Here is a 230,686-nt window from a genome sequence, read left to right on the forward strand (position 1 = left end):
CGGAGCGAATGACGTATTATGATGTGAATCAAATCTTAGTAGACAAAAATCCAGAGCTTCGTGCTAAATATGAGTCTCTTGTACCGATGTTTGAAGACATGGAAAAGCTAGCATCAATATTACGTTCGAAACGTATGGGACGCGGTGCAATTGATTTCGACTTTAAAGAAGCAAAGGTACTTGTTGATGAAAGTGGAAAACCGACTGATGTAGCTATTCGTGAACGCTCTGTAGCAGAACGTTTAATTGAAGAATTTATGCTGGCTGCAAATGAAACTGTTGCGGAACATTTCCATTGGTTGGATGTTCCATTTATTCACCGAATCCATGAGGATCCAGATGAAGGGAAATTGGAGAAGTTTTTTGAATTTCTCGCAGGGCTTGGCATTTCTGTTAAGGGAACTGCAAATGAAGTGCACCCACAAGCGTTACAGAAGGTGCTGGAGTCCATCGAAGGTGAGCCAGAGGAAATGATTGTTTCCAAATTAATGCTTCGTTCCATGAAACAAGCAAAATATGATCCACAAGGAATCGGCCACTTTGGACTAGCGACTGAATTTTACACCCATTTCACATCTCCAATTCGGAGGTATCCAGATTTGATTGTCCATCGTTTAATCCGCACGTATTTGATTAATCAGCAGATGGACAGGGATACTCAGAAGCACTGGAAGGAAAACCTACCTGAAATTGCGCGACATACATCTGAACGAGAACGAAGAGCGGTTGATGCAGAGCGTGATACAGATGACTTGAAAAAAGCAGAGTTCATGAAGGACAAAATTGGTGAGGAATTCACTGGTGTCATTAGTTCGGTTATGAATTTTGGAATGTTTGTCGAGCTTGAAAACACCATTGAAGGTCTTGTTCATGTTAGCTATCTAACGGACGATTATTACCATTTTGATGAGCGCAGTCATGCATTAATTGGAGAACGAACTGCAAACATATATCGGATTGGCGATGAGGTTGAAGTAAAAGTGGTCAGCGTCAATACAGATGAGCATACAGTTGATTTTGAATTGGCAGGAGCAGGCTCTCATAAGAAGCAAAATAGAAAATCAAGACCACCCAAAAAGGTGCTCCAATCAAGTAAAACAAAACCAAAGAAGAAGAAAAAGAAGAAATGAGCCTTTACAAGTTAGGCTCATTTCTTCTTCTGAATTGGACAAAGCAGAAGTAGGCTTACAAAAATATGTTATTGACACCTTACAGGTCGTTTTGTACACTACTTATAAAACTGTCGCAATTTTATATGAATGCAATATTATTTTTCTGCATAAAATTACAACGCATGCATTTGCCTCAATGTGATAGCAAGTGCTAAGTTTTTCTAATTGAAGTTTGGAGGATTTTGGATGAATGATGTACTTCTTGCTTTCCTGTTAACATTATTCGCGGGACTTGCAACTGGAGTAGGAAGTGTACTTGCTTTCTTTGCTAAAACGACAAATACAAAATTTCTATCATTTGCTTTAGGATTATCAGCCGGGGTTATGATTTATGTATCGATGGTTGAGATATTTTTTAAAGCAAAGGACGCCTTAACAGCATCCTTGGGCGAAACAGAAGGATATTGGTTTACGATTATTGGATTTTTCGCTGGGATGCTTTTCATCGGTCTAATTGATAAATTTATACCTAACCATAGCAACCCCCATGAAGTAAAAAAGGTAGAAGATATGGAAAAACCAGGGGCAGCTCTGAATGATCCAGCCTTAATGAAGATGGGAATGTTTACAGCGTTGGCTTTAGCTATTCATAACTTTCCAGAGGGAATTGCAACATTTGTTTCTACACTACAGGACCCAACGATTGGGATTGCTATTGCAGTAGCTGTTGCCATTCACAATATACCAGAGGGAATTGCTGTATCTGTACCAATTTATTACGCAACTGGTGATCGGAAAAAAGCTTTTAAGCTTTCCTTTTTATCAGGACTTGCAGAGCCAATCGGAGCACTTGTAGCAATTCTGATATTAATGCCTTTCTTAAGTGATATTCTATTTGGAATTATTTTTTCCATGGTAGCAGGAATTATGGTGTTTATTTCCTTAGATGAATTGTTGCCTGCAGCGAAACGATATGATGAGGCGCATCTATCCATTTATGGTGTGATGACTGGGATGGCAGTTATGGCGGTGAGTTTAGTTCTGATGGCTTAATGTTTGGGCTTGTTTCGTTATAGTTAGGTGTTCTTATTGGAATCGCAGCAGATTTCTGATAAAATAAAGTTCTATGTAAGTAGTAGGAGGAACACTCGTATGCCAAAAGGACAAGGAAAAACAATCGCGCAAAATCGAAAAGCATCCCATGATTATTTTATTGAAGATACGTATGAAGCAGGAATTGTATTACAAGGCACAGAAATCAAATCACTACGTAATGGCCGAGTAAATATAAAAGATTCCCACGCAAGAATTGATCGCGGTGAGGTCAAATTGATTAACCTTCATATTGCAGAATATGAGCAAGGAAATCGATTCAATCACGATCCGACACGGACACGTAAATTACTTTTGCATCGGAAAGAAATCGATAAATTAATTGGTCTGACACAGCAACAAGGCTATGCGCTTGTTCCCTTAAAAATCTATATTAAAAATGGCTATGCTAAGATTTTAATCGGATTAGGAAAAGGGAAAAAGAAATACGACAAGCGTGAAGATTTGAAGCAGAAGCAAATGAAACGTGATGTAGACCGTGCAATAAAAGATCATATGAGATAAAGCAAGCATAGTAGAGCCTGTAAATTCTGCCAGCCCTTGAAATTAGCTGAGATTCTGCTATAATAGAGTATGTAACACAATTTAATAATGCTCAATTATCCTAGAGCGTTTCTCTTAAATGGGGACGTTACGGATTCGACAGGGGTAGTTTGAGCTCAGGTCGCACGTCGAGGTTACGACTCGTAAACCGTTATTCGCCTAAATATAACTGGCAAAGAAAACAATTACTCTTTAGCAGCTGCGTAAGTAGCACTAAAGGATCCTTCCTGTCACTCGCCCGTGGTGCAGATTGAAGGGTCTCAACTTAAGCGGGCTATGCTGGTATCCTCCGTCTGAGGATCTCCAGGTGAACTAAATCAGACTAGCTATCTGAAAGCCTGTTGATAGGCTGCAGGATTAGCGAATGATAATATATCAACTACGCGTGTAGAAGCCTGAGTGCCGATATCTCTGGACGTGGGTTCGATTAGTAATTTAGTCGCCTTTTGTGGTAACACAAAAGTGATAACTCGGCTTTATCGGTGAAACCTAAGTTGTATTTGATGCAATAAGGCAATACCGAGTGGTATGTGGAGCAATTCAACAGCCATCTATCGACTTATAGGCTGCCAATATGGTAGTACTAGGATACGAAATTCTACCAAGCGTGGTAAATTTACATTTCGTATAATACGCCGAGAAACCTTAAAAATTAGGTTTAAGATATAGTCAGTGCCATGACGAAAGCATGGAAGAGCATGTCCCACCGTCTCCACCAATACATAATGTTGGTGGTTTTTTGCCTTTTCAAGAAGTTTGGTTATTCTATAGATTAAAAAAATGTTCTTCAAATAATAGTTTACTTCTTAACATAGCTTCATTATATTTACCGTTTCTCGGAGTTACGGAATCATATTTATTTAGCATTGGCATGGATCTTCACCAGACCCTGAAATGACTCATCTTGAATTAGAGCTCACGGGTATCTTCAAATAGAGGAAGAACTTGCAAATCTTGAGATTCACGGAAATCGTACAGATGAAGATATTGCCAAATTGAAAGATCTTTAAGGTATTAGAAACAAGGAAGCAGTGATTCTGCTTGCTTTAAAATTAAAACACATATCATGCAGAGCAAATTCTGACTATATTTGAGAATTTAATACGAAAAGGTGTTATGTATCTAAACAATTTTTAATCAATTAACAATACTTGAGAACACATATAAAGTACCATTCCCCAAGTAAATAATACTAAGACCATCCGTTAAGTTTCATTCTTATAAAATAAACAAACTGTATTCTTATGTTTATTATTCAAATAATCATTTGACTATTTGAATAAAGTTGCATATATTAATAGTGAATCTATATTCAAATATATGTTTGAACAAGGGGGTAAGATATCATGGTGAAAGATATTTGTGAAGTTACGTGTATTAACGAAGATAAAGTGTCAAGAGCTAAACAGCATCTTACGGAACAAAATCCGATGGAAGTAGCTAAAATTTTCAAGGCTTTGGCTGATGATACTAGAATCAAGATTGCTTATGCTTTATCGTTAGAAGGTGAGTTATGTGTTTGTGATGTGGCAAATATTATAGGTTCTTCAATGGCCACGGCATCCCATCATTTAAGATTACTAAAAAATTTAGGCCTCGCAACATATCGAAAAAAAGGAAAGCTAGTCTTTTATTCATTAGACGACGAACATGTTAAACAACTTATAGAAATAGCCTTTCAGCATCAGAAGGAGGCTATTAAAGTTGAATGATCCAGTAAAATCCGTAACGGAACATAAACATGTTTATCGCGTTGAGGGGTTCTCCTGTGCGAATTGTGCAGGAAAGTTCGAAAAGAATGTAAAACAGCTTCCAGGCGTAGAGGATGCGAAAGTCAATTTTGGAGCTTCCAAAATTAATGTTTTTGGAAATACAACTGTCGAAGAGCTGGAAAAAGCAGGTGCTTTTGAAAATCTTAAAGTAGTTCCTGAAAAGCTTGGAACACATACTTCACATGCGGTTGAAAGGGAGAACAAAGAAGAGAAAATCCCCTTTTATAAAAAGCATAGTACATTACTTACGTCGGTATTGTTTCTTGTTTTTGGATACCTATCTATATATATGAATGGTGAAGGAAACATTGTGACGACATTATTATTTTTAGCATCGATGCTGATTGGAGGTTTATCCCTTTTTAGAGTCGGTTTACAAAACTTAATTCGCTTTGAATTTGACATGAAGACCCTTATGACAGTAGCTGTTATTGGCGGAGCTATTATTGGCGAATGGGCAGAGGTTGCTGTTGTTGTTATTCTCTTTGCAATCAGTGAAGCACTGGAGCGATTTTCAATGGATAGAGCAAGACAGTCGATTCATTCCTTAATGGATATCGCTCCCAAAGAGGCTTTCGTTAGACGTAATGGGCAAGAATTAAGAGTTCATGTAGATGATATTGTTGTAGGGGATATTATGCTTGTAAAGCCTGGACAGAAAATTGCAATGGACGGTATAGTCGTAAATGGCTATTCTGCTGTCAATCAAGCAGCTATTACAGGTGAATCAGTTCCTGTTGAAAAATCAGTTGATGATAACGTATTTGCAGGTACATTAAATGAAGAAGGAATACTTGAAGTAAAAATTACAAAGCTTGTTGAAGATACAACCATTGCTAAAATTATTCATCTGGTAGAGGAAGCGCAAGGAGAACGGGCACCAGCACAAGCTTTTATCGATAAATTTGCGAAATATTACACCCCGATCATCATGATCGTCGCAGCATTAGTTGCGATAGTACCGCCTCTACTCTCTATTGGTAGCTGGGAAACATGGGTATATCAAGGGTTAGCCGTTCTTGTTGTTGGTTGTCCATGTGCACTTGTTATATCGACTCCGATTTCTATTGTCTCAGCGATTGGAAATGCTGCCAAGAAAGGTGTTCTTGTAAAAGGTGGAGTATATTTAGAAGAAATGGGTACCTTAAAGGCGATTGCATTTGATAAAACAGGCACATTGACAAAGGGAGTTCCAATTGTAACAGATTTTGAATTACTGGATCAACAAATTGAAGAAAGGGAACTACTTAATATTATTACAGCACTGGAAAACCGTTCGCAACATCCGCTTGCTTCAGCAATTATGAAAAAAGCAGAGCAAGAAAATATCTCTTACTCAGATATAAAGGTAGAAGACTTTTCTTCGATTACAGGTCGAGGTATTGAAGGCTCTGTAAATGGAACGACTTATTATATAGGAAGTCCACAACTTTTCAGCGAGTTATTTGTTTCTGATTTTACTCAAGCATTCGAAGACAAGGTTAATTATCTTCAGAATCAAGGGAAAACGGTCATGATTATTGGGACGGAACAAAATATTCTTGGCATTATTGCAGTTGCTGATGAAGTACGTGAAATAAGTAAAGAAGTGATTCAAAAGTTAAATCAGTTAGGCATCAAAAAGACAATTATGTTGACTGGCGATAATAAAGGTACTGCGGATGCAATTGGTGCACACGTAGGCGTATCTGATATTCAGTCAGAATTGTTGCCGCAGGATAAATTGGATTATATGAAACAATTGAGGTCAGAGTTTGGTAAGGTGGCTATGGTAGGAGATGGTGTTAATGACGCACCTGCATTGGCAGCATCAACCGTTGGTATTGCAATGGGAGGAGCTGGTACTGACACAGCTCTAGAAACGGCAGATGTTGCTCTTATGGGAGACGACTTAAGAAAGCTTCCATTCACTGTAAAACTCAGCCGAAAAGCGCTAAATATAATTAAAGCTAACATTACTTTTGCAATTGCGATTAAGTTTATTGCCTTATTATTGGTTGTGCCTGGCTGGTTAACGCTTTGGATTGCCATCCTTTCAGATATGGGCGCGACCATCCTAGTAACGTTAAATGGTTTACGACTTATGAAAGTGAAGGATTAAAGACAGGGAAGCTCTCCATTGGAAGCGACCGTCCCCGAAAGTTAGAGCAGAAAATCTAACTTTTGGGTTATTTTTGATAGGAGAATTATTGAGAGTGCAGTGTTCCCCGCAGCTTTTTCTTGTTCTGTTCGTTTTCCCTTGAAAGAATGCATTGATTACTGCTAGTCAAGTAAAAGTTAAATATATCTCCTTTTATTGAAAAATAATAGATTTCTAATCTCTACTGGTATCCTTATTGATCCTCTATCGTTTAATATCATTAATAAAAACCAAACAAAAAAATACTCCAACAAAAAATGGTTGCAATCATTGATTTATGATGATTGCAACCATTTTTGTGTCCTGTTTTTCTAATGTACTTATAAGAACTCATTCTACAGGTGATAATTCACTTTCTGTTACCCATTTATGGTTCGTTACTTCTTCTCCACCTGTGGTCGGAACGAAATCAACCATATATACCGTAGTTTCTTCAGCAGAGTCAATTTTAGCTACTGCCCCATCCATACCTTTCATATGGTCGGCATTCATTGTTACTTCAGTACCTTCTTCTAATGGAGCATCGTCTGGATTTTCTAACTCTTCATGAATGACCCATTTATGATCAGTAACTTCCTCTCCGCCAGTTGTTGGGGTATACGAAACAGTATAGACTGTTGTATCATATGCACCCACAATAGTCGCTTCAGCACCTTTCATACCTTCCATATGATCTGTCTCTATCATTGCTTGACTTCCAACTTCATATGTTGGATTTTCAGCTTCTTCTAAACCCTCAGGGACTTCTCCTGTACTGGACATATTCATTTCAGAATGATCCATACCTTCATGTGAATCAGACTCCGATTCCATATCATTTTTCTCCTCCGTATTTGATTCTGTTTCTGTACCTGTGTTTTCTTCTGTTTCATTTGCACATGCTGACAATAACAGTACGGCAATCATAGAAACAATACCGATTATAAGTTTATTTCTTTTCATTTTAAATATCCCTCCAATATTCTAGTTACTATTTAATCTACCCTGTAAATTTGCATTTTATTTGCAGATTCACAGCTAGAGAGAAGAATAAGCTAAAAGGCACAGATATAATAAAATGAGAATTTCATTCTGCAAACTTTCTTGACTAATTTTCTATATACTTATTTTAATAATAAAAAATGAACTTGATGCATCGTTATCGTTCCATTTGGCCAATGGTATGTATCATAATAGCTTAGTTAGGTTTAAGATATATTTAATCAGAAACTATTTTTGTGGAGAAATTAAATCTAAAATAATCTTAAAAGGAAGATTTGCAAGAGGCGAAAGAGATAAATAAGAAACTGAGCGTTTGAAATAGGTCTAAAGTATTGATTTTGTCGGGATAATTACGATCTGCACAAAAAATGGACACTTTTTAAATAAAATACATAGACCATCATTATCATTTAAAGATAGACAGTGCTTATACAGAAATCAGTTAAATAAAATGTGGTTGATGTATTTGCCATATCCCAAAAAATCGAAGGAGCTTTTCTTTTCCTAATTGGTATACTAGATGCATTAACCCATATGTAATAAAGGAGTCTTGAATGTTAAATAAACTATCCTTAAAAATTGGATTATTGTTTTTTGTTTTTATCTTGATTGTTGAAATTTTCCTGTATTTCATTTTGTATACGAACCTGGTAAATGAACGGATTGAAGAAGTGATGGATAATCTTTTGTCTCGTGGAAATACACATCGCGATGTTTTAGAAGAAAATTATAATCAATCGACATTAGAACACGTTGCTATCATGGAATCCGAATCCAACTTTGCTGTGGTAATAACAGATGCATCTGGTAATGTAATCACTGAATCGGATCCAATTGACGGGGAAATGCTAGATGTTATTCAACATACGGATCTAAATCAAATACCCTTAGAGGGAAGCATATTAGTAGAAGGGTGGACAGAGAAAAAATATATTGCAACGGACAGTCCTATTACGATAAATAGGGAACACCAAGGACATGTATTTATGTTTTCTGATACAGATCATATCAGAAAAATTGTTGATCATTTAAGCCATCAATTCTTAATTATTGGACTGCTAACACTCCTTCTGACAGTCGTAACGGTTTTTATACTCTCGAGGCTGATTACAAACCCATTAATTAAAATGAAAGAAGCAACCGAACAGTTGAGCAGAGGTAGGCACAGGGTGGAGTTACATACGGATCGCAGCGACGAACTAGGAGACCTGGCTAATTCAATTACAAGACTTTCAAACGATCTAGAACACTTAAAAAAATATAGAAATGAATTCTTGGCTAGTATCTCCCATGAACTACGAACTCCCTTAACTTACATAAAAGGTTATGCTGATATAATTAGTCGTGATGATGCGTCGGTTGAAGAAAAGAAAGAGTATATTGAAATTATTCGGGAAGAAACTGAACAGTTAACGGTACTAGTTAAAAGCTTATTTGATCTGGCAAAAATAGATCAGAATAAATTCATAATCAAAAGAAGGAATATAAATTTTGAACCACTAATTCATACGGTTACAGAACGCATACGACCTGCATTCGAGGAAAAATGCCTTATATTATCAGTCAATTGTCCAAGCCAGATTATCGCATATGTTGACCCAGATAGAATCCAACAGGTGCTCTTGAATATATTGGACAATGCAAAAAAACATAGTTCACAAGGAAACCGAATTTCAGTAAATATATCTCAAAATCAATATGAGATTATAACGATTATTTCAGATGAAGGAGAAGGGATTCCAGAAGAAGACTTACCTTATATATTTGAGCGTTTATACCGTGTGGAGAAATCTAGATCTAGACGTAGTGGTGGAACAGGATTGGGATTAGCCATTGCAAAAGAAATTGTGGAATCCCATGGTGGTAACATTGAGGTGAAAAGTAAACAAGGTGTTGGCACTAGCTTTATGATATCGCTGCAAAGAGGTGACATAGTTGAATAAGGTCTTACTAATTGATGATGAAAAAAGAATGGTAGATTTATTAGCATTGTACTTAAAGCCACATCATTATTTATGTTATAAAGCGTATGGGGCAAAAGAAGCTCTATCAGCTATAAGAGTAGAAACATTTGACATCATTCTGCTTGATATTATGATGCCGGAAATGAATGGGTGGAAGCTTTGTAAAGAGTTAAGACGTTTTTCAGGGGTGCCAATTATTATGGTGACTGCACGAGATCAAAAGGAGGATATTGTGAAAGGATTGAAACTCGGTGCAGATGATTATATTACGAAACCTATTAATGAAGAGGAATTATTAGCAAGAATGGACGCATTGTTACGAAGAATAAAGCCATCTAGTCATATTAACGTACAGGGTCTTATATGGAATGAAGACCGGTTTGAACTGACCTATAAAAATAACCCTATAAAATTAACACCAAAAGAATTTTTTATGGTTGGCCACTTAATGAAAAATCCGAATCGTGTTTTCACTAGGGACCAGCTAATTGACTTGATTTGGGGATTTACTTCTGAAACAGAAGGAAGAACTGTGGACTCACATGTTAGAAATGTAAGAGAAAAAATTCGTCAGGCTGGTTTTCCAATAGATGTGTATTTTAAAACTGTTTGGGGTGTTGGGTACAAATGGGTTCATAAATGATACTACAAAAGTTGCTCAATGAGTAGATTACGTGCATTGAGCAATTTTTTTCAGATTTTCCGAACGAGAAAGCCCACTGTCTTTAGATGTGGGATGAAAGTGAGGTCAAATACGGAGTGGTATTAAAAACTGAAGGCTTGTACAACTTCAAGTATTTAAAATTCCTTGAAATTCTTTTCTTGAAACCCATATATAAGTAATATTTAAAAACGAACTATATATTTCCCAAAGTTACGCAAATAAACAGATTCTCGAAAAGTGCACAGAATTTGCATAGAAACCTTAATAAATCAACAGGTTTATACAGGTTTATATCATACCTAAGGGGGGTAAAGTATAGTATTGCAAGGAGATAGAATAAGATATCTAAAGTCTCCTTAAACTAGGGTGAATAAGGAGTGAAAACAATGGAAAAGCAAAGTAACGGAAAGAACAAACGCGATAATGACCAAGAAGGACACAACGAACAAAGTCATTCACACCATCATTATGGCAGATATGATAAAGGTCATGAGACACAAAATCATGTCAAACATGATCACTATAATGGTGGAAATATGGATCATAATCAACATGTACATGCTGATCATGAACACCATTTACATGAAGGGCATGAGAACCATAATGATAACGAACACAACCATCACGGAGAACATGGGGGTGGTCATTCAGGACATCATGAACATATGATTGAAGATTTTAAGAAACGCTTCTGGGTATCTTTAGTGCTGACAATACCAATTTCTTACTTATCAGAAATGATTCAAATGCTTTTTGGATATGAAGTTAACTTTACTGGCCATACATTGTTATTATTCCTGCTATCCACGATTGTTTTTTTCTATGGTGGTAAACCTTTTTTATTAGGTGCTTGGGATGAATTAAAAACGAAGGCGCCTGGTATGATGATGCTCATTTCTTTAGCTATTGTAACGGCATATGTTTATAGTACATTGACAGCCTTTTTTATAAAAGGAAGCGATTTTTTCTTTGAATTAGCGACGTTAGTTGTCATCATGCTCGTAGGACATTGGATCGAAATGAGATCCATTATGGGCGCTTCAAAAGCATTAGAAGAGTTAATCAAACTTATGCCAAAGGAAGCACATAAAATTAATGAGTCTGGAAATATTGTAGAAGTTTCTGTTGAAGAACTCGTACCAGGCGATCAAATTTTAGTTAAATCTGGAGAGAAAATCCCCCTTGACGGAGAGATTTTCGAAGGAGAATCCACTGTTGATGAATCGATGCTAACAGGTGAATCAGTTCCTGTTGAAAAGCATCCTAGGATGGAAGCAATTGGTGGAGCAGTGAATGGTGAAGGCATATTAAAAATTCAAGTAAATAAAACAGGTAGTGAAACATATCTATCTCAAGTAATTCAATTAGTCAGTGATGCTGAAAAGACCAAATCAAAAGCGCAAGGATTTGCCGATGTTGCTGCGAAATGGTTATTCTATGTTGCTGTAGTTGTAGGGATTATTACGTTAGCTTATTGGATAACTACAGGTGATTTTGAATTCGCATTAGAGAGAATGGTTACCGTCTTGATAATCGCTTGCCCGCATGCACTAGGTTTAGCAGGACCATTAGTTACTTCAAGATCAACTTCCATTGCTGCTAGGAAAGGGTTGTTAATACGTAACCGTACACCATTTGAAAGTGCTTGGAAAGTAGACCGAATTGTATTTGATAAAACTGGTACGCTAACAGAAGGTAATTTTGGAGTAACTGACGTACATCCAAGTGAAGGAATAACTAAAGAAGATTTATTGAGGTTAGCATACTCCGTTGAAGTACAGTCGGATCATCCAATAGCTAAAGGAATCGTAAAAGAAGGAAAAGAACGTAATTTAGAAGTATATGAGGTAAAAGATTATCAAAATCTAACTGGTAAAGGTCTTGTTGCGAAAATAAAGGATGAAGAAATAGCTGTTATCAGTCCAGGTGCAATGAGATCAAATAACATCTCATTTGATGAGAAGACCTATGAAAAACTTGCAGCACAAGGGAAAACTGTTGTTTTCGTTCTAAAAGATAATGTGCTGCAAGGGATGATTGCTTTAGCTGACATTATTCGAGAATCTTCATTTAAAGTAATCAAGGAATTAAATAATCGTGGTATCGAAACGATCATGATGACTGGTGATAATAGTAAGGTAGCAAATTATGTCGGTGAACAGCTTAGAATGGCAAAAGTCATTGCAGAAGTATTACCACATGATAAATCAAGCAATGTTAAAGATTTAAAACAAGGCGGCAAAATAGTAGCGATGATTGGTGATGGTATTAATGATGCCCCTGCCTTGGCAGAAGCAAATTTAGGGATAGCTATCGGTGCGGGGACAGATGTTGCAATTGAAACTGCTGATGTAATATTAGTGAATAGTAATCCAGTAGATATTTTAAATATCTTTAAATTGTCAAAAGCGAGTAGTCAAAAAATGATGCAAAACTTAGGTTGGGCTGCTGGATATAATATTGTTGCAATTCCACTGGCAGCAGGTGTTTTGTATAGTATAGGGATTGTGATAACTCCAGCAATTGGAGCAGTGGTGATGTCATTAAGTACCATTATTTGTGCAATTAATGCCCAGTTGTTAAAGATAGACTAGTTCATAATAAAAGACTAGGGTAAGCATAAAAGAATCAAAGTATGCTTGTTGTATCTATAAACTAATGCAGCTTATCATTTGTGGTAGCGTTGCGCACAATCAAGCGCGAAACGCTACCTTTTTTCAGCCTAAACTTAAGGCCAATAGGATTCTACTTCCGATTTCAGCATCTTGTAGGTTACAGGGCTACAGGGCGATGAAACTTAGACTGTCCAGGTTACTTTTTATAAATATTTTTCGCGTCTTTAGTATGCGTAAATTTTTCTCCCCTTTCTGCCCGTTCCTTTATTTCATTTTTTAATGTTGTGCAAAAATCTTGATCCAACTTTAGTTTGATTGCCTTTCTCAAGGATTCCTCTAATAGTTCATCTGACAAATGTTTTAGACTGTTCAATGATCTTTACCTCCCATGTTTGCATTTTTTAATACCTTTGAATCTGAATAATCGGAAGTAGAATCTACCAAAAATAATACAAAGTGGGACAAGCAAAGACAAAAATTTGACAATAACTGCGTAGATTAATTATATTTCGGGTTTCGTTTTTGCTTTAGGTGAACATGGATTTTATCAAGTACATCTATGTATACCAACAAATGGTGACGATATATGAAGAAAAACGTCGAGGCATGCTCATATATTATGGCGGAGGTATCATCGGCACTGTATTCAGATAAAGGTGTCACTATTGACATTATACCTGGAAGGGTATAATATAGTGCTTGCCTGCTATGTATCGAATAACAAAAAAGGAGCATACCGATGGAATACAATGATCAAATCAAAAATAGAGTAAAGCGTATGGAAGGGCAACTTCGAGGAATTTTAAAAATGATGGAAGACAACAAAGATTGTAAAGAAGTTATTACACAGTTGTCAGCCGTCCGTTCGGCAGTAGATAGAACAGTAGGTGTAATTGTAAGTTCGAATTTAGTTGAATGTGTTCTTGAAGCTGAAGAAAATGGAGAGAATACGGATGAGTTAATAAAAGAAGCTGTCAACTTGCTTGTAAAGAGCAGATAATATTTAGGAGTTGACATTCTTTTTTTTATCTTATAATATACCCATAGGGGTAGAGGTAAAATAATTGATTGGAGGATTTAAAATGAATGTAGATAAAGTATTAGATGCAAAGGGACTGTCTTGTCCAATGCCAATTGTAAAAACAAAAGTCGCTATAAGCGAACTAGAAGAAGGTCAAGTATTAGAGGTTCATACGACTGATAAGGGAGCTAGAAACGATATTCCAGCATGGGCTAAATCAGGCGGACATGAACTTCTGAAACATGAAGAGGAAAATGATGTGTTAAAGTTTTGGATAAGAAAAAGGTAATTTTTTACATTAATAAATACCCATGTAGGTATATATTGGGTGGAAGGGAGAGATAGAAGGTATGGACTTTGTAATGTATATTATTATTGCAGCTTTCTTGTTTTTTATCTTGCAGCGAGTTCTACCTGCAAAAGGTATGAATCATATAGCAGCAACTGATTTAAAAAGGGAACTAAATAAGAAAGAAAAGCAGTATATCGATGTCCGAACACCAGGAGAATTTAAAAGAAATCACATCAGCGGATTTAAAAATATACCACTTCACCAACTTTCTCGAAAAGCGGATAAAGAGCTTTCGAAGGAAAGAGAAGTTATTGTCATTTGTCAAAGTGGAATGAGAAGTTTAAAGGCCGGAAAGGAACTAAAAAAATTAGGTTTTACAAAAGTAACAAATGTAAAAGGTGGTATGAACAATTGGATTTCATGAAAAGGAGAAATTATGATGAAAGAAATTACAGCAAAGGAAGTTGAATCGTTAATAAAAGAAAGAAATGCATTAAATATTATTGATGTGCGTGAAGTAGATGAAGTAGCTGAAGGGAAAATACCAAATGCCGTGAACATCCCAATTGGAGCAGTGGAGTCTCGAATCCATGAACTAGACAAGTCAAAGGAATACATTATGGTTTGTCGTTCTGGAGCCAGAAGTGGCAGTGCTACCGAATTTCTTGAAAGCCAAGGTTATCATGCCATAAACATGCAAGGTGGAATGCTCGCATGGGAAGCAGATGTGGAATGATGTTGGATGTTGGTAATTCCAATACCCATAATGGTATAAATAGATTATTATAAATGGATTTAAGAGAACTAAATACTATTTTTAATGGATTAAGGAGAGGTTTAAATATGAATAGAGTAATAGTATATACAACAACCCAATGTCCGTACTGTGTCATGTTAAAAAATTTTTTAGCGGAGCAAAATATCTCTTTTCAGGAAGTGAATGTTGAAACAAACCCCGATATGATGCAAATGTTGGTTAATACAACAGGGCAAATGGGAGTACCGCAAACGGAGGTTAATGGTCAATGGATTGTAGGATTTGATCCAAATAATATTAAGAAAGCATTAAAAAACTAGGAGGAAAAAACATTGAATAAAAAAGTAGCAATTATTGCAAGTAACGGTGGATTATTTGATGCATACAAAGTGTTTAATATTGCAACTGCAGCGGCTGCAACAGATCAAGAAGTAGCCATCTTCTTTACATTTGAAGGATTAAACTTAATTCACAAAGAAGCACATCAGCAACTCCCTATGCCAGAAGGGAAAGAACACTTTGCAGAGGGATTTGCAAAAGCAAATGCTCCATCCATTCCAGAGTTGATTAAAATGGCGAATGAAATGGGCGTTACATTTATTGGCTGTCAAATGACAATGGATGTTATGGGATTAGAAAAAGAGACATTTATTGATGGAGTTGAAGTGGGCGGTGCTGTAACATTTTTAGAGTTTGCAAAAGACGCTGATGTAACATTGACATTTTAACTTGCTTTAACAGAAGTTTTTCGATTTCCGTAGTTCTAGGTGAGAAAATTTTATAGTTTGCCTTTTATTAATTTTAATGGAGGAATGTAACGATGGCTGAATTAAAAACACTTGTGAATGCGGTTTGGAATGGTGGAACAACAGGAAATGGAATTCTTAAAGCAGCGTATTTGGATACAAAAATTGCTATCCCAACGGATTTAAAAGGAAGTGGAAACGGGACTGATCCGAAAGAGCTACTAGTCTCTTCAGCGACAACTTGTTATATCGCAACACTTACTTCCATACTTGAAAATAGAAAATTACCTATCGTAGAACATACAATAAATTCTGAAGCAACGATAACTGATAATGTGTTTACAATTACGCACAATCCACAAATCGTTTTATCTAATGAGGCAACAAAAGCACAAATTCAATCTGCAGAACGAGCAATAGTGGGAGCAGATCGAGCTTGCGAAGTTGGGAATTTACTAAAAAAAGCAGGTGTGATTATTGAAACGAAAGGGAATGTGTCATTGAAATAACGCAGACAAGTTGTTAAACCAGTTTTCTGAATCTATAACATGTAAAGAACTTTACAAAAGATACTGATGTAAGCATATTTTTTTAATCTTAAATATACCGTAGGAGGTATTGGTGTGAAAGTAAATACAATGACTGTGAAAGAAGTAACGAAAAAAGTATTTAATAAAGAAGATCTGTTTATTTTAGATGTTCGTAATGCAAGTGACTTCGCAGATTGGAAAATAGAAGGAGAGCATTTTGATTACCTAAATGTTGCTTACTTTGATTTACTAGACGGTGTTGAGGGAATTTTGGATAAAATCCCTTCTGATAAAGATATACTTGTTGTTTGTGCCAAAGGACATTCATCTATAGTAGTTGCAGAGATGCTTTCAGATGCAGGACTTTCTGTTTCTTCCCTAGAAGGTGGGATGACAGCATGGAGTGAACATTTAGAACCTGTTAAAATTGGAGATTTAAAGGATAGGGGAGAAATTTATCAATTTGTACGAATTGGTAAGGGATGCTTGTCTTACATGATAGTTTCGAACGGTGAGGCTGCTATAATCGATTCAGCAAGAATGACGGAAGCCTATCTTGAATTTGCAGCTCGTATTGGAGCAAAAATTACCCATGTATTGGATACACACCTGCATGCCGATCATATTTCTGGAGGAAGAAAACTTGCTGAAGAAGCAAACGCAACGTACTGGCTTCCACCAAAAGATGCGACAGAGGTAACATTTGATTACCAACCATTAAACGATGGAAATGAAGTAGTGATTGGTAGTACTGCCATAGCAATTCATGCGTTATATTCTCCTGGTCACACAATTGGATCAACATCCTTTGTTGTAGACGAGAAATATTTATTGTCGGGAGATATTTTATTTATTGATTCTATTGGAAGACCGGACCTTGCGGGGTTAGCAGAAGACTGGGTTGCAGATTTAAGAGAAAGTCTATACACAAGATACAGAGAATTACCTGGGGAACTAGTCGTTTTACCAGCGCACTTTATGATCATTGATGAATTAAACGCGGATGGTAGTGTATCTGAAACATTAAGCACGCTATACGAAACAAATCATGGATTAAATATTGAGGACGAAAATGAATTTAGAAAACTAGTGACCGAGAATCTACCACCTCAGCCAAATGCATATCAAGAGATTCGGGAAATAAATATGGGTAAAATCGAGAGAGATTTAGTGAAACAACAAGAAATGGAGATTGGGCCAAATCGTTGTTCGGTTCGATAAAATAACGGAATGCAACGAAAGCTCTTCGAAGAAATTTAAGATAATAAAAAGGGGATCCATCTGCTGCGATTCTCTTTTAAGAAGGAGGAAAAAATGGATATAGACTTTGTCGTTGCCATTTTCCTAATCGGCTTTATAGGATCCTTTTTTTCAGGAATGATAGGAATAGGTGGCGCCATTATTAACTTCCCGATGTTGTTATATATCCCAGCCGCACTCGGCATTGCTGAATTTACAGCATATGAAGTGTCAGGCATAACTGCAATTCAAGTATTTTTTGCAACACTTGGTGGGGTCATCGCCTATCGAAAAGGTGGATTCTTAAATAAAAAATTAATTGGTTACATGGGGATTAGCATATTAATCGGCAGTTTTGTTGGTGGATTGGGCTCTACACGCATGCCCGAAAGTGTGATTAATGTAGTCTATGGAATTTTAGCGATAACTGCGGCTGTCATGATGTTAATCCCGAAAAAAGGACTTGATGATATTCCTCTTGAGCAAATAAAGTTTAATAAATGGCTCGCCGCATCACTTGCATTAGTTGTTGGGATTGGAGCAGGTATTGTTGGTGCGGGAGGGGCATTCCTGTTAGTACCGATTATGCTTACGGTTTTAAAAATACCTACTAGAGTGACGATTGCTTCCTCCTTAGCCATAACACTTATTTCATCAATAGGTGCTATCATTGGAAAAGTATCCTCTGGGCAAGTGGAAATCTTACCATCATTTATCATGGTGGTTGCTAGCTTAATTGCATCACCACTTGGGGTTTTGGCTGGAAAAAAAGTAAATACGAAACTATTACAGCTGATTTTAGCTATACTAATTGTAACGACTGCTGCGAAAATTTGGATAGATATATTCGTTTCTAGCAATTAATATTCAATATGGTTTAAAAGTCTTGTTTAAGTTGTTCGTGATTTCGATAATATGAGTAAATATCCGTCCAATTTTTTGGTGGATATTTACTCATAGTTACTAATAAAATTGCTACAAAATAAAGGTAGGTTGTTTACACAAACATACTTACAAAAATCGCTGTAATAAAGCTTGCCATCGTCCCAGCGATAATTGCTTTAAAGCTCATCGATGCAATTTGTTTTTTCTTTGAAGGTGCCAAGGAACCAAGACCTACAATTAATTGTCCAATAGAAGACAGGTTTGCGAAATTACATAATGCAACGGTTAAGATTGCAACAGTTTCTGGCTTTAGAACCTCTTGGAGCTTGAGTACTTCCTGGAATGCAATTAATTCGTTGGCTGCAAGCTTTGTTCCAATAATGGATGCAGCACGAAAAGCATCTTCAAAGGGAATCCCAACTAGTAAAGCAAATGGAAAGAAAATATAACCAAATATGGTAGCAAGATTCATTCCGATAACCCCTAGCAAACCGTTTACGAGAGCTAATAAACTGATAAACGCAATAAGTAAGCCACCAATATTAGCAGCAAGCTTTACGCCGCTCACGGCGCCTTCGGAAATGGCTTCAAAGATGTTCGTATGTCCTGCATCTTCCATTTCGATAGTTTCATTTGTCGCAGATTCTTCTGTTTCAGGTTCCATGATTTTAGACATTACAATTGCAACAAAAGGTACGGAGAAAACGGATATAAGTAAATACTTAATATCAATCCCCATTTGTGCATAAGACAATAGAATTGCCCCACTTGCTGAAGCTGTTCCCCCAACCATCACGGTGAAAAGCTCCGAACGTGTTAGTTTTGCCAGATAAGGCTTAATGAGTAATGGGGATTCTACAACACCTAACATCGTATTGGCAACTGTATTAAACGATTCAACACGAGTGGTACCAAATACTTTACCAACAATCCAACCGAGTACACGTACAACGAATGGGATGATTCGTAAATAATACAGTGCTGAGACTAATGCAGAGATAAAAATAATGACGGATAATACCTGGATTGCAAAAACAAATCCTACATTTGTTCCTTCTGCAAAAAAACCACCGAATAGAAATTCGATGCCCTCCTGGCTATAGTTCAAAACGTGTTGCACGCCCCCAGCAGCACTTGTAAGGAGCCAACGGCCAAGGGGAACATTAAGCATAAAGTAAACGAATATTCCTTCTAATATTACACCTATTAGAATTGTACGCCATTTGATTGCCTTTTTATTTTTACTTAGCAACCAAGCTATAAATAGTAATCCCACAAGGGAGAATAAACCAAATATAATATCCATGATAACCTCCTGATAAACGTTTCAATTTCATCTATCCTTATTGTCGTCAGAAGTCTGACCTTATAAACGAAAATAAAAAAGTGCATCCTCTCAATCTATAAAGAAAGAAGAGAATGCACATATACATGTGGTATTCTAACTTTCCTTATAGTCCGGCATTTTACGGCTGCCAGGTAGAAACGTATGGACCATATTTCCATAGATATATAAGGATCAAATGAAGTTGATTTTAGAAGTTTATCAGAGGATTTCTAAATATACAATAGGAGCATAAAAAATAATAAAATACTAAATTTTTAAATCTTATATTTACTTTACAGTAAATACCTACTAGATTAACTACTGGAGACCAACAATATTGTGAAAGTCTCAAAAAGGAGTAGAAGTTGAAACCTATGTGGAAGTTATCGTAGATGCTCTGTAATTCTGTTGAAAATTGGATTGCGAGGGACATAGCTAGAGTTGTAACTGAAGTTTGGCAAGTTACTTGTATTAAAGGTATGAATTATCGTACTTAAAAGCAAACGATCTCCCTTAAGAGAAGGAGAGCCCCTTAATGATTACCTGTTTAGAAAAGTTTTCTTAAAAAGTGTAAGACTCTCCGTCGTTTGGCAATAAAATATTAGAAGATATAACTGCATGGATAATTGATTCAATGACCTTTATAAACTAAAAAAAGTCGTTGACCATTTATGGTAAAAACGACTTTTTAATAAATCTCTTTTTTATGCAACAGTTTTACATGCTTCTGCGCATTTAAAGCAAGCATCTGCACATTCTTGACAGTGCTCATGATCATGCTTCTTGCATTCATTTCCACACGCCTCACAAATTTTAGCGCAAACTGAAGCTAGTTCAGAAACAAATGGTGTGTTTCTTGATAAAGCGTGTTCTAAATAAGAGCAGATATCTGCACACTCTCTGTCCAACCGTATACAATCAGCCATCATCTTCATATCTTCCTCTTTTAAGCAAGCGTCATAACAATGGTTACATGCTACGGCACACTCATGCAGCTTCTTGATTAGTTCTTGATGTTGTTCATGTGACATCTTTTGAAAACCTCCTGATTTAGAATCTTTTCACTATATGTATTCCCATAGTTATTTCAATTAAACTGATTTTCAAAACTGCATAGAAAATTGTCCAGAAACAATTACTAAATTTCTTTACCGCAGGGAAGTATAATTTGGAAATTCAATTAACAAGATGGAATTGTATCGTTTTTGATTAAAGGAAGGTTCGGTGTTAATCTAATTAAGATGAAATGATAAAGAATTTGCCTTTGTTATGCACTTAAACAAGAATGCATTTTTATTGAGTTAAGTAATGATGATTGCAACGTAAATTGTTATATGCTAATATGTTCATATAATGATTGTGAGCTTCTAATCCAGGTATCATAATACGGAATGACACAAGGAGGTTAGGGAAGAAATTGGAGGACTTTGAATATGAAAATGGCTTTACTCAAGATTTAGATAGCGAAACACTATTTATCGTATCACAAACATTTAAAGCATTAGGTGATCCGACAAGAATTCGAATTCTTAATTTACTTTTTAATAAAGAGTGTTCTGTTAACGAAATTGTAGAGACGTTGGATATCCGACAATCGACTGTATCTCATCAATTACGTTTTCTGAAGAATTTAAGGCTTGTGAAATTCCGTCGTGAGGGGACGACACTTTATTATTCACATGATGATGAGCATGTTATGTTAATCTTGAAGCAAATGATAGACCACGCTTGTCATAACTAACATTTACTATTTTAAATAGGTAGTAGATGATGTTTTTATATCATTATATGCATATATAGTAATATAAGCATATGGTGGGTTGCTTTGGAATATAATAACACGTATGTAAAAATATAATAAATCTCTTTTTGAAATGCTTTTCGTATATATCAGTACAATATAAAGTGTAGGAGGTTTTAACATGGGACATGGACATGACCATACACATGGTGCAAATAAAAAAGTTTTATTGATATCACTTTTCATCATTACAACTTATATGATAGTAGAAGTGATAGGGGGATACTTAACAAATAGTCTTGCTCTTCTAGCAGATGCTGGCCATATGCTGAGCGACGCTATTTCATTAGCGATTGCATTAATTGCATTTAAATTAGGAGAAAAGGTAGCGAGTAAAAGTAAGACATTTGGCTACAAACGATTTGAGATCCTAGCTGCTGTATTAAATGGTGTGACGTTAATTATAATTGCTTTGTTTATTTTCTATGAAGCAATAGAACGTTTTGCGAACCCACCAGAAGTCGCAACAACAGGGATGTTGATTATCAGCATCATTGGCTTAGCTATTAATATTCTTGTTGCTTGGATTATGATGCGTGGTGCGGATGTAGAGGGAAATTTAAATATGCGTGGAGCTTATTTACATGTACTAAGCGATATGCTTGGTTCTGTAGGTGCGATTGTTGCTGCACTGCTTATCATGTTCTTTGGCTGGGGCTGGGCAGATCCACTTGCGAGTGTTATTGTCGCGTTTCTTGTATTAAGAAGTGGCTACTATGTAACGAAAGCAGCTATTCATGTTCTAATGGAAGGAACGCCACAAAATGTTAATGTTAATGATGTTATACAAACAATCGAAAAAGTAAAAGGCATTCAAAGCATTCATGATCTACACATCTGGACAATTACGAGTGGGCTAAATGCACTTTCTTGCCATGTTGTTGTCGATGCTGAGCTAACGATTGCAGAAAGTGAGCGTATGTTACGCAAAATTGAACACGATTTAGAACATAAAGGGATTATGCATATAACAATACAACTGGAAACAGCGGCACATAAACATGACAATTCAATTCTTTGTAAAATAAAAAACGAACCGACACATCATCACCATCATGGGCATAGTCATTAATAAATCCGTTAAAAACCATGTTATTATGACATGGTTTTTATTCATATAAAATATCATATTACACGTACCTAATGAACTTTATTTTTTTGAAACTTTATCATACCCAACAAGGGTATGGAGTTTAAGAGAATTAAAAATTAGGTGGTAATTGAAATGACAAATAAAACACATACTTAACGTACAGGGCATGTCTTGCGGACATTGTGTGAAAAACTCTATAGAGGATAGCGTCGGAAAACTGAACGGTGTGGAAAAGTTGATGTGAATTTAATGAAGAAAAGGTAGATTTGGCAATTGAAGAACAGGGATACAATATCCAATATAAAAGAAGCTTGTACAACATTAGCAAGAAAGGTTTTATTTTCATTATCGCAAACAAAAATATCCATGATATCATACATATTATATTTTTTATTGACAATAATACTGTGAGGGGGTATAGTATTATTATAAAAGAAAAGGAAGTGATTTATTTGGATAAATTCTTACATAATCACCCAAGTAAACCAAGAACACAAGCTGAAATTCAAAAAGTCATTAATCGTTTAAAACGTATAGAAGGTCAAGTGCGAGGAATACAGAAAATGGTGGAAGAGGATCGATATTGTGTCGATATTCTAGTACAAATCAGTGCCATTCAATCGGCACTAAAGCAAGTAGGTTTCTCTGTCACAGAACGCCATATCAATCATTGTGTCAGTGATGCGATTAAACAAGGCGAAGGGAAAGAATCCATCGAGGAATTAATGAGTGTATTGAAGCAGTTCTCGAAATAGGAGGGACTAAGATGAGTGAAACAAATCATGCAACGCTTGGAATAACTGGAATGACTTGTGCTGCATGTTCTACTCGAGTTGAAAAAGTATTAAATAAGATGGACGGTGTCGAAGCCCAAGTCAATTTAACAACGGAAAAGGCAACCGTAGACTACGATTCAGAAAAAACAAGTTTGGAAGATATTACGAAGAAAATTGAGAATGTCGGCTACGGTGTTTTAATGGAAAAAACAGAACTAGATGTTTTTGGAATGACCTGTGCTGCGTGTTCTACTCGGATTGAAAAGGTATTGAATAAACAAGAGGGTGTAAAGCAGGCAACTGTAAACTTAACAACCGAAACGGCATCGATAGAATTTAACCCTGGATTAGTTGATACGAAGGCGTTAATTGAAAAAATCAAAAATGTAGGTTATGATGCAAAACCGAAAGCTGAATCAGCAGATAAGCAAACACATAAAGAAAAAGAAATTAAAATGATGAAGACAAAATTAATTATTTCGGCCGTATTATCTGCACCGCTATTAGTAACCATGCTGGTTCATTTATTTAATATGACAATACCACATATATTCATGAATCCGTGGTTCCAATTTGTTTTAGCAACACCTGTTCAATTTATTATTGGTTGGCAATTTTATGTTGGTGCCTATAAGAACTTGAAAAATGGCGGAGCCAATATGGATGTGCTTGTAGCATTGGGTACAAGTGCTGCTTATTTCTATAGTTTATACGAAGCATTGAAGACGATTGGTAATCCAGCATATATGCCACATCTATACTTTGAAACAAGTGCTGTATTAATCACATTGATTTTATTTGGTAAGTATTTGGAAGTACGAGCGAAAAGTCAGACAACGAATGCATTATCCTCATTGCTCAATTTACAGGCAAAAGAAGCTCGTGTTATGAGAGATAATGAGGAAATGATGATCCCAGTGGAGGAAGTTATTGTTGGAGATCGTTTGGTTGTGAAACCAGGAGAGAAAATACCTGTAGACGGTATCGTTGTGAAAGGAAGAACCTCTGTCGATGAATCAATGATTACTGGTGAATCCATACCAATTGAAAAAGACGTGGACGCAACTGTCATTGGCTCGACGATCAACAAAAATGGCTCGATTGAAATGGAAGCGACAAAAGTAGGAAAAGATACTGCCCTTGCATCGATTGTAAAAATAGTGGAAGATGCACAAGGTTCCAAAGCACCAATCCAACGATTAGCCGATGTCATTTCAGGTTATTTTGTACCAATCGTTGTCGTAATTGCCATTTTAACATTTACCGCTTGGATTGTACTTGTTGAACCTGGCCAGTTTGAACCAGCTTTAGTCGCAGCAATTGCTGTACTAGTTATTGCGTGTCCATGTGCGTTAGGGCTTGCAACTCCAACTTCTATTATGGTTGGTACAGGGAAGGCTGCAGAGAGTGGGATTCTTTTTAAAGGTGGAGAACACCTAGAAAGAACGCATCAGTTAGAAGCAATTGTTCTTGATAAAACAGGTACCATTACGAAAGGAAAACCAGAAGTAACAAACTTTACAGGTGACGAGGAAACATTACAATTACTCGCAAGTGCGGAAAAAGGTTCAGAGCATCCACTTGCAGAAGCGATTGTCGCATATGCAACAGAAAAAGAAATTGATTTAGTAGAAGTAGATAATTTCAGTGCTATACCTGGACATGGTATCGAAGCTGCTCTATTAGGCAATAACATTCTTGTTGGAAATCGAAAATTAATGCAAGACCACCAAATCGAAGTTGGTGGTGCGGAACAAGAATTGGTAAATTACGAAGTAGAAGGTAAAACCGCTATGCTGATTGCTATTAATGGTGAGTATCGTGGAATTGTTGCTGTTGCAGATACAATTAAAGAAACAGCACCTCAAGCTATTCAGGAATTAAAAGCGCAAGGCTTAGAAGTTATCATGCTAACTGGGGATAACGAACGAACTGCTGGGGCCATTGCAAAACAGGTTGGTATTGACCAAGTAATCGCTCAAGTTTTGCCTGAGGAAAAAGCTGATAAGGTGAAAGAAATTCAGTTGCAGGGTAAGAAGGTTGCAATGGTTGGAGATGGCGTCAATGATGCTCCTGCACTCGCAATTGCCGATATTGGAATTGCAATTGGTACGGGAACAGAAGTAGCGATTGAAGCTGCTGACGTAACGATTCTTGGTGGTGAATTACTGCTTATTCCAAAAGCGATCAAAATCAGCCATGCGACGATTAAAAATATCCGTCAAAACCTTTTCTGGGCTTTCGGCTATAATACAGCAGGAATCCCAGTTGCAGCAGTTGGATTACTTGCACCATGGGTTGCTGGTGCGGCAATGGCATTAAGTTCAGTGAGTGTTGTTTCAAATGCACTTCGCTTAAAACGAGTGAAATTATAAAAGGAATCCTTTAAAGGAGGTGAAATTAGATGCAAACAAAATCATTAGATGTTAAAGGAATGACTTGTGGTCATTGCAAAATGTCAGTGGAAGGAGCACTAAATAAATTAGACGGCGTAACTGCCGCAGAAGTTGATTTGGGCTCTGGTAAAGTTGAGGTTACGTATGATGAAACTAAAATTTCATTGGATAATATGAAAGAAGCTGTTGAGGATCAAGGTTATGATGTAGCATAAAAATACACAAAAAAAGCTGGTTTCCTGAAAAATTAGGGACCAGCTTTTTTAATTGGACTAAGGATAGTGTGACTAAACCCATCAAATCCAATTCTCAGCATGATTTCGTATTATAGAAATCATACTATTCATAGACGGTGAAAGCCATTTATCTTTATGATAAGCAAGAAATGTAGCGATCGCCGGATGTTCGGGTGCTACTATTTCTCCTCTTAGTTTATTACTTTCTATTTCTTCTTTCACGGAAAAGTATGGCACCATAGAAATTCCTAATCCACTTCGAACACATTGTTTAATCGCCTCAATACTTTGAAAATCTAAACTTTCCTTAACATCCATCTTTTTATACCTTAAATAAGCATCAAACACAGACTTGTAACTGCATGATCGCTCCGTATAAAGAACTGTCCTATTGTCTTCTTCTATCACTGGGGGACTAATCAAAACCATTTTTTCTCTTATTAGTTTTTCATAATGAATCTCAGAAAGAGACCAATCTTCCTCTTCTAATACCAATACTAAATCGATATCTCCATTTTGAAGTTGTGAGGAAACAATATTATTCTCGACCGATTTTAGTGTAAGGTTTACTTTCGGGTAAGTCTTTTTATATTCTAAAAGAATGGGTGGAACACGATCAATTGTCAGTGACTCCGATATACCAATTATAAGGTCACCAGTTGGTTCCTCGTCCGTACTTAAAGCTTGAGCGTGTAAGTCAATGATTTTAATTGCATAAGAAAGAAGTCGTTCACCATAATGAGTCATAATAACTTTCTTGCCTAACCGATCAAATAAAGGCTTGCCTACCTCCTCTTCTAATTCCTGAATATGCGTTGTAACAGAAGATTGAGCATATCCAAGGTGTTCAGCAGCCTTTTTGAACCCCCCCTCTTTCAACAATTGTTTTAAATGTAATAAGGTGACGAAGCTCCATATACAACTCTCTCCTTTATAGTTCGGTTTTAGTGAACTAATCGTTCGATAATATCTATTTTACTAAACTCAGATGGTGAATTACAATAAAATAGTACCCACAATATGTGATAATGGTTCCGATCTTAAAGAAGACGACCTTAAATAAGCATATTGCTTTTGTTAAAAATATATCTTGAAGTCAAAAAAGGAGTGTTCATAATGCAAGATACAGAATCGTTATTTGACATCGTTACATTAGGTAATACAACATTATATAATCGGGTAGGTGTTGCACCAATGACGCGCATTAGTGCAACACCTAATGGTTTGGCTACAGATCAGATGGCATCTTATTATACATCATTTGCTATAGGAGGATTTGGGCTAATCATCACCGAAGGCATTTATACCGATGATAAGCATAGTCCAGGTTATATGGATCAGCCAGGTATGGTGAATAATGAACAAGAACAAGCATGGAGGCAAGTCGTTGATGCAGTTCACCAAGCAGGTTCGAAAATTATTGCACAGCTTATGCATTCAGGTGCTCTCGTTCATGGAAATCCTTTTGATCAAGATTCAATTGCTCCTTCTGCCGTTCAGCCCAAAGGAGAAAAAAGTGAAATATATGAAGGAATTGGAAAATACGCAATGCCAAGAGAAGCAACAAAGGAAGAGATTGAAGAAGTGATATGCGGGTTTGTTGAAACTGCTAAGCGTGCGAAATCAGCTGGATTTGATGGGATTGAAATTCATGGAGCCAATGGCTACTTGCTTGATGAATTTCTGACTGATTATACAAATCAGCGCACAGATGAATACGGAGGCTCGACGGAAAATCGGGTACGTTTATTGGTAGAAGTATCTAAGGCGATTCGGAAAGCGGTTGGAGAGGAGTTCACTGTTGGCATTCGGATTTCTCAAGCGAAAGTTAATGATTATGCACATAAGTGGTCCGGGAAAGAGCGAGATGCTGAAATCATATTTGGAAGCTTGGGAGAAGCAGGACTTGATTTTATCCATGTTACCGAATACGAAGCATGGAAGCCTGCGTTCGATACAAACGGACCATCGCTTGTTTCTCTTGCCGAAAAATACGGGAAAATTCCTGTAATCGCCAACGGTCATTTAGAGGATCCAAAAAAAGCTAGCGAAATCATCGAGAATGGAGAAGCTGGTTTAGTCACTTTAGGTAAAGGTGCCTTGGCTAATCATGATTGGGTTAACAAGGTCAAAAACGGAGAAGCCTTAGCAACGTTTAAACCTGAAGAAGTGTTGATGCCCAACGCAAAAATTAAGGTGTTTGAAGTTTAAATTTCCTTTTATGGTGTATATGCCAAAATGCACATGTTTAGATTAAATGTTGTTTTTTTAAGTATATTGGAACAGGGAGGAAGGATAGAATGGCAAAACTTTTTTCACCAATTGATATTAAGGGAATTACATTGAAAAATCGTATCGTTATGTCTCCAATGTGTATGTATTCTTCAGTGGATAAGGACGGACTAGTTACTCCTTTTCATTTATCACACTATATTTCTCGTGCTGTTGGCCAAGTTGGATTAATTATGGTGGAAGCAACAGCTGTTCAACCTGAAGGGCGAATTTCAGATCAGGATTTAGGAATATGGAATGACAAGCATATTCTGGGATTGAAAAATTTAAACAAAGAAATTCATAGCTATGGTGCGAAATCAGCGATTCAATTGGCACATGCCGGAAGAAAAGCTGAATTGAAGCACCCTATATATGCACCTACTGCCTTGCCATTTGATGAGAAGTCAATAAAACCTGTTGAAATGACAGTGGAAGTTATCAAAGCGACAATTGAAGCTTTTAAACATGGAGCTAGACGTGCAAAAGAAGCAGGCTTTGATATGATCGAAATTCACGCGGCACATGGTTATCTAATCAATCAATTTTTATCACCACTTACAAATAAGCGTAAGGATGACTATGGTGGAAGCAGGGAAAATCGCTATCGTTTTCTAGGTGAGGTTATAGAGGCAGTGAAAACAGAATGGGATGGTCCGCTTTTCGTACGTATTTCTGCTGATGAATACAACGAACAAGGAAATGCGGAGAGAGATTTCATCTATTTTACAACAGAGATGAAAGCACAGGGTGTTGACTTAATTGATTGCAGTACTGGCGGAGTGGTGCCAGCACGTATCAAACCATACCCTGGATACCAAGTGAAGCATAGTGAAGTAATTCGACGTAATTCAGAAATAGCTACTGGGGCAGTTGGTTTAATTACTAATGGCATTCAGGCAGAAGAGATTGTACAAAATGAGCGTGCAGATCTTGTGTTCATTGGCAGGGCCTTACTCAGAAATCCATATTGGGCCAGAGAAGCAGCCAATGAACTTGGATATGATTTGGAAGCTCCAAAGCAATATGAACGAGGCTGGAAGTAAATTGGTGAGTGGCAGCCAATGAATGACAAAACGTTCAATAGATTGAGAGAATTAAGGAAGAATACTGCATCGTGTAAAATATGAAAGAATTAAAAAATCCCTTGTATTATAAGCAAGGGATTTTTAATCTTATTGTGGCAGACCTGAATTTTTTAAGAAATGTAATTGAACTTTGAGATACGGGTAAGTATTATCATAAATAAAGTATAAATAAATATAGTATATAACGTTCTTGTGTGATCTATTAATTAGGAACTAAGATATCTATTACCATGGAAAGATAAGAAAAAGGGGGAATTCTATTGTTAACGATACCTAGAAAAGTCGGAATAATCAGCTGGTTAGCTACTTGCTTTTATTTTGTTATAGAGCCATTTTTTATGATGACTTCAACAGCTCCATATAGTCTAATGCAGCACGCAATGAGTGATCTTGGCGTTACATCTTGTGGACATTTTACGTACGCGATTGCACCACATGAAATTTGTTCACCATATCATTTATGGATGAATGTGTTATTTATCATAAATGGAATCACAATGACGGTTGGTGTTTTGTACTTGGCGCAATACTTAGAGAAAAAAGTAAGAACCAAATTGGCAACCATTTTCATTATTATCCTAGCTTTGGGGAATATTGTGTCTGGATTTATACCTGCTGATGTCGATTTTTTCTTGCATTCAATCGCAGCGCAAATTGGTATGATTACTGTTTTGCCTGGACTATGGATTTATGCAAAGATGTTAAATAATGGTAAACGTTGGACTTATATTTGCTTATTTGCCCTCATTGTAATTTTTGTCCTAATTATTCTTCTATTCTTTGTACCACTCCCAGCAGGATTACTGCAAAGACTATTTTACGGTATCGTTTTCGTATGGGGAACAGTGTTGACTTTTATTTTAACGGATTCAAGCTTTGAATCAAGTTAACTTTTAACGAACAGAGGCTAGGACAAAAGTATTTTTAGGGAATAAAAACCGAGTATAATTGTTGCAAAATAATTCGCTAAGGAAATATACTCCGCGCATCCAATGGCAGCTGGTGAGCCCCCTTTTTGCTATCGCACTACGGTGTTTCACCTATGCCTTTCCTGCCGCAGGAGTCTACGTATTTTTCCTTCACTAAGTTTGAGCATCGTGCGTCTTTAACATGAAACACTGTCGTTATATCCCAACTCTTATTATTTCTCCCAAATTTCCATGTGAACCTTCCTGGCGATTCAAGTTTTTTAAAGCGTAAATAGGGAAATGTTATAAAAAGGAGAATATCACAGAATGGAGATGGCACTATGTCTGATACAAATCAAATGCCTCGTGAGGAAGGGATAGATCATAGCTTGAGCCTTATGAGAGAAGGATATATGTATATTTTGAACAGGCGACACAGTTTTAGTTCTGAAATTTTTGAAACCCGATTGCTTGGAAAGAAAGCGATCTGCATGGGAGGAAGAGCCGCTGCGGAAGTCTTCTATGATACGGAGAAATTCAAAAGAGAAGATGCAGCACCAAATCGTGTAGTTCAAACATTGTTTGGGAAGAATGGTGTTCAGGCTTTGGATGGTCGTGAACATAAACAACGGAAGGGAATGTTTATGTCCATTATGTCTCCTGAGGGGCTCCAAAGATTAAGAGAAATTGCGCAAAAACAATGGAATCAAGCGCTTGTTAAATGGGAACAGATGGATGAGCTTGTTCTTTATGAGGAAGTAAAAGAGATCCTTTGCAGTACAGCTTGCCATTGGGCAGGTGTTCCTTTGGAAGAAGAGGATGTGAAGGAAGTGACAAAAGACTTAGCAGCGATGTTTGAGTCACCAGCTGCTGTGGGTCCAAACCATTGGTCAGGAAGACATGCACGAAATAAAGTAGAAAAATGGTTGAGTGAATTGGTTGATAAGGTGCGCAGAGGGGAATTAAATCCACAAGAGGATACTGCTTTATATATATTTAGCTGGCACCGGGACTTAAAAGGAAATCTTTTGAATACCGATACGGTTTCTGTGGAAGTCATTAATATCTTGAGACCAATTGTGGCAATTGCTATATTCATCAATTTCACTGTACTGGCATTGCACCATTATCCGAAAGAAAGGGAGAAGCTTAAAACGTCTGATGAAAGATATGCTCAGATGTTCGTACAGGAAGTCCGTCGTTTTTATCCATTTTTTCCATTTGTAGCAGCGTTGGTAAAAAAAGATTTCACTTGGAACAACTATAAATTTGAAGAAGGTACATTAACATTGCTTGATCTTTATGGTACAAATCATGATCCTGAAATTTGGGAGAATCCTGATATTTTCGATCCAAATCGGTTTGCTAAATGGGATGGAAGTCCTTTTAACTTTATTCCGCAAGGTGGCGGTGACCATTTTATGGGGCATCGCTGTGCTGGAGAGTGGGTCACCATTGAGGTAATGAAAGTAAGTCTTGATTATTTGGTTAATCAGATGAATTATGAAGTACCAAACCAGGATTTAAGTTACAGCATGGTTAGTATACCAAGTATTCCCCATAGCAATATAATTTTAAAGCAGGTTAAACAAAACAGGGAGATTCCATAAAACAAAGCCCAGTTTTTCTCAAATCATGAGAGAGACGGGGCTTTTATTGTAAATGTGCTTTATAGTACATATTAACTTCAATGATTCCAATTCCATCTATATGTTTGTTTTAGTACCTAAAAATCAATCTAATCGAAAAAGTCATTGTATATATAAGCAAATAATTATATAATGATATGTGAAAATAGTAGGAGGGATAATCCATGTTCAAAACGGCTGTTGAAATGGAAAAAGCAGCAATGATTTTAAAATTATTAGGTGATAAAACCCGTCTAACGATGGTTAAAATACTAGATTCTCATGATTGCTGTGTATGCGAATTTGTGGAGATTTTTAAAATGAGTCAGCCAGCGATTAGTCAGCATTTACGTAAATTGAAGGATGTTGGATTGGTAAAGGAAGAACGAAGGGGGCAATGGATCTTTTACTCGGTAAATAAGAACAATGCGTATTATTCATTCGTTGCAGAGATTCTTAAACAATTGCCAGATCAAGACGAAAAATTAAAAGTTTTAGAAGAAAATGGTACACGAATGACGTGTTGTTAATTGGAGGGTAAGGTTTTGTCAGTAATGGTTATTTTATCAATTTTAATCTTTTTAGGTACGCTAATTTTAGTTATTTGGCAGCCTAAAGGGTTATCAATTGGCTGGTCAGCAATGGGTGGTGCAATATTCGCGCTTATTGTTGGTGTCGTTAATTTTGAAGATGTAATTGAAGTGACGAGTATTGTATGGAATGCAACCTTAACATTTGTAGCAATCATACTTATTTCTTTAATATTTGATGAAATTGGGTTCTTCGAATGGGCTTCCTTACATATGGCGAGAATTGCAAAAGGAAACGGTATAAAAATGTTTGTTTATATTAGTTTGCTTGGTGCAGTTGTGGCAGCATTCTTTGCAAATGATGGAGCGGCATTAATTCTAACTCCGATTGTGCTTGCAATGGTACGAAATTTGAATTTTACGGAAAAAATGGTCTTTCCCTTTATAATGGCTAGTGGGTTTATTGCCGATACAACCTCACTGCCTTTTATCATTAGTAATCTAGTTAATATCGTTTCAGCAGACTTTTTTAATATTGGTTTTGTGGAATATGCATCACGGATGATTATTCCAAATCTGTTCTCATTGGCTGCGACGATTATTGTGTTATTAATCTACTTTAGAAAAAGTATCCCTAAAACGTATGATTTGTCAAAATTAAAAGAGCCGAATGATGCAATTCGGGATGCGAAAATGTTCAATTTATCCTGGTATGTACTAGGAATCCTACTTATTGGTTACTTTACGAGCGAGTTTATTCAGGTCCCTGTTTCGTTAGTTGCAGGAGTCATTGCCATCTTCTTTATTCAAATGGCAAGAAAAAGTAAAGTGGTCAACACAAGGGCTGTTATAAAAGATGCACCATGGAATATCGTCTTTTTCTCAATTGGAATGTACGTGGTCGTTTTTGGTCTGCGTAATGCCGGACTAACAAATCTATTGGCTGATCTTATTCAAGCAGCTGCAGAACAGGGATTGTTTGTGACAACAATAGCAATGGGATTCATCGCAGCTGTTCTATCATCCGTTATGAATAATATGCCGACTGTTATGATTGATGCTATTGCAATTTCTGAAACAAATACAACAGGTGTCATCCGGGAAGCATTAATATATGCGAACGTAATTGGATCGGATCTAGGTCCGAAAATTACACCGATTGGTTCACTTGCCACCTTACTTTGGCTGCATGTGTTGTCAAAAAAAGGCGTGAAAATATCATGGGGAACTTATTTTAAAACCGGTATTGTCCTCACAATGCCTATACTGTTCATAACTTTACTCGGTTTATATTTTACACTTTTACTTTTTTAACATGAATTAGTGAAATAATAAAAGAAATGGAGCTTGATGATGTCTAATAAAACAATCTACTTTTTATGTACAGGAAATTCCTGCCGAAGCCAAATGGCAGAAGGATGGGCGAAGAAATATCTCGGTGATGGTTGGGAAGTCAAAAGTGCCGGAATTGAAGCACATGGATTAAATCCGAATGCAGTAAAAGCAATGAAAGAAGTGGATATTGATATATCCAAACAAAACTCTGAAATAATTGATACCGAATTCTTGAACAATGCAACATTGGCTGTTACGCTTTGCGGAGATGCGGCAGATAAATGCCCAGTAACCCCGTCACATGTTAGACGAGAGCATTGGGGCTTTGATGACCCAGCAAAAGCAAAAGGTACCGAAGAGGAGAAATGGAAAGTATTCCAGCGAGTTCGTGATGAAATAGAAGAGCGAATTAAACGATTTGCAGATACAGGTGAATAAATTTGAAAAGGTATAATAATCCTCCCCTGAAAGTTAACAGAAGAAACTTTCAGGGGAGTTTTTGGAACGCATAACTTGTAAAATACAAAGTATTTTAAATAGGGCTAAACCAACAAGTGCACAGACTTTTGTTGGCAAGTTGGTTCTTAAAATATTAGAACATGCATAAAAATAAAAAACTGTATGGGCTAGTTTATCTGCTTGTAATCTAGATTGAGCAGGGAAGTCTAATGAGGTCTTTTCATGAGAAGTAATGAGACAGTAAGTTTGTAAAATGAAGATGGAACTGATTGTAATGGTCCTTAAGTAATAATTGTATTAGAAACAAGTGAAAGGAGGAGATATAATTTAGCTAAAGTACAATATAGTCAATTGAGATAAAGCATTCGTTAGCCATACAGTTGATTTAAAAAGAACCATTTGATTCTTAACTTATAATTAAGAAGGGTGGAGCTATATGAGCTTAACGAAAAAGATTTTAATAGCTCTGGTATTCGGTGTCGTTGTAGGGATAGGGTTCACATTTGTACCGGAAAGTATATTTTCGAATATAGATACCTATGTGTTAACGCCTGTAGGTCAAATCTTTATTAACTTAATTATGATGATTGTTGTACCAATTGTATTCGTATCAATTGTTCTTGGAACCGCTGGTCTTGGAGAGCCAGCTAAACTAGGGAAAATAGGCATTCAAACCATTTCTTTTTTCCTCGTTACTACTGCAATTGCTATTTGTATCGGCCTTGCATTAGCATTTTTAATAAAACCAGGTGCAGAAGGTGTATTTGATATAGGCAATGCTAGCTATGAAGCAAATGACGCACCCCCTGTGATGGACACGATTATTAATATCATTCCTGATAATCCCATTAGTTCAATGGCTGCAGGAGATATGCTGCAAATTATCGCATTTGCAATTTTCATTGGGACTGCTCTTGCCTTCTTAGGTGAGAAAACTCAAGGCATCAATCGTTTATTTGAACAAGCAAATGAAATATTAATGTTTCTAGTAACTCTTATTATGAAAGCGGCCCCATATGGTGCCTTTGCTTTAATTGCCTCTGCAATTGGAGGTGCTGGTTTAGATGCTGTTGGTTCAATGGGAGCGTATATGGGAACGGTTATATTAGGATTGTTTATTCATGCAATAGTCATTTATAGCTTAGCCATCTGGCTGGTTGGAAAAGGAAATCCAATCAATTTCTATAAAGGATTTTTTCCAGCAATGTCTGTTGCGTTTAGTACGTCCAGTTCAAATGCAACTCTGCCAGTTTCCATGAGAGCTGCACAGGAAAATCTTGGTGTAAGTAAAGAAATCAGCAGTTTCGTACAGCCATTAGGGGCAACGATTAATATGGATGGAACTGCAATTATGCAAGCAGTAGCTGCAGTTTTTATTGCCCAAGTATATGCAATAGATTTGGATTTTACTGCTATCATCATGATTATTTTAACTGCAACCTTGGCTAGTGTTGGAACTGCCGGGGTGCCAGGAGTTGGATTAATCATGCTTGCCATGGTATTGCAACAGGTTGGCCTGCCTGTTGAAGGCATTGCTCTCATTATCGGTATCGACCGCTTATTGGATATGCTGCGCACGTCCCTTAATATTACTGGGGATGCGGCTTGTGCCTATATTATTTCTGAAAATGAAAAGCGAATCCAAGCAAAAGCAAAATAATCATTTTTCAAAGATGTTGTGTTTAATAGATAAATAAAGCAACCTCCAAGTACGTGTCCTTGGAGGTTGCTTTATTTTGGCTTAGAGTATAATCGACAATAATTTCTAATGGAGATATAAAACAACTGTGATTATTATTATTCAATTCTATTAAAATTGACTTCCGTAAGATTGTTGTAATTTAATTAGTTAACATTATTAAGGAAAATAAACTTACACCCCTCTGTGAAATACAATTGTAATATTATCATAATATCTATGACATTTGATAATGGTATACTACAACAAGCCTAGAACAGGTAAAAATTAGTATAAAATACATAATTCACATAACTGCAGACAATCAGATTCTATTATCTTGTCTATAAATAGAGACGTAGTCGTGAATTGGAAAACGGGGGAGTCAATTTGAATAGAACCTTAGCAAAACTAATCGCAGTAGTGATGATTGTTGGTTTAAGTAGTTCGTTTTTTAGTATCCCGACCTTTGCAGACAGTACAAACGAATTAGAAACAATTCGTGAGCAACGCTCAAACATTAAGGAAAATCTGACAGAAGCTGAAAGTGAAATCGCAGATGTTATCATAGAATTAGAGACATTATCAAAAGAAATAGAACGTGTTGATACAGCTTTACAAGAAAATCAGAAATTGTTGAGTGAAACAGAAAATAAGGTTGACGGTACATTAGAAGAAATTTCGATCTTAGAAGAAGAAATGAAAGAATTAGAAAAGAAGATTGAAGAAAGATATGAAATTTTAAAAGGTCGAATCGTCTCTACACAACAGTCAGGCGGTAAGATCAGCTATTTAGAAGTTATCTTCGGTTCTCAAAGCTTTAGTGATTTTATCTCACGCGTGTCAGCAGTTAATACAATTACGAACTCGGATGCAGCATTAATCGAGCAGCAAGAGGCTGATATCCAATTAGTAGCGGAAAAACAAGCAACTGTATTCGATAAACTCGATCAATTAAATGAACTAAAAGCAGAACAAGAAGAAACACAATCATTGATTGCTCAGCAATTAGAGCAAAATAAAGAGCAAAAATCATCATTGGAACTAAAGCAAAACCAATTAGCCACGTTGGCAGATGAATTACAAATCGAAGATAGTACACTTGCTTCATTGGAAGGTGAAGTAAAACAGCAAATCGCAAAGGAAAAAGAACAGCGCGAAATTGAATTAGCACAAGCAGAAAAAGCAAAGGAAGCGGCAAAAGCGAAGGAACAGGAAGTCGCAAAACCTGCTAAAACGCAAGTTGCATCAGCTCAAGATAAGTCGGTCGATGAAGGTAAAGTAGTACAACTGGCTAAAGAAGAGAAGAAAGAGTCGAAAAAAGAACCAAAAAAGGAATCGGATAAGAAGGAATCCGCTTCTAATGGCAAAACTTTTACGGTGACAGCTACTGCATATACGGTTAAAAGTGCGGGAGGCTCTGGTGTTACATCAACCGGAATTAATCTCAGTAAAAATCCAAATGCAAAAGTAATTGCAGTTGATCCAAGTGTAATTCCATTAGGCAGTATTGTTGATGTTGAAGGCTATGGTCATGCTATTGCTGGGGATATCGGCAGTGCGATAAAAGGGAAGAAAATTGATGTTTTCGTACCAACTCAAAAAGAAGCTTATAATTGGGGAGTTCGTACAGTAAAAGTTACCATTGTTGAATAAACGATATATAAATAACCGCCCGATTAACGGACGGTTATTTTTTTGCGAAAAAATCATCCCCTTGCATGAACAGCAACCATACTGAAGATCTATTACAAACAGTAATTGCTTAAAAAGAAATAAATGACTCTTATGAAAAATTGGATGTGAGAATATACCTTTAACACATGGATAAAGGAGGAGATTAATGACTATTTTATCAAATCAGGATGGTATTGATGCATCCATGATTGAATGCTGGTTTTTTAGATTTTACATTGTTAACATTTAAAAAGTACTCATTCTTAAAAAATGATACAGAAAGTTGAAGCTGACATAGAATGGAATTAAAATAAAAAAGTATAATAATAGAATATAGCCAAAGAAAGACTTGGTAAATACTTCGATTCGAAATCTGATAAAATGAAACCTATTGCGCTTCTTTTACGTAAATAGAAGTGATGCATATCAATTCTAGGGGGCCTCTTTATGTATGAAGAAATAAATGATCAGCTCATTCGAGTTAGAAGTGCAATGAGCAAGAAACAGAAATGGGAAAAACAGCTTGCTGATTATGAGACAGAATTAATAGATGTTGAAAAAGAGATTAGCAGGTTAGAAGTGCAGCTGTTTGCTGAGAAAAAAGACGTTCAGAAACTGGAACGAATTGGAATAACAAATTTAATACAAACACTTTTTGGATCAAAGCATGAAAAGCTGAGACAGGAAAAGCAAGAAGTTATTGCAGTACAGCTGCAGCTTGAAGAGGCTGAAAAAACGAAGCAAGAAATTAGTAATTCGATGAATGAATTGCATCATAAATTGCAAAGCGTTGTGGATGCAGATCAAGATTACGAATTTCTTTTGTCGACGAAGGAACAAATTATTAAGGAAAGAGATGCTGCATTCGGAAATCGCTTATTTGAATTAAATGAGCGTGAAGGTGATATAAGAGCATACATCACAGAGTTAAATGAAGCGATTGAAGCAGGATATAATGTAAAAGATGCATTAAATAATGCAATGAGTTCCCTTGAAAGTGCAGAAGGTTGGGGGACATTTGATATGTTTGGTGGAGGGATGATTTCTAGTATGGTTAAGCATGATCATATTGATAAAGCGACAAACCATATCCACCAAGCACAAACTAGGATGCGAAACTTTCAGAAAGAATTATTAGATATCGATGAAGTGACAAACCTGCAAATTGATATTTCAGGAATGTTGAAATTTGCGGACTTTTTCTTTGATGGTTTAATTGTAGATTGGATGGTTCAAGGGAGAATTCAAGACTCTTTACAACAAGCAAGGGATCAACATGCAAGCGTTGTATCGGTTATTCGAAAATTAGAAATGACCTTGAATGAAAAAGAAATAGAGCTTTCTGCCACACAAACTGAGAAAACAACTCTAATAGAACAGCTATAAATGATACCTTCCTCAACTAATAGACATAGGAGAGGGAGGTAACATTTATTTAATTGGAGAGTTTTTCCTTTATTTCTTGTAATGGAAATTCAATTGCGATATCAACGCCATCTAAAATAAGTAATGTCGAATCATATGCAAGTTTTTTTACCTTTTCAGGATTAACATCGTCCTTCATTTTATATTCTAAGTGAACAGACATTTCAGTATTAGGTTCGAAATATCCGGAATGGCCACTCCCTAAAGACAACATTTTATTATAGTTTGTACGTTTCTCCATTACCATAACTTCAGATAATTTCTCATTTGGCCGTATGACGAATTCAATTCCAAATGGATGCTGTCCAGGATAATCAAAATCACTTTCAATTGGTATTTCACCATTATTTTTGATTTTAAAATCATAACGCAATAAACCTTCTGATTGAATAACAGTTATCTCTGTATCTGTAATTTCAAGCTTATCTTGATGTTCAAAGCCTGTTAGGATACTAAATGCGAGAAATAAAACAAGCAAAAATCCATTCTTCATGTGTACCCTCCTTTAGTTGTGTCATATTGTAGTGTGGAAATAATTAGAAGATCCTATGCATCGATTGAAAAAATTATCGTTCGAGGAAATATAAAAGGACAGATGATCAACTATAAATATGTAATTAGTGAGTTTATGGCTCAATCAATTCAAATTTTCATATTTTTAGTAATGCATTTGGAGAACAATCCCAAATCAAAAAAATGTATTGTTTATATGAACGAACAGTGCTATAATTATTAAAATAACTGAATAGTTTTAAAGATATAGGTGCAATAATATTTACTTTTATTGCTTAAAAGGGAAGTTCGGTGAAAATCCGACGCTGTCCCGCAACTGTAATTGGGAGCAATTCGATGGATACCACTGTTTATTGCTGTAAATGGGAAGGTTCGAATTGTGATGATCATATAGCCAGGAGACCTGCCTATATCAGACGGCATTTAATCCTACGAGGATAGGAGGTGTTACGTGTATAATGAAGCCTTGTTATTTTTAAAAACAAGTTTTGCTTGTATTTTATCATGCATGCTGACAACTTCCATTTGGATTGTTAGTGTGCATTTTTTTGGTTTTTGTAAGTGCTTTCAACAAAACTGAAACATACTCATTAATAAAGGAGGAAAGCATATGGAAAAGGTTGAATCAACTAATAAGCATACGTTATTCCCGAACGAGCAATCAGTCATATCGTTAGATTTTCAAGAAGAGGAAAAGCTAATTGCGAGGACAATTGATAAATTCATTCAAGAACACGTAAATCCATCTATAAAAAATCTTGAAGCGTATGATTACGAGCTTGCGAAAAAGCTGTTTCGCGATGCGGGTGACCTTGGATTACTGGGTGCAGATGTTCCCGAATTATACGATGGAATGGAACTCGGTAAAAAGACAGCAGGTTTAGTTGCAGAACGAATGGGATATGGAGCGTCTTTTAGTGTATCCTTTAACATTCATACAGGAGTAGGAACATTGCCATATGTCTATTTTGGTACTCCAGAGCAAAAAGAACGATATTTGCCAAAGCTCGTATCGGGAGAATGGGTAGGAGCTTATGCATTAACAGAACCAAATGCCGGATCAGATGCATTGGCATCCGAGACAAGTGCTGTATTAGATGAAAAAAGTGGGGAATGGGTGTTAAATGGGGAAAAGCAATGGATAACGAATGCCCATATTGCTAGTGTCTTCGTTGTTTTCGCAAAAACGGAAAGTGGTATTACGGCATTTATTGTAGAGCGATCAATGTCTGGTGTTTCAATCGGTTTAGAAGAGAAAAAAATGGGCATTAAAGGGTCATCGACAGCAACTCTTATTCTGGAAAATGTCAGGCTGTCAACTGATCAAGTGCTCGGTCAGATTGGGAAAGGACATTACATTGCACTCAATATTTTAAACCTAGCTCGTTTAAAACTTGCCTTTGCTAATGTTGGTACGGCAAAACAAGCACTGTCTCTGGCAGTGAATTATGGGAAAGCACGCAAACAATTTAAACAAGAGCTTACCCGGTTTACGATGATTCAAGAGAAACTGGCTAACATGGCTTTAGCTATTTTTGCATCTGAAAGTGCTGCCTACGTGGCCGCGAATCGATTGGATGAACTACATGTAAATTCTTCCAACGAAGATGATATACTAGGTAAGCTTTCTAATTATGCAGTTGATTGTTCGATTAATAAAGTATATGCATCAGAGGCTTTAGACTTTATTGTTGATGAAGCGTTACAAATTCATGGTGGTTATGGATACATGCAGGAATATGAGGTTGAGCGTTTATACCGAGATGCAAGAATCAATCGATTATTTGAAGGAACAAGTGAAATTAATCGCCTTACAATTGTGAGGTCTTTTCTAAAATTATATAATAAAGATAAATCGATAATCGAACAGGATGAAACACAAACCCATTCTCAGAATCTATATATCCACTATTCTAAAGAACTATTAAACATAATTATGAAAGCGTTTTCCAATAGTGATAATGTAGTCCTTAAACAGGACCAAGAGATTCAAAGAATGCTTGCAGATGTTATTAAGGAAATTTATGTGATGGAATCTGTACAGTTAACTGCTCAAGCAACAAGGTCAAATCAGGATTTAAAAGAAACGATGGCAGAAGTACTTTGTGAAGAGGGATATTTCGGAATTGAAAGGAATGCCGTTGTGATTATATCCTCGATCATTTCAAATGATGATAAAAAGCAAGCCTTTCTTGATGAAATAAACAATTTTACCTTGCCAATGTATTCTAATTTAGTTGCTAAGAAGCGTAAGATAGCAATGGAAGTTATCTCAAATAATGGGTATAAGAAATGAGGGTGAACATGAAGAAAGTCGGTTTTATTGGTTTAGGGAATATGGGGCTTCCAATGTCAACTGGATTAATCAATGCAGGTTATCATGTTGTTGGGTACGACTTAAATGAAGAAGCAGCACGTTCATTCAAGAAAGCAGGTGGGGAAATTGCTGCATCCATTGCACAAGTCGCAGAGAAAAGCGAGCTCATCCTGACAAGTCTTCCATCGGTAAAAGCAGTGGAAGAAGTCTTCTTAGGGGAAGAAGGGTTAGTTAATAATGTCAAACCAGAACAGCCGTTAATAGACACGAGTACAGTTTCACCTGATTTGAATGTGGAAATTGCAAAGGTCTGTAGAGAAAACAGCCTTGATTTCTTGGCAGCACCTGTAAGTGGGGGAGTCATTGGCGCAGTGAATCAAACATTAACTGTCATGGTTGGAGGGCCGAAGCAGATTTATGAACAAGTGCTTCCAGTGTTTCAAGTTCTTGGAGAAAATATATTCCATGTTGATGAACAAATCGATAGTGGAACGACGGTGAAATTGATTAATAATCTACTAATTGGATTCTACACAGCTGGAGTTAGTGAAGCGTTACAACTAGCAAACAAAAAGAATCTTGATTTGGATGAGTTATTCTCCATGCTGAATGTGAGCTATGGGCAGAGCCGTATATATGAACGAAATTATAACAGCTTTATTGCTAAAGAAAACTATAACCCAGGATTTTCTTTAAAACTGCTACGAAAGGATCTCGAATTTGCAATGGAGCTAGCGGACGAGAATCAGCTTGATTTGCCAATTAGCAAATCGTTGCTCGCTTTATATCGAACAGTTGAACGTGAAGGTTACGGTGATCAAGACATGGCGGTACTCTATGAACAAGTAAAAAAACAATCCAATAAGAAGGAAGCAACACAATGATTTCTTCAAATGTAAGGTTTTTGAAAAGCTCTTTAGGATGTTGCAGTTGCGGTAATTTACGGTCGTGAAGTCCAACTTTAGGGCTTTGTAGATGTGACTGTTCAGCTAAATATGTTATGTACAACAGCATTAGAATTAGAACGCAGAAAACCCGATTCCTTTCACCTTAAGAATCGGGTTTTTATTGTATGTTATAAATCAGAATGAGTGCTGAAAAAAGGAATCAACCATCATTGAGGATACCTCAGATAATTGTTTGTAGTTGTATTGCGGATTCTGATCTTTGTCAATAACTACTGACCGCACCCCTTCGTAAAAGTCTTCCGAACGAAGGAAATTCGCTGCTAAAGTTAAATCTGTATCTAGACAATCCCGCAGAGACTTCATTTCTCCTTCTATTAGCTGCCTTAAAGTAACCTTCAGCGATACGGGTGATTTGGATTGTAGTGTTTTCATTGTTTGTAAGGAAAAATCACTTTTATCTGTCTCTAAAGATTCAATAATTTCTTCTACTGTAGAATGAGCAAAATGTTTATCAATCTCCAACTGTATGGAAGCAAGTTTTCCTGTATGTTCTGGCTCTCTTTTGAAGTTATGAATAATTTTATCAAGTGCAGCAGCCGGGTTCTCATCTTGATGCCAATCCGTTTTATTAATTAGTTCAAACAATGAGTTTAAGCTCTCACTTGGAATAAAAGCATCAGCACTATTTGCATAGATAACATCAGAAGCTTTTAACACTTTTGCAGTAAGGGCTAAGTACCGTCCAATCTGTCCAGGAGCCTTGTTTAGAAAATAGGCTGCACCGACATCCGGAAAAAAACCAATATTCATTTCTGGCATGGCCCACTTTGTCCGCTCTGTTACAATTCGGTGGCTAGCTCCTTGAGAAAGCCCGATACCGCCACCCATTACGATTCCATCAAGGCATGCAAGGATTGGTTTTGGGAAGTTGGCAACAAGCTGATCTGTTTTATACTCCTCTTGAAAGAACTGAATCGACTGCTTGAATGCTGCTTCGCTTTCCTTCGATTGATATAAGGTTTTAATATCTCCTCCTGCACAAAATCCTTTCTCTCCTGCTCCTTGAAGGATAACAATCCGAATTGCAGGATCATCTTCCCACTGGATAAGTTTGCTCTTTATCGAGACGATCATCTGATAGTTTAATGAATTGATTGCTTTCGGCCGATTTAAGGTGATGGTCGCAACCCCATTTTCAGTAATTGAAAATAAAACTTCACTCATACATATCTCCCCTTATCATGACTAATTTTTAAAAGCGTTTTCAATACTTTATACTTTATCATGCTCGTAATCTGTTTCGATTCTCCAATAAATTCGAAAACTTCAAAGGTAACTAATTCTAATTATATCATACCAATTTCTACCGTCCTTTTGCCATCAATATATTTGTGGATCATTAAAATAAAAAAGGTTTACTAAATAATTCACTGCTACGTAATAGATTAGGACCTATTCATAAAAAAAGTATGAAATAGTGCTATTTAGAAATAATAAAAAGACAATCTGATTAAAAGTACTTAATGATAATATCATTCCACATTCAATAAAACCGTTCATAGTCAATAGATCCATGGTTTAAATACCTATGTAGCTTCTTTGTCATCTAAGAGGGCCTATAGATTGTAATCAATACTTTTTCTAGGTATACTGTAACTTTATCAATGTCAACATCAACTATTGAATTATACATATCTTGAAAATTGTATCGATACTTAGATGATGTAAAGCGTACTAAAAGGAGTTTTTATGAATGAAGTCAACAAACAAAGTACAACCTGTTTTTTACTGGGCAATCGGGATACTGGCTGTGATTATTTTTTCTGGTGTCATATTTCCAAACACACTTGAAAGCATAACGGAAAGTATCAAGGGGTTTATTTCGGCTACTTTTGGTTGGTATTATTTAATAGTCGTGACATTTTTTGTGATTGTATCCTTGTATTTGATTTTAAGTACTTATGGGAATATTAAGCTTGGAAAACCAGATGAGAAGCCCGAGTATGGCTATTTGACATGGTTCGCAATGCTATTTAGTGCTGGTATGGGAATTGGTTTAGTCTTTTTTGGTGCAGCAGAACCACTTTCACATTTTGCAATTCAGTCACCTACGGTTGATGAAGGAACAACTGAAGCAGCAAGAGAAGCCATGCGGTTTGTTTTTTTTCATTATGGTGTACATGCTTGGGGTATTTATGCTGTGATTGCACTTTGTATTGCATACTTTAACTTTAGAAAGGGAAAATCCGGTTTAATCAGTGCTACTCTTTCACCAATTATGAAAACAGATGGAATTGCAGGTAAGGTAATCGATACGTTTGCTTTGGTTGCAACGGTTACAGGTATTGTAACTAGCCTTGGTCTTGGAGCAGTACAGATGAATGGCGGACTCTCATACTTAACTAACTTACCAATTTCATTTTTTATTCAAGTAATTATTATCATTATCGTAAGTATGCTATTCTTAACTTCTGCTATGACAGGCCTAGATAAAGGGATTCGTCTACTTAGTAATTTTAATATGATGTTAGCTTTAGTTTTGTTTTTATTTATCGCGATATTTGGCGGTGCTACGCTATATTCGTTAGACCTTTTCACAAACACAATTGGAACATATATACAGACCCTTCCTGAACTGAGCTTTCGTAGTGCCCCAGGTAGTCCTGTAGATAGGGAATGGATTACGAATTGGACATTGTTCTATTGGGCATGGTGGATAGCTTGGTCTCCGTTTGTGGGTACTTTTATTGCAAGAGTGTCAAGAGGACGTACAATTAGAGAATTTACGATTGCAGTTTTAATCGTTCCTTCTTTAGTTGGATTTATATGGTTCTCATTGCTAGGTGGAACTGGAATTTTGCTTGAAGCACAAGAAATTATTAATGTTGCGTCGCTTGCAGAAGAAGAAATGTTATTTAGTATCTTAAGTACAATGCCGTTTAGCACGATTGCATCTGTTTTAACAATCCTTCTAATAGGGGTATTCTTTATAACTTCTGCTGATTCAGCGACATTTGTTTTGAGTATGCATTCTACCAATGGATCGTTAAATCCGAAAAATCGAATTAAATTCGTTTGGGGAATTGTACTTTCATTAACTGCAATTACACTATTATACAGTGGTGGACTGCAAGGAGTACAAAATATGATGATTATTGCTGCTTTTCCATTTTCGATTATTCTGCTGTTGATGGTGTTTGCGCTTATGAAGTCACTCCGATTGGAAAAGTTAAAACAAAAAGCTAAGTTAAGAAGTAAGGAATAAGGAATCATTTTTTGTTCTAAATTCAAAAATACCAATGGATTTTTATCTGTTGGTATTTTTTTATGGATAAATCACTCGGCATATTGCATTATAAAAAGAAAAACTGTATTATTATAAAAATTAAATTATTTGGTTGGTGAGAAAGATGAATCCAGTATTGAAAGAATTTCCTGAAGAATTTACAACAGAACGATTGATTATTCGCATGCCAAGACCGGGAGATGGAAAAGTTGTTTATGAAGCAATAAAAGCCTCAATGAAGGAATTGAAGCCGTGGATGCCCTTTGCCCAGCAGGACCAAACAGAGCAGGATGTTGAGCTGAATATTCGATCGGCTCATACTTCTTTTTTGACGAGAGAAGATCTTAGATTACTTGTTTTCCATAAAGGGACTGGAGAATTTATTGCATCTTCTGGTCTGCATCGGATTAACTGGTCTATTCCTAAATTTGAAATTGGTTATTGGATTGATACTCGCTTTAGTGGAAAAGGATATATGATAGAAGCGGTACAAGGTATTGCGGACTTCGCTTTCGCGGAATTACATGCCAAGCGGCTAGAAATACGTTGCGATACACATAACCAAAAAAGCCGAGCAATTCCGGAGAAATTAGGTTTTGTGTTAGAAGGTATTTTAAAAAATGATGATCTTTCTCCAGATACGAATGAACTGCGAGATACATGTGTTTATGCGAAGCTTGCTTAAGCTAAGTTTGGTTATACTAATAAGGAAAGTAGGTTAAATTTATGAAAAAATCGGTTTGATAGGGAGGATAATATCGATGACGACTTTATTTTTAGTCCAACATCAAAAAAAATACGCGGAAGAAATATCCCGTCTATCCTCAGCAGTTCAAGTAAAAGAGGCATTGGGATTGGATGACGAACAGACTTCTATAGAGGGGACAATAAATTTTATTACCCATGTTTTCGAACAGGAACGGCTTGGGAAACAGTTTTCCAGAGTAATATTGAACGATGGTGGGGAACTAATAGGTGTGATTACATTGAAGGATATTGATCGGATTCATAATAGGTGTCACATTGGTACTTGGATCGGTTACCCCTACTGGGGAAAAGGCTATAATGCAATGGCTAAAACTGAAATTCTGCATATAGCTTTTTCAAAGTTCCGATTAAAAAATGTATTTGCAGGTGCAAAACGAGAAAATATCCGTTCCCAAAAAGCACAAGAAAAGCTACCATACATAAGAATTGGAGTGGAGAAGGAATTTCCTGAGGAGCATCGAAAGCTTGAAGCACAGGCTGAGGCACCATGCATATTAAATGTAATTGAAAGGCAGCGGTTCATGGCGTGGTATAGAAGTACAATATGAATTTTCGAAGAGGAGCATATAATAGGAATGAACATTAGAGAAATCCAACTTCATGAAAGTCCACCAATGGACTTATTGCTCATGGCCGATCCTTCTCAAAAGCTTGTTGCTGCGTATTTAGAAGGAGGGGATTGCTATGTTTTAGAAGAGAAAGATCAAATAATCGGTGTTTATGTTCTTATACCAACAAGAACAGGAACAGTTGAATTGATAAATATTGCGGTGGCAGAGACTGCACAAGGAAAAGGGATAGGCAAACTACTAGTAATGGATGCACTTAAGCGAGCTAGACGGGATGGATTTAAAATAATAGAGATAGGGACAGGGAATTCCAGTATTGGACAATTGGCTCTCTATCAAAAATGTGGATTTCGAATAACAGCTATCGATAGGGACTTTTTCATTCGGCACTATGATACACCTATTTATGAAAACGGCATATGGTGCCGAGATATGATTCGACTGTCACAAGAGTTATAAATTCGATGTGCAGTATATAGCAAAAGGCATCATAAGTAGATTAGTAGGGGGAGATAAAACGTGCAATGAAATTAATTTCTCCTGGTATAAAATACTATAAAGCAACTAATTTGATTTCCGGCAACGCTTTCATTAAACTGTAGTTAGAACTACATCGTACTAAAGGAGGAATTTAAATGGAAGATAAGGTTGTGTTGATCACAGGTGGTGCTGGTGGAATCGGGCAAGAAACGGCACAGTTATTTTTGGATAATGGTGCGAAAGTTGTATTAGTAGATATTAATAAAGATGCACTAGAACGTGCAAAAGCTTCACTAAATGCAGAACCTGATAGGGTAGTAGTTATTGGTGCCGATGTAACAAATGAGGAAGATGTTAAAAATTATGTCAAGCAAACGGTTGATGCATTTGGCAAGATTGATGTATTCTTCAACAATGCTGGAATTAATGGACCTTTCGCACAAATTAAAGATTTGGAGAAAGAAAAATTTGAACAAATACTTAATATTAACGTTACAGGTGTATTTCTTGGATTAAAGCATGTTATTAAGCAAATGGAAGTTCAAGGTTATGGAAGTATAATCAATACTGCATCGAATGCAGCATATATCGGTTCTGCTGGTATGGCAGGTTATATTGCTTCAAAACACGCAGTAGCAGGTATTACAAAAACTGCTGCACTTGAAACAGCTTCTAGCGGAATCCGTATCAACGCAGTTGCGCCAGCTGCAATAGATACGCAAATGCTGGCTGATATTCAAAATAATATTACGCCAGGAGAGCCAGAAGCATCCGGTGAGGCAATCAAACAGGGGATTCCAATTGGGCGTTTTGGTGCACCGAAGGAAGTTGCTCAAGTAGTCCTATTCCTAGCTTCAGAGCATGCATCGTTTGTAACGGGGTCACTATACAATGTGGATGGTGGTATGCAGGCGGATTAAGGCTGATAGGTATATTTTATTACACAATCCCCCCACCAAAAGCAAACAAACATGTTTTTTGGTGGGGGGATGGTTTATACATAATAAAGTTTTAATCTACATCAATGGAACATACCAGATTCCCTTGATTTTTTAATTAATTTACGTGTCTGTTTATTAATCGGTTGTTTCAAAAAGACTCCGAGTAAGAAAGCCGCGAGTCCAAATAAGGATAAGGATATGACATCTCGTAACACACGGCTCCAGACAATTCCACCAACAGCTTCACGCATCAAGTCAATTGCATACGTGAACGGAAGGAAGGGGTTAATCATTTGGAAGAAGTCTGGCAGCAATACAACTGGATAGGTTCCCCCAGATCCTGCAATTTGCAGAACTAAAAGAACAATTACGGTTGCTTTCCCTATATCACCAAACACAGAAACAAGTGTATAAATGATAACCATGAATATGATGCTGATGAACAGACCAAACACAATTAACCAGCCAGGATGAGCCGCCCCGACATTTAACAACAAGAGGTCACCTGAAGTTATTATTAATGTCTGCAAGATTCCAATTGTCATAAAGGTGAATAGTTTACCGAAATACTGTTCACGTATTGTAAAGCCTTCGGGATTGTGAACGTCGGTTGATAATAGAGAAATAAGTAGTAAACCACCAACCCAAATTGCTAACACCGTATAAAATGGTGTCATCCCTGTGCCATAGTTGGCAATAGGGAAAATCTTATTCTCATCCAATACTATTGGTTCTGAGAAAAATCCTTTTTCAGCATCTGGGTCATTTTGCAGCAGCTGAATAATTTCTTCCAAGTCTGTTTCACCTTGAATCTGTCGGATTCGATCTGCTATTTCCTTAATTTTACTGTTCACATATGGATACTCACCAAGGATGCTTTCCAATAATTCTTTTCCCTCACCGAGATTGGTATCGGTTCGAGCCAAAATATTTTCAATCTCTGGGATAGTTTCCTGAATTTCAACCAATATTCCTCTTGCATCGTTTAAGGTTGTTTTGGCGCTATTTACATTCTCTAATACAGTAGGCTCAATGTTTTCTTTATATTCCTTTACAAATGCATCGACGGATTCATTTGTAGTTGCTGCACGTTCTTTCAATTCATCAAGAACCTGTGTCATCTCGACTTTTGATTCATCTATAAATGATAGGAGGTCGGAGCCAGCATTTTGAATATTTTCAAGCTCCGTTTTCAATGTAGCAAGCTGTTCCAATGCCAATGTTATTTCTTCTTGCTTTGGCTTAATTTCATTTTCATTTCCGTTTTCGTTCCCAATTTCATTCTCAGACTCATTTTCATTCTCAGAACCCGATTGAGGTTGCTCCTGTAACTGCCGTAAAATTGTTTCAATCGATTCGATTTGCTCGATAGCTTGCGAAGTTTTTGTATCGATTTGTTCAGACAAGTTTTCACCATTTGTAAAATCAACATCAGTTGATTGTATATCTTGCATAAATGAATTGATGTTCGCAGTTACTTCTTGTGCTTGTTCTAATCTTTTTTCTATTTCAGGAGCTATTTCATTAAGACGGTTTTCAGCTTCGTTTAGAAATGCTACGGTATCATCAATTGTATGAAGTCCATTTTCAGTTATTCGTTTCGCATCTGGTATTAGTGCTTGAGCGTTATGAATAATATCCGTAGCATGATTCGCATCCGTTAACGAACTAGTTAAGACGTCATGAATTTCCGGCAGTTTTTCTTCCATTTCAAAAATGTAGTTTTTAAAACGTTCCATATCCGGCAAGTCATTTTCTAATTCAATGCCAATCGTATTAAATAAGTCAAAAATAACACCATTAACAGTTGAAATGAATTGGCTGCTTACATTTTCTACAATGACACTTGCACCTTTGTCTGTCATCTTCGGACTAATAGCATTTATTTTTTCATTCACATAATATTCAACATTTGCTTTCTCAGGCTTGTCACTAATTACAGTAGCCAGCTTTTCTGAAAAATCTTCTGGTATGATAATAACGGCAAAATAATCGCCATATTCAACGCGCTCCATTGCAGTCTGACGGTCTGTGAAGTTCCAGTCCATCGAGTCATCTTCTTTTAACGTCTCAATTAATTCATCACCAACATCAATATCTTCATCATGAACAGTTGCTCCCAAATCCTCATTTACAATACCAATTGGCATTCGATCGAGCTGACCATATGGATCCCAAGAAGCCTTTATATTAAACCAAGCATAGAGGGAGGGCAGCAGTACAAGTCCTCCAATAATCACTAATGCAATCCAGTTTGTTCCTGTTTTTTTCATATCGGTTGAAAATATCTTCCAACTATTCTTCATTGTTTCGCTTCCTTACTTTAATTTTTGTTTAGATAATAGTACAAATTATAACAATGCCTTTACAATAATGCCATATTGGCAGCGTTGATCGAGTATTTAGAAATTTATTAGCTATTATAAAATCGGACTATAATTTGTGAAGCGTTCTTGTTTTAATCACCAAATGATATTTTTATTCTTCTGTTTGAAAAGCAATAATGATAAAACATAGAATGGATAATAAAAGAATCAGGATAACGGGAAATTCCTATAATGAAGTTTTACTTCAACGGAGAGTTTATGGCTTTATTGGACACCATGATATTACATTTATGTATCGGTTTAAACATATAAAAAAAGACCAGTGAGATCACTGGTCTAATTCTCCTATCGATTCGTGTTCGGTTTATAAACAAAGTAATCGAAATCAGCTGGTAAACTTTCTCCAGATGTATCCTGGCATTGCATACCTACAAATGCTCCTGTAAAGAACCCGCCGCCCCGGATGTAATCATCGGATAGCTTATAGGAATGGAAGGGGATATCAATTTTATTCCAATTACTTCCGTCAAATGAATAAGAATAATAATAAATAGTTGTGTTAACATCCACACGCAAGTAAACATCTTTAATATGATCGGGTATTTCAATTTGCTTATCTTTTAATGGTTGATCAAAAGAAAAGTTATCACATGTTGATAAATCTAGTACTCTGCCTTTTTCTTCATCCCACGTAATTTGCAGTGCAGTCCAGTTTTCGGTATTGTAGTAGTTTACTAACCCTGCAGCTTGTTGAAATGAATTTGGATAAAATGCTACTTTGGTTTCGGCAGTGAAATCAAAGTGCTGCCAGCGTCTTGCCACAAATCCTTGTGTAAATTTAGATGTTAAGGATTCTTTTCCATAAATACGTAAATGTCCTGGATTATCATCCAACGAGACAATATCATCCCCTAATGGGACACGTAATGTTTGAAAATTTAAGTCTAATGTCTTGGATTCGAAATCATCTTTTTCATTTGCTTGTTCCCATGTTACTTCCTCGATTGCTGGTCCTTCTATCTCAAGCGAAGGTTCATTTCCGCCTACTACATACGGCCATTCGTTTTTCCATTCGAGACGCTGTATGGCTGTCTCACGGCCAAGTGGACAGAATCCGCGTGGGTCCAATAAAGGCTGTCCTTCTTTAGGTAATGGGCGACCAGTTAAATGCACTAAGAACCATTCGTCTGTATGAGTTTGTACAATCGATGCATGACCTGCTTTCTGCAGTGGGTTTCTAGGATTTGGCATGGAAGTTATTAATGGATTATCTGGATGGACTTCATATGGTCCCCAAAGGTTTCTGGAACGAGCAATAGTAGCTTGATGCTCATACTTTGTACCACCCTCAGCAGTCAATAGATAGTAATAACCGTTTAATTTGTATAGGTGCGGTGCTTCCGTTAACATAACATCGGTACCTTTAAAGACAATTTCTTTTTTACCTACGAGTTTCTGTTGCTCTGCATCATATTCTTGCAGAACAATACCATAAAAGTTATGGTTGCCAACACGGTGATCCCAAAACATATTTAGGAAATATTTTTTGCCGTCATCATCGTGGAACAGGGAAGGATCAAATCCAGAGCTATTCATGTGAATTGGTTCAGACCATTCTCCATCGATTGTATCACAAGTAACAAGATAGTTATGACTATCCTTCCATTGTCCCTCTGTTACTTTAACATCTGTATAAATCAGCCAGAACTTGTCATCACTATAGGAGAGAGCAGGGGCCCAAATGCCACCAGAGTCTGGATTTCCCATCATATTTAATTGGCTAAGGCGATTTAGAGGTCTAGCAACCAATCGCCAATTTTTTAAATCCTTTGAATGGTAAATACCTACACCTGGAAACCATTCAAATGTTGATACAGCAATATAGTAATCTTCTCCCGAACGACAAATGCTAGGGTCAGGATGAAATCCTGTTAGAATTGGATTTTGTATAGTTGACATATTAATCACCTCAAAAAGTTAATTTAATTATTTAAAAACCGTATGCGCTTTCTTTTCTTTGTTAGGATACCTCAACAATAAACGGTATCCGCAAATTTCGGTTCAGTAGTTGCTATACTATTTTTTACCTTTTCATGTGAATTAAAGCGCTGAAACAACCTTATCTTCATAAATGGTACGATATAAAAATTCTTCAGCAGAAAATGCAGCGACACCTAAAGCTGCTGAGTGCTTTAATAAATTGGAAAAATTAATATTTAAATCTTTTTGGCTAAACCATAAGGATTGATTATGAATCCAGTCTGTCATTGGTTTCTTTAAATATTTCTCCGCTTCAGCCATGCGATTTCCAATGATCACCTGTTCTGGATTAAATATATTAATGATATTATTAATGCCTACACCTAGATACTTTCCTATCACTTCAAATAATTGTATTGCCTCAATTTGACCGTTATGAGCAAGATCAATTACAGTATCTAACGTAAGATTATTGCGATCCTCATGTTTTAAGCCTAAACGTTCTGCATTTAGCAATAATGATTTTTCCGATGCGTATAGTTCCCAGCAGCCTTCACTGCCACAGCTGCATTTTGATCCATCCACTTCAATCGTCATATGTCCGAATTCTCCCGAGAAACCATTATTGCCTCTGTATAATTGACCATTTAAAATTAGTCCCACTCCAATACCGATGCCGACACTTACGTAAATGATGTTATTAAACTCTTTTCCAATACCAAAGTTCTTTTCGCCATACGCTCCAGCGTTTGCTTCATTTTCGATCGTAACAGGAACACGATATCTTTGTTCGAGTGTTGATTTAAGGTCAATGTTTCTCCAGTTCAGGTTGGGGGCGAGTAAAATCCTTTTATCTTTATTGACCACGCCTGGTACGCCAACACCAATACCGATAATACCGAATGGAGTACTAGGTGCAGCAGCAATAAGGGAGTCGATGATTGTATAGACGTTCTCTAGGATTTCTTCATAGGTTAGATTAGAAAAGTTCACTTGCTGCTCGGCACAAATATTTCCTTTTAAATCTGTTAATACCCCTAAAATATAATTAACACCTAAGTCAACTCCAATGGAATAACCAGCTACCTGATTGAAAAGCAGCATTACTGGCCTTCTGCCGCCGCTAGACTTCCCTGGACCGGATTCATTGATTAGCTTTTCATCCAATAGCTCATTAACTAATGAAGAAACAGTACCTTTATTTAGTCCAGTTGATGTTGCAATATCTGCCCTTGAAATAGGGGAGTTGTGGATAATTGTTTCTAAAACTAAGAATTTGTTTTCTCTTTTAACTACGTGTTGGTTCCATGTCTTGTTTGTTTTCATCTGATTTTCAGCTCTTTCTCCCATTTTTTACAATAGTATAGCATAAATTAATACTACCACAAACTTTGTTCATCGACTAGACGAACGATGTTGTTTTTGGTATTATAAAAATAGCTTATCAAGCATAAGCGAAAAATATTGTTGGAGGGGGTAATCATGAAAATGAAGAAAGCGATTACAATGTTAGCGTTCCTGGTTGTATCTATTCTTCTATTAGCTGCTTGTGGCGGAGAGGATGCAGGAGGTACAGGCTCTGGGAATACAAAATCGATAAAGTTTATGCATTTATGGCCAGAGGGGAGCTCCGCACAGCATTATAAAGTGGTAAATGAAATTATTGCAGATTTTGAAGCTGAAAATGACGGAATCACCATCGATCTTGAGGTATTAAGCAATGAACAATATAAAGATAAGATTAAAGTATTATCTACATCAAATGAACTGCCTGATGTTGGTATGACATGGGCGGCAGGTTACATGGAACCTTATGTGAATGGAAATATGTTTGCATCAGTTGATGATATTATTGAAAGCGATTTATCAGATAGTTTTGTACCTGGTACTGCAGAAGCGTTTTCTATAGATGAAACAGCTTATGGACTGCCATTGGAGTTAAATATTTCTACAATTTTTTATAACAAAGCTATTTTTGATGAGTATAGTTTAGAAGAGCCACAAACAATGGATGAATTATATGAAATTATTGACACGTTAAATAAGAATGGCGTTAATCCAATCGCACTTGGTAATAGAGATGCATGGACAGGATCCATGTGGTATATGTATTTAGCTGATCGATTTGCTGGAGAGGAAGATATTTTAACCCAAGCAATTAATCGTGAAGGATCTTTTGAAGATCCTGCTTTAGTACAAGCTGCAGAAGAAATCCAAAGTCTCGTTGATTCAGATGCATTTGTTCAAGGATTTAATGGTCTTGCAGATGAAGAAGCGAAAAGTATGTTTATGGGAGAGCAAGCGGCAATGTATTTAATCGCAACTTGGGACCTTCCGAATTTTACCACTAATGAAGATGTACCACAAGAATTTAGAGATTCAGTAGGTTATTTTAAATTTCCAACTGTAGCTGGAAGTGGGGATCCAAACAGCTATGTAGGTGGTCCAGGAGTTGGATTATTTGTGTCAGAAAACTCTGATGTTAAAGAAGATGCTAAAGAATTTGCTTCTTATTTCGTTCAGCAATGGGGGGAAAGAGCCGTAACAGAGGTTGGAATAATTCCTGCAACCAAAGTTGATGCAGATTCATTAGAGCTTCCGGAAATGTATGTCGATGTGTTAAATGATTTAAATGAAGCAACAAATATTACATTATATGCAGATGTTCAAATGAGTGCAAGTGCTGCCCAAGTACACTTGGACATGATTCAAGCGTTATTTGGCGGGGAAATAACAGCGGAGGAATTTGCTAAAACACATGAAGACACACTTTCAGCAGAAGATTAGTATCTGCCAAAATTGAATAGAAAAGGGCAAATTCTTCCACAGGATTGTCCTTTTCCACTCTAAATAGACTATGGGGTTGAATGGTATGAATAAAGTTATGTCCAATAAATGGATTATTTTCTTATATACGTTTCCTGCACTCCTGTTAATTGCCGTTCTAATTGTTATTCCGTTAATTCTTTCAGGATATTTTGGGTTAATGGATTGGGATGGTATTGGAACAATGGAATTTATTGGGTTAGATAATTATATAACTGCAGTACAAGATTCAAAGTTTTGGGATAGTACATTACATTCGTTCTTACTAGCTTTATTTTCTGCATGTAGTTTAATTGGATATTTAGCTGTTGCTCTGATATTAGCTTCCAAAATTAAAGGTGCTAGTCTCTTAAGAAAGATCTATCTAATACCAATGCTTCTATCTTCAGTTGCAATTGCACAGTTATGGATTAAAGTTTATAATCCTTCAAACGGGATGCTAAATAGTATTTTAGTAGGTTTAGGCATTGAAAATCCACCAGCATGGTTAGCTGATCCCTCTATTGTTCTTTACGCGATTTTTGTTCCAATCATTTGGCAATATGCTGGATTTTACATTTTGATTTATTATGCTGCTTTAAAAAACATTCCTGAATCGTTAATCGAAGCAGCAAAAATTGATGGAGCAACGCCACTGCAAATTGCGTTAAAGATTAAAGTTCCCTTAATTATGAATGTATTTAAGGTGACTATTGTTTTATCAATTGTTGGGTCGTTGAAATACTTTGATTTAATCTATGTGATGACAGGCGGCGGACCAAACGGAGCAAGCGAAGTAATGGCATCCTATATGTATAAACTAGCATTCTCAAGCTATAACTTTGGTTATGGTAGTGCAATAGGATTCTTGCTATTGATTATAACCTTAATTGTTACAGTAATTATACGTAAAATAACAGCTAATAAAGATGAAATTCAATATTAACAGGAGGCTTCTATCATGCGACGAATCGGTTATATACTACTTTATATTTGTTTAGCGCTTGTCGCTGTATTTCAAATCTTTCCGATCATATGGCTGTTTATGTTCTCATTAAAGACAAATCAAGAGATTTTCGCTGGCAATCCTTTTGCGGTACCTTTAGACCCTAAATGGGGAAATTATTTAAAAGTGTTTGAGGGCGGAATTGGTGTTTATTTTTGGAATAGTATTTGGATTACTGCACTAGCAACAGTTCTTACTATATTAATAGCAAGTATGGCAACATTTGCGATAACAAGGATGAAATGGAAGTATAGCGGACTTGTATTAGGAGTGATAATGGTGGGCCTAATGATTCCGATTCATTCCGCATTAATACCTTTATATAACATGTTTTTAAATGTTAATTTAATCGATAATCCATTATCCATTGTCATTACATATATAACATACAATTTACCTATTACTGTAATGATTTTACTAGGCTTCTATACAACGATCCCTCGTGAAATAGAAGAAGCTGCAATCATTGATGGAAGTTCCATTCATCGCTTGTTTTTCCGAATCATTCTGCCAATATCGGCGCCGATCATGTCCACAACTGTCATTATCAATATGATTTATAACTGGAATGAATTTGTATTTGTTAATACATTCATCAGTTCTGAAAAATATAAGACACTTACAGTTGGTATTCAGAATTTTATTGGACAGTACATGACAGATTGGGGAGCAATTGGAGCTACGTTGGTTATCAGTGTGCTGCCTATTATTGTTGCTTTTCTTTTCTTCAGTAATAAGATTATGGAGGGAATTACAGCAAGTGCAGTTAAAGGTTAGTAGTCCATATATGGAAAGATATGGAATGGGCTGCCACTGTGGAGCTAGTAAAGGAGACCACCTCATTATTATAATAGGAAGGAAGAGGTGGTCTTACAGTTTTTAACCTTTTTTATCTTGTATCCTATGAAAAGCATGTAAACTGAGCCACGTAGTAATGAAGGCGTACGTAACACTACCGAAAATAAAAAATAAAGCTGGAACAGCACGCATGATGAAAAAAGTTGAAACGATGCATACTAACATGAAAAAGCTATGTATTGGACTGATGATCATAATTAGTAATGCATTTTTCATTAGTTGTCCTACCTTTAAATCATAGTGTACAAAACTAGGAAAAATATAAAATAAAAACAAGGCAACCAAAAGCATAAATGCGAATAATGGAATATGTGTCCAGGATAGGGTTTCATTCATACTGACCTGGATATAGTAAATATCAGTAATAATAAAGACAAACAGAATATTGATGAACAATCCCAAGATGTTGCTCTTAAGAAAGTCACGTTTGTAATATACCCAAAACGTTTTTAAAACAGGGAGGTCAGATTTGCCGCGCAACCAGTCGCGAACCATCGCGAACATAGCAATGGTGGCTGGATAAAAACCAAGTACAACACAGCCGGCAAAAGTGAAAACAATCCATAACAGGTTGACATAAGCAAATTTTGTAATCCATTCCAATATTTGATAGATAGTGTTTGTTTTACTGTTCAAATGAATGACCTCCTTAAAGGACTAGATATAGGTTAAAGCGAATTTTTTTATCCCACAGAAAAAAACGAGTAATTTGTCTGCTACAACTTTAAATAGTTTCATAGAAAATCTCAGTAATTAGGATTAAATAATTTTTGAAAATAAACTTTGTTCATCCGATAGACGAACAAATTAAACGATGCTATAATTATAACATGAAAGCATTTACAATTGTATCTTTTTAAAACTACTACCATAATATAGGAGGATGTAAACAATGTCTTATTTTAGTAATGTAAATAAAATTCAATATGAAGGTTCAAAATCAACAAATCCATTCGCATTCAAATTCTATAATCCGGAAGAAAAAATCGGAGAAAAAACAATGGAAGAAATCTTGCGGTTTGGTGTTGCATACTGGCATACCTTCACGGAAGATTTATCTGATCCGTTTGGTACGGGAACAGCGATTCGTCCATGGGATAAGTATACGGGAATGGATCTTGCCAAGGCACGTGTGGAAGCCGCATTTGAATTCTTTGAAAAACTGAATGTGCCATTTTTCTGTTTCCATGATGTGGACATCGCGCCAGAAGGGGATACATTAAAGGAATCAAATGAGAATCTAGATACGATTGTCGCCATGATAAAAGACTATATGAAAGATAGTAAAACGAAGTTACTGTGGAATACAGTCAATAACTTCAGCCATCCGCGTTTTGTTCATGGAGCCGGATCAGCGAGCAATGCTGATGTTTTTGCCTATGCAGCAGCTAAAGTGAAAAAAGGATTGGAAGTAGGGAAAGAGCTTGGTGCAGAAAACTACGTGTTTTGGGGTGGGCGTGAAGGCTATGAAACACTTCTCAACACGGATATGAAATTGGAAATGGATAACTTGGGACGACTTTTCCATATGGCAAACGATTATGCGAAGGAGATTGGCTTTGATGCACAATTTCTGATCGAGCCAAAGCCAAAAGAACCAACGTCACATCAATATGATTTTGATGTAGCGAGCGGCTTCGCCTTTTTACAGCACTATGGATTGCAAGATGTATTCAAGTTTAATATTGAAGCAAACCATGCCACATTAGCAGGTCATACGTTTGAGCATGAACTGCATTATGCGCGGATTCATCAAATGTTAGGGTCGGTGGACGCAAACCAAGGCCATCCGTTGCTTGGCTGGGATACGGATGAATTTCCGACCGATCTGAACATGACCGTACTAGCCATGTACGAGATTTTGAAAAATGGTGGATTAGGCAGGGGCGGCTTGAACTTTGATGCGAAAGTGCGCCGCGGTTCATTTACCCCGGATGATTTATTCCACGCGCATATAGCAGGAATGGACAGCTTTGCGGTTGGGTTAAAAGTGGCCCATCGTTTACTCGAAGATAATGTATTAGAAAATATCATTGCAGAACGCTATCACTCCTATCAGGAAGGTATCGGACGAGATATTGCAGAAGGAAACACCACTCTTCAGAAACTAGAAGAATATGCGTTAGGATTAACAGAGATAAAGAATGAATCTGGCAAACTAGAAAGAATCAAAGCTACGATTAACCAATACCTATTAACAACAGTTGCTGGGGAATAATATATTACTAATTCGTTATAAATAAATTAGGAGGGACGAAGATGATGGAAGAACGCCTTCGTCTCTAATAACATATTTAGATGCAGGAGATGTTTAGCATGAAATATATAATCGGGGTAGACTTAGGGACAAGTGCTGTTAAAATCCTATTGGTCAATCAGCATGGAAAAGTAGCTAAGGAAGTTTCCAGGTCTTATCCACTCATCCAGGAAAAGGTCGGTTATAGTGAACAAGATCCAAATCAATGGGTAGAACAAACGGTTAGTGGATTATCCGAATTATTGACAGGTTTTAAAGGAAGTCCAGAAGATATTGAAGGTATCAGTTTTTCTGGTCAAATGCATGGTTTAGTATTGCTCGATGAAAATAACGAAGTATTACGAAATGCGATTCTGTGGAATGATACCCGTACAACCAAGGAATGTGAAGAAATATATGAAAAAGTGGGTAAAGATCGCCTGTTGGAAATCACAAAAAATCCTGCGCTCGAAGGCTTCACATTGCCAAAGATTCTATGGGTGAAAAACCATGAGCCAGACATTTTTGAAAAAGTAAAGACATTTGTGCTGCCAAAGGATTATGTTCGTTATAAGTTAACTGGGCAGCTGCATATGGACTATTCCGATGCTGCCGGGACATTGCTTTTAGATATGGCAGAAAAAAGTTGGAGCAAAGAAATCTGTAATTATTTAGGAATTGACCTGGAGATCTGTCCACCGCTTATTGACTCCCATGATAATGTAGGAGGTTTCACAGAAGCAATCATAGAAGCGACAGGATTAAGCGCGAGAACAAGAGTATTTGCAGGGGGAGCAGACAATGCATGTGGTGCAATTGGTTCTGGGATTTTAGAGGATGGTAAAACATTAGCAAGTACGGGAACATCTGGTGTTGTATTATCGTATGAAGCAAATAGTGACAAAGACTTTGATGGAAAAGTTCACTATTTTAATCATGCCGCACCGGATGTGTATTACACAATGGGTGTGACGCTTGCAGCAGGCTATAGCTTGTCCTGGTTTAAAGATAACTTTGCCAAAGATATTAGTTTTGAATTGTTATTGAAGGATGTTGATACAGTGCCGGTTGGCTCAAATGGTCTAATCTTCACGCCATATATTGTAGGAGAAAGAACCCCCCATGTGGATGCTAATATACGTGGTAGTTTCATTGGTATAGATGCATCTCATGAAAGAAAGCATTTTACCCGGGCAGTATTAGAAGGTATCACATTCTCTTTAAATGAATCGATCGAAATTTTCCGTAGGAATGGAAAAAACATAGATACAGTCATTTCAATTGGAGGAGGAGCCAAAAATGAATCCTGGTTACAGATGCAAGCAGACATTTTTAATGCGCGCATCGTGAAGCTGCAAAGCGAACAAGGACCAGGGATGGGGGCTGCGATGCTTGCTGCATACGGCTGTGGGTGGTTTGATACTTTAAAAGATTGTGCCGCTGAGTTCTTGAAAGAAGATATGGTTTATCAACCGATTCAAGAAAATGTTGGAAAATATAAAGGCTTGTTTGAGATTTATAAAGAGATTTATGGTAAAACGAGAGAATTAAACAAGAAGTTAATGAACTATCGTAACTAATTAAAATACAAAGTGGACATAAATCAAGTTTAACTTTCAATAGGCAGAATACTTAGCATTGCGATTCTTCTCGAGAGGCAACAGCAACCAGCGCAACGAGCCTAACCAGTAGCCTCTTGAGGTGCGAAGTATATTTCGGGTTGTTATTTTGTGTATCAAACATTGCTGTGTTTTATTAAATGTAAATACTTTTTCCTGGTTTCGTTTCTAAAAAATGAGGAAATCGGATGAATTGTGCTTTATTACAATGGTACATTCAGTTCATCGCATAATAAGGAGTGTTACGTGTGAATAAAAAACGCATTTTATTCATCGGAGACAGTATTACAGAATCAGGACTTCATGAGGATAAAGCGAAGCTCGGAACTGGTTATGTTCGAATCATACATGATTATTTGCAAGCAATTTATCCTAATTCTTTTGAGGTTTTTAATAAGGGTATAAGTGGAAACAGGGTGATAGATTTAGAAGAACGATGGGATAAAGATGTTCTTAAATGTAATCCAGAAATTCTTTCGATATCAATTGGTGTGAATGACGTATGGCGTCAATTAGACAATCCGGGTTTAAAGCAAATCTATCCAGAAGAATTTGCAAGCATCTATAATGAATTATTGATGCAGGCTCGGGAAGAAACCAATGCCACCCTTGTATTAATGGAGCCAACACTAATAGAAGAAGAATTAAATTCGGCAGGAAATGAAAAGTTAAAAATCTATGTTGAGATTGTTCGACGTTTAGCAGATAAACATCGAGCTATTCTCATTCCGACCCATCAGGATTTCATTGATTATGTAATGACAAATAGTGGATATCCATTAACGATAGATGGTGTACACATGAATTCTGTCGGTAATATGCTAATGGCTAATAGCTGGATAAAATCAGTTATCCCCACCCTAAAATAAACCAACTCAAAATAGGCAGTATAAGTAAGACAAGAAGAAAAATTAACGGCAGTGAGCTAGCGAAAGGAGTAAGTTATGAAAGGTAATTTGACGCAATGAATATGCGCAATATTCGTAGTAGGTAGAAGCTTTGGTTAACTATGATGTTCGATTAAACAAAAGGGGGAGAAAAGTAAATGTTGGAACAAACAATCAAAAACGAACGAACTCTAAAAAGTTATCGTGCATGGCTGCAATATGACAAGATTGAAGACATTGACCGTAAATTATATCTGAAATGGTTTACTGCAATTGGTGTTGCGACCGATACTAAAATTACAAAATCAGCGGTTAATGAAATTATCTGGGCAGCAGAATCAATGCTTGAGAAGACTCCAGACATTAATGAAGAAACGTTGGATCGAACTTCTATTATTCTCGGAACGTACAGGCATATTCATTTAGAAGAATACGGACTTTCTTCCGATTTGCTTGAAGATGTGAACGAGGAAGGATATGTAATAAAAACAGTAAATAACAATGAGAAACAGCAAATTTTATTGATTGGAAAAACCGATAAAGGAATTTTATATGCTACTTATCATTTATTACGTTTAATACAAACCAAAGCATCGCTGGAAGATCTTCATATAAAGGACGCGCCTAAAAATCAATTTCGGATGATAAATCAGTGGGATAATATTGATGGTTCCATTGAACGCGGGTATGCAGGAAACTCAATATTTTATGTTAACGATAATATTACCGATAATTTAGAACGTGTGAAAGATTACGCAAGGTTATTATCTTCCATTGGGATGAATGCCATTTCTATTAATAACGTAAATGTATGGGACGAGGAAACAAATATCATTACTGAAAAGTACCTTCCCAAGGTGAAAAATATCGCAGAAGTCTTTAGAGCTTACGGAATTACCATATATCTAAGCATCAATTATGCAAGCCCGATTGTATTGGGGAGTTTAGAGACAGCCGATCCATTAGATGAAAATGTGCAGAATTGGTGGAAACAGAAGGTAGCGGAAATCTATAAATATATCCCTGACTTTGGTGGGTTTGTGGTAAAAGCAGATTCTGAAAATCGCCCTGGCCCATTTTCATACGGCAGGAATCATGCAGATGGTGCAAATGTCCTCGCAGAAGCATTAAAGCCATTTAATGGTATCGTCATCTGGCGCTGCTTTGTTTATAATAATTTGCAGGATTGGCGGGATAAGGAAACGGATCGTGCACGAGCAGCTTATGATCATTTCACACCAATTGATGGAGAGTTTCTTGACAATGTTATATTGCAGATTAAAAATGGACCAATGGATTTTCAGGTGAGAGAAGGTATCTCGCCATTATTGGGTGCTTTAGAAAAAACAAATCAATTCATAGAGCTGCAGGTTACTCAGGAATATACTGGTCAGCAAAAAGACGTATGTTATCTGGTTCCACAATGGAAGGAAATACTCGAATTTGACACGTATGCCAAAGGGCAGGGAACTAAAATTAAAGATATTGTTAATGGCAGCGTATTCAAGAATAATTATAGCGGAATTGCAGCAGTATCAAATATTGGAAATGATATCAATTGGACAGGTCATACATTGGCACAGGCGAATTTATATGGTTATGGTCGTTTAACTTGGAACCCTGATTTGACGACAGAGGAAATTACGAAAGAGTGGATATATTTGACCTTTGGACAGAATGATCAAGTTGTCGAAAATATCACCTATATCCTGCTCAACTCCTGGAAAACCTATGAAAATTATACGGCACCTCTTGGTGTGGGCTGGATGGTAAATCCTGGTCATCACTATGGTCCAAATGTTGATGGTTATGAATATTCGAAGTGGGGAACTTATCATTTTGCAGATTGTCACGGGATTGGCGTGGATCGCACTGTTGAAACCGGTACTGGCTATACGTCTCAATATTTTCCCCAAAATGCTGAAACTTTTAATTCATTAGAAACATGTCCAGATGAGTTATTACTGTTTTTCCATCATGTACCATACACATATGTGCTCCATTCTGGTGAAACTGTAATACAGCATATTTATAATACGCATTTTGAAGGAGTAGAAGAGCTAAAAGAGTTTATTCAAAAGTGGAATGATTTAGACGGACTTATTGATAAGGTTATTTTCGAGAATGTTAAAGAACGGTTCCACATGCAGCTGGAAAATGCCAAAGAATGGAGAGATCAAATCAATACGTATTTTTATCGCAAATCTGGGATTTCCGATGATAAAAACAGAAAAATTTATTAGGAGTATCGTGTATGAACTTAGAAAAAATAGAAGGCTGAATTAGAATGGAGCCACCCAATCGCTGGTCATTGGTGTATGGACACATGCAGATTTAGAAAGACGTATGTCCTGAGATAGGGTGGCCATTTAGATTAATTGACCCTTTTTTCTGCTTTAATAAAGGAACGGTTTGCGTACCACGTAAGTACTAAACTAGAACTTGCTACTAAGAAAAAAGGAATAAGCCCAGGGATTTTCTCCATGACCAGACCAATAATAAAAAGAGATATTAGCATAGAAAAAGTAATGAATGGAGAAGAAAAACCAAGTATAAATGCATTTTTGTAGTATTGGAATATATTCTTGAACTTAAAATGAACATAGGTTGGAAAAATATAAAGTATAGTAATTAAATATAAAATGAGAATATTAACAAACACTACTAATAAAACAAAAAACAGCTGACCATCTACTAACATTATATACTGATAGTCAATATACAATATGTAACCAGCTATAAGTAATGGCCAAATAAGTAGATTCGATTTTACAAATTCTCTTTTATACGTGTTCCAAAAAATAGGTAGTATTTTATCATCCGTATTTCCCTTCAACCACTTTCGTGTAAGTGTAAACATAGAAGTTGTTGCAGGTGCAAATCCAGTAACAATCAAACCAAGAACAGTAAATAATACCCATAGAATATTCAAGTAGGCAATCCTGGTTATCCACTCCATTGTAAGATATATGATACCTAATATGCCTTTTCTTTCTATCATCATCATCACCTCTATATTATTTTAACACTTTGTTCGTCCATTCGATAGACTAAGTTGAAATTTTATGTTAAAATCCCTTTGAAAGGTGAAAGAATATTGTAACAAATCTAAATGATAGACTTCAGCAGTACTTAAATATTGAAACTATTTTCATATACTTGGTGCTTTGTGATCAGGCTTCCATTTAATTTGATAGCTAACGAAATGGAGAATCTTCGCCTAAAGTAATCACAATTATGTAAACGCTTTTATTTGTGAGGCTGTCGAGCAAAATTGGAAATTAGCGACAGCATTTTTGACCCAGAAGAAATATGAAAGGAAAAAAGTATTGGAAAGGGGGGATGGAAGAAGCTGCAGGTTAGTCGGTTGGTTTTAGTTATAGAGAACATCGAACTATTTATTAAAGGGAGGAAACCAGATGTTTAAAAAGTCATTTGCTTTAATTGGAATTACGATAATTTCAATGTTACTTATCGCAGGATGTATGCAAAAACAAGAAACAGAAACCGAAGATGGAAATCCTATTATTACGACAGTTCGTACGCTTGATGATGGGACCGTTTTTAAAGACGGGGAGGATGTCAACAATAATGTTGTTACTCAATGGGCTGAAGATGAGCTTGGCATAAAGTTTAACACTTTATGGACACGGCCAAATGATGAGCAATATAATCAGCAGTTGCGTTTAGCAATGTCTGCGAACGAACCATTACCGGATGTTTTCCAGGTAACAGATGCACAAATGATTTCGGATTTAATTGAATCTGGAAGAGTGATGTCAATTGATGATGCGATTGAAGAACATGCTTCCCCTAGACTGAAAGAGTTATTTGAGCAATTTCCAGAAGCATTCTATCAGGCAACGGTAGATGGTGTACGATATGGAATACCTCGTCTTTCGGGAGGGAACGGATCCGATACAGTGATGTATGTACGTCAGGATTGGCTAGATGAATTTAACTTAGAAGCTCCAAAAACAATTGAAGAACTGGAAGAAGTCATGGAAATTTTCGTTCATGAGGATCCGGATGGAAATGGAGCAGACGATACTATTGGAATTACCCTATCAGCTGGTGACGTTGGTTTTGGACGTACTAATGTAGGGGATACATCTTTTATTTTCGGATCATATGGTAATTTTATGCCAGGTTTGTGGAGTGAAGCAGAAGATGGTTCCATTCAATATGGTTCTATCCAGCCAAATATGAAAGATGCTTTAGCAAAACTAAATGAATGGTTTGAAAAAGGATACCTATCAAAAGAAATTGCTATTGAACCTGAAGACCAGGCACAGCAAAGCTTTATCGCTGGAAAATCCGGGATTATTATTGCACCCCCATGGGCTTTCGACTATCCAATTGGTGATTTATTCTCGAATAATCCAGATGCGGTTGTAAAACCATATGCTCTTCCAGAAGGAATAGATGGTGAGGCAGGGCGAAAAGGTGAACGATTGATGACAGGATCTTTCTTATTCAGCACTGAGTTTGAGCATATGGATAAATACTTCGAATATCTGGACGCAATATATGGATATACATTTGGTGAATCAGATTATTTCGAAAATGGTTTATTTGAAGGCTATGATTATGTGATGCAAGATGGTGATCCTGTTTATGATGCTGCAGGTATAGAAGAAATCACGGGTGAGCAAAAGGTTGACCCCGGGCGCTATTTCTTACCAACCAATGTTCCTGCTATACCATATCAAATGTACGGTATTTTAGAAGAATTTCATGAGACAGAAAGAGCTCCAGAAAGTGCATATGAAGCTAGTCTGGCTGGAAGAGAACCTGAATATGTAGAAGCAGCTGCACTTGTAAACCAGCAAAATGATATACGTGTTGAAAATTTGTTTACTGGTCCTCCAACAGAAACAATGATTAAGAGCTGGGAGAATCTGGAACGAATGGAACTAGAAATATTCGCAAATATTGTTTACGGCAACGAATCGATAGATGCTTTCGATGACTTTGTTGAAAGATGGAAAAGTACTGGCGGAGAACAAGTTACGACAGAAGTAAATGAATGGTACAATTCCGTTCAATAAAATTGCAGATAAATTTTAGGTGCGAACTATATAAAAACGTCACTGATTGATAATCTCGAGAAAATAAAAGGTGCGGACGGACGTATGATGAGGTTGGAACATTAACCGATTGCTTAAAGATTGAAAGTGAACGTTGCAAAAGCTTTGCTTAGGAAGTGTGCGTTTTCTTTTTCCCTTCCTCAGTTTTAAAAAATGCGTATACGCACCAAACCTTTCTAATGGATGTAGATTATAGTTCGAACCTTCCTTTATACAACTAGTAACAGTCTAGTAGAGGAGGAGTTAGTATGGAGGTTAAGGACACAGCAATTAAAGAAAGTCATATGAAAGCAAAATTAAAGCTGGCTCCAGAAAAACAGAAAAATAAAAAGAGGAAACAAAAATGGGCCTTCCGGAACAACTGGCCATTGCATGTATTATTAATACCTGGAGTAATTTTAGCGCTTGTTTTTCAATATGGACCCATGGCAGGTATTGTCATGGCATTCCAGGATTTTAAGCCATGGCTTGGATTTTTTGGTTCCGAGTGGGTCGGGTTCGAACATTTTAGAGCAATGTTTGAGTTTGATTATGCGAGACAAGTTATTTGGAATACATTAATTATTTCTGTAATGAAATTAATTACAGGAATCATTGTTCCGATTACGATCGCATTACTGCTGAATGAAATCTATCGAATGAAATTTAAACGCACAATTCAAACGGTTATCTATCTGCCATATTTCCTTTCTTGGGTTATTTTGGGCGGTATTTTGATTGATATTTTGTCACCAGATGGTGGACTTATTAATAATGTGCTGGGGTTATTTGGTATAAACCCAATCTTTTTTCTTGGAAGTAATGAATGGTTTCGCTCAACTATTATTATGACAGATATTTGGAAGGAGACTGGATTCAATACCATCGTATTTTTGGCAGCGATAACAGCTGTTAATCCGAATCTCTATGAAGCAGCTGCAATTGATGGGGCGAATCGATGGAAACAAACACTTTATGTCACTTTACCTGCAATGCTGCCAATTATAATTGTCGTTGGGACAATATCACTGGGAAATATCCTTAATGCAGGATTTGACCAAATTTTTAACCTTTATAATCCGCTTGTATATGAAACTGGTGACATTATTGATACTTATGTTTATCGAGTTGGTTTAATTGATGGGAATTTCAGTTATGGTGCGGCAGTAGGGTTATTTAAATCCTTCATTAGCTTGATCTTAATTGTTATTGGTTATCGGTTAGCTTATAAGTATGCAAATTACAGGATTTTCTAGGAGGGTGAACGATGCAATACAAAACAAAAGGGTACAAGATTTTTACGGTATTCAATTATACGTTTCTATCAATCTTTGCATTGCTATGTATGTTGCCGCTTATTCATATTTTTGCAGTTTCTTTAAGTGGCAGTGCAGCTGCTTCTGGAAACCTTGTTACATTATGGCCTGTTGACTTTACTTTGGATGCCTATGAAAAAACAATCGGGAATAGTAACTTTTTGAGGTCATTTGGGTTATCGGTGGTTCGTGTTGTTTTAGGCACAGCAATCTCCATGGGTGTCTTGCTTTGTGCTGCATATGCATTAGCCAAAGATGATCATGAATTCAAAGGCAGAAAAATATATATGTGGTTTTTTGTGTTCACGATGCTATTTAATGGCGGGTTAGTTCCAACCTATATTCTTGTGACGAACTTGGGGCTGACCGATACGATATGGGCGCTCGTTTTACCAACAGCAATTAATGCATTTAACTTAATATTACTAGTAAATTTCTTCCGCACTTCTGTTCCAAAAGCATTGGAAGAATCGGCATTTTTAGATGGCGCAGGACATTTCACGATTTTTTTAAAAATTTATCTGCCGATTGCTGTACCAGCTATTGCAACAGTTACCTTGTTCACAATGGTGTTCCATTGGAACCAGTGGTTTGATGGAATGATTTATATGACAAATGAAGCAAATTATCCCCTGCAAACATTTTTGCAATCGATTGTTGTAAAGAAAGATCTGAGTAATATTGCAGATCCGGAAACATTGCGAAATATGTCCCAGCGTACGGTCGAGGCTGCGCAAATTTTTATAACAGCATTGCCGATGTTAATTGTGTATCCATTTCTGCAAAAGTATTTTGTTAAAGGGATTGTATTAGGGGCAGAAAAAGAATAATTTCCTTAAATAAAATCGTGCCGATACATGCTGATTATCTTGTTTAGTGATGATAAAACAAAGATGTCTAACAACGTATAAAGGAGGATGTAAAAATGAAGATGGTATTTCGCTGGTTTGGTGAAGGAAATGACACCGTCCCATTAGACTATATCAAACAAATACCTGGTGTCGAAGGAATTGTTTGGGCACTTCATGATCTTCCAGCAGGAGAAGTCTGGCCGCTTGAAAAGATACTGGAAGTAAAACAGCAGGCAGATGATGCTGGACTTCATATGGATGTGGTCGAGAGTGTGAATATTCATGAAGATATTAAGCTTGGGCTGCCTTCAAGAGATATGTATATAGATACTTTTATTCAAACAATTGAAAACCTATCACAAGCTGGTGTTAAGGTTATCTGCTATAATTTCATGCCGGTATTTGACTGGGTGCGAACAGAATTGTCTAAAAAGCTTGAAGATGGATCAACTGCACTTTTTTATGAACATCATAAAGTTGCTGACTTGGATCCGATGGAATTGGTGAAGACTATTTCTCACAATTATGAGTTTACGATGCCGGGCTGGGAGCCAGAGAGACTGGAACTGCTATCGGATTTGTTTGAACAGTATAAAGAAGTAACCGAGGAAAATTTATGGAGAAATCTGCAATACTTTCTCGAACGGGTTATCCCAGCTGCAGAAAAAAGTGAAATCAAGCTCGCCATTCATCCTGATGATCCACCATTTACTGTGTTTGGATTGCCGAGAATTATTACGAACAAAACAAATTTGGCGAGAGTTTTACGTATAATGGACAGTCCTGCAAATGGTCTAACTCTATGTAGTGGTTCGTTAGGGGTACGCTCAGATAATGATATTGCTGAGATGGTCAGAACATTTGCAGATCGCATACCATTTGCTCATGTACGTAATATTAAAACATATGAAAACGGAGATTTTATCGAAACATCGCACCGTACAACGGATGGTTCAATTGACATTTATGGAATCATGCATGCATTCTATGAAACAGGTTTTACAGGTTATTTACGACCGGATCACGGAAGGCAAGTATGGAATGAAAACTGCCGACCGGGCTATGGGCTATATGACCGTGCCATGGGAATCATGTACCTTTTGGGGATTTGGGATAGCTTTGTACGATCTGGAAAGGAGGCTGAATCATATGTTGCAACAAAATGAGAATTTAAAGGACAAGGTAGCAGTTATCACCGGCGGAAGTGGCGTCTTATGCAGCGCTATGGCTAGGGAATTAGGCAGACAAGGTGTGAAGGTTGCGATATTAGGAAGAAGTCAGGAAAAAGCTGATGCTGTTGTGCAAGCCATTAAAAATATTGGTGGAGAAGCGCTTGGGGTTTCTTGTGATGTACTGGATATAAAAAGTTTAAGGAAAGCTGAGCAAATGATTACAGAAACTTTTGGTACATATGACATTTTAATTAATGGGGCTGGTGGAAATCATCCAAAAGGAACCACAACACATGAAACCCTGAATGCTGAGGACATCGATAATAATGATTTGTTCACCTTTTTTGATCTGGCTCCTGAAGGTTTTCAGTATGTATTTGATTTAAATTTACTAGGAACAATACTCCCTACACAAGTTTTTGCAAAAAATATGATACATCGCAAAGGTGCTGTAGTCATTAATATGTCATCAATGAGCGCACCATCTCCAATGACGAAAGTTCCAGCATACAGCGCGGCCAAAGCAGGAGTTGAAAATATAACCCAATGGTTAGCTGTTCATCTTGCAGATGTCGGAATTAGAGTCAATACGCTCGCCCCAGGCTTTTTCCTAACTGAACAAAATAAAAGGCTGTTAACAAATGAGAATGGATCGCTTACTGAAAGATCAAAGAAAATTATGACACATACACCGATGAGGCGGTTTGGAGCTCCCGAAGATCTCTTAGGAACAATAATCTGGTTAATAGATGAGAATATGTCTGGTTTTGTAACAGGTATTACAGTACCTGTTGATGGTGGATTTTTAGCTTACTCTGGGGTCTAGGGTGTAGGTTGGAATCCCAGTATACGGTAATGCTTATGACATGGAGATAAGTCATTCCATTATCTCTAATGTAGTGGTTGATTCGTGACTTTTATAATAAAAAAATTATGAAGAGGTGAAACTATGAAAAAAGCTTTACTATTTCAAGGCGGTTGGGAAGGACATGAACCTAGAGAGGTAGCAAATATATTAGCTGAGATTCTTACAGAAGAAAAATTTGATGTGAAAGTTACAGATACATTAACAACATTAGAAGAAGATGACTTAAACGGTTATGACTTAATTGTTCCTAACTGGACACAAGGCACAATTACGAAAGAACAGCTGCAGCCTCTTCTTAAAGCCGTTGCCAATGGCACTGGTTTAGCTGGATTGCATGGTGGCTTAGGTGATTCATTTCGTTGGGAAACAGATTATCAATTTATGGTTGGTGGTCAATGGGTAGCACATCCAGGGAATGACGGGGTCACGTACGACGTGCATATTTCAGACCCTGATCACCCTTTAACAGAAGGCATGAAAGATTTTACAGTTGTATCTGAACAATATTATATGCATGTGGATCCCGCTGTTCAAGTTCTTGCAACAACTAGATTTCCAGTAGCGGATGGTCCGCATCAGCCAAATGGTGAAGTAGAGATGCCAGTAGTATGGACAAAAAAATGGGGGGAAGGGAAAGTCTATTATTGTTCTTTAGGACATGTTGCTGAGGTTGTGAGAATGAAAGAGGTTATGAATTTAATGCGAAAAGGGTTTATTTGGGCAAGCAGATAAAAAGTTTTTTATCGAAAAGATTGGATGTGGATTATGGAAAGCTTAAAAGCAGGAGTTGTTGGATGTGGAACAATCAGTGAAATATACTTTGCAAACGCAAAAAGATTTAAGGAGTTTGATATTGTTGCTTGTGCCGACCTGGATCTAAATCTAGCAAGGCAAAGAGCAAAGGAATTCAATATTTCAAAAGCCTATACAACAGAGGAACTGCTGGCAGATTCTGAGATTGATATAGTTATTAATCTTACTACACCACTTGTGCATGCAAAGATCGCCTTAGATGCTCTTGAATCAGGAAAACATGTTTATGGTGAAAAACCGCTTTCGGTTAAACGCGAGGACGGACTGAGAATATTAGAAACAGCAAATGCCAAAGGTTTGCTTGTGTGCAACGCTCCAGACACTTTTCTAGGTGGTGGTATACAGACTTGCAGGAAGCTTATTGATGACGGTTATATTGGTGAACCTGTTTCTGCGACCGCCTTCATGATGAACCATGGACATGAAAGGTGGCATCCAAATCCTGATTTTTATTATCAAGAAGGTGGGGGGCCAATGTTAGACATGGGTCCATACTACCTTACAGCATTAATTGCATTAATGGGTCCTATTAAACGTGTAGCTGGTTCCACAAAGATTACGTTCAGTGAAAGAACTATTACAAGTGAACCAAGATTTGGTGAAAAAATTAAAGTAAATACGCCGACACAAATTAATGGAGTGCTTGATTTTGAAAGTGGGGCAGTTGCTTCAATAATTACCAGTTTTGATACATGGCATCATCATTTACCCAATATTGAAATCTACGGGTCAAAAGGAAGTTTAGTAGTACCTGACCCGAATACATTCGGTGGTCCTGTTTATGTAAGAAGGTATGATGAGAATAGCTGGACGGAGGTCCCTTTAACACACAATTTTACCGATAATTGCAGAGGACTAGGCATTGCCGATATGGCTTCTTCCATTATGGAAGGAAGGACTCCGCGTGCGAACGGCGATCTTGCATTTCATGTTTTAGATGTTATTCAAGGTTTCCAGAATGCTTCAGAAACAAACAGATATTATGAACCAGTTAGTACATGTAACCAACCTAGACCATTTCCAAACATCTAAGACACATGAGCGCTATAAAACTAAAAAGGAGCGGTTAAAATGAAATTAGGTGTTTTTGCTGTTTTATTTGGAGATAAAAAGTTTGAGGAAGCTTTGGATATGATTGCTGAAATGGGATTGGAGTCTGTGGAAATAGGAACTGGTGGCTATCCAGGGGATGCTCATTGCAACCCAAAAGAGCTATTAAGCGATGAAAGTAAACGCCATAAATTTATGAAAGCTATCGATGATCGAGGTTTGAAAATAAGTGCACTAAGCTGTCACGGCAATCCACTTCATCCGAACAAAGAGATTTCTGATATGCATCATGAACAGTTTCAGAATACCGTACGTTTAGCTCTAATGCTTGAGGTGGAAACGGTTATTACCTTTTCAGGATGTCCTGGTGAATCGAATAGCTCTCTTTTTCCAGTTTGGGTAACATGTCCCTGGCCAGAGGACCACACGGAAGTACTGGAATGGCAGTGGAAGGAAAAACTTATTCCTTACTGGTCAGAACAAAGTAAATTCTTAGCAAAGCATAATGTTCGTGTAGCAATAGAGCCACATCCGGGATTTGCAGTATACAATAACGAAACGGCATTACGTCTGCGAAACGAATGTGGTGTCAATATCGGAGTTAATTTTGATCCAAGTCATTTGTTCTGGCAGCAGATGGACCCAGTTTCCTGCATAAAAGAAATTGCCGAACATAATGCTTTGTATCACTTTCATGCAAAGGATACAGCAATAGATGCACAAAACACTGCGGTTAATGGCATGCTCGATACAAAATCTTATCGTGAAGAGCTAAGCAGGTCATGGATATTCCGTACGGTTGGTTATGGTCATGGAGAGGAAATGTGGAGGAAGATTATAAGTACTCTGCAGCTAGTAGGCTATGAAGGCACTATTAGCATTGAACATGAAGATAGTCTTCTGTCAGTTGAAGAGGGGTTCCAAAAAAGCGCTGCATTTTTAAATAATATTCTAATAAAAGAAAGGGTCGGTGAAATATGGTGGGCATAAAACAAAAAGAAATTCGAATTGGAATGATTGGATACCAGTTCATGGGGAAGGCTCACAGTCATGCATACCGTGATCTGCCATTTTTCTTTGATACAAAAATTAAACCGGTACAAAAAGCGATTGCAGGCAGAAACGAGTCCACTGTAAAAGAAGCTGCCGAGAAAATGGGATGGGAATCATATGAAACGGATTGGCGTCGTTTGGTTGAACGAGATGATATTGATGTAATCGACATTGTAACACCAAATCATACCCATGCAGAAATTGCAATCGCAGCGGCTGAGGCGGGAAAACATATTATTACAGAGAAGCCGCTTGCTCTCACATTAGAAGAAGCGCACCAAATGTATGAAGCGGTGCAAAAAAACGGCGTAACCCATATGATTTGCCATAATTATCGTTTTGCTCCAGCGGTTCAGTTTACTAAAAAGCTAATCGAAGCGGGTCGATTAGGAAGAATTTATCATTTCCGAGCAAATTATTTACAAGATTTTATAATGGATCCCCAATTTCCACTTGTTTGGCGTCTGAAAAAGGAAGTTTCAGGAACGGGGGCACTTGGTGATATAGGAGCACACAGTATTGATTTAGCACGATTTTTAGTTGGCGAGTTTAAAGAAGTGGTTTCGATGATGGAGACCTTTATTAAAGAGCGTCCTATGGGAGAAATGTCCAGCGGTCTTCAGGCAAAATCAAATAATAGCACTTTAGGTGAAGTAACAGTCGATGATGCAGCTTTATTTTTAGCGAAATTTGAAAATGGTGCTCTCGGAACATTTGAAGCAACTAGATTTGCAGGTGGAAATCGGAACAAAAATAAGTTTGAAATTAATGGAGAGAAGGGTTCTGTTCGTTGGGATATGGAAAATATGAATAACCTTGAAGTCTATTTCGCAAATGATGAGCCAGGATTACAAGGGTTTCGATTAATAAATTGCACGGAAGAGATTCATCCATATGCAGGAGCTTACTGGCCAAGTGGACATATTATTGGGTATGAGCATACATTTATCCATTTAGTACACGAATTTTTAAATGGAATTGCTAATAACTACCAGCCAGAACCAAATTTTAAGGACGGATTAAAGAACCAACAGGTATTGAAGGCAGTAGAGGAATCGGCTGAATTAAAACAGTGGGTAAACGTTGCAGAACAATAAAGTTGATAGCTTGTAATCTGACTTATTATATAAAAAAGAAATCCAATTTAATGGTATAGGAACTCATTCCATTATTCCAACTGGCCAGCTATCCGATGCATAAGGATAGAATCAATTCAGAAATACGGTGGAATTAAATATAAAGTATACAGCTTGGATGAATTTTTACTCTATCGATATAGGCATCCCTTACTCTTTTTGAATGTATCACGTAGAGATTAAGTATGTCTATTTTAACTTAATAAATCCTTAAAATAAATTAGTAACTTACTTTGTTCATACAATAGAAAAAGTAAGTTAAGGTTGATATAATAACTATAAAAACAGTTTCGAAAATATGTTTTTGAAGGCGATATGAATGGTACATATTAATAAAATTCAATTTGAAAGTACTAAATATAGAAATCTCTTTTCCGATTAACAAAATGAGTGAATAAAATAGAATCAGGTTATTCGCTATTATTTTGTAACCGCTATTATAATATGAAATGGTTTATAGACGGGGGTTAAGATGGAGAATTTCAAATTAGATGTACAAGCCACAAAAGAAACAAGTTTCGAAAGAACACCAAAGCTTAAAATGATTGAAAAGCTAACTTTTGGTATAGGTGATTTTGGTGCTAACTTTAGTTGGACGTTTATAGCATCTTTTATTACGATTTACATGACTGATACTGTAGGAATCAGTGCAGGGATTATTGGTATCATTATTTTAGTTTGTCGTATTTTTGATGGGTTCAGCGACATATTTATGGGTACGATTATTGACAACACAAATTCGAGATGGGGAAAAGCAAAGCCGTGGGTTTTCATGACTGCTCCGGTACTTGGGCTATTAACGTTCTTGTTGTTTAATGTCCCAGGAGGATTCGGAGATACATGGAAAATTATTTATGTATTTGTTGTTTACTTTCTGATCTCTGTTATATTCTACACTGCGAATAATGTTGCTTATTCATCACTTACATCGTTTATGACAACAGATGAAAAAGAGCGTGTTTCATTAGGAAGCATCCGATTTATTTTTGCTAATATTGCCGTATTATCCATTAGTGCATTTACGACCGTGTTAGTAACTTCATTTGGTGGTGGGCAACAGGGATGGACGTGGACTGCAGCCATTTTTGCTGTGTTATGTGCGGTTCCGCTAATGATTACGGGTTGGTTTGTCAATGAGCGAAATGTTGCTAAGAGGAAAAATAAAGAGCAAAAGACTTCTTTTATACCTACACTAAAAGTTTTATTCACCAATAAATACTTCATTTTAGCGATTGTTTTATATTTACTTTGGTATTTAAGACAAACGGAAACAGGCGCAAGAATCTATTATGCAACTTATATTTTTGATAATCCGAATGTAATGGGAATTTTGAGTACAGCATCTTTACTTCCTTTAATTATTGGGTTATTCTTTGCTCCACAAATTGTTGGAGCTTATGGACTTAGGAAAAGTGTTAATGCCGGATTGTTGGTTTCTCTACTAGGTACTGGTCTTATGATATTTTTCTCGGAAAATCTAACTGGTTTAGTTGTGGCAACCGTAATTAACGCATTAGGTCTAGTTCTTTTACAGGCTGGATTAAGCGCTATCGTTGCAGATGTTGGGGATATTGTATATTGGAAATCTGGAGTACCGGTACAAGGATCGGTATTTAGCTTAACTAGTGCAGGTATGAAAATAGGACAAGGATTGACAGCTGCACTGGTGGGGTTTGCTCTTGAATTTGGTGGCTATGTTGCAAACGCTGCTGTTCAACCTGTAGGTGCAATCTATGCGATTAAAACAATGTTTATTTATTTTCCATTAGTAATGATTATTTTAATGTTTATAACAGTGACCTTGTTAAACTATGAGAAGTTCATGTCAAGAATTAGATCGGATATTTCAAACGGTCATGTAGGTAGTGAACGAGATAAAACCATACTAAATAATTAATTTCTCATTAACGGAGAGTGGATGTTTATGAAAGGGATTAGTAGGATTTTCGAAAACAATATGAAGTATTTTATCTGGACAAACACTCTTTAAAATGAAGATCGGAGAAAAAGATGAAGGTGGACGTTAACAATATCAATGTGAATAAAGATCAAGTGTGGAAACTTTTTACCTTGACCAATGACAATGGGATGACAGTTGAATTTATGAATTATGGTTGTATCATCACGAAGATTCAGGTACCTAATAAATATGGAAACTTCGAAAATGTAGTCCTTGGTTTTGAAGATTATCAGGATTATAGAGCAGATTCATTCTATCTAGGCGCTTTAATCGGCAGAGTTGCGGGAAGAATTAAAGGAGCATCGTTTCAATTAAATGGAAAAACGTATACTCTTGATGCGAATGATGGAGATTCCTGCCTTCATGGTGGTTCGATTGGATTAAATCAAATTGTATGGGAAGCAAATCCTTTTCAAGATAATAATCGCGTAGGTGTACATTTATGTTATCAATGCGTTGATGGTGAGGCTGGGTTTCCAGGAAGTGTACGTATTCAGGTAACATATAGTTTAGATAATGCTAATCAGTTTACAATTCAGTATAAGGCAGAAACGGATCAGACGACACCTCTTGCATTAACCAATCATTCTTATTTTAACTTGAGTGGAGATTTAAAAAAGACGATTCATAACCATCACCTTGTTTTAGATAGTAATCGTTTTGCTGAATTAGACGACACTATGCTGCCAACTGGAATGCTGCAACATGTTGAAGGAACTTCCTTCGATTTCCGAAAGGGTATTGAATTAGGGCAGGGGTTGAATGATAGAAGCTGGCAAAATCAAGTTGCAAACAATGGATATGATCATTACTTTATTTTTAATCATAAGTTAGTTCACCAAGTTGTTATGAAAGATTTTGATTCTGGTCGTGTATTAACAATTAAGACGAATGAACCTGGGGTTGTAATGTATACTTCGAATACATTAACGGATGGGCTTCGGTTTGCAGAAGGCATATCAAGGCAATACCTCGGTGTCTGCTTTGAAACACAAGCATCTCCGGCATCTTTGCATCATGAAGGGTTTCCAAGTGCAATACTTCAAGCAGGAGAAACATATGATAAACAAACCATTTTTACATTCTCTGTTGAGGAGTAGAGTGATTCTCATGGTTACAGGGCAACCTTAATAATATTTTCTTTTCACCGTTTTAGATTTCTAACAATTTCTGCAAATAGTCTGTAACGTTTTCGGCTCTTTTTTAGACTAATGAATAAAGGGCGGTGAGCGGATGAAAAAAATAATTGGATATTCTGTGTTTTTGTTGGGTTTTATAGTAGTGGTTAGTGCTTGTGGCACAACAAATGAATTGGATATTTCGAGCGATGTGGACTTTGGTGAGAATGATTATGAGCAAATTGTTTCTCCTAACAATGAACTTGGATTCAACCTTTTAAGAGAAGTTGAGCCAGATGAAGATGGCAACCTATTCATGTCACCAATGAGTTTATTCATGGCATTATCCATGGTATACAATGGGGCAGAAGGTGAGACGAAAGGAGAAATTGCGAAAGTTTTGCAGGCAGAAGGGGTAGATAAGCAGGCTTTAAATCAGGCGAATGCTTCACTAATGTCTTTGCTCCACAAGCATTCAGAACAAGTTGAACTGAATATTGCAAACTCAATTTGGTTAAACGATGAATTCCAATTCCAAGATACATTTGCAGCAAATAATAGAGATTATTTTAATGCTGAAATAGAAGAGATGGATGTAAACGATACGAAGAGCTCTGAGAAAATTAATAAATGGGTAAAAGATGCAACAAATGATAAAATTGAAGACATTGTCGAAGCCCCATTAGATCCCAATCTAGTCACAATTCTCGTTAATGCAATTTACTTTAATGGGAATTGGACATATGAATTTGATAAACAACAAACTGAAAATCGAGCGTTTCATCTAGCTGACGGCACAACAAAAGATGTTCCGCTTATGTCGCTAAAGGAGAATTTAGCTTACTTGGAAAATGAAGATTTTCAGGCAATCGCCCTTCCATATGGTGAAGATGAGTCGATAAGTATGAACATATTTTTACCAAAGGAAAATACAAGTCTTAAAGATTTCCAAAGTCAATTAACAAATGAAAACTGGGAATCATGGAAATCGGAATTTCAGAAAACGGAAGGAACAATTCTACTTCCAAAATTTCAATTAGAATACGAAGCTATACTAAATGACACGTTGAGCAAGCTTGGAATGGCTGATGCATTTAACGAAGAGAATGCAGATTTCTCAACAATGATCAAATCGGAAGATCCACTCTGGATTAGCCAGGTAAAGCAAAAAACATTTATTGATGTAAATGAAAAAGGAACAGAAGCGGCTGCTGCAACTTCGGTTGAAATGGAAACAACATCCGCACCGATTGAAGAGCCATTTTATATGGAAGTTAACCGACCATTCTTTATTGCCATAACAGACGACGAAACAGACGCGATTTTATTTATGGGGCTTATTGCTAATCCGCTAGAGGGAGAATAACTTGTCTGTTAATAAAATAGGAGACTCTTTTCTTTAAAGTCCATCGAGCTGCAATTATAACTTGACGGCTCTCAATTAGAGAAAGGTTATGTAATGTGGAGTAATAAATGTAATCCTACTAGAAGCTGTGATCCAAATCGGGTTGCGGCTTTTTAGCAATTTAACAAAGATACTTTTTGGATTGACTTTGTTTGAATATTTATTATATACTATATTCAACAAAGTTGAATCAAAATAAACATAGTTGAATATAATGGTTGTAAGGTTTTCTCTGTGATTAGTATATGTGTTGATGTTAATCAATGTGTAATAAGGGAATATATTTGTAAGCGTATTCAGAACTGATATCTCTGTTTAAAATGCCTCTTTCAGGCAATATGAATTTGTTTCTAACATTGAACGGAGGGCTTGAATGAAACATTTACCGAAGTTTGTCCAATTGAAAGAAGTAGGACCACGTGACGGCTTGCAGAATGAAAAGAAATGGATTTCTACTGCTGATAAGATTGCATGGATTAATATGCTATCAGAGTCTGGTGTGAAAGAAATTGAATATACTTCTTTTGTTAATCCCAAAATGATACCCGCTTTATCCGATGCACGTGAAGTAGGAAAGCAAATCAAGCGAAAGGCGGGAGTGTTGTACTCGGCGCTTGTTCCAAATAGGAAAGGTTTAGAATTTGCGCTAGAGGCAGGAATCGATGCAGCTTCTGTTTTTATGTCAGCCAGCGAAACACATAACCAGAAGAATATTAATAAAACAATTGATGCTACGTATCCTATCCTGCATGAAGTCATTCAGGAAGCAAAACAAGCTGGCAAGCGTGTAACTGGCTATGTTTCAACCGTTTTTGATTGTCCATATGAGGGGAAAATCACTCCGGATAATGTGTTAACTGTATGCGAGCATTTATTTGCTTCTGGTGTTGATGATCTCTCACTTGGTGATACGATTGGCACTGCAGTTCCTACCCAGGTTGAGCAGCTGCTCGAGGTATTGATGAAACATTATCCAAAAGAAAAGCTGATCTTACATTTTCATGATACGAGGGGAATGGCGATCGCAAACATTATGACGTCGATGCATTATGGGATCAACCGGTTTGATAGCACCATTGGTGGGTTAGGCGGTTGTCCATATGCCCCGGGAGCAGCGGGGAATGTTGCTACAAATGATGTGCTTTATCTTTTGAATGGCTTAGGAATTGAAACAGGTATTGATGAAAAGAAAATTCAAGACGCTGGTATATTTATTCAAAATAAACTTGGGAAAATCCTGCCGAGCCGTTCGTTAGCATACTTCGCAAATGCACAGTAAACCTTATAATACCGTCACTACAGCAATCTGATTTTGCTTTGGTGACGGTTTTTCTTCTCTTGACTAGTACTTGCCGCTATCTTATGATTAAAAAAATGCATACATATGATTAGGTGGAAGGAATGAGTTCGATCGATCTTCAGAGCATAGGAAAAAAAGTGAAGCAAATACGATTACGAAATAAAAAAACCCAACAGCAAATAGCTGATGAATGTGGTATTTCAAAAAGTCTTTTATCAAAAATTGAAAATGGCCAAACAGCATCAGCGATAGCAACATTATCCAAAATAAGTGATGCATTGGGTGTACAGCTTTCCTGGGTGTTGGATGATGAAACAGAACAGAATCTTGTACTGCAGCAGAATTCTAATCGGCAATCTAAAGTAGGCGATGAAAGCATGGGGTATTCTTATGAGCTTTTAGCAAACAGATCCAAATATAGTGGGATTGAACCTACTATTGTACATGTGACCCCGAAAAATATAAACCTGCGTCAGGAAAAAACTTATACACATTCCCAGGATGAATTCATTTATATTCTTGAAGGAGCTATTCATTTGCTTTATGATGGTGAAAAGCATTATATGGAAAAAGGGGATAGTGCCTATTTTCAAGGATCTAAGCCACATCTATTTGTACCAGTGAATGATGAAGAGGCCAAAGTATTAACATGCTTTATTGATCGTGTCTAATAATTGTAATCCGAATATTAACCAGTATACGTAGGGAGGTGTATACTGGTTTTCTTTTTATTCAAAAGTTTGAGAAACATAACAAGTTAATTAGCTTAATATTACGTATTAATTACAATTTTAGAAAGGTATTTACACACTTGTTCCATACGTTTAGTTTAGAATAAGGCATGATTTGTTTTTCTAAGCGCATCTTTCCGCAATGTGATAAACCATCGAATGGAAAAACAAATAATGGGGAAGTGTTCGTATGAAAGAAGTTGCTTGGACAATTATGATAATTGTCATCATGAATGTAGTACTTGTTCCCATAGCACACGCTGATTCAAGAGAAGAATCAATGCAGATAGAGAGTGACTCTGCAATCGTAATGGATGCATCGACAGGGAAAGTCTTATATGAAAAACATGCGAAAGAGCCGATGTATCCTGCTAGTTTAACGAAAATAGCAACTGCCATTTATGCAATTGAAAACGGGAAACTTGACGAAGTTGTAACAGTGAGCAGCAATGCTAGAAAGGTAGATGGTACGACTGTCTTTCTGGAAAAAGGGGAACAAGTAACGTTAAAAAAACTCATTCAAGGATTGTTGATTAATTCTGGAAATGATGCCGGAGTTGCAATTGCGGAGCATCTGAGTGGGAATGTGAAGACGTTCGCAAAGGATTTGAATACGTATCTAACAGAAGTAATCGGAACAAAACAAACAAACTTTGAAAACCCGCATGGTTTATTTAACGAAGATCATGTAACAACAGCAGAGGACTTAGCAAAAATTACACAGTATGCGATGAACAATGATGTATTTATGGATATCTTTAGCACGAAGGAATTGGAATGGAATGGAAAAACGTGGGATACAACAATACAAACACATCATAAATTAGTCAAAGAGGAGATTCCATATAAGGGAGTTACTGGTGGAAAAAATGGCTTTGTAGCTCAATCGGGTTTTACTTTAGCGACAACTGCGGAAAGAGATGATTTAAAATTAATCACCGTCACCTTAAAAAGTGATGTTGTAGAAGATTCATATAATGATACAATCAAACTATTAGATTATGGATTTGAAAACTTTACGACATCAAGTATCCCTAAGGGGACAACTTTTACGTTTGGTGAGCAGGAATACGCCGCAACTGAGGAATTAGTTTATACACATGCACATAAAGATAAGCTTGAAGAAGAAATGGATGCAGATGGAATATTAAAATTGGTGAATGAAAATGGTGAAATAGTCAATAAATTTCAGTTAGATGAAGTTAACAGGGACAAGCCTGTAGTAGCATCGAAATCATCGAGTAATCAACCAAACATAGCTTCCATTATGGAAAGATTTTTTTCTAGTACCTATCTTTATTTAGCCTTTTTTATTGGTGTGCTTATGATCTTTTATTTTCAAGTGCGCAAGTTAAGGCTAAAAAGGCGAGATAAGTACTTTTATTAATGCATGTTAGCTTAGAAAAATAATGAATCATACGAGACGCCTGTCACAGGTCAACCTTCTTGATACATATGCTATCAGGAAGGTTTTTTTAGTTTGCGAAATTTTTAAACTGTATCATACACAACAAATTTTGTCGATCAGAATATTTTGCAATACAAGGTTTTATATTATGACGGGAGGAAAGAAAGATGAATCCGAATTATCCTTATTGGCCGAATAGGAATTATTATGAAAATACCTCTTTTCAATCCATACCAGATGGGCAGCAATCTACTTATGATTATCAGCATGCTTATCCTACAAACTCTAATCATTATGGTCGTCAGCAATCGGTAAGAGGTCAAGCTACATGGACAGACGGGGGACAAGTAACTAAGTGCGGAATGGCATGGTCAGATAATGAGTATATGACAGCAGCTGTTGGAGAAAATTCCCCATATACATGTGGGCAAACGCTTAAAATCAGAAATATTTCTGCTCCATATGGAAGAGAAATCATTGTAAAGGTTGTCGATCAAGTTGCGGGGTATCCTGCGAATCGGATAAATTTACATCGGAGAGCTTTTCAAGCGTTGGGTGTTAATCCGAGTGTTGGAGTTATCAATATTGAAATAACCCCATCTCCTCAATTGGAGCAAGAAAAATGGGGGAAATATTTGTTGGAAGTTACCGAAGTGGCGTATCCTGGTTATAATGTTACAGACTATCAATCAGTTGGGAAAACGATGATGTCTTCCACTTTAGTGAGAGAAACATATGAATTTGTATTACAATCTCCACAAGAAACATTAAGAGTACAGGGGAATGTTGTTTATAATCCGAACACCGACCGCATTGTGTCTTTTAACTTGCAGGAAGTGCAGTAAATATTGTTCACGAGTCGTAGTTTACAGGGGAAAGTCTAGTGACACCGTGTGCTTCAATTGTAAGGCATGTCAATAGATAGGGTTCTTCAATGCATAAGAATAATAATTTGGAATTCATGATTTATGAAACTGCATAAAAAGCTAGCATTATCAATAGTAGTTGAATGCTAGCTTTTTAAGTTAAATTGTATGGGAGGAATTTATGCAACAATACCCAAATTATCGTTAAATTGGATATATAATCTTAGCTGATTTACCAGCATTTTTACAATTTTGATGATTTCTACTGGTGATCGTACGTACTTAATCATGCTATCTAAACATTATTTGATAATGAACCATATTTTGAAATGAAAATTGACACACCAATAGATTTGAAAATAAAATAGAGGGTAATAATAAACTACATAACAAAAACATGAAATGAGGTAGAAGAAATGGGGTTCCATATTAATCCGTATATTATGTTGGATGGTAGAGCAAAAGAAGCGGTAGAATTTTATAAACATTCATTAGGAGCTAATATTGTTGGTATACATACTTATGGAGAAATGCCACAAAGCCCCGAATTCCAACTACCTGCTGAAGCAAAGGACCGTGTCCTCCATGCTAGATTAACGATAGGGAATACGGAACTTATGATATCGGATATTTTTCCGGGACAACCCTATCAGCTTGGATCGCAACTAACAATTGCTTTGATACCAGATCATGAAGACGAAGCGAAAGAAGTATATGAGAAGTTACAAGAAGATGGACAAGTAGTTATGCCTATGCAAGAAACGGATTGGAGTCCAGCTTATGGTCAGGTAATAGATAAATTTGGGGTTACTTGGCAAATATCAATGGAAATAGATGCAAATTAGGGATGAATTTTTGAATCACGTCATGTTTCAGCTTGAAGCTTGACGTGATTTTTATGTGCATTTTCTTGATATTCAAGCAACATTGTAGAAATATTTTTTTGTACATGTATACTAGGTATGAAATAATTTAAAGAAGGAGTTACAGCATGAGTCAACAGAATACATCGAAATCAATTCGATTATTAAATTTTATTGAAGAAAAAGGGAACAAGCTACCGCATCCGGTTACAATCTTTATCCTTTTTACGCTTATTGTTATCGCACTATCTCATGTACTCTATGTATTAGGAGTAAGTGTAAGCTTTGAAGGTGTGAATAATGAAACAGGGCAAATTGAAACACTCAACGTGGAGGCTGTTAGCCTGCTAGTACCAGAGGGCATTGCTTATATGTTCTCAAGTGTTGTCACGAATTTCACATCTTTTGTGGCTTTAGGTCCTGTTCTCGTTGCTATGCTTGGTGTAGGTGTTGCAGAGAAGAGTGGTTATATTAGTGCTCTTATGACGAATACAGTGACCAAAGCTCCAAGGAAGCTTGTCACTCCAATCGTTGTATTTATGGGCGTTATGTCCAATGTAGCAGCTTCTGTCGGATATGTCGTGCTTGTACCATTAGGTGCGATTATATTTTTAGGATTCAAAAGACATCCGTTAGCAGGGCTTTCCGCTGCATTTGCTGGAGTTTCTGGTGGTTATTCTGCCAATTTACTGTTGGGGACGAATGATCCGCTACTAAGTGGGATTTCAACCGAAGGTGCACGGATATTAGATGCTAATTACATTGTGAATGCTACAGATAATTGGTTTTTTATGGCCGTATCTACTTTTTTAGTCGTTATTATCGGTACAATTATTACAGATAAGATTATTGAGCCGAAATTAGGGAAATATACGCCTAGTGAAATCGAAGAAAATAAAAATGAAGTAACAAGTATTGAGAAAAAAGGATTATTTTGGGCAAATATTTCTATCCTAATTACAGTTGCTGTTATCGCATCACTTGTCATTCCGGAAAATGCCCCATTACGTGGTGATGAAGGAAGTATTATTGTTTCGCCATTTATGAGCAGTATTATCTTTCTAATGATGCTCATTTTTCTAGTCCCGGGTGTCGTTTACGGAATTGTTACGAGAAAGGTAAAAAATGATAAAGATGTAGCACATTTAATGACAGGTTCTTTAGAGACGATGGCAGGATTTATTGTACTCATTTTCTTTGCAGCTCAATTTGTGGCACTCTTTAATTATACGAACTTGGGAACAATCATAGCGGTAAATGGCGCTGCATTTTTACAGTCGATTAATTTTGCTGGTGCTCCATTGCTTGTTGCATTAATTTTTATTACCGCATTTATTAACCTGTTTATCGCTGCAGATTCGGCGAAATGGGCAATTATGGCACCTGTGTTTGTCCCGATGTTTATGCAGATGGGAATCTCTCCTGAAGTTACACAAGTAGCATACAGGGTGGGGGACTCATCAACGAATATCATTTCTCCACTTATGCCATTTTTCCCATTAGTTGTGGCATTTGCACAGCGCTATGGCAAGCAAAATGGAGTAGGGACAGTAATATCTCTCATGCTGCCATATTCAATAACAATTCTTATTTGCTGGAGCCTATTCTTTGTAATATGGTATGTATTGGGAATACCAGTTGGTCCAGGTACGAGTTTAACTTATTAAGAAAGGAAGTTTAAAAAGTCCGGTGAAAAATGACACATCGAATTTCTTCGTTGGCTTGCTTTTCCGCTACTCACGTATTAATTGCATACGTTCCGTTTCTCAAAGCTACGCCGCCTCGAACTTCTCGGTCCTTTTCATCCTCCTTTTTAACACATACTATTAAGAAAGGAAGTTTTAAATCATGAAAGTAACTACAACATGGACAGGTGGACGAGCGTTTGAATCAGTTGGTGATTCTGGTTATGCCACCTATATGGATGCAACAGAAGCCTATGGTGGTTTAGGTAAAGGAGCGACGCCAACTGAAATGCTGCTTGGTTCTTTAGCTGGATGTATTGGAATTGATGTAACGATGATTTTAAGACCACACCTGGAAAAAATAACTAAAATAGAAATTATTACAGATGGAACGCGTAAAGAAAAGGCGCCAAAGGGTTTCACAGCAATTGAAGTAACATTTATTGTTGATGGAGATATTGATAGCAAGAAAGTTTGGCGTGCAATTAATCTTGGTGAAGAAAAATATTGCTCTGTATCGGATTCATTAAAAGCGAAGATTGATTTTAAGCTGATTTTAAATGGAAAAGAGAGCTAATAAAGAAGGAACGGTCTGTAAAATAGACCGTTCCTCTCAATTTAATTTGAATGATCAGCTTCACTTGCAGCTAATTCATTCTCTTTTTTCGTTTCATAGCGAACACGATCAAAATCGATATCGTCAGGTAAATTGTTCTTTCCTGTGATATTCTCCAGCAAATCTTTCACATCAATACCAGAAGATGCTTTTAGGGATTCCTGTAAAGTTGACATCAGATTTGTTGCATAGCCGGTAACCTTGTTTGCCCCACCATCTGTACCGCTGCTTCCAGTATCAACAACTGTAATTTTATCGATGTTTGCAAGTGGGCTAGCAATTTCTTTCGCATATTCAGGAAGCATTTTCATAACCATATCGAGTACAGCTGCTTGACCGAACTGTTCGAATGCTTCGGCGATTTTTTCTTTTGCTTCTGCTTCTGCAATACCTTTCAGGCGAATGATTTCTGCCTCAGCTTCCCCTTGTGCGCGTTGAGAATCGGCTTTTGCAAGTCCATCTACGCGGACTTGTTCTGCTTCAGCTTTTGCTTGTGATTCAATGCGATATTGATTCGCATCTGCTTCTGCAATTTGTCTAGCCTTTTCGGCAACAGCTGATTGCTCAACTGCATAACGATCAGCATCTGCTTTCTTCTTAACCTCAGAGTCGTATTGTCGTTCACGACGCAGAATTTCTTTTTCTTCCAACTCAATTTGTTTTTGTCGTTCTATAATTTTAATTTGCATTTCTTGCTCTGTAACCTGCTGCTTCGCACGTGCAGTTTCATAGTCATAGGCTTGGTCAGCTCGAGCTTTTGCAATATCCTGTTCACGACGGTATTCAGCTGTCTTTAATTGATTTTCTTTCTCAGCTTCTGCAATTTCTGTTGAGCGTTCTAATTCAGCTTTTTGTGCGTCCTTGGCAGCTTCAGCGCGTTTGATTCGTGTTTCTTTATCCGCTTCAGCAGTTGCGATATCTGCATCACGTTTAACTTGCGCAATCCGTGGTTTACCTAATGAATCAAGATAACCATTTTTATCTTTTACATCTTTAATTGTAAAGGAAACAATGATCAATCCCATTTTTGCTAAATCCTGGGAAGCGACACGCTGCACTTCCTGGGAAAATTTATCCCGGTTTTTATAAATTTCTTCAACAGTCATAGAACCTAGAATGGAACGCAGGTGTCCTTCAAGAACCTCTTTTGCTTCATTCTCGCGGTCTGATCTGGACTTACCTAAAAATTGTTCAGCAGCTGTAGCAATTTCATTGATCGAGCCACCGATTTTAATGATTGCAGTTCCATCTGCCATTACGGGCACACCTTGCTCCGTATAGACTTCTGGGGTGGATACTTCCAGTTTACTAGATAGTAAGCTTAGTGGTTCCGCTTGTTGGAAAACTGGTAATACAAATGTACCACCACCGCGAATGATTTTAATTTTATTCCCAGCTTCATCTGTATGTACATTCTTACCACCTAAATAACTACCCGTTACAATGAGAGCTTCGTCGGGTCCTGCTGTGCGGTACTTTGTCATAAATACAGCAATAAGTGCAATTAATAGAAATACAACAATAGCAATTACGACCCAAATACCAACTGAAATACTTTCTAACATAATTTATCCTCCTTTTTTTGTAGTTGTCAGATAAGAAATTATAAAACTTTCTTATCTGCATAAGTGCAACTAAGGTATTCACCTAAAAGCCTAAAGAATCCCAAGTTTGCTAAAGTTTTTATTAAAATACTTATCCAAATGGATTAGTAGATTAAACAGAGTATTCGGCATCTAAATCTGTTTCATAAGGAACAACATAAAGAACACCGTTTTCTATTTCAATAACAAGCACTTGCATACCAGCTTCAATCGGCTGATGCTCATAAGCTGCAGCAGGCTTTGAAATCATCCCGCTTTTACTATCGATAATAATCTCGCCAAATCCATTCTCTGGAATTGGAATGATAATTTTGCCTACTCTTCCTTTTAAGGAATCCTCTGTATAGCTAAGCGATTCTTCTGCTGAGGAAATGGGAATTAAAACAAATACATTTAGCAATGTAGTTAATAAGAAAGAAAAGACAATCGAGATACCAATAATAAGCAAACTATTAAATGATGTGAGAACTTCAAAAATATAACCTGAGGCAGAGAAAAAGGTTATAAAAGATAAAATGAGAACTGGATGAACAAAGCTGATTGCCTCTGTGATGACTTCTAAAATATCACCAAATAAGAGGTAAAGAATGGTTAATATACCCGCTATAATTAGCGTTATTAAGTAAATCGTTTCGATCGGTGTATCAAATAGCATCATATGCATCCATCCCTTATTTATAGGTGCTTTACTTTATATACGAATAAACGATAATAAAGGTTTCGTAAAATTGGAAAAAAGTACTTCAAATTATGAAAAATTCGTTATGTATGAAATGAATATTGAATGAACAGGAAAAATCATACATATTAAATATATTCGAAACAATGTTTATTATCAATGATTTTATGAAATTGGGTTACAATTTGTATTTGGGAAGTTGCAAGGGAGAATGCAGGTGATTTCAATGAAGGTGATACAAGAAAGTATTAAAAGGGGAGGAGAGAGGAAGATGACCTAATGAGGATTCGATCATCATCCTGTGTATAAACTCCAATTTAGACTTAAATGTTGAAAAAATTAGTTTCCTGCAACATCTCGCTTTGTAAAGAAAATCCATGCAAGCAGCATAAATACAATATAATAGATTAAAAGCATTGTAATTGAAAAACCTAATGTCATGCCCTCGATGAATGGTGTATTTCCATCCGCATACTGACTCAAGTCTGTGTTCGCAAACAGGATATATTTTGCCCATGAGCGTTCTGCAAAAAAGAAGACAATTTGGTTTCCAACAAACATAAGGAAAATCGCTAGTCCGATTGCGAGTGCACTATTACGGAATACACTTGAAATCATAAATGCGAAGGTTGCCATCATAAGTAATATAATAAGTTGATAACCATAACCTGAAATAATCTCACCAATAACAGATACGTACTCCAAGCTGCCATTCTTTTCTAGCAATGTATATGGATTGATCCCCTCGATACCAAAGAGAATAGCACCTGTAATACCAGAGAAAATTAAGACAAATAATAGGGTGAATAAGGCGAATAATAGTACAGATACGTATTTGGAAATTAATATTTTGGTGCGTGAAATAGGACGAATCAGAAGAAGTTTAATTGTTCCCCATCTAAATTCATTCGCTATAATTCCTGCTGCAACAATAATCGTTAATAAACTTACTAAGGATAAGAGCATTTTGTTTTCCATAATAAAATGCCATGCACCATATCCTGAAGGCTGAATATCGTTTTCTAAGTAGTAATTATTTTGCTCGATCACCATCGAGTTATAGGTTTCTAAATAAGTCTCATCTTCCATTTCTTGTGTTAAATTTGCGTTTTCTTCTTCTAGCTGTGTACGCCATGAATCCGATTCATAGCTGTTTTGAATATCCCCAACTGTATTATTTAATATTCCAGTGCCAACTATAATCACAGCTAATACTATATACATAATCCATGTTGATTTCACAACGTAGATTTTTTTAAGTTCATTCGAAATAAGTTTTAAAAAATTACTCAATCGTATTCTCTCCAATCAAATCAAAGAATTTATCCTCAAGCGATGCTTTTGTAATGCTTACTTGATAAACAGATATATCATGTTTTACAAACACGTTAATAACTTTTGGTATTTTTTCCTTTTCTAGCTGGAAGAGAAGATTTGCACCCTCCAGAGCGGCTTGAATTTTAAACTCAGTTTTTAATATTTCTATTGCCTTTTCGCTAGGTGATACTTCGATTTTAACCTGCATTAAATTATCGGTTGCTACATTTTCATGTACCTGTTGGGTGGCTACGAGCTCACCGTTTTTAATAATACCAATTCGGTCACACATCAACTCGATTTCTGATAAAAGGTGACTTGAAATAATAACCGCAACGTTATTCTCCTCTGCCAATTTTCGAATGTATCTCCGGATCTCACGAATTCCAGCGGGATCAAGGCCATTTGTTGGCTCGTCTAATATTAAAATCGAAGGTTTATGTAAAAGTGCTTGTGCAATACCTAAACGTTGGCGCATCCCTAAGGAATATCTGCCAACTTTTTCCTTCATAGCCTTTTCGAGTCCGACAATTTCTACGACCTCTTTGATTCGGTCCTTTGTTATCCCAGGTATCATTCGGGCATAATGGGCTAGATTTTGTTCACCTGTCATAAATGGATACATTTCTGGGTTTTCAACAATTGCTCCAACCTCGCGTACAGCTTCCTTATAGTTGGATTTAATACTATTCCCTTGGATGAGGACATCACCATCTGTTAGCTTCATCAACCCAACCATCATTCGAATCGTTGTTGTTTTTCCCGCACCATTTGGACCAATAAAGCCAAACACCTCTCCTTTTTGGATTGTAAAAGAGAGTCCTTTAATAATTTCTTTCTTGCCAATTGTCTTCCGTACATCAACTAACTCCATTGCTGCTTCTGACATTGATTAATACCCCTTTTCTTATTTCTTGATAGGTTGTACGTTGAACGAAGATTAGAAGTTTCATATTTTGTATATTTTTATAAAAAATTCAAGAAAAATGTGGTAATGTTATCTATGGGAGTGATTGTAGGAATATTTATAAAATTAATGTTATTTAATCTCTCGCTGTTTGTTAAGCTTATCTCCTAAGTACAAAGAAAGGATTGTCTATATGAAAAATAAGCTTGTGGAATTGCAAAAAAGAAATAATTTTTCAGGAACAATTATTGTTAAAGATAGCAATGGAATGAATGTGGAGCTTAGTTCAGGTTATGCTAATCGATCAGACAAGCTGAAAAACAAACAAAATACGAGGTACGGTATTGCATCCGGCTGTAAGCTTTTCACAGCAATTGCAATTTCTCAACTTGTCCAAGCTGGTAAATTAAGTTTTGAAGAAAAATTAGAAAATACAATTGATGTTGTCTTTCCGCATTGGGATGATTCCATAACAATTCATCATCTGCTAACACATACATCCGGAATTCCAGATTACTTTGATGAAGAAGTTCTGGATGACTTTGAAGCTTTATGGAAAGAGACACCGATGTATATATTGCGTCGTCCAGCTGACTTTTTGCCACTATTTCAAGATAAGCCGATGAAAGGCAAACCAGGGGAAAGGTTTCATTATAATAATGCTGGTTATATATTATTGGGACTTGTAGTTGAAAAGGTGAGTGGGCAGCAGTTTACCGACTATGTACATGAACATATTTTTCAACGAGCTGGCATGTTGAATTCGGGGTATTTTTCTTTTGATGCACTTCCGGCAAGAACTGCCTTCGGTTATATTGATGAGGTGGATGGGTCGTGGCGCACGAATCTGTATTCTTTGCCGATTCGCGGAGGCTCAGATGGAGGTGCATTTGTCACAGCACCAGATATGATTAGGTTTTGGCATGCATTGATTCATCATGAGCTACTTGATGAATCTTTTACGAAAAAGCTATTGACACCTTTTGTTCATGAAGAAGATAGCACATATTATGGTTATGGGATATGGATAGCAAAAGAACCAGAAGGAATTGTGAAATATCACATGATGGGCTATGATCCAGGTGTTAACTTTCACTCAGCGTACTATCCAACTCATGAAATTACATTTGTTGCATGTTCCAATGTATCATCTGGGGCATATAAGGTGATGGAGGTACTAGAAGAGGTTATTAATAATTAACTTACTGTAAAAGCTAATAGTACAAAATTAATAGCAGTTGTACCAAGTAACACATCAATTATAAGACCGAGTCACACAATGATTTGGTCTTTTATTTTGGCTATATAACTTTTATAAAGGTATACCATCTTAAAACAGCGTAGTAAATCGTAATCGTGCTAATTCTGTCATCTGATTTTTAAATATATTCTTTGTTAATCATCCATTAGTCGATACTGCATACAAGAATATGAATTCTATATCAAAACTTTTGGCAAGCAATTTGAACAGTAATAAGTGTTACACAATGGAAAGTCTAAAAACTAGTCTTGAACCCTTCAATTGTAAAGTCAATCATTTTTGAGGCAATAAAATATGTTATTAATGAATACATTGCTCTATCCCAACCGAAAACAAAACCTGCACTGAAAAAAATAAAAACATTAATAAACAAAACAACCTTACCAACAGAGAAGGGTGTCTTTCGATTAAGTAGAATTCCCAAAATTTCTGTACCATCAAGAGAACCACCGGACCTGATTACCATTCCAACACCAACTCCTAAAAAGGCTCCACCAAAAATTGATGCCAGTAATGGATTTTCAGTTGGAACAGGTACGTTCAATAGAAAAAGTGTTCCTAGTGATAAAACGCTTAATCCAAATAAGGTAGTTACCACAAATTTTTTACCGATTTGCCTATAACCTAAATACAGGAAGGGAACGTTTAATATCAACAAAAATAACTCTAATTTAATGCCCGTTAAATAGGACATTATTATTGAAATTCCAACGATCCCACCATCAATGATATTATTCGGAACTAAAAAAATCTCCAATCCAAATGAAACTAAAAGGGCTCCTAAAGTAACCAAAAGGGAACGTACTATTAGTTTCAATATCGGAAATTGGTTTCGTTCCATCCTGATATTTTTTAAAGGGAGGAACTTGATTATGAAGAATGCCGGTAGTAAAAAACCAACTGTTTCTCCAATGAGCGCAACAATCCTAGACCAACCATAAGGGACAATGTAACCATAGCCATCGAAAAATAAAGTTCTTGCACTTAGGTATAGTGAATTCAATAATTTTTGTGAGAATAAGCTCTGTGATTCATTAAATGAAAAGGAATTAACTAAGGTCCCAACATTTAAAATATCTAATAGAAGGTATATACTACTAAATGTGATATAAACGTTTATGTAAAGAATTAAAAAAATCAATAATACGTATACTTTTTCTTCTCTGATTAAAGAAAACATATAATTGCTTTCCTTTCTTATTAACAGGACGGGTCGTTAAAATACTATGATATAAATTCTATTCTTAATACTTGATTTTGAGAAGTAAACTTCAAAGAAACCTCTCTCACGTGTTTTTTGCCTTTGTCGCATCTTTAGACTGTTCATTGATCTTCCTCCCGCATTATTCTAATGCACATGAAATGCTTCATAAAATCAAAAAAACTACAGATTCAAAGGACTAGGATTTGTTACGTTTATCATCATAAGACAAGTTGAGCTATTACTAAGCTCAACTTGTCTTCACCAATAATTAAAAGGATTACATATTAAATCTTTTGTACTAAATAATTCCTAGCAATCGTTTTCGTGTCTGTTTGCAGCGACTCCACCATTAAGTGGAATTTGTTGAACCTGTAACACTTTTAAAGTAAGGTCGGTAACGATTTTTTCACGTAATTTGTTAAAACTGTCGTTATTAGAGCATTTGCCTTTGTGTGAGTCAAATGAATGTGGAGAAAAGTCAAGTTCAAAGAATTCCGCGCTAATAAGTTCACAGAATGGCTGTTCATTGTAAATGACACTATTTTGGAAGTAGTATTTATCCAAACGAGGAGATTCTCCGTGTTTAGGATCAAGAAATTGTGCTCTTCTTTGCTCTCCAAAGCCGAAAATCGGTAAATTCATTAGATCACCAGTTAAATCTGCAAAACCAGAAAATGGAACCTTGGCTGTTAAAGTACGTAGTGCGCTATTACAGCCATATGGTGCGTACTCGATGTTTTTACGAATATACCCTTCTACGAATAACTTGGCTCCTTCAGAAGTGAAGAATCCTGAGTCGTTTATTTCTGTAAATGGACCTACAGGAACGAGTTTGCATTGTGTTAAGAAAACATCCTTTAATACTCTTTTAATTTCCGTTGCTGGCGGATCAAGCGGAATGTCAGCTTCTACTACCACTTGAAGCGTTGTCTCAGCTAGAACAAGCGGGACTTTAATAAGTGCACCAGTTAGATCTGGATTAACGACAGGAGTAGCTGGAGTATCCTGAAGTTGAACCTCTGTACGTGCTTTAACATCACAGTTTACTTTACCGGGATCTGGAGCCTTCTTCGTGTTATTTCTATTCACGATAGTATTATTTAAATAGCTTTTACCAAAGCCTACCATAATAAAAATTCCTCCTATTTATTATTGTTAATAGTCTATTACCTTTACATTAATAAGATATTCGATTAGTAAGATTATGACTAGACTAATAATAGGAGTCAATCGTTGATTTTTATTAGTAAATTGAAATTTCATCATCTCAGATTCTATGGAATTTATTAAGTTGAACTAAAGGCCTACTCCAAAAAATAATTTTTAATCATTCTTATGGTGACAATTAATAGCAATAAGAAATAGCATTGGCTCTTGAATAAAGCCTTCGATAAATACATCATTTGACCTTGTCCGTTCCATCAATACATGTAATCATAAAACAAGTTGAGCCATTACTAAGCTCAACTTGTTTTCACCAATAATTAAATGGCATATTTATTAATCTTTTTGTGTTAAATAAATCTTAGCAATCGTCTTCGTGTCTGTTTCCAGCGACTCCGCCACCATTAAGTGGAATTTGTTGAACCTGTAACACTTTTAAAGTAAGATCGGTAACGATTTTTTCACGTAATTTGTTAAAACTGTCGTTATTAGAGCATTTGCCTTTGTGTGAGTCAAATGAATTCGGAGAAAAGTCAAGCTCAAAGAATTCCGCGCTAATAAGTTCACAGAATGGCTGTTCATTGTAAACGACACTATTCTGGAAGTAATATTTATCCAAACGAGGAGATTCTCCATGTTTAGGATCAAGAAATTGTGCTCTTCTTTGCTCTCCAAAGCCGAAAATCGGTAAATTCATCAGATCACCAGTTAAATCTGCAAAACCGGAAAATGGAACCTTGGCTGTTAAAGTACGTAATGCGCTATTACAGCCTTTTGGTGCGTACTCGATGTTTTTACGGATATATCCTTCTATGAATAACTTAGCTCCTTCAGAAGTGAAGAATCCTGAGTCGTTTATTTCTGTAAATGGACCTACAGGAACGAGTTTACATTGTGTTAAGAAGACATCCTTTAATACTCTTTTAATTTCACATGCTGGCGGATCAAGCGGAATGTCAGCTTCTACTACGACTTGAAGTGTTGTCTCAGCTAGAACAAGCGGGACTTTAATAAACGCACCAGTTAGATCTGGATTAACGACAGGAGTAGCGGGAGTATCTGGAAGTTGAACCTCTGTACGCGCTTTAACTCCACAATTTACTTTGCCGGGATCTGAAGCTTTCTTCGTGTAATTTCTATTCACGATAGTATTATTTAAATAGCTTTGACCAAAACCTACCATAATAAAATTCCTCCTATTTATTATTGTTAACAATCTATTAGTTTTACATTAATAAGATATTCGGTAAGTAGAATTATGAATGGACAAATAGTAAGAGTTTAACGTGGAATTTTATTATGGCAATCTTAGAATTGAACTAATTGCAGCAATTGAATCTTTAGATCTACCGCTATTTTCTGATCTACTCGATAATAAACTTTTTTTAACCATTCCCTTGGTGACATCTTTTCCCAATTAATTGCCGGGAGATATTCCATTGATTCTTGAATAAAGCCTTCAATAAATAAGACACCATTTGAAGCTGTCCGTTTCGTTTGATCTGACGAATAATTGAATTTGGAAGGTAAGAATTTACAATTTGTCAATACAACCTCTGTTGAAACTTCCAAAATCTCCATGATTCCTTTATCCATTAATGTGTTTTCCTCTAATGCGATTTCAATATCATATTCCCCAAGTACTATTGGAATAAGAAACTTTGCATATGGAAATGCATTCCTAAAAACGTCATGCTCTTCTAGTGAGTTTGATTTCTGTTTAAAAGGTTTCGTTATTTCTTGCTGGATGTTGTTACTATTCTTAGATACTTTAGAAGACTCTTTATTTAAATTCATCATTGCATGTACGTTAGAAAAAGCCAATCTGCCATATGGCTGCTCATGATAATAAGTGGATGTATTAAGGTGATATGTCTCAAAGTCAGGATTCATCCCAGTTTGATCTTTGAAGTTAAATGAACGCTCTGCTGTATGAACGAAAATTGGCTGTTGAAGGAAATCGTCAATTTTTATATAAGTGGAAAATGGAACTTTAATGTGTTTCACTTGGTTACCAATAGATGTATTATACCCTGCTAAAACAGTGTTTTTGTTAACATTATTATGGTTAGATATCTCTACTGCTTTTGTATTGTTTGTTGCAGAGAGAGACGTAATCTGATAATTATTATTAAATTTCATTTCAATTTCACTCCTTGAACAATCCTGTTTGCCTACTATTTATTTATGCAGTTAATCATCTTTCGTCCCTGTTTACACGAATTTTAGCTCGTCCAAAACGGGCTGTAAGAGTGAAGGACGGTTAGAAGCAGAATTTGAGTATGAGATGTAAGAAAAAATTTAACCGTTTGTAAAAAAGGCTCCGTGATTTTACTTCTTGTGGATATTATAAAATTTGAGGTTAGTGGTGTATGAAACTATATAATGAATTATCAATCTGGTGGTCATTGCTGTCACACAACACAGAGTGGTTTAAATGGGATAACAAACATCTCTCAGAGAGCTAGAACAGATGATAATCTCACCCATACAACAAAATGAGAAGCTGAACTAGAGCATTATCTCAGTTTCGTGTGTTTTGCAAAAAGTGGCCATTATTGAACGACACCTACCAGGTAATCTGACTACTATAACGATAATATTTTTCTAGTTTGCAGCATATGTTTAAAGAGAGAAATCACATTTCTACTTTTTCCATCAATACAAAAGGGAGGATTGTTTGTTATGGTTACGAATACGGATTTAAAAATTAGGTTTTCCCAGCTGGAAGCTGAATTAGGACAAACCCAGAATTATATAAAAGAAAAGTTAAAAAATCTTAATAAATCAAGCTTCGAAGGTGCAGCATTCTGTTATTTTAATCAAACTGTCGTATTGGATTATGAGCAGTATTCAACACATCAAATTACTGGAGATTTTCACATAAAAAACTTGTCAGCAACTCCAGTGGAATTACCAAGAATACTTCTCAAAATTACTACAGAAGATGAATTTAAGTTTACTGGAAAATATAAGTCGTCTAACCAAAATCAACAAACCCATAATTTTGAATGGGAGCGTATTGAATTAGGAAATGTTGACCCAATTACCCATTACTTATTAAAGCCTGTCCAAGCAAAAGAAATTTACCCTACTGAGCAATTGTCATTTCAGGACTTTCAAATCATCATTCCATTCGGTACTACTATACGTGTTGACGGTTTTGTTTATTTTGAAGGGAAGCAAGATGGTATCTCTGCAATTAATTCCATTAATATTGCAGGTTAAAAGAAGGAGAGTGAAGTTGAAGTGAATCATAAAATAAAAGAATTATTGGAACGTTCAGTTATTAAAATGCTTGAAGAAGAATTAGAAAATAGTCCATCGGTAATGTCCAGTAGCGATGGCAAAACAATAGTAACGATGAAACAGAATAGTATGGTTTCTCTCTTGCTTTATCTTCATTTAATCAATAGGGAGAGTGTACAAAGCAATCATAAAGAGAGTCATAACAATGTGGATGAAACAAAAGCCATGAATGAAACTGCTTCTGAATCTGGAGTTAAGGATATGAATGATGAAGAGGCAGAGGATTTATTTCAGATAATTAATGATTTACAACAAAAAAATAACAACTTTCATCAGGAAATAGCTGATTATTTTAAAGATAAAACATAATAATTGATTGTTTGCTTGTCGCTTCTGCTCAAAAGATCGTCATGATCACCTTGGGGCAGATTTTTTTGTGTTGATAAAACTTCTCTTATGTTTTAAAAGTTGAATAACGTAGTCTTTAATCTTATAAATTCAAATTATCTGGTTTAATCCTCTCAAGAATTTGTCACGGCAAATAATCCTACTTCATTGTGGATTTTCGTAAAAATTATTACAAAACTAGACGTATACACGGGCAAATTAATTATAGTCGCGTAACTATGTAAAGAGGAACAAAAGGGGTGGGTGAAGCAGTTGAAATATAATCGTGTTATGCATTTAGAAAGAACTTCTTCCGGCAGATTTCGTGAGGTAAGAAATCCAGTGGTACGTAGTACACAAACGAAAGGACAGCAGGAGGATAATAGTATGTCGGAACTATACGATAAAGTGAAAGGAATTATGAAAACCTTAAATACGTCAGAGGTTAAATTAGCTGGAAATATGGCTAAAGATTATATCAAACAATTTTTCCAAAATGATTCAATGAGTCAGGAGGAACAATACTCGGAAGAAGAGGATGAACATAAATCACAGCAAGAGACAGAGTCAATCGATGAAGATAAAAGCCAGCAAAAAATAGCATCCAAGGATGTTATTTTGATAATGTTACGCCATGCTTTAGATGACCCTGCGGTGCAAGAACAGATTAGACACTATATTAGGAAGCTAGGAAACGATGAGGAAAGGTTTAATCAGTTGATATTGATTATGTCAGATATACTTCAAAAGAAATAAGTTATGAAAAGGAGTCTTAAGGTCACTTCTTACTTTATGAGCTATACTGGATAGCTATAAAATAATAAAGTTTATTTTATTATAGATTGATAAACTTTTCCTGTAAGAGTGTCTCCACTAAACTAGTTGAATACAGTTTTCCAATGAAGCTATGTTAAGCAGCTTCTTTTTTTATGGTTACATGCTTTGTAGAAACTGCATAAACCAAGTGTGTGAGAAATTGCTTTTAGGGGCAAATGATTCCTTATGGCAGAAAGCTCTGTTGTGCTTGAAGTTGTTAATTTCACATATCATCAACCACTGCTATTATAACTTAAATTTTCTCTGCTTCTAAATATTCATAGAACCGATTCCCTTCTATTAGGAGGATCGATTTTGAGCCAAAATGATATGAACAGTTGTCCGTGTTAATAAAACACTTGATGAGGTGTATATTTTAAATTCCCACAAGCGTTTTACTGAACGTTTAATATAATTTTTAAATATATCAAGGTGCCTATTTGAATTTTATATAGTATTAATGAAAAGAAACAACGACCAAATTACATATGCAATGCTGGGAAATCCGCACATATATAAGAAAAAAATTGATTAATAGGTTAGAGTCTTTAACTCATATTCTCTTTATGAATATATATAGTATCACACTGTACAAGACTAAAATTGTTTAAAGTGCATCATAAATTTAGTGAAAATAATAGAAAAATTCAACATAGCACAGCGTATGCGCTAGATTGTAAGCTCGAAGGGAGCCAAAGACTTTCGCAGACCATGGATGATTTTGATTTTAGCAGATATATTTTGAGATTAACTTAGAACTTTGCTGTGTTATTTTTACCGTATTTATGGAATCACCTATGGCAGTATACGAATATTTAAATAAAGAGAGTAGGAACTAATGTGTATTTTAGTGAAAAAAAAGTATTGGTTATCGGAGGTACCGGAACGATAGGTAAAAGTATAGTGCAATCGATCATGAAAGAAAATCCAACATTAATAAAAATATTTAGCAGAGATGAATTTAAGCAGCACAAACTTCGATATGAGCTAGATAATAATGAAAAATTACGGTTGGTAATTGGAGATATTCGTGATTATGATAGCTTGTTTGCTGCTATGCATGATATTGATTATGTATTGCATTTAGCAGCAATGAAGCATGTTGATCTGTGTGAATACAATCCATATGAAGCTATTAAAACGAATGTACAGGGAACTAATAATGTAATTAAAGCTGCAATTTCACAAAACGTAAAAAAAGTAGTGTTTACGAGTTCAGATAAAGCTATTTCTCCTACTAATACGTATGGTGCGACTAAACTTATTGCAGAACGGTTAATTTCTTCTACTGAATATAGCACAAACGGGAAACAGACGATATTCGCAAGTGTTCGATTTGGTAATGTAATGGGATCAAGAGGTTCAGTAATCCCACTTTTTAAGGAGCAAATTCTTAAAAATAGGAAAATTACAGTTACTGATAAGGATATGACTCGTTTTATGATGTCGTTGAATCAGGCCACACAGTTGACAATAAAGGCTTTGAAAGAAGCAAAAGGTGGGGAGGTTTTTGTATTAAAAATGCCTGTTATTAGACTAGGAGATTTAGCTGATATTTTAATAGGAGAAACATGTAAAGAACACGATATGAAAATGGATGAAATTAATGTTGAGGTGATGGGGTTACGACCAGGGGAAAAAATGTATGAAGAATTGATGACCTACGATGAGTCTAGGGAGGCTTGGGAATTAAAAGATATGTATATTATTCCAGGAACTGAAAAGGTAAGATACAACAATGCGAAAAAGTGTAATCATGGAACATACAGTTCGATGAATCAAGCACCATTAAACGTTAATGAATTACGTAAATTGCTAAAGGAAGAAGAACTAATTTAAAGGAGGTTATGAAGTCATATGGATACTTTTGTGAAAAATTATTGGTCTTTATACCTTGACTTTCTAAAGGATTTTGAGAAGTTAAATTATAAAGGTTTTTCATTACCGTATTTATGTCATTTGCCTAGCTTTATTATAAACAGAGAACCAATTTGGGAGGAACTGCAGGATGCTAAGTTTGCTAGAAAGTTAAAAAATCAAGTTAATGATCAAAGTGAATTTCAAGAGGTATTTAATAAGTTTGTATACTCACACAAGAAAAAAGCATCTGTGAAAAATAAGGATGGTAAAGTAGTATTACATGTTGACAAATTGCTCCGTTTTCCACAGGATACAGTTACCGATTATTTTGATCCGTCGAATACAATCCAATTATTTTCAACTGGCAAAAGTAAGGGCCAAAAGGCTAAGCCACCAGCCGCAGCCGTTAGCAAGACTAAAGGAAATAAACCTGAATCAACAACTAAAATTAAGAAGAAGAAAAAAGCTGTACCTCTATCAAACACCATAATTATAAAAAAAGAAAATGTAAAGAGAAAGAATGTTGTAAGACCAAACAAAATAATGAATAAGTTACCCGTATATTACTTTAATAATTACGCAACGAATACAGAAAAAGTGGTCTCACAAGTTCAAAACCAGGCAAAAGTTATGATTAAAGCTTATAAAAATCATCATCTCTATAAGCATAATCAATTTCAAGAATGGTTGCTAAATAATATAGCAACGGTTATTAATCAAATTGAAATGTCGATAAACTTTCTGAATGATGTTTCTGTCTCTTGTATTGTTGTATCAACAACGCATAGTTATAAAAGTCGGGTATTAGCTTTAGTAGCAGCAAAAAAAGGAATACCTACTATTTGTATGCAGCACGGAATTATTTCGAGTGAACTTGGTTATATACCCAAAATTGCCACAATTGATGCTGTATACGGGAACTTTGAAAGAGACTGGTTTAAAAAAATAGGCTCACCTGGTAAATCACTTGAAATTATTGGTCACCCTAGATTTGACCAGGTATATAAACGTTCTGTTATTACTCGGGATAAGTTCAATCGTACATTAGGATTGAATCCAAATAGACAGACATTAATGATTGTTGTCAGAGGAGACAAAGATAATAACAGTTGGAGATCATTAATTAAAACAATCTCCAAAAAAGTTAATCTTAATATAGTAATTAAGAATTATCCAAGTAAAAAACCTCATGCTTTAACAAAAGAATTCCCATTTGTTTATTCAACGCAGGGTTATAATATTTATGACATATTCCCTAATGTTGATGCTGTGGTTGCTTATTCTTCTACAGTAGGTTTGGAAGCAATGTTAGCAAAGAAGCCCGTATTTATCTTAGAGGAGACCTTCGTCGGCTATACAGGATATTATACAAGTCTTGGTAATTTGGTTCAGTCAGATGCAAGAAAATTAGGTGATGAAGTAAGGAAATACTTTACAGATGTTCAGTCAAGAAGCTACGCAGAGAATAAGAGGAACAAGTTTCTTCGATACGCGTACCCGAGTTCCACCAAGTCTGGGGAGCGATTGAAAAACTTGATTAATAGGCTGATAAGTTAAAAGTAGATGTACGCTTTCCGAGATCTAACTTGGTGGATTCCAACAGTCTAGGAATACAAAGGAGTAATCGAATGAATACAACTTCACGTAATTATTGGTCATTGTATGTAGAGTTTTTAGAAGCCTTTAAGGATTTAAAGTATAAAGGGTTCTCTATCCCCTACTTATGTCATTTTCGTAGTCTGAATCATAGAAATAATTATATCTGGGAACATTTATCATCAGAGGAATTTATAAAATCTTTATCGCATGAAGTGAAAGATAAAAAAACAATGCAACAAATTTTCAGTTCATATAAACAAACCCACATAAACCGAAAAGGCAGCAAATTATTCAAGAAGGCAAGCCATGCAAATGGAAAAGTAGTTTTATATGATGTCTATAATTTGATGCGTTTTCCGAAAGAAATAATGACAAAACATTTTCCTCCTGCAGACACTATTTTTCTTCAAGACTATAACCCTAAGGAACAGCCGAAAGTAATTGAAGGTATTCCAGAAGCAGGGATTCCCTCTCATTATTTAGATGAATACAGGGTTAATGTAAGTTCGAATATCCAAATTTTAAAAGGTAAAGTGGATGAAATTATATCGACTTACACCGATCATCCAATGTTTAATAACGAAACATTCAAACAATATTTTTATATGCAAATAGAGGGTATAGTCAATCGTATTGAGGAGACCAATAGGTATTTTAGAATGAATCCAGTCTCCTGTATTGTTTTTTCTTCTACACATTATTACCAGAGTAGAACAATTGCCATGGTCGCAGCTGAGATGGGAATTCCTACGATATGTATGCAGCATGGCATTATTGGAGATGAAATTGGTTACATGCCCAAGATAGCGGATGTAGATGCTGTTTATTCAAACTTTGAAGTCAACTGGTTTAAGCAATTAGGTTTATCGGATCAAGCTGTAGAAATAATTGGACATCCAAGGTTTGATGCTATTCATCAAGGTCCTTCTATCTCTAAAAATGAACTCGAAAAACAATTAGAATTAAAGCCAAATAAGAAAATGATATTAATGATTGTCAGGGGTAAAATACAAATGGAGAAATGGGAAACATTCATTGATAATTTTGATGGTATAGACAATTATAATATTGTCATTAAAGATTTTCGGTACTTGAAGCCACATGAACTGACTGCTAAATCTCCCGACGTCTATCCATCTAAACACTTTCAATTATATGATTTAATTCATCATAGTGACTTAGTCGTTTCTTATATTTCTACTGTAGGATTGGAGGCTATGATTGCTAAAAAGCCAGTTTTTGTTTTGTCCAGCCCTTTTCCGACGTATACCGGTTATTTTGACTTTTTAGGTGAATTAGCACAACCAGACCCTTTAATAATCACTGAAATGATCAATAATTATTTTATAGATGAAAAGTTTAAAGAGCTAGTTGAAGAAAAACGAGAAGCATTTTTATCCCAAGCATATCCTGCAGCGAAACCCTCTGGTGATAGGCTGGTCGACTTAATTAATCGGTTGGCAAATTAGGGTATAGGTACTTTTAGTTCAACTTCACTATCTAATTTGTGAAAAGTAAGGGGTTAACCAATTGGAACAGAATTATTAATCCTCATATAGAGACTTTGTGAAATTCTTAAATGATTAAATTAGTTATAGCAGATACAGAGATAATCCTAGCAAATTAGTGAAAGCTCTGACAACCGATTTAGAAGTTAAATTCAACGTTAAAAAAGTGGAAAAAATGAAAGATGATTTTATTGCTTATAAATACTATGATCCATCAAGGACACCCGTTGATAAATTGAAAGCATTATTTCACAAGCTACTTTATAAAAATGATTTAGCTCTCAATATCTTTAGGGATAGAGGGCTTTTTTGAAAAAGTAATGGCTTTTTCAAACAATATTTTTAGGAAACTAAAAAATATGACCAACAAGCCTATTAAACCATTTTATCAAACCAATAAAATGAGGATAAGTCGATCATTTTTAGGTTGTTACCCTCTATCATATGCCAATACGCTTTCTTTTTTTTTACATATTATATTGTATCCTGTATGAAAAAGTGGAGGTATTAACGTGACAGAATCAAAACTTAACGAAATTCATGATCATTGGGTTAAAAACAGTACTCCAATGAGATATGCGAATAAACTGGAAAGAAGCGAGTTTTTATTGAAGTATGTAGAAAAATATGTAGAGAAAAAGGGAAAGGTTCTTGAGATTGGCTGTAACGTTGGTCGTAATCTGAATCACCTCTATGAGCATGGTTATAAAGGAATGACTGGCATTGAAATTAGTCAAGAAGCGGCTATATGTCTACAGGAAATGTACCCAAAACTTGCGGACGATGCGGTAATTATTAATTCTCCAGTAGAGGATGTAATTAAAAAGTTTCTTCCTGATACTTTTAACTTAGTATTTTCGATGGCAGTTTTTGAACATATCCATCCAGACAGTGAGTGGATTTTTGAGGAAATAGCTAGAATTACAGGGGATTACCTAATAACCGTTGAAGCAGAAAAAACTTCACATTGGCACATTTTTGCAAGAAACTATAAGAAAATTTTCGAAAATTTTGGTTTTAAACAGGTGGAGGAAAGTAACTGTAAAGAAGCTGGTTTAGAACTCTATACGCTTCGTGTATTTAAAAAAGTAAGAAAATAACTTTTCTTACTCGCACAAGGGAATACGTATTGAACAGCGTAATTGCTGTTGATTTTGAGTTGAAAATGTCATCGGGGGATATATTGATATAGGAGGATACTATGAATACCTATGTAAAAAATTACTGGTCACTATACCTTGATTTTCTTCGCGACTTTCAAAAGTTGAATTATAGAGGATTTTCCTTATCATTTATATGTCATTTTCCTAGTTTAATCCGAAAAAATACAGAGCTTTGGAAGGATTTGTATGATGATAAATTCACAGCACGATTAAAAAATGAGGTGAAAGATCAAAAGGAAATTCAGGAGGTATTTAATAACTACATGCAGTCTCATAAGAAAAAACAATTAGTCAAAGGTAAAAACGGAAAAATAGTAGTAAATTATGATACAATACTCCGGTTTCCGGCAAAGACATTCGATGATTATTTTGATCGCTCAAAAACAATGATTGTAATGGCGGGCAGTAAAAACAATAAAAAAAAATCTAGTAGTGGTGTTACAAAGAGAACGCTATTTAATCTTCAAGTCAACTATTTAAGTAACTATAAAATAGATACAAAAAAGGCTATAATTAGGCTGCAAAATCAAGCGAAATCCATGTTCAAAACCTATAAAAATCACCATCTATATAAGGATGCAAATTTCCAAACGTTATTCTTGAAAAAAATAGCTGAAATAGTAAATTGTATTGAACGGTCCATTCATTTTTATGATGAAGTTCTTGTCTCTTGTTTACTTGTAGCTAGTACGCATAGTTATATAAGTCGTATCTTATTGTTAGTTGCTGCGGAAAGGGGCATACCAACTATTTGTATACAGCATGGAATCCTTGCAAATGAGTTTGGTTTTATACCTAAAATCGCTACGATTGATGCTGTATATGGCAATTATGAGGTGGAATGGTATAAGCGATTGGGTGTCTCAAAAAAAACTGTTGCCATTACTGGGCATCCAAGATTTGATCAAGCATTTCAGCCATCCACAGTAAAAAAGTCTACGTTTTATAAACAACTAGGGCTTGATAAAAATAAAAAAACAATAATGATTGTCGTTAGGGGGAATCGCGATATTGCTAAATGGAGGATCTTAATTGATACAATTTCTAAAAGACTACATTTAAATATAGTGATTAAAGACTATCCTATTAAAACTCCACACGATCTCACTAAAGAGTTTCCATTTGTTTATTCATCACAAGACTACGATTTATATGACATCCTTCCAAATGTTGACGTTATCGTTTCTTATCCTTCTACAGTGTGCTTAGAAACTATGCTTGCAAAAAAACCTTTATTTGTATTGGAAAAGAAATTACCAAGTTATACAGGTTATTATAATAGTTTGGATGATTTGGTTCAAAAAGATCCTAAAAAGTTAGGAGAATTAGTAATAAAATATTTCACTGATTTAAACTATAAAAATAAAGTAGAAGAGAAAAAAGAAAATTTCCTTCGTGTTGCTTATCCTGATTTCAGCATGTCTGGTGAACGACTAAAAAGGTTAATTAGTAGGCTAATAAGCTAGGGTTTAATTAGGAAGTCACCATTTTTATTCATGTTTACTCATATACTGATGTAAGTGCAAGCGAGAAATGGAGCTAAATGATGTATCAAGATATTTGGGCAATAGGGTAAGGTAATACAAAAGAAAAGCAGAGAATTCGAGAAAAGGCATAATTTTATAAAACAGTCATTAGAATGATAAGAAAGAAGCTGATTGTGTCCATTTACTGGATTCAGTTAGCTTTTACTTTAGATGGTTTGATTTTTGGCATTTCTCTTTCGTTGTTTGTAAACCATTAAAGATTTTTATGTGCATTCTTTGTGATATGTTCTCAGGTTAACAGTTTTCCAGGGCTAAGGTGTTAGTTTTTTGAAACTGAGGATGTCAATCCATCGTCTTAATAAAAACAAACAAGCTTGTATAATTTTAAATTGAATGACCGGTAATAGTTATTCAGTGAAGATTAATTAATGTCGGATTCACGATGTATTTTTTATTTATAATTGCATGATAAATATATCACTAAGCATAATATTCTATTCTATATAAATTGATCTGGATATCACCAGTCTCCCAAGACCTTTTCAAATAGTTGAACTTTAAGTTGAACCCGAACATATTTTGTCAGCTGTAAATATGATGTTTTAGAGGGGTTTTATGAAAGGGTGAAGGTATTGAAAATTCTTGTAACAGGCGGTGCGGGATTCATCGGAAGATGGGTAGTCGACCGACTATTAAAAGATGGTCATCAAGTATGGGTCTTGGATGATCTTTCAAATGGACGCATAGAAAATGTAAAGGATATGAGAAACGAAAAGAATTTTATGGAGTTTATCAATGGAGATATAAAAGATATTCGCATTCTCAATCATTTGTTCATCAATAAGTTTGATATTTGTTATCACTTAGCTGCGAGTATAAATGTGCAAGATAGTATTGATGATCCGCGAACTACTTTCAATAACGATGTAATTGGCACCTTCAATATTCTGGAGCAATGTAAAAAAAATGATGTAAAGGTTGTATTTATGAGCACATGTATGGTGTATGAACGTGCTTGGAGTGAAGAGGGAATAAATGAAGCGAATGCGGTTAAACCAGCTTCACCATACGCCGGATCGAAACTGGCTGCAGAAAATATGGTGTTGTCTTATTATTATGCCTACGATCTTCCCGTAACAATTATACGTCCATTCAATACGTATGGACCATATCAAAAAACAGGGGGAGAAGGCGGGGTGGTCGCTATCTTTTTAAAAAACAAGTTAGCTGGTAAGCCATTGCAAATATATGGTGATGGAAAACAAACCCGCGACTTGCTGTATGTAGAAGACTGTGCACGCTTTGTTGTTGAATCTGGTTATTCTAACAAAGTAGATGGCGAAATTGTTAATGCCGGTCTTGGCAAAGATATCAGTATAAATGCTTTAGCAAAGTTAATGGTTGAGGATGAAGACCATATTAAACATATCACGCATATCCATCCTCAGAGTGAAATACCGAAATTGTTATGTGATTACAGTAAAGCTAAGAAACTATTGAACTGGGAACCAAAATATAGTTTAGAAGAAGGGATTAAAAAGACAGAAGAATGGATTAAAACAACGAATCTAATCTAAAGGAAGGAGTAAATGATGAATAAAAAAGAAGAATTAGCACTTAATGGCGGCACTCCAATAAGAGATTCCTATTTGCCGTATGGCAAACAGTGTATTGATGATGAAGATATTAAAGCCGTAAACAATGTATTAAAAAGTGATTTTATTACAACTGGACCAGCCATTTCTCAATTTGAGAAGGAGATTGCGGATTTTGTAGGAGCAAAATATGCAGTAGCATTCTCCAGTGGTACTGCAGCATTACATGCTGCGTGCTTTGCGGCAGGAGTCAAAGACAATGATGAAGTGATAACCACACCTATGACTTTCGCAGCAAGCTCTAATTGTATTCTGTACGTTGGAGGTCAGCCGGTATTTGCAGACATCGATCCCAAAACCTATAATATATCCCCTAAGTCCATTAAATCCCTTATCACAGAAAAAACCAAAGCGATAATAACAGTTGACTTTACTGGTCAACCAGCGGAGTATGATGAAATTATTTCGCTGGCAAAAAAATATGGACTTATTATCATTGATGATGCTGCGCATGCATTAGGTGCTACCTACAAAGATAGGCGTATCGGATCCATTGGTGATATGACGATGTTCAGTTTTCACCCTGTAAAACACATTACTACAGGTGAAGGTGGAATTATCACGACGTGCAATGAAGATTATTATGAAAGGTTGCAACTGTTTAGAAGTCATGGAATAACTCGTGATTCCTCGAAGCTAAAAAACAACCAGGGACCTTGGTATTATGAAATGCAAGAACTGGGATATAATTACCGGATGACAGACATTCAAGCAGCGTTAGGTTCAAATCAGCTTAAAAAGTTAAGCAGATTTCTTGAAAAAAGAAAAGAGTATGCGAAAAAATATACTGAAGCTTTTTCAGGTATAGACGCAATTACAACTCCATATCAGCAAGATGAATGTATTTCTAGCTGGCATTTATATATTGTTCGATTGGATACAGAGAAATTAAAAACAAATCGGCTCGAAATATTTAAAGCTTTACAAATGGAGAATATTGGGGTGAACGTTCACTACATTCCGGTACATTTGCATCCATATTATCAACAGTTGGGTTACAAAAATGGTTTGTGCCCTAATGCTGAAAAAATATATGAAGAAATCATAACACTACCATTGTTTCCGACAATGTCTGAACAAGACCATTATGATGTAATAGCTGGAGTGAAAAAGGTAATTTCCTATTATTCTGGTGACCTGAGGTAAGAAAATGAAGGTGGTACAGTAGTAGCAATTATCAAAGCTTCGAAGAGTTCATCTCAATTATCCAGAAAAGTTTTTAAACAAATACTTGGGGTCTCTGTGAGTATCATTGAGATATAAATAACACTTAGTGTTAAATCTCGACTTTCTTCAATACAATCCCAAAGTTTTGTCTGCTATTAAACAGTTTGGGGAGGTCAAAAAGTTGAAATATTTAATGCTGTCTACGTACCCCTCAAAAGGGTCGAGAAATTCTGGAGATGATTTAATTGGAAAAAGTCTAATAAAACTTTTGAAAAAGCTTAAAGGAAATGATATCCAAATAGATACCGCATATATTGCAGATGCAAATCTTACCGATAATTTAAAGTTTAATTATAGCGCTATATTAGCTCCAGCTTTAAGACCAACGGCACTAGGCGAAGTTGTTGCACCAAAATTCCGAAATGATTATGTGAAAATAGCTCTTGACCATAAAATACCGTTTTACACTATCGGCGCTGGATGGAGTCAGTATCCTGGTACTGTTTCTCAGTCAAAAATCCTTAAGCTAAATCCAACTGAAATTGGAACCTTTAAAAAACTTTTTAACCAAAAGATGGGGACAAATAAAATATCGTGCAGAGATATTTATACGGAAAATGTTTTAAAAGGTAATGGTATTTCATGTTATGGTACTACTGGAGACCTGGGGTTGTTTGATACTGATTTTTTAGGATTACCGTTTAAACATCCTAATAAAATTAAAAATATTGCCGTTTCGATGCCACATAATAAGCATCACCTCTCAAAGGCATACGAAATAGCTATGAACCTAAAAAAAAGGTACTCCTGCAATGTTAAATTGGTATTTCACGGCTATTTTGGAAAGTTAGGTTCTTTATTACCAAAAGACTGGTTAGATAACCAAATTCAAATTATTGATTTAGCTGGAGGAGCAGAAAAGTTAAATTACTACGATAAAATTGATTTGCATGTTGGATTTAGACTTCATGCACATATTTGGTTCTTAAGAACTCGTAAACCTAGCTTACTTATTGCTGAAGACGGTAGGGGGACTGGGCATCTTACCACAATTAATGGGCTGGGCTATTCAGCTGCTCCTAATTCTGTTTTTAGTTTGGCAGAATTTCTACCTGATAAAATTAATGAGTGGAGGAAATATTTAAGTGAAATTCCTCCTTCTGACGATGTTTATAATATGTTAGATAGCGAGATTAATTCTGGATTTGATCAAACAAAGAATTCATTAAAAATTATTGATCATCTATGGAAAGAAAAAATGAAACCATTTTTAAATAGCATCCCTGAGTAACTTTGCGTCTTTTTTCATAAATTATTTACCAAAAGACAATTTAAATTTATTACATTAATAAGTTATTATAAGTTCAAATTAACAATAATGTGTAAATATATTGAAAAATGCAATAAGGAAATGCTTTAACTTTTACAGAATTTGATAACCTAATAGTTGGAGTAAAAAAAGTGATTTCCTATTATTCTGGGGACCTGAGGTGAGAAAAATGAAGGTAGTAGCAATTATACAGGCACGGATGGGTTCGACTCGATTACCAGGAAAAGTTCTTAAAAAAGTACTTGGCAGGCCTTTGTTAGCGTATCAGTTGGAGAGGGTAAGTAGATCTAACTATATAGATGGAATCCTTGTCGCAACAACTGACCAACTTCAGGATGATGCGATTGTTTCTTTCTGCCAGATGGCAAAAATACCGTATTACAGAGGGTCAGAGAGTGATGTACTAAAAAGATATTATAAAGCAGCTAGTCATGTAAAGGCAGATGCAGTAGTCCGTTTAACCTCTGATTGTCCAATTATTGATCCAACACAGATAGATAAAGTTATACAAGATTATTTCCTCCATAAGCATCCTCTGCAATACTCTTCAAATGTATTAAAACGGACATTGCCAAGAGGTATGGATACTGAAGTATTTTCTTTACAGGCCTTAAAAGAGGCATATGACAAGGCAACATCTAAAACAGATCGTGAGCATGTAACAAGGTATATGATAAACAATCCTTTAGATTTCAATTTAACGAATGTTTCCAATAACGAAGACTATAGCCACCACCGTTGGACGGTAGATACGATTGAGGACTTTATACTCATAAATAAAATTTTTGAAACTCTTTATCCATATAATCCGGAGTTTACAATGGAAGATACCATCGAATTACTCGATACATTTCCAGAATGGCAGTTGATTAATACGAATATCCAACAAAAAGAAGATTGAAAGTGTGAATCCATGAATATTTTTATAAGAGCTGATGCATCGACCAATATTGGAACTGGCCATGTCATGAGATGCCTGGTTTTGGCAGAGGATCTTCGTAAGAGAAGCGTAAATGTCACGTTTATTTGTCGGATGTTACCCGGTGACTTAATCGCACATATAGAAAACAAAGGGTTTTCCGTCATTTCCTTACCACCAACCGAAAATAATATATCGGCTAACGAAGATGAGATTAGCAATGAAAATTGGTTAAATCTAAATTGGAAAACAGACGCACTACAAACGATTGAGGCGATATGCAAGAAGCCTGAAATTGACTGGTTAATAATTGATCACTATGGCATCGAAAAAAAATGGGAACGTAGCGTAAGACCGGAAGTAAAAAGAATAATGGTGATTGATGATTTGGCCAATCGTTCGCATGACTGTGACATATTGTTAGATCAAAATCTTTATAGAAATCTAGAAAAGCGATATGAAGAATTGATACCTGAATCTACCTCAACGTTATTGGGGCCAAAATATCTCTTATTAAGACAGGAATTTAGGGATTTACAATTTGTAAAAAATAAGAATGTCACCATAAAACGCATCCTGATATCGTTTGGTGGGAGTGATCCTACAAATGAAACAATGAAAGCAATCAAGGCTATAAAAATAATCAATCGTCCAGAGATTGCTGTCGATGTTGTTGTCGGGATTTCTAATGAGAAATATTCAATTATCAAGAAATACTGTGAAAAACTCCCTAATATAAAAATCCACTATCAGATTGACTATTTAGCCAAACTTATGTCAGAAGCTGATTTGGCAATTGGAGCAGGGGGAAGTACAACGTGGGAAAGATGTTATGTAGGCTTACCTGCTATCACAATTGAAACTGCTGAGAATCAATCTGAAATTTTGGCGTATTTATCAGAAATAGGTGCAATATGGCATTTAGGTGTTAGTGAGAAGGTGGATGAAGAGGATATCGCAAACAATATATTAAAATTAATTAATTATCCAACTGTGCTGGTTGAGATGGTGAATGCTACAGCGTCAATTATGGGTGACTTTAGTGATAATCTTGTTGTTGAACGGTTACTTGAAGGAGAATAGCGATGATTAATCAGGAAGATTTTCAATTGAAACCAATCCATTCTGAGAATCTGAAAATTGTACTTCAATGGCGTAATTCTCAGCGGGTTAAATCATTTATGTATACGGATCACCAAATCACATGGGATGAACATTGCAAGTGGTTTGAAAGTCTGAAAACAGATCCGCTTAGGGAAACTTTTTTGTATTATCATAAAAACCTTCCTTTAGGATTAGTTAATTTTACGAATATTAATAAAGAAAACGCTCGATGTTATTGGGGTTTTTATATAGGCGAAGAAACTGCACCTAAAGGATCTGGAACCATTATGGGAATATTGGCTCTGGATAAAATTTTTAATGAAGTAGGGATGAACAAGGTATGTGCGGAAGTTATTCATACGAATAGTGGAAGCTTTCGTTATCATAAGAAATTGGGATTTATAGTTGAAGGCAGATTTGTCGACCATGTGTGGAAAGATAATCAATACTTGGATGTTATCCCTATGGCACTATTCAAAGAAAATTGGGCAAAAGTGAGAATTGAACTTTTAACCGATCTGAAAGGAGGTACATGATGAAAAAGATAAGCTTGGGGGGGAGGGAAGTAGGTCCGGACACCCCTCCATTTATAATAGCAGAAATGTCCGGAAATCATAACCAGTCGTTAGAACGCGCCCTGGAAATAGTGGAAACGGCAGCGAAGGCTGGAGCAAATGCGTTAAAAATACAAACATATACAGCAGATACAATGACATTAAATGAGGCCAAGGATGACTTCATGATTCATGACTCGAAAAGTATTTGGAAAAACAAATCGCTATATGAGCTATATCAGGAAGCATATACACCTTGGGAATGGCATCAGCCTATATTTGAACGCTGTAAACAATTGGGTATGATTGGTTTTAGCTCCCCATTTGATGAAACAGCAGTTGATTTTTTGGAATCGCTGAACGTTCCCTGTTATAAGATTGCTTCATTTGAATGTACTGATTTGCCTTTAATACGAAAAGTAGCTAGAACCAAAAAGCCAATGATCATTTCAACAGGGATGTGCTCTGCTGCAGAAATAGAGGAAGCTGTAAATGCTGCAAGAGAAGCAGGCAGTGAGGATCTAATCTTACTCAAATGCACAAGCACGTACCCAGCGTCACCAGAAAACACCAATATAAGTACAATTCCGCATATGAAGGATTTATTTCAATGTCAGATTGGCTTATCTGATCACACCATGGGGAGTGGAGTAGCTGTTGCAAGTGTTGCATTAGGAGCAACTATTATTGAAAAGCATTTTACTATTTCCAGAAAAGATGGTGGAGTAGATGCAAGTTTTTCCCTCGAACCTCATGAATTGGAAGCATTGGTTACGGAAACAAAAAGAGCTTGGCAATCACTTGGGAAAGTACAATATGGTCCATCTGATGCTGAAAAATCATCAGGAAAGTATCGGCGTTCTCTATATGTAACTCAGGATATGAAAGCTGGTGAGATATTAACAAAGGAAAATCTTAGAGTAATTCGTCCTGGCTATGGTCTCCCACCGAAGTATTATGATATAGTATTAGGAAAGACAGTAGTTCGAGATGTGGAAAAGGGCACTCCGGTCAGTTGGGATATACTCTAGATTCTAATCTTTTCATTAGAAAACTTTTGAATTATCGTTTGAACTTATGGGAAGGAGTTTAGAGTGTCTTATCCTTCAACTAAAAATACCTACTTTCATTTAATCAGCAAAAAGCAGTTTTTTGATAAATTTTATCAAAAAACTGCTTTTTTAACTAGCTGGTAATGGATTTTTGAAGTGATTTTAGCCTCTATAAATAGAGCGGGATTTCCATTTATAAAAGGTCAAGATTTGTATCTATAATTATTCAGCACTCAACTCTGTAATTTTTTAGGGAGTTTTAATCTATTATACTCTATTAATATATAGTTATTGTTACCTGCTCTCTTTTTTATGTAAGTTGCTCTATAATGTATTCTGTTAATGGTAGATTAAGATTATTTTCATTTGTTTTATTCTCATATTATATGTGTTTACTTTCTCTGATAATATTGCTAGACCTCTTCGTTTCATTACTCTCTCAACTTTTTAGGTTCCATTGGTATAACTATTAACTATTAATTACTGTATAAATATTGCTCAGAGTATAGAAGAGGCTTTCTTGGAAGGGACTGAAATCCTATACTAGACACTGTGGATAAGTAGGTAATCGACTTTCTCTATATCCAGATATTGATAATCAGCCCTTCGTTTAATAGCCTCAAATCTATATGTTAAACACTAGTTCATATACAAGACCGCACAATTAATCCTATTCGGAGGAATGAATAATGGTCTTCTTAATTACCTTATTTTCATGCAGCACCCACTTCTTCCACTTACTTCTATCGGTCTTCTTTTAATGGATGACGAATCGATCACAATTGGTGTATTAGAAGGTTTTATCATTTTATGATTATTTTTTTGATTAATCAGTTTTTTGGATTTCAAATTTATCAACTCCTTGGATGTTATACTGCATTATAGTATATATGTTGTAAAAAAGGTCGGGCTATAGCGAGGGATTTATACAAAAAAGGCATTCTTCATAGCTGTTTTTTTCAATTTGATAACATTTAGTAAATGGAGGATTTGTTTTAAAAGAAATAATCACCATTTTTACTTTATTATCAGGGTGATTGGTAATATCATAAACTGAAGGAACAGGTGCTGTAGTAGGGTGGGAGTGATAGACAGCTAATACCTGCTCGCTCAGTTTTTTAATTTCTTGAATGGTTTTTTCAATCGTTCTTTTTTCTACAAAAAATCGTCTATCAGACCTTAGCCTATTTTCTAACTGCCAAATTGAATTTATTTTATGATTATTACCCGATAACAAACCACATGCCTCGAAAGGTAAACTCGACCTCCCATGTTTCAGCATATTATTATATATACCCTGAGGAATAATTATCTTTTTCTCTTCCATGCTAAACCTTACTTTTGAAGAGAGAAAAAAAGGAAGTGAATTCTTTTTTATTGTCGGATTTTTTTTCTTGATTATTCGATTTCTTCTCTTCATCATTGGAGGTTTCATTAGCAGGAATTTCTTTGGCAGTAGTTTCTCTTGGCTGTGTCGAAACACTGGAATAATCATCTTGTTGTTTATTCGTTTCAAAATGATTCTCAACATCTATGTGATCTGTTTGATGTTCCATAACTATATTTTCGTCAGTAAGAGCCAGATTATCGCTATGAGTAGTTAAAGAATCATTTTCTTGAATAATATTATCGTCTTTTTTTTTCTCTTGATTATTTGATGCTGTGGTTTTGGTAATGATATTTTTATTTAATTCATATGGATTATGCCGATAAGTCTTCCTCCCTTTACTCTTTAGAGTAGGTTTTTGAACATCATTATGAGAGTCAATTGGATGAACGATTTGATCTCTGGTTGTTGATTGCATGAAATTTCGGAACTTTGTTACGTCATTTTTTTTTTGGTTTGGTGCTTGCTCAATATATCTGGAAGATTCAAGCATATTCTGTAATTGTCTGTACTCTGATTGTCTAGGGGAATGTTGAATGTTGTTTGTATGGTGCTTTTGAGTATTTGATTGCATGTGTTCTTTTAATTGTAAAATTTCTCCTCTTAACCGATTGATATCATTTTTACCTTCTACCAACATGTTATCTTGCTTTAAAATAACATGATTTATATTTTCAAGCAGTTCCGTAAAACGGACTTGATTGACCTTTTCCATTATCTTATTAATATCTTGCTTTAATTGAATTACCGAATCATTCATGGAATTAATCTTTGCGGAAAGTTCTTTTTCCTGATGTTCGTATTCATTTATTTTATGCTGGAAATTATCTTCCATTATTCTCACTTCTCCTTCAAATTCAGTAAATTTTAATTTTAAAAGATGAAAATCATTTTTCGTCTTAACGTAATCATCTATCATATCTCCGATTTCTAATGATTCGAGCGTATATTTGTAGAAATTGAGTCTTTGATTCAATTCTTCAATCTCCTGAGCATTGTATAATTTGAATTGCTCCATCATTAATCACCCTTTTACAGCACATTAATATACTATTGATGAAACACCAATACGTGACAAATGTGCAGAATTTAAATACTTCTTTTTCTGATCTCTCATTATTCTAATCGTATGCATCGTTTATTTTTTTTAAGCTAAAGAAAATCACGTATGATTTGTGTTTGCAGCAGACCGCTTTGATATTTATGATATTTTCCTTACTTAATATCATGAAATTCCGCTAAATCATTATACGGCTTGGTGCATTTGTTCATATGCTACGAATGAAAGAAAATAAACTTATTCGGAGGTGTTTGCAGCTATGCAAGCAGAAAACTTAACAGGGGGTCAAGAACTCCTATGTATCAACACAGAAAAGGTATATGACTGGATTCTAAACGAAGCAACGTTTGATTTAAGCCTGGCTGATTTGGAATTACCAGTTAACCCTGCTACTGGCGCTCAATTAGAGTGTGACGACATTGACATCGATACGGTAACCTGTGCAGTTGCTCCTACTGCTGTGGATCCAATTGTCATTTTAGATCGAGTAGATCAGCAATTCGTTATCGATGGTGCACAGGTAACACTTCAGCTGGTGAACATTCGTAAGAACTTTGAAGTAACAATTTTCGTAGACTTAATACCAGAACTTGGAGGTGCGACTGTAGAAGTCGGTACTGCCGAATTTACACGTTGTGAACAAGTAATTCTGTGTGCACCAGAAGGTACAGATGTTAATGTAACTTACACAGATTTAGATTGCTTTGTTTGTACAGCAATTTGTGATCCTACAACAACAGCAACTCCTGATGAGCTAGATGTGACAGTTACTGTTCGTCTTTGCCAAAGTATTCAATCAGTTTTTGATGTAACACTGGAGATTGTTGCAGACTTCTGTCAACCAAGGGATATACTTCCAATCCCTCCATGCCCTGCACCTACAATCCCACCTCAATGCCCGGTAATTTTCCCAAGTAATAATACTGTCAGTGGTGATAAGTGTTAATCTTCAAGCATAGAAATAAAGAGAGGATTATTTCTCTCTTTATTTTTTATGGAGGTGAATTATTACATGAAAAGAACTGATGAAATACGACAAAAAATCGTAAAATGGCAGGAAATGAATACTTCATATCTAAATGAAATTAAATCTTTGGTAACAGAAAGGAAAGCATTGAACGAGTTCCACGTAATCAGCTACTTCTCATATTCACTAAATATATTTCATAAACCGGGAATCGAAAATTACTGCCTAGGTTCTTTTCATATACAGAATGTAGGAGGAAGACCGCTCACTAATCCATATATATGTATAAAAGTGTCCCAAGATTCTCCCTTTGACTTTTCTGGGAAATATTTATATAAGGATTCCAAGCAAAAAATGAGACTGACAAATGCGTGGGAACGGATAAATGATCCAATGGATAAACAGGAGTATTGGCTAAAGCCTGTTGGGAAAAGTGTGCTTAATCCTTCTGAAACACTTACTTTCTCAAATTTTCAAATGAAATGGTTACCGAAATCTACCTATGCAGGCAGTATAATGGGATTTACTTATGGGGATGAAGCAAAAGATGGAATTAGTTCCTTCAACCAGATTAATGTCAATGGAACAATAGTGGAGGAGGAGGGGAATGAATAATAACCAAAACAATTCAAACATAGAAAAATTAATTAAACAATTAATAGATGGGTATAAGAAGGAACATTTGGAGGAATTAGGAAGTGACAATAGGAAAGAAAACAACAGTTTTGTTTTTTTGGAAAAAAATACATTACATATGTTTATTAGTTTTATGTTAATACTTTTGGAAAAACAACATGATATAGGTGTAAGAAGTGATGAATCGGAATCATCTGTTAAAGAATTATCGTCTTACCTGGATTCCATAATCGAAGATAATCAAAAGGATTTTGAGGAACTTATTGATATATTAAAAAAAACCTAATGTTAGCTTATGCTAAAAATAAAAATTACTTTCTGCCGACTATGTTGTTTCTATAGAAAGGTTACGAGGTGATTAAATTGGGTAATCATAAAAGCTGGTTATATCTCCCGGTAGAAATAAAAGTCAGAGAATTAGATGCTAAGTTGCTTTTAGCATATTATGCTGTAAAAGAAGGTTACCGTGTCATTATTGGTGAACATAGAATGGTTGAGTTAGCATCAGCAACATATCCTAATGGAATCTTTTTTTCAAAAGGTTATCCAAAAGGATTTAGAAAAAGAATTATAACAAATGCAAAAAATAACGGACATATGATAGTTGAACTGGACGAAGAGGGGTTAATTTTGAGCAATACAACACAGTACCTAGATGACAGGATGAGGTCAGAAATGCTTGAATTGGTAACACAAGAATATTGTTGGGGAGAATTTCAAAAAGAAACCATTACCAAAGTTACACAGGAATTTGCAAGTAAATGCCATATTGTAGGCCATCCAAGGTTCGATCTTTTAAAATCAAAGTTCCAACCTTTCTATGAAAAAGAGGTTGAAGATATAAGAAAAAAATATCATGACTTTGTTTTGATCAATACTAGGTTTACACTGTATAATTCTATAACAGAAAAGAAAAACCAAAATACAGATGAGCTTACTTTGTATATAAAGCGCTTATACGATTATTTCTTGAATCTGATCAAAGATGTGTGTGTGAGATTTCCTGATACTAACTTTGTTGTTAGACCACATCCAGGAGAGAATATAAACGCTTATCGGGAAACATTCTCCCAACACCATAATGTACATGTAATTCATGAAGGAAGTATTGTTAAGTGGCTTATGGCTGCTAAAGTAATTATCCAAAATGGTTGTACTTCAAGCATCGAGGCTTTTTTAGTTGGAAGCCCGATCATTTCATATATACCAGTTACTTCAAAAGAATTTGACGTGGAATTTCCAAATGAATTAGGGTTCAAAGCTAAAAACACACACGAGGTTAATAACATATTAAAGAATATACTAAATAAGCATTCCGCTGATCATCTATACAAACAACACGTAATAGAGAGTGAAAAATATTTAAATCAGTACTATGAATGGTCGAACGAAGAATTTTCCTACGTTGAAATATTACGTTTATTAAGTACCATTAAACTAACACCATCTTCCAGAAGATTATCTTCCTCACAAAAAACATTCTATTTAAAAGAAAACAAGAAAGTGAAGCATTTTTTTCCATCGCTTACAAATACGGAGATTGTGCACTTTTTTAGTAAATTAAATGAAGTAGAGAAATCTAATAGTGGTTTTATTATTAAGAAATTAGGAAAGAATCTTTATGATATATACCAAAAATAAATTTTGAGATTTAGACATGCCAATTTTTTTAGGAAAAAAATATAAACACCTTGTTTCCCTTCCGTAATGTAATAAATGTACAAAGCTTGGCTTGTGGTTGCATAATACCCTCCTCTAAATTGTATTTTTTTAAACCATATTCCTTTCACAACTTTATGTTTATATCAAAACACTATAAAATTGCTTATCGACCTTGATGAATGCAAAAAAAAAAGATACTTTTAATGAGTATCTTTTGTTGTCAACATATGAGATGACTACTGGAAATAAGCTAGCCTAAAAAAGAGGTTTGACATATGAAATGAGAAACGTAATGGCTCAGTCAGGAGATGAAGGAGCAGCCATATGCAGCTTTGCAGAAAAAACATCGTCAGATAATTTATTTTCCATAACGTCGTAATTAACAGAAGGCTATCGGTAAGTTTGTGCTTAACGATTCTTTATCTCTATGCCGTGTTTTACAACGTAGTGAGTTCGATACGCTTATCATATATCGATACTCATTATATTCTATGTAAATATGTATAGCTTGTTCAGGCGAACGACCTAATTTAAATGAATATTGACTAATTGGACGTATACTATCGCCTTTACCTTTATTTATTGGAAACATATACTAATTTAGTGAATAGGAAAAGAGGTGTCAAGATGAGTGGAATTTCTGTAAAAGCACAGAAGATCCGAAAAAAAGGTTGTGGATGTGGATCAAGTCAAGTATTAAAGTCACGTCGCCTTGATGGTGCAACGAATAGTAGATGGGCAATAAATCGACCAATTAAAGCAAGAAATTTACGATAAGTTTACAAGAAACAAATTGAATAAATAACAAACCAATGGTGGTTACCATTGGTTTGTTATTTAAAAAGAAATCCAATTAAAAAATCGGTAGCAATACTGAAAGGCTGTTCAAAAGGCGGATTTGCTACTTTATCAAATACATTCCATCAAAAGGGACTACTTGTCTTGTTAAACCCATCAATATCCAATCGAATTTTTTCACACTAGTGTGGATTTCTCAATTTTTTTCTGGTTTCCTTTTCAGAGCTTTTAAAAGCAACGGTTGTTCCTTCTTATTCTGTAATTTCCTTAACATATTTTCAAGTATGAAGTACTTTACCCATTTCCATCGCTTACATATTGAATGGGTTACCAATTACATCCATAAATCATCAAATGTAAATTCCTTTCCGCTGTTTACAATATTCAACTCCATTCCTCGTGTGTAATTTCAACTAAACGTTTTTGTTACAACTACAATTGAAATGAAATCTGACTTGGAATATAAAATTTAAAAGGGATATATTATTTAAAAAATACTCCTGTTATAATCAGGAGTAAGTATGTTTTATTTCAGCTTAAATGAATTTTAGGAAGACTGCTAGATAAAGTTTATTTTATTCTTCGTTTCAAAAAATGAAAACGTTCTCTTTTGGTGTGAACAATTTAGCTGAGATGGGAGGATTTAATTATGAGCAATTTAAAATGGAATCAACCGGAAAAGTTACGTGCACTATTAGCAGAAGTAGTAAGCTGGAAGAGTATGACGCTTTCGGAGGGGGAGCGGCAATTTCCTGCAAAGCTACAAGCAAAGCTGCAGGACTTGCTGTATTTTCAGCAACTTCCAGATCAATTGGCGTTACATGAAGCAAATTTTAGGAGGAAGTTTCTAACAGCATTATATAAACATCCTAATGCAAAAGAAACCATCTGCTTGATGAGCCATTTTGATACAGTAAATACAGAGGAGTACGGCTCTTTAGAACCATTAGCAACGCAGCCTGAAGAACTTACAAAGGTATTAAGAGAAAATCAAGAAGCGTTGCCCAATGAGGTGCAGAGGGATTTAGAATCTGGTGAATATTTATTTGGTCGAGGGACGATGGACATGAAAATGGGACTTGTCATGCATATGAGCTTATTAGAAAAAGCGACCGTCGAAAAATGGCCAATTAATTTGTTATTATTAACCGTTCCTGATGAGGAAGTGAATTCATCTGGTATGCGGCATGCTGTTCCGATACTTTTGGAGCTGCAAAAAAAGTATCATTTTAGCTATAAATTATTTTTAAATAGTGAACCAGTTTTCACCCAAGAGCCAATGGATCGAGCACACTATTTATATACAGGTTCTATGGGTAAATTACTTGCAGCTGCTTTGTTTTATGGTAGGGAAACACATGCTGGTGAGCCATTGAGTGGAATGACTTCACCATTTATTGCATCTTTTTTAACACGAGAAATGGAATGGAACGATTCGTTTCAAGAGACTGTATTAGGTGAAACCACACCACTTCCGGTTACATTACAGCAAACAGATTTAAGATTACTCTATTCTACGCAAACACCATACAGATCTTCGGCATTATATAATATTTTTATGATGAAGCGCAGCGCAAAGGAGATATTTGATATTTTTGAATCCGTAGCTCAAACCGCTGTGGCTAAATGTAATGAAGCGTACAAGAAAATTTGTGAGAAAAACAATGTAGAGCCGATCGGGAAGGTACAAGTTATTCGTTACAAAGATTTATTAAACTACGCTATAAAAAAGTTAGGTGAAGGGTTCGTTAACGATGTTATAGCTGATATTCAGTATGAAGAAGGCTGGGATGAGCGAGAAAAATCGTTACGTATAACCGACAAGTTAATGCTCCAATGTCAAGAGCTTGCTCCGGCAATTGTAATTCTTTTAGCACCACCATATTACCCCGCAGTAAATTCAACTGGTAATGAACTCGTTGAAGCTTGTACAACATTTATAAAAAAGTTAGCAAAAGATAAATTTAATTTAGAGATGAAACGCATTCACTATTTTAACGGGCTATGTGACCTTAGCTATGTAAACTATATGGGGATGTCAGATGGTTGGAGTGCATTTGAGGATAATACACCAGTATGGGGGGATAGCTATTCGATTCCATTTGAGGGAATGCAGCGGCTGAATGCACCGGTACTTAATGTCGGCCCCTTAGGATATGATGCCCATAAACGTACAGAACGACTAAGTTTAAAAAATGCTTTTGAAGAATTTCCTGTTATAATGGAAACTTTAATCCATAAGATTAGTAGATTATAGGTGCTTGCTGTATTTCCATTGCTGATGAAGATGGTTTTGTTGGACGTTATGTAGGTGATGAATTAGATAATGGTATGGTAAAAGTTGGGGATAAAGATGTATAATACGGGTACGTAACAAGGGATTATATCTTTTGATACGAGTCAAATTAAAGAAACCATTCATTCGGCAACTCTAAGGCTTCATCCAAATGCCATTCAAGGTAATGTAACTTCCATTCAAATTATATGCATGCTGGTGTATTTGGAAATCATGCATCACTTGAACAGTTGGATTATTCATATAAAGCAAGCGAATCAAATCTTGCTACCTTCTTGCTATTCGTCCGATAAAGCAGCATTTTATTGGACGATTGTTATGTATTCAGCAGCTTTCCTAACGAATTGTATTTGTTAGTTATGGGCAAACAATTAATACAAATAAAGATAGGATAAGCATTTCCAAAGAATGCCGGACGCTATGTAAAAGTTGGATTTACTAAAGTTTTATTTTTTTTAATCATAACATGAGATCTTAATGTTATGACCTATTAGCGAAAGTGTACATTAATACAACAAATATAAAGACACAGAACCTCCTGGCACGATGTACGTAACTACGGAGGTTCTTTTTTATGTCAAAACATAACTTAACTATTGTCCCGGTTATATCACAAACTGAAAGTAAAAAGTGTTGCTAACTAGAGTATAGATCCAGCCCGAAATTCGAAAAAACCCTATAAATAGACGATAGCACGGGCTAAACAGATTTTAAAACAATACTATAACTTATAAATGAAAGGAGGTAATTTATTTGGCTAAATATGAATCAAATAGATACAGGAAAAGAAGAAAGTATATTAATAAGCTAAATAAATATAATTTATTGCTGGATGAAAATTTAAATGCTGAAGCAGATGCAGACGCGGATGCTGATGCATATTTGAATGCAGAAGTGGATTCAAAATCTGACTCACAAGCAGATTCTGATTCCCAAGCAGATTCGAACTCAGACTCAGACTCTGGCTCAACTTCAAATGCAGATGCGACAGCGAAAGCTGATTCAAATTCCGACTCCGATTCAACTTCGGATGCAGATGCGACAGCGGACTCGAATTCCGATTCCGATTCAACTTCGGATGCAGATGCAACAGCTGATTCGAATTCCGACTCCGATTCAACAGCAGACGCAGATGCTACATCTGATTCAGATTCAAACTCTGACTCCGATTCAACATCGGATGCAGATGCTACATCTGATTCAGATTCAAACTCCGACTCCGATTCAACAGCAGATGCAGATGCGACAGCGGATTCAAACTCTGACTCCGATTCAACGTCAGATGCAGATGCAACAGCGGATTCAAACTCTGACTCCGATTCAACGTCAGATGCAGATGCAACAGCGGATTCAAACTCTGACTCCGATTCAACGTCAGATGCAGATGCAACAGCGGATTCAAACTCCGACTCCGATTCAACAGCAGACGCAGATGCTACATCTGATTCAGATTCAAACTCCGACTCCGATTCAACAGCAGATGCAGATGCGACAGCGGATTCAAACTCTGACTCCGATTCAACGTCAGATGCAGATGCAACAGCGGATTCAAACTCTGACTCCGATTCAACGTCAGATGCAGATGCAACAGCGGATTCAAACTCCGACTCCGATTCAACAGCAGATGCAGATGCGACAGCGGATTCAAACTCTGACTCCGATTCAACGTCAGATGCAGATGCAACAGCGGATTCAAACTCTGACTCCGATTCAACGTCAGATGCAGATGCAACAGCGGATTCAAACTCCGACTCCGATTCAACAGCAGACGCAGATGCTACATCTGATTCAGATTCAAACTCCGACTCCGATTCAACAGCAGATGCAGATGCGACAGCGGATTCAAACTCTGACTCCGATTCAACGTCAGATGCAGATGCAACAGCGGATTCAAACTCTGACTCCGATTCAACATCAGATGCAGATGCAACAGCGGATTCAAACTCTGACTCCGATTCAACGTCAGATGCAGATGCAACAGCGGATTCAAACTCTGACTCTGATTCAACAGCAGATGCAGATGCGACAGCGGATTCAAATTCCGACTCCGACTCAACATCAGACGCAGATGCGACAGCGGATTCAAATTCCGACTCAGACGCAACATCCGATTCAGATTCGAATTCAAACTCCGACTCCGATTCAACATCAGACGCAGATGCGACATCAGATGCCGATTCAACGTCAGACGCAGATGCGACATCAGACGCAGATTCAACGTCAGACGCAGATGCGACATCAGATGCAGATTCAACATCAGACGCAGATGCGACATCAGATGCCGATTCAACGTCAGACGCAGATGCGACATCAGATGCAGATTCAACATCAGACGCAGATGCGACATCAGATGCCGATTCAACGTCAGATGCGGACTCGACGTCAGATGCGGACTCGACGTCAGATGCCGATTCAACGTCAGATGCGGACTCGACGTCAGATGCCGATTCAACGTCAGACGCAGATGCGACATCAGACTCCGATTCAACCTCAGATGCGGACTCAACGTCAGATGCCGATTCAACGTCAGATGCAGATGCAACAGCGGACTCGGATTCTAATGCAACATTCGAAAATAACAATATTGAAGCCAATGCTGGTAATAATACCCTGACAACAGGTAACAATACGAACATTAATATTGGTATCAATGATAATACAAGCATATTAGTAGTATCATTACTTTCTATTATAGGTATATTAGAAGCTTTTAGAGGAGAAAACAACCCGGAAAATATGGATAATTTAATGACTAATCTTACAAATACACTAAATGTATTGTTAGAAAGAGAAGATAGTAATCGAGCAGCAATTCTTAATGCAATAGAATCTTTAAGAAATGAGTAAATAATCTGGATAAGGAGGAGATTAGATGGGTAAAAGATCCGTATCTACTTGTAGGATTAAGACGGATCAAAGTCAAGAAACGCTTACTGTAGCTATTAAAAATAGTAATCAAAAATATAGTCGTCCTTTTAAACTAAATGTATACGATGAAGATTCAAAAACAAAAGAAAAGCTACCAGTTTATTTGAATGAAGAACGAATAACTGAAGATACAATTGGCCCCTCAGAAGAGAAAGAATACAAAATAAATGTATCCAATGTAGATAGAAAAGTTGTATTCCAAATTATTCAGGAAAATAGTGGCGGTGGAATGAAAATGGGGGTAAGCAAAAGCAGTAAGCACCCAACACATGTAGAATTTCAGATGAAGTAAATTAATTATTTGGGCTGTGTGAAAGGTTAACAAACCTTAGGTCACAGCTCAAACTTTTAAATTAATTACGATAGATGTGAGAATGAAAGAATCTTTAACTTGAGAGGAGAATTCAAAATGACTATAGAAGAGAAACTAGCTGTAAAGCATGCGAATAAGGAAGAGAAACTAGCAGCAAAGCAATCGGTTAAGGAAGTGAAAGAGGCAGCTAAGCAAGCGAAAAAAGTAGCAAGAAAAGCGAAAAAGGAAGCAAGAAAAGCAGCTAGGGAGGAAAGAATAAAGTAGCTGAGCCAAACGAAATTCATTTAATAATAACTAAAGATGTGGATAACAAGTTTCTCTATACCACATAGGGGGGTGTCAAATAGAGTGTTAACGTTCTAATTGATTCAAGGTACTTTGACACCCTTACTTTATTGCTCAACGAAGTAAATTTGTATCATTTGAAAAGGAAGGGATCAAACGAATATATCACAGGGAATTATAAAAGATTATCCTATTCCTATCCCAGCTGTTTCCGACCAGAACCGTATCGTGGTTTAATTAAAATATGAGTCGTCTCCTTTCATTATACATACATGTTATAACCGGATTGTATGCTACTATATTTCTCTAGAGTTGAATGAAAGGTGCACAATATGTTTTAATTTTTTAGATAAAGGAGTATAATTGGTGGAGTATGGGGGTGACACAGATGGGTATCGCGAATATAGGAATTCCAGGACTAATCCTGATTGTAATTCTTGCGTTAATTATTTTTGGGCCGAAAAAATTACCGGAAATCGGTAAGGCGGCAGGGCAAACATTGCGTGAATTTAAGAGTTCTGCAAATAATTTGATAGATGATGATTCTTCGGATGAGAATAAAAATAAAGAAAAAGAAAAAGAAAAAGAGGATCAAAACAAAGCATAAAAAAGGCCAGAATCAATTGATTCTGGCCTTTGTGTTCTGGCTCCTGTGATAGTCGGTTAGCCTAATTGACTGAATAGTTCCGTAATCTCTCCATCACCTATGGGCTTACTGAAATAATAGCCTTGCCCCTCGTGACATTTTTGTTTTTTAAGATAATTTAGTTGGTCTTCACTTTCAATTCCTTCAGCAATTACCCTGAAATTTAAATTTTTTCCCATACTTATGATAGTATTTGCTATGATTTCACCGTCTCTATCCAAATCATCAATAAAAGACTTGTCGATTTTTAGTGTATCAATTGGTAGCCGTTTCAAATAGCTTAATGAAGAGTAGCCTGTCCCAAAGTCATCGATCGAGACATTGACACCAAGCTCCTTTAATTTATTGATTGTTCTAGAAGAAGTTTCGATATCAAGAATGGTCCCTTCTGTTATTTCGATTTCTAAGTAAGACGCATCTAATAGTGATTCATTTAAAATTTCCTGTAAATCATGTATGAATTTCTTATCCTTAAATTGCATTGGTGAAACGTTAACACAAATACGTTGTAGCAAGATTCCTTGTTCTTGCCACACCTTCATTTGGCTGCAAACAGTTGCCAATATCCATTTCCCAACTGGAACAATCATACCATTTTCCTCCAGGATAGGTATGAACTCATTTGGTGCGACAAATCCTAATTTTTTATTATGCCAACGTAGTAATGCTTCCAAACCAACGATTTTATTATTTTTAAGATTGACAATTGGTTGGTAGACAACTGTAAATTCATTTCGCCCAAGTGCCTCTTTTAATTCTAAGTCAATTTGATAATTTCGTTCGAGCAAAATATTTTGGTCCTCTGTATTAAAGCAGTATTGGTTACCGCCATTTCTTTTGGCATGATACATTGCTGTATCAGCCTGTTTCATTATGGATTCGATGAAAGTAATGCTAGGCCACTCCTTTGAAACGTATGCTTGCCTGCTAATTCCAATGCTTGCAGATGTCGACATCTGTTTATCGTCGATTTGATAAGGTAAACGGATCTGTTTCAATATAGTAGTTGCCAACGCTTGTATAGCATGTTCAGAGAGATTATTTTTCAAAATAATGATGAATTCATCTCCGCCTTGTCGTGAAATGAAGTCTGATTCAGTTAAACACTCTTTTAGACGATTAGCAACAGTTTTAAGCATGGCGTCACCAGTGTCATGACCAAAATTATCGTTAATGGCTTTAAACCGGTCTAAGTCTAGATATAAAACAGCTACAACTTCTTGTGGTTGTATTGGTTGATTTTCAACCCACTTGCGAAAGTGATTTCGGTTTGGTAGTTTTGTCACTGGATCTGTATACGCCATACGCTCGATATACGCCTCATGTTCTTTACGAGTTGTAATGTCATGACGTACTGAAATATATTGATAGACTTCTCCATCAGGTGTTAAAAATGGAACAATGGTCGTATCTACCCAGTAATAAGTACCGTCCTTTGCTTTATTTTTTATTTCGCCTCTCCATACATTCCCGTCTTGAATCGTTTCCCATAAATCTTTAAAAAAAGAGCTCGGATGAAAGCCGGAATTAATGATATTATGATTGCTGCCAATTAATTCGGCTTCACTGTACTGTGAAATTTCGCAAAACTTTTCGTTAGCATACGTGACAATTCCATTATTATCTGTTATGGCAACGATTGATGAAGCATCAAGGGCAAATTTAATATCCTTCAGCTTTTGGTATATTTTATCTAGCTCCGTTTTATGGTTCATTTTTACTACCTCCCTTGAAACTGATTCTATAGTTAGTACTATTATTATACTAGATTTATATCTTTAAAGCCAAGCAGACTCTTGAAATCAGGAGAGCTTTATATAACTTACTAGGATATTGGAACTATGGTGTGTGGTTTTATAATTTGAGTAGGGATTTTAGGTCATTTTTCGAGTTTGGAAGTTGACTCAGGGATTAGGGAGGATATAACCGAAAACCGTCTTTAAGCGATTTTCGGTTATCGTTTATTCTTCTGTTTTTTCGGGTGCTGGATAGCTATGCCCTTTTGTATCCACAGTGACTGTTTTAATGCTTTGATCTTCTAATGGCTTATCTGTTTCATCTCTTTGAGCGGCAACAATTTCATCTACTACTTCTATACCTTTAATTACCTTACCAAATGCCGCATAGTCTCCATCGAGATGTGACGACTGCTTTACCATAATGAAAAACTGGGAACCAGCTGAATCAGGATGACTAGACCTAGCCATGGAAAGTACGCCGCGTTCATGCTTTAATTCATTATCAAAACCATTAGATTGAAACTCTCCTGGAATCGAGTAACCTGGCCCCCCAGTGCCAATCCCTTCAGGATCTCCACCTTGAATCATAAAACCTGGAATAACCCGATGGAAAATTAAGTCATTATAAAAACCATCCTCAATTAATGAGATAAAATTTGCCACTGTATTTGGGGCAATTTTAGGATATAGCTCAGCAATGATTTCTTTATCATTCTCCATAGTAATGGTAACAATAGGATTTTCTTCAATTGTGGAGCTCTCTGCTTGTCCACCAGTATTATTTTCTTGCTCATTTTCTGTTTCGTTTCCGCAAGCTGTCACTATGAGAGCAAAAACCATAGCGATGGAAATAAGGAAAAATAGTTTCCATTTTGCTTTTATCTTTCGCACATAAATCCCCCTTACATACTAAAATGATTGAGTATAGTATAGCATGGGATCGATTTACATTCACAATACAAAAAGTCCTATATTTTCCTTGATTTTAGAATATTATTCGTAATCTTTTCTGCTGTTAATTTACAAGGTTGCTATTGTAGGAGGTGTTTTTCATCAAAAAAAGGATGCTAAAGCATCCCTCAAGGTTCCGTTATCTAATGAGAGGAGGAAAGAAAATAAGTTGATAAAAAAGGGAGAACACAACTTAGTACTACATAACAATCTCTAGTATGACTTTCCGAAAGATGTTCCAACGATAATTAATAGGATGAAAAGAACGACAATTAAAGCAAAGCTGCTATTGCCGCGGCCGCCACAATCACTCATATTTTACACCTCCCTGCTTTCGTTTACACATAGTATATGAACGGAATGGATTTTTGGCAGGGCGCTGGGGTTAAAATAAAAAATGATTTGTTGTATATGATGACGAAAGGGTTTTGTGGTATTGATGTAGAACTATTTGTCATAGAAGGGAGGCGAGCGTATATGAAGGAAGCATTAAATAGCTACATCGAAACAGATGCAAAGCTAGAGGGGGCAATAATTGGTATTAGCATTCGCTCCGCAGTATCTGGGGATGTTTTATATGAATATAATCATGATATTCGTCTTCGTCCCGCATCGAATATGAAACTTTTAACTGCTGCAGCTGCATTGAATGTATTAGGAGAAGACTATACGTTTTCTACACAATTACAAACAGATGGGGTGTTAAGAAAAGATACGCTTGAAGGCAACCTTTTTCTAGTTGGTAAAGGTGATCCTACTTTACTGAAGGAGGACTTTAAAGCGTTCGCAGAAGAAATAAAGAAAAAAGGTATCCATAAGATAACTGGAGATATTATTGGGGATGATATGTGGTATGATCATGTACGACTTTCTCGTGATTTAGTTTGGTCGGATGAGCAATATTATTATGGTGCAGAAGTTTCTGCGTTGACAGCTTCTCCAAATAAAGATTATGATACGGGTTCTGTGTTAATCGAAGTGATACCTACAGTTATTGGAGAGCCGCCAATATTTACAATATCACCGAACACAGATTATGTAACGGTTCAAAATAAGGCAATAACGGTGAAAGAGGCTCTGGACGATGATTTGATAGTGGAACGGGAGCATGGCAGTAATCGAATAACAATTTCAGGTGAAATTGCATATACTTCTGAGGCCGTTAAACGATGGATGTCTGTATGGGGCGCTAGTGAATACGCCATGAGGCTTTTCAGCAACGCTCTTACGAAGCAAGGAATAAGCTGGGATGGTGAAGTGAAAATAGGGGAATCCCCTAGGAATGCAACCGTACTAAGCTCAAAAGATTCCGTTCCGCTCTCGGAAATACTGATTCCTTTTATGAAGTTAAGCAATAATGGAATAGCGGAAATGCTAATAAAGGAAATGGGTAGAAGGATTCATAAAGAGGGAAGTTGGGAAAAAGGTATTCCAGTACTGGAGAAGGAAATGAAGCAGCTAGGCATTGCAGTAAAACATCTGTTAATCAAAGATGGCTCTGGTATATCACATAGTAATTTGATTCCGGCAAATGAAATTTCTCAATTATTGTATGAAGTTCAGAAAAAGGAGTGGTTTCCTGTATTTTTGCATGCACTACCAGTAGCTGGACATGCGGATCGAATGATTGGCGGAACACTTCAAGAACGAATGAAATTGTTTTCTGTGCAAGCAAAAACGGGAACTATTGAGGGGGTAAGCACGTTGTCAGGATATCTAGATATATCCAATGGAGAGCGGTTGATTTTTTCTATCCTGGTAAATAACCTACTTGGTGAAGAAGTAGGAAAGGTGATTGAGGATGAAATTGTAGAACGGATAGTGGTGGCGGAAGGTAAATAATCGTAATAGGCTTTATTCCCAGCCTTTTAAGCTGCAGTAGCTCTGTCCTTTACGCATTGTCTGAGGACAGAGCTCGCCAATAAAGCAATAATCTAAATTAGATTAAGAAGCAGAGGTTTTTACTGCAGCATAAACTTCAGCTGCATGGAGTGCTTGATCAAAATCTGCAATTAAATCATCTGTGAATTCCAATCCTGCTGAAAAGCGTAATAATCCATCTGTAATGCCTCTTTTTTCACGTTCTTCCTTCGACATCGCAGCATGTGACATTGTTGTAGGATAAGACAGAATGGATTCCACTGCTCCAAGACTAACAGCAAAAACAGGTATCTGAACATGATCTACAAATGCTTTTGCAGCAGTTCTATTTGGTAATTGGAACGAAAAGACAGCTCCAGACCCTTTGGACTGCCTTTGATGAATTGTAAATCCTGGGTGAGAGGCTAAACCAGGATAATACACTTTTTCAACAAACCGATGTGCTTTTAAGTAGTCAACCAATACTTGTGCGGATTGACTAGACTGTTTCAAACGAGCCCCTAACGTTTTCATTCCCTGCAGTAATAGGTAGGAATCTTGAGCACCAAGAATTGCGCCAAAGGAGTTTTGGATAGAAGCAAGTTTTTCCCCGAGCGATTCATCACGAGTAACAGCTAATCCTGCAATCACATCACTATGACCGGATAGAAATTTAGTTGCACTATGAAGTACAATATCTGCCCCGAGGTCTAATGGATTCTGATAAAGTGGTGTCATAAATGTATTATCGACAAACGTAAGGCAATTATTAGCCTTGGCAATTTTTACGATTCCGGTAAGGTCCGTAATATTCATACATGGATTGGAAGGTGTCTCAATATAAATCGCTTTTGTATTCGGCTGAATGGCATGAGCCGTTTCATTTAAATCGGTCATATTTACAAAGGTATGTTCAATTTGATATCGTTTCAAAACCTCTGATACGAAACGATATGTTCCGCCGTATACATCCGTTGTTACTAATACGTGATCACCAGCAGAGAGCAATAATAGTACAGAGGAAATGGCTGCCATACCAGACGCAAATCCGAATCCGTGTGAACCATTTTCCAGCTCTGCAATTTTGTCCTCCAATGCCTGACGTGTTGGATTTCCTGACCTGCTGTAATCAAACGGACCAAACGCATCAAAGCTGTTTTGGTGAAAAGTAGATGAAAGGTAAATAGGCGTATTTACCGCTCCAGTGCTTGTTTCCCCTCTCTGTGATCCATGAATGAATTTCGTTTCCACATGCCGCTTCACTTGATTCATTTCTCATCCTCCTCATTCAATTTGGATAGTGCTTGTTGTAAATCTGCTTTTAAATCCTCAACATGCTCAATACCTACAGAAAATCGGAGTAAATGATTGCTTATGCCTCGACGAATTCTTTCCTGTTCTGGTATGTCAGCATGTGTCTGCGTTGTTGGATAGGTAATAAAGCTTTCTACACCTCCAAGGCTCTCAGCAAAAACGATTAAATTTAATGAAGATAGAAATGGATCGACCCATTGTTCCTCTTTGAGAGAGAAAGACAGCATTCCACCCTTATTTGGATAAAATACATTTGAAACTGCTGGTTGCTTATTTAAAAATTTTGCTATGCTTTTTGCATTCTCTTCATGTCTTTCAACACGGAGCGCTAATGTTTTTAATCCTCTAATAAGTAGCCAAGAGTCAACAGGCGAGAGTACCGCACCAGTAGCATTATGATTCTGGGATAGCTTTTCACAGATTTCTGTTCCTTTTGCAACAACTAATCCAGCTAGTACATCGTTATGACCGCCAATATATTTGGTCGCACTGTGGATAACAATGTCTGCCCCTAACTGTAGTGGCTGTTGTAAGTAAGGTGTTAAAAAGGTATTGTCAACAATGAGTAAAAGCTTATGCTTCTGGGCTAATGTTGCGTAGCTAAGAATATCAATTTCCTGCATTAATGGATTTGTAGGTGTTTCGATAAAAAGAGCCTTCGTACGTTCATTAATTAACTGCTCCGTTTTTTCAACTGTTTCAAACGTATCGTAAGTAGTCTCAATTTGGTAGGTTTCTGCATATTGTTCGAAAATCCGATAGGTACCACCATATAAGTCTTCAGGTGCAAGGATATGATCACCTGAACGGAAAAGGGATAGTACTAATTGAATAGCTGCCATCCCCGAGCTACAGGCAAACCCCGAATCACCTGTCTCTAAGTCAGCAATACCTTCCTCTAAAATAGTTCGGGTAGGATTTTTCGTTCTTGTATAATCATATCCAGTTGACTGTCCAAGGCCTTTGTGCTGATAGGCAGTAGATAAGTAAATGGGTGGATTAATTGCGCCTGTTTTTTCATCACTCTTATTTCCTAGTTGTACGAATTTCGTTTGTAACCTGTTGTTTGTCATTTTTTTAGCCTCCAATAGAAAAAATAAAAAGAGCAACCCTCAGATAAGAAGATTGCTCTTAATAGCACAGCATTCTTCTTATCTTCTAAGCAACTTGGATAGTTGCTTACTGGAATTAGCACCGGACCGCTATCGGCTGGTTGCTGAGACATCAAAGGGCCAGTCCCTCCGTCTCTCTGGATAAGAATTAAATAGATTTATGTAATTTTTCGAAATTATATTAGTAATACCTTACATTAGAAATCTGAAAAAAGCAAGAGGCATTTCGTTTTATTGTTTTCGTTCGTAAAGCATAAAGCTGAGTTAACATTTAACCATTGACTCAGCTTTATGTGCCAGAGGATTAGTCGCACTTATCCCCCTGTGGTGAAAGCGGGCACTGACACCATGTAACAGAATGGGCGATTAAAACTAGACTACGCCCAAAGGGAGATGCTTTCTTTATCTCTTTCGTAGGAATGTTCGACCCGCCGGACCACCCGAAGTTCGGGGTGTCGTAGGTACATCGCTAAATCGGATGCTTCCGCTTTTGTTCTAAAGATGCTACCTTTTACGTTTGTTTTTCTTATTGTCTAAGTTTAGAAACTCACTATTTTCACTCGCGAATTCCGTATTATTGCCTTGCCTATTATGTTTATTGTGATTGTTTTGTTTTCCTTTATCTTTGTTTCGGTTTTTATTTTCCTCAGACATTATCGCCCCTCCTGTGAAAATTTGTGGTGATTATTTACACCAATGAGGCTAGTTTAACCATTCACTTGGAAAATATAAGCGTAATAAAAACCTAATATATTTTTGTGTATGAAAAAAGTATGATGTATTACTTATATCTGCCTTTTGATTGAAAAGATAGATGACAATATTGTTATGGCTTTAAATCTAACTGCGAAGGAAATGTATTCAATCTAATATCCAGAGGACAAAGAAATGTTAAGTAAACGAAAGCAAGATCTAGTTTTTACGTATATGGTAGAAGATTGGGCTCGTCAGAATAACTTCACGGATCGCAAAAATGTCTTTGTAGTGGTGCAGAAAAAAATATAACAGTATTTGAATGCAGCCTATCTATTCTTAGCCAAGTTCGGTATAGGAATCAATTAGAAAAAAAGTGTAATCTATGGCATAATAGTATATCGAACGAATGTTTCTAAACGAGAATAACGGAAAATTAATAGATATGGAGTTAAAGGATAGGGGATGAATTCGAATTGGGAGTCCAATTAATACTAGCAGAAAAACCATCCGTCGCAAAAAACATTGCAGACGCATTGAAAATAAAAACGAAGAAAGATGGCTATTTTGAAGGAAACAACTATATCATTACTTGGGCGTTTGGGCATCTTGTAGAGTTATACGATGCGAAAGACTATGATGGAAAAATGCGAAGCTGGAAAATGGATAATTTTCCTTTTATCCCTTCTGAATTTAAATATAAAGTAAAAAGCAATCCTCGGAATCGATCACAAACAGATGGTGGAGCTGCAAAACAGTTAAAAATAATCCATTCACTAATGAAACGAAATGATCTGGAAGCAATTATTTCAGCATGTGATTACGACCGGGAAGGGCAGCTAATCGGGGACAGTATTATCTACCGAGGTGGAGTAAAGCCGAAAGCTAGTGTATTTCGCTTGCTCTTAAACGAATGGACACAGAATGAAGTGCTGCAAGGGTTAGAAAACCTCAAACCGAACAATGCAATGCAACCATTGCGAGATGCAGGGATTAGCAGACAATGGGCCGATTGGGTTATAGGTATCAACCTAACCTCTGTTGCAACGTTAAAATATCAACAAGGAAAAAGCAAGGCGTTGAATATAGGCAGGGTACTCTTACCAACCTTAAAAATCATCTATGATCGCGATCAAGAAATAGCTAATTTCAAGCCAGAGGATTATTTTAAACTAACTGCAACGTTCCAGACTGAAGATAACCATGAATATGAAGGAATCTATATAGAAAATAAAGATGAAAAGTTTAAGAAAAAAGAAGTGTTGGAAGAAGTCCACAATTTGATTCAAAACAAACAAGCAACTATTATAGATAAGCAAGTAGAGAAGAAAAAAGAATTTCCTCCGTTTTTATTTAATTTATCCAATCTGCAGGGGTTTATAACGAATAAATATAAGGGATGGACGTCTGATAAAGTTCTAAAGGTGGCCCAATCACTTTATGAGAAAAAACTGATTACATATCCGCGAACCTCTAGTATTGCTTTAGAAGAAAGTCTGGTTGCGAAAACAGCCCACGTGTTAAAGGTGCATTCCGAGGACCTCCCATATGAAGATGAAATCAAATTTATGAAAACAAAGCGTGTCTTTAATAACGCGAAAGTGGAGAGCCATAGTGCAATCATTCCAACATATGTAAAACCGAAACGACTTTCAGCAGATGAAGGAATTGTATATTCGGCAATAAAAAACCGTTTTATAATGCAGTTTATGCCAATAGCTATATATGAGGAGACAAAGCTGGTCACGAAAGTTTTAGAAACGGATCTACGTGGTTTTTTTCATTCAAAAGGTAAAGTGCAACTTGTTGAAGGCTGGAAAAAAGTTGAGAAAATACAATCAAAAGATACGATTCTTCCGTTTGTGGGCTTAAATGAACATGTTCAATTAATTGGCTCTGAGGTCACTACGCATGTAACGAAGCCGCCAAAGCATCATACGGAAAGAACATTGCTTCGTGTTATGGAGACCTGTGGTAAAAGTTATAAAGAGGATGAAAGTGAAGAGCTAATGGGTAGTATTCTAACCGGATTTAGTATCGGGACAGCTGCAACAAGAGCAGAGACGATTAAAAAGCTGAAGGATGTAGGATATATTACTACAGAAAGTAAAAATTTACTTTGTACAGAGCTTGGCAAGCGCCTTGTTGAGACTTTTCCGGTTAAAAACCTTTTTGATTTGGAATTCACTGGACGTCTTGAGAAAGCATTGTCTGATATACAAAAAGGAAAAGCGAGCAAGCAAGAGTTCCTTCGACTAGTATTTCATTTTACAACGGAGTCGGTTGAATCAATTAAATGTGCAGAGGACGTTATTATTAACAAAGTAACCTCATCGCGCGCAACCAATGAAGTTTTAGGGACTTGTCCACAATGTGGCGGCAAGGTGACAGACGGTTTTAAAGCTTTTGGCTGCAGCAATTGGAAGAAAGGCTGTACGTTTGTGATTTGGAAAAATGATAAATATTTAGCTTCGATGCGTAAAAAGCCGACGAAGACAATGGTAAAAATGTTATTAAAAGAAAAGAAAGCCTTTGTTAAAGGCCTTACAAGTAAAGGTGGAAAAAAGTTTAACGCCTATTTAAGCTATGAAAAAAATAACAACAATGATTATTATAGCTGGAAAATGGAATTTTAACTAAGTAAATCTAAAATGGACGTAAAGAAAATGTGTAATTATCAGTTTTTAAGCTTTTAAGTGGAAAATGGTGTATACTTAATAGTAGAGGTAGCATAATTCTATAAACGGAGATCTTGAGAATTATATTTGCGATGCTAATTTTCCTCGGGACAGGATGACGAACATGAAAAAAGTTATCGTAAGTACAAAGGAGAACCTGGGTTATGGTACATTAATATGGGTAAATGCGAGCAACCGTAAAGTATATCGCAGCAGTAAAAGTATTTCTGCTGATACTTCTTTCCATAGTTATGATTCACATTTTATGGGAATGGTTGATAAGCTGTACAAAGATCAGGAAAAACATCCCCTTTTATTTAAACAGATGCTTGAAAAATCGAACCGGATTTTTGGTGTATGTTTAAACAAACGACGTAATACAGATGGTTCAAAAGACATGAAGGTTCTATTTTTCCGGGACTGGGACAGTGTTCAGGACTTTGCTGAAAATGGCTTCCCAAAACTTGTAAAAGCAGAAGTAAAGAGAAGGAAAGCAGCCAAACAAAAATGGTTGGAGAGAGGGAAGTTATTCTCAGAAACGAAAAAAATATCACAATAGAGTGAATCTTATTAGATAAGATAAGCTGTCCATCAGGTGTGTTGCCTGATAGGAACAGCTTTTTTGTTTGTATAAAAAGCAACGTACCCCTTAGAGAAGTATAACAAAACTGATAAAAAATTTGGAAATTAATCCAAATAAAGCTTACAATGGAAGAAAAGAGTTAGAATTTGATAAATATAGACAAATAATATAGGAGTGGAGTGAACGTGCGAAATAAAAAACTTATCGTTATTAATGTTTTGACATTAATCGCGTTTATTTTTGTAGTTATGATTGGAATAAACCGAATAGACGCTACAAAGGATGAATATGGGGCAATACAGGAAGAAGAAGCTGAAAAAGATGAGCTTGCAGACAAGGAATTGTTTGAACTTGAACCAAAAGAGGAGTTAAGCTTTCATACACCGGCAGCATTTATTATAAAAAGCAATGCTGGTTTACAATCTTTTCAAGAAATCGCCTTAACGCTAAAAAATAACAAACTAATAGTTGAGGCTGATGCTGCAGAAGAATCGGAAGAAGACCTGTTACAGGTTGAGGAGGAAGAAGTGGTTGATGCAGATCATTCAACTTCTAATATAATTAATGGTACGACAAATCAAGCGCCTACAAGCAATCATACTGTAGAAACGAAAATAACTACGGACCAGATTCAAAAGCCGAATAATGGGAAAAAAGACAAAACTAGAGAAAATCATCAAAGTAAAAAGAAAGAACATGATGATAAAGAAATAAAGGATGAACCAGACCAACCAAAGAATCCACATGAAGAAGAAGGACAGCCACAAAGCCCATCAGAGGAATCCGACGAAGATAATAAAGAAGTAGAAATCCCAGTTGAGACAGATGAACCGAATCCAGAAGATCCTGTGAATCCACCAGTTGATGGACCAAAACAACCAGATTCAGATTCCCCTAAAGAAATTAAAGAGAAATCGAGTGAACAAAATAGTAATTTTCAAGGAGGAATATAAATGTTGAAGCTAAAAGGAAAAACAGCAGTTGTAACAGGTGCAAGTAGTGGAATAGGAGTCGCCATTGCAAAGCAGTTGGCAAATGAAGGAGCGGATGTTGTCCTTGCAGCTCGAAGGAAGGACAAGTTAGAACAAGTTGTAAAAGAGATAAACAGCTTAGGAAAAGGCAAAGCATTAGCTGTTTCAACGGATGTTTCACAGCAGAATAATGTTGACTCAATGGTAGATTACGCGATTGAAGCTTTTGGGAAGATTGATATTTATGTGAATAATGCTGGTTTGGTTGGAGACGGTATAGTAAGAAATGAAAATGTTAAAGCATGGGAACAGATGATTGATGTGAATATTAAAGGTGTACTTTATGGTACTCATGCAGTCTTGCCAGGTATGATTGAGAGGTCTTCTGGTCATATCATTAATATTTCTTCTGTATCGGGTCAAGAAGTAACAAAGTCCACTACGGTTTATAGTGCTACTAAATTTGCTGTTCGTGCAATTTCAATGGGTTTAGAAAAAGAATTAGCAAGGACAGGGGTACGTGTAACGAATATTTCGCCAGGGATGGTTGAAACAGAAAGAAATAGTGAACGATTACCAAATGACCGAAAGCCTCTCCAGACAGACGACATAGCAAAGGCAGTCATCTATGCGTTGACGCAACCTGATTATGTAAATGTAAATGAGATCACAGTTAGACCCGTGTGATTAAAAATAAAATAGATTTTTTAAGAAAAAGTTAAGGAATATTAGCCTATTCTAAAGAAATTTGGTATTATAGCAATGTATGAGACAAGTTATGCATGGCCTTAAGCGTCGGGAAATTTAGTAATGATAAATGATTGGAAGCGCTTGTGCCGCTTGTGTTTTATGAATAATTTTAAGGAAAGTAGAAGGGTGGAAAAGATGAATGAGTAAACCAAAAATCGTTGTACTTGGAGCTGGATATGCCGGTCTCGTTGCAACAAGACGTCTATCCCAAAAACTATCCGCAGAAGAAGCGGAGATAGTATTAATTAACAAACATAATTATCATTATGAAAGTACATGGCTTCATGAAGTTGCTGCAGGTACAATTAATCCAAACCAAGCACGCTTTATGCTGACTGATGTAGTAAATCCGAAAAAAGTTCGTTTAATTTACGATACTGTACAAGAAGTAAAGAAAGACGAAAAGCGTGTTGTATTGGAAAACAGTGAAGTTTCTTACGACTACTTAATTGTTGCACTTGGATTTGTTTCAAATACGTTTGGTATTCCAGGAATGGAAGAACATGCATATGCAATTGAAGATATTGATTCAAGTCGTCTAATTGCAGAGCATATTGAATATCAATTTGCTAAATATGCAACGAATGATAATGCTAGTGAGGATAGCCTGACAATTTTAGTTGGTGGTGGCGGATTCACTGGAATTGAATTCGTTGGTGAATTAGCTGAAAAAGTACCACAGCTATGCAAGAAATATGATATTGATCGTAGTAAAGCTCGCATCATCAATGTAGAAGCAGCTCCATCTATTCTTCCTGTCTTTGACGAAGATCTTGTTACATATGCGAAAAAGTCGCTTGAAGATCGCGGTGTAGAATTTAGAATTGGTGCTCCAATTAAAGAATGTACAGAAGAAGGATTCATCGTTGGTGATGATAAAGAATTAATTAAAGCTGGAACTGTTGTGTGGACAGGCGGTGTCACTGGAAATCCTGTACTTGCAAAATCAGGTTTCGAAGTATTTAAAGGTAAAGTAAACGTTGATGCTGACTTAAGAGTTCCGGGTGTTGAGGACATCTTTATTCTGGGTGACTGCTCATGGACAATGGATAAAGAATCAGGTAGACCATACCCACCAACAGGTCAGTTAGCTACACAAGAAGGGGCAACGGCAGCTGATAATATTATTGCTTTATTACGTAACGAGCCATTGAAGGATTTTGTATTTTCTAATAAAGGTACAGTAGCATCTCTAGGTATTAGCGATGGTATCGGAAATATTCTTGATGGCACAAAATTAAGAGGTAAAGCAGCAGCAGCAATGAAAAAAGTTGTTGATGACCGTTCACTTTACATGGTAGGTGGACCAAAAACAGTTCTGAAAAAAGGTAAATTCCGTCTATTCTAGTGTGTGTTCAAAAAAGAGGCTGAAAAGGACCGAGAAGTTCGAGGCGGCGGAGTTTTGAGTACCGAGTTGCCACAGGATGTGGTGACTTCGATGTTCGACACAGGACGTGTCGGTTTTTATTTAGTCGAAGTTCCTTTATTCTCGATGTGTCATTTACACCGGACTTCTTTAACATCCTCTTCTAAGCAATTTTATCAAAATAAGCACTAAATCTGGGAGGTAGTTTCAATGAAAAAGCCATTATGCGGGTTATTGCTTGTGTTGCTATCCATTGTCGGATATCGAATTGCGAGTGATTATTTAGAAGATAATCGAGACTTTAGATAAGCGATAAAGACCATCAAAACTTTAGTTTTGATGGTCTTTCTTTATGAAATCTATAGAAGATAGAAACTTCGTACTAACTCCTCAGTTTCTATCTTCTAGTAACTTCAATAATCGCTGTCTGGGATCGCTACGGGCGAATTTTCCCTGACAAGTAGGTCACCTTGAACTCATCTCTGGCAAATAGAAAAAGAATAAGAAGAATCAACCGAGGGAAGGCTTATCAAGCAGATTAGAAAAAATAGTGAAAAATCTACTGAGATGGAAGTCAAGTCGACAACTCCATGCTTTGGAAATTAAGTTGACAGTGCTTTCCCCCTTAATGGCACATTACGACGCACTTTCTTTCAAATGTAATGATTAGCAAGTTTCTTCTCAAAAATTCAATGTCTCCCACAGGAATGAATTCATTCGTTTGATTCATACTAACGGTGGGAGGTGTTGTTTTGCGCTTGTTTTTATGTGCTTTGTTATTACTAGTAGGTACTCCGCTTTATGCCCAAGCCAGCCCTATTCAACTGAAAAACAAGGTGATTACCTTAAAAAAAGTAGAAATTGAACAGTATGGATTAGATGTAATTGATGCTTCTTTTATAGACAATAATAAATTACACAAACTTATGGATAGTCTGGAAAGTGAAGTTTACCAAGAGCCTCAGGACGCCTTTTTTAAAAAAGATGGAAGAATTATTGCTGAAAAGCTGGGAGCGGCTTTAGACAGAGATAAATTCGAGTATTTATTTAGGGAATTATATTATAGTGATAAAAATGGAAAGCTTCATGTACCTGTATTTCCAGTTTATCCTAAGGTTGACTCTGGTTTACTTAAGGAAATAAGCACAAAAGCACTTGGAAGTTATTCAACCTACTATAATCAACGTAATTCTGAGCGAACCGATAATATTGCTCTCGCTGCCGAAGCAATTAATAATACGGTTATTTTTCCTAGAGAGACATTTTCGTTTAACGAAGTAGTCGGAGAAAGAACTGTTGAAAGAGGCTATAAGAAAGCTCCCGTGATTGTAAAAGGCGAGTTGGCGGAAGATATTGGTGGCGGTATTTGTCAAGTATCATCAACGCTTTTTAATGCAGTGGATCTAAAAGGGATTCAAATTGTAGAAAGATATGCACATAGCAGACGTGTTCCATATGTACCGCTGGGAAGAGATGCAACTGTTAGTTGGTGGGGGCCAGATTTTGTGTTTAAAAATTTATATAATGAACCAGTCTTAATTCGAGCCAGTTCACAAAATGGAAGAATGCTTGTTACAATTTACTCCTCAGATACCGTAGAATATTTTAACGGAAATGCAGAATAATCTGTAAGCACTTGCTTTTTAGAGGCTAGGTTGAATATAGGTTAAAGTGAAAAGCACAAGTAACTTATGCAAGTCACTTGTGCTTTATGTGATTATCCTTGTTTGTGAAGTTCAAGTTCGAAGTGGATTTTAACATCTTCGCCAACGAGTACACCACCAGTTTCAACTGCTGCGTTCCACGTTAAACCAAATTCTTTACGGTTAATTGTTGTTGTACCACTGAAACCAGCTACAGTTGCTCCGCCCATTGGATCTTTACTTTGTCCTTCAAACGTTACGTCAAGTGTAGCAGGCTTTGTAGTTCCGCGAATTGTTAATTCACCAACAACATCATATTGATTAGAAGCTGTTTTCTTAATGTCTGTTGCAACAAATGTCATGTTCGGATGGTTCTCAGCATCAAAGAAATCTGCTGAACGTAAATGATTGTCACGATCCTCATTTCGTGTGTTAATACTATTTGTATCAATTGTTACTTCAATTTTTGCGTCTGTCATATCTTCAACATCTGCTTCAATTACTGCATCAAATTTATCAAACGTTCCTTTTGCTTTCGAAATCATCATATGCTTTACTGAGAAACCAACCTCACTATGAACTTGGTCAACGGTCCAAACTGTTTTTGCCATATTAAACTACCTCCATTTATTATAATTACTTTCTGTTACTAAGTATATATTCATAATCAACTGATGTCAACTGGTTTTAATTAAAAATAAATTAATTAAAACTAAATTAACATTTCATTATGGTATATTCCCGGAAGAATTGAAGGTAAAACATGCTTCATTCATTTTTTAGTTTTAAAGCACTTGATTTTAAGCGGGGTAAAAAAATAAGTATATAAATTTTTTCCAATTCCGTGATTATCATCTGAAATTTCGTTATAATATGAAGATAGGGTAAAAGATAAATTATCAAATTAAGGGGAGATTTCATGCAGTTGACTTTAAATCCAAGATGGGACTTGGATACACTATTTCCGGGTGGAAGCGAATCAGAACAATTTCAAGCGTACGTTGATAATATAAAAGATGAAATGAAGGGGCTTTCAGTGATGGTGGAGCAATTTAATCCACAGGAGGAAGACTATGAATCTGAATTTGTGCAGATTATACATAAATTAGAAACGACAGTCAAAAAACTTCGTGAGGCCTCTGCTTTTGTAAGCTGTCTCAGCGCACAAAACGTAAAGGATGAGAAAGCCGATATATTAGTTGGGCAGCGAAGTGTTTTATCAGCAGAGATGGGGTCTATTACAACAAAATTAGATCAAAAGTTAATTATAATTCCAGATTCGAGTTGGGAAGCCTTATTGCAACTCCCTGAATTAGTGGATATTGCATTTGTTTTAGATGAAAACAGAACAGAAGCAAAAGAAAAACTTCCTGAAGAACAAGAAGTACTAATCAATGATTTAGCGGTAGATGGCTATCATGCTTGGAATCAAATGTATGGAGCAATCGTAGGAAACATGACCGTGGAAATTGAAGAGAAAGGAGAACACAAGAGCTATTCTGTAGGTCAAGCGTCCAATAAACTAACAAGTCCTGATCGTAAGGTACGTAAACATGTTTTCGATCAGCTGAGTAATGCTTGGGAAGAACAATCTGCATTATTTAGTCAGACTTTAAATCATTTAGCCGGCTTTCGTTTGGAAACATACAAACACCGTGGATGGGAACATGTTTTAAAGGAACCGTTAGCAATAAACCGGATGAAAAAAGAAACGTTGGATGCAATGTGGACAGCTATTATAAATAATAAAAAGCATTTTGTAACGTATTTAAATAAAAAAGCAGATTTACTCGGTTTAGAGAAATTAAGTATTTACGATATCAGTGCTCCAGTCAGTACGACTGTAAAAACATCAAGCTATACAGAAGGTGCGAAATTTATTGTTGATCAATTTCAAACGTTCAGCCCGAAGATGGCAGGATTTGCAAAAATGGCATTTGAAGAAAGGTGGATTGAAGCGGAAGATCGTGCAGGTAAACGACCTGGTGGATTTTGTACGAGTTTCCCAGATAGTGAACAGACACGCATATTTATGACGTATTCAGGTACATCATCAAATATTTCTACTCTTGCCCATGAATTAGGTCACGCATACCATCAGCATGTGATGAATGATGTTAATGGTTTAAATCAGCGTTACGCAATGAATGTAGCTGAAACTGCCTCCACTTTTGCGGAAATGATTGTAGCAGATGCTTCTGTAAGAAATGCCCAAACGAAAGAAGAAAAACTCGCGTTACTGGAAGACAAAATTCAACGTAGTGTCGCCTTTTTTATGAATATTCATGCAAGGTTTTTATTTGAAACGCGATTTTATGAAGCGCGTAAGCAAGGGATGGTTTCTTCACAGCGCTTAAATGAATTAATGGTCGAAGCACAAAAGGAAGCTTATTGTAATAGTTTAGAAGAATATGATCCAAACTTTTGGTCCTCTAAACTACATTTTCATATTACAGGTGTTCCGTTTTATAATTTTCCATATACATTTGGCTATTTATTTAGCCTTGGTATTTACGCGTATGCAAAGGAGAAAGGCGGCAGCTTCGAGGATGATTATATTGCCTTACTAAGAGATACTGGTCGAATGACAGTAGAAGAGCTCGCAAAAAAGCATTTAAATGCTGATCTCACGAAACCGGAATTTTGGGAAAGTGCTATTGGATTATGTGTAGAAGATGTAAAGGAGTTTCAACGTTTATAATTGTTTTTGTAATTAATTTGTTCAATTCAAATAAATAAGGTACAATACAGGTAACAAAAAAGTAAATAGAAAAAGCCTGCAGGGGGAGTCGTTTTGACTGAGAGTGAACATTATTGTTCAGACCCTTTGAACCTGTTAGTTAATTCTAGCGTAGGGATGGTAGTCTTTTTGATGGAATAAAAAAAGTAATGTGAGCGAAGCAGACTACTTAATTGTAGTCACCATCAGAAAGCTTCCCTTGACATTACTTTTTTGCGTCTAAAATGCGATAAAGGTATATGTTCAAAAGGAGGATAAAAAGGACCGAGGTCGGCTACAGTTGCAACGCCCTGGGGCTGTGTTTACTCGCCCCACAGAAAAGCTTTGTTGCAACACCGACACTAGCACGTCCTGTGCGTCGAAGTTCGAGGCGGCGTAACTCCCCCGGACCAGGCTTCCACAGGATCTGGTGACTTCTGTGTTGCTCACAGGACGTGGGCGATTTTAGCAGAAGATCCCCTGCGATGCGTCATTTTTACCGAACTTTTTGAACTGCCTCTAAAAGGGAGAGTACTTAACATTGAATTCAAAACGTACGTTATTTTTGGTAGAGGTAGCGATTTTTACTGCTTTAGCACTTCTCTTAGACATCCTTCCAATATCATTTAAAATTTGGGCGCAAGGCGGATCTGTTTCGTTTGCGATGATCCCGGTTTTTATTGTTGCGTTCCGTTGGGGGATTAAAGGGGGATTGCTCTCGGGATTCCTTTGGGGAGTTTTGCAAGTGGCAACAGGAACGGCTTACGTTCTAGAACCATTACAAGGATTTATTGATTATGCAATTGCCTTTACGGTACTTGGCTTTGCTGGTTTGTTTGCTAAGAAAATTCAGGAGGCTGTTAAATCCGGCGAATCGAAGACGTATTTAACCTATATTACGCTTGGTGTTTTCGTTGGCTCTGCATTACGCTTCGTCGCTCATTATGTGGCGGGTATTGTGTTCTTTGGTTCGGCCGTCGAAGGGCAGCCAGCTTGGTTATATTCATTAATTTATAATGCATCTTACATGGTTCCATCTTTTATTATCAGCACTGTAATTGTATTTTTCTTGTTCCACAAGCAGCCAAGAACATTATTAAATGCTGCGTAAAATGTTATACATTCGCTCACATAAGAATAACCTCTTTTAAGAAGAGGTTATTCTTTTTAGGAAGGAGATAAAGTAATGCAAGAGTTAATCGGTATATGTGTGGAATGTTTGGAAGAAATCTATTGTGAGAATGGTTTCTTTGATGGTGTACACAAAGAGGGAAAATTATTTTGTAATGATTGTGCAGATAGGGAGGAAGGACATGGTATCACATAATAGAAGAAAAATCTCCCAAAAGTCTTAGGGAGAATGGGCAGTTGGGAATGCCCCATGCTCCTAAGACTTTTGGGAGGTCAGATTTTCTGTATACGTATTTACACGAGCATTTCTTCTACGAAATCATGATTGGTAACGATCAGTAGAATCTTGCCGTCATCCAAATCCTCTTCGTAATTTTCTGCTTCTACAGTAGTGACACCAATCTCCTTCAGCTTCGTACGTAATTCATCACCTTGACTATTAAACATATTCCCTACGGCACTTGAAAAATCCATCTCTTTCATCCCAATTGTATTCGCATCCACACCTTCTGCTAGACGACCAGTTCTTTCATCATCATGTGTAAGAATATAAATATCGTCTCTTGCTACACCTTTTGTTTTTAATTTCGTAATGTCAAGTTTAATTTGTGTTTCATCTACATATTCTTTTACATATGGTTTCATGTATAAATTCCTCCTTTTGAAGTTATATATTATGTACCCGTTGTTTAATTAATAAAACATCCAGTGTTCGAATCTGTCGCATAACGCGATTTTTACGCATAGGTTATAGCACATCCAAAAGGGAGGAATACGTAATGGTTTTAACATTTTCCCATGTGCTTTATGGCTTATTTACGCTTATTGTTATCTTAACAATGATATTTCGTAAAGGTGTTGTATTTCCGACACTATTAGGTACCTTTATTATTGGTTGTTTTTACACTGGGAGTATTGTAGATGGACTGACGACAATCTTTCGCGCTAATTTAGTAGCTGCGCAAGAGCTATTCAATATATTTCTAATTATCACCTTTATGCTTGCGTTATTACATGCACTTCGAGATTTAGAAGCAGACAGAAGGATGGTTGAACCGTTCGAGAAAATGATGGTGAATGGTCATGTTTCCTTTTTTGTCCTAGTAGGGGTTACTTATGTTATATCGCTATTCTTCTGGCCCACTCCTGCAGTTCCATTGATTTGCGCGTTGCTCGTTCCAGCTGCGGTACGTTCTGGATTACCAGCAATGACAGCAGCCGTTGCGATTGCTTTAGCGGGGCAAGGGATGGCACTTTCCTCGGATTATATTGTTCAGGTAGCACCTGGACTATCTGCTGCATCTGCTGGTGTTGATATTGCAACAGTTGCTGATAAAGCCATGATTTTATCGCTTGTTACTGGAGGAGTAGCCATTCTGTTTGCATATGCATTGCTGCGGAAAGGAATTCGAAAAAAGGGCGATGCACGAATTGAAAAAGATTTAAAAGGATTACAGTCTACAACAACTTCAAATCATAAAGCTCAAACAAAACACGTTACATTTTGGAGTAAAACGTTTGCTTTTGTTGTTCCGTTAACATTATTGGCTGTTGTAGGTTTCATGATTTATGAGAAGCTTCTTTCTGGTAGGATGAGTGGTTTAGAAGGAGGGGATGGTGCAGCATTTATTGGGGGAGTAGCAGCTGTTCTATTACTGATTATTACATTTGCATATGGGAGACACCACGCGCTGGATTACATTAGTAATCATATTACAGATGGATTTGTATTTGCATTTAAGGCGATGGGACCTGTGATCCCGATTGCAGGATTCTTCTTTCTGGGAAGCCCTGAATTTTCAGGGAGTATTCTAGGAGTAGAGGAGAATGCGCCAGCACTTTTATTTGATCTTGTTCAGTCAATACAAGATTATCTCCCGCAGAGTGCGTTTCTTGCAGCATTTAGTCTATTAATAATTGGAATCATAACTGGTCTTGATGGATCGGGCTTCTCTGGCTTGCCATTAACAGGGGCATTAGCAGCATCTTTACAAAACAGTGCAATAGATGCATCTACCCTTGCTGCAATCGGACAAATGGGAGCTATTTGGACTGGGGGAGGAACAATTGTAGCTTGGTCTTCCTTAATTGCAATTGCTGGATTTTGTGGGGTATCTGTGATGGACCTCGTACGGAAGAACTTTATTCCGGTAATATGCGGTTTAATTATCGCTACTGTATTTGGAATTTTTCTGCTTTAGGTGCGTTCCGATTTTATAATAGGATATTATTGGTAGAGGAGGAAGCAATCATTTGTTACACTAGAGAAAAGTCGGGAAAGTTAAGTAAAAAGAAAGGGAGTATCGTCATGCCAATCAATACAGTTGATATGATCGAGAAGTCATTGGATACCTTGTTTAATGGAACAGAATTCTTAAATGATATTCAAGACCAGAACAGGGAAAAGACTTTTCGAGCGTTAAGATCAATCTTATCCACTCCGAATCATGTAGCAAAATCCTTTCTTCGGGTTACACTTGAAAATGAAGAGGTAGTTCGAATTCCTGCTTTTCGAGTACAGCATAATAATATATTAGGCCCGTACAAAGGTGGTATTCGTTTTCATGAATCGGTTCATGAAGATGAGGTGATTAATCTTGCTACTCTAATGACGCTAAAGAATGCACTGCACGAAGTCCCTTTTGGTGGAGGCAAGGGTGGTGTTGTGATTGATCCGAGAAAATATAATACACGTGAGTTAAATTTAATATCGCGAAAATATGTACAGTATTTCAGCGATATTATAGGACCGGATAAAGACATTCCAGCACCTGATGTAGGGACGAGTGAACGGGAAATGGATTGGATGATGGGGGAATACAAAAGTATTCATCCAGGTAATAGCTATCGTGGAAGCTTTACTGGTAAAAGTGTTGTCAATGGAGGGTCACTAGGACGCAAAGAGGCGACTGGAAAAGGTGTCTATTACTCGTTTCGTTATTTATTACATGACTTCATCGAAGAGAAGAAAGCGTGGCTAACCGAACGGGAAAACACAGCTGCTAAGAATTTACTCCGTCATCAGGATAAGCGGTTGGAAGTAGCAATACAAGGTTTTGGAAATGTAGGATCAGTTGCAGCGCTAGAAGCACATCAATGCAAATTATTAAATAATAAAGTCATTTCTGTAAGCGATCACAATGTTGCGCTCTATAATAAGGATGGGCTAGATATACCAACACTTGTTAAATATACAACGAAAAACCATGGGGATTTACCGAAAACTACGCATGAATTACAAACAGCAGGCATAAATGCTAGTATACGACCACGTGAAGAATTATTAACATTAGATATAGATGTTCTATTTCTGGCAGCTCTTGAAGATCAGATTCATGAAGGAAATATGGAACAGATAAAAGCAAAAATAATCGTTGAAGCAGCAAATGCACCAATTAACAATGCTGCAGATGATTATTTAAATAAAAATGACGTTATTATAATTCCGGATATTTTAGCAAATGCAGGTGGCGCAATTGTATCCTATTTTGAATGGCTGCAGGGAAGGGAAACGCAATTTTATTCAGAGAAAGAAGTTTATACTAAGTTATATGAAAAAATGAAAGAGACCTTTCATGTTGTATATCCAAATTATTTTTCGGATCAGTTAACATTAAGACAACATTGTTATCGGCATGCCGTGCTGAAATTATCGACTATATTGTATAGGCAGGGAAAACTTTATTGAAGGTTGAAAAGAGAAGGCTATTTCGGTCTTTTCTTTTTTTTGCGTAACATGAATATAACATAATCTGATTACATAGCATGTACTGGGTAAGAATAAATAAAAGAGGGGGGAAATAATTGAATGCGATCCTAGTTGCTCTTATTGGCATGGTTATTTTTGCTTTAGGTTATCGCTATTATTCAAAGTTTATTGGAGAAAAGATTTTCAAGTTGGATCCCAACTATGTAACGCCAGCTCACCGGTATAAAGATGGTGTTGACTTTGTCCCGACTAATAAGTTTATCTTATGGGGACATCATTTTACCTCTGTAGCTGGGGCTGCACCGATTGTAGGACCTGCAATTGCCCTTTATTGGGGATGGTTACCTGCCTTTTTATGGGTAATTTTAGGAACAGTATTTGCAGCAGGGGTACATGATTTTGGTACGTTAGCATTGTCCGTTCGGAATAAAGGGCAATCTGTTGGAACGATTGCTGAAAAGTTAATTGGTAAACGTGGAAAGATTTTATTTCTATTTATAATTTTAACCCTTGTACTCATGGTTAACGCCGTGTTTGCATGGGTAATTGCAAACCTATTTATTACGTATCCATCGAGCGTTTTGCCAGTCTTCATTCAAATTCCGCTAGCTATTTGGATTGGTTATGCTGTATATAAACGCAACGCTAAAATGCTTGTGCCATCTTTAATTGCACTTGTAATTATGTATGTAGCCGCTATTTTATCAGCAGATATTGGATTTTTACAAATTGATTTAGTTGCATATATGGGTGGTGAAGATGGAGCAGGATTATTCGGTCTAAGCACCGTTTCAACGGCTTTCTTAATTTGGATCGTGATATTAATGATTTATGTGTACATTGCTTCAACACTTCCGGTGTGGAAATTGCTGCAGCCAAGAGATTTTATTAACTCCCATCAGCTTGTGGTTGGTCTTGGTATTTTATACCTGGGTTTATTATTTACAAACCCACAGATTACCGCACCAATAACAAATCCAAATACAGATATATCATGGTTGCCATTATTGTTTATTACAATAGCATGCGGTGCGATATCCGGTTTTCATGGACTTGTATCCTCAGGAACATCATCAAAACAATTAAACAAAGAAACAGACGCCCGTTTCGTTGGGTATTTTGGAGCGGTTGGAGAAGGTATATTGGCATTAATCTCGATTCTTGCTGTTGCAACATTATTTGCTAGTACAGCAGATTTTAATGCTGCTTATGCAAGCTTTACTCAGGCAAATGCTGGGGGCTTAGGCAATTTTGTTGAAGGCGCTGCCGTCTTGGCTGGTGGGTTAGGCATATCAACTAGCATCTCAACGACTATTGTTTCTATCATCGTTGTCAGCTTTGCTGCAACTACATTAGATACAGCAGTACGTTTAATGCGCTACATTATTGCTGAAATTGGTGCAGAATATAAGGTTAATGTCTTAACAAAACCACATGTTGCTACTTCTGTTGCAGTTTTATCAAGTGCAGCATTAGTACTAATACCAGAAGGGCCAAATGGATTTGGTTCGGGTGGATATTTAATCTGGCCATTATTCGGAACAGCTAACCAACTATTAGCCGGTATTAGTTTACTATTAATTTCAATTTGGTTAAAACTACTCGGAAGAAATTACGCTTACACATTAATTCCGATGATATTCCTAATGTTTATGACGCTATATGCACTGTTCCAGCAAGTGCTGTTTGAATGGTCATGGCTTGGCAACAATTCCAATACATTGTTATTTGTATTGGGAGCGATTATTTTCGTCTTTGCAGCTTGGATTGCGCTAACGTCCTTCCAGGCTTTGTCTGGAAAATTTGAGCAATCGATAAAAGATGATTAATAGAATGGGAGCGAAAGGGATCATATTTGGATCCCTTTTCTACATAATTTAAAGTAGGTGAATAGGATGCTAGATAAAGTAAAACAACTCATTGTGTTTTATGAAGAGGTATTAAGCATGCCACATCGACAGGAGATTGCACGCGAGCTAAGAAATGAAGACGATATGTTTTTATTACTGTTATATTCTGAAATGCTTGGCATCCCAAATCCAGTTTATTATTATACGTTAGAATTGTATCCTTATATGATGGAAAATTATCATGAATGGCATTTGCGCATGGGGATGGAAAAGTCCCCGATGGCAGGGTTTCGTTGCTGTTAAAATGCGGGTTAGGAGGGGAAGCGATGTCGATATTAAAGAAAAAAATTCTATTTGTAGGTGGCAAGGGTGGTGTCGGAAAGTCAACAACATCAGCCGCGATTGCCTTGAATTCTGCAAAACAGGGGAATAAAACACTGCTTATATCTACAGATCCAGCACATAACGTCGGAGATATTTTCAGTCAGTCAATTGGCGGAAAAACAAAGCGAGTAGCGGAGAATTTATTTGCACTGGAAATCGATCCAGCAATCGAGACGGAAAAATATATTAAAAGTGTCAAAGAAAATTTGAAAGGTACTGTGCAATCTTCGATGATAGAAGAAGTTAATCGGCAATTGGATACTGCTAAAGCTTCACCAGGTACAGAGGAAGCGGCATTATTTGATAAGTTAATCGCAATTATTTTAGAAGAAAGTGCACGCTTTGATCGGATTATATTTGATACAGCCCCTACTGGTCATACGATTAGGTTGCTTACTTTACCAGAGCTTATGGGAATATGGATAGAAGGTTTATTAAAAAAACGAAAAAAAACAAATGAGCATTACACCCAACTGTTAAATGATGGTGAACCAATAGAGGATCCAATCTATGAGGTATTAAAGAGACGTCAGGAGCGTTTTTCTAAAGCGAGAAAAATACTACTTGATACAAGGCAAACAGGCTTTATTTTTGTATTAAACCCAGAGAACCTTCCGATTTTAGAAACCAAAAAAGCAATAGAACTCCTTCAAACCTATCAACTGCCTGTAAAAACATTACTCATCAATAAAGTATTGCCGAAAGATGCAGAAGGCAGTTTTTTTAATAAAAGAAAAGAACACGAGCGTAAATATATGAAGATGATTAAAACCACATTTCATGAACAGAAACTTATTTATATACCGTTGTTTTCGGAAGATATAACGAGTAAACATCAATTAGAAGAAGTGGGTAATTATTTAGTGCAAGGGCAATGACCGTTGGTTTGAATAAAGATATAATGGGATTCGAATGAGAGAAAGATAATGATAGTCGATTTAACTATACCTAGAAAAAGCTATCATGGCTAGGGGCAAAAAAAATTAGAAAATCAACCTTGATGAAGCTTTATGCAAGAAAAAGTCCCTCATATAAATATGAAGGACTTACATAAACTAGTTACGTACAGGTTCTGTTTTATTTGAGATGATCTGTGATTTCTGTTGTGTTTTGCCCGGTCGTTTAACAAAGAACGAACATAGTAATGCTAAGACTGAAATCCCAGTAATAAAGAAGAACGCATATTTTACACCGGCAGCTAACACTTCTGGTTGAGTTGCATCAGGAAAATCGATAAGATAGCTGGTTTGGCCGCTTGTAAAGACCGTAATTGCAATTGCAGTACCTGCAGCACCAGCAACTTGATTTAACGTATTCATTGCAGCTGATCCATCTGCATATAACTGACGTGGTAATTGGTTTAGGGCATTTGTTTGGGATGGCATCATGACCATTGTTAGACCAAAGAATAGAACCATAAATGCTACAATAACTTGCCAAACTGGAGTTTGACTTGAAAGAACATTTACGAAAATAATGTTACCAATTACCAAAATAATCGATCCAGTAATAACAAATACACGTGGCCCCCATTTATCAAATAGTGCTCCGACAATTGGTGACAAAATAAAGTTAACTGCATTACCAGGAAGTAATATTAAACCGGCCACAACAGCACTAAATAATAGGGCGCCTTTTAAGTAAAGCGGCAGTAATATTGCTGTTGATAAAATAACTAAAATACCGAGGAACATCATCAATGTTCCTAATGTGAACATTGGGTATTTAAAGACGTGTAAATTAACCATCGGTTGCTCCATCGTCATTTGCCGAACACTAAATAGAAGAAGTGCAAGTATTCCTGCAAGTAGTGTTCCCCATACCTTTGGAGATGAAAACGGCTCTTCAGCCATTGTACTTAAAGCAAAAATAAGTCCTCCAAATCCTGCCGTTGAAAAAAGAATCGAAGCAAAATCGATTTTAGGCTTCGTAATTTCAGATACGTTTGAAATCTTAGCTATTGCATATAACGTTAATAGTACGTATAAAAGTGAACTGATCCAGAAAATATACGGCCAATCTAATGCGCTTATAATCACACCTGAAAGCGTTGGCCCTAATGCTGGAGCTAATGTAATTACGAGGCCCATCAGTCCCATTACTGTACCACGCTTGTGTACTGGGAAAATGATCAAGAGAACGGTTGTCATGACTGGAAGAATAAGCCCCGTTCCGATTGCTTGGATAATTCGGCCAAGTAATAGAACCATGAAGGTCGGTGATAATGCTGCTAAAATTCCTCCGAATAACGAAATGACTAAACCACCGATAACTAATTGTCTTGTCGTATACCATCTCATTAACAGTGCTGTGATTGGTACGAGAATTGCTAGTACTAATAAGTATCCAGTTGTTAGCCACTGAGCTGTACCAGCAGTAATGGAATACTCCTCCATGATATTTGTTAATGCCATATTTAATGCTGTTTCACCAAACAAACCAAGAAAAGCACCTAACATTAAAATAAATGCCATTGTCTTCGGATTTTTAACTTGAAGTTGCTTATTCATTGTAATCTCCTTTTACCTTATCGGTTATCTTATAAAATAATGTAACGAGATGAATTATTACATGTTTTAAAATATCACTAGAGCTGTTGCTTTTTTAGTGAAAGAGCAATTTAGACTATCAGTGAATTTTACCCCTTCCCGTGGCACACCTCCATAACGCCAATCGGTCTGTTTTTTACATTATCAAAAAAAATTTCTATAAGTCAACATATTTTTACATATGAAATTAATCGATTGTCTCAATTTATACATAATGAAAGCGTTCGTCCCATCTTCTTGTCTATCTAGCCCAAAAAATAGCGTTTAGCCTACTGGTTTAACGCTTAGAAAGATTTCTACTACTGTCTTTAGCAGTTGTTCCTTCTATGAGTTTTCTTACAAATTACTTGATTTTGACCGATCATTTGTTGAGCCTTTTTCATAATAGCTTCAAAAGAAGTATGCGATGCTACTGCCAATTCCTTAAATAAAATGTTCTGGATTGTAGATAGGAGTTTTTGATCTTGATCAGATAGTCCCCTGTTGCAACGCATTGCTTCATATTTTTTCGCATTAATGTAATGACGATGCTAGAGATATGTGTATGTCATCGATTTCACATAATCCATGTACAGAATAAACGAAACGATTGAATCTCCAATTTTAAAGATAATGTAAACTCCTAACACTTATTATTGTCAACTAAGTTTACGATAATAAGTTTAATGTCAGTGGATTAATTTGTCAACTTTGTTGACAAATTACGATGGTTTTTGTATAGTTAGGTCGATGATAAGGACAGGGGTGAAATTTATGGATAGGAAATTGCAAGGCTTGGACTTCATCGACAGTGTCAGTGAACGACATCAACAACTGCGAAAATTAACCGAGCAACTATGGAATGACAGCAGTAAGATTTATTTATCAAATTCAGAATGGTTTATTATGGCAAGAATTTATAAACGTAACCCTACTATCGCTTACGTTTCTAAGAACGTGGATATTTCAAGACAAGCAACCCATAAGTTTATTAAACAACTAGAGAATAAAGGACTATTGGAAATTAGCGATGCGGAGCATAACAAGAAGGATAAATGTCTACAGTTAACAACGTTAGGTGAAGCATGCTATGAAAAGAATGAAGCATTAAAGGCTGGCTTAGAGGAGCATATAGCTCACAAAATAGGCTCGGAAAATTTAATAGTATTAAAAGATATTTTAAAAATGGACTGGGGATTGTAGTCCGGAAATAAAACTATTTATGCTATTTCATTGTTTTCAAGGAATATAACTAGTAAACTACAATTAGAGAAAATAAGATTTATATCTGGAGGGGATGAATAGAATGAAAGCGTTTGTTCTGGAACATGGAGAACTGAAGGTTAAAGAAATGAAAGAGCCTACTGCAGGTCCACATGAAGTTGTTGTTTCATTGCGTACGGCTGGATTGAATCGTCGAGATTTATATCTCCCAAATCGAATTGGAGCCGACAAAGATGCTTTAATTCTTGGCTCGGATGGAGCTGGGATTGTTGAATCTGTGGGTGAAGCAGTAACTCGGATTCGTGTCGGTGATGAAGTAATTATAAATCCATCCCTTCGTTGGTATGAGAATAGCGATGCGCCACCAACAGAATTTGATATCTTAGGGATGCCTGACCATGGTACGTTTGCTGAAAAAATAGCCTTGTCCGAGGAACAAGTTGAGAAGAAGCCGAGTCATCTATCATGGGAAGAAGCTGGTGTATTTGCACTTGCAGCATTGACTGGTTACAGGGCATTATTCACGCAAGGAAAAGTAAAAGAAGGGGAAACCGTATTTATTCCAGGGGCAGGAAGTGGTGTTGCAACCTATTTAATTGCGTTTGCTAAAAATGTTGGTGCAAGAGTAATTGTCACTTCTCGTAGTGAAGAAAAGCGAAACAAGGCGAAAGAGCTTGGAGCAGATATTGCACTTGATACAAATAGTGATTGGAAAAAGGAATTAGAAAACGAAACGATTGACTTGGTGATTGATAGTGTAGGCGCAGCAACGTTTAATCGCTCAATAGAAGTATTGAAAAAAGGCGGTCGAATAGTAATTTTTGGTGCCACCACAGATGATCATATTGATTTTAATTTACGTTCGTTTTTCTATGGTCAATATAAATTACTAGGATCAACAATGGGGAGCAGGCAGGAGTTACAAGCTGCATTAAAGCATATGGAAAACTTTCAAATGCACCCGGTTGTGGATCAGACATTTTTACTTGATAACGCTCAAACTGCTTTCGATACGCTAGAAAAGAGCAAGCAATTTGGCAAGATTGCCTTACAGATATAGCATTTTTATTATTTAGCGAGAAAACATTTTTGCAAGAAAACTTAATAGGTAATTAAAACAAGAGCGTTTAGAAGAATCCCAAACGCTCTTGTTTTAACTAATCTAATCTACTGCAGCTTCCATCCAATGCGGTCCTTCTACCTGTCTCGTAACAAGCATACTGGATACAGCGTCACCTGTGGAATTGACCATTGTTGCAGGTGGATCCACAACTACACCAATTGCCGATATAATTGGTAAAGCTTCGATCGGTAAACCGTATAATGTTACAATCATTAATTCTCCAATAAAGCCGCCGCCAGGTATACCACTCATGACGATTCCGGAAAGCAGGGAGACACCAATTGCAGTTAAGAATGTATCGAATCCTGTGAAATCCATATTAAATACACCGAAAACAAAAGCAATCTTTAACATAGCGGAAAGGCAGGAACCATCCATATGTATGGTAGCTCCGAGCGGTATTATAGTTTCTCGAATATCCTTTGGAACTCCCATCTGCTTGGTTGCTTGAAGATTTGCTGGTATAGCTGCAACACTACTCCCAGTTCCTAGTGCGGTTGCTGCTGGAGCAAGTATATTTTTCCAGAAACGCGTAATTCCTTTTTTTCCACCAGCAATAAATGCATAACATGTAAAACCGACAGCAAAATAGATAATTGAAACAGGATAATAAATAATAATTGCTTTTGCATAATCACCAATTAATGCTGTTCCAAATTCACCGATTAATGCAGCAAAGTAAGCACCTAAACCGATTGGTGCATAATACATGACAAGCTGAATAATTTTCATAAATACTTCTGATCCACTTGTAAGAAACTTCGCGAACGGCCTTCCTTTTTCACCGGTTAACCCAGTAGCTATTCCAATTAAAACGGAGAAAATAATAAGTGCAAGCATATTCGACCTCGAGAATAAATCAACAAAGTCAGGGACAGTGAATGTTTCAACAAGTTGATCAGCTAGACTAATTTCTTCAACTTCTTCAGGTTCTATTAATGGTATATCCACACCAGAACCGGGCTGAAAAATAACTGTAGCTGCAAGCATGAAAAAAGAAGCAATAATCCCTGTAAGGATAAATACAGTCATCATGGAGCCCATAATTTTTCCGAGTCGTTTCATACTATCCATGCTTGCGATTGCAGATGAGATTGTAAAGAAGACAAGTGGAACAACAACCATAAACAAAAGGTTTATAAAGATATCCCCTAGTGGTTTGATCAATGTAGCTTGTTCTCCAAAAATAAGACCGATAATTGATCCGGTGACAATGGAGGACAACAAAATAATAGGGAAACGATATGCTTTGATTTTCTCTTTCACAGTATTCAATCCTTTTCGTGTATATTTTGGAAGATTTCTTCTTCCATCGTACACGAAAATGACTAAAGAAAATAGAGACTATTTTAAATAGGGGGAAATTAAATCAATTGCTTGTTGTATTTTTTTACTATTTCGATCATAAAGCGATTTTGATTCAGGATTTTCAGTTGCTAGTTTAAAGAGCTCTAAATCTGCTTGGCATTTCTTCATGGTTGCAAGTAATAGCGGCTTTTCAGTGGGTGCAGGAACAGCGATTTGGTCATCGAATAAGTCAATGAAAAGCTGCCCATCGTTATCTGCTTGGGCTAAAAATACATTTTCAATAGCAATATTACGTTTATCTAGCTCGGTTTCTAGCCAATTCGGATTTAGAGATAAATTTGCTAATGATTCAAGCAGAATCTTTCCATCCATAATTACGGTTTGTGGTTCTTTTGTGGGAGATAGTGTGATACCAAGATCTTTTGCTGTAAGTGGTAAATTTTCTCTTTTTGGTAATACATTTAACGATCCAGTAGGCTCCAAAACGGCGAATTCAACATCTGAGGCAAGGAATATATTTTTGTCTCGAAGCTTTTCCAATAAATCATCTGTAGAATAACCTTCTTTTTTAAGGTTGTCCTCCATGATTTTTCCGTCTTGAATGAATACAGTGCTTTTACCTTGTGTGAAATTTCTGAAAGATTTGCTTTTTAGCGCGATTTTTTCAACACCATAAGGAACGATAAACCAGATAATCATTGCGATGGCAGCGTGTGCGAAATTCGTATTTGGATCGATTGTATGAATAGCGGCAATCCCGCCAAGTACAATGCCCGAAATGGTTTCAAATATATTTAGCTGTGATAACTGCTTTGTCCCTAACCATTTCACCATGAAAAATAACAAAGCAATTAATGTTAGAGATCTCAAAATAATAATAATCCATTCTGGCATTAGCTTTCAATCCTTTCTGCTTGACAGATATTAAGGTATAGAACATTCTTTTCTGTATCACTTTAACTAAGGCTTTCGTCCATAAGCTTTTACTCTCTAGGAAAGCAAGGATGCTTTTTATGAGAACCCCTTTAATGAACCTTCTCTAATATTGCGGTTCCTGCTTCGAAATTTCAATAACTTGATAATGCAAATCCTGTTTTACATCTGAAATGATGTGTTCGACCTGGTTAAAAGCTTGCTTTGCTTTTTCGTCTTGAACCTTGTTAGCAAGTATTTCAAGACTCGCTTCAATACTTTTAATGGATGAATAACAGCCTTTAACCTGTGAACCAACAGTCATATGATCACCTCCGACTATCCTTTTGGTTTAAAGATGAGAGCACCAATTACTCCGAAAATAATTGCTGCTGAAATACCAGCACTTGTTACTTCAAACATTCCGGTGACAACCCCAATAATTCCATGTTGTTCAGCTTCTTGCATAGCACCATGGACGAGTGAATTACCAAAACTGGTAATCGGAACAGTTACACCGGCTCCAGCAAAGTCGATTAAGGGTTCATACCATCCGAACCCGTCCAGGATTGCTCCACTAACAACGAGAATGGTTAATGTATGGGCTGGTGATAGCTTAAAAACATCAAACATAATTTGTCCGATAACACATATTAATCCACCTATAAGAAATGCCCAGAAAAAAATCATAAAATTTCACTTCTTTCAATTGATACTGCATGTGCGATACAAGGGATTGGGTCACTTTGCTGGACACTTAAAGGAGAGTGCAAGGAGCCAGTAGCAACAACTAAAATCCGGTTTAAATCCCCTTGGATCAGTTGCTTTAAAAAATGCCCATAGGTTACAACTGCAGAACAGGCAGACCCACTACCGCCAGCAAGTACTGGTTGCCCCTCTCGATAAATTGTTAATCCACAATCAACATATTTCTCATCTTCAATTGGGATATTCCGCCCGTGCATATAATCAAGTGACACTTCTCTTCCGACATGACCAAGATCACCTGTAATGATTAAATCATAGAAAGATGGATCTACATTTCGTTCTTTTAAATGAACTTCGATTGTATCGGCAGCAGCTGCAGCCATTGCACCACCCATATTGAATGGGTCTGTCATTCCCATATCAACTACCTTTCCAATTGTGGCTGAAGTGACAATGGGTCCGACACCTTCTTTAGCTATTAAGGCACACCCTGCACCTGTAACAGTCCATTGTGCTGTTGGTGGCTTTTGTCCCCCATATTCTGTTGGGTAACGAAATTGCTTTTCGGCCGCAGCATTATGACTAGATGAGCCACTTAGTATATAATTTGCACCATTCCCGTTGATAATTGCAGCAGATAATGCCAAGCTTTCCATGGAAGTCGCACAGGCACTAAACAATCCAAAATAAGGGAGTCCCATCGTGCTTGCGGCAAAGCTTGTTGGCGTAATCTGATTGATTAAATCACCACTAATAAAGAATTCTACCTGCTCCTTATCAATTGGGCTTTTTTTAATGGCGGTCTGACAAGCTTCCTCCATCATTGTTTGTTGTGCTTTTTCAAAGGAGTCTTGCTGTAACCATATATCGTCATGCAAAATATCAAATGCCTCGGGAATGTTGCCATTTGCTTCAAAAGGCCCGCCGATCGTTCCGGTTGTAAGAATAACTGGCTTGTTTTGGAATATCCATGTTCGATGTCCCGTAAGCATTATAAACCACCCCATTGTATGAGTATCGTCTTAATTAAAGCAATGACAAATGCGGCGAATACACCGTAAACAATGACTGGCCCAGCTAATTTCAGCATATTACCACCAACACCCAAAATAAAACCTTCCGTTCGATATTCGATGGCGGCTGAGATAACCGCATTACCAAACCCTGTAACAGGTACTGCCGATCCAGCACCAGAGAATTGACCAATCCGGTCATAAAAACCGAATCCTGTCAGTAACATGGTGATGAAAATTAATGTTGCAGTTGTAGGGTTTCCAGCGGTTTTTTCTGTAAAATGGAAAAAATAGATGTAAAAGGTAGTTATAATTTGCCCAATAAAACAAATGAAACCGCCGACGAGAAAGGCTTTAATGCAATTTTTTAGAATAGGCCTTTTTACTTCTCTTTTTGATTGAAAATCCTGATACTGCTGTGATTCAGGAGGGAGATTTTTCTTTTTCTCATCTGACATTGGTTATCACTCTTTCTGCTAGGTCTGTTCTTTCGATAATTTAACAATCTGTTTCAATTTCTTTTTTAATTCTTTATTTTGAATTTCAGCATTAATTATCTGCTTTTCGAGTTTATTCAGTTCGATAATTATTTTTTTGTCTGTAGATAATTCAACATCTAAATCCTTAAACTGTTTTTTCATTTCTTTCTGATATTGCTTTTGTATTTTTGCTAACTCCAAGCGTTTCATGTGTTCAATTTCAATGGCTATCAACATTGTCTCATCTGTATTGACTGCTTTCACCGTTATAATCTCATCATGCTTACGGAGAAGATCTTTGGCTTTATTGGATGGCTGTTGACTTATTAATGTCTCATTCGATATTTTAGTTAAATCAATTTTTTCATTGTTATCAGCGGGTTCCATGGATAGGTCATTCCCACATGCTGTAAGTAAAATTACGAAACCAACGTATAGAACAAAGCTTTTTTTATACATATTCACACTCAACTTTCATTAAAGATATGTAAGAGGCTGCCAGAAGACAACCTCTTTTATATCGGGAAATACATATCATACGAGCGTTGACGACTTTATATTACTGTTTATATTGTGGTTCTTCTTGCTCGATTTGAGCCATTCTTGGTTCAACGGTTTGCAGTATGTTCATTGTTTGTTGTGCAGCATTTTGATAGACCTGCTTTGCTTGTTTATTTTCTGTTTGAAGCGCAAATTGTTCAAAACTCGCTTGAGCACTTCGTAAGCCAGCTATTGTTTGTTTTACTTGGCTTGCTACTGTCACCTGGATCCCTCCTCGAGTATACTTACACTATTTATAGTGAATTAAAATGGAGTTAATATACTTTGTATTTATTTCCATTTACAGTTAAAATAAGTAAATAATACTATTTTTGAAACATTTTAGTAGGTTGATTCGTCATATATAGTGGGAGATATTTTGGTGGAGGAGGGGAAGTCATAAAAAGGGGTATTGCTTTTTTTACTATCTTGTTAATAAGCTTTGTTGCGATGGTTATGTTGATTGATGGAGAAGGGAAAGGGTCGGTTGTAACATCAACCTCCACGATTAAAGTTGAAGATAACCTGCTTATTCATATGAGGGTGGAAGACGTAGACGATGGAATTCAGATACAATGCTCCCTTCAATATGTTGGAAAAGAGGATATTTTACTCGAACATCAAACGCCATTAGTATCCGCTCGTTTTGATGAAACGATACATAATTTTACTGGAGATAAGTTAGCGAAGACACTTCGGCGGGGGAGTATTTATCACCAGCCAACAATTTTGCTTGATTATCCGGAAATTTCAGATTTAAATTTGGAAATTAGTGCTAAGTTTTGGGTGGATGGAGAACCAATAAATTTTCAACATATCGAAAAATTGGAGTTCGATTAAAAAACGATGCATTCTACTTGAATACATCGTTTTTATATTTAGCTTTTATTTTAAATTCAATCCTTTTTGTTTTACAAAAGGGGATACATCCATTCTTGTTGGCTGACTAAATTTGCGTACCATTTGATCAGACCACGTATCTATTTTTGTATTTGAGGAACGTGTTTGATAATACTGCTTCATCTCGTGATCATATGCTTCAATATGCTTTTGCTGCTCATAAAATGGCAAGTATTTATTTTGATGATAAACAGCTTCTAAAGGTAATCTTGGTTTAATATCTGGTTGATGGTCCGGGTAGCCGACGACAAGCCCAAATAGTGGGATAACATGATTCGGCAATTCTAGAAGTTCATTTACACGATTAATATCATTTCGAAGACTGCCGATATAGCAGATACCTAGTCCCATCGATTCAGCAGCTATTGTTGCATTTTGTGCTGCAAGTGAAGCATCAATCGTTGCTACAATGAATTGTTCTGTACTCTCTAAATTATCTTCAATGGAAACCGATTCATCTGCATTCGCAAGTTGGTTGATACGGTGCAGATCCCCACAAAATACCAATAGATGAGCATTGTTTTTTACATGTGAATGACCGGAAACCTTATATAGCTCTTCTTTTAATGCGTTATCGGAAATACCAATAATGGTATATGCCATTACATTACTGGATGTCGAAGCTTGCTGTGCAGCTTTGATAATTGTGTTGACTTGTTCGTCCGTTATAGCTTCAGCTTTGAACTTTCGAATGGAACGATGGTTCAGTATTGTTTCGATTGTTTGATTCATATGTAAAAGCCTCCTTATTTAGTTAATCTGAAGTGAAACTAAAAATTGTATGAATTGTAGGGCCATCCTCGATTTCATGCCACTCTGTGAGGAGTTCGGGAGTTGGTTCAATGATATCTGGAGTAGCTATTGTAATGCTATCATTATCTAACCAATCAATAGAAAGAAATGGCCACCTATAATTTAAAATAGTATCATTACTTTTTTCATTATTCAAAGAAAGCAGCTTCCAGTTATCTAGATCAACAACTACTATCGTATCTAAGTTGCTAATACTTGCATGGAATCGACTAAAATGGAGAACAACTTTTGATTCATTTGGTGAGAGAATGGAACCACTGAATTTTGCAATATCTGCAACAAGATAAGCTAATTTTTCATTCGTTGGATGAAAGAGTAGATAAGAGCATAAATCATGAACACAGGAAAACTCAAGTAAATAAATGTCATGGGATTCAGCAGATATTCTTTCTAAATGCATTTTGTTAATGACTTGTTTCCTGTTACTTACTCCTTTTAGGTATTCGTTTAAGATAGGCACCATCTTTAGGCTGATTAGAATTTGTTCATCCTCCAGAGAAAACTCAATAAATTCCTCGCTTTCTTCCTCTTCTTGCTGTTCAATAAGAACAGGTTCTTTTTCTGTTTCGTCCGGTACGGTATCTATCTTTTCGATAATAGCTGGAGCAGAACCGGAACAACCTGTTAACAGTAATAATATGACCAAAGGAATCCATTTCATCATACAAATCGCTCCATTTGTTTATTATATTCATCAAAGTGGTGATGGAGTCTTCAGTCGGGGAGATTAGAATATTCCACTAGATGAATATATTTAATTATACAATAATCACAACGATTTTATTAGCCTGAATAATTAAAAAGACACACGAACCAATCACACTCCTTAATAATTTATATAAACTGTGGATTAGTGTATTTAAATGGATTGTGCGTCTACCCGCTCCGGAAATATACTTCGCTAGTATATGCTCACCAATTATTACTTGTGGAATTAATAAAAACGATATCGATGCGCTACCAGTCCGGGTGAGCACAGGGCGGTGACTCCAGTGGGAACAGCACGTGTCTGAAGACTCACCGGAAGTGGGTTTCTTCCGGAGAGGCTGAAGCCGTGCCCACGGAAAGCATCCGCCCGGAGCGATCCCGGACGGCGATTGTTGCACATACTTGAAGAAAACAGCCGAGAAGTTAGTTCGCAGTTTCTTTCAAATATAAACTTACAATCCATATACTGTTCTATTCGTAATCCATTCGTTAAGTCAAGGTTTAATGGTTAGCTATGTTGTTTGTAGTAAGGTTTGACTATACTTTAGAAAAATTTCATGGATACATACTAATTTTTGTTTTTTTTTGATACACTCTATTTAATGAATTAGAAGCAGGAAGAAGGGGAGTAAGGTGAAGACATTTAAGTTGAAGCGTTTAGAAGTTGTTGACCATGATGATGAAGAGATCGAACAAACGAATATTAAGCTGCTTGATGGTCTTATTATCAACAGAGAAGATGATAAAGGACAGTGGTTGATTGAAGCTTACACGGATACATCATATCTTAATTACTTCAATAAGCTTCATGGGGAGCAGGGGGAAATAATGGTTCAAGCAACGATTACAAAAGAAAGCAATGAACCTGCTACGTTTATCACGACTATTCTTGGAATAAATGAGATTGGAGACAAGATCAATGTGTTGTTTATCGGTACCATTATCGACCGACGAAAACACATAATTGAAGACTTGCTAACAGACCTTATTGAGCAAGGTTATCAGGGAAGGGAATTACTTGTAAAATTTAAAGAACTGGCTTAGTGTTCTTTGATTCTATTTTTTAGCAGCTAGGAGAAAAATTATGAAAATGCATCATTCGAAGTATCGGATATTAAATCGCTTATCACCGGTACAAATGTTATTATTGTTCTACTTTATTGCCGTATTGCTATCCACATTTACACTGGCATTACCGTTTACACATCAAGATGGAGTAGAGATAGCCTTTGTTGATTTGTTATTTACATCGGTAAGTGCAATTAGTGTTACTGGATTAAGTACAATATCGATTGTCGATTCGTTAAGTACACTCGGAGTTATTGTGCTTGCAATGATTATGCAATTAGGTGCAGTCGGTATTATGTCTATCGGCACATTGATTTGGCTCGTTCTAGGAAAACGAATCGGCCTTAAAGAGAGAAGTTTAATTATGACGGATCAGAACCAGTCAAGTTTTCAGGGTATGGTACGTTTAATCAAACAAATAATTTATGTATTACTTGTCATTGAATTTATTGGTTTTCTTATTTTGGGGACGTATTTTCTACGATATTTTCCAACAGCAAGTGAAGCATATTTGCATGGCTTTTTCGGCACAATTAGTGCTATTTCCAATGCGGGTTTTGATATTACTGGTCAATCATTGATTCCGTACGACCATGACTATTTCGTGCAATTTATTTATATGTTGTTAATTATCCTTGGAGCGATTGGTTTCCCGGTCTGGATAGAAGTAAAGGAATACGTATTTTTTAAAAAGGGCAGGCGAAATTTCTTTCGGTTCAGTTTGTTTACAAAGCTAACAACGTTCACATTTTTCACCTTAATTGGAGTAGGGGCATTAGGTATTTTTTTACTGGATATAAATCATTTCTTTGTGGGGAAATCATGGCATGAATCGTTATTCTACGCTTTATTCCAATCAGTAACAACTAGGAGTGGCGGTCTATCAACTATGGATGTAAGCTTACTTTCAGAATCAAACCATTTATTTCTTTCGTTCTTGATGTTTATCGGGGCCTCACCGAGCAGTGCGGGTGGAGGAATTCGAACAACAACATTTGCTTTAGCGTTAATTTTCATCATTACTTATATTCGTGGTGGAAGGAGTGTACGAATATTCAATCGGGAAATTTATGAGGGAGATATGTCTAAAGCCGTAACAGTTACATTAGTTGCATTTATTTTTGTGTTTAGCTCGATTTTACTCATGTCAATTGTTGAACCATTTTCATTAGATCAAATTCTTTTTGAGGTAACATCTGCCTTTGGAACAGTTGGATTGTCACTAGGAATTACAGGAGAATTGAGTACGTTTAGCAAAATAATTCTTATGTTGCTTATGTTTATTGGGAGAGTTGGAATTATAACCTTTCTACTCATGTTTACAAAAAAGAAAAAGAAAGAGAAATACAGTTATCCTAAAGAAAGAGTTATTATTGGATAAATAATGACAAAAAAATGTTGTCAATGAGGTTAAGGTATTCAGCATTCAACTACTTCCATTTAAATAAAAATAAAAGTGGCTTGTGCTATATGTTGGTTAGCACAAGCCATTTTTTTAATGATTAGCAGTAAAACGCAGCTCCTACAATAATCAATAGTATAAAAAGCACAACGATTAGTGCGAAGTTGCTTCCGTAGCCACCACCGCAGCCGTAGTTGTAGCCTCCTCCACAGTCGTATCCGCCATATCCAAAGCCCATGCTTTTTCACCTCCCGATTGTACAGTATTACTTTATGCAATTAGGGAAATTGTGTATAGACGTTTGCACTAATTTTTAGAATTATCGTTCGCCATGTTTAAGGCCAAAATCTACAAAGTCCTTTACATATAACTATTCTATTCAGCTTGTTCCTTGTAACTGAGAATTTTTAATTGATCATTTTCATATCCTATAATAAACTCATATGGTTTCGTTTCTTTTTTGGTTTTCTGCTTATTCGGCACATTCCGTTCTATAGTTATATCGACCACTGTCTTGATTCGATTGTTCTCAATAATGGTGCTATCCACTTCAGAAAAATCAAGTGATACGATGTTAATATACCTGTTTCTGAATTCCTGATAGGAGGAATCCAATTGGAGTGAACTTCCAAGCAGAGTATATGCTCCAACATAGTCGCGGATAGATATATTCTCTAAAAAGTATTCGGTTAAGTACACTGCTCCATCAAGTACTTGCTCGGAATCAGAAGAACGAATAAGGTCTGTAATACTTGAGAATTCAAGCTGTTCGTTCTGTGCTTCATTTGACCATTGTGTGATCTGGTCCAGCACCTCGACAATTGGAATGCTAAAACCAATTGTACCGTCTTGTGTTCCTACAGAATTAATACCAATAATTTCACCAGTTTCTCGTTTGATTAATGGACCACCGCTATTCCCCTGAGAAATTTGTGCTGAAATTTGGTAAACATTTGAGTAATTATATCCGTCCACATTAAAATGACGATCACTACCAGAAATAATACCAAGTGTTACTGTATTCTGAAAGCCATGCGGGCTCCCAAGCGCAATTACTTCATCGCCAATTTCAGCTATGTGTTCTGTTGCAATAGAAAGGGGAGTCCGACTGGCTAACTGTGGTACTCGAATAACAGCAACATCAATATCTTCACCGATTCCTACGACAGCAGCAGGATATATTTGGGCGTTGGCGGTACGAACGTAAATTGCATCCGCATCTTTAATAACATGTGCATTGGTAATAATGTCACCTTTTTCATTATATAGAAAACCGGAACCAGTAAAGGTACTTTGCTCATTCTGACCTTCAATTTGTATGACCGTTTTTTCGGCTTCATGAATAATCGATTTTAAATCGATTGCCGCCAGATCCTGTGTAATTTTGGTTACCATCGGATTATTTATTGGAATTTCTTGTGCTTTCCAGTTACTATGAAAATTAAAGATTACAATCGTGCCGATGATTAATATGATGACCGATGTAATAATAGGCAGGTGTCGCCTGCTTCGCATAGATGTTCACCTCGTTGATGGTACTATTATAGAGCTTGTATTTAATCCTTTTTTTTGAACTCGTTTTTTGCTTCGAATTATTCTGTATACCATGTAATTTTACTTATCTTTATTTCAAGATTGCTCGGTTTTTTATCTAAATCATAATGTGTGAATTCAAATTTACCAGTTTCATCGGGATAGAGGACATCTGGAAATGTAACAACCTCGTTTGTCAGAATTTCCGAGCCATCTTTTTCTTTGATTGTGTATTCAATAACCACCGAGTGTACCGGCACAGTGGCAACGCTCTTTACCTTGCCTTGAACAAAGATGTTGTCTTGCTTATCCTTTTTTATACTTGCAGAAACGAGCTCAATCGCATCATTTTCATTTAACTCATTTTCCTGTGCAGCACTATTCATTGCTTGCTCAATACGTTGCTGAACAGCTGTTTCAAATGCAGTTTTCTCTTTTCCAATCGTTATTTGAAGACTATCAAGCTTTTCTGATTCTGGTGCATATTTTAATCCGTCTTCTACTAACAATAGTGCATCATTAAACTGTTTTTGGTTCAGTTGTTCACTTGCTTTTGTGAAGGAATAATTAATGATCTGGTTACGTATTGTCTGTGTAAGCTCGTCCGCCCCCTCGTGATTAATAGCTTCTGCATCCCAAAGCATAATCTTTAAGTCATCGATAGTAGGATCTTGCTCTAAGTTATGTGTGAGCTCTGCGATTTTTAAATGGCTGCGGACAGTTTCTATTTGGTTAATCATTTGGTCAACTGCTAAGCCATTATAATTATTTAAAAGCGCAGATGCATCATGTATGATGGTGTTGGCTTCTTGGAAACGTTTTTCCTCTTGTAAGTGTTTTGCATCATTTAACGATTCCTCAATCTGTATGGCAATATCAGAGAACTTAAGTGATGTTTCTGCTTGTTCAAAATTATGGTGAACATCGATCGATTTTGAGAAAAGCTTTTGTGCTTCTTCATAGTTCCCTTCTGTGAATTGCTGTTCCCCTTGTGCATATAGCTCTTTAGCATCAGCAGTTTGATTTTTTAAAATTAAGTGATATACCCCTGAAAAGGAGGTAATAAGAAAAGCAACGATTATTGGAACAAGCCAGAATTTATTGAATTTCTTTTTATTAAAAATTCGGCTTTCTATATCATTTGGTAACGGTCTACCACATTTAATACAATATTGTTCCTTTTCCTTTACGTTGGTGCCGCAATAAGGGCAGTGGAACATGATAAGCCACCTCCAGCTTTAACTGCACATATACCGTGCTTCGTGTTGTCTAAGAAATGACAAGCTTGGTAACCGTTAAAAACATTGCCTGACAAGGTTTTTGTTTTATAAAATAGTACCATTGAATGTTTTGTTTTAATATAAAGCTAATTAAATTGCTTGAGATTTCCTTATATGATTTTATCATATTTTGCTTTATTTAGGGTGAGGATATTGGTATGATAGAGGAAGTTTAAGATATATTATTGTAAAGTTAGCAGTTAGGTAAAATGAAAGGGGTGCCACATCGATGGAAATTTTATTTGGTGTAGTTTGTTTTGGAATTCTCGCGCTTAACATAGGATACTGTTTGCTGGATAATGAAAAGTAATAGGAAAAGGGGCAGCGAAGAGCCGCCCCTTTAAAAAAGGATACGTATGATTTTTTATTTCGTTAATGCCCATTCACTGAATGGATATATAATTAATTCGGATCTCCCAATTATTTCCTCAGCTTGAATAAATCCGAGCCCATTTCGACTATCCTTACTAATTGCCCGATTATCACCCATAACAAAATAGCTGTTCTGTGGGATGGTAAGTGGTCCGATATTTCCGGTTTTATAAAGTGCATCATCCGTTAAAAAGGTTTGGACATATTTCTTACCGTCGATAATAAGATCGCTTCCGTTTATTTCAATGGTCTCACCAGGCAACCCAATAATTCTTTTTACATAATTTTTAGTCGGCCTTTGAATGATGACAACATCTCCGCGGTCTGGTTCACCTAAAATATAAATTATCTTATTAAAAATTACTCTTTCTCCATCTTCTAAGGTTGGATCCATACTTTCCCCCTCTACAATAGAGGTCGCAAAGATAAAGGTTCTAAGGAAAAGAGCGATTAAAATGGCTATAATGATAGCTTTCGTCCATTCGAGCCATTCGTTTTTCTTTTTGACTTCCGACATAGAAGTCACCCCTCCTGTACAAGTTTCAATATTAATAGTACCACAGACATAGGAAGTAATCGAACTTTAACTTATGTAAGGGTTTTACTGTACAAAGAAATAATCGGAGTTTTGTTCTAATTATTTGGTAATTTTGATTATAAATAGTATACTAAATTATAATAAGAACGTTTGTTTTGTTTTCGGGAGAGGAAAATTTTTTGGGTTGTTATCTTATTGCTGAAAATGATTGAAAATTAGATTTAGTTAAGAATGGAGAATGTTATTTTAAATGGAATCTACTGAAAATATTCTTAGTCGTATTGAATTTTTGCGTAAAAAAATGACTGATGTAGCTTTAAAAAAGGGATTTACGGATAATGAATCTGTCTACATCAGTCAAGAACTTGATCGGTTATTAAACCTTTATGAAAAAGTAAAACAAGAAACAACATCAACGAAAAGCTAATATCTATGTGCGTGGATATTTTATATAGCTTTTGCTATTTACAGTAACTGCTCGTGTTGTAAAAAGGATTCAATTCGGTTCAGTCCTTCTGTTAAGGTATCCAGATTATAAGCATATGATAATCGCATGTATCCTTCTCCCAATGAAGAGAAACTATCGCCGGGAACTAAAGCCACTTTCCCTTTTTGGACGAGAGCGATTCCGAGTTCAAACGAACTCATTTCCTTAATTGGGAATTTAGGGAAAAAGTAAAAGGCTCCATCGGGATTGCTTACGGTTAAACCCATTCGATTTAAACGTTCATATACATAGTCTCTTCTTTTTTTATATGCTTCCCGCATGAACTGAACGCTGTTTGAATTACGTGTTAGAGCTTCTAATGCTGCGTACTGACTAATAGATGAGGCACATGAAACATTATATTGATGAACTTTTAAGATATGTTCACTTATCCAGGCAGGAGCTAAAACGTAGCCGATACGAAAACCTGTCATGGAATGTGATTTGGATAAACCATTAATAACGATTGTTTTATTTTTTACTGATGGAAAACTTGCAATCGAAACATGCTCTCTATCAAAAAGTAATTCACTGTATATCTCATCTGCTAGAATAAAGATGTCTTTATCCTTTAATGCATCGGTTAAGTCTCGTAATTCTGCTTTTGTAAAAGATGCCCCTGTAGGGTTTGAGGGATATGGCAGGACAACGCATTTAGTTTTTGGTGTAATCTTTTCGGCTAATGCTTGTTTGGTTAGTTTAAAATTAGAACCAGTTGTATCGACAAATACAGCTTTGGCTCCTGCCAGTGTAATTAATGGTTCGTAACCGGGATAGATTGGTCCAGGTAAAATGACTTCATCTCCCGGAGAAAGAATCGTGCGAAATGTAATATCAATTGCTTGTGAAGCACCGGTAGTTACAATAATCTCTGAAGCTGGATTATAACTGATTCCATAATTTGTTTCATTGAACGAAGCGATAGCCTTTCTTAATTCGATAATACCAGCATTATGTGTATACGTCGTTTTATTTTGGAATATTGCATCTGATGCTGCTGTTTTTACATAATCTGGTGTGTGGAAGTCGGGTTGACCAATTGTGAGTTGGACTACATCCTTTTCGTCGGCAACCATTTGAAAAAATCGTCGGATACCTGATATTTGGATATTTTTAACATTACTATTGATTAAAGATTGCATGGAAATTACCGCCTTTTCTTGTAAAATAATATAATATGACAAAATTTTGAAGAAGTGTGACAATTTTTTAATAAAATGTTCAAATAATTTCGATTTATAACGATTAATTTGAGGTATAATATAGTTAGAACATTATAAGGAGTGTAACAGATGAGACCTAGAGCATTAAATTTTGAACAACTAGTTAAGCAAAATAAGCAAGATCTATTAAATGACGAAGAGAGAATTACACAAATAGAGATGCGTTTAGAGAAAAGGCAAGAAGCAAATGTAAAAGCTCTCCGAAATAAGGATCTTGAAATGAATCGTTAAGGAGTTACATAGAGCAGGATGTGAAAACATTCCTGCTTTTGTGTATATATGAGGATGTTCAAAAAAGTCCGGGAAAAATGACACGGCGAGAGCAGAAGATATTCAACTAAGACCGACATGTATAAAATGTCAAAGTCACCACAATCTGTGTAAACTCGTTGTTTTGTTTTTCCATTCATCACATGTTAAAGGATGCAATGAACTTTTGTAAAAACGTCTATATCATGTAGAAGCCCGGTACTCAAAACTTCTTGAATTTTTGGTTCCTTTTATCCTCTTTTTTGAAAAGGTACTATATGATATTTTGAATAAAATTATTTCACTAACCGTTAAAGGATAGATTTGCTCTTTTGTTTATAGACTCGTTTGTTTCTCCCGTAGAGCTGGACGATCAGCACAGCTCCAATAATACAGCCCATACCTAGCATTTGTACAAATGTAAAGGTCTCTAGAAAAATAAATATACCAATTAGTGTTGCTACAACTGGTTCGATAGTTGATAAGATAGAAGCTTTTGAGGCTTCTGTATACTGTAAGCCATACGTATAGAGTATGTATGCCAATGCAGTTGGCAAAATGCCGAGCCCTATTGCATAGAATAAAGCTGTTGCATCGAGCAGCAATGAGAACTTTTCCTGATATGGAAAAAAGGGTAGAAGTGTCACTGCAGCAACAATAAATGTAAATGACGTTACTTGTAAACTGGAATACTTTTGTAAGGAATATTTGCTGAAAATACTGTATAGTGCATATCCCAAACCAGAACCAAGACCAAATAATATACTTGCGAAGTCAAGGTTATTCAAATTTCCTGGTGATAAGCCAACCACTAAACACGTTCCCAATAAAGTCATAAAAAGGGCAATAATTTTGATGCGTGTAAAAGGCTCTTTAAATAAGAAAAAGGAAATAATTGTTACAAAAGTTGGTCCAGTATATAACAGAGCTGTAGCTATCGGTATAGTAGACAATTCAATGGCAGTAAACATACAGTAATTAAAAAATATTATACTGCATACTCCAGTCCCGATGAAATATTTAACGTCGCTATAATGCTTTAACTTCAGATTGCTCGATGAAAGGCTAAGCATGTATATAATTAATATAATAGCTGAAGACCATACTCGTAAAGTAACAACTTCCATTGGAGTGAAACCAAAAGCGTAAAGATGTTTCACAAACCAGCCAATCGTTCCCCAGAGTGCAGCACCCAAAATAATAAATAATATAGGTTTATTCAATCCATATTCCCTCCTTGTTCTCATCGTATTTACCTTAGAGTATAGCAAAAGAATGAAACGAATATAGTATATGAAATAAAAACATTGGAAAGAATGGTTAAATAAACAGTTTCGGAGGGATGGGAGCGGATTGAAGCACATTGAACTAATGTCATTTATCCATATTGGTAATGTTGGTTTTGATGCGAATTATGTTTATTTATTTTGTGGTCTTGTAAGTATACTGATTCTATATTTTTGTGTGAAATCACTTATTATATGGGTAGTTCAAATGAAATTTGATAGACTTCTTATCTACACTATCAGTAGCTTATTTATCATAGCTATCGTTTCTGGAATAGACTTAATAGTCGGGAATGAGATGGATGTGGCAAAAATTGCACTTCAAAGCATATCCTTATTTGGATTCCTCTTATCAATCGCGATATTGATTAAGCATTTTATCATAAATTAACATAGATAAGTTTAAATCCAACTAAATAGAAAAAGGTGAACTAAAGTGCAAGCGGTCTGATTGATGATATATCAATTTGAACGTGGCTGTTTGGTAGACGGCACGTATAGAAACATCCTATATAATTTCCATAAAAAAAGCACATGCAGTTTAGACTGCAATGTGCTTTAACCATTTTATTCTCGTAATCGATGGATTGCTTCCAGCCACTCATATACGGGCTGGAAATATTCGTTAGGTGCTTTTAACCTTGGTGGGGCTACATTCATTACTAACTCTTTCTCTGTTTCGGAGAGCTTCTCAAACGCGTCCTTCAAGGTGTGTGTTTGATCCGCGTAGCGTTGCAATTCATAAACAAAATTTTGAAGCTCTTGCATGGTAAACTCCTCCTTTGATTGTGTGATACCCTTAAGTCAATAAGGAATAAACATACAGGAGTTGGAGTTACGAATTACGACGTGAACTAGTTGGAGGCCATTCCATTTTTCCTAGTGCGGAAGGAGTATAGTAGGATGAAGTGTAACGTTTTTGCCTATGCTGCTCTTTCTTTTCCGGTTTCCAATCAATAAATCGGTAGACAATCCGTTTCGCTTGAGATAATGACATCTTTGATTGGGGGTTCCGATAGTTTTGGTCAAGGGAACCAAGATGTTTTAGCTGTTTGAAGTCTTCCTTTGATGGAGGTACATGGAAAAAATAATCATCTACTTTCACAAGTAATGTTGAATGTTGATTACTGCGCTTTGGATGATCTGAAAAATGTAGACCTATTTTTTCAGCTCTATTTTCGTCCAATAATTTATTGATTGTTGCTTTTTTAATTTGATATAAATGCTTTGGTTCAGGTGCTGTTTTTGCATGGCGATTAATAGTGAAAAGCGCTTGAGCCAAGTCTTGCAGTGGTATGTCCTGCTTCATTATTTTTCTCCTTTCCATCGTTCAATCCTAAACCTATCGTACCCCAAAGCTTGTCCGGTGGCAAATAAATATTATTTTTTATATTTGGGTGAGATGCATTATTCACTTAGCTGCATAGCCAACAATTTCCTGTGGGAAAATTAAAAAAAGAAGAGTGGCAGGTCTACTTCCGCTCTTCAGATTTTGAAACGTAAACTATTGAACTTTCTTTAAATCATTAACAATTAAATCTATTTCATTTGATTCTGTACCGCTATAGTATTTGATTACTTCGCCTTCAGGACTTACAAGGAAAAATCGGGTTCCGTGATATACTTGATCAGATCCTTCAGGGGGAGCTTCTACAAGGTTTCGAAAAGAATTGACAGAAAGTTCTTTGATTGTATTGAAATCATATCCAGTAAGAAAGTACCAATTAGTGAAATCCGCATCATAGCTCTTACCATATGCCTTCAGCACATCAGGTGAATCAAAATCAGGATCAACGCTAAACGACACAAGCTTCGCATCAATTCCTTCATCTTCAAGTTTTGTTTGTAATGCAGCCATGTTTGCGGTCATTGGCAGGCATACTGTTGTGCAATTTGTAAAAATGAAATCAGCAATCCACCATTCACCTTTTAGATTCTCAAGGCTTAATGTTTCATTGTCTTGGGTTGTAAACTCAAAGTCTGTAACCATTTCGGAGATGTTTGAATCGATTGCATATCCTCCGCAAGCTGATAAAAGGATACTAAGTCCTAAAAGTATAAATAAATGCTTCATTAGAATCTCCTTTCCAAATCTAATCTATAATTGAAAGACCTTTTTTAAGATAACCCTTGCAATATTTAAAGTAAGTATAACATTGCCTGTTAAATTCGCTGCACATTCCGATGAATTCTTTATGACAATTTCAGGCATTATGGAATGTCACTCACACATCCATGGATGACGAAAAGAAGTACGTAAAGATGGGGGGCATTCCATAAAATTCTACTTCTGCTCAAAAACCAGGCGGTCATACCACTATATATTCAGCAGGGATATTAGGAACTTTCTTGAATGAAGTTCTTAGATTATATGTGCTGATTTTGAAGTGTGTAAACATGCAATTCCGGCTTGCAAAGGAAGCGATATGGTAATCTTGTTGTTCCAATTCCACTGTTTACGAATAGTTTAAATTTATCGTCGTTTAAGTAATATTTACCTTGAACATATTTTTCTGCAAGCAAGGGTGTATATAAATCTCCAATAAACGGAAATCGCACCTGACCACCGTGACTATGGCCAGAGAGTTGGACATCAATAGGGAATTCGGCTGCAGTATCCGCGTAATCAGGTTCATGTGCAAGCAGTAGAGTGAAAAGGTTGGGATTTGCTTCATTTAAAGCTTCAGTTAAATCGGGATTTCCGAGCATGACATCATCGACACCTGCAAGCGTGAAATGGGAGTTATCCTTTGTAATAATAGCATGAGAGTTTTGGAGTAAATTGAAACCTGATTGTTCCATCACTTCATAAACAATATCCGTCCCGTAGCCGCCATGATCATGATTTCCATATATCCAATACTTGCCGTAGGTTGCTTGCATCGATAAAAGAATGTTGTTTAGCTCTTGTCCCCAATGATAATTATTAGGTTCGTCAACTAGGTCACCAGTAAAAACAATCAAATCGGGGTTTAGTGCATTTATTTTCCTCGCAAGTTCTTTAAGCTGATTTAATGAGTAATGAAATCCAATATGTGTATCCGAAAACTGAATTACTTTGAAATTATTAAAAATGGGATCTATTTTAGGGGAAGAAATGGTTTCTTCGGTAACTTTTAATAAGTGTGTTTCAATTTCTTTAGAATAATAGTAGGTGCCACCGCTAAGACCAATGAAAGTAAGCAAGCTTCCAATGGATCTTTTAATAAAAGTACGTCGATTCATCTTTGTCATACCTTTCTTGAATCATTAAACAGATGGTAAAATTATAGCACGAATGTATGGTAGTATAAATATAAAAGAATCTTTAGTACTAATATCGTTTCAATTCGACTAATTGACATTATTCAGCCATTTACTTATAATTAATTTGTATGGAATTTTCTAAAAATGAAAGACGCATCAACTGTTTTTGGGTTAATGCGTTTAACTATTAGCTTATTTTTCCTCAAAACTTGGCGGATGCTTTCCGGATATATCATGAGCATAAAATTTAATTGAATTGTTAATTGTACCGAAACGGCTACGACCACGAAGCGCTAAAGCGGCAGCGAGACTTCCTTCAACTCATGACAATCTGAAGAAGACTTGCCGGCTGGCTAAAACTCATAAATACACCAATTCCATGGGTAATTGCATTTACAATTTCTTCATTTTTACTGAATTTGTGTATTTTCATTAGCTACCCCTTTATTGTTAGGCATATATATAGTAGTAAACATCCGTTATTCCGTTATTTATTACACAGTCAAACATAGGAATCACAGCTATTGTGGAAATGAGAACCTTTCCCTTCAATCTGGATCGTACTGTGATTAATATTAAATTGTGTTTTAATTTTCTCATTAGCGGTTTGTAATATTTGATCACGATCAACGGTCTTATTGACAATAAGATGGCAGCTCATGGATGGAAATTCAGATGCAATGGACCAAACGTGGATATCATGAACATCTCCAACCCCGTCTAATTCCATTAAATTATTTTTAATGATTCATCAATACTAGCTGGTTTACCTTCCGATAAAATATGCAAAGACTGTCACGTCACCCATAAAACTACAATTAAATAGCTGCGAGAACACTTGCAATCGGTTCTGCAATATTCCATCCAAATAGTATAATCAGTAACCCAGCAGTAAGTGCTCCAACGGATCCGAGTAAATCACCAAGTACGTGAAGCGAAGCACTGCGAATATTTAAGTTTCCTTTGATTCACCACGCATCAGTAGCCAAGCGACAAAAATGTTAACGCTCGCTCAACCCGATAAATGCAACAATCATTATGCTTCCGCTCATGTGATGGTATTCCGAAATATTATACCTCCAATGTTGTATGTACTAGACTAACCTCATTGTATATGAACATATGTTCATGTTGTGAAATAAGTGCACAATTTTTGCAACTAAACTTGTTATAAGATGTATCCAAATTTTAGTTATGTTAATATAGATGTGGTGGCAAGTCCGAAATTACAGGCATTCGAAATGAAGTTACAAATAAATAGTATAGATTTATAAAGGGGCGTATGTTTTATGAGTATTATTCAAGATAAGGAATTTGCTAATATCTCGGTGGATGAATTACTAATTCCATCAGAGAAAGTTGCCCATGTACAATTAAATAATCCGTTAGAGCATGCATTGTTAGTATTGGTGAAATCTGGTTATTCTGCTGTTCCAGTGCTTGATGCATCGTATAAATTTGTTGGAATCATTGGAAAAACAGTTATCTTAAATCAAATATTAGGCATGGAACGATTTGAAATTGAAAAGCTTAGCGAAATGCGTGTTAAAGAAGTGATGAGTAGTGATATACCAACTCTTACAAGGGAACATACACTCTTAGACGGATTAAATGCAGTTATTGATCACGCCTTTGTCTGCTTAGTGGACCAAGACGGTTATTTCGATGGTATTTTAACGAGAAGAGCTATTTTAAAACAGCTGAAAAAAGATATCTATACGAGCTCGTATAAAAAATAAACTTTTTTCCCAGCACCTCAAAAGTTAGTTTCTATATCTAACTTTTGAGGTTTTTTTGTCTAAAATTATTGCGATGAGAAAACCACTCTGTTAAAGTATAAAATAGCTTTTTATCAGGAGGAGAAAAAACATGAACATGATGGATGCAAATGAAATAATCAGTTTTATCTCAAATAGTAAGAAAAGTACACCAGTTAAGGTTTACATCAAAGGAAATTTAAGTGACCTCGATATGGATGATTCAATTCAAGCATTTTTAGAGAATCAAACTGGAGTTTTATTCGGGGAATGGAGCAGCATTCAGATGTTCTTGGAACAGAATAAATCCTCAATTGCAGATTATGTCATTGAAAATGATCGCAGAAATTCAGCGATTCCATTATTAGATCTTAAAGGAATTAATGCGCGTATTGAACCGGGTGCAATTATACGTGACCAAGTTGATATTGGTGACGGTGTGGTTATTATGATGGGAGCTTCCATTAATATAGGAGCTGTTATTGGTGAGGGCACAATGATTGATATGAACGCTGTACTTGGTGGACGAGCTACTGTAGGCAAAAACTGTCATATCGGTGCTGGGACAGTACTTGCTGGAGTTATTGAACCCCCTTCAGCTAAACCAGTTATTGTGGAAGATGATGTTGTAATAGGAGCAAATGTTGTCGTATTAGAAGGAGTTTCAATTGGAAAGGGTGCTATCGTAGCTGCTGGAGCAATTGTAACAAAGGATGTTGCTCCATATACACTAGTCGGTGGTACTCCCGCTAAAGTATTAAAAGAAATTGATGAGCAAACGAAATCAAAAACAGAAATTAAACAGGAGCTTCGTAAACTAGATAATTAAGTAGGCGATGGTAATGAATTTACAGGAATTGCAAGAGATCAGAAGAGATCTGCATCAAATTCCAGAATTAGGTTTTCAAGAATTTAAAACACAGCAATATATATTGAAAAAAATCGAAGCAATGCACAATGAACGAGTTTTCGTTAAGACTTGGAAAACTGGAATACTTGTTAAAATAGCTGGTAATGCACCAAAGAAAATGATTGGTTTCCGTTGTGATATGGATGGTCTGCCAATTGTGGAGTCCACAGAGTTAGCATTCCAATCAACGCACACGGGAAAAATGCATGCTTGTGGTCACGATTTTCATATGACAATTGCACTTGGTGCAATGAAGCGCATTATCGATCAAAAAATCGACGACGATGTAGTGTTTATTTTTCAGCCGGCAGAGGAGGGGCCAGGAGGAGCGTTCCCAATGCTTCAATCTGTTGAGTTCCAGCAATGGAAGCCAGATGTTATCTTTGCATTACATATTGCTCCAGACCTTCCAGTTGGAACAGTGTCAACAAAATCCGGACTTCTTTTTGCTAATACAAGTGAATTGTTTATAGATTTTAAAGGCCTTGGTGGACATGCTGCATATCCACATCTGGCAAAAGACATGACAGTAGCTGCTAGCAATTTTGTAATCCAAATACAGCAAATTATTTCACGAGGATTAGATCCACTGGATCCTGCGGTTATTACGGTTGGGAAAATGGAAAGTGGCTTTGTTCAGAATGCGGTGGCGGAAACAGCGAGACTTGAAGGAACAATTCGAACATTAAATCCAAAATCACTTCTTATTATTAAGGAAAAGCTTGAAAAACTGAAACGAGGATTTGAAATTAGTTATGATTGTGAAATAACAATTGATTATGGAGCAAACTATTATCAAGTCTATAATGAAAAGAAGTATGTCGATGAATTTTATGAAACGATGAAACGAATTGGTATAACGTATCATGAGGCTAAAGAAGCGATGACTGGCGAGGATTTTGGAGATATGTTAAAAGTGATTCCAGGTTTTATGTTCTGGCTTGGGGTAAACTCTCCATATGGACTGCATCATGCAAAACTTAGCCCTGACGAAGCTGCATTAGAAGTTGGAGTGAAGGCAGTCGTACATACGGTTCAAACTCTCTCGAATTAATTGGTATATTGTTTACAACTTTGTAGATACTACAATTGTAAATGGATGCTTTAGGAGGGATTACGTATGGCAAGAATTGCTGTAGAAGAGAACTTAACCGATATTAAAACGGCATTAATGGAAATGGGACATGAAATTATTGACCTACGTACAGAAAGAGATGCGGCACATTGTGATTGCTGTGTAATTTCTGGTCAGGACAAAGATGTCATGGGTATGCAAACGACAAGTATAGCTGGACCAGTCATTAACGCGCAAGGTCAGACTTCTGAAGATGTTTGTCAAGCGGTCAATGAAAAGTTGAGCCAATAAATAAACGACTAATGATGTGAGTAATTAAGTGCGACAATCAACTATCATCTGGAAGGTGATAGTTGGTTGTCGCTTTTTTATGTGAATGGCACAGTCGATTTATACTTATCATATATAAATTAAAGAGCTATAAAAAAGATTTTCAAACATATTTGTGCTTTTTCGGAAAGTCTGAAACTTTCCTGTTTGCACAGTACAATTAAGGCATCCGTATAGGAGGTTTGTACGCTGAATTATAAAAGTTTCTAAGGAAGCAAAGAACACTTGCATAAGAAAGTCCTTTAACGTATGTCAATTTTTCTAAATTTAAGGAGGTTTCTCGATTGAGATTAAGAGATCATATGCCTGAATTAGGGGAGAGTATGTGGATTAATAGTAGTGGTGTAAGGAGGGAGGACATAATTGGTGAGATACCAACACTGATATATTTTTGGTCGATAAGCTGCGGATCTTGTAAAAAATCGATCCCTTCCATAAATCAAATCCGTGATGAGTTAAAAGGGAAGTTAAACGTAATAAGTGTCCATACACCACTTTCAGAGTCCGATAATGACCTTTCAAAAATAAGAGCAGCAGTAGTGGAGAAGAATATTACAGATCCAGTGCTTGTGGATATGGATGAACGTCTATCAGATTCGTTTAATTTTCGTTATGTTCCTGCTTATTATGTGTTTGATAAAGCTGGAATGCTTCGGCACGCACAATCTGGATCGGAAGGAATTGCACTACTGCGCAGAAGGTTGGAAAGAGTGTTAAAGGAGAATAGCTGATTCAGAGAAAAGTACACCTTGACAATTGCTCTGGTGTGCTTTTTCTTTTGGTGAAAAAAGTGAAATACTTCTATTGTAATAAGTGCAACTAAGACATTCACTTAAAAGCTTTTCGAACGGTACGTTTTCTTGGAATAGAAAGCATAATAAAAATTTTAAAAATATTTAACAAAAAATGTAGCAATTTATTTCGGAAACCGTTATATTAGTAAATACGGTAAAACAACTTAGAGGGGAGTGGAAATATTATGGAGACATTTAAAAAACTGAAACGCTTTTATTGGCCATACAAGAAATACTTTTTCTGGTCTTTATTCTTTTTAATTTTTGTAACAGCTATCACTGTTGTTTATCCCATAATTTTGCAAATTACGATCGATGAAGTGGTTAGACAATCAAGATATGAATTAATACCAGTGATTGGCATTTCTTTTCTTGGCTTAATGATAGTAAAAGGGGTTTCTATATTTTTCTTTCAGTACTTAGGAGACCTTTTCGGAATGACATCGGTTTATAAACTAAGAGAAGCTTTATATGATAAGCTTCAACGATTAGCATTTAAATATTATGACAATGCTAAAACAGGTGACATTATGTCGAGATTAACGGCTGATGTGGAAGGATTTCGCTTCTTTCTTTCTGTGGGGTTTGCAGAGCTTATTCGTGTTGTGTTGCTTATTCTGATTAGTTTGGGCATTATGTTCTATTACTCTGTTCCACTCGCACTCGTCACGATGGCTGCTATTCCTTTTCTTGCTATCGTTGTATTTAAGTTTGATAAACGGGTACATCCGGCATTTCGAGAAATCAGAAAATCCTTTGGCAGGCTTAACACCCGTGTGCAGGAAAACATTAGTGGAATGAATACAGTTAAATCCTTATCAAGAGAGGACTTTGAAATTGGAAGGTTTTCAACGAATAATGATAACTATCGGCAAAACTATTTGAAAACCTCTTCGCTTTGGGCAAAGTATTTTCCCTTTATGGAATTCATCGGTAATGTTTGTGTCGTAGCATTATTGGCGTACGGTGGATATCTGGTGATGCAAGGAAGTTTAATGTTGGGTGAGCTCGTTGCGTTTTTTAGTTTAGTATGGTATATTCTCGGACCATTAATGAATCTAGGTTTTATCGTGAATCAGTTTTCACAGGCGAAAGCTTCCGGTGAAAGGCTTATTGAGATCCTGGATGCAAATGAAGATATTGTTGAAAAAGAAAATGCGGTTGTTGAGCCACTCAAAGGTCATGTTACGTTTCATGACGTTACATTAAATTACATTGAAGGTGATGATGCTGCACTTTCTCATATCAGCTTCGATGCACCGCCTGGAAAGGTAATTGGACTAATTGGTGCAACTGGGTCCGGTAAAACAAGTATAACACAGCTTATTACTCGTTTTTATGAGCCGCAGCATGGTGAGGTATTAGTTGATGGAAGACCTGTAGCAGACTATAAATTGAAAAACCTCAGGAAACATATTGGTTTCGTATTACAAGAACCGTTTTTATTCTCTACCTCGATTCGCGAAAATATTGCATATGGAAATCCAGATGTAACAGGGGAGCAAATCATAGATGCTGCTAAACGTGCGCAGGCACATGATTTTATAATGGAAATGCCAGATGGCTATGAAACAATGCTTGGTGAACGAGGCATGGGGTTATCTGGTGGGCAAAAACAACGGATAGCAATTGCCAGAGCGATTTGTATCAATCCAAGTATTCTAGTTTTAGATGATGCCACATCCGCAGTAGATATGGAAACAGAATTTAAAATTCAGCAAGCATTGAGAGAGGTAATGAAAGGGCGAACAACGTTTATTATTGCTCACCGCATTTCTTCTTTAAAATATGCAGATGAAATTATAGTGTTGGAAGATGGTAAAGTTGTGGAGCGTGGTACACATGAATTTCTTGTGAAGAATCATGGTCCATATGAACGTATTTATAATATCCAATATCAGGACAGGGAAGAGATCATGAATGCTGTTCATTAACAGGGGGTGACGTTTTATGGGAAACACTCAAACAAAGAGAGAAAGCCGGCACTTAAAACGGTTTTATTATACCGTCGATCAGACAATTGAAAAACCATTTAACTGGCAGCAGATGGGAAGGTTACTGCAATTTTTAAAACCATATGCGAAAACCTACCTTCCCGCAGCAATCATCGCAATGCTTATTTCAACGATAATTAGGCTTGCGATACCTATTCTGATTGGGAAAGTAGCTATTGACATCGCACTTGAAGAAAATAATGTGTCTTTACTAATCCAGCTTGTTGTTGGTATAGCTATCATGTACTTGATTAGTTATGTAGCGAATACGCTGCGGATTAAATGGGTGAATATTCTTGGTCAAAATGTGATTTACGATCTAAGACACACATTATTTTCGCATGTACAGCGATTATCACATCGATTTTTTGATAGCCGATCAGCTGGATCTATTCTGGTTCGAATATTGAATGATATTAATTCCTTGCAAGAGTTGTTTACGAATGGAATTATCAATTTATTAATGGATGCTTTTATGTTGGTTGGAATCATTGTAATACTATTTGTACTAAGTCCTCCACTTGCATTTGCAGTAATTATTGTTATTCCATTAATGTTTTTTATCTCAACGAGGCTGCGAAGAAAGATTCGTCGTTCGTGGCAAGAAGTACGTCAGCATCAATCACGTATGAATTCGCATTTAAATGAAGGGCTACAAGGAATGCGAATTACACAATCCTTCTCTCAGGAAAAAGAAAATGCAGAATTTTTTGATGGGGTAAATAAAGGCTATTTCAACAGTTTTAAAGATGCGGCGAAAAAAAGTGCAATGTTTCGACCGCTAGTAGAGATCTGTGATGCTATCGGAACGATTATATTAATCGCGTTTGGATCATATTTAATTTTGAGTGAGGTTATCGAGATTGGTACATTCGTTTCTTTCGCATTTTTCCTTGGAATGTTCTGGGAGCCTATTTCAAGGCTTGGTCAAATGTATAACCAGTTATTAATGGCGATGGCATCATCCGAGCGTATTTTTGAATTCTTAGATGAACAGCCCAACGTAGAAGAGAAACAAGATGCCTACGCCTTAAAAAAGATGAAAGGTCAAATTGAATTTGACCGTGTTGGTTTTTCTTATAATGAAGAACGGATAGCCTTGCATGAAATTTCACTTGAGATGAAGGCGGGGCAAACAGTTGCGCTGGTCGGCCATACAGGAAGCGGAAAATCAACAATAGCAAATTTGATTAGTCGATTTTATGATCCGACAACAGGTGCTGTTAAAGTTGATGGACATGATTTAAGAGAAGTAAAGCTAGATAGTTTAAGGCAGAAGATTAGTGTTGTATTACAGGATACTTTTATTTTTTCTGGAACGATTATGGAAAATATTCGCTTTGGGCGTCCAGCGGCATCGGATGAGGAGGTCATAGAAGCTGCAAAAGTTGTCGGTGCTGATGATTTTATACAGCGGCTCGCATATGGCTACCAAACAGAGGTAGAAGAGCGCGGGAATATTCTTTCTGCAGGTGAAAGGCAGCTACTTTCCTTTGCGAGGGCATTACTGGCTGACCCAACTATTATTATTCTTGATGAAGCAACAGCTAGTATTGACACTGAATCCGAAGTGAAAATTCAACAAGCATTACGAAAGCTGCTAAAAGGAAGAACTTCGATAATTATTGCTCATCGCTTATCAACGATTCGAGAGGCAGACAATATTTTTGTATTGGAGCAAGGTCGAATATTAGAGCAGGGGAGCCACCAGGAATTAATGGATAAACAGGGAAAGTATTTTGAACTTGTGAAGTCACAATTTACCATGCTTGATGCTATATAAAACAGATTTAGGAGCAACTTTCAACATGAAAGTTGCTCCTAAACTTTTGCAGGCGTATATTAGATACAGAGAATTATTTTTGGAGGGTTAGAAATGGTAAAGGACTATGCTGTTATAGGGCTTGGTAGATTTGGTGGTAGTATTTGTCGGGAACTCTCTAAAGAGGGGAAGCAAGTTCTGGCAATTGATAACGATGAAAACCGAGTTAATGAATATAAAAAGATTGCATATCATTCGGTTATTGCAGATACAACAGACGAAGATACGTTAAAGGATATTGGGATTCAAAACTTTGATCACGTTATAGTAGCGATTGGAGAGAACATTCAAGCGAGTATTTTGACCGCTGTTATTCTTGTTGACCTTGGAATAAAGAAAATAACTGTGAAAGCTAAAAATGATTATCACGAAAAGATCTTAGATAAAATTGGTGTGCATCATATTGTGCATCCTGAGCGTGATATGGGGCGGAAAATTGCGCACAGTATTATTTCACATAACATATTGGATTACCTTGAATTATCAGATGAACATAGTATTGTAGAGGTGAAGGCTGGAGAAAAAATGATTGGTAAATCCTTGATTGATCTAGATGTTCGGGCGAAATATGGCTGCAATATTGTAGCTATTAAACAAGGCAGATCAATTAATGTTTCGCCAAGTGCGGAAGATGCATTACAGGAAAATGATGTTTTAATCGTGATTGGGGCCGATGAAGATATTTCGAGGTTTGAAAGGAATCTTGTTATCGATGATTAAAAAAGACATGGAAGAAAATTCTTCCATGTCTTTTTAGAGGTTGTTCAAAAGTCCGGTGAAAATGACACATCGAATTTCTTCGTTGGCTTGCTTTTCTGTTCCTCACGTATTAAATCCATACGTTCCGGTACTCAAAGCTACGCCGCCTCGAACTTCTCGGTCCTTTTCATCCTCCTTTTGAACACGTACTTATACTTAAACTTCCATGATAATAGGTAAAATCATAGGTCGACGTTTTGTTTTTTCATAAAGGAATGGAGCAATTGTATCTGTAATCTCATTTTTAATTTCAGACCATTGCGTTGTTCTTCTTTCCATCACTTTATTTAAATGAGAAGATACAAGCTTTTGTGCTTCGTTAATCAAGTCTTCGGATTCTCTCATGTATACAAAGCCCCGAGAAATAATATCCGGACCTGAAGCGATTTTAAATTCTTTCATGTTGATACTTACGACTACTATTACGAGTCCTTCTTCAGAAAGAATTCTACGGTCTCGTAACACAATATTGCCAATATCACCAATACCACTACCATCAACATAAATCGAACCAGAAGGGATCTTGCCGGATATGGAAGCCTGGTCTTTACTCAGTGCAAGAACATCCCCATTATCCATAATAAATGAATGATCAGGTTCTACGCCACAAGATTCGGCTAGTTTGATATGTTCTTTTAGCATACGGTATTCCCCGTGAATCGGCATAAAGAATTTTGGTTTAATCAAGCGAAGCATTAATTTTTGCTCTTCTTGACTCCCATGACCAGATGTATGAATATTGCTTAGTTTACCGTGAATAACATCTGCACCGGCACGATACAATTTATTAATTGTTTTGCTAACACTAACGGTATTGCCAGGGATTGGTGAGGAAGAAAATACAACCGTGTCACCAGGTATAATTTGGATTTGTCTATGTGTACCATTAGCGATTCGAGATAGAGCTGCCATCGATTCGCCTTGAGAGCCTGTACAAAGAATCGTTACTTCATTTGCTGGGAATCGGTTAATTTGATTTCCTTCAATAAATGTCTCTTTAGGCGCTTGGATGTACCCTAACTCTAAACCGATGTTGATGGCGGACTCCATACTACGTCCAAACACAGCTACTTTACGGTTGTGCCTGACAGCTGCTTCTACTACTTGCTGTAAACGATAAATATTCGATGCAAATGTAGCGAATATCAGTCTTCCATCAACACGGCTGAAGATATCGTGAATGCTTTGACCAACAACTCGTTCTGACATTGTAAATCCTGGAACTTCACTATTTGTGCTATCGGATAAAAGGCAGAGTACACCTTCCTTGCCGATTTCAGCCATTTTTGTAAGATTAGCTGGTTCACCAACAGGAGTAAAGTCGAATTTGAAGTCACCAGTATGAACAATATTTCCTGGTGGGGTTTTTACGACAATTCCATATGAATCAGGGATACTGTGTGTTGTACGGAAAAAACTGACGGAAGTTTTACGGAATTTAATAACATCATCTTCTTGTATTGTAATTAATTTAGCACTTCTTAATAAGCCGTGCTCATCCAATTTATTGCGAATTAATCCGATTGCTAGTGGTCCTGCATAAATAGGCACATTTACTTCACGCAAGAGAAAAGGAATTCCACCAATATGGTCTTCGTGACCGTGAGTTACGAATAAACCTTTTATTTTATCCTGATTTTGTACGATGTACGTATAGTCAGGGATAACATAGTCGATTCCTAATAATTCATCCTCTGGGAATTTAATCCCAGCATCGATAAGAATGATTTCATCCTGGAATTGGACAGCGTACGTGTTTTTTCCGATTTCACCTAGTCCACCTAAGGCAAAAACGGCTGTTTGATCATTTTTGACAAATTTCATAACTTACACGTTCTCCAACTGAAGTTTTCCAGTTTCTTTCTCGTAATTTAGATGTGCCTCATCTAGTTCTTGGATATATTCGATGTTATATTTCCGATCTTTTAATTTCTTTCTTACCTCTCTAATTGAATCCGCTTCAACGTAGGTGCTTTCTGTGCGTTCGCGAACAGGAACTTCACTAGGATCCTTTTGATATAAAACTTTAAAAATCATTTCATCTCTCCTAACATATTTCTATATTTTTTTGTTCAACTAATAGGAGCTATGCCTGTAATAGGCGATAACCCATTTTAAATTGGATGTTATTACCTTTCCGTAAAAACTTTCGCCTGGCATGTTTCCGTCGCAATACCAGTTTATCGTTAAATATCATTCGTTGGTGTGATTGGTTGCATCCTTGGTAGTCTTATTTAAAAGTCGTAGGTACACGTCCTTCTTTGCCTAAAAAGTCTCTCCACCGTTTCTTCAGCTTATCTTTTAGGCGCTTTAGCATGAGGACACACGTCTCCTTTCAGATATCTAGAAAAAGCAACAAAACATTCTACCGTCCAATCCTCTTATATACAGTATAGTACGAAATGAGGAAGATTTAAATAAAAATACATCATTTTTAAAAAAATAATCAAAAAGTCTAGCAAGTTTTAGTTGTAATTTTATCTTTTACATGGAATGAAATCTTATACATTTTGGTAAAGTACTTCATCTGCAGCAAAGCGTAAGTGCCCGGTTGAAGGTGAGTGGAGAGTAAGGTCTGGAGCTGAACGGGTCATGCTGTTTAATAGCTATCCACAGCAATCATCCCGGTGTAAGAAAAAAGGTGTCCATAAAAACAGACACCTTGCTAATTATTCGATTGCGGTGGAATTATCAGGTATTGAGAATGGATTATTTGGATTGATACGATCGTAAAACATAATTCCATTAAGATGGTCGATTTCATGTTGAAATACGACAGCAGGGTATCCTTTTAATCGTAGCTTTATTGGTTTTCCGTCCATGTCGGTTGCTTTCACTGTGATTCTTGCATGTCTTGGAACATAACCTTCAACAGCCCGATCCACCGAAAGGCAGCCTTCTCCACCAGCTAAATAGGATTGTTCAACGGAATGACTGATGATTTTGGGGTTTACTAAACCGTAGCTATATAATTTTCCGTTAAAATCTTCAAAATGAATGGCAATGAGTTTTTTTTCGATACCAAGTTGAGGAGCAGCAAGCCCAACTCCAGCTCTTAAATCGTATTTTTTCGCGATTTCCTCGTCTTGACTATTCTTTAAAAACTGCAACATATCTTTTAATAGTTGTTTTTCATCATCATTAATCGGCATGTCCACTTCAGCAGCAATTTTTTTTAGAGAGGGGTGACCTTCACGGACAATATCTTTCATTGTTAGCATAATCAATTCATTACTCCTTACTGGTTATATTTTATGTAATAGAGGGTATAAAAATATTGATCCTCTTTTTTAATCCAATACCATACCATTGTATTATACTAACATAACTTCAATGAATAAATCATAATTTTAAATTTATATCTGATCAAGTTAGTACGTATTAGAAAATTGGACGAGGTTGTAATCCGGCATCACATTAAATTATATGTTGCAAAAGGTTCGAGACGTCGTAGCCCCTTGTACCGGCTTGCTCAGGATGTGTTCGGTGTTCGACATAGGACGTGCCGGTACATAGTCGAAGATCTCATGCTCTCGAATCGTCATTGTTACCGGAATTTTTGAACAATCTCTTAAAAAAGTCACCACTGTATGTAAGATTAGATTATGTTATACTTTAAAAATACTTAATGATAACTAGAAAACATAGGAGGAAGAAACGTGCATTTTAAGAAATTATTATTACTGATCTTATCAATTAGCTTGATGGTGTTGTTCACTGCATGTAACAGTCAATCAACTGAGGAGCAGATACATAATCATCTTGAAGAAGCAGTTACACTTGAAGAAGAATTTGAAAAACAACAAAGTGAAATTACGGACTTAGAATTAAAAGAACAAGAAATTTATAATCAAATTATTGATTTAGGTATGGATGACTTCGAAACAATTAAGGAATTATCAAATCAAGCATTAGAAATAATTGAGCAACGAAAAGAAAAAATAGGACTAGAGAAAGATAGTATTGTAAGTTCAAAAGAAGAATTCAATGAGATTGAAGCGTTGCTTGATGACATTGAAAATCAAGAGCTAAAAGATATTACAGAGTCAATGTATGAAGTAATGAATAATCGTTATTCCGCTTATGAAGATCTTAATGGTGCTTACACGGAATCTTTAAAATTAGAACAAGAGCTATATGAGTTACTTCAGCAAGAAGATCTTGAGCAAGATAGATTAACAGATCAAATTAATTCAATTAATGAAAGCTATGAACAAGTGCTTCATTCCAATGAAGCATTTAATAACTACACAGTTGAATACAATGAATTTAAGAAAGAATTTTATGAAACGGCAGATATAGCAGTTTCATTTGAGGAATAAAATTTAAAAACAGACCTATAAACAAGCAGTTTGGGTCTGTTTTTTCATGCAAATTTTATGCTTATGGTAGCTGCACTTGAAAAAGTGACTGTTGGATAGTATATATAAACTGTGGATTAGTGTATTTAAATGGATTGTGCGTCTACTCGATCCGGAAATATACTTCGCTAGTATATGGAATTAATAAAAACGATATCGATGCGCTCCCGGACGGCGATTATTGCACATACTTGAAGAAAACAGCCGAGAAGTTAGTTCGCAGTTTCTTTCAACTTTACTATTGCAAAAAACATAACAAGGAATAGTGATTGAATTGTTCTAAGGCAATTTTACGTTCGCGGAATCTTGATACTTGTGATTGCAAATACAGCTTTTCCCGATATGTAAGGCTTTAGAGTTCGTAATGAACTGCTTCGACAAACTTAAACTTAATAATAGATACAGTTTAATAGTACAGTTCGAAAGCTATATTATAACAGTTAGATCTTGTTGTTCATCAAATACCTCCGCTTAAAATGTAAATCCTTTCATTTGCTTGAAATGTATAAGCAAACCTGTTGACCGAATATAAAAAATGGGTTACGATCTAGTAGCAAGCTGGATTGTATCAATAAACTTTACATAATTTATGTAACAGGTTATTATTTATTATGGGTTGTGATTATTTATGACCTTAATAGGGTACATCATTAATATATAATTTTTTGTAGAGATTTACCTTATTCTGGGTACGCTAGGAAAGACAATAATATTAAGGGTATAAAGAAAGGAAGAGGTGAACCATTTTGAAATATGTACTTGATAATGTTGAAAGTCAGTTCGAAATGTTCCAGATTCTAAATGAAGATGGGAAAATTGTGAATAAAAATAGTATGCCAGATCTATCGGATGAGGAATTGAAAGAGCTTATGCGTCGTATGGTTTATACACGTATCCTTGATCAGCGCTCAATTGCCCTAAACCGTCAAGGTCGCTTAGGTTTCTATGCTCCAACAGCAGGACAGGAAGCTTCACAACTAGGAAGTCAATTTGCGCTGGAAAAAGAGGACTTTATTTTACCTGGTTATCGTGATGTTCCACAGTTAATTTGGCAAGGTCTACCATTATATCAAGCCTTTTTATTCTCGAAAGGACATTTTCACGGAAACCAATTCCCAGATGATTTACACGCACTAAGCCCACAAATTATTATTGGTGCACAATATGTTCAAGCGGCTGGTGTTGCTTTAGGAATCAAAAAGCGCGGCAAGAAAAATGTTGCGATCACATACACAGGTGATGGTGGTACTTCGCAGGGTGATTTCTATGAAGGAATTAACTTTGCAGGTGCATATAAAGCGCCAGCAATTTTCATTGTACAAAATAACCGCTTTGCTATTTCTGTTCCAGTAGAGAAACAAACAAATGCGAAGACATTAGCACAAAAGTCTGTTGCAGCTGGTATTGAAGGAATTCAAGTTGATGGTATGGACGTGTTAGCAGTTTACGCAGCAACGCAAGCAGCCCGCGAACGTGCAATCAATGGCGATGGACCTACTTTAATTGAGACACTAACATACCGCTTCGGTCCTCATACAATGTCTGGTGATGATCCAACCCGTTATCGTACAGAAGACATGGATAACGAATGGGAAAAAAGAGATCCACTTGTTCGCTTCCGCAAGTTCTTAGAAAGCAAAAAGCTATGGACGGAAGAAGATGAAAACAAAGTAATTGAAGAAGCAAAAGAAGATATTAAGCAGGCGATTAAACAAGCGGAACAACAACCAAAACAAAAGGTTACAGATTTAATCGGTAATATGTTTGAAGAACTTCCATCTAACCTACAGGAGCAAATGGAAATTTATAAAGAGAAGGAGTCGAAGTAAATCATGGCACAAATGACAATGATTCAAGCAATTACAGATGCAATGCGCGTTGAATTAAAAAATGATGAAAACGTGCTTGTGTTTGGTGAAGATGTTGGTCAAAACGGTGGAGTATTCCGCGCTACAGAAGGTTTGCAGGATGAATTCGGTGAAGACCGTGTATTCGACACTCCTCTTGCAGAATCAGGAATTGGTGGTCTGGCGATTGGGCTTGCATTACAAGGTTATCGCCCGGTTCCGGAGATTCAATTCTTTGGTTTCGTATATGAAGTAATTGATTCTATTAGTGGACAAATGGCTCGTATGCGTTACCGTTCTGGTGGACATCATACAGCACCAATTACAGTTCGTGCTCCATTTGGTGGAGGTGTGCACACACCTGAAATGCACGCTGATTCTCTCGAAGGATTAATGGCACAGCAACCAGGTCTTAAGGTTGTTATTCCATCAACTCCATATGAAGCAAAAGGATTGTTAATCTCAGCAATTCGCGATAATGATCCAGTTATTTTCTTAGAGCATATGAAGCTTTACCGTTCTTTCCGTGGTGAGGTTCCGGAAGGGGAATACACTGTAGAAATTGGGAAAGCAGATGTGAAAAAAGAAGGAAATGACGTTACATTAATTGCTTACGGTGCAATGGTACATGCATGTCTTAAAGCAGCAGAAGAACTTGAAAAAGACGGAATCAGCGCAGAAGTAATCGATTTACGTACTGTATCACCAATTGACTATGATACGGTTTTAGAATCTGTGAAGAAAACAAGCCGTGCAGTTGTTGTGCAAGAAGCACAACGTCAAGCAGGGGTAGCAGCGAATGTAGTTGCTGAAATTCAGGAAAGAGCAATTTTGCATCTTGAAGCACCTGTATTACGAGTAGCGGCAGCAGATACGGTTTATCCGTTCTCGGACGCTGAAGAGGTTTGGTTACCAAACCATCAAGATATTATTGAAAAAGTAAACACTGTAATTAATTTTTAAATAGAAGACAGGAGGTAAGATGTATGGCATTTGAATTTAAATTCCCAGATATCGGGGAAGGTATTGCTGAAGGCGAAATTGTAAAATGGTTCGTTAAAGATGGCGATGAAATAAAAGAGGACGACGTACTATGCGAAGTTCAAAATGATAAAGCTGTTGTTGAGATTCCTTCACCAGTAGAAGGAACAATCAAAAAGATACATGTTGCAGAAGGTGAGGTAGCAAATGTAGGAAACGTATTTGTTACCATTGATGCTGAAGGTTATGAGTCTGATGATAGTGGTCAGGAAGAAGCGGCAGCTGACAAACAAGCAACAGAGGAGCCTGCAAAGGAAGCTCCAAAAGATGCTAAAGAAGAACCTGCAGAAACAGAAGGTAAACGAGTTATTGCAATGCCTTCTGTAAGAAAATACGCTAGAGAAAACAACGTAACTATTGAAGCAGTTAGTGGCACTGGTAAAAATGGTCGTATCCTAAAAGCTGATATTGACAGCTTCCTAAGTGGTGACCAACCGGCAACACAAACGGAACAAACAACTGAAGAAGCAGTTGATACGCAAGCTGCAAAACCAGCTGCAGTTCCAACTGGCAGCTACCCAGAAACTCGCGAGAAGATGACAAATATCCGTAAATCAATCGCGAAAGCAATGGTTAACTCTAAATCAAAAGCACCACATGTAACGTTGATGGATGAAATCGATGTAACAGAGCTTGTTGCACACCGTAAGAAGTTTAAAGCAGTTGCAGCTGAACAAGAAATTAAATTAACGTACTTACCATATGTTGTGAAAGCACTTGTGTCGGCGTCTAAAAAATTCCCAATTCTAAACTCATGGATTGACGATTCAACAGACGAGATTGTTCAAAAGCATTACTATAATATCGGTATCGCTGCTGATACAGACAAAGGATTACTTGTACCTGTTGTAAAAGATGCTGATAAGAAATCCATCTTTGAAATTTCAGCTGAGATAAATGAATTGGCAGGAAAAGCTCGTGATGGTAAACTAAAACCAGATGAGATGAAAGGGGCTTCTAACACAATTTCAAACATTGGTTCAGCAGGTGGGCAATGGTTTACACCAGTATTGAATTACCCTGAAGCTGTAATTCTTGGAATTGGTCGTATTGCCGAGAAGCCAATTGTTCGTGATGGGGAGGTTGTCGTTGCTCCAGTTCTTGCTTTATCTCTAAGCTTTGATCATCGTATCGTTGATGGTGCAACTGCACAGCTAGCTTTAAACCAAATTAAACGATTACTAAATGATCCACAATTAATTATGATGGAGGCGTAGGTAATGGTAGTAGGAGATTTTCCGGTAGAAGTAGATACACTGGTTGTTGGAGCAGGTCCTGGTGGTTATGTTGCTGCTATCCGTGCTGCACAATTAGGACAAAAAGTGACGATTGTTGATAAAGGTGCTTTAGGGGGAGTTTGTCTAAATGTTGGATGTATTCCATCAAAAGCATTGATTCAAGCGGGTCATTTGGCAGAAAGTGCAAAAGGCTCTGAAGAACTAGGAATCAAATCAGAAGGTGTGACAATTGACTTTTCCAAGGTTCAAGAGTGGAAAGGCAGCGTTGTTAACAAATTAACATCTGGTGTTGAAGGCCTTCTTAAAGGGAATAAAGTAGACATCGTAAAAGGGGAAGCATATTTCGTAGATAAAAACACTGCGAAAGTTATGGACGATAAGTCTTCTCAAACATATAAATTCAAACATTGTATCGTTGCAACTGGTTCATCACCAATTGAAATTCCAACATTCAAATTTTCAGATCGTGTACTCGATTCAACAGGAGCTTTGAACTTGAAAGAAGTTCCTAAGAAATTAGTGGTTATTGGTGCTGGATATGTTGGAAGTGAGCTAGGTTCTGCTTATGCAAACTTCGGAACAGAAGTTACTTTCCTTGAGGGTGCAAAAGATATCCTAAGTGGATTTGAAAAGCAAATGACACAGCTTGTTAAAAAGCGCTTGAAGAATAAAGGTGCTACAATCATCACTGAAGCGATGGCTAAAGGTGTTGAAGAGTCAGCTGACGGTGTGAAAGTTACGTATGAAGCTAAAGGAAAAGAAGAAACAATTGAAGCAGATTACGTACTTGTAACGGTTGGCCGTCGTCCGAACACAAGTGAAATCGGCTTAGAACAAGCTGGAATTGAGCTTGATGAAAAAGGACTTGTTAAAATCGATAAACAATGTCGTTCTTCTGTAGACAATATATTCGCCATCGGTGATATTGTTGCAGGTCCTCCGCTTGCTCATAAAGCATCCTATGAAGGAAAAATTGCTGCTGAAGTAATTGCTGGAGAAAAATCTGAAATCGATTATCTTGGTGTGCCAGCCGTAGCATTTACAGATCCAGAACTTGCAACTGTTGGAATGACAGAAAAAGACGCAAAAGATGCTGGTTATGATGTAAAAGTAGGGAAATTCCCATTTGCTGCAAATGGTCGTGCGTTGTCCTTAAACAATAGTGACGGATTCTTGAAATTAATCAGCCGTAAAGAAGATGGCTTAGTAATTGGTGGCCAAATTGCTGGTCCAAATGCGAGTGATATGATTTCGGAAATCGGACTTGCTATTGAAGCAGGAATGACTGTTGAAGATATCGCATTAACTATCCATGCTCATCCAACGTTAGGTGAGATTACAATGGAAGCTGCAGAAGTGGCACTTGGAACTCCAATTCATATGTTATAAGATATTGAATATGAACGTTATTAAAAAGGATGCCTTTTAGTTTAAGGCATCCTTTTTATCTTCTTCTAAAGTGACCTCTAGCTGCTCCATAATTTCATCTTTGGGCATGTTGCGAGATAGCTGTGCAACCGTCTGACCATTCTTTTGAATGATAAGAGTAGTACCTTTTGTGTCTAATGGTATATCCATTTCTGTGGGATCGATTTCGACCATTTTTGCATCTGCAAATTCATAAGGGTATTCTGCTTTTAAATCAATAATGGCATCAATGTATATTTCATCAATTTCTTCAATTGATTCTTCTGGGATAATCATGACATTATATTCCGTCGGATTAAACGAAATAGCCTCAACGACTTCGTCTTTAGACTGACAACCTGTAAGTAAAATTAGTAGGGTAGAAATCATCAATAAGAACTTGTTCATCAACTTTTATTCACTTCCTCATTGTGAATTTATCTCATGACAATGTAAAGATAGTTTATCAAATGAATAGTGCACTTTAGATAATGTTATCGAACTGTTATTAAAATGAAAATCTATTGTCGGAAATTGTAAACATGAAGCAACATTGTTTGGGGTATATAATAGAAGTGGATTATATTGGTATATCGTGAAGTCATTTCCTATTTGGTTTGTACAGGAATATTTTTCGATCGGAAATGACAGTTGTTTCACGAATGCTTTATACTAAATCTAGTAATCTATTCTTACAGCTAGGAGGAGGTTCTACATATGAAACGTATTACATTCTTTATCCTTGTTATTGGTTTTGCAATTCTATCAGCCTGTGCAAGCGATACAGAAACGACGAGTCAGGGAAAATCACCATCTGCAAATGGAGAAAATGAAGAGCAGAATCAGACAGCAGAGAACGAAAAACAAGGTGAGGATGAGGTGAAGGAAGAAGAATCTGAAGAAGAGAAGGCTACGGACGAGCCTTCTATTGAAGCCCAGTATACAATTTCGGAAAATTGGTCAGTAATTCCAATAGAAGCAGAAACGAATGAAGATGTTGTCTTGTTGACAATTGATGATGCGCCTGATAAGTATGCTGTTGAAATGGCCAAAACATTAAAAGAATTAGATGCTGGGGCGATCTTCTTTGTAAATGGACATTTTATTGATACACCTGAAGAAGAGGAAATGCTCAAAGAAATTCATGAAATGGGCTTTATGATTGGAAATCATACGTTTACACATGCAACATTACCAGAGATATCTGAAGAAGAACAGAAAGAGGAGATTATAAGTCTAAGTGATCGTATAGAAGAGATTATTGGTGAACGTCCGTTATTCTTCCGAGCCCCGCACGGTGCTAATACAGAATATTCAATTCAAGTTGCCGAAGAAGACGGTATGACAGTAATGAACTGGACGTACGGCTATGATTATTTCGAGCCTTATATGAATGCGGAAAAGCTTACGGAAGCAATGATTTCAGGAGAAGGGCCAGAGGTGGATGTACCGTATTCATTATTGAAACCGGGAGCGAATTTACTCATGCATGATCGGGAATGGACAGCTCAAAGCTTACCGAGCATTGTCGAAGGCTTAAGGGAAAAAGGGTACGAGATAGTTGACCCAACACTTATCGAAACAAAATGAAGGGTAATTAATAAACCAGTTAAAAACCTTACTGAATTCAATCATGAGAAGTTCAGATTTAACGTATAATGGACACAACCATAAGCCTTCATACATATGGTTGTGTTTTTTTTTATGAATTTTAGAAGGAATAGCAATAAGTCCTCTTATTCAATGGGATATCTCTAAATATGTTATACTAATTAACTATTGACTCTTATAATGTGTCATATTATAATATGAATATGTTATCAATAAAGTTGGAAAAGGGGATGACTTAATGGGTACAATAATTTGTCAAGATTGCCAACAAGTTATTGAAGATTACGAAGATGAAAAAGTAACAACTCTTTACGGTACATGTCCTACTTGTGATAAAAAATAATACAATTATAGGCTAAGCTACATTATATAGTGTAGCTTATTTTTTTGCATATACAGGGAAAAGATAAACGAACAGGTTAATTAATTCCCGTTTACCAAATAGAAGTAGATATGTATTATAATAAGTATCACGGAAAAACTTATTGATATAGGTCTATATGCACAAAAGGTATAATGAGGTGAATAAGAATAATGAGTTATGAGTACCCGATAGATGAGACGTGGTCAACGGAAGAGATCATAGATGTTGTGAATTTTTATTCACTTGTGGAAAAAGCTTACGAAAAAAAAGTAAGTCGCGAAGAAATTCTATTGCTGTATCGTAGATTTAAACAGATCGTACCTTCAAAAAGCGAGGAAAAGAAGCTGTTTACAGCATTCGCAGACTCATCAGGCTATTCGTGTTACCATACTGTCAAAAAAGCGAGAGATTCAGCCGACGACTTTATTAAAATGTAATAATGCTGGTATTACCGTTTAGAAAAGCAAAGACCTTATTCACATACAGGTGAATAAGGTCTTTTTTTCTTAAGGTTTTTGTAACGGGTAAGATCAGCTAGTTACGAGATTGTAGTGCTAATTGATAAAATGGGAGTAAGGTATGAAAGGTTCGTTTCGCTGTATCGACTAAATCTCCTCCATTTGCAGCTAAATCACTTTCAGATGGAACATGAATTCCGATTAAAAACTCCGCTTTTTTTACATCTCTAAAGCGTTCGAGATGTTTCATCTCCAAATCCTGAAGCGTTATGGAATCTTTGCTCATATGATCTAAAGAAACAACGAAATTGTCTGGAAGCTGTTTAATTTTATCAAATGCTGAAATAAACGATTTCGCAATTTCTTGTTTATTTGGTAATTCGTAAATTAGTGCTAGCCACATAAATAGATGATCATCAAACAAACCTATTTGAAAGTGTGGGTGTTTTTTGTATCCTCGTTTATTATCTGCTATTGCCAGCCAGGTATCCTTTGGGGGATTTACGGTTCTCCTTGCGTGTTTAGCAATATGTAAATACATTTCATTTCCTAATTGTGCTGCTACATAGTCAGCGAGTTCAGATCCGATTTCTTGGAACTTCGGCTGAATTCTTGTTTGGATTGCTTCCATTCTTTCATCAAGACCATCTATCGTAAATGTTTCAAAATCTTCACGTCTAAATCCTTGAAAAGTCAAAAGTTTCATTCCTTCCTTCATGCATGTTATTTATAATAATTATTATTAAATATAGAAGGTTGTAAGTCAAGTTATACATACTTATTGATTCTGTAACAGAAAACATTGGCAATATGGTGTGAAAGCTTTAAATGTTAAGTTTCAACCCTATGTGATCAGGCTTTAAAGAGAACTGAAATTCTCAGTTATGTTTAAAAAGGCTAAAAACGGGAAATGATAATAAAAATAATCATTAATTTCAGAAAAGCTATGAACAATATAATTTCCAAGTCATAAAATAAAGAAAACACATGAAACTGATAAAACAAGCTCTGAGAAAGGAAGTGGCGAAGTTGAAATATGTTATGGAAGCGTTAAGGAGAAAAGAGGCTGAAGAGCGACTGCCTGTTATCCGAATGGAGATTGATTATGAGCTGGTAACGCTTTATGATGCGATGCAAGCTAATGATAAAGTTTCAATTATTAAAGCTAAGGAACGTCTAGAGGATTTAAGGAAACAGATGTTACAAATTGAAAATGAGCACGCTTAATAACTGACCCCAATATGTATTGGAAGCATTAAGAAATACTCGAATACATATTGGGGTCATTCATATACAATGACGGGGTCCCTTCATTTTGTTACAATTGGAATTATAATCATAATAGTGGAGGGCGTACATATGGATAAAGCGATTCGCAATGACATATATGATCAAGCTGTAAAATGGGTGTTGGAAGCAGGGACGATCATTCGAGATGAAATGAATGCTCCATTGAACATTGAAACGAAATCAAATCCAAATGATCTTGTTACGGTATTGGACAAACGTATAGAAGCGTTCTTTGTTCAGAACATAAAGGAAAAATATAGCAATCATTTTATTATTGGAGAAGAGGGCTATGGTGATTCCGTTACATCTCTTGATGGAACAATTTGGATTATTGATCCAATTGACGGCACCATGAACTTTGTTCATCAAAGAAGAAACTTTGCAATATCTGTTGGCGTATACCAAGATGGTATTGGTGAAATCGGAATTATTTATGATGTGATGTCAGATGTGCTGTACCATGCGAAAAAGGGCGAAGGAGCTTACAAAAATAATCAGCAGTTACCTCAGCTTACTTCAGATGTTAAATTAACAAATGCAATTATAGGAATGAACCATTTTTGGTTGTGTGAGAATAGACTTATAGATGAAAAAACGATGCAGAATTTTGTGAAGAAAGTACGAGGCACGAGAACGTATGGATCTGCTGCATTAGAGTTTGCTTATACGGCAGAAGGAATTGAAAACGGATATTTATCCATCGGACTCGCGCCGTGGGATGTAGCAGCTGGTATTGTCATTGTGAATGAAGTTGGCGGTGTGACGAGTGATATAGATGGAAATGAAGTGAATATGCTTGAAAAAACATCGATACTTACTTGTAATCCGATCTTGAAGGACGAAATAATAACCTTTATCCGAAATGGAAGAAAGTGACGGGATTTTCGTCACTTTCTTCTTTTCTTTAATGATAAACCATAACCGAAAATTGCAAATCCGAGTATTAGGAATAATAAAATAAACCAAATATTGCGGAAAGCGATAGCGAGTCCAACAAGAAAGAACATCGCAACAACAAGAATAGCTAATAAAAGCATAGGAACATTAATATTCTTCATTTAAGCACCTCTATTTCAATAAATAGTATATATGAAAAAAACGTTTTCTTCAAAAAAAGTTAGACTAATAGAGAATACTATTTTTCGTGCTGTACAAATATAAATTAAAATATGACCTTACGCTTGTTAGTGGCAGGAATATAAAAGATTTAGTATGATAATAGAAGAGCTTAGTGAATATTGGGGGATACATATGGATGGCTTTAGGTTTGTATTTGATTTTGTAGTAGAAAAAAATGGTGTAGAGAATATATTTTGGATATTTTATGTAATGAATTTTATTCTTTGTGCAATTGCTTATGAACTTGGGTTTGCTCGTAAATTGTCACCGCTAAAAAAGCTTTTTGTTTATATTTTATTGTTAATTGGAACCTATATATTAACAATATTTACTACTGTAATGCGTATGCCAACAATTGAAAGCCTTATCGTTATTATTTTTATATTGGCAGTATATAGAATTAGACTTCATTACCAGAGAAAAGCAGATAATAAATAAAAAACGCCAATTTTGGCGTTTTTTTATTAGAGGAAACGATAAACTTTAAAAAATTGGAAATAGACTACAAGTACTGGTCCACTTTTTTATTTTCGCGATAAAGTCTAAAATTTCCTGTAGAAAGTCTTTCGTTAGTTTTAACCTCAATTCGGCCATAGCAACTATTACACAGATACATATATATTCTTCTGTTTCTTAGTCGTTTTGCTTGAAGGCAATAATCTTCAATTTCTTCCACTTTATCACAAAGAGAGCACTTTACTTGCATTCTTTCACCTCTTACTTCAAAAAATAATCTGTATTTAAAAACTTCTTGTAAGTAGTATATCACAAGATATTCACTTTAGTAGGAGATCTTTTATGTTTGATAAGAACTATTCGGGGGAAGATAAGTATAAACTTAACAATATCTATTTAAAATGAAAGGAAGATTTCATGAAAAAAAGATATGTATTATCAGCAGTAGGAGCACTAGGTGCAGGAGTAGCAGGTTACTATTTAAAGGATGAACAAAATCGTAATAAAATTAAAGAGGCTGCAAACGTTGTTGCATCGAAGTTTAAACAAAATTCGCATTCGGATGATCATGATCATACATTTGAAAGCTCAGGTGTACCGGATCAATTAGAGGAGAAAGATTTGGAGCAGCTAGAAAATTCCAAAATGGTATCAGAAGGATCACAGTTTGGTGTACAGTATTACAATGAAAAGAAAGAAGAAAACACTTCACGTAACCAAGAAGAGATATAAGGTAACCCAGGCTTCTATAAGAAGCCTGGGTTTTATTCTGCACGATTGTCATGGTGATTAGATTGTTCACCTTCGATATCATCCAGCTTTTGTTGCTCTTCATCAGATAATATTTCTTTGTTTTGGTCTGGTTCGGCAGGTGGGTTGTTCATGATTGGAAATTCAGGCATATAGCGACCTACAATCGCTGCAAGTTCATCTACAAATCCTTGAACAGGATGGCCTTGTGCCATTTTGTCTCCCATTCCCCTAATCCTCTCCATAACATCAGCATCGGCTACTACGATAGCTGTTTTTCCATATGGATCATGATAGAGTGCTTCGGAAACAGAATATTTAATTGTTCCTACCCGTGATCGATCAAGATCTTTATCAACATCAATCCCAACCACAGTGTAAGGACCAGCGACAATTGCAGCAGCATCATCCACACTTGGAACATCGCTAGCTACATTGGCTAGATGATTTGCAATTTCGGTATTGCTTAAATCTTCAAGTTTTGTTGGGTCTGAGTTTTTAACTTGGACTAATTGATTGTTTTCTTGTTCTTCTGCCAATGGGGGATCCTCCTGTTGTCCACAAGCTGCCAGGAGTATAATTCCAACCAAAAATAATAATGTAAAATGCGGCTTCATTCAGCATTCCTCCTAATTATAGTAGCTGATGCCCTTATTTTGGTTAGAATAAATGAAAATATACAGTGAAGGATATAATTATATTGGTTGGCAGGAAAGTAAGTATAAAACTTTCTTACTGCGTATATGCAACTATCGCAAGAACTTGGCGAATACGATTTTTTCTAATGAAAAAAATCTGCAATGCATGCAGATTTTTAGTGAATGATAATTTGTTTTATATTGGTTATTGGCTTGTCTTTATTTGATCCATCTTGGTAGAAAAAGTGAACAGGACCATTTTCTTTAATTGGTTTTCCGTCAATCGCAAAAAGAAAGTAGCCATTTTCGAGGTCAGCTATTGATATTTCCGTTTCTACCTCATCTGATACTAAAATAGCGTGCGTTGCACTGGCTTTAACTTCTGCATTTTTTATGAAATCATGCAATGGCATGACATAGGAATTTTTTAAAATTGTTTCTCCTTCTAATTTTGAGATACTCCTGTTTACAGGAGGACGATTCATTTTAACATCAAAAACTTCTCGGTTGAATCGTTGAGATGCTAATTCTAAATCATCAACTTCTTCCGAATTCCTGCCCTTGTCGGAAAAAGCGTCGCTCAGCAATATTTTTCTATCATCGAAAATCCATACGGTAGGATCTAAAGTGATGGAATAGAAAACGTTTCCCATAATCGGTACAATCATTATTTCACCCCTAATTCTGTATCTTCATCAAGAATAGCAGACATAAACAAATATTTCACCTGTAAAGAATTATTTTTTATAAAAATTTTACGCTTTTGTTTGCATTTTCTTGTAGCTAACGCTAATATAATATACAAAGAAGTCTTTCTAACGGAGGGGATTTTATTGATGCCAGAGGCGACTATTGATCACCGTGAAAAAGCCCATGCCCTTCTTAAGGCTGACGCTGACAACATATTACGACTAATTGAAGTTCAAATAGAGAATTTAACGATGCCACAATGTCCAGTCTACGAAGATGTTTTGGACACGCAAATGTTTGGTCTCTCGAGGGAAATTGATTTTGCTGTGCGTCTAGACTTAATCAGCGAGAACGAAGGAAGAGCACTTCTTGAAAATCTTGAGAAGAAGCTTAATATATTGCATGAAGCTTCACAAAATTCGGTTTGATTAAGCAGTCCATTGTATTGGCTTAATGATGTGATGTGACAAAGCAAAACTTTGCCAGTAAGTAAGCGGCAAGGTTTTTTTGTTTAATTGTAAGGAATATAAAGGAATTTAAATAGGAATTTATAGGTGAATTTGAAAAAATAATAACAATTTAGAAGACGCGACTTACAAAAATGTGTTATAGTTATTTAAATTTCTTTTCATCGATACTTAAAGTTCGTGTTTGAAAAAAGAGGATAAAAGGACCGAGAAGTTCGAGGCGGCGCAAGACCTGGAATCCGCAGGGTTTGTTGACTCGACTTTCGACACAGGAAGTGTCAGAAGTTAGTTAGTCGATGTTCCTCCGATCTTGATGTGTCATTTTTACCGAACTTTTTGAACAACCTCTTAAAAAACATATGGTTGGGAGAAGTAGGATGCTTAAGAGATTAAAAGACTACGATTTTACCTTAATGATTACACCAATACTATTAGCTGGGTTTGGAATTGTTATGATTTATAGCGCGAGTATGGTGACAGCTGTTGTGGAAGGAAATGAAAGTACCCATTATTTAATACGTCAATCGATTTGGTTTGTAGTCGGAATGATAGGTTTTATCATCTGTAGTATATTTCCATACAAATACTATCAGAAGCTAATGAAGTTTATTATTTTGTTTATTGTAATCTTGCTTGTTGCTGTGCTTATTTTCGGAAATTCCGTAAATAACGCGAAATCATGGTTCCAGATTGGTCCAGCTAGTATGCAGCCGGCTGAATTTGCGAAGCTCGGTCTGATTATGTATTTGGCTTCCATCTATTCGAAGAAACAAGCATACATAAGTCAGTTTAATACAGGTGTATTACCACCGCTTATACTTACAGGGATTATTTTAGGATTAATTGTTCTTCAACCAGATATCGGAACCGCATCGATTATTTTCTTGATTGCTTGTACTGTTATATTTAGTTCAGGAATACGATTAAAGCACTTATCAATCTTAATCGCTATCGGTGTTGGATTAGCTATATTAGCAGTGCCTTTTTTAGTGACTGATGAAAGGTTGTCTCGATTTACAGGAGCTTACCAGCCTTTTGCAACACCAGATTCTGATGGGTATCAATTAATCCAATCCTATGTAGCAATTGGTGTTGGGGGATTAACTGGGGAAGGACTAGGTCAAAGCGTACAAAAGTTAGGCTATCTGGTGGAAGCTCATACGGATTTCATTATGGCGATTGTAGCAGAAGAGCTAGGTTTTATTGGCGTACTTATTGTGTTAGGAATGCTAGCAATCATTGTATTGCGTGGTATTTTTATAGCTAGAAAATGCAATGATAGTTTCGGAGCATTACTAGCATTAGGAATTTCTTCCATGGTTGGAATTCAAACATTTATTAACCTTGGATCTATTAGTGGACTGCTACCGATTACCGGTGTACCACTTCCGTTTGTTAGTTATGGAGGCTCATCACTTCTCATCATGTTAATCTCAATGGGAATTCTTAACAATATTGCAAGTGCTGTTAAGAAGCAAGAAATTGATGGAACAAAAGAGAAGTCGAATGTAGAAAGAAAAACGATTAATTATAACAGGAGTGATAGAAGATGGCAGAATTAAAACAGATCAAAAAAGTACTGGTTGCTAACCGAGGAGAGATTGCAATTCGGGTGTTTCGGGCTTGCACAGAACTAAACATCCGTACTGTAGCGGTTTATTCGAATGAAGATTCCGCGTCCTTTCATCGTTTTAAAGCAGATGAAGCATATTTAATCGGTAAAGGAAAAAAGCCAATCGATGCTTACTTAGATATTGAAGGAATTATTGATCTTGCAAAAGAAGTACAAGTTGATGCGATTCATCCTGGCTATGGTTTTTTATCGGAAAATATTAACTTTGCAAGACGTTGTGAAGAAGAGGGAATTATCTTTATTGGACCTACTAGCGAACATTTAAACATGTTTGGAGATAAAGTAAAAGCAAGAGAGCAAGCGGAGATAGCGAATCTACCGATTATTCCTGGTAGTGGCGGTGCTATAGCAACTGTCCGAGATGTTGAAGCTTTTGGAGAGGAACACGGATATCCAATTATCATTAAAGCATCATTAGGCGGTGGTGGACGTGGTATGCGAATTGTTCGTGATGCAAATGAAGTCCGCGAGGCATACGATCGTGCTAAGTCCGAAGCAAAAGCTGCTTTTGGGAATGATGAAATATATGTAGAGAAATTCATTGAAAATCCTAAACATATCGAAGTACAAATCCTTGGAGATCAGCATGGAAATATTGTTCATCTTCATGAAAGAGATTGTTCTGTACAGCGCAGACATCAAAAAGTAATCGAAGTTGCGCCAAGTTTGTCTCTTTCAGATGACTTACGAGAACGCATTTGTAATGCTGCAGTTGACTTGATGAAAAATGTAGGTTACATAAATGCTGGAACTGTTGAATTCCTTGTTACGAATGATGATTTTTATTTTATTGAAGTTAACCCCCGTGTACAGGTAGAACATACTATCACAGAAATGATTACTGGTATTGACGTTGTTCAAACACAAATTAAAGTGGCAGACGGATACAGCCTGCATGATGAATCTGTTGGAGTACCAGCACAAGAAGAAATTACAATTCACGGTTATGCAATCCAGTCCAGGATTACGACAGAGGATCCACTGAATAACTTTATGCCAGATACGGGTAGAATTAATGCATACCGTAGTGGTGGAGGTTTTGGTGTACGGCTAGATGCTGGAAATGCCTATCAAGGTGCAGTCATATCACCGCATTATGATTCTTTACTAGTTAAAGTTTCAACGTGGGCATTGACCTTTGAGCAAGCTGCAATTAAAATGGTGCGAAATTTAAAGGAATTCCGAATTCGTGGTATTAAAACGAATATCCATTTCTTGGAAAATGTAATTTTGCATGAGAAATTCATGTCTGGTCAATATGACACAACATTTATTGATAATACACCAGAGCTATTCGTCTTTCCGAAACGTAAAGACCGTGGCACAAAGATGCTTACCTATATTGCGAATACAACGCTCAATGGGGCAGAGGGGATTACGAAAAAGAAAAAGCCTGAATTTTCGCCATTACTTATTCCAGAAGTAGATTCTCATCAAGAAATCCCTGCTGGAACGAAACAAATTTTAGATGAAAAAGGCCCAGAAGGGTTAGCACAGTGGTTGAAGGATCAGAAGGAAGTATTATTAACAGATACTACATTCCGTGATGCCCACCAATCACTACTTGCAACAAGGATTAGAACGACGGACTTGCTGCATATTGCTGAACCGACTGCGCGTTTATTACCAAATCTCTTTTCTGTCGAGATGTGGGGCGGAGCTACGTTCGATGTAGCATACCGTTTCCTAAAAGAAGATCCATGGACTAGACTACTCGCTCTACGTGAGAAAATGCCAAATGTACTATTCCAAATGCTATTACGTTCGAGCAATGCTGTAGGGTATAAAAACTATCCAGATAATTTAATTCGCGAATTTGTAGAGAAGAGTTCCAATGCAGGTATTGATGTTTTCCGTATTTTCGATAGCTTGAATTGGGTTGAGGGAATGAAGCTGGCAATTGAATCGGTTCGTGAAAATAACAAAATTGCAGAGGCGACAATTTGTTATACTGGCGATATACTCGATAAAGGTCGGGAAAAATATGATATTAATTACTACAAAAACATGGCGAAAGAGCTGGAACAATCTGGTGCCCATATTTTAGGGATTAAAGATATGGCTGGATTGTTAAAACCAGAAGCAGCCTATCAGTTGATATCTAGCCTTAAAGAAACGATCGATCTTCCAATCCACCTTCATACACATGATACGAGTGGAAACGGTGTTTATACGTATGCTAGAGCAATCGATGCAGGAGTAGATGTGGTCGATGTTGCTACTGGTTCGATGTCGGGATTAACTTCACAACCTAGTGCGCAGACACTTTATCATGCACTAGAAGGAAGCGCACGCGGGCCACAGGTTGATATTAATGCATATGAAGAAATCTCACATTATTGGGAAGGCATTAGAGAATACTATCAGGATTTTGAAAGTGGAATGAAAGCACCACATACAGAAATTTATTTCCATGAAATGCCTGGAGGACAATACAGTAATCTAAAACAGCAAGCGAAGGCTGTTGGACTTGGAAATCGTTGGAATGAAGTCAAAACAATGTTCCGCAAAGTTAATGACATGTTTGGAGACATTGTAAAAGTAACACCATCTTCAAAAGTAATTGGTGATATGACATTATTTATGGTACAGAACAATTTATCCGAAGCAGATATTTATGAAAAAGGACATTCAATTGATTTCCCGGATTCTGTTATTGAGTTTGCGCAAGGGTATATTGGTCAGCCATATCAAGGCTTCCCAGAAAAATTGCAGGAGATTATTCTTAAGGGGAGAAAAGCAATTACGGTTCGACCTGGGGAATTATTAGAATCAATTGATTTTGAGGGCTTAAGAGACGAACTATTTAAATCTTTGGATCGACAAGTAACTAGCTTTGATTTGATTGCCTATGCATTATATCCAAAAGTGTTTATGGATTATCATAATTTCTGTGAAAACTATGGAGATATGTCTGTGTTAGATACACCTACGTTCTTCTACGGAATGAACTTAGGTGAAGAAATTGAAGTAGAGATAGAAAAGGGAAAAACCTTAATTGTGAAACTTGTTTCTATTTCTGAACCTAAAGATGATGGTACACGAGTTTTCTATTTTGAATTAAATGGACAATCGCGTGAAATCAGAGTAAGAGATAACAGTGTTGAGTCCTTGCTTTCAACAAGACCAAAAGTCGATAAATCAAATGAAAAGCAAATTGGTGCGACAATGCCAGGAACTGTACTTGCAGTTAATTGTTCAAAGGGAGATTCAGTTGAAAAAGGTGAACACATTTTAACAACGGAGGCAATGAAAATGGAAACAACTATTCAAGCTCCGTATGCAGGTGTCATCAAGGCGATTCATGTAGATGCTGGAGAATCAATTGAAGTGAATGATTTGTTAATTGAGTTTGAATAATATTTGAATGGTAGTGTGTCTCTGATTTAATGAAATTATTATAATCGGAGACTCTCCACTAGCTTTTAATTGTTTTATAGACCCTTTGATGCAATTCAGCAGAAAAGATCTCAAATGTTACTAGAAAAAAGAAAAAACAGGGATGGCTATTTAGCCATTCCTGTTTTTTCTTTTTTAGCACTTCTATTAGAAAGTAGGATGAAATAACTAAGCATTCCAAAGTAGCAGGAGATCACTAATGCGTGCATAAGTGCTACGCCAAGATTAAGTAAAGTAAATATAATCAATGCTCCAAATAGAACCTGCAGGAAAATCAAAAAGAAAGTAATAATCCATCCCCAATACATTACATTGTTGAAACGGTAGTTTTTAATCATATTAAGCATCAGGATAAACGTCCAGATAAATAGTATCCCTGCTGCAAATCGGTGTCCCATTTGTACCCACTGATTAAAATCATAATCAGAAAACGAGAGGGGGGAGGTGTTCGTACAAAATGGCCAGTCACCACAAACAAGATTTGATTCAGTATGCCGTACTAGTGCACCTGTATACACAACAATCATTGTATAAATGGATAGTGCGTAAATATGCAAACGATGACTTTTTTTAATGAATAGCGACTCGGTATGTAATTTCTTATCTAATTCAAAAATTAGCAGCATAAGCAGAAAGACTGCTGCAAACGATACTAAAGATATTCCAAAATGGGCAGCGAGAACAAAATCTGACTGTCCCCAAACAACAGCTGCTGCACCAATTAAAGCTTGCAGGACAATAAAGAAAACAGAAGAAAATGCTAGGAATTTTACTTCTCGAACATGACCAATTTTAATCCAAGATAAAATTGCAAGCGTTAATACAACGATCCCAGCTACTCCAGAAACAGCTCGATGGCTTAATTCAATTACCATTTCAAAAGTGAATTCAGAGGGTATTAATTCACCTTCACAAAGCGGCCAGCTATCTCCACAACCATCCGCTGATCCGGTCTTTGTAACTAATGCTCCTCCTAATAGAAGAAAAAGCATTAAAATTGTTGCAATTAATGATAAGGTTCGTAAAAATTTAATCATACACTCAACAGCCTCACTTCTAATGATTAAAAACTATAATAGGATGTTCAAAAAGTCTGGTAAAAATGACATATTGAGAGCAGGAGACCTTCGACTACGCACCAACACGTTCTGTGTCGAACATCAAAGTCACCATAACACACGCGAGAAGCTCGATGGCGATGGCTTCTACTTAAAAACGCCCACGTCCTGGGGCGACACAGAAGTCAACACATCCTAAGTAAGCCCGATATTGGGGAACTAAGCCGCCTTGAACTTCTTGGTCCTTCATTTTCACCTTTTTAATGCGCACTATAAAAACTTTCAATAGATTAATCATAATAGCAGATTAACTTTTATTGCAACGAAATTAGCTTAGAAACTACTATTTATACGCACAATTGTAATAGTATCATGTTTTACATACGTTTTCACTATGCAAATAAGAAAAAAGCTTGCATTAATTTACGTTGTTTGCTAGAAATAGTATAGGGATGTTCGCTATCATCCTAAAAAAATGAGGTTATACATATTTTCAAGTGGTAGTAACGATCCATGAAAAATTCACTTAATTGTCACATATACATTGAAATTATGTTGTAAACTATTTAGTGAATTGATAAGTTAATTAGATTGTAATTTAATTCCGTGATACAATAAGACTTAGAATCAGAATTCATGGAATGAAGAAGACTTCTGGTTATTTAACGTGTCTTTTTGTCGGGGTTAAAGGGGGGAAATTAATGAATAAAGCGGAAACATCGTATTCTGAAATAATCGGCGATGCAGCATTGACCAACAAGGAAAAAATTGGAGTGTTTCTTAATGAAATAAAAGCGCTTATAAAAATAGGCATTGTAAACTCGAATATGATTACTGTCTTTGCCGGTTTTTGGTTAGCAGTTCATTTTTCGAACTCTTCCTTTATATCCCATTGGGGAACTTTTTTACTCACAATGGTTGGTAGTGTGCTCGTTATTGCTGGTGGCTGTATTATCAATAATTGGTATGATGCAGACATTGATCCTAAAATGAATAGAACTAAGAAACGACCGACGGTTACTGGATTTATATCTTTGAAAACAGCGTTAATTGCTGGGCTTGTAACGACTGCGGTAGGATTAATTATGTTATTGTTTACAACACTATTAGCTGCACTTTTTGCTTTTATAGGATGGTTTGTTTATGTCGTATTGTATACAATGTGGTCAAAGCGTCGTTATACATTAAACACGGCAATCGGAAGTATTTCAGGTGCTATGCCGCCACTAATCGGTTGGGCAGCATTTGATCCTTCGCTGCATATTGTTCCTACTGTTATGTTTTTAATTATGTTTATCTGGCAAACACCGCATTTTCTTGCTTTAGCAATGAAAAAAACCGAAGATTACCGAGCGGCTGGAATACCAATGTTACCTGTCGTGCACGGTTTTGAATTTACAAAACGCCAAATTGTAGTTTATACTGCCTGTCTACTTCCCCTACCATTTTTACTTGCATCACTGGGAACGACTTTTGTTGTTATTGCGGTATTACTTAATATTGGTTGGCTTGTATTAGGGTTTAGAGGCTTCTTTATGAAGGATGATTTGAAATGGGCGAATATCATGTTTATCTATTCTTTAAACTATTTAATTATTTTATTCCCGTTAATGATTATTGTGACATTGCCTATATTTAACTAAACGTTTGTCCTTAAATAAATATATATAAGGAAACAACAAGAAGAAAGAGAGGTATTAATACATGAAAGGTTGGATGGGAAAAACTAAGGCACTATTACTATTTACAATGTTGTCTCTATTTTTGACCGCGTGCGGGAAAGAAAATTTAACTGCACTTGTGCCAAAAGGGTATGGAGCAGAAAGCTCGATGAATTTAATTATTCTCACAACATTAATTATGGTTGGAGTTTTTGTCGTTGTTATGATTATCTACGTTATTGCTTTAGTCCGTTTCCGAAGAAAGAAAGGGCAGGAAGATTTCATTCCAAAGCAAGTAGAAGGGAATCACACATTGGAAACGGTTTGGACAATCATACCGATAGTGCTAGTTTTAATTATGGGTGTACCAACTGTTATTGCTACGTTTGATTTAGCAGATACGTCCAATGCAAGTGAAAACATCAATATTGAGGTTACAGGGAATCAATATTGGTGGCATTTTAATTACGATGGCGAAGAAATCGTAACAAGTCAGGATTTGTATATTCCTACTGGTGAGAGAGTATACCTGAACATGCAGTCCTCAGATGTTATTCACTCGTTTTGGGTACCATCTATTTCAGGGAAAATGGATGTTAGTCCTGAAAACGTAAATACAATGTACATTGAAGCTTTTGAAGAAGGCGTTTACTGGGGGAAATGTGCTGAGCTTTGCGGGCCATCGCACTCATTAATGGACTTTAAAGTAATTGCAGTTAGTCCGGAAGAATATGACCAATGGCTATCTGATATGCAAGCTGTTGATCCTGAGCAAGAGCCGCAGGATACTGTAGCACAAGAAGGTAAAGAATTGTTTGAAGCAAATAACTGTATGGCATGTCATGCTATCGGATCTTCACCTGCTGCAACTGGACCTAATTTAACAAACTTTGGGGACCGTACCACTATTGCTGGTATTTTGGAACCAACAAAAGAAAACCTAATTGATTGGATCATGGATCCTGAGTCAATTAAGCCTGGAAATAAAATGACAGGTGCATATCCGAGCGTTTCAGAAGAAGAGGCAAATAGTATTGCTGAATATTTACTGCAATTAAAACCTTCAGAAATAACACCTGAAAGTGCTGGGAACTAAAAAATATATAATTGGGATGAAAGACACAAAAGGGAGGTTTAAGCTTTGAGTAATGCAGCTACTCAAAAGAGAGCTTTTAGTGCTGTACTATGGGATTACTTGACCACCGTTGACCACAAAAAAGTTGGGATTCTGTACTTAATGGGTGGTGGATTCTTTTTCCTACTAGGTGGACTAGAAGCTCTTATAATTCGAATTCAGTTAATTAAACCTGAGAATGATTTTATTACTGCAGGTTTGTATAATGAAATGATCACGATGCACGGAACAACCATGATATTCCTTGCAGCCACACCATTATTATTTGGTCTTATGAACTATATCATGCCACTGCAAATCGGGGCACGCGACGTTGCTTTTCCATTTTTAAACGCACTCGGATTTTGGTTGTTCTTTTCCGGTGGTATTCTATTAAACTGTAGTTGGTTTTTAGGAGGAGCACCTGATGCAGGGTGGACTGCATATGCACCATTATCGATTCAGTCACCGGGACATGGGACAGACTTTTATGTTATGGGATTACAGCTATCTGGTGCTGGAACATTAATGAGTGGTATTAATTTCCTTGTGACCATCGTTGCGATGCGTGCGCCAGGGATGACTTATATGCGTATGCCATTATTTACATGGACTACTTTTGTAACGAGTGTCCTAACCTTGTTCGCATTTCCTGCATTAACTGTTGGATTGTTCCTACTAATGTTTGACCGTATGTTTGGTTCTGCGTTCTTTGATGTAGCTCTTGGTGGGAACTCCGTAATTTGGCAGCACCTTTTCTGGATATTCGGTCACCCAGAAGTATATATACTGATTTTACCTGTATTTGGGGTGTTTAGTGAGGTTTTACCTACATTCTCTAAGAAGCGATTGTTTGGTTATTCTGCAATGGTATTTGCAACCTTTTTGATTGCGTTTTTAGGATTTATGGTTTGGGCACACCATATGTTTACAGTAGGTTTAGGACCAGTAGCTAACTCCATATTCGCTGTTGCAACGATGGCGATTGCTGTTCCAACAGGTATTAAAATATTTAACTGGTTATTTACGATGTGGGGCGGAAGTATTGTTATTAATTCAGCAATGCTTTGGGCACTGGCATTTATTCCTTCATTTACAATTGGTGGTATGACAGGGGTTATGCTTGGGTCAAACGTTGCGGATTATCAGTACCATGATTCCTACTTCGTTGTTGCTCACTTCCACTATGTAATCGTTGGTGGAGTGGTGTTTGGTCTATTTGCAGCTTGTCACTACTGGTGGCCAAAAATGTTCGGAAGAATTTTACATGAAGGTATGGGTAAATTAGCTTTCTGGACATTCTTTATTGGATTCCATTTAACATTTTTCATCCAGCATTTCCTAGGATTAATGGGTATGCCACGTCGTTATTGGGTGTTCCTGGAAAACCAAGGGCTCGATACTGGGAATTTGATTAGTACGATTGGCGCCTTCTTTATGACAATTGGAACAATAGTTTTTCTTATTAATATTGTTTATACTGCTGTTAAAGGTGAAAAAGCACCTGCAGATCCGTGGGATGCTCGTACATTAGAGTGGACAATTCCTTCACCACCGCCGTTTTATAATTTTAAACAAATGCCTTTAGTAAGAGGCCTTGATCCATTGTGGATTGAGAAAACAGAAGGAAATGGAAAAATGACTCCTGCAGAGCCATTGGATGAAATTCATATGCCTAACGGATCTATTCTTCCTTTAATTATGACAGCTGGTTTCTTTATCGCATCTTTCGGTTTCATTTATCAAACTGATCATAAAGCTTGGTTAATAGCATTGTATGCTGGTATGGCTATTGCGATTGGTTGTATGGTAATCCGTTCCTTGAAAGATGATCTTGGATTCCATATTTCCAAAGAAGAACTAGAAAGGGAGGCTGACTGAGATGAGTCATGATCATTCCTTAAACCCGAAAACGATGCCAGAAGATCCTTCAAAAGCAACAATGGAAGGAAAACATAAATTTCTAGGTTTATGGTTCTTCCTTGGCGGAGAAACAGTTCTTTTTGCTTGCTTTTTTGGAACGTACCTAGCTTTAAGAAATTCAACGGCTGGTGGTCCAACATCACAAGATTTATTCGGATTAGATTTAGTATTCTTAATGACTGTTCTGTTATTAACAAGCTCACTTACAAGTGTATATGCTATCTACCATATGAAGAATAATGATTTTAAAAAGATGATGCTTTGGTTAGGAATTACAGCATTATTAGGTATTGGCTTCTTAGCTTGTGAGATCTATGAGTTTGCACACTATATTCATGATTATGGATTTACATTCCGTTCATCAGCATTTGGGTCAGCATTCTATACATTAGTTGGTTTCCACGGAGGTCACGTTATTTTCGGACTAAGTTGGCTAATTACGCTAATGGTACGAAATGCTAAAAGAGGATTAAATCTTTATAATGCTCCAAAATTCAATACATTTGCATTGTATTGGCACTTTATTGACGTTGTATGGGTATTCATCTTTACAGTAGTATATCTAATGGGGATGGTGAGTTAATTTATGACGGAAAATACAAGTACCAACAAAATTAATTCGTACCAAAAAGAAAAAAATCGAGAAGAGATGCGAAAGCAAATTATTACTTTCGCATTGATGATTTTCTTTACAATGATTGCCTTCTTCGCAGTTGCCATGGGAATCAGCTCAATGTTTGTTATCCCGCTAATACTTATATTGGCAATTGTCCAAGTTGGGTTCCAATTCTATTACTTCATGCATATGAAAGATAAAGGACATGAATTTCCAGCGTTATTAATTTTCGGTGGAATATGGGTTACGTTCTTAGTTGGAGTTACGTTTGTAACCATTATTTGGTGGTAAGACAACTTTGGAATCTGAATAGAAAAAGATCGGGATGTACATATCCCGATCTTTTTTTGGCAGATAAAGACGGGGATATAACAAAAGTGTTTAATGTAAAGAAGAACAATACACAAACTTAGCGAAGTATATTTCCAGTGCGCGTTATTGCAATAAACAGGTTCGATTTTTTATATCATAACAATGCTTTTGTCCCAATCTCTATTTGCATAAGTGCAACTAAGCTATTAATAAAAAGCATGTAAGAAGCACATGTATAGTTAGTTACAAAAAACGTTCTCATAAGAATTCGTTTAACAAATGGCAAATTTTCTAAGCAGAAAAGTAGCTAAGCTTAGCTGTCTATATTAGAGGACTCATTTGGAATCCATAATGAATGCTGACTTCTCTAACAAATTTGTCACAATAACGAAAGAATTTATTTGTTTTATACGTTATAATAAAAAGATAATCCACTATATGGAGTGATTAATGATGTGGTTAGAATTACAGATTTTTGGTTTCCGTGCACTGTGGAGTCCCTATTATTTTCTTTTTATCGTTGGTCTTGCTATTTTATACTATTTCATTACAGGAGCTTACCGTCATAAATTTGGTGGGGAAGCTAAACCAACTGGTAAGCAACAACTTCTCTTTTATCTCTCTCTTGTGTTGTTATATATTGTTAAAGGGTCACCTATTGACTTACTTTCACATATTACCTTAACAGCACATATGATTCAAATGGCTATTTACTTACTCGTTGTGCCTATTTTTTTGTTAAAAGGAATCCCAGAATGGATTTGGAGAAAGGTTGTTAATACGCCGGTTATTAAACCTGTGTTCACATTTTTTACGAAGCCACTTATTTCATTGTTGTTATTTAACGTGTTATTCTCTTTTTATCATATGCCAGTAGTTTTCAATCTTGCAAAAGAGTCACAAATTATGCATACATCGACATCGTTGATTTTGTTTATTTCAGCTATTATTGTCTGGTTCCCGTTATTATCTCCGATCAAGGAAATGGACAAGCTGCATCCGTTGATGAAAATGGCTTATATTATTGGAAATAGTGTTTTAATAACACCAGCTTGTGTGCTGATTATCTTTGCACCGGAACCACTTTTTGCTGCTTATTCACAAAACGGTTCATGGCTTCAAGCTTTGGCTTTATGTGTTCCTGGTGATGTACTTCAAGGCTTAGCGCCAGCTCTTTCAGGACCAGAAATGTTTACTAGCATGGGCACAGTGGAGGATCAACAACTGGGCGGCATTATTATGAAAATCATGCAAGAAATTACGTATGGAATCGTATTAGGAACGATATTCTTTAGATGGTTCTCTAAAGAAAGTCAAACTGTTGACCCACTTCCAACGTCTGCAGAATAAGAGAGAAGGATAAAACTTTATCACATGTTATGAAGGCAAGTGGACCATATTGAATAAAGTTTCACTTTATCTAGAAAGGATTCGTGAGTTATGCCATTTTTACCAACGCTAAGTACTTTTTTTATCGTTCTAAGCGCAGTCCTAGTTGCGATTGGATGGATATTAATTGTTAAAGGGAAGAAGAAAGCACATAAGAAGGTTATGCTTTTAGCTGCACTTAGTGCGATTCTATTTTTTATTATTTACATGTCTCGAACAATTTTCGATGGAAACACGAGCTTTGGCGGACCGGAGAATATTAAAATTTATTATACGCTCTTCCTTATTTTCCATATTATTTTAGCAACAACTGGTGCAGTGTTTGGAATTGTAACGATTGTATTAGCATTAAAACGAAATATAGCTAAACATCAAAAAATAGGACCTGTAACGAGCATTATTTGGTTCTTCACTGCTATTACTGGTGTTGCGGTTTACTTATTATTGTATGTTATTTATGATGGTGGCGAAACAACAAGTCTGATTAAGGCTATATTGGGCTTTTAGTACAAGAAACCAGCTGTTTGGTCTAAACAGCTGGTTTCTTGTAGCTTTAACAAAGCTTTTAATTTATTGTTTTACTTTTTATGATGCTGAATTTCCTCAGCAACCTTTGCAACAAGTGTGTGTGCTCTTTCCACTAGACTTTCTGGGAAATTTTCCGCTTCACCATATTCGACACCATGTGGGTAGTAATGCTTGCCGAGCAGTGGTGTTAATAATTTAATAACAGCGTCTCCTCTATCAACATCACCTTCGATAGCATATCCTTGAATACGAATGTAATATGTAACGTTCTTTTCTTGTGACCCAATTTTGTAATCATAAGTAACTCGCTCATAGTCCCATTGTCCTGCACGTATAAATGCATGTTTACCAGTTAAATGATCTAGAGGTCTTAAATCTACAATTGAATCTTCTATGCCCGTATTTTCCAATCTCATTTTTTTCACCTCATATATTAGTCCTCATTGTATAATGATAGTACGAAAACGCTTAATATGCAATTAAAAACCAATTATTATCTATTGAATAGGTATATAATTGCGATAATAAATATAATAATAGGGTAAAGAGAATATAAATCCCCCCACACCTGTTTTCTATGAAATGTGTAGTGGATACATCTGGACCACCCAACTTCTAAGAAAGCGAATGGGAGTTTCCCTCGCTTCGTTTTAGATAGGTCCTCTCTTCTGGTTACGATAGTATGAAGTATAAGATGATACTAATAAAGAAAGGGGGAGTCACCAATGCGAATAATTCAAAGCTTATTTTTTTTAACGTTGCTTGGAATCGCTGTTTTTTATTTTTTGGATAGAACGGAAACTTCACCGGAAGAAGTGGTTCAACAAGTCACAAAAATTGTTAAAGGGAAGCGACATGTATTAGATACAAAAGTTTCTCCGAGTGAAGAAGACACATCAGTCGTCCCATTAGAGGGAAATATATTTCAATGGATAGGTCAAACGAGTGAAGCGCTTGAAGGGAGCTTTGGCGTCCCAGTTCGGATTGATAAAAGTGCCTATGATTACGAATGGTGGGTTTATACGAATTCGACGAACCAGTATGTACAATTTGGAGTAGAAGATAATGTAGTTAAAACCATTTTTGCGACAGGAGAAGGGTTGGATATAAATCCTGTTTATATTGGGCAACCGTATGGGGAGGTTGACCAGGAGTTCAGCTTTTCGGAAGAAGTTTCATATAATAATGGAGTATCATCTTATAAATTTAGAATTTCGAAGGAGGATATACAAGTAAGACCACTTGTAAAATTAAATGATAACACATTTATTCAGCTTTACTTTGATACATTCACTGATAAGCTATCATCACTTCGAGTTTTAACTGCAGATACAATATTAAAGCAACGTCCATATGAAATTGAGTATAGAGGGAAGCTCCCAGACGATCCGATCTTTACGGAAGATGAATGGGAAGAGATTGAAAAGGGAATGGAGCAACAAATTTATGATATTACCAATATAATAAGGCATCGGCATGGCAAGGATAAGTTAGATTGGGAAGAAAGTGTAAGCAATGTAGCATTTCTTCATAGTAAAGACATGGAAGAAAATAATTATTTTTCACATTATAGTTTAAATGGGGATGGACTAAAAGAACGGTTAGAAGCAGGAGAAGTTTTTTATACTGCAGCTGGAGAAAATATTGCTGCTCAATATCCAGATGCACCAGCGGCGATGGAAGGGTGGTTAAATAGCGAAGGGCACCGTGAAGCTTTGTTAAGCAATGATTATACCCACATCGGTGTCGGTGTGCATCGGCTTTATTACACGCAGAATTTTCTCGGTAAACCATTATAATTACAGCTTTTATAACCTGTCAACATGAACAAGAAATCAACATATATAATAGTTGAAAGAAACTGCGGAGTAATGTGCAATTATGGGTTGTGCGTATACCCGCTCGCTGACTACTAGTATAGTATATCGAAACAGAAACGTTGCTCTAACCAGTCGGGTGAGCGTAGGGCGGTGACTCCAGTGGGAACAGCACGTGTCTGAAGACTCATCGGAAGTGATTTTCTTCCGAAGAGGCTGAAGCCGTGCCCACGGAAAGCATCCGCCCGGAGCGATCCCGGATGGCGATTATTGCACGAACTTGAAGAAAACAGCTAGTAAGTTAGTTCGCAGTTTATATATAATCCGTACAGTTTTTGTTTTACATTTTCACATATGAGTGACCTGTGCATAAATTAGTTAGTACAAATGACTATTTATTTTGCAAGGGGTGATCACATGGAAGATTTACATCCGTCGGTAGTTTCTTTTAAAAGCTTTATCAATTCGCATCCAGCCCTAATAAAGGAAATTAGAAAAAGTGGCAGATCGTGGCAGGAGTATTATGAAAAGTGGGCATTGTTAGGGGAAGATGATTCGTATTGGGATAAATATAAAGTGGATAAGCATGAAGAAAATGTGAACGAAGAAAAGGAAAGTGTAAAAAATACGGAGCTCGTCAGTCAGCTAATGAAATATACATCTAATTTGGATGTGAATAAAATGCAAGGTCAAGTTGAGCAGTTAAGTAAAGCAGTTACAGCTATCCAAGAAATGGTTTCGCAATTTAAAAAGACACAGAAAAATAATCAGCCCGAAAAGGATTCATTTAAATGGGTCCAAGACTGAGGTGACTTTTAATGGATCAACAAAGTATCCAGTATTTAAAAGCAAATCCAAAGTTAGCGACCTTTGTGCGATATAATCCAGTATGGTACCGTTATTTATCAAGGGAACCAGAAAGAATAAAAGAGATGGAAAAGGAAGCTAAAATTTTCTATGGTAAGACACTGCCACAGCAAATAAGTACACTAAATGATCGTATACAAATGATTAGTATGTTGACTGAAGTTGCAAAAGCAATGAAAGATTAGAATCTATTTTATTTTCAACTGTCCAATTAAATGATACTATATAGTAGTGGGGGTGTAATAATGATAGCTACATTGGAATATGTGGATATACTTGACCGTTCTGAGCAACTTGGCAAAATGGTTATGGCGTCTGATACGATGGAAGCCTATAAGCAAACCCGTGCTGCACTTCATGAGGATGAGGATGCTCAAAAGCTGATAAAGGCTTTTTTAGATATGAAGGACCAATACGAGGATGTCCAGCGGTTTGGTCGCTATCACCCAGATTACTATGATATCATGAAAAATATCCGTGTTGTAAAAAGAGAAATGGATATGCATGATAAAGTAGCAGCATTTAAAATGGCTGAGCGGAATCTCCAGATCTTATTGGATGAAATTAGCCAGTATGTTGCTGAGAGTGTTAGCAAGCAAATTAAAGCTCCAAAAGATGGTGCTGCACTTACAGATAGTGGCTGTGGTTGTGGCAGTGGTGGAGCATGTGGGTGTGCTTCTTAGCCAATTATGTTCGTCCTTAGGTTATTAACCCCTAAGGGCGGACAAAAATATAGCATAAATGATCAAATTCAGAACTAAGCGGATAGTGGGGTTTTCGAGTGAGGACAAATAGACAAGGTATTGTTGTCTGGTTTCAGCATATGAAGAATATTAAGCAACTAAAGCGATATGGGAATTTGGTATATGCTTCCAAACGATTAAAATATGCTGTAATTTATATTAACCAGGATGAGATGGAAAAAGTAGAAGCGAAAATATTAAAGCAACCATTTGTTTCAAAGATAGAAAGATCGTATAAACCATTTGTCCGTACAGATTATGAAAATGCGAAACCGGACAAAGCAAAACAATATGATTATAAGATGGGAATCTAAATAAGCCTTCTTGGAATAATTATTTCCTAGCAAGGCTTTTTTGATGTTTTGAAGCCAACGTAATATAAAAAGAAAAACCTGCAGAAGATATTTCTGCAGGTCCCTTTGTTTTTCGTCCTGAAAAACAAAAAGGCAAAGGGAGAGGAGAAACCGGAGCAAGAACTTATGGGGAAGTGTAAGTCTACTCCGTTTGAAACAACCAAGCTAATAACTAGTTGTTCATAATGCTAGTATGTACCATGAAATTAATTATATACATTTATTATCATCAGATGAACTTGACCACTTATGAGATCATTGTTTTCTAATGTTTTATTTTATGGTAGGATATATGTCGAATAGCATCAAATTGAGGTGAATTCATGCGAGTTATTGCAGGTGATTTTAAAGGCAGGCAATTAAAAGCGGTTCCAGGCAAATCAACGCGACCAACAACGGATAAAGTGAAAGAAGCTGTATTTCAAATGATAGGTCCTTTTTTCGAGGGTGGGAGGGTACTTGATTTGTTTGCAGGTAGTGGATCGCTCGGAATTGAAGCGCTAAGCCGTGGAATGGATTATGGTATATTTGTTGATAAGCATCCAAAGGCAATACATACGATTCAAGAAAATATCCAAACATTGAAATTGGATCAATATGCTGAAGTATTTCGAGCAGATGCACATCGTGCAATTAAAGCAGCAGCTAAAAGAGAGTTAAAATTTGATCTTATTTTAATGGATCCACCGTATGGAAAAGTGGATTATGTAAAACTTATAGACGAAATGATGGAGCTGGACTTACTTAATACTGGTGGTACAATTTATTGTGAACATGATCCAACAGAGAAACTCCCAAATGAACAGACGGGTTTAAGTTTGGTGAAGCAAGAAAATTATGGAGGCACGATTGGAATAACAATTTATCGCACATAAATGGGCTGTAGTAACCTATCCCGGAAATCTGAGTATCGAGAGGGATCTTGTTTCATATACCTATTGATGCCAACATCTCATACTTTCCTGATTATGTTCAGGATCTTGGTTCATATCCTTGTGGTACTAGCATTCCTTGGAGAAAAGGAAATCTAAGAATTAATCCACTTTATAAATCGAAATAGGAAGGAAGTTATCGATGGGAAAGTTAGCAATTTGTCCAGGCACCTTTGATCCGATTACAAATGGACATTTGGATATTATTAGCCGAGGAGCGAAGGTATTTGATCAAGTTATTGTAGCTGTATTTAATAATCAAGCTAAATCACCACTCTTCACGGTAGAAGAAAGAATTCATTTATTAAAGGAATCCATCAAGGACATTCCAAATGTCACCGTAGATGCTTCAGACCATCTGCTAATGGATTACGCGCAGGAGAAAAATGCACATGCTGTTATCCGCGGGCTTCGTGCCGTGAGTGATTTTGAATATGAAATGCAAATTACATCCATGAATAGGAAGCTAAATGAAAATATTGAAACATTCTTCATGATGACGAATAATCAGTACTCTTTCCTTAGCTCAAGCATGGTAAAGGAAATAGCTAAGTATAATGGGAATATTAGCGGACTAGTACCTGAATTTGTAGAGCAAGCACTGAAGGAAAAATATAATCATATTTAAAAAAAGAGAAAAACCAGCTCCGTAAGCATCTGCTTTTTAGGAGCTGGTTTTTATATTCATGAAGCATTATTTGAAACTTCTCCGATAGAGAATAAACACAGATAGTGCTAGACATACAATGGTAACAACAGGTCCCACATCTTTCAGATAATAAAGAATTATCACCCAAATATTTTCTGTTAAGTCGAGATGTGAAACGGGTATTTCATTCAAATCAATTGTCTGCCTGTCTAAATATAGCGGTTTGTAGAGAATGATCGTTAATATAACGGCAAAACAACCATGTAAAATTCTTGCAAAAAAATATGGAAGATAGCGAATATCTGTTTTTGCGAGGATACTAGCTACTTGTGCATGAATCGAAAGCCCGTTAAAACCGAGAATAAAGCTAATAATTATTGCTTGCTGTAAAAGGGTGTCTGTCATCGTTTGGGAGATCATATTTGCTCCAATAGTAATTTCAAATAAACCTGAAAAAATTGGAAGTGCCAAGTCCGTAGGGAAATCGATGATTATTAAAAGCTGCTCCCAAATTGTGGCGATAGCAGATGAAATACCAACTAAAAATAACAGTTTTATTAGTACTGAAAAAAGAATGATGAATCCCCCAACCATGACCAATGTTTTAATGGAATTCAATACAGCATCGCCAAGAATCTCACCAAGCGGTTTATTCGCTTTTACACGTGATTCGTGCATTTCCCGAAAAGCTTTTATTAGGGAAACTTTCTGTTTGCTCGTTTTTTTGCGATCTGTTGCTTCTTCCTTTCTTCCATAGAAACGCATGCAAATTCCAACCATTGCATTACTTGTATAATGACATACTGCTAAAAGTGCTCCTAGCTTTAAATCATGGAAAAAACCAGCGGAAATTGCACCGAAAATAAATAGTGGGCTGGAATTATTAGTGAATGAAACGAGTCGTTCCGCTTCAATTTTCGACAATTGCTTCTCTTCACGTAAACGTGCTGTTATCTTCGCCCCTGTAGGATAGCCGCTTGCCATACCCATCATCCAGCCAAAGCTTCCAGAACCAGGAACGTTGAATAAGGGACGCATAATTGGTTCAAATAATATTCCAAAAAACTTTACAACCCCAAATGCTAGCAATAATTCAGCTGTAATAAAAAATGGTAGCAGGGAAGGAAATACTACTTCCCACCACATATTTAATCCACGAATGCCTGCTTCCAATGATTGATCAGGAAAGCGGATTAAAGCAATAGTCAAAAAAATTGAAAAACTTGAATAGATAAAGGTTTTAAGTAATTGTCCCAATCGAAAGCCTCCTACGAAATGAACCTAGCTCTGTACAACTTATTTCGTTAGTAGTAGAATTATTCTAGCTTGTACTAAAACATCGTTGGAAAAGTACGGGTCTATACAATATACGCTCATACATCAGATAAATATTCCATAGACATGTTAAAGAAATGTTTGGAAGGAAGAAAGGGGCTTTAAGCTGCAATGAGAATGACAAAAAGAAATATATTATTTTTTATTATCATAATTGCTCTTGTTTACTTTCTTGGTACATATCAATTACCATACTATATTCAAAAACCCGGTGGAGCGAATGCGTTGAATCCTATTGTCGAGGTTGCGGATGGTTTTGAGAGTGAAGGAGACATGCACCTTGTGACGGTAAGTGGCCTCCAAGCAACACCGATTCAGTATGTACTGGCAAAAATATTCTCGTATCATGATATTTTACCATTGGATCAAGTTTTTCCTGAGGGAATTTCACAAGATGATTATATGCATGCTCAGCTGCAGGTAATGGAGAGCTCGCAGGAGGCTGCAACAGTAGTAGCCTATGAAGCTGCTGGTGAAGAAATAACAATCGATTATCAAGGTGTCTATGTTGTTTCCGTTGTTGATGGTATGCCAGCAGAAGGAAAGCTTGAAACAGGTGACCGTATTATTGGAATTGACGGTCAGGAAGTTCGCGAATCAGCAGACTTAATTCAGTATGTAGATGATAAAAAATCTGGAGATACTGTTCTAATCGAATTTGTTCGTGAGGAAGAGGCGATGGAGGCTGAGATCATGCTTGAGGAATTCAGTGACTTAGACAATCGAGTGGGAATTGGAATTAGTCTTGTTACGGATCGCGATGTAACAGTTGACCGCGATATTCAGTTTACAAGTGGAAATATTGGTGGACCGAGTGCAGGATTAATGTTCACGCTGGAGATTTATGACCAATTAACAGAAGAAGATATTACAAAAGGGCATGAAATCGCTGGTACTGGAGAAATCGATTATGATGGTAATGTACTCCGGATTGGTGGGATTGATAAGAAAATAGTCGCTGCAGATAAAGAGGGAATCGATATCTTCTTTGCACCGAATGAAAATGGAGCAGCGAACTCTAATTATGAAATTGCAAAGAAAACAGCAGAAGAAATCGGAACTGATATGCAAGTTATCCCTGTCGATACTTTTGAAGATGCATTACGTTTTTTAGAGGAAATGAAAGAATAACCTGGTTATGAAACAAATCGAAGTAAACTGAGAATGATTTTAAGAATAGCTAAACAAAAATAGATCTTGCAAAAGATCTATTTTTGTTTCATTACCGCTGATTGTATTTTCATTAAAGTATGATAGGTGCTTGCAGCTCCTGTTTAAACAGCTTTTGTCTGCTTTTGGGTGGCAGAATGCTGTAATAGGTATTACTTACTTTCTCTTCGATAGATAATATATTATGTTGATTTCTACCTATGCTTGACACGATTGGAACATTCATTTGCTTCTTTTGTTGATTTAAATAATTCCTCCCATTATTGGTTAACCCGATTACACGAACATACGGTACGGAGGAGTCTTGTGAGATCATCTCAATCTCAGTTTTTTTTGTATTCGTTAAAATATGCACAAACATTCGTTGAATTCTCGTCCATGTATAACGCTTCGTTTTAATAGCTTCCACCCAATTTTGAAAGGAACTAGCTATCTTAGCTGTAGCTTTAATTCTATTTTCAATCCCCTCATCAACACCTTGTATAGTTGCGAGCTCTTCTTTCGACATGGTCATTACTCGATAGTGTAATAGCGGGAAGTATTTCTCCCAATCATGCCAATGAGAAGCCGTAAGTACATATTGCTGAAGCTGATTGACTGTTTCCCCTGGAAGGCTATCGGTAATCTTAGATGTCAATGTATGTTGTTTCATTAGCTCTTTTCGAATGCTTGTTGCACTAGCAATCGTGCCAGTTATGTTTTCATCATGAAATGCATTTGCTTTCCTCTTAATGGTTAATGGCTCAATTGGTAGCTTGTTTTCCATAATTGCTTTTACATAGCTATACCCGAGAATATTATTTGGTTTTGATAAATCCATACTCGAATCTGTCAGCCCAATCTCTTTATAAGCATATGTACTAGCTTCTGGAAAAGAGTTTCCTGCATCTAAATAATATTTTAGTGTATGATTAAAAATTGATGATTTCGCTTTAAATGTATGGTAGCTTGATAAAAAGCTATTTATTGAGCCGGATTCACTTCCGAAACAAACACTGTTTACACCGAATTCATAGAGTGTTTTAACAGCCCCGGCGGCAAAAATATCACTATGCTGTACAGCGTAAACATAAGGGAGTTCGAGCACAACATCGATGCCAGTATTTAGTGCTGCTTTTGTACGGTGGAACTTATCAATTATCGCAGGCTCACCCCGCTGCAAAAACGATCCGCTCATCACGGCAACTACACAGTCAGCAGCTGTTGTTTTTTTAGCTTCCTCCAAATGATAGACATGACCATTATGGAATGGATTGTATTCTACGATTAGACCACATGCATTCATTTCCTCAACTCCCATGGGCTTAATGGTATATATTGTAACAAAAGATAGTCATTCGCGCATCTTCCATGCTATAATGATTAGTAAAATTGCTAACGGGAAGAATACATATATGTGTAAAGAAAAAATGTTGACAAAAGCTCATTTTTCTTTTAAAATAACTCTTGTTGCCTAGAGGTGATAATATTGAAATTTACATTAAGTCAAATCAGAAAAAATGCTGTCGATAAGCCATTTGAGTTTGATGAACTTGTGAATGTCCATGAACTACAAACAATGAACAATGATATACGTAAAATCAATGATGTTCGTGTCCATGGGAAAGCAGACATTCATGGAAATCAATTCTTTTTCTCTTTTCTGATTGAAGGGGAAATGGTATTACCATGCGCTAGAACCTTGGTTGATGTACCATATCCATTTACAGTTAAAGCAAATGAAGTGTTTTCAACTTCTTCTTATGATGGCAGCGATGAAGAAGAACATGATATTCATCTTATAGATGGAGAAGTGCTTGACTTAACTCCGATTATCAAGGAAAATATTTTATTGGAAGTTCCATATCGAGTATTTTCCGAAGAAGCAAATCCAGAAGAAGGTGCTCCTTCTAAAGGAAATGGTTGGGAATTTGTTTCAGAAGTGAAAACAGAAAAGACAATAGATCCCCGTTTGAAAAAATTGGAGTCTTTGCTTAAAAATAATAAGAAAGAAAAATAAGAATTACATTCAAGTTTTACTTTCATTTGAAGGAGGTGTAAGTCATGGCAGTACCTAAACAAAGAACGTCTAAAAAAGTTAAAAATCAACGTCGTACTCATAAAAAATTACACGTACCTGGCATGGTAGAATGTTCTAATTGTGGTGAATTAACAAAACCACACCATGTTTGTAAATCTTGTGGTCACTATGATGGAAAAGAAGTAGTGAGCAACTAATATCAGGATGTATAAAAAACAGATCACATTTTTAAGTGGTCTGTTTTTTCTTTTTTTGAAGGAATATGCGACATAATGCGCAATTTTGGTTAGAGCGTATATCCGCTCCTGATATATTCTTCGTTAATACTGGCTTACTACCTATAACTAACATAGATGATTGAAATACTATCGTTACTCTAAACAGCTCGGAACGATCCTGGACGGCGGGAGCTGCTCGAACTTAACAAACAGAAGTTAGTTCGTAATTTATATTATTGTATAAAAAAAGACTACAATTTTTAGCAGGAGTTGTTCTGATGGAATGTGCTTGCTGTGAAAAATTTTCAGTTTGAAACAAGAATCCTATTCTAGTACCCCTATTTTTTGCATACATTGATAGCAAACGTGTTAGGAGGGGTGTTATGAACGATACAAGGCAGGATGCATGGACAAAGGATGAGGATATTATCCTTGCTGAAACAGTATTACGCTTTATTCGAGAAGGTAGAACGCAGCTCGAAGCATTTAAAGAGGTTGCAGCCCAGCTTTCTCGTACATCAGCAGCATGTGGATTCCGCTGGAATGCTACTATTCGCAAACAATATCAAAATGCCATTCAGTTGGCTAAAGAAGAACGAAAAAGCGGGTTAAGGAAAGGGACGCCTAGTGCT

Annotated in this window: 219 protein-coding genes, 1 other RNA gene, 4 pseudogenes and 4 riboswitches (2 of these 228 cut by a window edge); of the genes and pseudogenes, 158 read left to right on the forward strand and 66 right to left on the reverse strand. The window is 36.4% G+C overall.

Going from position 1 to position 230,686, the window contains the following annotated elements; genetic code table 11:
* From rnr to NST46_RS13295, 6 genes are all read left to right on the forward strand, one after another.
* On the forward strand, positions 1–1,130 hold the 3' portion of the coding sequence (gene rnr / locus NST46_RS13270; RefSeq protein ID WP_251659189.1) for a ribonuclease R. The gene continues 1,084 nt to the left of window position 1, outside the view; 1,130 of the gene's 2,214 nt are visible here — the last part of the coding sequence; its start codon lies off the left edge, out of view; the stop codon is at positions 1,128–1,130.
* Positions 1,131–1,358: 228 nt separating this feature from the next.
* A complete protein-coding gene (gene zupT / locus NST46_RS13275; protein ID WP_340002055.1) occupies positions 1,359–2,165 on the forward strand; it encodes a zinc transporter ZupT in 807 nt (268 codons plus the stop codon).
* 99 nt (positions 2,166–2,264) lie between these two features.
* Positions 2,265–2,729, forward strand: coding sequence for an SsrA-binding protein SmpB (gene smpB / locus NST46_RS13280; RefSeq protein ID WP_095311327.1), 465 nt, complete (start codon positions 2,265–2,267; stop codon positions 2,727–2,729).
* Positions 2,730–2,857: 128 nt separating this feature from the next.
* Positions 2,858–3,198, forward strand: a transfer-messenger RNA (tmRNA) gene (gene ssrA / locus NST46_RS13285).
* Between the two features lie 916 nt (positions 3,199–4,114).
* Positions 4,115–4,480: an ArsR/SmtB family transcription factor gene (locus NST46_RS13290; protein WP_095311329.1), complete on the forward strand. Its 366-nt coding sequence runs from the start codon at positions 4,115–4,117 to the stop codon at positions 4,478–4,480.
* Positions 4,473–6,641: a heavy metal translocating P-type ATPase gene (locus NST46_RS13295; protein ID WP_340002054.1), complete on the forward strand. Its 2,169-nt coding sequence runs from the start codon at positions 4,473–4,475 to the stop codon at positions 6,639–6,641. Before NST46_RS13290 ends, NST46_RS13295 begins: the two co-directional genes overlap by 8 nt.
* Before the next feature lie 369 nt (positions 6,642–7,010).
* Here the strand turns inward: NST46_RS13295 and NST46_RS13300 are convergent, their stop codons facing one another.
* Complete coding sequence (locus tag NST46_RS13300) at positions 7,011–7,622, reverse strand: YdhK family protein (protein WP_095311333.1); 612 nt, start codon at positions 7,620–7,622, stop codon at positions 7,011–7,013.
* Between the two features lie 593 nt (positions 7,623–8,215).
* Between NST46_RS13300 and NST46_RS13305 the strand changes: the two genes are divergently transcribed.
* From NST46_RS13305 to NST46_RS13315, 3 genes are all read left to right on the forward strand, one after another.
* Complete coding sequence (locus NST46_RS13305) at positions 8,216–9,604, forward strand: sensor histidine kinase (RefSeq protein WP_341137362.1); 1,389 nt, start codon at positions 8,216–8,218, stop codon at positions 9,602–9,604.
* A complete protein-coding gene (locus NST46_RS13310) occupies positions 9,597–10,268 on the forward strand; it encodes a response regulator transcription factor (protein ID WP_095311335.1) in 672 nt (223 codons plus the stop codon). The genes NST46_RS13305 and NST46_RS13310 overlap by 8 nt, the downstream gene beginning before the upstream one ends.
* Positions 10,269–10,675: 407 nt before the next feature.
* Positions 10,676–12,883, forward strand: coding sequence for a copper-translocating P-type ATPase (locus NST46_RS13315; RefSeq protein ID WP_341137363.1), 2,208 nt, complete (start codon positions 10,676–10,678; stop codon positions 12,881–12,883).
* A 217-nt stretch (positions 12,884–13,100) separates the two neighbouring features.
* Here the strand turns inward: NST46_RS13315 and sda are convergent, their stop codons facing one another.
* Positions 13,101–13,277 (reverse strand): sporulation histidine kinase inhibitor Sda, encoded by a 177-nt coding sequence (sda, locus tag NST46_RS13320; RefSeq protein ID WP_095311339.1) that lies wholly within the window; start codon positions 13,275–13,277, stop codon positions 13,101–13,103.
* Between the two features lie 366 nt (positions 13,278–13,643).
* On the opposite strand from sda, the gene NST46_RS13325 reads away from it, so the two are divergent.
* From NST46_RS13325 to NST46_RS13365, 9 genes are all read left to right on the forward strand, one after another.
* Positions 13,644–13,904 carry a metal-sensitive transcriptional regulator gene (locus tag NST46_RS13325; RefSeq protein WP_095311340.1) on the forward strand — a complete coding sequence of 87 codons (261 nt, stop codon included), beginning with the start codon at positions 13,644–13,646 and terminating at the stop codon, positions 13,902–13,904.
* A gap of 82 nt (positions 13,905–13,986) precedes the next feature.
* Positions 13,987–14,214 (forward strand): sulfurtransferase TusA family protein, encoded by a 228-nt coding sequence (locus NST46_RS13330; protein WP_095311342.1) that lies wholly within the window; start codon positions 13,987–13,989, stop codon positions 14,212–14,214.
* A 61-nt stretch (positions 14,215–14,275) separates the two neighbouring features.
* On the forward strand, positions 14,276–14,641 hold the full coding sequence (locus NST46_RS13335; protein ID WP_095311345.1) for a rhodanese-like domain-containing protein: 366 nt from the start codon (positions 14,276–14,278) through the stop codon (positions 14,639–14,641).
* 15 nt (positions 14,642–14,656) lie between these two features.
* Complete coding sequence (locus NST46_RS13340) at positions 14,657–14,953, forward strand: rhodanese-like domain-containing protein (protein ID WP_095311347.1); 297 nt, start codon at positions 14,657–14,659, stop codon at positions 14,951–14,953.
* 107 nt (positions 14,954–15,060) lie between these two features.
* Complete coding sequence (locus tag NST46_RS13345; protein WP_251659177.1) at positions 15,061–15,294, forward strand: glutaredoxin family protein; 234 nt, start codon at positions 15,061–15,063, stop codon at positions 15,292–15,294.
* Between the two features lie 12 nt (positions 15,295–15,306).
* Complete coding sequence (locus NST46_RS13350; protein WP_341137364.1) at positions 15,307–15,702, forward strand: DsrE/DsrF/DrsH-like family protein; 396 nt, start codon at positions 15,307–15,309, stop codon at positions 15,700–15,702.
* 92 nt (positions 15,703–15,794) lie between these two features.
* Entirely contained in the window at positions 15,795–16,229 is a 435-nt protein-coding gene (locus tag NST46_RS13355; RefSeq protein WP_341137365.1) for an OsmC family protein, read from the forward strand.
* A 114-nt stretch (positions 16,230–16,343) separates the two neighbouring features.
* A complete protein-coding gene (locus tag NST46_RS13360) occupies positions 16,344–17,471 on the forward strand; it encodes an MBL fold metallo-hydrolase (protein WP_341137366.1) in 1,128 nt (375 codons plus the stop codon).
* A gap of 93 nt (positions 17,472–17,564) precedes the next feature.
* Positions 17,565–18,353, forward strand: coding sequence for a sulfite exporter TauE/SafE family protein (locus NST46_RS13365; RefSeq protein ID WP_341137367.1), 789 nt, complete (start codon positions 17,565–17,567; stop codon positions 18,351–18,353).
* Between the two features lie 133 nt (positions 18,354–18,486).
* Here NST46_RS13365 and NST46_RS13370 read toward each other — a convergent pair whose 3' ends face one another.
* On the reverse strand, positions 18,487–19,680 hold the full coding sequence (locus NST46_RS13370) for a NupC/NupG family nucleoside CNT transporter (protein ID WP_095311371.1): 1,194 nt from the start codon (positions 19,678–19,680) through the stop codon (positions 18,487–18,489).
* A gap of 128 nt (positions 19,681–19,808) precedes the next feature.
* A riboswitch (purine riboswitch) is annotated at positions 19,809–19,910 on the reverse strand.
* A gap of 495 nt (positions 19,911–20,405) precedes the next feature.
* Positions 20,406–20,732: a four-helix bundle copper-binding protein gene (locus NST46_RS13375; RefSeq protein ID WP_095311373.1), complete on the reverse strand. Its 327-nt coding sequence runs from the start codon at positions 20,730–20,732 to the stop codon at positions 20,406–20,408.
* A 386-nt stretch (positions 20,733–21,118) separates the two neighbouring features.
* Here NST46_RS13375 and NST46_RS13380 point away from each other — a divergent pair, with 386 nt between their 5' ends.
* From NST46_RS13380 to copZ, 6 genes and pseudogenes are all read left to right on the forward strand, one after another.
* Positions 21,119–21,442, forward strand: a complete 324-nt coding sequence (locus NST46_RS13380; protein WP_095311375.1) for an ArsR/SmtB family transcription factor — start codon at positions 21,119–21,121, stop codon at positions 21,440–21,442.
* 181 nt (positions 21,443–21,623) lie between these two features.
* Complete coding sequence (locus NST46_RS13385) at positions 21,624–22,574, forward strand: cation diffusion facilitator family transporter (RefSeq protein ID WP_095311377.1); 951 nt, start codon at positions 21,624–21,626, stop codon at positions 22,572–22,574.
* A 187-nt stretch (positions 22,575–22,761) separates the two neighbouring features.
* Positions 22,762–22,833, forward strand: a pseudogene (locus NST46_RS13390) (copper resistance protein CopZ); the annotation flags it as partial.
* A gap of 214 nt (positions 22,834–23,047) precedes the next feature.
* Positions 23,048–23,350 carry a metal-sensing transcriptional repressor gene (locus NST46_RS13395; RefSeq protein WP_341137368.1) on the forward strand — a complete coding sequence of 101 codons (303 nt, stop codon included), beginning with the start codon at positions 23,048–23,050 and terminating at the stop codon, positions 23,348–23,350.
* Between the two features lie 11 nt (positions 23,351–23,361).
* On the forward strand, positions 23,362–25,746 hold the full coding sequence (locus NST46_RS13400) for a heavy metal translocating P-type ATPase (RefSeq protein WP_340002046.1): 2,385 nt from the start codon (positions 23,362–23,364) through the stop codon (positions 25,744–25,746).
* 29 nt (positions 25,747–25,775) lie between these two features.
* A complete protein-coding gene (gene copZ / locus NST46_RS13405; protein ID WP_118889712.1) occupies positions 25,776–25,982 on the forward strand; it encodes a copper chaperone CopZ in 207 nt (68 codons plus the stop codon).
* Positions 25,983–26,063: 81 nt separating this feature from the next.
* Here the strand turns inward: copZ and NST46_RS13410 are convergent.
* Positions 26,064–26,919: pseudogene (locus NST46_RS13410) on the reverse strand (LysR family transcriptional regulator).
* A gap of 200 nt (positions 26,920–27,119) precedes the next feature.
* On the opposite strand from NST46_RS13410, the gene NST46_RS13415 reads away from it, so the two are divergent.
* From NST46_RS13415 to NST46_RS13460, 10 genes are all read left to right on the forward strand, one after another.
* A complete protein-coding gene (locus tag NST46_RS13415) occupies positions 27,120–28,214 on the forward strand; it encodes an NADH:flavin oxidoreductase (protein WP_341137369.1) in 1,095 nt (364 codons plus the stop codon).
* Between the two features lie 89 nt (positions 28,215–28,303).
* On the forward strand, positions 28,304–29,320 hold the full coding sequence (gene namA / locus NST46_RS13420; RefSeq protein ID WP_341137370.1) for an NADPH dehydrogenase NamA: 1,017 nt from the start codon (positions 28,304–28,306) through the stop codon (positions 29,318–29,320).
* A 296-nt stretch (positions 29,321–29,616) separates the two neighbouring features.
* Complete coding sequence (locus NST46_RS13425) at positions 29,617–30,252, forward strand: DUF998 domain-containing protein (RefSeq protein ID WP_341137752.1); 636 nt, start codon at positions 29,617–29,619, stop codon at positions 30,250–30,252.
* A gap of 359 nt (positions 30,253–30,611) precedes the next feature.
* Positions 30,612–31,880 carry a cytochrome P450 gene (locus NST46_RS13430; RefSeq protein WP_118889716.1) on the forward strand — a complete coding sequence of 423 codons (1,269 nt, stop codon included), beginning with the start codon at positions 30,612–30,614 and terminating at the stop codon, positions 31,878–31,880.
* A 203-nt stretch (positions 31,881–32,083) separates the two neighbouring features.
* Complete coding sequence (locus tag NST46_RS13435; RefSeq protein WP_095311390.1) at positions 32,084–32,428, forward strand: ArsR/SmtB family transcription factor; 345 nt, start codon at positions 32,084–32,086, stop codon at positions 32,426–32,428.
* Positions 32,429–32,452: 24 nt separating this feature from the next.
* Positions 32,453–33,742: an arsenic transporter gene (locus tag NST46_RS13440; RefSeq protein ID WP_341137753.1), complete on the forward strand. Its 1,290-nt coding sequence runs from the start codon at positions 32,453–32,455 to the stop codon at positions 33,740–33,742.
* Positions 33,743–33,781: 39 nt separating this feature from the next.
* Positions 33,782–34,201 carry an arsenate reductase (thioredoxin) gene (gene arsC, locus NST46_RS13445; protein WP_095311392.1) on the forward strand — a complete coding sequence of 140 codons (420 nt, stop codon included), beginning with the start codon at positions 33,782–33,784 and terminating at the stop codon, positions 34,199–34,201.
* A 457-nt stretch (positions 34,202–34,658) separates the two neighbouring features.
* Positions 34,659–35,882 (forward strand): dicarboxylate/amino acid:cation symporter, encoded by a 1,224-nt coding sequence (locus NST46_RS13450; RefSeq protein WP_118889717.1) that lies wholly within the window; start codon positions 34,659–34,661, stop codon positions 35,880–35,882.
* 408 nt (positions 35,883–36,290) lie between these two features.
* Positions 36,291–37,556 carry a PcsB-like coiled-coil domain-containing protein gene (locus NST46_RS13455; protein WP_341137371.1) on the forward strand — a complete coding sequence of 422 codons (1,266 nt, stop codon included), beginning with the start codon at positions 36,291–36,293 and terminating at the stop codon, positions 37,554–37,556.
* Between the two features lie 468 nt (positions 37,557–38,024).
* Positions 38,025–38,963: a hypothetical protein gene (locus NST46_RS13460; protein ID WP_303448066.1), complete on the forward strand. Its 939-nt coding sequence runs from the start codon at positions 38,025–38,027 to the stop codon at positions 38,961–38,963.
* A 49-nt stretch (positions 38,964–39,012) separates the two neighbouring features.
* On the opposite strand, the gene NST46_RS13465 is transcribed toward NST46_RS13460, so the two are convergent.
* A complete protein-coding gene (locus NST46_RS13465; RefSeq protein WP_118889718.1) occupies positions 39,013–39,495 on the reverse strand; it encodes a hypothetical protein in 483 nt (160 codons plus the stop codon).
* Between the two features lie 251 nt (positions 39,496–39,746).
* A riboswitch (cobalamin riboswitch) is annotated at positions 39,747–39,940 on the forward strand.
* A gap of 185 nt (positions 39,941–40,125) precedes the next feature.
* On the opposite strand from NST46_RS13465, the gene NST46_RS13470 reads away from it, so the two are divergent.
* Together NST46_RS13470 and NST46_RS13475 are read left to right on the forward strand one after the other, a co-directional pair.
* The gene (locus NST46_RS13470; protein ID WP_340002042.1) at positions 40,126–41,811 is read left to right on the forward strand and encodes an acyl-CoA dehydrogenase family protein; all 1,686 of its coding nucleotides are present in this window, start codon (positions 40,126–40,128) and stop codon (positions 41,809–41,811) included.
* Between the two features lie 8 nt (positions 41,812–41,819).
* On the forward strand, positions 41,820–42,716 hold the full coding sequence (locus NST46_RS13475) for an NAD(P)-dependent oxidoreductase (protein WP_341137372.1): 897 nt from the start codon (positions 41,820–41,822) through the stop codon (positions 42,714–42,716).
* Between the two features lie 198 nt (positions 42,717–42,914).
* On the opposite strand, the gene NST46_RS13480 is transcribed toward NST46_RS13475, so the two are convergent.
* A complete protein-coding gene (locus NST46_RS13480; protein WP_095311405.1) occupies positions 42,915–43,964 on the reverse strand; it encodes an enoyl-CoA hydratase/isomerase family protein in 1,050 nt (349 codons plus the stop codon).
* Between the two features lie 529 nt (positions 43,965–44,493).
* Here NST46_RS13480 and NST46_RS13485 point away from each other — a divergent pair.
* From NST46_RS13485 to NST46_RS13505, 5 genes are all read left to right on the forward strand, one after another.
* Positions 44,494–46,005 carry a BCCT family transporter gene (locus tag NST46_RS13485; protein ID WP_095311407.1) on the forward strand — a complete coding sequence of 504 codons (1,512 nt, stop codon included), beginning with the start codon at positions 44,494–44,496 and terminating at the stop codon, positions 46,003–46,005.
* Between the two features lie 145 nt (positions 46,006–46,150).
* Positions 46,151–46,711, forward strand: coding sequence for a GNAT family N-acetyltransferase (locus tag NST46_RS13490; protein WP_095311409.1), 561 nt, complete (start codon positions 46,151–46,153; stop codon positions 46,709–46,711).
* A 76-nt stretch (positions 46,712–46,787) separates the two neighbouring features.
* Positions 46,788–47,342: a GNAT family N-acetyltransferase gene (locus NST46_RS13495; protein ID WP_251659152.1), complete on the forward strand. Its 555-nt coding sequence runs from the start codon at positions 46,788–46,790 to the stop codon at positions 47,340–47,342.
* 27 nt (positions 47,343–47,369) lie between these two features.
* Positions 47,370–47,822, forward strand: a complete 453-nt coding sequence (locus tag NST46_RS13500) for a GNAT family N-acetyltransferase (protein ID WP_095311413.1) — start codon at positions 47,370–47,372, stop codon at positions 47,820–47,822.
* Positions 47,823–47,998: 176 nt separating this feature from the next.
* Entirely contained in the window at positions 47,999–48,763 is a 765-nt protein-coding gene (locus tag NST46_RS13505; RefSeq protein WP_095311415.1) for an SDR family NAD(P)-dependent oxidoreductase, read from the forward strand.
* 101 nt (positions 48,764–48,864) lie between these two features.
* On the opposite strand, the gene NST46_RS13510 is transcribed toward NST46_RS13505, so the two are convergent.
* The 3 genes from NST46_RS13510 to NST46_RS13520 form a co-directional block, all read right to left on the reverse strand.
* On the reverse strand, positions 48,865–51,090 hold the full coding sequence (locus NST46_RS13510) for a YhgE/Pip domain-containing protein (protein ID WP_341137373.1): 2,226 nt from the start codon (positions 51,088–51,090) through the stop codon (positions 48,865–48,867).
* A gap of 366 nt (positions 51,091–51,456) precedes the next feature.
* Positions 51,457–53,070 carry a glycoside hydrolase family 43 protein gene (locus tag NST46_RS13515; RefSeq protein WP_341137374.1) on the reverse strand — a complete coding sequence of 538 codons (1,614 nt, stop codon included), beginning with the start codon at positions 53,068–53,070 and terminating at the stop codon, positions 51,457–51,459.
* A gap of 141 nt (positions 53,071–53,211) precedes the next feature.
* Positions 53,212–54,417 carry an ROK family transcriptional regulator gene (locus NST46_RS13520; RefSeq protein ID WP_095311421.1) on the reverse strand — a complete coding sequence of 402 codons (1,206 nt, stop codon included), beginning with the start codon at positions 54,415–54,417 and terminating at the stop codon, positions 53,212–53,214.
* A 156-nt stretch (positions 54,418–54,573) separates the two neighbouring features.
* Here NST46_RS13520 and NST46_RS13525 point away from each other — a divergent pair, with 156 nt between their 5' ends.
* From NST46_RS13525 to NST46_RS13535, 3 genes are all read left to right on the forward strand, one after another.
* Positions 54,574–55,878 (forward strand): extracellular solute-binding protein, encoded by a 1,305-nt coding sequence (locus NST46_RS13525; RefSeq protein WP_095311423.1) that lies wholly within the window; start codon positions 54,574–54,576, stop codon positions 55,876–55,878.
* 85 nt (positions 55,879–55,963) lie between these two features.
* On the forward strand, positions 55,964–56,842 hold the full coding sequence (locus tag NST46_RS13530; RefSeq protein WP_251659147.1) for a carbohydrate ABC transporter permease: 879 nt from the start codon (positions 55,964–55,966) through the stop codon (positions 56,840–56,842).
* A 15-nt stretch (positions 56,843–56,857) separates the two neighbouring features.
* Complete coding sequence (locus NST46_RS13535; protein ID WP_095311426.1) at positions 56,858–57,679, forward strand: carbohydrate ABC transporter permease; 822 nt, start codon at positions 56,858–56,860, stop codon at positions 57,677–57,679.
* Positions 57,680–57,781: 102 nt separating this feature from the next.
* Here the strand turns inward: NST46_RS13535 and NST46_RS13540 are convergent, their stop codons facing one another.
* Positions 57,782–58,396, reverse strand: coding sequence for a YesL family protein (locus NST46_RS13540; RefSeq protein ID WP_251659146.1), 615 nt, complete (start codon positions 58,394–58,396; stop codon positions 57,782–57,784).
* 256 nt (positions 58,397–58,652) lie between these two features.
* Between NST46_RS13540 and xylA the strand changes: the two genes are divergently transcribed.
* The 4 genes from xylA to NST46_RS13560 all read left to right on the forward strand — a co-directional run bounded on the left by xylA (position 58,653) and on the right by NST46_RS13560 (position 64,745).
* A complete protein-coding gene (gene xylA / locus NST46_RS13545) occupies positions 58,653–59,978 on the forward strand; it encodes a xylose isomerase (RefSeq protein WP_095311429.1) in 1,326 nt (441 codons plus the stop codon).
* A 98-nt stretch (positions 59,979–60,076) separates the two neighbouring features.
* Positions 60,077–61,576: a xylulokinase gene (xylB, locus tag NST46_RS13550; protein WP_303448056.1), complete on the forward strand. Its 1,500-nt coding sequence runs from the start codon at positions 60,077–60,079 to the stop codon at positions 61,574–61,576.
* Positions 61,577–61,863: 287 nt separating this feature from the next.
* Positions 61,864–62,484: an SGNH/GDSL hydrolase family protein gene (locus NST46_RS13555; protein ID WP_095311433.1), complete on the forward strand. Its 621-nt coding sequence runs from the start codon at positions 61,864–61,866 to the stop codon at positions 62,482–62,484.
* Between the two features lie 176 nt (positions 62,485–62,660).
* Positions 62,661–64,745 (forward strand): alpha-glucuronidase family glycosyl hydrolase, encoded by a 2,085-nt coding sequence (locus NST46_RS13560; RefSeq protein WP_095311435.1) that lies wholly within the window; start codon positions 62,661–62,663, stop codon positions 64,743–64,745.
* Between the two features lie 131 nt (positions 64,746–64,876).
* Here NST46_RS13560 and NST46_RS13565 read toward each other — a convergent pair whose 3' ends face one another.
* Positions 64,877–65,503: a YesL family protein gene (locus tag NST46_RS13565; protein ID WP_303448054.1), complete on the reverse strand. Its 627-nt coding sequence runs from the start codon at positions 65,501–65,503 to the stop codon at positions 64,877–64,879.
* Positions 65,504–65,921: 418 nt separating this feature from the next.
* Here NST46_RS13565 and NST46_RS13570 point away from each other — a divergent pair, with 418 nt between their 5' ends.
* The 19 genes and pseudogenes from NST46_RS13570 to NST46_RS13660 all read left to right on the forward strand — a co-directional run bounded on the left by NST46_RS13570 (position 65,922) and on the right by NST46_RS13660 (position 87,743).
* The gene (locus tag NST46_RS13570; protein ID WP_118890357.1) at positions 65,922–67,553 is read left to right on the forward strand and encodes an extracellular solute-binding protein; all 1,632 of its coding nucleotides are present in this window, start codon (positions 65,922–65,924) and stop codon (positions 67,551–67,553) included.
* A gap of 323 nt (positions 67,554–67,876) precedes the next feature.
* The gene (locus NST46_RS13575) at positions 67,877–68,827 is read left to right on the forward strand and encodes an ABC transporter permease (protein ID WP_095311484.1); all 951 of its coding nucleotides are present in this window, start codon (positions 67,877–67,879) and stop codon (positions 68,825–68,827) included.
* Positions 68,828–68,838: 11 nt separating this feature from the next.
* Complete coding sequence (locus tag NST46_RS13580; protein WP_095311441.1) at positions 68,839–69,717, forward strand: carbohydrate ABC transporter permease; 879 nt, start codon at positions 68,839–68,841, stop codon at positions 69,715–69,717.
* A 95-nt stretch (positions 69,718–69,812) separates the two neighbouring features.
* Positions 69,813–70,912: pseudogene (uxuA, locus tag NST46_RS13585) on the forward strand (mannonate dehydratase).
* Positions 70,891–71,736, forward strand: coding sequence for an SDR family oxidoreductase (locus tag NST46_RS13590; RefSeq protein ID WP_445321742.1), 846 nt, complete (start codon positions 70,891–70,893; stop codon positions 71,734–71,736). The pseudogene uxuA and the gene NST46_RS13590 overlap by 22 nt, the downstream one beginning before the upstream one ends.
* A gap of 123 nt (positions 71,737–71,859) precedes the next feature.
* Entirely contained in the window at positions 71,860–72,510 is a 651-nt protein-coding gene (locus NST46_RS13595) for a ThuA domain-containing protein (protein WP_251659135.1), read from the forward strand.
* A 33-nt stretch (positions 72,511–72,543) separates the two neighbouring features.
* On the forward strand, positions 72,544–73,623 hold the full coding sequence (locus tag NST46_RS13600) for a Gfo/Idh/MocA family protein (protein ID WP_303448049.1): 1,080 nt from the start codon (positions 72,544–72,546) through the stop codon (positions 73,621–73,623).
* Between the two features lie 39 nt (positions 73,624–73,662).
* Positions 73,663–74,631 (forward strand): sugar phosphate isomerase/epimerase family protein, encoded by a 969-nt coding sequence (locus NST46_RS13605; protein WP_341137377.1) that lies wholly within the window; start codon positions 73,663–73,665, stop codon positions 74,629–74,631.
* Positions 74,619–75,791 (forward strand): Gfo/Idh/MocA family protein, encoded by a 1,173-nt coding sequence (locus NST46_RS13610; protein ID WP_445321739.1) that lies wholly within the window; start codon positions 74,619–74,621, stop codon positions 75,789–75,791. The genes NST46_RS13605 and NST46_RS13610 overlap by 13 nt, the downstream gene beginning before the upstream one ends.
* A 511-nt stretch (positions 75,792–76,302) precedes the next feature.
* Positions 76,303–77,727 carry an MFS transporter gene (locus tag NST46_RS13615; RefSeq protein ID WP_341137378.1) on the forward strand — a complete coding sequence of 475 codons (1,425 nt, stop codon included), beginning with the start codon at positions 76,303–76,305 and terminating at the stop codon, positions 77,725–77,727.
* A 113-nt stretch (positions 77,728–77,840) separates the two neighbouring features.
* A complete protein-coding gene (locus tag NST46_RS13620; protein WP_341137379.1) occupies positions 77,841–78,890 on the forward strand; it encodes an aldose epimerase family protein in 1,050 nt (349 codons plus the stop codon).
* Positions 78,891–79,023: 133 nt separating this feature from the next.
* Positions 79,024–80,274: a serpin family protein gene (locus NST46_RS13625; protein WP_341137380.1), complete on the forward strand. Its 1,251-nt coding sequence runs from the start codon at positions 79,024–79,026 to the stop codon at positions 80,272–80,274.
* A gap of 412 nt (positions 80,275–80,686) precedes the next feature.
* On the forward strand, positions 80,687–81,592 hold the full coding sequence (locus tag NST46_RS13630) for a hydroxymethylglutaryl-CoA lyase (protein ID WP_095311455.1): 906 nt from the start codon (positions 80,687–80,689) through the stop codon (positions 81,590–81,592).
* Positions 81,593–81,714: 122 nt separating this feature from the next.
* Positions 81,715–82,284, forward strand: a complete 570-nt coding sequence (locus NST46_RS13635; protein ID WP_095311457.1) for a helix-turn-helix domain-containing protein — start codon at positions 81,715–81,717, stop codon at positions 82,282–82,284.
* A 250-nt stretch (positions 82,285–82,534) separates the two neighbouring features.
* A complete protein-coding gene (locus tag NST46_RS13640) occupies positions 82,535–83,731 on the forward strand; it encodes a D-alanyl-D-alanine carboxypeptidase family protein (RefSeq protein WP_251659125.1) in 1,197 nt (398 codons plus the stop codon).
* A 188-nt stretch (positions 83,732–83,919) separates the two neighbouring features.
* The gene (locus NST46_RS13645) at positions 83,920–84,597 is read left to right on the forward strand and encodes a DUF3889 domain-containing protein (protein WP_341137381.1); all 678 of its coding nucleotides are present in this window, start codon (positions 83,920–83,922) and stop codon (positions 84,595–84,597) included.
* Positions 84,598–85,034: 437 nt separating this feature from the next.
* Positions 85,035–85,463, forward strand: coding sequence for a VOC family protein (locus tag NST46_RS13650; RefSeq protein ID WP_341137382.1), 429 nt, complete (start codon positions 85,035–85,037; stop codon positions 85,461–85,463).
* Positions 85,464–85,609: 146 nt separating this feature from the next.
* Complete coding sequence (locus NST46_RS13655) at positions 85,610–87,148, forward strand: AbgT family transporter (RefSeq protein WP_341137383.1); 1,539 nt, start codon at positions 85,610–85,612, stop codon at positions 87,146–87,148.
* Between the two features lie 181 nt (positions 87,149–87,329).
* The gene (locus NST46_RS13660) at positions 87,330–87,743 is read left to right on the forward strand and encodes an OsmC family protein (protein ID WP_341137384.1); all 414 of its coding nucleotides are present in this window, start codon (positions 87,330–87,332) and stop codon (positions 87,741–87,743) included.
* Between the two features lie 41 nt (positions 87,744–87,784).
* Here the strand turns inward: NST46_RS13660 and NST46_RS13665 are convergent, their stop codons facing one another.
* The 4 genes from NST46_RS13665 to NST46_RS13680 all read right to left on the reverse strand — a co-directional run bounded on the left by NST46_RS13665 (position 87,785) and on the right by NST46_RS13680 (position 92,271).
* Positions 87,785–89,347 carry a flotillin family protein gene (locus NST46_RS13665; RefSeq protein ID WP_095311494.1) on the reverse strand — a complete coding sequence of 521 codons (1,563 nt, stop codon included), beginning with the start codon at positions 89,345–89,347 and terminating at the stop codon, positions 87,785–87,787.
* Between the two features lie 151 nt (positions 89,348–89,498).
* Complete coding sequence (locus tag NST46_RS13670; protein ID WP_095311496.1) at positions 89,499–90,044, reverse strand: NfeD family protein; 546 nt, start codon at positions 90,042–90,044, stop codon at positions 89,499–89,501.
* A 360-nt stretch (positions 90,045–90,404) separates the two neighbouring features.
* Entirely contained in the window at positions 90,405–91,358 is a 954-nt protein-coding gene (locus tag NST46_RS13675; protein ID WP_341137385.1) for an ABC transporter permease, read from the reverse strand.
* Positions 91,351–92,271: an ABC transporter ATP-binding protein gene (locus NST46_RS13680; protein WP_341137386.1), complete on the reverse strand. Its 921-nt coding sequence runs from the start codon at positions 92,269–92,271 to the stop codon at positions 91,351–91,353. The genes NST46_RS13675 and NST46_RS13680 overlap by 8 nt, the downstream gene beginning before the upstream one ends.
* 211 nt (positions 92,272–92,482) lie before the next feature.
* Here NST46_RS13680 and NST46_RS13685 point away from each other — a divergent pair, with 211 nt between their 5' ends.
* Complete coding sequence (locus NST46_RS13685; protein WP_095311500.1) at positions 92,483–93,490, forward strand: serine hydrolase domain-containing protein; 1,008 nt, start codon at positions 92,483–92,485, stop codon at positions 93,488–93,490.
* A 301-nt stretch (positions 93,491–93,791) separates the two neighbouring features.
* On the opposite strand, the pseudogene NST46_RS13690 reads toward NST46_RS13685, so the two are convergent.
* The 4 genes and pseudogenes from NST46_RS13690 to NST46_RS13705 form a co-directional block, all read right to left on the reverse strand.
* Positions 93,792–94,391, reverse strand: a pseudogene (locus tag NST46_RS13690) (YitT family protein); the annotation flags it as partial.
* Positions 94,392–95,063: 672 nt separating this feature from the next.
* Positions 95,064–95,882: a CsxC family protein gene (locus NST46_RS13695; RefSeq protein WP_240033867.1), complete on the reverse strand. Its 819-nt coding sequence runs from the start codon at positions 95,880–95,882 to the stop codon at positions 95,064–95,066.
* A 397-nt stretch (positions 95,883–96,279) separates the two neighbouring features.
* Complete coding sequence (locus tag NST46_RS13700) at positions 96,280–97,101, reverse strand: CsxC family protein (protein WP_240033866.1); 822 nt, start codon at positions 97,099–97,101, stop codon at positions 96,280–96,282.
* Between the two features lie 125 nt (positions 97,102–97,226).
* Entirely contained in the window at positions 97,227–98,060 is an 834-nt protein-coding gene (locus tag NST46_RS13705; protein WP_118890348.1) for a BC_2427 family protein, read from the reverse strand.
* Between the two features lie 543 nt (positions 98,061–98,603).
* Between NST46_RS13705 and NST46_RS13710 the strand changes: the two genes are divergently transcribed.
* The 16 genes from NST46_RS13710 to NST46_RS13785 all read left to right on the forward strand — a co-directional run bounded on the left by NST46_RS13710 (position 98,604) and on the right by NST46_RS13785 (position 116,582).
* A complete protein-coding gene (locus tag NST46_RS13710) occupies positions 98,604–99,146 on the forward strand; it encodes a hypothetical protein (protein ID WP_095314460.1) in 543 nt (180 codons plus the stop codon).
* Between the two features lie 21 nt (positions 99,147–99,167).
* Entirely contained in the window at positions 99,168–99,536 is a 369-nt protein-coding gene (locus NST46_RS13715; protein WP_341137387.1) for a hypothetical protein, read from the forward strand.
* Positions 99,537–99,827: 291 nt separating this feature from the next.
* Complete coding sequence (locus NST46_RS13720; RefSeq protein WP_341137388.1) at positions 99,828–100,310, forward strand: hypothetical protein; 483 nt, start codon at positions 99,828–99,830, stop codon at positions 100,308–100,310.
* A 900-nt stretch (positions 100,311–101,210) separates the two neighbouring features.
* The gene (locus NST46_RS13725) at positions 101,211–102,209 is read left to right on the forward strand and encodes an SDR family NAD(P)-dependent oxidoreductase (protein WP_095314455.1); all 999 of its coding nucleotides are present in this window, start codon (positions 101,211–101,213) and stop codon (positions 102,207–102,209) included.
* An 18-nt stretch (positions 102,210–102,227) separates the two neighbouring features.
* Entirely contained in the window at positions 102,228–103,787 is a 1,560-nt protein-coding gene (locus NST46_RS13730; RefSeq protein ID WP_341137389.1) for a hypothetical protein, read from the forward strand.
* Between the two features lie 71 nt (positions 103,788–103,858).
* Complete coding sequence (locus tag NST46_RS13735) at positions 103,859–105,298, forward strand: hypothetical protein (protein WP_341137390.1); 1,440 nt, start codon at positions 103,859–103,861, stop codon at positions 105,296–105,298.
* Positions 105,299–105,849: 551 nt separating this feature from the next.
* Positions 105,850–106,437: a class I SAM-dependent methyltransferase gene (locus tag NST46_RS13740; protein ID WP_341137391.1), complete on the forward strand. Its 588-nt coding sequence runs from the start codon at positions 105,850–105,852 to the stop codon at positions 106,435–106,437.
* A 101-nt stretch (positions 106,438–106,538) separates the two neighbouring features.
* Complete coding sequence (locus tag NST46_RS13745; protein WP_341137392.1) at positions 106,539–107,966, forward strand: CDP-glycerol glycerophosphotransferase family protein; 1,428 nt, start codon at positions 106,539–106,541, stop codon at positions 107,964–107,966.
* Positions 107,967–108,619: 653 nt separating this feature from the next.
* Positions 108,620–109,564: a dTDP-glucose 4,6-dehydratase gene (locus NST46_RS13750; protein ID WP_095314466.1), complete on the forward strand. Its 945-nt coding sequence runs from the start codon at positions 108,620–108,622 to the stop codon at positions 109,562–109,564.
* A gap of 15 nt (positions 109,565–109,579) precedes the next feature.
* A complete protein-coding gene (pseC, locus tag NST46_RS13755; protein WP_118890360.1) occupies positions 109,580–110,788 on the forward strand; it encodes a UDP-4-amino-4,6-dideoxy-N-acetyl-beta-L-altrosamine transaminase in 1,209 nt (402 codons plus the stop codon).
* A 202-nt stretch (positions 110,789–110,990) separates the two neighbouring features.
* Positions 110,991–112,100 (forward strand): polysaccharide pyruvyl transferase family protein, encoded by a 1,110-nt coding sequence (locus NST46_RS13760; protein ID WP_341137393.1) that lies wholly within the window; start codon positions 110,991–110,993, stop codon positions 112,098–112,100.
* A 208-nt stretch (positions 112,101–112,308) separates the two neighbouring features.
* On the forward strand, positions 112,309–113,040 hold the full coding sequence (locus NST46_RS13765) for a glycosyltransferase family protein (protein WP_303448038.1): 732 nt from the start codon (positions 112,309–112,311) through the stop codon (positions 113,038–113,040).
* A gap of 12 nt (positions 113,041–113,052) precedes the next feature.
* Positions 113,053–114,141: a UDP-2,4-diacetamido-2,4,6-trideoxy-beta-L-altropyranose hydrolase gene (pseG, locus tag NST46_RS13770; protein ID WP_303448037.1), complete on the forward strand. Its 1,089-nt coding sequence runs from the start codon at positions 113,053–113,055 to the stop codon at positions 114,139–114,141.
* Positions 114,142–114,143: 2 nt separating this feature from the next.
* A complete protein-coding gene (gene pseH, locus NST46_RS13775) occupies positions 114,144–114,698 on the forward strand; it encodes a UDP-4-amino-4,6-dideoxy-N-acetyl-beta-L-altrosamine N-acetyltransferase (protein ID WP_095314445.1) in 555 nt (184 codons plus the stop codon).
* Positions 114,698–115,747 (forward strand): pseudaminic acid synthase, encoded by a 1,050-nt coding sequence (pseI, locus tag NST46_RS13780; protein WP_095314442.1) that lies wholly within the window; start codon positions 114,698–114,700, stop codon positions 115,745–115,747. Before pseH ends, pseI begins: the two co-directional genes overlap by 1 nt.
* A gap of 703 nt (positions 115,748–116,450) precedes the next feature.
* Positions 116,451–116,582 (forward strand): hypothetical protein, encoded by a 132-nt coding sequence (locus NST46_RS13785; RefSeq protein WP_262366405.1) that lies wholly within the window; start codon positions 116,451–116,453, stop codon positions 116,580–116,582.
* A gap of 96 nt (positions 116,583–116,678) precedes the next feature.
* Here the strand turns inward: NST46_RS13785 and NST46_RS13790 are convergent, their stop codons facing one another.
* Complete coding sequence (locus tag NST46_RS13790; RefSeq protein WP_158586306.1) at positions 116,679–117,095, reverse strand: M67 family metallopeptidase; 417 nt, start codon at positions 117,093–117,095, stop codon at positions 116,679–116,681.
* 1 nt (position 117,096) lies between these two features.
* The gene (locus NST46_RS13795) at positions 117,097–118,173 is read right to left on the reverse strand and encodes a hypothetical protein (RefSeq protein WP_303448036.1); all 1,077 of its coding nucleotides are present in this window, start codon (positions 118,171–118,173) and stop codon (positions 117,097–117,099) included.
* A gap of 301 nt (positions 118,174–118,474) precedes the next feature.
* Here NST46_RS13795 and NST46_RS13800 point away from each other — a divergent pair, with 301 nt between their 5' ends.
* From NST46_RS13800 to tatA, 10 genes are all read left to right on the forward strand, one after another.
* Positions 118,475–119,161, forward strand: a complete 687-nt coding sequence (locus NST46_RS13800; RefSeq protein WP_095314438.1) for a hypothetical protein — start codon at positions 118,475–118,477, stop codon at positions 119,159–119,161.
* A gap of 66 nt (positions 119,162–119,227) precedes the next feature.
* Entirely contained in the window at positions 119,228–119,797 is a 570-nt protein-coding gene (locus NST46_RS13805) for a hypothetical protein (RefSeq protein WP_118890338.1), read from the forward strand.
* On the forward strand, positions 119,790–120,104 hold the full coding sequence (locus NST46_RS13810; RefSeq protein ID WP_118890337.1) for a hypothetical protein: 315 nt from the start codon (positions 119,790–119,792) through the stop codon (positions 120,102–120,104). The genes NST46_RS13805 and NST46_RS13810 overlap by 8 nt, the downstream gene beginning before the upstream one ends.
* A gap of 77 nt (positions 120,105–120,181) precedes the next feature.
* On the forward strand, positions 120,182–121,459 hold the full coding sequence (locus tag NST46_RS13815; protein ID WP_341137394.1) for a surface carbohydrate biosynthesis protein: 1,278 nt from the start codon (positions 120,182–120,184) through the stop codon (positions 121,457–121,459).
* A 648-nt stretch (positions 121,460–122,107) separates the two neighbouring features.
* Positions 122,108–122,257 carry a hypothetical protein gene (locus NST46_RS13820; RefSeq protein WP_158586303.1) on the forward strand — a complete coding sequence of 50 codons (150 nt, stop codon included), beginning with the start codon at positions 122,108–122,110 and terminating at the stop codon, positions 122,255–122,257.
* A gap of 670 nt (positions 122,258–122,927) precedes the next feature.
* The gene (locus tag NST46_RS13825) at positions 122,928–124,535 is read left to right on the forward strand and encodes a M20/M25/M40 family metallo-hydrolase (protein ID WP_251659112.1); all 1,608 of its coding nucleotides are present in this window, start codon (positions 122,928–122,930) and stop codon (positions 124,533–124,535) included.
* A 792-nt stretch (positions 124,536–125,327) separates the two neighbouring features.
* Positions 125,328–127,421 (forward strand): hypothetical protein, encoded by a 2,094-nt coding sequence (locus tag NST46_RS13830; RefSeq protein ID WP_341137395.1) that lies wholly within the window; start codon positions 125,328–125,330, stop codon positions 127,419–127,421.
* Positions 127,422–127,446: 25 nt separating this feature from the next.
* A complete protein-coding gene (locus tag NST46_RS13835) occupies positions 127,447–127,794 on the forward strand; it encodes a hypothetical protein (RefSeq protein WP_095308361.1) in 348 nt (115 codons plus the stop codon).
* 117 nt (positions 127,795–127,911) lie between these two features.
* Positions 127,912–128,079, forward strand: a complete 168-nt coding sequence (locus tag NST46_RS13840) for a hypothetical protein (RefSeq protein ID WP_158586218.1) — start codon at positions 127,912–127,914, stop codon at positions 128,077–128,079.
* Positions 128,080–128,488: 409 nt separating this feature from the next.
* On the forward strand, positions 128,489–128,707 hold the full coding sequence (tatA, locus tag NST46_RS13845) for a twin-arginine translocase TatA/TatE family subunit (protein ID WP_340002028.1): 219 nt from the start codon (positions 128,489–128,491) through the stop codon (positions 128,705–128,707).
* Positions 128,708–128,763: 56 nt separating this feature from the next.
* On the opposite strand, the gene NST46_RS13850 is transcribed toward tatA, so the two are convergent.
* The 3 genes from NST46_RS13850 to NST46_RS13860 form a co-directional block, all read right to left on the reverse strand.
* Entirely contained in the window at positions 128,764–130,461 is a 1,698-nt protein-coding gene (locus NST46_RS13850; RefSeq protein WP_095308364.1) for a putative bifunctional diguanylate cyclase/phosphodiesterase, read from the reverse strand.
* A gap of 246 nt (positions 130,462–130,707) precedes the next feature.
* Entirely contained in the window at positions 130,708–131,325 is a 618-nt protein-coding gene (locus NST46_RS13855; protein ID WP_340003281.1) for a peptidylprolyl isomerase, read from the reverse strand.
* A 324-nt stretch (positions 131,326–131,649) separates the two neighbouring features.
* Positions 131,650–131,751, reverse strand: coding sequence for a YjcZ family sporulation protein (locus tag NST46_RS13860; protein WP_095308365.1), 102 nt, complete (start codon positions 131,749–131,751; stop codon positions 131,650–131,652).
* 99 nt (positions 131,752–131,850) lie between these two features.
* On the opposite strand from NST46_RS13860, the gene dacB reads away from it, so the two are divergent.
* Entirely contained in the window at positions 131,851–133,278 is a 1,428-nt protein-coding gene (gene dacB, locus NST46_RS13865; RefSeq protein WP_341137396.1) for a D-alanyl-D-alanine carboxypeptidase/D-alanyl-D-alanine endopeptidase, read from the forward strand.
* Positions 133,279–133,380: 102 nt separating this feature from the next.
* Here the strand turns inward: dacB and NST46_RS13870 are convergent, their stop codons facing one another.
* The 3 genes from NST46_RS13870 to NST46_RS13880 all read right to left on the reverse strand — a co-directional run bounded on the left by NST46_RS13870 (position 133,381) and on the right by NST46_RS13880 (position 136,376).
* Entirely contained in the window at positions 133,381–134,568 is a 1,188-nt protein-coding gene (locus NST46_RS13870; protein ID WP_340002026.1) for an aminotransferase class I/II-fold pyridoxal phosphate-dependent enzyme, read from the reverse strand.
* Positions 134,565–135,683 carry a methionine biosynthesis PLP-dependent protein gene (locus NST46_RS13875; RefSeq protein WP_340002024.1) on the reverse strand — a complete coding sequence of 373 codons (1,119 nt, stop codon included), beginning with the start codon at positions 135,681–135,683 and terminating at the stop codon, positions 134,565–134,567. Before NST46_RS13875 ends, NST46_RS13870 begins: the two co-directional genes overlap by 4 nt.
* A 75-nt stretch (positions 135,684–135,758) precedes the next feature.
* Positions 135,759–135,870: riboswitch (SAM riboswitch) on the reverse strand.
* A gap of 356 nt (positions 135,871–136,226) precedes the next feature.
* The gene (locus NST46_RS13880) at positions 136,227–136,376 is read right to left on the reverse strand and encodes a hypothetical protein (RefSeq protein WP_168927287.1); all 150 of its coding nucleotides are present in this window, start codon (positions 136,374–136,376) and stop codon (positions 136,227–136,229) included.
* Between the two features lie 515 nt (positions 136,377–136,891).
* Here NST46_RS13880 and NST46_RS13885 point away from each other — a divergent pair.
* The 6 genes from NST46_RS13885 (at position 136,892) to NST46_RS13910 (ending at position 144,388) form a co-directional block, all read left to right on the forward strand.
* On the forward strand, positions 136,892–139,051 hold the full coding sequence (locus NST46_RS13885; RefSeq protein ID WP_340002023.1) for a type IA DNA topoisomerase: 2,160 nt from the start codon (positions 136,892–136,894) through the stop codon (positions 139,049–139,051).
* A 166-nt stretch (positions 139,052–139,217) separates the two neighbouring features.
* The gene (locus NST46_RS13890) at positions 139,218–139,652 is read left to right on the forward strand and encodes a hypothetical protein (RefSeq protein WP_095308369.1); all 435 of its coding nucleotides are present in this window, start codon (positions 139,218–139,220) and stop codon (positions 139,650–139,652) included.
* Positions 139,653–139,861: 209 nt separating this feature from the next.
* A complete protein-coding gene (locus NST46_RS13895) occupies positions 139,862–140,629 on the forward strand; it encodes a hypothetical protein (RefSeq protein ID WP_340002022.1) in 768 nt (255 codons plus the stop codon).
* Positions 140,630–141,334: an SDR family oxidoreductase gene (locus NST46_RS13900; protein WP_340002021.1), complete on the forward strand. Its 705-nt coding sequence runs from the start codon at positions 140,630–140,632 to the stop codon at positions 141,332–141,334.
* A 202-nt stretch (positions 141,335–141,536) separates the two neighbouring features.
* Positions 141,537–142,745: an NAD(P)/FAD-dependent oxidoreductase gene (locus NST46_RS13905; protein ID WP_251659104.1), complete on the forward strand. Its 1,209-nt coding sequence runs from the start codon at positions 141,537–141,539 to the stop codon at positions 142,743–142,745.
* Between the two features lie 755 nt (positions 142,746–143,500).
* Complete coding sequence (locus NST46_RS13910; protein ID WP_341137397.1) at positions 143,501–144,388, forward strand: VanW family protein; 888 nt, start codon at positions 143,501–143,503, stop codon at positions 144,386–144,388.
* Positions 144,389–144,480: 92 nt separating this feature from the next.
* Here NST46_RS13910 and NST46_RS13915 read toward each other — a convergent pair whose 3' ends face one another.
* A complete protein-coding gene (locus NST46_RS13915; RefSeq protein ID WP_118888997.1) occupies positions 144,481–145,017 on the reverse strand; it encodes a YceI family protein in 537 nt (178 codons plus the stop codon).
* Positions 145,018–145,325: 308 nt separating this feature from the next.
* On the opposite strand from NST46_RS13915, the gene NST46_RS13920 reads away from it, so the two are divergent.
* From NST46_RS13920 to NST46_RS13930, 3 genes are all read left to right on the forward strand, one after another.
* Entirely contained in the window at positions 145,326–147,107 is a 1,782-nt protein-coding gene (locus NST46_RS13920; RefSeq protein WP_251659100.1) for a M3 family oligoendopeptidase, read from the forward strand.
* Positions 147,108–147,178: 71 nt separating this feature from the next.
* A riboswitch (TPP riboswitch) is annotated at positions 147,179–147,282 on the forward strand.
* Between the two features lie 384 nt (positions 147,283–147,666).
* Positions 147,667–148,236 carry an energy-coupled thiamine transporter ThiT gene (gene thiT, locus NST46_RS13925; protein ID WP_095308377.1) on the forward strand — a complete coding sequence of 190 codons (570 nt, stop codon included), beginning with the start codon at positions 147,667–147,669 and terminating at the stop codon, positions 148,234–148,236.
* Positions 148,237–148,311: 75 nt separating this feature from the next.
* Entirely contained in the window at positions 148,312–148,452 is a 141-nt protein-coding gene (locus NST46_RS13930; RefSeq protein ID WP_168927286.1) for a hypothetical protein, read from the forward strand.
* A 98-nt stretch (positions 148,453–148,550) separates the two neighbouring features.
* Here the strand turns inward: NST46_RS13930 and NST46_RS13935 are convergent, their stop codons facing one another.
* A complete protein-coding gene (locus NST46_RS13935; protein ID WP_118888995.1) occupies positions 148,551–148,901 on the reverse strand; it encodes a general stress protein in 351 nt (116 codons plus the stop codon).
* A 134-nt stretch (positions 148,902–149,035) separates the two neighbouring features.
* Between NST46_RS13935 and NST46_RS13940 the strand changes: the two genes are divergently transcribed.
* The 5 genes from NST46_RS13940 (at position 149,036) to NST46_RS13960 (ending at position 155,077) form a co-directional block, all read left to right on the forward strand.
* Positions 149,036–150,457 carry a hypothetical protein gene (locus NST46_RS13940; protein ID WP_340002020.1) on the forward strand — a complete coding sequence of 474 codons (1,422 nt, stop codon included), beginning with the start codon at positions 149,036–149,038 and terminating at the stop codon, positions 150,455–150,457.
* A gap of 107 nt (positions 150,458–150,564) precedes the next feature.
* Positions 150,565–151,944, forward strand: coding sequence for a Glu/Leu/Phe/Val family dehydrogenase (locus NST46_RS13945; protein ID WP_095308381.1), 1,380 nt, complete (start codon positions 150,565–150,567; stop codon positions 151,942–151,944).
* A 116-nt stretch (positions 151,945–152,060) separates the two neighbouring features.
* Positions 152,061–153,794, forward strand: coding sequence for a carbon starvation CstA family protein (locus tag NST46_RS13950; protein WP_341137398.1), 1,734 nt, complete (start codon positions 152,061–152,063; stop codon positions 153,792–153,794).
* Positions 153,795–153,860: 66 nt separating this feature from the next.
* The gene (locus NST46_RS13955; protein ID WP_095308383.1) at positions 153,861–154,118 is read left to right on the forward strand and encodes a cory-CC-star protein; all 258 of its coding nucleotides are present in this window, start codon (positions 153,861–153,863) and stop codon (positions 154,116–154,118) included.
* A 23-nt stretch (positions 154,119–154,141) separates the two neighbouring features.
* On the forward strand, positions 154,142–155,077 hold the full coding sequence (locus NST46_RS13960; protein ID WP_095308384.1) for an ArsA family ATPase: 936 nt from the start codon (positions 154,142–154,144) through the stop codon (positions 155,075–155,077).
* Positions 155,078–155,254: 177 nt separating this feature from the next.
* Here NST46_RS13960 and NST46_RS13965 read toward each other — a convergent pair whose 3' ends face one another.
* Complete coding sequence (locus tag NST46_RS13965; RefSeq protein ID WP_340002018.1) at positions 155,255–156,709, reverse strand: DHA2 family efflux MFS transporter permease subunit; 1,455 nt, start codon at positions 156,707–156,709, stop codon at positions 155,255–155,257.
* A 792-nt stretch (positions 156,710–157,501) separates the two neighbouring features.
* Here NST46_RS13965 and NST46_RS13970 point away from each other — a divergent pair.
* Together NST46_RS13970 and NST46_RS13975 are read left to right on the forward strand one after the other, a co-directional pair.
* Positions 157,502–157,930, forward strand: coding sequence for a MarR family winged helix-turn-helix transcriptional regulator (locus NST46_RS13970; protein ID WP_251659092.1), 429 nt, complete (start codon positions 157,502–157,504; stop codon positions 157,928–157,930).
* Positions 157,931–158,033: 103 nt separating this feature from the next.
* Positions 158,034–159,011 (forward strand): zinc-binding dehydrogenase, encoded by a 978-nt coding sequence (locus tag NST46_RS13975; RefSeq protein ID WP_095308388.1) that lies wholly within the window; start codon positions 158,034–158,036, stop codon positions 159,009–159,011.
* A gap of 102 nt (positions 159,012–159,113) precedes the next feature.
* Here NST46_RS13975 and NST46_RS13980 read toward each other — a convergent pair whose 3' ends face one another.
* From NST46_RS13980 to NST46_RS14015, 8 genes are all read right to left on the reverse strand, one after another.
* Complete coding sequence (locus NST46_RS13980) at positions 159,114–160,340, reverse strand: dicarboxylate/amino acid:cation symporter (RefSeq protein WP_095308390.1); 1,227 nt, start codon at positions 160,338–160,340, stop codon at positions 159,114–159,116.
* Between the two features lie 78 nt (positions 160,341–160,418).
* Positions 160,419–161,276, reverse strand: coding sequence for a DUF421 domain-containing protein (locus tag NST46_RS13985; protein WP_340002016.1), 858 nt, complete (start codon positions 161,274–161,276; stop codon positions 160,419–160,421).
* A 145-nt stretch (positions 161,277–161,421) separates the two neighbouring features.
* Positions 161,422–161,619: a DUF1657 domain-containing protein gene (locus NST46_RS13990; RefSeq protein WP_095308392.1), complete on the reverse strand. Its 198-nt coding sequence runs from the start codon at positions 161,617–161,619 to the stop codon at positions 161,422–161,424.
* A 14-nt stretch (positions 161,620–161,633) separates the two neighbouring features.
* Positions 161,634–161,984, reverse strand: a complete 351-nt coding sequence (spoVAE, locus tag NST46_RS13995; protein ID WP_095308393.1) for a stage V sporulation protein AE — start codon at positions 161,982–161,984, stop codon at positions 161,634–161,636.
* Positions 161,981–162,994, reverse strand: a complete 1,014-nt coding sequence (gene spoVAD, locus NST46_RS14000) for a stage V sporulation protein AD (protein WP_251659089.1) — start codon at positions 162,992–162,994, stop codon at positions 161,981–161,983. The genes spoVAE and spoVAD overlap by 4 nt, the downstream gene beginning before the upstream one ends.
* Positions 162,994–163,473 carry a stage V sporulation protein AC gene (gene spoVAC, locus NST46_RS14005; RefSeq protein ID WP_095308396.1) on the reverse strand — a complete coding sequence of 160 codons (480 nt, stop codon included), beginning with the start codon at positions 163,471–163,473 and terminating at the stop codon, positions 162,994–162,996. The genes spoVAD and spoVAC overlap by 1 nt, the downstream gene beginning before the upstream one ends.
* 18 nt (positions 163,474–163,491) lie before the next feature.
* Entirely contained in the window at positions 163,492–163,965 is a 474-nt protein-coding gene (locus NST46_RS14010; protein ID WP_341137399.1) for a hypothetical protein, read from the reverse strand.
* Positions 163,966–164,053: 88 nt separating this feature from the next.
* Positions 164,054–164,257, reverse strand: a complete 204-nt coding sequence (locus NST46_RS14015) for a DUF1657 domain-containing protein (RefSeq protein WP_095308398.1) — start codon at positions 164,255–164,257, stop codon at positions 164,054–164,056.
* Positions 164,258–164,463: 206 nt separating this feature from the next.
* On the opposite strand from NST46_RS14015, the gene NST46_RS14020 reads away from it, so the two are divergent.
* Entirely contained in the window at positions 164,464–164,874 is a 411-nt protein-coding gene (locus NST46_RS14020) for a hypothetical protein (RefSeq protein WP_095308399.1), read from the forward strand.
* A gap of 45 nt (positions 164,875–164,919) precedes the next feature.
* Here the strand turns inward: NST46_RS14020 and nfsA are convergent, their stop codons facing one another.
* Both nfsA and NST46_RS14030 read right to left on the reverse strand, forming a co-directional pair.
* Positions 164,920–165,666 (reverse strand): oxygen-insensitive NADPH nitroreductase, encoded by a 747-nt coding sequence (gene nfsA / locus NST46_RS14025; RefSeq protein WP_340002015.1) that lies wholly within the window; start codon positions 165,664–165,666, stop codon positions 164,920–164,922.
* A 22-nt stretch (positions 165,667–165,688) separates the two neighbouring features.
* The gene (locus NST46_RS14030; RefSeq protein WP_095308402.1) at positions 165,689–166,411 is read right to left on the reverse strand and encodes a hypothetical protein; all 723 of its coding nucleotides are present in this window, start codon (positions 166,409–166,411) and stop codon (positions 165,689–165,691) included.
* A gap of 677 nt (positions 166,412–167,088) precedes the next feature.
* Here NST46_RS14030 and NST46_RS14035 point away from each other — a divergent pair.
* A complete protein-coding gene (locus tag NST46_RS14035; protein WP_095308407.1) occupies positions 167,089–167,499 on the forward strand; it encodes a YwpF-like family protein in 411 nt (136 codons plus the stop codon).
* Between the two features lie 40 nt (positions 167,500–167,539).
* Entirely contained in the window at positions 167,540–168,904 is a 1,365-nt protein-coding gene (locus NST46_RS14040) for a TrkH family potassium uptake protein (RefSeq protein ID WP_158586217.1), read from the forward strand.
* 121 nt (positions 168,905–169,025) lie between these two features.
* Here the strand turns inward: NST46_RS14040 and NST46_RS14045 are convergent, their stop codons facing one another.
* From NST46_RS14045 to lepB, 4 genes are all read right to left on the reverse strand, one after another.
* On the reverse strand, positions 169,026–169,163 hold the full coding sequence (locus tag NST46_RS14045) for a YjcZ family sporulation protein (RefSeq protein WP_095308408.1): 138 nt from the start codon (positions 169,161–169,163) through the stop codon (positions 169,026–169,028).
* Positions 169,164–169,300: 137 nt separating this feature from the next.
* Positions 169,301–170,440, reverse strand: coding sequence for a S1C family serine protease (locus NST46_RS14050; protein WP_095308409.1), 1,140 nt, complete (start codon positions 170,438–170,440; stop codon positions 169,301–169,303).
* Between the two features lie 77 nt (positions 170,441–170,517).
* Complete coding sequence (locus NST46_RS14055; RefSeq protein ID WP_340002014.1) at positions 170,518–171,678, reverse strand: zinc-ribbon domain-containing protein; 1,161 nt, start codon at positions 171,676–171,678, stop codon at positions 170,518–170,520.
* A 424-nt stretch (positions 171,679–172,102) separates the two neighbouring features.
* Positions 172,103–172,627, reverse strand: coding sequence for a signal peptidase I (gene lepB, locus NST46_RS14060; protein ID WP_095308412.1), 525 nt, complete (start codon positions 172,625–172,627; stop codon positions 172,103–172,105).
* 271 nt (positions 172,628–172,898) lie between these two features.
* On the opposite strand from lepB, the gene NST46_RS14065 reads away from it, so the two are divergent.
* Positions 172,899–173,075: an aspartyl-phosphate phosphatase Spo0E family protein gene (locus tag NST46_RS14065; protein WP_095308413.1), complete on the forward strand. Its 177-nt coding sequence runs from the start codon at positions 172,899–172,901 to the stop codon at positions 173,073–173,075.
* Between the two features lie 38 nt (positions 173,076–173,113).
* On the opposite strand, the gene NST46_RS14070 is transcribed toward NST46_RS14065, so the two are convergent.
* On the reverse strand, positions 173,114–174,277 hold the full coding sequence (locus NST46_RS14070; protein WP_095308414.1) for an aminotransferase A: 1,164 nt from the start codon (positions 174,275–174,277) through the stop codon (positions 173,114–173,116).
* Between the two features lie 150 nt (positions 174,278–174,427).
* On the opposite strand from NST46_RS14070, the gene NST46_RS14075 reads away from it, so the two are divergent.
* Positions 174,428–174,589 (forward strand): FbpB family small basic protein, encoded by a 162-nt coding sequence (locus NST46_RS14075; protein ID WP_095308415.1) that lies wholly within the window; start codon positions 174,428–174,430, stop codon positions 174,587–174,589.
* Positions 174,590–174,918: 329 nt separating this feature from the next.
* Here NST46_RS14075 and NST46_RS14080 read toward each other — a convergent pair whose 3' ends face one another.
* Complete coding sequence (locus NST46_RS14080) at positions 174,919–175,830, reverse strand: DMT family transporter (protein ID WP_341137400.1); 912 nt, start codon at positions 175,828–175,830, stop codon at positions 174,919–174,921.
* A 130-nt stretch (positions 175,831–175,960) separates the two neighbouring features.
* On the opposite strand from NST46_RS14080, the gene NST46_RS14085 reads away from it, so the two are divergent.
* On the forward strand, positions 175,961–176,284 hold the full coding sequence (locus tag NST46_RS14085; RefSeq protein WP_095308418.1) for a hypothetical protein: 324 nt from the start codon (positions 175,961–175,963) through the stop codon (positions 176,282–176,284).
* 176 nt (positions 176,285–176,460) lie between these two features.
* On the opposite strand, the gene NST46_RS14090 is transcribed toward NST46_RS14085, so the two are convergent.
* From NST46_RS14090 to NST46_RS14115, 6 genes are all read right to left on the reverse strand, one after another.
* Positions 176,461–176,661 carry a hypothetical protein gene (locus NST46_RS14090; protein WP_095308419.1) on the reverse strand — a complete coding sequence of 67 codons (201 nt, stop codon included), beginning with the start codon at positions 176,659–176,661 and terminating at the stop codon, positions 176,461–176,463.
* Between the two features lie 67 nt (positions 176,662–176,728).
* On the reverse strand, positions 176,729–177,202 hold the full coding sequence (locus tag NST46_RS14095; protein WP_095308420.1) for a YkyB family protein: 474 nt from the start codon (positions 177,200–177,202) through the stop codon (positions 176,729–176,731).
* A gap of 195 nt (positions 177,203–177,397) precedes the next feature.
* Positions 177,398–177,967 carry an SCO family protein gene (locus tag NST46_RS14100; RefSeq protein ID WP_095308422.1) on the reverse strand — a complete coding sequence of 190 codons (570 nt, stop codon included), beginning with the start codon at positions 177,965–177,967 and terminating at the stop codon, positions 177,398–177,400.
* Positions 177,968–178,260: 293 nt separating this feature from the next.
* Positions 178,261–179,118 carry a metallophosphoesterase gene (locus NST46_RS14105; protein ID WP_095308423.1) on the reverse strand — a complete coding sequence of 286 codons (858 nt, stop codon included), beginning with the start codon at positions 179,116–179,118 and terminating at the stop codon, positions 178,261–178,263.
* 523 nt (positions 179,119–179,641) lie between these two features.
* Entirely contained in the window at positions 179,642–179,869 is a 228-nt protein-coding gene (locus tag NST46_RS14110) for a cation transporter dimerization domain-containing protein (protein ID WP_251659084.1), read from the reverse strand.
* Positions 179,870–179,957: 88 nt separating this feature from the next.
* On the reverse strand, positions 179,958–180,107 hold the full coding sequence (locus tag NST46_RS14115; RefSeq protein ID WP_341137755.1) for a cation transporter: 150 nt from the start codon (positions 180,105–180,107) through the stop codon (positions 179,958–179,960).
* Positions 180,108–180,428: 321 nt separating this feature from the next.
* On the opposite strand from NST46_RS14115, the gene cbpB reads away from it, so the two are divergent.
* From cbpB to NST46_RS14155, 8 genes are all read left to right on the forward strand, one after another.
* Positions 180,429–180,878, forward strand: coding sequence for a cyclic-di-AMP-binding protein CbpB (gene cbpB, locus NST46_RS14120; RefSeq protein WP_095308425.1), 450 nt, complete (start codon positions 180,429–180,431; stop codon positions 180,876–180,878).
* A gap of 130 nt (positions 180,879–181,008) precedes the next feature.
* Positions 181,009–181,725 (forward strand): 2,3,4,5-tetrahydropyridine-2,6-dicarboxylate N-acetyltransferase, encoded by a 717-nt coding sequence (gene dapD / locus NST46_RS14125; RefSeq protein WP_303448234.1) that lies wholly within the window; start codon positions 181,009–181,011, stop codon positions 181,723–181,725.
* A 13-nt stretch (positions 181,726–181,738) separates the two neighbouring features.
* The gene (locus NST46_RS14130) at positions 181,739–182,860 is read left to right on the forward strand and encodes an N-acetyldiaminopimelate deacetylase (RefSeq protein ID WP_095308450.1); all 1,122 of its coding nucleotides are present in this window, start codon (positions 181,739–181,741) and stop codon (positions 182,858–182,860) included.
* Positions 182,861–182,926: 66 nt separating this feature from the next.
* Positions 182,927–183,172: a YkuS family protein gene (locus NST46_RS14135; protein WP_095308427.1), complete on the forward strand. Its 246-nt coding sequence runs from the start codon at positions 182,927–182,929 to the stop codon at positions 183,170–183,172.
* A gap of 323 nt (positions 183,173–183,495) precedes the next feature.
* Positions 183,496–183,942, forward strand: coding sequence for a TlpA family protein disulfide reductase (locus NST46_RS14140; protein ID WP_341137401.1), 447 nt, complete (start codon positions 183,496–183,498; stop codon positions 183,940–183,942).
* Positions 183,943–184,190: 248 nt separating this feature from the next.
* On the forward strand, positions 184,191–185,939 hold the full coding sequence (locus tag NST46_RS14145; protein WP_118888984.1) for an ABC transporter ATP-binding protein: 1,749 nt from the start codon (positions 184,191–184,193) through the stop codon (positions 185,937–185,939).
* 16 nt (positions 185,940–185,955) lie between these two features.
* The gene (locus NST46_RS14150; RefSeq protein ID WP_118888983.1) at positions 185,956–187,782 is read left to right on the forward strand and encodes an ABC transporter ATP-binding protein; all 1,827 of its coding nucleotides are present in this window, start codon (positions 185,956–185,958) and stop codon (positions 187,780–187,782) included.
* A gap of 93 nt (positions 187,783–187,875) precedes the next feature.
* On the forward strand, positions 187,876–188,541 hold the full coding sequence (locus NST46_RS14155) for a potassium channel family protein (protein ID WP_095308432.1): 666 nt from the start codon (positions 187,876–187,878) through the stop codon (positions 188,539–188,541).
* 195 nt (positions 188,542–188,736) lie between these two features.
* On the opposite strand, the gene rnjA is transcribed toward NST46_RS14155, so the two are convergent.
* The 3 genes from rnjA to def form a co-directional block, all read right to left on the reverse strand.
* Positions 188,737–190,404, reverse strand: coding sequence for a ribonuclease J1 (gene rnjA, locus NST46_RS14160; RefSeq protein WP_118888982.1), 1,668 nt, complete (start codon positions 190,402–190,404; stop codon positions 188,737–188,739).
* Positions 190,405–190,407: 3 nt separating this feature from the next.
* On the reverse strand, positions 190,408–190,617 hold the full coding sequence (locus tag NST46_RS14165) for a DNA-dependent RNA polymerase subunit epsilon (protein WP_095308434.1): 210 nt from the start codon (positions 190,615–190,617) through the stop codon (positions 190,408–190,410).
* A 632-nt stretch (positions 190,618–191,249) separates the two neighbouring features.
* Positions 191,250–191,801, reverse strand: coding sequence for a peptide deformylase (def, locus tag NST46_RS14170; RefSeq protein ID WP_095308451.1), 552 nt, complete (start codon positions 191,799–191,801; stop codon positions 191,250–191,252).
* A 438-nt stretch (positions 191,802–192,239) separates the two neighbouring features.
* Between def and NST46_RS14175 the strand changes: the two genes are divergently transcribed.
* The 5 genes from NST46_RS14175 to lpdA all read left to right on the forward strand — a co-directional run bounded on the left by NST46_RS14175 (position 192,240) and on the right by lpdA (position 198,456).
* A complete protein-coding gene (locus NST46_RS14175) occupies positions 192,240–192,902 on the forward strand; it encodes a YkyA family protein (protein WP_303448231.1) in 663 nt (220 codons plus the stop codon).
* Positions 192,903–193,726: 824 nt separating this feature from the next.
* Positions 193,727–194,770, forward strand: coding sequence for a pyruvate dehydrogenase (acetyl-transferring) E1 component subunit alpha (gene pdhA, locus NST46_RS14180; protein WP_240033754.1), 1,044 nt, complete (start codon positions 193,727–193,729; stop codon positions 194,768–194,770).
* Positions 194,771–194,773: 3 nt separating this feature from the next.
* Complete coding sequence (locus NST46_RS14185; protein ID WP_095308437.1) at positions 194,774–195,751, forward strand: alpha-ketoacid dehydrogenase subunit beta; 978 nt, start codon at positions 194,774–194,776, stop codon at positions 195,749–195,751.
* Positions 195,752–195,774: 23 nt separating this feature from the next.
* Positions 195,775–197,046, forward strand: coding sequence for a dihydrolipoamide acetyltransferase family protein (locus NST46_RS14190; RefSeq protein WP_251659077.1), 1,272 nt, complete (start codon positions 195,775–195,777; stop codon positions 197,044–197,046).
* A 3-nt stretch (positions 197,047–197,049) separates the two neighbouring features.
* Positions 197,050–198,456, forward strand: a complete 1,407-nt coding sequence (lpdA, locus tag NST46_RS14195; protein WP_095308439.1) for a dihydrolipoyl dehydrogenase — start codon at positions 197,050–197,052, stop codon at positions 198,454–198,456.
* Positions 198,457–198,492: 36 nt separating this feature from the next.
* Here the strand turns inward: lpdA and NST46_RS14200 are convergent, their stop codons facing one another.
* Positions 198,493–198,882 (reverse strand): hypothetical protein, encoded by a 390-nt coding sequence (locus tag NST46_RS14200; protein ID WP_147379890.1) that lies wholly within the window; start codon positions 198,880–198,882, stop codon positions 198,493–198,495.
* A gap of 309 nt (positions 198,883–199,191) precedes the next feature.
* Between NST46_RS14200 and NST46_RS14205 the strand changes: the two genes are divergently transcribed.
* The 3 genes from NST46_RS14205 to NST46_RS14215 all read left to right on the forward strand — a co-directional run bounded on the left by NST46_RS14205 (position 199,192) and on the right by NST46_RS14215 (position 200,886).
* Positions 199,192–200,064, forward strand: coding sequence for a polysaccharide deacetylase family protein (locus NST46_RS14205; RefSeq protein ID WP_303448229.1), 873 nt, complete (start codon positions 199,192–199,194; stop codon positions 200,062–200,064).
* Positions 200,065–200,323: 259 nt separating this feature from the next.
* Positions 200,324–200,428: a GapA-binding peptide SR1P gene (locus tag NST46_RS14210; RefSeq protein ID WP_095308443.1), complete on the forward strand. Its 105-nt coding sequence runs from the start codon at positions 200,324–200,326 to the stop codon at positions 200,426–200,428.
* A 191-nt stretch (positions 200,429–200,619) separates the two neighbouring features.
* Positions 200,620–200,886 (forward strand): UPF0223 family protein, encoded by a 267-nt coding sequence (locus NST46_RS14215; RefSeq protein WP_118888977.1) that lies wholly within the window; start codon positions 200,620–200,622, stop codon positions 200,884–200,886.
* A 97-nt stretch (positions 200,887–200,983) separates the two neighbouring features.
* On the opposite strand, the gene NST46_RS14220 is transcribed toward NST46_RS14215, so the two are convergent.
* Positions 200,984–201,604: a YktB family protein gene (locus tag NST46_RS14220; RefSeq protein ID WP_118888976.1), complete on the reverse strand. Its 621-nt coding sequence runs from the start codon at positions 201,602–201,604 to the stop codon at positions 200,984–200,986.
* Positions 201,605–201,936: 332 nt separating this feature from the next.
* Between NST46_RS14220 and NST46_RS14225 the strand changes: the two genes are divergently transcribed.
* A complete protein-coding gene (locus NST46_RS14225) occupies positions 201,937–202,134 on the forward strand; it encodes a hypothetical protein (RefSeq protein ID WP_095308446.1) in 198 nt (65 codons plus the stop codon).
* 132 nt (positions 202,135–202,266) lie between these two features.
* Positions 202,267–203,073, forward strand: a complete 807-nt coding sequence (locus NST46_RS14230) for an inositol monophosphatase family protein (RefSeq protein WP_095308447.1) — start codon at positions 202,267–202,269, stop codon at positions 203,071–203,073.
* A gap of 11 nt (positions 203,074–203,084) precedes the next feature.
* Here NST46_RS14230 and NST46_RS14235 read toward each other — a convergent pair whose 3' ends face one another.
* On the reverse strand, positions 203,085–203,255 hold the full coding sequence (locus tag NST46_RS14235) for a DUF5325 family protein (protein WP_158586216.1): 171 nt from the start codon (positions 203,253–203,255) through the stop codon (positions 203,085–203,087).
* A gap of 193 nt (positions 203,256–203,448) precedes the next feature.
* Between NST46_RS14235 and NST46_RS14240 the strand changes: the two genes are divergently transcribed.
* Positions 203,449–203,754 carry a YlaH-like family protein gene (locus NST46_RS14240; protein ID WP_340002011.1) on the forward strand — a complete coding sequence of 102 codons (306 nt, stop codon included), beginning with the start codon at positions 203,449–203,451 and terminating at the stop codon, positions 203,752–203,754.
* A 64-nt stretch (positions 203,755–203,818) separates the two neighbouring features.
* On the opposite strand, the gene NST46_RS14245 is transcribed toward NST46_RS14240, so the two are convergent.
* Complete coding sequence (locus tag NST46_RS14245; RefSeq protein WP_095308453.1) at positions 203,819–204,022, reverse strand: YlaI family protein; 204 nt, start codon at positions 204,020–204,022, stop codon at positions 203,819–203,821.
* A gap of 167 nt (positions 204,023–204,189) precedes the next feature.
* Here NST46_RS14245 and NST46_RS14250 point away from each other — a divergent pair, with 167 nt between their 5' ends.
* Positions 204,190–204,504, forward strand: coding sequence for a hypothetical protein (locus NST46_RS14250; protein ID WP_118888974.1), 315 nt, complete (start codon positions 204,190–204,192; stop codon positions 204,502–204,504).
* Positions 204,505–204,536: 32 nt separating this feature from the next.
* Here NST46_RS14250 and NST46_RS14255 read toward each other — a convergent pair whose 3' ends face one another.
* The gene (locus NST46_RS14255) at positions 204,537–205,139 is read right to left on the reverse strand and encodes a YhcN/YlaJ family sporulation lipoprotein (RefSeq protein WP_095308456.1); all 603 of its coding nucleotides are present in this window, start codon (positions 205,137–205,139) and stop codon (positions 204,537–204,539) included.
* Positions 205,140–205,336: 197 nt separating this feature from the next.
* Positions 205,337–205,828, reverse strand: coding sequence for a hypothetical protein (locus NST46_RS14260; protein ID WP_095308457.1), 492 nt, complete (start codon positions 205,826–205,828; stop codon positions 205,337–205,339).
* A gap of 168 nt (positions 205,829–205,996) precedes the next feature.
* On the opposite strand from NST46_RS14260, the gene NST46_RS14265 reads away from it, so the two are divergent.
* The 3 genes from NST46_RS14265 to pyc all read left to right on the forward strand — a co-directional run bounded on the left by NST46_RS14265 (position 205,997) and on the right by pyc (position 211,310).
* Positions 205,997–206,278 (forward strand): YlaN family protein, encoded by a 282-nt coding sequence (locus NST46_RS14265; protein ID WP_095308458.1) that lies wholly within the window; start codon positions 205,997–205,999, stop codon positions 206,276–206,278.
* Positions 206,279–206,694: 416 nt separating this feature from the next.
* Positions 206,695–207,879 carry a putative lipid II flippase FtsW gene (ftsW, locus tag NST46_RS14270; protein ID WP_095308459.1) on the forward strand — a complete coding sequence of 395 codons (1,185 nt, stop codon included), beginning with the start codon at positions 206,695–206,697 and terminating at the stop codon, positions 207,877–207,879.
* Positions 207,867–211,310 (forward strand): pyruvate carboxylase, encoded by a 3,444-nt coding sequence (gene pyc / locus NST46_RS14275; protein WP_118888972.1) that lies wholly within the window; start codon positions 207,867–207,869, stop codon positions 211,308–211,310. Before ftsW ends, pyc begins: the two co-directional genes overlap by 13 nt.
* A 146-nt stretch (positions 211,311–211,456) precedes the next feature.
* On the opposite strand, the gene NST46_RS14280 is transcribed toward pyc, so the two are convergent.
* Positions 211,457–212,386, reverse strand: coding sequence for a COX15/CtaA family protein (locus NST46_RS14280; protein WP_095308462.1), 930 nt, complete (start codon positions 212,384–212,386; stop codon positions 211,457–211,459).
* Positions 212,387–213,108: 722 nt separating this feature from the next.
* Between NST46_RS14280 and cyoE the strand changes: the two genes are divergently transcribed.
* The 7 genes from cyoE to NST46_RS14315 all read left to right on the forward strand — a co-directional run bounded on the left by cyoE (position 213,109) and on the right by NST46_RS14315 (position 219,929).
* Positions 213,109–214,050 (forward strand): heme o synthase, encoded by a 942-nt coding sequence (cyoE, locus tag NST46_RS14285; protein WP_340002010.1) that lies wholly within the window; start codon positions 213,109–213,111, stop codon positions 214,048–214,050.
* Between the two features lie 61 nt (positions 214,051–214,111).
* Positions 214,112–215,164, forward strand: a complete 1,053-nt coding sequence (gene coxB / locus NST46_RS14290; RefSeq protein WP_095308464.1) for a cytochrome c oxidase subunit II — start codon at positions 214,112–214,114, stop codon at positions 215,162–215,164.
* 45 nt (positions 215,165–215,209) lie between these two features.
* Entirely contained in the window at positions 215,210–217,063 is a 1,854-nt protein-coding gene (gene ctaD / locus NST46_RS14295) for a cytochrome c oxidase subunit I (RefSeq protein ID WP_095308465.1), read from the forward strand.
* A 1-nt stretch (position 217,064) separates the two neighbouring features.
* Complete coding sequence (locus NST46_RS14300; RefSeq protein WP_095308466.1) at positions 217,065–217,688, forward strand: cytochrome (ubi)quinol oxidase subunit III; 624 nt, start codon at positions 217,065–217,067, stop codon at positions 217,686–217,688.
* 3 nt (positions 217,689–217,691) lie between these two features.
* On the forward strand, positions 217,692–218,012 hold the full coding sequence (gene ctaF / locus NST46_RS14305; protein WP_095308467.1) for a cytochrome c oxidase subunit IVB: 321 nt from the start codon (positions 217,692–217,694) through the stop codon (positions 218,010–218,012).
* 474 nt (positions 218,013–218,486) lie between these two features.
* Complete coding sequence (ctaG, locus tag NST46_RS14310) at positions 218,487–219,383, forward strand: cytochrome c oxidase assembly factor CtaG (RefSeq protein WP_095308469.1); 897 nt, start codon at positions 218,487–218,489, stop codon at positions 219,381–219,383.
* Between the two features lie 90 nt (positions 219,384–219,473).
* Positions 219,474–219,929 (forward strand): DUF420 domain-containing protein, encoded by a 456-nt coding sequence (locus NST46_RS14315; protein ID WP_095308470.1) that lies wholly within the window; start codon positions 219,474–219,476, stop codon positions 219,927–219,929.
* Between the two features lie 71 nt (positions 219,930–220,000).
* Here the strand turns inward: NST46_RS14315 and NST46_RS14320 are convergent, their stop codons facing one another.
* The gene (locus NST46_RS14320; RefSeq protein ID WP_095308471.1) at positions 220,001–220,366 is read right to left on the reverse strand and encodes a YugN family protein; all 366 of its coding nucleotides are present in this window, start codon (positions 220,364–220,366) and stop codon (positions 220,001–220,003) included.
* A gap of 309 nt (positions 220,367–220,675) precedes the next feature.
* Here NST46_RS14320 and NST46_RS14325 point away from each other — a divergent pair, with 309 nt between their 5' ends.
* The 7 genes from NST46_RS14325 to coaD all read left to right on the forward strand — a co-directional run bounded on the left by NST46_RS14325 (position 220,676) and on the right by coaD (position 225,290).
* Positions 220,676–221,749, forward strand: coding sequence for a CAP domain-containing protein (locus NST46_RS14325; protein ID WP_340002009.1), 1,074 nt, complete (start codon positions 220,676–220,678; stop codon positions 221,747–221,749).
* Positions 221,750–222,184: 435 nt separating this feature from the next.
* Positions 222,185–222,574 (forward strand): spore coat protein YlbD, encoded by a 390-nt coding sequence (gene ylbD, locus NST46_RS14330; RefSeq protein WP_340002008.1) that lies wholly within the window; start codon positions 222,185–222,187, stop codon positions 222,572–222,574.
* Positions 222,575–222,585: 11 nt separating this feature from the next.
* Positions 222,586–222,819: a YlbE-like family protein gene (locus NST46_RS14335; protein WP_095308474.1), complete on the forward strand. Its 234-nt coding sequence runs from the start codon at positions 222,586–222,588 to the stop codon at positions 222,817–222,819.
* Between the two features lie 60 nt (positions 222,820–222,879).
* Positions 222,880–223,317 carry a YlbF family regulator gene (locus NST46_RS14340; protein WP_095308475.1) on the forward strand — a complete coding sequence of 146 codons (438 nt, stop codon included), beginning with the start codon at positions 222,880–222,882 and terminating at the stop codon, positions 223,315–223,317.
* Between the two features lie 98 nt (positions 223,318–223,415).
* Positions 223,416–223,691 (forward strand): YlbG family protein, encoded by a 276-nt coding sequence (locus NST46_RS14345; protein WP_095308477.1) that lies wholly within the window; start codon positions 223,416–223,418, stop codon positions 223,689–223,691.
* 362 nt (positions 223,692–224,053) lie between these two features.
* Positions 224,054–224,605 (forward strand): 16S rRNA (guanine(966)-N(2))-methyltransferase RsmD, encoded by a 552-nt coding sequence (gene rsmD, locus NST46_RS14350; RefSeq protein ID WP_095308478.1) that lies wholly within the window; start codon positions 224,054–224,056, stop codon positions 224,603–224,605.
* A 199-nt stretch (positions 224,606–224,804) separates the two neighbouring features.
* A complete protein-coding gene (coaD, locus tag NST46_RS14355) occupies positions 224,805–225,290 on the forward strand; it encodes a pantetheine-phosphate adenylyltransferase (RefSeq protein ID WP_095308479.1) in 486 nt (161 codons plus the stop codon).
* Positions 225,291–225,356: 66 nt separating this feature from the next.
* Here coaD and ylbJ read toward each other — a convergent pair whose 3' ends face one another.
* Positions 225,357–226,568: a sporulation integral membrane protein YlbJ gene (ylbJ, locus tag NST46_RS14360; protein WP_095308480.1), complete on the reverse strand. Its 1,212-nt coding sequence runs from the start codon at positions 226,566–226,568 to the stop codon at positions 225,357–225,359.
* 189 nt (positions 226,569–226,757) lie between these two features.
* Here ylbJ and NST46_RS14365 point away from each other — a divergent pair, with 189 nt between their 5' ends.
* Complete coding sequence (locus NST46_RS14365) at positions 226,758–227,777, forward strand: SepM family pheromone-processing serine protease (RefSeq protein ID WP_095308481.1); 1,020 nt, start codon at positions 226,758–226,760, stop codon at positions 227,775–227,777.
* Positions 227,778–227,889: 112 nt separating this feature from the next.
* Here the strand turns inward: NST46_RS14365 and NST46_RS14370 are convergent, their stop codons facing one another.
* Positions 227,890–229,101 (reverse strand): nucleotidyltransferase, encoded by a 1,212-nt coding sequence (locus NST46_RS14370; protein WP_095308483.1) that lies wholly within the window; start codon positions 229,099–229,101, stop codon positions 227,890–227,892.
* Between the two features lie 174 nt (positions 229,102–229,275).
* On the opposite strand from NST46_RS14370, the gene NST46_RS14375 reads away from it, so the two are divergent.
* The 3 genes from NST46_RS14375 to NST46_RS14385 all read left to right on the forward strand — a co-directional run.
* Positions 229,276–229,815 carry a YceD family protein gene (locus tag NST46_RS14375; RefSeq protein WP_379600949.1) on the forward strand — a complete coding sequence of 180 codons (540 nt, stop codon included), beginning with the start codon at positions 229,276–229,278 and terminating at the stop codon, positions 229,813–229,815.
* Positions 229,816–229,859: 44 nt separating this feature from the next.
* Positions 229,860–230,033, forward strand: coding sequence for a 50S ribosomal protein L32 (gene rpmF / locus NST46_RS14380; RefSeq protein WP_095308485.1), 174 nt, complete (start codon positions 229,860–229,862; stop codon positions 230,031–230,033).
* Between the two features lie 404 nt (positions 230,034–230,437).
* On the forward strand, positions 230,438–230,686 hold the 5' portion of the coding sequence (locus NST46_RS14385) for an RsfA family transcriptional regulator (protein ID WP_095308486.1). The gene runs 237 nt beyond the window's last position; the window shows 249 of its 486 coding nt (coding positions 1–249); its start codon is at positions 230,438–230,440; its stop codon lies off the right edge, out of view.

Origin of the sequence: Oceanobacillus sp. FSL W7-1309 (assembly GCF_038002145.1) — a bacterium.
Lineage (GTDB): Bacteria > Bacillota > Bacilli > Bacillales > Amphibacillaceae > Oceanobacillus > Oceanobacillus profundus.

Excerpts from the sequence above, each read along its gene's own strand:
- NST46_RS13825 (WP_251659112.1), top strand. The coding sequence starts at position 122,928 with ATGAGCAATTTAAAATGGAATCAACCGGAAAAGTTACGTGCACTATTA.
- spoVAD (WP_251659089.1), bottom strand. The coding sequence starts at position 162,994 with ATGCTTACGGGACATCGAACATGGATATTCCAAAACAAGCCAGTTATT.
- NST46_RS13970 (WP_251659092.1), top strand. The coding sequence starts at position 157,502 with ATGGATAGGAAATTGCAAGGCTTGGACTTCATCGACAGTGTCAGTGAA.
- NST46_RS14165 (WP_095308434.1), bottom strand. The coding sequence starts at position 190,617 with ATGATTTTTAAAGTTTTATATCAAAAGGATCCTAGTGAAGTTCCTGTT.
- NST46_RS14070 (WP_095308414.1), bottom strand. The coding sequence starts at position 174,277 with ATGCAATCTTTAATCAATAGTAATGTTAAAAATATCCAAATATCAGGT.
- NST46_RS13465 (WP_118889718.1), bottom strand. The coding sequence starts at position 39,495 with ATGAAGAATGGATTTTTGCTTGTTTTATTTCTCGCATTTAGTATCCTA.
- NST46_RS14100 (WP_095308422.1), bottom strand. The coding sequence starts at position 177,967 with ATGAAGCATTTATTTATACTTTTAGGACTTAGTATCCTTTTATCAGCT.
- NST46_RS13315 (WP_341137363.1), top strand. The coding sequence starts at position 10,676 with ATGGAAAAGCAAAGTAACGGAAAGAACAAACGCGATAATGACCAAGAA.
- NST46_RS13660 (WP_341137384.1), top strand. The coding sequence starts at position 87,330 with ATGAAAGTAACTACAACATGGACAGGTGGACGAGCGTTTGAATCAGTT.
- NST46_RS13855 (WP_340003281.1), bottom strand. The coding sequence starts at position 131,325 with ATGGTTTTTGCTCTCATAGTGACAGCTTGCGGAAACGAAACAGAAAAT.
- NST46_RS13595 (WP_251659135.1), top strand. The coding sequence starts at position 71,860 with ATGAAAAAAGCTTTACTATTTCAAGGCGGTTGGGAAGGACATGAACCT.
- NST46_RS13635 (WP_095311457.1), top strand. The coding sequence starts at position 81,715 with ATGAGTTCGATCGATCTTCAGAGCATAGGAAAAAAAGTGAAGCAAATA.
- NST46_RS13630 (WP_095311455.1), top strand. The coding sequence starts at position 80,687 with ATGAAACATTTACCGAAGTTTGTCCAATTGAAAGAAGTAGGACCACGT.
- NST46_RS13870 (WP_340002026.1), bottom strand. The coding sequence starts at position 134,568 with ATGAATCAAGTGAAGCGGCATGTGGAAACGAAATTCATTCATGGATCA.
- NST46_RS14045 (WP_095308408.1), bottom strand. The coding sequence starts at position 169,163 with ATGGGCTTTGGATATGGCGGATACGACTGTGGAGGAGGCTACAACTAC.
- pseI (WP_095314442.1), top strand. The coding sequence starts at position 114,698 with ATGAAAAAGATAAGCTTGGGGGGGAGGGAAGTAGGTCCGGACACCCCT.
- ctaF (WP_095308467.1), top strand. The coding sequence starts at position 217,692 with ATGACGGAAAATACAAGTACCAACAAAATTAATTCGTACCAAAAAGAA.
- pseH (WP_095314445.1), top strand. The coding sequence starts at position 114,144 with ATGATTAATCAGGAAGATTTTCAATTGAAACCAATCCATTCTGAGAAT.
- NST46_RS14250 (WP_118888974.1), top strand. The coding sequence starts at position 204,190 with ATGAAAAAAAGATATGTATTATCAGCAGTAGGAGCACTAGGTGCAGGA.
- NST46_RS14130 (WP_095308450.1), top strand. The coding sequence starts at position 181,739 with ATGAATTTACAGGAATTGCAAGAGATCAGAAGAGATCTGCATCAAATT.
- NST46_RS13985 (WP_340002016.1), bottom strand. The coding sequence starts at position 161,276 with ATGCCAGAATGGATTATTATTATTTTGAGATCTCTAACATTAATTGCT.
- NST46_RS13605 (WP_341137377.1), top strand. The coding sequence starts at position 73,663 with ATGAAATTAGGTGTTTTTGCTGTTTTATTTGGAGATAAAAAGTTTGAG.
- NST46_RS13515 (WP_341137374.1), bottom strand. The coding sequence starts at position 53,070 with ATGTCAACTATACAAAATCCAATTCTAACAGGATTTCATCCTGACCCT.
- pdhA (WP_240033754.1), top strand. The coding sequence starts at position 193,727 with ATGTTCCAGATTCTAAATGAAGATGGGAAAATTGTGAATAAAAATAGT.
- xylA (WP_095311429.1), top strand. The coding sequence starts at position 58,653 with ATGTCTTATTTTAGTAATGTAAATAAAATTCAATATGAAGGTTCAAAA.
- NST46_RS13580 (WP_095311441.1), top strand. The coding sequence starts at position 68,839 with ATGCAATACAAAACAAAAGGGTACAAGATTTTTACGGTATTCAATTAT.
- NST46_RS13670 (WP_095311496.1), bottom strand. The coding sequence starts at position 90,044 with ATGATGCTATTTGATACACCGATCGAAACGATTTACTTAATAACGCTA.
- NST46_RS13475 (WP_341137372.1), top strand. The coding sequence starts at position 41,820 with ATGAAGAAAGTCGGTTTTATTGGTTTAGGGAATATGGGGCTTCCAATG.
- def (WP_095308451.1), bottom strand. The coding sequence starts at position 191,801 with ATGCTAACAATGAAAGATATTGTCCGTGAAGGTCACCCCTCTCTAAAA.
- NST46_RS13620 (WP_341137379.1), top strand. The coding sequence starts at position 77,841 with ATGAAGGTGGACGTTAACAATATCAATGTGAATAAAGATCAAGTGTGG.
- NST46_RS14090 (WP_095308419.1), bottom strand. The coding sequence starts at position 176,661 with ATGCAAGAGCTTCAAAATTTTGTTTATGAATTGCAACGCTACGCGGAT.
- zupT (WP_340002055.1), top strand. The coding sequence starts at position 1,359 with ATGAATGATGTACTTCTTGCTTTCCTGTTAACATTATTCGCGGGACTT.
- NST46_RS13385 (WP_095311377.1), top strand. The coding sequence starts at position 21,624 with ATGGGACATGGACATGACCATACACATGGTGCAAATAAAAAAGTTTTA.
- NST46_RS13340 (WP_095311347.1), top strand. The coding sequence starts at position 14,657 with ATGAAAGAAATTACAGCAAAGGAAGTTGAATCGTTAATAAAAGAAAGA.
- NST46_RS14110 (WP_251659084.1), bottom strand. The coding sequence starts at position 179,869 with ATGGAATTAGACGGGGTTGGAGATGTTCATGATATCCACGTTTGGTCC.
- NST46_RS13370 (WP_095311371.1), bottom strand. The coding sequence starts at position 19,680 with ATGGATATTATATTTGGTTTATTCTCCCTTGTGGGATTACTATTTATA.
- cyoE (WP_340002010.1), top strand. The coding sequence starts at position 213,109 with ATGAATAAAGCGGAAACATCGTATTCTGAAATAATCGGCGATGCAGCA.
- NST46_RS14190 (WP_251659077.1), top strand. The coding sequence starts at position 195,775 with ATGGCATTTGAATTTAAATTCCCAGATATCGGGGAAGGTATTGCTGAA.
- NST46_RS13575 (WP_095311484.1), top strand. The coding sequence starts at position 67,877 with ATGAAAGCAAAATTAAAGCTGGCTCCAGAAAAACAGAAAAATAAAAAG.
- lpdA (WP_095308439.1), top strand. The coding sequence starts at position 197,050 with ATGGTAGTAGGAGATTTTCCGGTAGAAGTAGATACACTGGTTGTTGGA.
- NST46_RS13535 (WP_095311426.1), top strand. The coding sequence starts at position 56,858 with ATGCGACGAATCGGTTATATACTACTTTATATTTGTTTAGCGCTTGTC.
- pseC (WP_118890360.1), top strand. The coding sequence starts at position 109,580 with ATGAATAAAAAAGAAGAATTAGCACTTAATGGCGGCACTCCAATAAGA.
- NST46_RS13890 (WP_095308369.1), top strand. The coding sequence starts at position 139,218 with ATGAAAAAAGTTATCGTAAGTACAAAGGAGAACCTGGGTTATGGTACA.
- NST46_RS14055 (WP_340002014.1), bottom strand. The coding sequence starts at position 171,678 with ATGTTCCACTGCCCTTATTGCGGCACCAACGTAAAGGAAAAGGAACAA.
- NST46_RS13625 (WP_341137380.1), top strand. The coding sequence starts at position 79,024 with ATGAAAAAAATAATTGGATATTCTGTGTTTTTGTTGGGTTTTATAGTA.
- NST46_RS14050 (WP_095308409.1), bottom strand. The coding sequence starts at position 170,440 with ATGCGAAGCAGGCGACACCTGCCTATTATTACATCGGTCATCATATTA.
- NST46_RS13700 (WP_240033866.1), bottom strand. The coding sequence starts at position 97,101 with ATGGTAGGTTTTGGTCAAAGCTATTTAAATAATACTATCGTGAATAGA.
- coaD (WP_095308479.1), top strand. The coding sequence starts at position 224,805 with ATGGGAAAGTTAGCAATTTGTCCAGGCACCTTTGATCCGATTACAAAT.
- NST46_RS13365 (WP_341137367.1), top strand. The coding sequence starts at position 17,565 with ATGGATATAGACTTTGTCGTTGCCATTTTCCTAATCGGCTTTATAGGA.
- NST46_RS13930 (WP_168927286.1), top strand. The coding sequence starts at position 148,312 with ATGCAAGAGTTAATCGGTATATGTGTGGAATGTTTGGAAGAAATCTAT.
- NST46_RS13835 (WP_095308361.1), top strand. The coding sequence starts at position 127,447 with ATGGGTAAAAGATCCGTATCTACTTGTAGGATTAAGACGGATCAAAGT.
- NST46_RS13305 (WP_341137362.1), top strand. The coding sequence starts at position 8,216 with ATGTTAAATAAACTATCCTTAAAAATTGGATTATTGTTTTTTGTTTTT.
- NST46_RS13860 (WP_095308365.1), bottom strand. The coding sequence starts at position 131,751 with ATGAGTGATTGTGGCGGCCGCGGCAATAGCAGCTTTGCTTTAATTGTC.
- nfsA (WP_340002015.1), bottom strand. The coding sequence starts at position 165,666 with ATGAATCAAACAATCGAAACAATACTGAACCATCGTTCCATTCGAAAG.
- NST46_RS14205 (WP_303448229.1), top strand. The coding sequence starts at position 199,192 with ATGAAACGTATTACATTCTTTATCCTTGTTATTGGTTTTGCAATTCTA.
- NST46_RS13355 (WP_341137365.1), top strand. The coding sequence starts at position 15,795 with ATGGCTGAATTAAAAACACTTGTGAATGCGGTTTGGAATGGTGGAACA.
- pyc (WP_118888972.1), top strand. The coding sequence starts at position 207,867 with ATGGCAGAATTAAAACAGATCAAAAAAGTACTGGTTGCTAACCGAGGA.
- NST46_RS14370 (WP_095308483.1), bottom strand. The coding sequence starts at position 229,101 with ATGAATGCATGTGGTCTAATCGTAGAATACAATCCATTCCATAATGGT.
- NST46_RS13695 (WP_240033867.1), bottom strand. The coding sequence starts at position 95,882 with ATGGTAGGCTTTGGTAAAAGCTATTTAAATAATACTATCGTGAATAGA.
- NST46_RS13975 (WP_095308388.1), top strand. The coding sequence starts at position 158,034 with ATGAAAGCGTTTGTTCTGGAACATGGAGAACTGAAGGTTAAAGAAATG.
- NST46_RS14210 (WP_095308443.1), top strand. The coding sequence starts at position 200,324 with ATGGGTACAATAATTTGTCAAGATTGCCAACAAGTTATTGAAGATTAC.
- NST46_RS13325 (WP_095311340.1), top strand. The coding sequence starts at position 13,644 with ATGGAATACAATGATCAAATCAAAAATAGAGTAAAGCGTATGGAAGGG.
- NST46_RS13530 (WP_251659147.1), top strand. The coding sequence starts at position 55,964 with ATGAATAAAGTTATGTCCAATAAATGGATTATTTTCTTATATACGTTT.
- NST46_RS13610 (WP_445321739.1), top strand. The coding sequence starts at position 74,619 with ATGGTGGGCATAAAACAAAAAGAAATTCGAATTGGAATGATTGGATAC.
- NST46_RS13795 (WP_303448036.1), bottom strand. The coding sequence starts at position 118,173 with ATGGAGCAATTCAAATTATACAATGCTCAGGAGATTGAAGAATTGAAT.
- NST46_RS13415 (WP_341137369.1), top strand. The coding sequence starts at position 27,120 with ATGCAAGATACAGAATCGTTATTTGACATCGTTACATTAGGTAATACA.
- spoVAC (WP_095308396.1), bottom strand. The coding sequence starts at position 163,473 with ATGTCAGATGAGAAAAAGAAAAATCTCCCTCCTGAATCACAGCAGTAT.
- NST46_RS14075 (WP_095308415.1), top strand. The coding sequence starts at position 174,428 with ATGAGACCTAGAGCATTAAATTTTGAACAACTAGTTAAGCAAAATAAG.
- NST46_RS13905 (WP_251659104.1), top strand. The coding sequence starts at position 141,537 with ATGAGTAAACCAAAAATCGTTGTACTTGGAGCTGGATATGCCGGTCTC.
- NST46_RS13435 (WP_095311390.1), top strand. The coding sequence starts at position 32,084 with ATGTTCAAAACGGCTGTTGAAATGGAAAAAGCAGCAATGATTTTAAAA.
- NST46_RS13730 (WP_341137389.1), top strand. The coding sequence starts at position 102,228 with ATGGATACTTTTGTGAAAAATTATTGGTCTTTATACCTTGACTTTCTA.
- NST46_RS13290 (WP_095311329.1), top strand. The coding sequence starts at position 4,115 with ATGGTGAAAGATATTTGTGAAGTTACGTGTATTAACGAAGATAAAGTG.
- NST46_RS13615 (WP_341137378.1), top strand. The coding sequence starts at position 76,303 with ATGGAGAATTTCAAATTAGATGTACAAGCCACAAAAGAAACAAGTTTC.
- NST46_RS13460 (WP_303448066.1), top strand. The coding sequence starts at position 38,025 with ATGTATGAAGAAATAAATGATCAGCTCATTCGAGTTAGAAGTGCAATG.
- NST46_RS13900 (WP_340002021.1), top strand. The coding sequence starts at position 140,630 with ATGTTGAAGCTAAAAGGAAAAACAGCAGTTGTAACAGGTGCAAGTAGT.
- NST46_RS14260 (WP_095308457.1), bottom strand. The coding sequence starts at position 205,828 with ATGATTGTACCGATTATGGGAAACGTTTTCTATTCCATCACTTTAGAT.
- tatA (WP_340002028.1), top strand. The coding sequence starts at position 128,489 with ATGGGTATCGCGAATATAGGAATTCCAGGACTAATCCTGATTGTAATT.
- NST46_RS14365 (WP_095308481.1), top strand. The coding sequence starts at position 226,758 with ATGAGAATGACAAAAAGAAATATATTATTTTTTATTATCATAATTGCT.
- NST46_RS13935 (WP_118888995.1), bottom strand. The coding sequence starts at position 148,901 with ATGAAACCATATGTAAAAGAATATGTAGATGAAACACAAATTAAACTT.
- NST46_RS13500 (WP_095311413.1), top strand. The coding sequence starts at position 47,370 with ATGAACATTAGAGAAATCCAACTTCATGAAAGTCCACCAATGGACTTA.
- NST46_RS13450 (WP_118889717.1), top strand. The coding sequence starts at position 34,659 with ATGAGCTTAACGAAAAAGATTTTAATAGCTCTGGTATTCGGTGTCGTT.
- coxB (WP_095308464.1), top strand. The coding sequence starts at position 214,112 with ATGAAAGGTTGGATGGGAAAAACTAAGGCACTATTACTATTTACAATG.
- NST46_RS14200 (WP_147379890.1), bottom strand. The coding sequence starts at position 198,882 with ATGAACAAGTTCTTATTGATGATTTCTACCCTACTAATTTTACTTACA.
- NST46_RS13705 (WP_118890348.1), bottom strand. The coding sequence starts at position 98,060 with ATGAAATTTAATAATAATTATCAGATTACGTCTCTCTCTGCAACAAAC.
- NST46_RS13650 (WP_341137382.1), top strand. The coding sequence starts at position 85,035 with ATGGGGTTCCATATTAATCCGTATATTATGTTGGATGGTAGAGCAAAA.
- NST46_RS14280 (WP_095308462.1), bottom strand. The coding sequence starts at position 212,386 with ATGATTAAATTTTTACGAACCTTATCATTAATTGCAACAATTTTAATG.
- NST46_RS14300 (WP_095308466.1), top strand. The coding sequence starts at position 217,065 with ATGAGTCATGATCATTCCTTAAACCCGAAAACGATGCCAGAAGATCCT.
- NST46_RS14095 (WP_095308420.1), bottom strand. The coding sequence starts at position 177,202 with ATGAAGCAGGACATACCACTGCAAGACTTGGCTCAAGCGCTTTTCACT.
- NST46_RS13335 (WP_095311345.1), top strand. The coding sequence starts at position 14,276 with ATGGACTTTGTAATGTATATTATTATTGCAGCTTTCTTGTTTTTTATC.
- NST46_RS13710 (WP_095314460.1), top strand. The coding sequence starts at position 98,604 with ATGGTTACGAATACGGATTTAAAAATTAGGTTTTCCCAGCTGGAAGCT.
- NST46_RS14320 (WP_095308471.1), bottom strand. The coding sequence starts at position 220,366 with ATGAGATTGGAAAATACGGGCATAGAAGATTCAATTGTAGATTTAAGA.
- NST46_RS13480 (WP_095311405.1), bottom strand. The coding sequence starts at position 43,964 with ATGAGTGAAGTTTTATTTTCAATTACTGAAAATGGGGTTGCGACCATC.
- NST46_RS13990 (WP_095308392.1), bottom strand. The coding sequence starts at position 161,619 with ATGACTGTTGGTTCACAGGTTAAAGGCTGTTATTCATCCATTAAAAGT.
- NST46_RS13850 (WP_095308364.1), bottom strand. The coding sequence starts at position 130,461 with ATGAACCATAAAACGGAGCTAGATAAAATATACCAAAAGCTGAAGGAT.
- NST46_RS13735 (WP_341137390.1), top strand. The coding sequence starts at position 103,859 with ATGAATACAACTTCACGTAATTATTGGTCATTGTATGTAGAGTTTTTA.
- NST46_RS13440 (WP_341137753.1), top strand. The coding sequence starts at position 32,453 with ATGGTTATTTTATCAATTTTAATCTTTTTAGGTACGCTAATTTTAGTT.
- NST46_RS13495 (WP_251659152.1), top strand. The coding sequence starts at position 46,788 with ATGACGACTTTATTTTTAGTCCAACATCAAAAAAAATACGCGGAAGAA.
- NST46_RS13820 (WP_158586303.1), top strand. The coding sequence starts at position 122,108 with ATGAGTGGAATTTCTGTAAAAGCACAGAAGATCCGAAAAAAAGGTTGT.
- NST46_RS13685 (WP_095311500.1), top strand. The coding sequence starts at position 92,483 with ATGAAAAATAAGCTTGTGGAATTGCAAAAAAGAAATAATTTTTCAGGA.
- NST46_RS13565 (WP_303448054.1), bottom strand. The coding sequence starts at position 65,503 with ATGATAGAAAGAAAAGGCATATTAGGTATCATATATCTTACAATGGAG.
- rpmF (WP_095308485.1), top strand. The coding sequence starts at position 229,860 with ATGGCAGTACCTAAACAAAGAACGTCTAAAAAAGTTAAAAATCAACGT.
- dacB (WP_341137396.1), top strand. The coding sequence starts at position 131,851 with ATGACGAAAGGGTTTTGTGGTATTGATGTAGAACTATTTGTCATAGAA.
- copZ (WP_118889712.1), top strand. The coding sequence starts at position 25,776 with ATGCAAACAAAATCATTAGATGTTAAAGGAATGACTTGTGGTCATTGC.
- rnjA (WP_118888982.1), bottom strand. The coding sequence starts at position 190,404 with ATGAAATTTGTCAAAAATGATCAAACAGCCGTTTTTGCCTTAGGTGGA.
- NST46_RS13645 (WP_341137381.1), top strand. The coding sequence starts at position 83,920 with ATGAATCCGAATTATCCTTATTGGCCGAATAGGAATTATTATGAAAAT.
- NST46_RS14150 (WP_118888983.1), top strand. The coding sequence starts at position 185,956 with ATGGGAAACACTCAAACAAAGAGAGAAAGCCGGCACTTAAAACGGTTT.
- NST46_RS14340 (WP_095308475.1), top strand. The coding sequence starts at position 222,880 with ATGATAGCTACATTGGAATATGTGGATATACTTGACCGTTCTGAGCAA.
- namA (WP_341137370.1), top strand. The coding sequence starts at position 28,304 with ATGGCAAAACTTTTTTCACCAATTGATATTAAGGGAATTACATTGAAA.
- NST46_RS13430 (WP_118889716.1), top strand. The coding sequence starts at position 30,612 with ATGTCTGATACAAATCAAATGCCTCGTGAGGAAGGGATAGATCATAGC.
- NST46_RS13345 (WP_251659177.1), top strand. The coding sequence starts at position 15,061 with ATGAATAGAGTAATAGTATATACAACAACCCAATGTCCGTACTGTGTC.
- NST46_RS13570 (WP_118890357.1), top strand. The coding sequence starts at position 65,922 with ATGTTTAAAAAGTCATTTGCTTTAATTGGAATTACGATAATTTCAATG.
- NST46_RS13805 (WP_118890338.1), top strand. The coding sequence starts at position 119,228 with ATGAAAAGAACTGATGAAATACGACAAAAAATCGTAAAATGGCAGGAA.
- smpB (WP_095311327.1), top strand. The coding sequence starts at position 2,265 with ATGCCAAAAGGACAAGGAAAAACAATCGCGCAAAATCGAAAAGCATCC.
- NST46_RS13560 (WP_095311435.1), top strand. The coding sequence starts at position 62,661 with ATGTTGGAACAAACAATCAAAAACGAACGAACTCTAAAAAGTTATCGT.
- NST46_RS13965 (WP_340002018.1), bottom strand. The coding sequence starts at position 156,709 with ATGAATAAGCAACTTCAAGTTAAAAATCCGAAGACAATGGCATTTATT.
- ftsW (WP_095308459.1), top strand. The coding sequence starts at position 206,695 with ATGCTTAAGAGATTAAAAGACTACGATTTTACCTTAATGATTACACCA.
- NST46_RS14245 (WP_095308453.1), bottom strand. The coding sequence starts at position 204,022 with ATGCAAGTAAAGTGCTCTCTTTGTGATAAAGTGGAAGAAATTGAAGAT.
- NST46_RS14105 (WP_095308423.1), bottom strand. The coding sequence starts at position 179,118 with ATGAATCGACGTACTTTTATTAAAAGATCCATTGGAAGCTTGCTTACT.
- NST46_RS13800 (WP_095314438.1), top strand. The coding sequence starts at position 118,475 with ATGCAAGCAGAAAACTTAACAGGGGGTCAAGAACTCCTATGTATCAAC.
- NST46_RS14145 (WP_118888984.1), top strand. The coding sequence starts at position 184,191 with ATGGAGACATTTAAAAAACTGAAACGCTTTTATTGGCCATACAAGAAA.
- NST46_RS14040 (WP_158586217.1), top strand. The coding sequence starts at position 167,540 with ATGAAAATGCATCATTCGAAGTATCGGATATTAAATCGCTTATCACCG.
- NST46_RS14335 (WP_095308474.1), top strand. The coding sequence starts at position 222,586 with ATGGATCAACAAAGTATCCAGTATTTAAAAGCAAATCCAAAGTTAGCG.
- NST46_RS14155 (WP_095308432.1), top strand. The coding sequence starts at position 187,876 with ATGGTAAAGGACTATGCTGTTATAGGGCTTGGTAGATTTGGTGGTAGT.
- ylbD (WP_340002008.1), top strand. The coding sequence starts at position 222,185 with ATGGAAGATTTACATCCGTCGGTAGTTTCTTTTAAAAGCTTTATCAAT.
- NST46_RS13400 (WP_340002046.1), top strand. The coding sequence starts at position 23,362 with ATGAGTGAAACAAATCATGCAACGCTTGGAATAACTGGAATGACTTGT.
- NST46_RS13840 (WP_158586218.1), top strand. The coding sequence starts at position 127,912 with ATGACTATAGAAGAGAAACTAGCTGTAAAGCATGCGAATAAGGAAGAG.
- NST46_RS13875 (WP_340002024.1), bottom strand. The coding sequence starts at position 135,683 with ATGACAAACAACAGGTTACAAACGAAATTCGTACAACTAGGAAATAAG.
- NST46_RS13505 (WP_095311415.1), top strand. The coding sequence starts at position 47,999 with ATGGAAGATAAGGTTGTGTTGATCACAGGTGGTGCTGGTGGAATCGGG.
- NST46_RS13945 (WP_095308381.1), top strand. The coding sequence starts at position 150,565 with ATGCCAATCAATACAGTTGATATGATCGAGAAGTCATTGGATACCTTG.
- NST46_RS14230 (WP_095308447.1), top strand. The coding sequence starts at position 202,267 with ATGGATAAAGCGATTCGCAATGACATATATGATCAAGCTGTAAAATGG.
- NST46_RS13745 (WP_341137392.1), top strand. The coding sequence starts at position 106,539 with ATGAATACCTATGTAAAAAATTACTGGTCACTATACCTTGATTTTCTT.
- NST46_RS14065 (WP_095308413.1), top strand. The coding sequence starts at position 172,899 with ATGGAATCTACTGAAAATATTCTTAGTCGTATTGAATTTTTGCGTAAA.
- dapD (WP_303448234.1), top strand. The coding sequence starts at position 181,009 with ATGAACATGATGGATGCAAATGAAATAATCAGTTTTATCTCAAATAGT.
- NST46_RS14240 (WP_340002011.1), top strand. The coding sequence starts at position 203,449 with ATGGATGGCTTTAGGTTTGTATTTGATTTTGTAGTAGAAAAAAATGGT.
- NST46_RS13785 (WP_262366405.1), top strand. The coding sequence starts at position 116,451 with ATGAATAATGGTCTTCTTAATTACCTTATTTTCATGCAGCACCCACTT.
- pseG (WP_303448037.1), top strand. The coding sequence starts at position 113,053 with ATGAATATTTTTATAAGAGCTGATGCATCGACCAATATTGGAACTGGC.
- NST46_RS13470 (WP_340002042.1), top strand. The coding sequence starts at position 40,126 with ATGGAAAAGGTTGAATCAACTAATAAGCATACGTTATTCCCGAACGAG.
- lepB (WP_095308412.1), bottom strand. The coding sequence starts at position 172,627 with ATGTCGGAAGTCAAAAAGAAAAACGAATGGCTCGAATGGACGAAAGCT.
- arsC (WP_095311392.1), top strand. The coding sequence starts at position 33,782 with ATGTCTAATAAAACAATCTACTTTTTATGTACAGGAAATTCCTGCCGA.
- NST46_RS13330 (WP_095311342.1), top strand. The coding sequence starts at position 13,987 with ATGAATGTAGATAAAGTATTAGATGCAAAGGGACTGTCTTGTCCAATG.
- cbpB (WP_095308425.1), top strand. The coding sequence starts at position 180,429 with ATGAGTATTATTCAAGATAAGGAATTTGCTAATATCTCGGTGGATGAA.
- ctaG (WP_095308469.1), top strand. The coding sequence starts at position 218,487 with ATGTGGTTAGAATTACAGATTTTTGGTTTCCGTGCACTGTGGAGTCCC.
- NST46_RS13915 (WP_118888997.1), bottom strand. The coding sequence starts at position 145,017 with ATGGCAAAAACAGTTTGGACCGTTGACCAAGTTCATAGTGAGGTTGGT.
- NST46_RS13600 (WP_303448049.1), top strand. The coding sequence starts at position 72,544 with ATGGAAAGCTTAAAAGCAGGAGTTGTTGGATGTGGAACAATCAGTGAA.
- NST46_RS13485 (WP_095311407.1), top strand. The coding sequence starts at position 44,494 with ATGAAGTCAACAAACAAAGTACAACCTGTTTTTTACTGGGCAATCGGG.
- NST46_RS14185 (WP_095308437.1), top strand. The coding sequence starts at position 194,774 with ATGGCACAAATGACAATGATTCAAGCAATTACAGATGCAATGCGCGTT.
- NST46_RS13525 (WP_095311423.1), top strand. The coding sequence starts at position 54,574 with ATGAAAATGAAGAAAGCGATTACAATGTTAGCGTTCCTGGTTGTATCT.
- NST46_RS13960 (WP_095308384.1), top strand. The coding sequence starts at position 154,142 with ATGTCGATATTAAAGAAAAAAATTCTATTTGTAGGTGGCAAGGGTGGT.
- NST46_RS13665 (WP_095311494.1), bottom strand. The coding sequence starts at position 89,347 with ATGTTAGAAAGTATTTCAGTTGGTATTTGGGTCGTAATTGCTATTGTT.
- NST46_RS13810 (WP_118890337.1), top strand. The coding sequence starts at position 119,790 with ATGAATAATAACCAAAACAATTCAAACATAGAAAAATTAATTAAACAA.
- spoVAE (WP_095308393.1), bottom strand. The coding sequence starts at position 161,984 with ATGATTTTTTTCTGGGCATTTCTTATAGGTGGATTAATATGTGTTATC.
- NST46_RS14265 (WP_095308458.1), top strand. The coding sequence starts at position 205,997 with ATGCCAGAGGCGACTATTGATCACCGTGAAAAAGCCCATGCCCTTCTT.
- NST46_RS13520 (WP_095311421.1), bottom strand. The coding sequence starts at position 54,417 with ATGAAAACAAACAAGACATGGAACCAACACGTAGTTAAAAGAGAAAAC.
- NST46_RS13655 (WP_341137383.1), top strand. The coding sequence starts at position 85,610 with ATGAGTCAACAGAATACATCGAAATCAATTCGATTATTAAATTTTATT.
- NST46_RS13790 (WP_158586306.1), bottom strand. The coding sequence starts at position 117,095 with ATGGAAGAGAAAAAGATAATTATTCCTCAGGGTATATATAATAATATG.
- NST46_RS14235 (WP_158586216.1), bottom strand. The coding sequence starts at position 203,255 with ATGAAGAATATTAATGTTCCTATGCTTTTATTAGCTATTCTTGTTGTT.
- NST46_RS13880 (WP_168927287.1), bottom strand. The coding sequence starts at position 136,376 with ATGTCTGAGGAAAATAAAAACCGAAACAAAGATAAAGGAAAACAAAAC.
- rsmD (WP_095308478.1), top strand. The coding sequence starts at position 224,054 with ATGCGAGTTATTGCAGGTGATTTTAAAGGCAGGCAATTAAAAGCGGTT.
- NST46_RS13375 (WP_095311373.1), bottom strand. The coding sequence starts at position 20,732 with ATGTCACATGAACAACATCAAGAACTAATCAAGAAGCTGCATGAGTGT.
- NST46_RS13510 (WP_341137373.1), bottom strand. The coding sequence starts at position 51,090 with ATGAAGAATAGTTGGAAGATATTTTCAACCGATATGAAAAAAACAGGA.
- NST46_RS13300 (WP_095311333.1), bottom strand. The coding sequence starts at position 7,622 with ATGAAAAGAAATAAACTTATAATCGGTATTGTTTCTATGATTGCCGTA.
- NST46_RS14315 (WP_095308470.1), top strand. The coding sequence starts at position 219,474 with ATGCCATTTTTACCAACGCTAAGTACTTTTTTTATCGTTCTAAGCGCA.
- NST46_RS14215 (WP_118888977.1), top strand. The coding sequence starts at position 200,620 with ATGAGTTATGAGTACCCGATAGATGAGACGTGGTCAACGGAAGAGATC.
- NST46_RS13765 (WP_303448038.1), top strand. The coding sequence starts at position 112,309 with ATGAAGGTAGTAGCAATTATACAGGCACGGATGGGTTCGACTCGATTA.
- NST46_RS14325 (WP_340002009.1), top strand. The coding sequence starts at position 220,676 with ATGCGAATAATTCAAAGCTTATTTTTTTTAACGTTGCTTGGAATCGCT.
- NST46_RS14135 (WP_095308427.1), top strand. The coding sequence starts at position 182,927 with ATGGCAAGAATTGCTGTAGAAGAGAACTTAACCGATATTAAAACGGCA.
- NST46_RS14255 (WP_095308456.1), bottom strand. The coding sequence starts at position 205,139 with ATGAAGCCGCATTTTACATTATTATTTTTGGTTGGAATTATACTCCTG.
- NST46_RS13640 (WP_251659125.1), top strand. The coding sequence starts at position 82,535 with ATGAAAGAAGTTGCTTGGACAATTATGATAATTGTCATCATGAATGTA.
- NST46_RS14030 (WP_095308402.1), bottom strand. The coding sequence starts at position 166,411 with ATGATGAAATGGATTCCTTTGGTCATATTATTACTGTTAACAGGTTGT.
- xylB (WP_303448056.1), top strand. The coding sequence starts at position 60,077 with ATGAAATATATAATCGGGGTAGACTTAGGGACAAGTGCTGTTAAAATC.
- NST46_RS13680 (WP_341137386.1), bottom strand. The coding sequence starts at position 92,271 with ATGTCAGAAGCAGCAATGGAGTTAGTTGATGTACGGAAGACAATTGGC.
- NST46_RS13955 (WP_095308383.1), top strand. The coding sequence starts at position 153,861 with ATGCTAGATAAAGTAAAACAACTCATTGTGTTTTATGAAGAGGTATTA.
- NST46_RS13920 (WP_251659100.1), top strand. The coding sequence starts at position 145,326 with ATGCAGTTGACTTTAAATCCAAGATGGGACTTGGATACACTATTTCCG.
- NST46_RS13490 (WP_095311409.1), top strand. The coding sequence starts at position 46,151 with ATGAATCCAGTATTGAAAGAATTTCCTGAAGAATTTACAACAGAACGA.
- NST46_RS13940 (WP_340002020.1), top strand. The coding sequence starts at position 149,036 with ATGGTTTTAACATTTTCCCATGTGCTTTATGGCTTATTTACGCTTATT.